The organism is Actinokineospora guangxiensis, assembly GCF_042657845.1.
Classification (GTDB): domain Bacteria; phylum Actinomycetota; class Actinomycetes; order Mycobacteriales; family Pseudonocardiaceae; genus Actinokineospora; species Actinokineospora guangxiensis.
Window position 1 is genome coordinate 57,080 of sequence record NZ_JBHSKF010000012.1, and the last position, 177,696, is coordinate 234,775.

The 177,696-nt window shown below is 72.9% G+C and carries 172 protein-coding genes and 1 pseudogene (1 of these 173 running past the window's edge); 78 read left to right on the forward strand and 95 right to left on the reverse strand.

From position 1 onward, the window contains the following. On the reverse strand, nucleotides 1–105 hold the 5' end (the start) of the coding sequence (locus tag ACFPM7_RS21615; protein WP_378249509.1) for a cytochrome P450. It extends 1,206 nt beyond the left edge of the window; only the first 105 of its 1,311 coding nucleotides appear in the window; the start codon lies at nucleotides 103–105; the stop codon falls past the left edge of the window. Nucleotides 106–319: 214 nt separating this feature from the next. Here ACFPM7_RS21615 and ACFPM7_RS21620 point away from each other — a divergent pair, with 214 nt between their 5' ends. Then, a complete protein-coding gene (locus tag ACFPM7_RS21620; protein WP_378249510.1) occupies nucleotides 320–1,390 on the forward strand; it encodes a DNA cytosine methyltransferase in 1,071 nt (356 codons plus the stop codon). A 1-nt stretch (nucleotide 1,391) separates the two neighbouring features. Here ACFPM7_RS21620 and ACFPM7_RS21625 read toward each other — a convergent pair whose 3' ends face one another. The 5 genes from ACFPM7_RS21625 to ACFPM7_RS21645 form a co-directional block, all read right to left on the reverse strand. After that, entirely contained in the window at nucleotides 1,392–3,677 is a 2,286-nt protein-coding gene (locus ACFPM7_RS21625) for a serine/threonine-protein kinase (RefSeq protein ID WP_378249511.1), read from the reverse strand. Between the two features lie 69 nt (nucleotides 3,678–3,746). Further along, nucleotides 3,747–5,939 (reverse strand): protein translocase subunit SecD, encoded by a 2,193-nt coding sequence (secD, locus tag ACFPM7_RS21630; protein WP_378249512.1) that lies wholly within the window; start codon nucleotides 5,937–5,939, stop codon nucleotides 3,747–3,749. A gap of 78 nt (nucleotides 5,940–6,017) precedes the next feature. Further along, on the reverse strand, nucleotides 6,018–6,386 hold the full coding sequence (locus ACFPM7_RS21635; protein WP_378249513.1) for a hypothetical protein: 369 nt from the start codon (nucleotides 6,384–6,386) through the stop codon (nucleotides 6,018–6,020). A 41-nt stretch (nucleotides 6,387–6,427) separates the two neighbouring features. Continuing rightward, nucleotides 6,428–7,801, reverse strand: a complete 1,374-nt coding sequence (locus ACFPM7_RS21640) for a GGDEF domain-containing protein (RefSeq protein WP_378249514.1) — start codon at nucleotides 7,799–7,801, stop codon at nucleotides 6,428–6,430. Nucleotides 7,802–7,917: 116 nt separating this feature from the next. Next, nucleotides 7,918–9,117, reverse strand: a complete 1,200-nt coding sequence (locus ACFPM7_RS21645; protein WP_378249515.1) for an MFS transporter — start codon at nucleotides 9,115–9,117, stop codon at nucleotides 7,918–7,920. A 168-nt stretch (nucleotides 9,118–9,285) separates the two neighbouring features. On the opposite strand from ACFPM7_RS21645, the gene ACFPM7_RS21650 reads away from it, so the two are divergent. The 6 genes from ACFPM7_RS21650 to ACFPM7_RS21675 all read left to right on the forward strand — a co-directional run bounded on the left by ACFPM7_RS21650 (nucleotide 9,286) and on the right by ACFPM7_RS21675 (nucleotide 13,634). Next, nucleotides 9,286–9,702 (forward strand): helix-turn-helix domain-containing protein, encoded by a 417-nt coding sequence (locus ACFPM7_RS21650; protein WP_378249517.1) that lies wholly within the window; start codon nucleotides 9,286–9,288, stop codon nucleotides 9,700–9,702. Continuing rightward, nucleotides 9,695–10,303: a hypothetical protein gene (locus ACFPM7_RS21655; RefSeq protein WP_378249518.1), complete on the forward strand. Its 609-nt coding sequence runs from the start codon at nucleotides 9,695–9,697 to the stop codon at nucleotides 10,301–10,303. The genes ACFPM7_RS21650 and ACFPM7_RS21655 overlap by 8 nt, the downstream gene beginning before the upstream one ends. After that, nucleotides 10,300–11,574, forward strand: coding sequence for an MAB_1171c family putative transporter (locus tag ACFPM7_RS21660; protein WP_378249519.1), 1,275 nt, complete (start codon nucleotides 10,300–10,302; stop codon nucleotides 11,572–11,574). The genes ACFPM7_RS21655 and ACFPM7_RS21660 overlap by 4 nt, the downstream gene beginning before the upstream one ends. Further along, complete coding sequence (locus ACFPM7_RS21665; protein ID WP_378249520.1) at nucleotides 11,567–12,406, forward strand: oxygenase MpaB family protein; 840 nt, start codon at nucleotides 11,567–11,569, stop codon at nucleotides 12,404–12,406. The genes ACFPM7_RS21660 and ACFPM7_RS21665 overlap by 8 nt, the downstream gene beginning before the upstream one ends. A 19-nt stretch (nucleotides 12,407–12,425) precedes the next feature. Next, the gene (locus ACFPM7_RS21670) at nucleotides 12,426–13,373 is read left to right on the forward strand and encodes a pirin family protein (protein ID WP_378249521.1); all 948 of its coding nucleotides are present in this window, start codon (nucleotides 12,426–12,428) and stop codon (nucleotides 13,371–13,373) included. A gap of 117 nt (nucleotides 13,374–13,490) precedes the next feature. Continuing rightward, nucleotides 13,491–13,634, forward strand: coding sequence for a hypothetical protein (locus tag ACFPM7_RS21675; protein ID WP_378249522.1), 144 nt, complete (start codon nucleotides 13,491–13,493; stop codon nucleotides 13,632–13,634). A 12-nt stretch (nucleotides 13,635–13,646) separates the two neighbouring features. Here the strand turns inward: ACFPM7_RS21675 and ACFPM7_RS21680 are convergent, their stop codons facing one another. Next, entirely contained in the window at nucleotides 13,647–15,818 is a 2,172-nt protein-coding gene (locus tag ACFPM7_RS21680) for a M20/M25/M40 family metallo-hydrolase (protein WP_378249523.1), read from the reverse strand. Between the two features lie 128 nt (nucleotides 15,819–15,946). Here ACFPM7_RS21680 and ACFPM7_RS21685 point away from each other — a divergent pair, with 128 nt between their 5' ends. After that, nucleotides 15,947–17,176: an MFS transporter gene (locus ACFPM7_RS21685; RefSeq protein ID WP_378249524.1), complete on the forward strand. Its 1,230-nt coding sequence runs from the start codon at nucleotides 15,947–15,949 to the stop codon at nucleotides 17,174–17,176. Here ACFPM7_RS21685 and ACFPM7_RS21690 read toward each other — a convergent pair. Beyond that, entirely contained in the window at nucleotides 17,132–17,464 is a 333-nt protein-coding gene (locus ACFPM7_RS21690; protein WP_378249525.1) for an SGNH/GDSL hydrolase family protein, read from the reverse strand. The two genes, ACFPM7_RS21685 and ACFPM7_RS21690, sit on opposite strands and share 45 nt — an antisense overlap. Before the next feature lie 171 nt (nucleotides 17,465–17,635). Continuing rightward, entirely contained in the window at nucleotides 17,636–18,763 is a 1,128-nt protein-coding gene (locus ACFPM7_RS21695) for an endo-1,4-beta-xylanase (protein WP_378249526.1), read from the reverse strand. A 114-nt stretch (nucleotides 18,764–18,877) separates the two neighbouring features. On the opposite strand from ACFPM7_RS21695, the gene ACFPM7_RS21700 reads away from it, so the two are divergent. The 4 genes from ACFPM7_RS21700 (at nucleotide 18,878) to ACFPM7_RS21715 (ending at nucleotide 23,773) form a co-directional block, all read left to right on the forward strand. Further along, on the forward strand, nucleotides 18,878–19,894 hold the full coding sequence (locus ACFPM7_RS21700; RefSeq protein WP_378249527.1) for a LacI family DNA-binding transcriptional regulator: 1,017 nt from the start codon (nucleotides 18,878–18,880) through the stop codon (nucleotides 19,892–19,894). Between the two features lie 44 nt (nucleotides 19,895–19,938). Beyond that, a complete protein-coding gene (locus ACFPM7_RS21705; RefSeq protein WP_378249528.1) occupies nucleotides 19,939–21,192 on the forward strand; it encodes an SGNH/GDSL hydrolase family protein in 1,254 nt (417 codons plus the stop codon). A gap of 270 nt (nucleotides 21,193–21,462) precedes the next feature. After that, complete coding sequence (locus ACFPM7_RS21710) at nucleotides 21,463–22,020, forward strand: LppU/SCO3897 family protein (RefSeq protein ID WP_378249529.1); 558 nt, start codon at nucleotides 21,463–21,465, stop codon at nucleotides 22,018–22,020. A 142-nt stretch (nucleotides 22,021–22,162) separates the two neighbouring features. Further along, nucleotides 22,163–23,773, forward strand: coding sequence for an amidohydrolase family protein (locus ACFPM7_RS21715; RefSeq protein WP_378249530.1), 1,611 nt, complete (start codon nucleotides 22,163–22,165; stop codon nucleotides 23,771–23,773). 8 nt (nucleotides 23,774–23,781) lie between these two features. On the opposite strand, the gene ACFPM7_RS21720 is transcribed toward ACFPM7_RS21715, so the two are convergent. Further along, on the reverse strand, nucleotides 23,782–24,363 hold the full coding sequence (locus ACFPM7_RS21720; RefSeq protein WP_378249531.1) for a TetR/AcrR family transcriptional regulator: 582 nt from the start codon (nucleotides 24,361–24,363) through the stop codon (nucleotides 23,782–23,784). 12 nt (nucleotides 24,364–24,375) lie between these two features. Then, entirely contained in the window at nucleotides 24,376–25,740 is a 1,365-nt protein-coding gene (locus ACFPM7_RS21725; protein ID WP_378249532.1) for a fatty acid desaturase, read from the reverse strand. A 106-nt stretch (nucleotides 25,741–25,846) separates the two neighbouring features. On the opposite strand from ACFPM7_RS21725, the gene ACFPM7_RS21730 reads away from it, so the two are divergent. Then, nucleotides 25,847–26,395 (forward strand): GNAT family N-acetyltransferase, encoded by a 549-nt coding sequence (locus tag ACFPM7_RS21730; RefSeq protein WP_378249533.1) that lies wholly within the window; start codon nucleotides 25,847–25,849, stop codon nucleotides 26,393–26,395. A gap of 106 nt (nucleotides 26,396–26,501) precedes the next feature. Here ACFPM7_RS21730 and ACFPM7_RS21735 read toward each other — a convergent pair whose 3' ends face one another. The 3 genes from ACFPM7_RS21735 to ACFPM7_RS21745 form a co-directional block, all read right to left on the reverse strand. Continuing rightward, a complete protein-coding gene (locus tag ACFPM7_RS21735; protein ID WP_378249534.1) occupies nucleotides 26,502–27,929 on the reverse strand; it encodes a cellulase family glycosylhydrolase in 1,428 nt (475 codons plus the stop codon). A 72-nt stretch (nucleotides 27,930–28,001) separates the two neighbouring features. After that, entirely contained in the window at nucleotides 28,002–29,108 is a 1,107-nt protein-coding gene (locus ACFPM7_RS21740; RefSeq protein WP_378249684.1) for a family 4 glycosyl hydrolase, read from the reverse strand. An 8-nt stretch (nucleotides 29,109–29,116) separates the two neighbouring features. Then, a complete protein-coding gene (locus ACFPM7_RS21745) occupies nucleotides 29,117–30,268 on the reverse strand; it encodes an ROK family transcriptional regulator (RefSeq protein ID WP_378249535.1) in 1,152 nt (383 codons plus the stop codon). 146 nt (nucleotides 30,269–30,414) lie between these two features. Here ACFPM7_RS21745 and ACFPM7_RS21750 point away from each other — a divergent pair, with 146 nt between their 5' ends. Further along, nucleotides 30,415–31,011 carry a DinB family protein gene (locus tag ACFPM7_RS21750; RefSeq protein WP_378249536.1) on the forward strand — a complete coding sequence of 199 codons (597 nt, stop codon included), beginning with the start codon at nucleotides 30,415–30,417 and terminating at the stop codon, nucleotides 31,009–31,011. Between the two features lie 47 nt (nucleotides 31,012–31,058). Next, nucleotides 31,059–31,334, forward strand: coding sequence for an amphi-Trp domain-containing protein (locus tag ACFPM7_RS21755; protein ID WP_378249537.1), 276 nt, complete (start codon nucleotides 31,059–31,061; stop codon nucleotides 31,332–31,334). A 27-nt stretch (nucleotides 31,335–31,361) separates the two neighbouring features. On the opposite strand, the gene ACFPM7_RS21760 is transcribed toward ACFPM7_RS21755, so the two are convergent. Both ACFPM7_RS21760 and ACFPM7_RS21765 read right to left on the reverse strand, forming a co-directional pair. Continuing rightward, nucleotides 31,362–31,907: a GNAT family N-acetyltransferase gene (locus ACFPM7_RS21760; RefSeq protein ID WP_378249538.1), complete on the reverse strand. Its 546-nt coding sequence runs from the start codon at nucleotides 31,905–31,907 to the stop codon at nucleotides 31,362–31,364. Between the two features lie 65 nt (nucleotides 31,908–31,972). After that, on the reverse strand, nucleotides 31,973–32,419 hold the full coding sequence (locus tag ACFPM7_RS21765; RefSeq protein ID WP_378249539.1) for a MarR family winged helix-turn-helix transcriptional regulator: 447 nt from the start codon (nucleotides 32,417–32,419) through the stop codon (nucleotides 31,973–31,975). Nucleotides 32,420–32,494: 75 nt separating this feature from the next. Here ACFPM7_RS21765 and ACFPM7_RS21770 point away from each other — a divergent pair, with 75 nt between their 5' ends. Then, nucleotides 32,495–32,914: a DUF5313 family protein gene (locus ACFPM7_RS21770; RefSeq protein ID WP_378249540.1), complete on the forward strand. Its 420-nt coding sequence runs from the start codon at nucleotides 32,495–32,497 to the stop codon at nucleotides 32,912–32,914. 14 nt (nucleotides 32,915–32,928) lie between these two features. Then, nucleotides 32,929–33,390, forward strand: a complete 462-nt coding sequence (locus ACFPM7_RS21775) for a PaaI family thioesterase (RefSeq protein WP_378249541.1) — start codon at nucleotides 32,929–32,931, stop codon at nucleotides 33,388–33,390. Nucleotides 33,391–33,414: 24 nt separating this feature from the next. On the opposite strand, the gene ACFPM7_RS21780 is transcribed toward ACFPM7_RS21775, so the two are convergent. Together ACFPM7_RS21780 and ACFPM7_RS21785 are read right to left on the reverse strand one after the other, a co-directional pair. After that, nucleotides 33,415–33,621 carry a hypothetical protein gene (locus ACFPM7_RS21780; protein WP_378249542.1) on the reverse strand — a complete coding sequence of 69 codons (207 nt, stop codon included), beginning with the start codon at nucleotides 33,619–33,621 and terminating at the stop codon, nucleotides 33,415–33,417. Nucleotides 33,622–33,782: 161 nt separating this feature from the next. Then, entirely contained in the window at nucleotides 33,783–34,199 is a 417-nt protein-coding gene (locus ACFPM7_RS21785; RefSeq protein WP_378249543.1) for a hypothetical protein, read from the reverse strand. A gap of 731 nt (nucleotides 34,200–34,930) precedes the next feature. Between ACFPM7_RS21785 and ACFPM7_RS21790 the strand changes: the two genes are divergently transcribed. Then, entirely contained in the window at nucleotides 34,931–36,760 is a 1,830-nt protein-coding gene (locus ACFPM7_RS21790; RefSeq protein ID WP_378249544.1) for a proprotein convertase P-domain-containing protein, read from the forward strand. 43 nt (nucleotides 36,761–36,803) lie between these two features. Here the strand turns inward: ACFPM7_RS21790 and ACFPM7_RS21795 are convergent, their stop codons facing one another. The 4 genes from ACFPM7_RS21795 to ACFPM7_RS21810 are packed head-to-tail and all read right to left on the reverse strand — an operon-like array spanning nucleotide 36,804 to nucleotide 40,871. Further along, complete coding sequence (locus ACFPM7_RS21795; RefSeq protein ID WP_378249545.1) at nucleotides 36,804–37,295, reverse strand: TspO/MBR family protein; 492 nt, start codon at nucleotides 37,293–37,295, stop codon at nucleotides 36,804–36,806. Nucleotides 37,296–37,351: 56 nt separating this feature from the next. Next, entirely contained in the window at nucleotides 37,352–37,855 is a 504-nt protein-coding gene (locus ACFPM7_RS21800) for an acetoacetate decarboxylase family protein (protein ID WP_378249546.1), read from the reverse strand. Beyond that, a complete protein-coding gene (locus tag ACFPM7_RS21805; RefSeq protein ID WP_378249547.1) occupies nucleotides 37,852–39,489 on the reverse strand; it encodes a GMC oxidoreductase in 1,638 nt (545 codons plus the stop codon). The genes ACFPM7_RS21800 and ACFPM7_RS21805 overlap by 4 nt, the downstream gene beginning before the upstream one ends. Then, nucleotides 39,489–40,871 carry a flavin-containing monooxygenase gene (locus ACFPM7_RS21810; protein ID WP_378249548.1) on the reverse strand — a complete coding sequence of 461 codons (1,383 nt, stop codon included), beginning with the start codon at nucleotides 40,869–40,871 and terminating at the stop codon, nucleotides 39,489–39,491. The genes ACFPM7_RS21805 and ACFPM7_RS21810 overlap by 1 nt, the downstream gene beginning before the upstream one ends. Before the next feature lie 71 nt (nucleotides 40,872–40,942). Between ACFPM7_RS21810 and ACFPM7_RS21815 the strand changes: the two genes are divergently transcribed. Together ACFPM7_RS21815 and ACFPM7_RS21820 are read left to right on the forward strand one after the other, a co-directional pair. Next, nucleotides 40,943–41,965 carry an AraC family transcriptional regulator gene (locus ACFPM7_RS21815; protein ID WP_378249549.1) on the forward strand — a complete coding sequence of 341 codons (1,023 nt, stop codon included), beginning with the start codon at nucleotides 40,943–40,945 and terminating at the stop codon, nucleotides 41,963–41,965. Between the two features lie 77 nt (nucleotides 41,966–42,042). After that, the gene (locus ACFPM7_RS21820; protein WP_378249550.1) at nucleotides 42,043–42,873 is read left to right on the forward strand and encodes a sugar phosphate isomerase/epimerase family protein; all 831 of its coding nucleotides are present in this window, start codon (nucleotides 42,043–42,045) and stop codon (nucleotides 42,871–42,873) included. 99 nt (nucleotides 42,874–42,972) lie between these two features. On the opposite strand, the gene ACFPM7_RS21825 is transcribed toward ACFPM7_RS21820, so the two are convergent. From ACFPM7_RS21825 to ACFPM7_RS21860, 8 genes are all read right to left on the reverse strand, one after another. Continuing rightward, nucleotides 42,973–44,148: a DUF993 family protein gene (locus tag ACFPM7_RS21825; protein WP_378249551.1), complete on the reverse strand. Its 1,176-nt coding sequence runs from the start codon at nucleotides 44,146–44,148 to the stop codon at nucleotides 42,973–42,975. 85 nt (nucleotides 44,149–44,233) lie between these two features. Further along, on the reverse strand, nucleotides 44,234–45,268 hold the full coding sequence (locus ACFPM7_RS21830) for a LacI family DNA-binding transcriptional regulator (RefSeq protein WP_378249552.1): 1,035 nt from the start codon (nucleotides 45,266–45,268) through the stop codon (nucleotides 44,234–44,236). 56 nt (nucleotides 45,269–45,324) lie between these two features. Next, nucleotides 45,325–46,359 carry a mandelate racemase/muconate lactonizing enzyme family protein gene (locus ACFPM7_RS21835; RefSeq protein WP_378249553.1) on the reverse strand — a complete coding sequence of 345 codons (1,035 nt, stop codon included), beginning with the start codon at nucleotides 46,357–46,359 and terminating at the stop codon, nucleotides 45,325–45,327. Further along, nucleotides 46,359–47,483 (reverse strand): Gfo/Idh/MocA family protein, encoded by a 1,125-nt coding sequence (locus tag ACFPM7_RS21840; protein ID WP_378249685.1) that lies wholly within the window; start codon nucleotides 47,481–47,483, stop codon nucleotides 46,359–46,361. The genes ACFPM7_RS21835 and ACFPM7_RS21840 overlap by 1 nt, the downstream gene beginning before the upstream one ends. A gap of 17 nt (nucleotides 47,484–47,500) precedes the next feature. Further along, nucleotides 47,501–48,805 carry a Gfo/Idh/MocA family protein gene (locus ACFPM7_RS21845; protein WP_378249554.1) on the reverse strand — a complete coding sequence of 435 codons (1,305 nt, stop codon included), beginning with the start codon at nucleotides 48,803–48,805 and terminating at the stop codon, nucleotides 47,501–47,503. Continuing rightward, entirely contained in the window at nucleotides 48,802–50,085 is a 1,284-nt protein-coding gene (locus tag ACFPM7_RS21850; protein WP_378249555.1) for an ABC transporter substrate-binding protein, read from the reverse strand. Before ACFPM7_RS21850 ends, ACFPM7_RS21845 begins: the two co-directional genes overlap by 4 nt. A 46-nt stretch (nucleotides 50,086–50,131) precedes the next feature. Continuing rightward, nucleotides 50,132–51,016, reverse strand: a complete 885-nt coding sequence (locus tag ACFPM7_RS21855; protein WP_378249556.1) for a carbohydrate ABC transporter permease — start codon at nucleotides 51,014–51,016, stop codon at nucleotides 50,132–50,134. Continuing rightward, nucleotides 51,003–51,959, reverse strand: coding sequence for a carbohydrate ABC transporter permease (locus tag ACFPM7_RS21860; protein WP_378249557.1), 957 nt, complete (start codon nucleotides 51,957–51,959; stop codon nucleotides 51,003–51,005). The genes ACFPM7_RS21855 and ACFPM7_RS21860 overlap by 14 nt, the downstream gene beginning before the upstream one ends. 166 nt (nucleotides 51,960–52,125) lie before the next feature. Here ACFPM7_RS21860 and ACFPM7_RS21865 point away from each other — a divergent pair, with 166 nt between their 5' ends. Together ACFPM7_RS21865 and ACFPM7_RS21870 are read left to right on the forward strand one after the other, a co-directional pair. Then, complete coding sequence (locus ACFPM7_RS21865; RefSeq protein WP_378249558.1) at nucleotides 52,126–53,268, forward strand: Gfo/Idh/MocA family protein; 1,143 nt, start codon at nucleotides 52,126–52,128, stop codon at nucleotides 53,266–53,268. Then, nucleotides 53,253–54,065, forward strand: a complete 813-nt coding sequence (locus tag ACFPM7_RS21870; RefSeq protein WP_378249559.1) for a DUF6807 domain-containing protein — start codon at nucleotides 53,253–53,255, stop codon at nucleotides 54,063–54,065. The genes ACFPM7_RS21865 and ACFPM7_RS21870 overlap by 16 nt, the downstream gene beginning before the upstream one ends. A gap of 164 nt (nucleotides 54,066–54,229) precedes the next feature. Here the strand turns inward: ACFPM7_RS21870 and araD are convergent, their stop codons facing one another. After that, the gene (gene araD, locus ACFPM7_RS21875; protein ID WP_378249560.1) at nucleotides 54,230–55,954 is read right to left on the reverse strand and encodes an L-arabinonate dehydratase; all 1,725 of its coding nucleotides are present in this window, start codon (nucleotides 55,952–55,954) and stop codon (nucleotides 54,230–54,232) included. After that, on the reverse strand, nucleotides 55,951–56,841 hold the full coding sequence (locus ACFPM7_RS21880; protein ID WP_378249561.1) for a dihydrodipicolinate synthase family protein: 891 nt from the start codon (nucleotides 56,839–56,841) through the stop codon (nucleotides 55,951–55,953). The genes araD and ACFPM7_RS21880 overlap by 4 nt, the downstream gene beginning before the upstream one ends. A gap of 96 nt (nucleotides 56,842–56,937) precedes the next feature. On the opposite strand from ACFPM7_RS21880, the gene ACFPM7_RS21885 reads away from it, so the two are divergent. From ACFPM7_RS21885 to ACFPM7_RS21895, 3 genes and pseudogenes are all read left to right on the forward strand, one after another. Then, on the forward strand, nucleotides 56,938–57,570 hold the full coding sequence (locus ACFPM7_RS21885; protein WP_378249686.1) for a GntR family transcriptional regulator: 633 nt from the start codon (nucleotides 56,938–56,940) through the stop codon (nucleotides 57,568–57,570). Between the two features lie 23 nt (nucleotides 57,571–57,593). Beyond that, nucleotides 57,594–58,691: a hypothetical protein gene (locus tag ACFPM7_RS21890; RefSeq protein WP_378249562.1), complete on the forward strand. Its 1,098-nt coding sequence runs from the start codon at nucleotides 57,594–57,596 to the stop codon at nucleotides 58,689–58,691. Between the two features lie 25 nt (nucleotides 58,692–58,716). Beyond that, a pseudogene (locus ACFPM7_RS21895) lies at nucleotides 58,717–59,016 on the forward strand (chorismate-binding protein); the annotation flags it as partial. Between the two features lie 51 nt (nucleotides 59,017–59,067). Here the strand turns inward: ACFPM7_RS21895 and ACFPM7_RS21900 are convergent. Together ACFPM7_RS21900 and ACFPM7_RS21905 are read right to left on the reverse strand one after the other, a co-directional pair. Further along, entirely contained in the window at nucleotides 59,068–60,876 is a 1,809-nt protein-coding gene (locus tag ACFPM7_RS21900; protein WP_378249563.1) for a hypothetical protein, read from the reverse strand. A 208-nt stretch (nucleotides 60,877–61,084) separates the two neighbouring features. After that, complete coding sequence (locus tag ACFPM7_RS21905) at nucleotides 61,085–61,780, reverse strand: FadR/GntR family transcriptional regulator (protein ID WP_378249564.1); 696 nt, start codon at nucleotides 61,778–61,780, stop codon at nucleotides 61,085–61,087. A 69-nt stretch (nucleotides 61,781–61,849) separates the two neighbouring features. On the opposite strand from ACFPM7_RS21905, the gene ACFPM7_RS21910 reads away from it, so the two are divergent. The 7 genes from ACFPM7_RS21910 (at nucleotide 61,850) to ACFPM7_RS21940 (ending at nucleotide 68,018) form a co-directional block, all read left to right on the forward strand. After that, nucleotides 61,850–62,572 carry a (Fe-S)-binding protein gene (locus tag ACFPM7_RS21910; protein WP_378249565.1) on the forward strand — a complete coding sequence of 241 codons (723 nt, stop codon included), beginning with the start codon at nucleotides 61,850–61,852 and terminating at the stop codon, nucleotides 62,570–62,572. An 11-nt stretch (nucleotides 62,573–62,583) separates the two neighbouring features. Next, nucleotides 62,584–63,969, forward strand: coding sequence for a LutB/LldF family L-lactate oxidation iron-sulfur protein (locus ACFPM7_RS21915; RefSeq protein WP_378249566.1), 1,386 nt, complete (start codon nucleotides 62,584–62,586; stop codon nucleotides 63,967–63,969). A 155-nt stretch (nucleotides 63,970–64,124) separates the two neighbouring features. Then, nucleotides 64,125–64,709, forward strand: a complete 585-nt coding sequence (locus tag ACFPM7_RS21920) for a LutC/YkgG family protein (RefSeq protein WP_378249567.1) — start codon at nucleotides 64,125–64,127, stop codon at nucleotides 64,707–64,709. A gap of 15 nt (nucleotides 64,710–64,724) precedes the next feature. Then, nucleotides 64,725–65,387, forward strand: coding sequence for a cyclase family protein (locus tag ACFPM7_RS21925; RefSeq protein ID WP_378249568.1), 663 nt, complete (start codon nucleotides 64,725–64,727; stop codon nucleotides 65,385–65,387). A gap of 68 nt (nucleotides 65,388–65,455) precedes the next feature. After that, nucleotides 65,456–65,953, forward strand: a complete 498-nt coding sequence (locus tag ACFPM7_RS21930; protein ID WP_378249569.1) for a SigE family RNA polymerase sigma factor — start codon at nucleotides 65,456–65,458, stop codon at nucleotides 65,951–65,953. Next, a complete protein-coding gene (locus ACFPM7_RS21935) occupies nucleotides 65,950–67,056 on the forward strand; it encodes a hypothetical protein (protein WP_378249570.1) in 1,107 nt (368 codons plus the stop codon). The genes ACFPM7_RS21930 and ACFPM7_RS21935 overlap by 4 nt, the downstream gene beginning before the upstream one ends. 83 nt (nucleotides 67,057–67,139) lie before the next feature. Beyond that, the gene (locus ACFPM7_RS21940) at nucleotides 67,140–68,018 is read left to right on the forward strand and encodes an ATP-binding protein (protein WP_378249571.1); all 879 of its coding nucleotides are present in this window, start codon (nucleotides 67,140–67,142) and stop codon (nucleotides 68,016–68,018) included. Here the strand turns inward: ACFPM7_RS21940 and ACFPM7_RS21945 are convergent. Beyond that, nucleotides 68,011–69,174: an NAD(P)/FAD-dependent oxidoreductase gene (locus tag ACFPM7_RS21945; protein ID WP_378249572.1), complete on the reverse strand. Its 1,164-nt coding sequence runs from the start codon at nucleotides 69,172–69,174 to the stop codon at nucleotides 68,011–68,013. The genes ACFPM7_RS21940 and ACFPM7_RS21945 overlap by 8 nt on opposite strands. A gap of 50 nt (nucleotides 69,175–69,224) precedes the next feature. Between ACFPM7_RS21945 and ACFPM7_RS21950 the strand changes: the two genes are divergently transcribed. After that, nucleotides 69,225–69,590, forward strand: coding sequence for an RNA-binding S4 domain-containing protein (locus ACFPM7_RS21950; RefSeq protein WP_378249573.1), 366 nt, complete (start codon nucleotides 69,225–69,227; stop codon nucleotides 69,588–69,590). A 103-nt stretch (nucleotides 69,591–69,693) separates the two neighbouring features. Next, nucleotides 69,694–70,119, forward strand: a complete 426-nt coding sequence (locus tag ACFPM7_RS21955) for an HD domain-containing protein (protein WP_378249574.1) — start codon at nucleotides 69,694–69,696, stop codon at nucleotides 70,117–70,119. A 10-nt stretch (nucleotides 70,120–70,129) separates the two neighbouring features. Here the strand turns inward: ACFPM7_RS21955 and ACFPM7_RS21960 are convergent, their stop codons facing one another. From ACFPM7_RS21960 to ACFPM7_RS21975, 4 genes are read right to left on the reverse strand one after another with little or no spacing between them, the layout of a single operon-like run. Next, the gene (locus tag ACFPM7_RS21960; protein WP_378249575.1) at nucleotides 70,130–71,254 is read right to left on the reverse strand and encodes a cytochrome P450 family protein; all 1,125 of its coding nucleotides are present in this window, start codon (nucleotides 71,252–71,254) and stop codon (nucleotides 70,130–70,132) included. Then, nucleotides 71,254–72,345: an MAB_1171c family putative transporter gene (locus ACFPM7_RS21965; RefSeq protein WP_378249576.1), complete on the reverse strand. Its 1,092-nt coding sequence runs from the start codon at nucleotides 72,343–72,345 to the stop codon at nucleotides 71,254–71,256. The genes ACFPM7_RS21960 and ACFPM7_RS21965 overlap by 1 nt, the downstream gene beginning before the upstream one ends. Continuing rightward, nucleotides 72,342–72,854: an ImmA/IrrE family metallo-endopeptidase gene (locus ACFPM7_RS21970; RefSeq protein ID WP_378249577.1), complete on the reverse strand. Its 513-nt coding sequence runs from the start codon at nucleotides 72,852–72,854 to the stop codon at nucleotides 72,342–72,344. Before ACFPM7_RS21970 ends, ACFPM7_RS21965 begins: the two co-directional genes overlap by 4 nt. A 4-nt stretch (nucleotides 72,855–72,858) precedes the next feature. Beyond that, nucleotides 72,859–73,299, reverse strand: coding sequence for a helix-turn-helix domain-containing protein (locus ACFPM7_RS21975; protein ID WP_378249578.1), 441 nt, complete (start codon nucleotides 73,297–73,299; stop codon nucleotides 72,859–72,861). Nucleotides 73,300–73,597: 298 nt separating this feature from the next. Between ACFPM7_RS21975 and ACFPM7_RS21980 the strand changes: the two genes are divergently transcribed. Then, nucleotides 73,598–73,750, forward strand: a complete 153-nt coding sequence (locus ACFPM7_RS21980) for a hypothetical protein (RefSeq protein ID WP_378249579.1) — start codon at nucleotides 73,598–73,600, stop codon at nucleotides 73,748–73,750. 11 nt (nucleotides 73,751–73,761) lie between these two features. Further along, nucleotides 73,762–73,944, forward strand: coding sequence for a hypothetical protein (locus ACFPM7_RS21985; protein ID WP_378249580.1), 183 nt, complete (start codon nucleotides 73,762–73,764; stop codon nucleotides 73,942–73,944). 26 nt (nucleotides 73,945–73,970) lie between these two features. On the opposite strand, the gene ACFPM7_RS21990 is transcribed toward ACFPM7_RS21985, so the two are convergent. Then, a complete protein-coding gene (locus ACFPM7_RS21990) occupies nucleotides 73,971–74,693 on the reverse strand; it encodes a PaaX family transcriptional regulator C-terminal domain-containing protein (protein ID WP_378249582.1) in 723 nt (240 codons plus the stop codon). A gap of 55 nt (nucleotides 74,694–74,748) precedes the next feature. Between ACFPM7_RS21990 and ACFPM7_RS21995 the strand changes: the two genes are divergently transcribed. Together ACFPM7_RS21995 and ACFPM7_RS22000 are read left to right on the forward strand one after the other, a co-directional pair. Beyond that, entirely contained in the window at nucleotides 74,749–76,395 is a 1,647-nt protein-coding gene (locus tag ACFPM7_RS21995) for an acyl-CoA dehydrogenase family protein (protein ID WP_378249583.1), read from the forward strand. Beyond that, nucleotides 76,392–77,150 carry a crotonase/enoyl-CoA hydratase family protein gene (locus ACFPM7_RS22000; protein WP_378249584.1) on the forward strand — a complete coding sequence of 253 codons (759 nt, stop codon included), beginning with the start codon at nucleotides 76,392–76,394 and terminating at the stop codon, nucleotides 77,148–77,150. Before ACFPM7_RS21995 ends, ACFPM7_RS22000 begins: the two co-directional genes overlap by 4 nt. 145 nt (nucleotides 77,151–77,295) lie before the next feature. On the opposite strand, the gene ACFPM7_RS22005 is transcribed toward ACFPM7_RS22000, so the two are convergent. The 10 genes from ACFPM7_RS22005 to ACFPM7_RS22050 all read right to left on the reverse strand — a co-directional run bounded on the left by ACFPM7_RS22005 (nucleotide 77,296) and on the right by ACFPM7_RS22050 (nucleotide 85,492). After that, nucleotides 77,296–77,463 (reverse strand): hypothetical protein, encoded by a 168-nt coding sequence (locus ACFPM7_RS22005; protein ID WP_378249585.1) that lies wholly within the window; start codon nucleotides 77,461–77,463, stop codon nucleotides 77,296–77,298. 49 nt (nucleotides 77,464–77,512) lie between these two features. Beyond that, a complete protein-coding gene (locus ACFPM7_RS22010; protein WP_378249586.1) occupies nucleotides 77,513–78,508 on the reverse strand; it encodes a proline racemase family protein in 996 nt (331 codons plus the stop codon). Nucleotides 78,509–78,510: 2 nt separating this feature from the next. After that, nucleotides 78,511–79,410 (reverse strand): dihydrodipicolinate synthase family protein, encoded by a 900-nt coding sequence (locus ACFPM7_RS22015; protein ID WP_378249587.1) that lies wholly within the window; start codon nucleotides 79,408–79,410, stop codon nucleotides 78,511–78,513. Beyond that, nucleotides 79,407–80,693: an FAD-dependent oxidoreductase gene (locus ACFPM7_RS22020; RefSeq protein WP_378249588.1), complete on the reverse strand. Its 1,287-nt coding sequence runs from the start codon at nucleotides 80,691–80,693 to the stop codon at nucleotides 79,407–79,409. The genes ACFPM7_RS22015 and ACFPM7_RS22020 overlap by 4 nt, the downstream gene beginning before the upstream one ends. Next, nucleotides 80,690–80,947 (reverse strand): (2Fe-2S)-binding protein, encoded by a 258-nt coding sequence (locus ACFPM7_RS22025; RefSeq protein WP_378249589.1) that lies wholly within the window; start codon nucleotides 80,945–80,947, stop codon nucleotides 80,690–80,692. Before ACFPM7_RS22025 ends, ACFPM7_RS22020 begins: the two co-directional genes overlap by 4 nt. Beyond that, nucleotides 80,944–82,086: an NAD(P)/FAD-dependent oxidoreductase gene (locus ACFPM7_RS22030; RefSeq protein ID WP_378249590.1), complete on the reverse strand. Its 1,143-nt coding sequence runs from the start codon at nucleotides 82,084–82,086 to the stop codon at nucleotides 80,944–80,946. Before ACFPM7_RS22030 ends, ACFPM7_RS22025 begins: the two co-directional genes overlap by 4 nt. A gap of 66 nt (nucleotides 82,087–82,152) precedes the next feature. Beyond that, nucleotides 82,153–82,722: a helix-turn-helix domain-containing protein gene (locus ACFPM7_RS22035; RefSeq protein WP_378249591.1), complete on the reverse strand. Its 570-nt coding sequence runs from the start codon at nucleotides 82,720–82,722 to the stop codon at nucleotides 82,153–82,155. A 92-nt stretch (nucleotides 82,723–82,814) separates the two neighbouring features. Next, on the reverse strand, nucleotides 82,815–83,441 hold the full coding sequence (locus ACFPM7_RS22040; protein ID WP_378249592.1) for a TetR/AcrR family transcriptional regulator: 627 nt from the start codon (nucleotides 83,439–83,441) through the stop codon (nucleotides 82,815–82,817). 87 nt (nucleotides 83,442–83,528) lie between these two features. Further along, nucleotides 83,529–85,106: a solute symporter family protein gene (locus tag ACFPM7_RS22045; RefSeq protein WP_378249593.1), complete on the reverse strand. Its 1,578-nt coding sequence runs from the start codon at nucleotides 85,104–85,106 to the stop codon at nucleotides 83,529–83,531. After that, the gene (locus ACFPM7_RS22050) at nucleotides 85,103–85,492 is read right to left on the reverse strand and encodes a DUF485 domain-containing protein (RefSeq protein WP_378249594.1); all 390 of its coding nucleotides are present in this window, start codon (nucleotides 85,490–85,492) and stop codon (nucleotides 85,103–85,105) included. The genes ACFPM7_RS22045 and ACFPM7_RS22050 overlap by 4 nt, the downstream gene beginning before the upstream one ends. Nucleotides 85,493–85,727: 235 nt before the next feature. Here ACFPM7_RS22050 and ACFPM7_RS22055 point away from each other — a divergent pair, with 235 nt between their 5' ends. From ACFPM7_RS22055 to ACFPM7_RS22065, 3 genes are read left to right on the forward strand one after another with little or no spacing between them, the layout of a single operon-like run. Next, a complete protein-coding gene (locus ACFPM7_RS22055; RefSeq protein WP_378249595.1) occupies nucleotides 85,728–88,049 on the forward strand; it encodes a sensor histidine kinase in 2,322 nt (773 codons plus the stop codon). Further along, nucleotides 88,046–88,483 (forward strand): roadblock/LC7 domain-containing protein, encoded by a 438-nt coding sequence (locus tag ACFPM7_RS22060; protein ID WP_378249596.1) that lies wholly within the window; start codon nucleotides 88,046–88,048, stop codon nucleotides 88,481–88,483. Before ACFPM7_RS22055 ends, ACFPM7_RS22060 begins: the two co-directional genes overlap by 4 nt. An 8-nt stretch (nucleotides 88,484–88,491) precedes the next feature. Continuing rightward, nucleotides 88,492–89,004: a DUF742 domain-containing protein gene (locus ACFPM7_RS22065; RefSeq protein ID WP_378249597.1), complete on the forward strand. Its 513-nt coding sequence runs from the start codon at nucleotides 88,492–88,494 to the stop codon at nucleotides 89,002–89,004. Nucleotides 89,005–89,127: 123 nt separating this feature from the next. Here the strand turns inward: ACFPM7_RS22065 and ACFPM7_RS22070 are convergent, their stop codons facing one another. Genes ACFPM7_RS22070 through ACFPM7_RS22085 form a run of 4 tightly spaced genes read right to left on the reverse strand, consistent with a single transcriptional unit; the run spans nucleotide 89,128 to nucleotide 93,362 of the window. Then, complete coding sequence (locus ACFPM7_RS22070; RefSeq protein ID WP_378249598.1) at nucleotides 89,128–90,081, reverse strand: PfkB family carbohydrate kinase; 954 nt, start codon at nucleotides 90,079–90,081, stop codon at nucleotides 89,128–89,130. Nucleotides 90,082–90,094: 13 nt separating this feature from the next. Further along, on the reverse strand, nucleotides 90,095–90,982 hold the full coding sequence (locus ACFPM7_RS22075; protein ID WP_378249599.1) for an SDR family oxidoreductase: 888 nt from the start codon (nucleotides 90,980–90,982) through the stop codon (nucleotides 90,095–90,097). Between the two features lie 23 nt (nucleotides 90,983–91,005). Next, entirely contained in the window at nucleotides 91,006–92,499 is a 1,494-nt protein-coding gene (locus ACFPM7_RS22080; RefSeq protein WP_378249600.1) for an FAD-dependent oxidoreductase, read from the reverse strand. Nucleotides 92,500–92,528: 29 nt separating this feature from the next. Then, nucleotides 92,529–93,362: an oxygenase MpaB family protein gene (locus ACFPM7_RS22085; protein WP_378249601.1), complete on the reverse strand. Its 834-nt coding sequence runs from the start codon at nucleotides 93,360–93,362 to the stop codon at nucleotides 92,529–92,531. Between the two features lie 54 nt (nucleotides 93,363–93,416). Between ACFPM7_RS22085 and ACFPM7_RS22090 the strand changes: the two genes are divergently transcribed. Next, the gene (locus tag ACFPM7_RS22090; protein WP_378249602.1) at nucleotides 93,417–94,049 is read left to right on the forward strand and encodes a TetR/AcrR family transcriptional regulator; all 633 of its coding nucleotides are present in this window, start codon (nucleotides 93,417–93,419) and stop codon (nucleotides 94,047–94,049) included. A gap of 87 nt (nucleotides 94,050–94,136) precedes the next feature. Next, nucleotides 94,137–95,576, forward strand: a complete 1,440-nt coding sequence (locus ACFPM7_RS22095; protein ID WP_378249687.1) for an amino acid permease — start codon at nucleotides 94,137–94,139, stop codon at nucleotides 95,574–95,576. Nucleotides 95,577–95,583: 7 nt separating this feature from the next. On the opposite strand, the gene ACFPM7_RS22100 is transcribed toward ACFPM7_RS22095, so the two are convergent. Further along, nucleotides 95,584–96,576, reverse strand: a complete 993-nt coding sequence (locus ACFPM7_RS22100) for a DNA topoisomerase IB (RefSeq protein ID WP_378249603.1) — start codon at nucleotides 96,574–96,576, stop codon at nucleotides 95,584–95,586. 194 nt (nucleotides 96,577–96,770) lie between these two features. On the opposite strand from ACFPM7_RS22100, the gene ACFPM7_RS22105 reads away from it, so the two are divergent. From ACFPM7_RS22105 to ACFPM7_RS22125, 5 genes are all read left to right on the forward strand, one after another. Then, complete coding sequence (locus tag ACFPM7_RS22105; RefSeq protein ID WP_378249604.1) at nucleotides 96,771–97,583, forward strand: SCO2525 family SAM-dependent methyltransferase; 813 nt, start codon at nucleotides 96,771–96,773, stop codon at nucleotides 97,581–97,583. Nucleotides 97,584–97,677: 94 nt separating this feature from the next. Further along, complete coding sequence (locus ACFPM7_RS22110) at nucleotides 97,678–99,558, forward strand: SCO2524 family protein (protein WP_378249605.1); 1,881 nt, start codon at nucleotides 97,678–97,680, stop codon at nucleotides 99,556–99,558. Further along, nucleotides 99,558–100,466, forward strand: coding sequence for an SCO2523 family variant P-loop protein (locus tag ACFPM7_RS22115; protein ID WP_378249606.1), 909 nt, complete (start codon nucleotides 99,558–99,560; stop codon nucleotides 100,464–100,466). Before ACFPM7_RS22110 ends, ACFPM7_RS22115 begins: the two co-directional genes overlap by 1 nt. Then, nucleotides 100,463–101,461, forward strand: a complete 999-nt coding sequence (locus ACFPM7_RS22120) for an SCO2522 family protein (RefSeq protein ID WP_378249607.1) — start codon at nucleotides 100,463–100,465, stop codon at nucleotides 101,459–101,461. The genes ACFPM7_RS22115 and ACFPM7_RS22120 overlap by 4 nt, the downstream gene beginning before the upstream one ends. After that, nucleotides 101,455–102,381 carry an SCO2521 family protein gene (locus ACFPM7_RS22125; RefSeq protein WP_378249608.1) on the forward strand — a complete coding sequence of 309 codons (927 nt, stop codon included), beginning with the start codon at nucleotides 101,455–101,457 and terminating at the stop codon, nucleotides 102,379–102,381. Before ACFPM7_RS22120 ends, ACFPM7_RS22125 begins: the two co-directional genes overlap by 7 nt. 24 nt (nucleotides 102,382–102,405) lie before the next feature. Here ACFPM7_RS22125 and ACFPM7_RS22130 read toward each other — a convergent pair whose 3' ends face one another. Continuing rightward, the gene (locus ACFPM7_RS22130; RefSeq protein WP_378249610.1) at nucleotides 102,406–103,182 is read right to left on the reverse strand and encodes a hypothetical protein; all 777 of its coding nucleotides are present in this window, start codon (nucleotides 103,180–103,182) and stop codon (nucleotides 102,406–102,408) included. Between the two features lie 277 nt (nucleotides 103,183–103,459). On the opposite strand from ACFPM7_RS22130, the gene ACFPM7_RS22135 reads away from it, so the two are divergent. The 4 genes from ACFPM7_RS22135 to ACFPM7_RS22150 all read left to right on the forward strand — a co-directional run bounded on the left by ACFPM7_RS22135 (nucleotide 103,460) and on the right by ACFPM7_RS22150 (nucleotide 107,856). Continuing rightward, a complete protein-coding gene (locus ACFPM7_RS22135; protein ID WP_378249611.1) occupies nucleotides 103,460–104,509 on the forward strand; it encodes a serine hydrolase domain-containing protein in 1,050 nt (349 codons plus the stop codon). A 40-nt stretch (nucleotides 104,510–104,549) separates the two neighbouring features. Continuing rightward, a complete protein-coding gene (locus tag ACFPM7_RS22140) occupies nucleotides 104,550–105,506 on the forward strand; it encodes an MBL fold metallo-hydrolase (protein ID WP_378249612.1) in 957 nt (318 codons plus the stop codon). A 48-nt stretch (nucleotides 105,507–105,554) separates the two neighbouring features. After that, on the forward strand, nucleotides 105,555–106,943 hold the full coding sequence (locus ACFPM7_RS22145) for a GH1 family beta-glucosidase (RefSeq protein ID WP_378249613.1): 1,389 nt from the start codon (nucleotides 105,555–105,557) through the stop codon (nucleotides 106,941–106,943). A gap of 61 nt (nucleotides 106,944–107,004) precedes the next feature. Beyond that, nucleotides 107,005–107,856 (forward strand): hypothetical protein, encoded by an 852-nt coding sequence (locus tag ACFPM7_RS22150; protein ID WP_378249614.1) that lies wholly within the window; start codon nucleotides 107,005–107,007, stop codon nucleotides 107,854–107,856. Between the two features lie 43 nt (nucleotides 107,857–107,899). Here the strand turns inward: ACFPM7_RS22150 and ACFPM7_RS22155 are convergent, their stop codons facing one another. After that, nucleotides 107,900–108,769 carry an exodeoxyribonuclease III gene (locus ACFPM7_RS22155; protein WP_378249615.1) on the reverse strand — a complete coding sequence of 290 codons (870 nt, stop codon included), beginning with the start codon at nucleotides 108,767–108,769 and terminating at the stop codon, nucleotides 107,900–107,902. A gap of 134 nt (nucleotides 108,770–108,903) precedes the next feature. On the opposite strand from ACFPM7_RS22155, the gene ACFPM7_RS22160 reads away from it, so the two are divergent. The 8 genes from ACFPM7_RS22160 to ACFPM7_RS22195 all read left to right on the forward strand — a co-directional run bounded on the left by ACFPM7_RS22160 (nucleotide 108,904) and on the right by ACFPM7_RS22195 (nucleotide 117,075). After that, nucleotides 108,904–109,689: a DsbA family protein gene (locus ACFPM7_RS22160; RefSeq protein ID WP_378249616.1), complete on the forward strand. Its 786-nt coding sequence runs from the start codon at nucleotides 108,904–108,906 to the stop codon at nucleotides 109,687–109,689. Further along, nucleotides 109,686–110,222, forward strand: a complete 537-nt coding sequence (locus tag ACFPM7_RS22165) for a vitamin K epoxide reductase family protein (RefSeq protein WP_378249617.1) — start codon at nucleotides 109,686–109,688, stop codon at nucleotides 110,220–110,222. Before ACFPM7_RS22160 ends, ACFPM7_RS22165 begins: the two co-directional genes overlap by 4 nt. A gap of 63 nt (nucleotides 110,223–110,285) precedes the next feature. Next, nucleotides 110,286–110,960, forward strand: coding sequence for a response regulator transcription factor (locus ACFPM7_RS22170; protein WP_378249618.1), 675 nt, complete (start codon nucleotides 110,286–110,288; stop codon nucleotides 110,958–110,960). Beyond that, nucleotides 110,957–111,973 carry a HAMP domain-containing sensor histidine kinase gene (locus ACFPM7_RS22175; RefSeq protein WP_378249619.1) on the forward strand — a complete coding sequence of 339 codons (1,017 nt, stop codon included), beginning with the start codon at nucleotides 110,957–110,959 and terminating at the stop codon, nucleotides 111,971–111,973. Before ACFPM7_RS22170 ends, ACFPM7_RS22175 begins: the two co-directional genes overlap by 4 nt. 123 nt (nucleotides 111,974–112,096) lie before the next feature. Continuing rightward, entirely contained in the window at nucleotides 112,097–113,584 is a 1,488-nt protein-coding gene (locus ACFPM7_RS22180; RefSeq protein WP_378249620.1) for a DUF4153 domain-containing protein, read from the forward strand. Between the two features lie 74 nt (nucleotides 113,585–113,658). Beyond that, nucleotides 113,659–114,525 carry a 2-dehydropantoate 2-reductase gene (locus ACFPM7_RS22185; RefSeq protein ID WP_378249688.1) on the forward strand — a complete coding sequence of 289 codons (867 nt, stop codon included), beginning with the start codon at nucleotides 113,659–113,661 and terminating at the stop codon, nucleotides 114,523–114,525. Nucleotides 114,526–114,625: 100 nt separating this feature from the next. Further along, nucleotides 114,626–116,122: a PQQ-dependent sugar dehydrogenase gene (locus tag ACFPM7_RS22190; protein ID WP_378249621.1), complete on the forward strand. Its 1,497-nt coding sequence runs from the start codon at nucleotides 114,626–114,628 to the stop codon at nucleotides 116,120–116,122. A gap of 41 nt (nucleotides 116,123–116,163) precedes the next feature. After that, nucleotides 116,164–117,075, forward strand: coding sequence for a phosphotransferase (locus ACFPM7_RS22195; protein WP_378249622.1), 912 nt, complete (start codon nucleotides 116,164–116,166; stop codon nucleotides 117,073–117,075). Nucleotides 117,076–117,086: 11 nt separating this feature from the next. On the opposite strand, the gene ACFPM7_RS22200 is transcribed toward ACFPM7_RS22195, so the two are convergent. The 4 genes from ACFPM7_RS22200 to ACFPM7_RS22215 all read right to left on the reverse strand — a co-directional run bounded on the left by ACFPM7_RS22200 (nucleotide 117,087) and on the right by ACFPM7_RS22215 (nucleotide 122,662). Further along, the gene (locus ACFPM7_RS22200) at nucleotides 117,087–118,526 is read right to left on the reverse strand and encodes a flavin-containing monooxygenase (RefSeq protein WP_378249623.1); all 1,440 of its coding nucleotides are present in this window, start codon (nucleotides 118,524–118,526) and stop codon (nucleotides 117,087–117,089) included. A gap of 82 nt (nucleotides 118,527–118,608) precedes the next feature. Continuing rightward, on the reverse strand, nucleotides 118,609–121,785 hold the full coding sequence (locus ACFPM7_RS22205; RefSeq protein ID WP_378249624.1) for a S8 family serine peptidase: 3,177 nt from the start codon (nucleotides 121,783–121,785) through the stop codon (nucleotides 118,609–118,611). 175 nt (nucleotides 121,786–121,960) lie between these two features. Further along, the gene (locus ACFPM7_RS22210) at nucleotides 121,961–122,440 is read right to left on the reverse strand and encodes a DnaJ family domain-containing protein (protein WP_378249625.1); all 480 of its coding nucleotides are present in this window, start codon (nucleotides 122,438–122,440) and stop codon (nucleotides 121,961–121,963) included. Between the two features lie 9 nt (nucleotides 122,441–122,449). After that, nucleotides 122,450–122,662: a hypothetical protein gene (locus tag ACFPM7_RS22215; protein WP_378249626.1), complete on the reverse strand. Its 213-nt coding sequence runs from the start codon at nucleotides 122,660–122,662 to the stop codon at nucleotides 122,450–122,452. Between the two features lie 90 nt (nucleotides 122,663–122,752). On the opposite strand from ACFPM7_RS22215, the gene ACFPM7_RS22220 reads away from it, so the two are divergent. Beyond that, entirely contained in the window at nucleotides 122,753–124,315 is a 1,563-nt protein-coding gene (locus ACFPM7_RS22220; RefSeq protein ID WP_378249627.1) for an adenylate/guanylate cyclase domain-containing protein, read from the forward strand. Nucleotides 124,316–124,319: 4 nt separating this feature from the next. Beyond that, complete coding sequence (locus ACFPM7_RS22225) at nucleotides 124,320–124,907, forward strand: GNAT family N-acetyltransferase (protein ID WP_378249628.1); 588 nt, start codon at nucleotides 124,320–124,322, stop codon at nucleotides 124,905–124,907. Nucleotides 124,908–124,911: 4 nt separating this feature from the next. On the opposite strand, the gene ACFPM7_RS22230 is transcribed toward ACFPM7_RS22225, so the two are convergent. The 3 genes from ACFPM7_RS22230 to malQ all read right to left on the reverse strand — a co-directional run bounded on the left by ACFPM7_RS22230 (nucleotide 124,912) and on the right by malQ (nucleotide 131,217). Then, entirely contained in the window at nucleotides 124,912–126,087 is a 1,176-nt protein-coding gene (locus ACFPM7_RS22230) for a metallophosphoesterase (protein ID WP_378249629.1), read from the reverse strand. A gap of 205 nt (nucleotides 126,088–126,292) precedes the next feature. Next, complete coding sequence (locus ACFPM7_RS22235) at nucleotides 126,293–129,199, reverse strand: glycoside hydrolase family 9 protein (protein ID WP_378249630.1); 2,907 nt, start codon at nucleotides 129,197–129,199, stop codon at nucleotides 126,293–126,295. 131 nt (nucleotides 129,200–129,330) lie between these two features. Next, a complete protein-coding gene (gene malQ / locus ACFPM7_RS22240) occupies nucleotides 129,331–131,217 on the reverse strand; it encodes a 4-alpha-glucanotransferase (protein ID WP_378249689.1) in 1,887 nt (628 codons plus the stop codon). Between the two features lie 61 nt (nucleotides 131,218–131,278). On the opposite strand from malQ, the gene ACFPM7_RS22245 reads away from it, so the two are divergent. After that, a complete protein-coding gene (locus ACFPM7_RS22245; protein WP_378249631.1) occupies nucleotides 131,279–132,274 on the forward strand; it encodes a LacI family DNA-binding transcriptional regulator in 996 nt (331 codons plus the stop codon). 87 nt (nucleotides 132,275–132,361) lie between these two features. Next, nucleotides 132,362–133,786 carry a GH1 family beta-glucosidase gene (locus tag ACFPM7_RS22250; protein WP_378249632.1) on the forward strand — a complete coding sequence of 475 codons (1,425 nt, stop codon included), beginning with the start codon at nucleotides 132,362–132,364 and terminating at the stop codon, nucleotides 133,784–133,786. On the opposite strand, the gene ACFPM7_RS22255 is transcribed toward ACFPM7_RS22250, so the two are convergent. Beyond that, nucleotides 133,763–133,936, reverse strand: coding sequence for a sigma factor-like helix-turn-helix DNA-binding protein (locus ACFPM7_RS22255; RefSeq protein WP_378249634.1), 174 nt, complete (start codon nucleotides 133,934–133,936; stop codon nucleotides 133,763–133,765). The genes ACFPM7_RS22250 and ACFPM7_RS22255 overlap by 24 nt on opposite strands. A 212-nt stretch (nucleotides 133,937–134,148) precedes the next feature. On the opposite strand from ACFPM7_RS22255, the gene ACFPM7_RS22260 reads away from it, so the two are divergent. After that, on the forward strand, nucleotides 134,149–135,075 hold the full coding sequence (locus tag ACFPM7_RS22260) for a 5'-3' exonuclease (RefSeq protein ID WP_378249636.1): 927 nt from the start codon (nucleotides 134,149–134,151) through the stop codon (nucleotides 135,073–135,075). A 6-nt stretch (nucleotides 135,076–135,081) separates the two neighbouring features. On the opposite strand, the gene ACFPM7_RS22265 is transcribed toward ACFPM7_RS22260, so the two are convergent. The 10 genes from ACFPM7_RS22265 to pafA form a co-directional block, all read right to left on the reverse strand. Beyond that, entirely contained in the window at nucleotides 135,082–136,269 is a 1,188-nt protein-coding gene (locus ACFPM7_RS22265; RefSeq protein ID WP_378249637.1) for a GNAT family N-acetyltransferase, read from the reverse strand. After that, nucleotides 136,266–136,922 carry a DUF4333 domain-containing protein gene (locus ACFPM7_RS22270; RefSeq protein ID WP_378249639.1) on the reverse strand — a complete coding sequence of 219 codons (657 nt, stop codon included), beginning with the start codon at nucleotides 136,920–136,922 and terminating at the stop codon, nucleotides 136,266–136,268. The genes ACFPM7_RS22265 and ACFPM7_RS22270 overlap by 4 nt, the downstream gene beginning before the upstream one ends. A 115-nt stretch (nucleotides 136,923–137,037) precedes the next feature. After that, nucleotides 137,038–139,806: a DEAD/DEAH box helicase gene (locus ACFPM7_RS22275; protein WP_378249640.1), complete on the reverse strand. Its 2,769-nt coding sequence runs from the start codon at nucleotides 139,804–139,806 to the stop codon at nucleotides 137,038–137,040. A 48-nt stretch (nucleotides 139,807–139,854) separates the two neighbouring features. Next, nucleotides 139,855–140,736, reverse strand: a complete 882-nt coding sequence (locus tag ACFPM7_RS22280) for a diacylglycerol/lipid kinase family protein (RefSeq protein ID WP_378249641.1) — start codon at nucleotides 140,734–140,736, stop codon at nucleotides 139,855–139,857. Nucleotides 140,737–140,793: 57 nt separating this feature from the next. Next, a complete protein-coding gene (gene tatC, locus ACFPM7_RS22285; protein WP_378249642.1) occupies nucleotides 140,794–141,657 on the reverse strand; it encodes a twin-arginine translocase subunit TatC in 864 nt (287 codons plus the stop codon). Between the two features lie 91 nt (nucleotides 141,658–141,748). After that, on the reverse strand, nucleotides 141,749–142,063 hold the full coding sequence (gene tatA, locus ACFPM7_RS22290; protein ID WP_378249643.1) for a Sec-independent protein translocase subunit TatA: 315 nt from the start codon (nucleotides 142,061–142,063) through the stop codon (nucleotides 141,749–141,751). Then, the gene (locus tag ACFPM7_RS22295; protein ID WP_378249644.1) at nucleotides 142,060–142,305 is read right to left on the reverse strand and encodes a hypothetical protein; all 246 of its coding nucleotides are present in this window, start codon (nucleotides 142,303–142,305) and stop codon (nucleotides 142,060–142,062) included. Before ACFPM7_RS22295 ends, tatA begins: the two co-directional genes overlap by 4 nt. 48 nt (nucleotides 142,306–142,353) lie before the next feature. Next, nucleotides 142,354–143,316: a helix-turn-helix transcriptional regulator gene (locus tag ACFPM7_RS22300; RefSeq protein ID WP_378249645.1), complete on the reverse strand. Its 963-nt coding sequence runs from the start codon at nucleotides 143,314–143,316 to the stop codon at nucleotides 142,354–142,356. Then, nucleotides 143,313–144,287, reverse strand: a complete 975-nt coding sequence (locus tag ACFPM7_RS22305; protein WP_378249646.1) for a helix-turn-helix transcriptional regulator — start codon at nucleotides 144,285–144,287, stop codon at nucleotides 143,313–143,315. The genes ACFPM7_RS22300 and ACFPM7_RS22305 overlap by 4 nt, the downstream gene beginning before the upstream one ends. Before the next feature lie 344 nt (nucleotides 144,288–144,631). Further along, the gene (gene pafA, locus ACFPM7_RS22310) at nucleotides 144,632–145,990 is read right to left on the reverse strand and encodes a Pup--protein ligase (protein ID WP_378249647.1); all 1,359 of its coding nucleotides are present in this window, start codon (nucleotides 145,988–145,990) and stop codon (nucleotides 144,632–144,634) included. A 140-nt stretch (nucleotides 145,991–146,130) separates the two neighbouring features. On the opposite strand from pafA, the gene ACFPM7_RS22315 reads away from it, so the two are divergent. Beyond that, nucleotides 146,131–147,636 (forward strand): bifunctional phosphatase PAP2/diacylglycerol kinase family protein, encoded by a 1,506-nt coding sequence (locus tag ACFPM7_RS22315; RefSeq protein WP_378249690.1) that lies wholly within the window; start codon nucleotides 146,131–146,133, stop codon nucleotides 147,634–147,636. Here the strand turns inward: ACFPM7_RS22315 and ACFPM7_RS22320 are convergent. From ACFPM7_RS22320 to dop, 6 genes are all read right to left on the reverse strand, one after another. Then, nucleotides 147,633–148,604, reverse strand: coding sequence for a LysR family transcriptional regulator (locus tag ACFPM7_RS22320; RefSeq protein ID WP_378249648.1), 972 nt, complete (start codon nucleotides 148,602–148,604; stop codon nucleotides 147,633–147,635). The two genes, ACFPM7_RS22315 and ACFPM7_RS22320, sit on opposite strands and share 4 nt — an antisense overlap. Before the next feature lie 178 nt (nucleotides 148,605–148,782). Further along, on the reverse strand, nucleotides 148,783–151,557 hold the full coding sequence (locus ACFPM7_RS22325; protein WP_378249649.1) for a S8 family serine peptidase: 2,775 nt from the start codon (nucleotides 151,555–151,557) through the stop codon (nucleotides 148,783–148,785). Between the two features lie 225 nt (nucleotides 151,558–151,782). After that, nucleotides 151,783–152,532: a proteasome subunit alpha gene (gene prcA, locus ACFPM7_RS22330; protein WP_378249650.1), complete on the reverse strand. Its 750-nt coding sequence runs from the start codon at nucleotides 152,530–152,532 to the stop codon at nucleotides 151,783–151,785. Between the two features lie 37 nt (nucleotides 152,533–152,569). Next, nucleotides 152,570–153,409 (reverse strand): proteasome subunit beta, encoded by an 840-nt coding sequence (gene prcB, locus ACFPM7_RS22335; protein WP_378249651.1) that lies wholly within the window; start codon nucleotides 153,407–153,409, stop codon nucleotides 152,570–152,572. Nucleotides 153,410–153,454: 45 nt separating this feature from the next. Beyond that, the gene (locus ACFPM7_RS22340) at nucleotides 153,455–153,649 is read right to left on the reverse strand and encodes a ubiquitin-like protein Pup (protein ID WP_378249652.1); all 195 of its coding nucleotides are present in this window, start codon (nucleotides 153,647–153,649) and stop codon (nucleotides 153,455–153,457) included. A 109-nt stretch (nucleotides 153,650–153,758) separates the two neighbouring features. Then, a complete protein-coding gene (gene dop / locus ACFPM7_RS22345; protein ID WP_378249653.1) occupies nucleotides 153,759–155,264 on the reverse strand; it encodes a depupylase/deamidase Dop in 1,506 nt (501 codons plus the stop codon). 60 nt (nucleotides 155,265–155,324) lie between these two features. On the opposite strand from dop, the gene ACFPM7_RS22350 reads away from it, so the two are divergent. Next, nucleotides 155,325–155,858: an NUDIX domain-containing protein gene (locus ACFPM7_RS22350; RefSeq protein WP_378249654.1), complete on the forward strand. Its 534-nt coding sequence runs from the start codon at nucleotides 155,325–155,327 to the stop codon at nucleotides 155,856–155,858. Between the two features lie 13 nt (nucleotides 155,859–155,871). Here the strand turns inward: ACFPM7_RS22350 and ACFPM7_RS22355 are convergent, their stop codons facing one another. The 3 genes from ACFPM7_RS22355 to arc form a co-directional block, all read right to left on the reverse strand. After that, nucleotides 155,872–156,510: a hypothetical protein gene (locus tag ACFPM7_RS22355; protein ID WP_378249655.1), complete on the reverse strand. Its 639-nt coding sequence runs from the start codon at nucleotides 156,508–156,510 to the stop codon at nucleotides 155,872–155,874. Between the two features lie 62 nt (nucleotides 156,511–156,572). Next, nucleotides 156,573–157,487: an aldo/keto reductase gene (locus ACFPM7_RS22360; protein WP_378249656.1), complete on the reverse strand. Its 915-nt coding sequence runs from the start codon at nucleotides 157,485–157,487 to the stop codon at nucleotides 156,573–156,575. A gap of 64 nt (nucleotides 157,488–157,551) precedes the next feature. Then, a complete protein-coding gene (arc, locus tag ACFPM7_RS22365; protein ID WP_378249657.1) occupies nucleotides 157,552–159,372 on the reverse strand; it encodes a proteasome ATPase in 1,821 nt (606 codons plus the stop codon). Nucleotides 159,373–159,606: 234 nt separating this feature from the next. Between arc and ACFPM7_RS22370 the strand changes: the two genes are divergently transcribed. The 3 genes from ACFPM7_RS22370 to ACFPM7_RS22380 all read left to right on the forward strand — a co-directional run bounded on the left by ACFPM7_RS22370 (nucleotide 159,607) and on the right by ACFPM7_RS22380 (nucleotide 161,876). After that, nucleotides 159,607–160,245 (forward strand): hypothetical protein, encoded by a 639-nt coding sequence (locus ACFPM7_RS22370; RefSeq protein ID WP_378249659.1) that lies wholly within the window; start codon nucleotides 159,607–159,609, stop codon nucleotides 160,243–160,245. Nucleotides 160,246–160,357: 112 nt separating this feature from the next. After that, complete coding sequence (locus ACFPM7_RS22375) at nucleotides 160,358–161,023, forward strand: flagellar basal body-associated FliL family protein (protein WP_378249660.1); 666 nt, start codon at nucleotides 160,358–160,360, stop codon at nucleotides 161,021–161,023. 67 nt (nucleotides 161,024–161,090) lie between these two features. Beyond that, entirely contained in the window at nucleotides 161,091–161,876 is a 786-nt protein-coding gene (locus ACFPM7_RS22380) for a hypothetical protein (RefSeq protein WP_378249662.1), read from the forward strand. Nucleotides 161,877–161,961: 85 nt separating this feature from the next. On the opposite strand, the gene ACFPM7_RS22385 is transcribed toward ACFPM7_RS22380, so the two are convergent. Both ACFPM7_RS22385 and ACFPM7_RS22390 read right to left on the reverse strand, forming a co-directional pair. Then, nucleotides 161,962–162,795 carry a tRNA (adenine-N1)-methyltransferase gene (locus ACFPM7_RS22385; RefSeq protein WP_378249663.1) on the reverse strand — a complete coding sequence of 278 codons (834 nt, stop codon included), beginning with the start codon at nucleotides 162,793–162,795 and terminating at the stop codon, nucleotides 161,962–161,964. A gap of 57 nt (nucleotides 162,796–162,852) precedes the next feature. Beyond that, on the reverse strand, nucleotides 162,853–163,962 hold the full coding sequence (locus tag ACFPM7_RS22390; RefSeq protein WP_378249664.1) for a site-2 protease family protein: 1,110 nt from the start codon (nucleotides 163,960–163,962) through the stop codon (nucleotides 162,853–162,855). A gap of 105 nt (nucleotides 163,963–164,067) precedes the next feature. Between ACFPM7_RS22390 and ACFPM7_RS22395 the strand changes: the two genes are divergently transcribed. Further along, on the forward strand, nucleotides 164,068–164,928 hold the full coding sequence (locus ACFPM7_RS22395; RefSeq protein WP_378249665.1) for a RecB family exonuclease: 861 nt from the start codon (nucleotides 164,068–164,070) through the stop codon (nucleotides 164,926–164,928). Next, complete coding sequence (locus tag ACFPM7_RS22400) at nucleotides 164,928–165,698, forward strand: thioesterase family protein (protein ID WP_378249666.1); 771 nt, start codon at nucleotides 164,928–164,930, stop codon at nucleotides 165,696–165,698. Before ACFPM7_RS22395 ends, ACFPM7_RS22400 begins: the two co-directional genes overlap by 1 nt. Before the next feature lie 56 nt (nucleotides 165,699–165,754). Here the strand turns inward: ACFPM7_RS22400 and hisG are convergent, their stop codons facing one another. Both hisG and ACFPM7_RS22410 read right to left on the reverse strand, forming a co-directional pair. Then, nucleotides 165,755–166,600, reverse strand: a complete 846-nt coding sequence (gene hisG, locus ACFPM7_RS22405; protein ID WP_378249667.1) for an ATP phosphoribosyltransferase — start codon at nucleotides 166,598–166,600, stop codon at nucleotides 165,755–165,757. A gap of 40 nt (nucleotides 166,601–166,640) precedes the next feature. Beyond that, nucleotides 166,641–166,904 (reverse strand): phosphoribosyl-ATP diphosphatase, encoded by a 264-nt coding sequence (locus ACFPM7_RS22410; RefSeq protein WP_378249668.1) that lies wholly within the window; start codon nucleotides 166,902–166,904, stop codon nucleotides 166,641–166,643. A 132-nt stretch (nucleotides 166,905–167,036) separates the two neighbouring features. Here ACFPM7_RS22410 and ACFPM7_RS22415 point away from each other — a divergent pair, with 132 nt between their 5' ends. Continuing rightward, nucleotides 167,037–167,300, forward strand: coding sequence for a TetR/AcrR family transcriptional regulator (locus ACFPM7_RS22415; protein WP_378249669.1), 264 nt, complete (start codon nucleotides 167,037–167,039; stop codon nucleotides 167,298–167,300). Here the strand turns inward: ACFPM7_RS22415 and ACFPM7_RS22420 are convergent. After that, entirely contained in the window at nucleotides 167,297–167,995 is a 699-nt protein-coding gene (locus ACFPM7_RS22420) for an HAD family hydrolase (RefSeq protein ID WP_378249670.1), read from the reverse strand. The genes ACFPM7_RS22415 and ACFPM7_RS22420 overlap by 4 nt on opposite strands. A 65-nt stretch (nucleotides 167,996–168,060) precedes the next feature. Between ACFPM7_RS22420 and ACFPM7_RS22425 the strand changes: the two genes are divergently transcribed. After that, nucleotides 168,061–168,972, forward strand: a complete 912-nt coding sequence (locus tag ACFPM7_RS22425) for a PAC2 family protein (protein WP_378249671.1) — start codon at nucleotides 168,061–168,063, stop codon at nucleotides 168,970–168,972. A 57-nt stretch (nucleotides 168,973–169,029) separates the two neighbouring features. Here the strand turns inward: ACFPM7_RS22425 and mshC are convergent, their stop codons facing one another. Then, on the reverse strand, nucleotides 169,030–170,268 hold the full coding sequence (mshC, locus tag ACFPM7_RS22430) for a cysteine--1-D-myo-inosityl 2-amino-2-deoxy-alpha-D-glucopyranoside ligase (RefSeq protein ID WP_378249672.1): 1,239 nt from the start codon (nucleotides 170,266–170,268) through the stop codon (nucleotides 169,030–169,032). Between the two features lie 155 nt (nucleotides 170,269–170,423). Between mshC and ACFPM7_RS22435 the strand changes: the two genes are divergently transcribed. Both ACFPM7_RS22435 and ACFPM7_RS22440 read left to right on the forward strand, forming a co-directional pair. Next, nucleotides 170,424–171,602: a S8 family serine peptidase gene (locus ACFPM7_RS22435; RefSeq protein WP_378249673.1), complete on the forward strand. Its 1,179-nt coding sequence runs from the start codon at nucleotides 170,424–170,426 to the stop codon at nucleotides 171,600–171,602. Then, on the forward strand, nucleotides 171,599–171,847 hold the full coding sequence (locus ACFPM7_RS22440) for a hypothetical protein (RefSeq protein ID WP_378249674.1): 249 nt from the start codon (nucleotides 171,599–171,601) through the stop codon (nucleotides 171,845–171,847). Before ACFPM7_RS22435 ends, ACFPM7_RS22440 begins: the two co-directional genes overlap by 4 nt. Before the next feature lie 3 nt (nucleotides 171,848–171,850). Here the strand turns inward: ACFPM7_RS22440 and ACFPM7_RS22445 are convergent, their stop codons facing one another. Next, nucleotides 171,851–172,642, reverse strand: a complete 792-nt coding sequence (locus ACFPM7_RS22445) for an ion transporter (protein ID WP_378249675.1) — start codon at nucleotides 172,640–172,642, stop codon at nucleotides 171,851–171,853. 126 nt (nucleotides 172,643–172,768) lie between these two features. Here ACFPM7_RS22445 and ACFPM7_RS22450 point away from each other — a divergent pair, with 126 nt between their 5' ends. Next, a complete protein-coding gene (locus tag ACFPM7_RS22450) occupies nucleotides 172,769–173,665 on the forward strand; it encodes an anti-sigma factor RsbA family regulatory protein (RefSeq protein WP_378249676.1) in 897 nt (298 codons plus the stop codon). 256 nt (nucleotides 173,666–173,921) lie between these two features. Beyond that, complete coding sequence (locus ACFPM7_RS22455; RefSeq protein WP_378249677.1) at nucleotides 173,922–174,572, forward strand: O-methyltransferase; 651 nt, start codon at nucleotides 173,922–173,924, stop codon at nucleotides 174,570–174,572. A gap of 97 nt (nucleotides 174,573–174,669) precedes the next feature. On the opposite strand, the gene ACFPM7_RS22460 is transcribed toward ACFPM7_RS22455, so the two are convergent. The 4 genes from ACFPM7_RS22460 to ptsP form a co-directional block, all read right to left on the reverse strand. Beyond that, a complete protein-coding gene (locus ACFPM7_RS22460; protein WP_378249678.1) occupies nucleotides 174,670–174,882 on the reverse strand; it encodes a DUF5988 family protein in 213 nt (70 codons plus the stop codon). 86 nt (nucleotides 174,883–174,968) lie between these two features. Continuing rightward, on the reverse strand, nucleotides 174,969–175,247 hold the full coding sequence (locus tag ACFPM7_RS22465) for an HPr family phosphocarrier protein (protein WP_378249679.1): 279 nt from the start codon (nucleotides 175,245–175,247) through the stop codon (nucleotides 174,969–174,971). A gap of 3 nt (nucleotides 175,248–175,250) precedes the next feature. Then, nucleotides 175,251–175,847 (reverse strand): hypothetical protein, encoded by a 597-nt coding sequence (locus tag ACFPM7_RS22470; protein WP_378249680.1) that lies wholly within the window; start codon nucleotides 175,845–175,847, stop codon nucleotides 175,251–175,253. 37 nt (nucleotides 175,848–175,884) lie between these two features. Next, nucleotides 175,885–177,531 carry a phosphoenolpyruvate--protein phosphotransferase gene (gene ptsP / locus ACFPM7_RS22475; RefSeq protein ID WP_378249681.1) on the reverse strand — a complete coding sequence of 549 codons (1,647 nt, stop codon included), beginning with the start codon at nucleotides 177,529–177,531 and terminating at the stop codon, nucleotides 175,885–175,887. Nucleotides 177,532–177,696: the final 165 nt, after the last annotated feature.

Sequence of the window (177,696 nt, forward strand, 5' to 3'; positions counted from 1 at the left end):
GCGCGCGGCGCGGGCCAGGTAGCGGCGGACAAGCCAGGCTTTGAGCCGGGCGCCGAAGCCCGGGGCCGAGCTGTCGTCGCTCGTCGTGCGCGTTGCCGTCTTCATCCTGACCCCCCGGCCGGAACCCCGCCGTCGAGCATGCGCGCGGGTGCGGGGAGGCCCCACGCGGTGTATTAGGTCCGGTTTGAACGCCCGCAAGCCTAGGCGACATCGTCCGCGCGACGCACGGGGGTTGACCCGACGTCCGCGGGTCGGATGTGGACGCCGGTCCGGCTCGGCGCGGCGGCGCAGGTCAGGTGATCGGCTAGCGTTGCCGCCCGTGACGGATCTGACGGTGATCGATCTGTTCGCCGGGTGCGGCGGCATGACGCTGGGGTTCACCGCGGCGGGCTACCGCCCGGTCCTGGCCGTCGAGCACGACCGGGCCGCCGCGGCCACCTACGCGGCCAACTTCGGCGGCGGGCACGTGCTGGCCGCCGACATCGCCGCCGTCGCCCCCGCCGCCATCCCGCCCGCCGACGTGATCATCGGCGGGCCGCCGTGCCAGGGCTTCTCCACCCTCGGCGCCCGCGCCGCCGACGACCCGCGCAACCAGCTGTGGCGGGAATACCTGCGGGTGGTCGAGCACGTGCGGCCGAAGGTGTTCGTCATCGAGAACGTCGACCGGTTCCTCTCGGCCCCGGAGTTCGCCCTGCTGCGCGAGCACACCAGCGGCTACGAGCTGACCACCGGGCACCTGCTCGCCGCCGACTTCGGGGTGCCGCAGCGGCGCAAGCGGGCGTTCGTCATCGGCTCGCGGGTGGGACCGGTGGCCCTGCCCACCGCCACCCACGCCCGCGACTCCTGGCACGGGACGGGCGCGGTGCTGGCGGGTCTGCCCGAGACGCCCGCGGTCAAGCAGCTGCCGGACTCGCGCACCGACCTCGGCTGGGGCTCGGTGCCCGGGGTGTTCACGAGCACCGACCTGCACCTGGGCCGCACCCCGACGGCCCTGTCGCTGGAGCGCTACCGGCACATCCCGCCCGGGGGCGGCCGCTTCGACCTGCCCGACCACCTGCTCCCCCGCTGCTGGCGCGAGAAGCGGACCGGCACCACCGACGTGATGGGCCGCATGCGCTGGGACCAGCCGTCGCTGACCATCCGCACGGAGTTCTACAAGCCGGAGAAGGGCCAGTACCTGCACCCCCGCCAGGACCGCCCGATCACGCACTGGGAGGCGGCCCGGCTGCAGAGCTTCCCCGACGACTTCGCCTGGTGCGGCACCAAGGCCGAGATCGCCAGGCAGATCGGCAACGCGGTCCCGCCGCGGCTTGCCGAGGCGGTGGCCACCCACCTGCGCCCGCACCTGACCGATGAGGCGGCGGCGGCGCCGAGCTGCGCGCTGTGCTAGATCACTTGGTGTCGTCGTAGGCCGAACGGCCGTACCACTGCAACGCGGCGCGCAGCTCGCCGATTTCGCGGGCGCGGGCCTTGGCGGCTTTGCCATGGGCGATCGGGTAGACGCGGTAGCCACCGTGGTGGTCGGGCTTGGCGGGCAGCGACGACGGGTCGCGCGGCCACACCACCAGCCACGGACGGTCCTTGTCCTCGACGATGCGGACCCTGGCCACCCTCGGCCACTTGAGCGTCGTCACCGTCGCCCCGCGCCGCCACGACAGGCCCGCCGCGGTGATCTCCACCCCGCGCCGCGGCGCGACCGCCTGCCCGATCCGCTGCACCGCCACCAGCGCGAGCAGCACCGCCACGGCGAAGACCAGCAGCGCCATCGCCTGCTGCCCGGTGCGAGCGGCCTCGGCAGCCGCCGCGGCCAGCAGCGCCGCGCCGCCGAGACCCACCCCGGCCGCGACGACGCGCGGGCCGCGCGCGGCGGTGAACACGGCCTGGTTGCCGGTCCGCTTGCGCTCGGGCAGGTTCGGCTTCTTGGCGGGCTCGGCCGTCTTGGACTTCTTGGACTTCTTGACCGCCTTGGGGCGCTCGGAGTCCACCATCGCCTCGCGGGCCTGCTCGACCAGCTTGCTGACCCGGTCGGCCAGCTCGCGCTTCGGCTCGGGGGCGGGCGGCGGGGGCGGCGGTGCCTGCTCGACCCAGCCGAGCGCCTTGCCCCACCACTTGCCGAGCGCGGCGCGGGCGGACGCGATACCGGGCGCGAGTGCGAGGACCTTGGCCTGGGCGGGGACGGCAGGCGCTGACGCGGCGTGCGCGGGAGCGGACTGGGCGGGGCCAGGTTGCGCGGGTGCCGGGTGGGCCGGAGCGGGCTGGACAGGGGCTGGAGGGGCCGGAGTCTGCTGGGCAGCAGCGGGCTGTGCGGGGGCGGAGGTCGGGTAGGCAGGCGTCTGGTGGAGAGGCGTCTGGTGGGCGGGCGTCGGGTAGGCCTGGTTGGGCGCGGCGACCGGTTGCGGGGCCATCGCGCGGCGCAGGCGCTCGGCGAAACCGACCTTCGGCGCGGCGGCGGGGTGGACCTGCGACGGGTGGCCGGGCGCGGGGTCGGGGTGCAGCGAGGGCTGCGGGGTCGGGTGGGCGGCGGACGGCGCGCCCGCGGGGTGCGGGGCGGACTGCTGGGCGTCGCCGGGGTGCGGGGCGGCCGGGTACGCGTCGGAATGAGGTGCGGCGGCAGCGGGTGGGGCGGCAGGGAGCGGGGCGGCAAGGGGCGGGGCGACAGAGAGCGGGGCGGCGGGATCGGAGGCGGCCGGATGCGGGGCGGACGGGTTCGGGGGGCCGGGGTGGGCTGGGGGGTGGGCGGGGGCGCCGCGCTCCAGCCACCAGCGGGCTTTGGCGCTGAGGTGGTCGGCGGGCAGGACCCTGGTCGGCGGACGGGCCGCGACGACCTCGGTCTGGCGCTGCTCCACCATCGTCCTCACCGCCGAGGGCAGCCACTCGGCGCGCGTCGTGCCGCCCAGCTCGGCGACCAGTTCCAGGGCCGTCGGGCGGGCGCGGGCCTTGTACTCCAGGCAGCGGGTGACCAGCTCGCGCAAGTCCGGCGGGACGTCGCGCAGGTCGGGGCGGGTGTGGACGGCGCGGTAGAGCAGGGCGGCGGTGTCGCCCTCGCCGAAGGGGTTGCGGCCCGACGCGGCGAAGGCCAGGACCGCGCCGAAGGCGAAGACGTCGGAGGCGGGGCCGACCTCGCGGCCCTCGATCTGCTCGGGCGAGAGGTAGCCGGGGGTGCCGACGACCATCCCGGTGTGGGTCAGCCCGGCGCCCTCCAGCGCCTTGGCGATCCCGAAATCGATCACGCGGGGGCCGTCGGCGGCGAGCAGGACGTTCGACGGCTTCAGGTCACGGTGCACGACGCCGGCGGCGTGGATGGCGGCCAGTGCCTCGGCCAGGCCCGCGGCGAGGCCGCGCACCGACTCCGGCGGCAGCGCGCCCGAGGCGCGGACGGCTTCGTGCAGGTCGGGGCCGGGGACGTACTCGGTGGCCAGCCACGGGCGCGGGGCCGACGGGTCGGCGTCGACGACGGCCGCCGTCCAGAACCCGCCGACGGCGCGGGCCGCCTCGATCTCGCGGCGGAACCGCTCGCGGAAGCGCGGGTCGCCCGCCAGTTCCGGGCGCGCCACTTTGACCGCGACCAGCCGTCCGCCGGGCGATCGCGCGAGGTGCACCGTGCCCATCGCGCCACCGCCCAGCCGCCCGACGACCTGGTACGGGCCGATGCTGAGGTCCGAGTCGAGTTCCGCCATCCCGTGCCAGGTTACCGAGCGCGGCTGGTTCCCGGCTCCTCCCGTCCGCGGGAGGAGCCGGGAACGCGGCTAGACGACCGCGCCGTCGGTGCGGTCGCCCGCCTGCGGACGGGCCTTGACCGCCTGCTTGACCGGCGGCGGCCACTTGCGGTCGAGGACGATCGCGACCGGGCCCGCGGTGACGATGGTCGACGCGGTGCCAGTGATGAGGCCGAGCAGCAGCGCCAGCGCGAAGTCCGCCAGCGACCCGTCGCCGAGGAACAGCAGCGCTCCCAGCACGAACAGCACACCGATACCGGTGTTGACCGTGCGCGGCAGGGTTTGCAGGACCGCGCGGCCGACGACGTCGGAGAACGGTGTCTTGCGGTTCTGCCCGCGCAGTTCGCGCACCCGGTCGAACACCACCACCGTGTCGTTGACCGAGTAGCCGATGACGGTGAGCAGCGCGGCCAGGAACACACCGTCGAACGGCTTGCCCAGCCAGGCGAACACGCCGATCACGATGAGGACGTCCTGCACCAGCGCGACGACGGTGGCCGCGCCGAGCCGCCAGTTGAACCGGATCGCCAGGTAGATCAGCTGGGCGAGGATGGCCAGGCCGAGCGCGATGAGCGCCTTGGTGCGCAGCTCGTCGCCGAGGCTCGGGCCGATCTGCTCGTCGCGCAGCTGCTCCGCGCCGCCCGTGGCCTCGCTGACGGCAGCCCTGACCTTGTCCGCGCCCGCCTGGTCGATGGGCTCGGTCCGCACGGTGACCGCGTTGTCGCCGGACTCCTGGACGACCGCGCGCGGGAACCCGGCCTCGGCGACCTCGGCGCGCACGCGGTCGACGTCGACCGCGCCGGGCGTCGTGTACTCCAGCACCCGGCCGCCGGTGAACTCCAGCCCGAGCGACGGGCCGATGACCACGACGCCGACGAGGGCGACCGCGACGGCGGCGAACGCGCCCGCCAGCCAGCGGGCGGGCTTGCGCAGGAAGCCCGCGTCCTGGCGGTTCACCCAGAGCCGGACGCGGCCCTGGTGGGCCAGGCCGGTCGCCTTGCCCATGCGCTCGCGCAGACCGAGCATGAGCAGCACGCGGCCGAGGACGAGCGTGGCGAACAGGGCAGCGAGCACACCGATGCTCAGCGTCACGCCGAAGCCGCGAACCGGCCCGGAGGCCAGCGCGAACAGCAGGCCCGCGGCCAGCAGGGTGGTGACATTGGAGTCGATGATGGCCGTCCACGCGCCCGCGTAGCCGCGTTCAACGGCGCGGGCGGGTGTGGCCCCGCGTTCCTCCCTCGCCCTCTCGAACACAAGGACCGAGGCGTCCACCGCCATACCGATGGCGAGGACGAACCCGGCGAGGCCGGGCAGGGTGAGCGTCGCGCCGATGGCGATCAGCGCGCCGTAGGAGACCGCGGCGTAGCCCAGCAGCGCGATGACGGCGAGGAAGCCCGCGACGCGGTAGACGACGATGAGGAACAGCGCGGTCAGGGCCAGACCGATGACGGCGGCCTTCGCGCTGGCGTCGATGGCGTCGGCGCCGAGGGTGGGACCGACGGTCCGCTGCTCGATGATCTCCACCGGCACGGGCAGCGCGCCGCCGCTAATCAGCACCGACAGGTCCCGGGCCTCTTCCTGGCCGAACTGGCCGGTGATGCGGGTGTTGTTGCCGATCATGCCGATGTCGCACTGGATCGACGGGTCGACCTGCGGGGAGGAGATCACCTTGTCGTCGAGGACGATGGCGATGCGCCTGCCGGGGTCCCCGGGCGGCGAGCAGGCCGCCTGGCCGGTCAGGTCCTCCCACTGCCGGGCGCCGGTGCCGTTGAAGTCGATGTTGACCTGGTAGCCGACGCTCTGCGGGTCGGCGCTGGAGGTCGCGTTCTCCACGCCCTCGCCGGTGAACGCGGCGGGCCCGATGGGGATCTGGCTGCCGCTCTCGTCGGGCACCTGCCGCCCGTCGGGGGTGATCTGGTGGAAGGTGAGCTGCGCGGTGCGGCCGATGACCTCGACGGCCTCCCGCGGGTCCTGCAGGCCGGGCAGCTCGATGATGATCCGGTTCTCACCGGAGCGGGCGATCAGCGGTTCGGCCACGCCGAGGGCGTCGACGCGCTTGCGCAGCACCTCCAGCGCCCGGTCGGTGGACGTCGCGTCGGCGACGGTGGTGGGTGAGTCCTTGGTCTCCAGGGTGATCTGGGTGCCGCCGCGCAGGTCGAGGCCGAGCCTCGGGGCGGTGGTGATGAGCAGGTAGACGGAGGCGGCGAGGACGACAAGGGACACGATTGCGCGCCCGAGCGTCCCGCGCCGCGCAGGGTTGCGCGCCACGTACTGGGTTCCTCTCCAGGGGGTTCTGCTGCGTCAGGGAGCGGAACCCGGTGGCGGACCACGGTAGTCGGGGACGTCGACGGGGACGGCGTTCACCCCGGCGCCGACCGGTGCGGCGGGCGCGGGCGGCTGGGGCAGCTCGGCACGCCGGGGCGGGCCGCTGTCCAGCACGGCGGGCGGTGGGTCGACCCGGTCCAGCTGCGGCGGCGCGACGACGGCCTGCCGCACGAGCACGACCCGGCCGGGGGCGATGGCGTCGACGTGGTGGCCTGCGGTGACGACCTCGTCGGCGACGCCGGACGCGGGGCCTGCCGCGATGATCGTGAGCGCGCCGAGCAGCGGCAGCAGGCCGGCGAGCACCGAGGCCGCCACCCGCCGCGGCCACGCCGCCGCCCACGTCATGCGGGTCACTCTACCGACGGGTCCAGCCCGCCCCGCCCGCCTCACCTGTGCTCGGTCTTGGCATAGCGGGACTGGCTGGGCAGCTGCACCCGCTCGGCCAGGCGGACGCGGTCGCGACCTGCCCATTTGGCCGTGCGCAGCGCCTGGTCGGCGACGTCTTGGAGGTCGGCCAGGGTCAGTCCGTGCTCGGGGGAGACGGCGACACCGATGGAGATCGTGCACGGCGGCAGGCCGCCGCGGCCCACGCGCACGGACTTGCCGCCCGCCGGAGTGCTGATCTCGGTGTCCAGCTCGCGCACGGCGACCCTGATGCGCTCGGCGATGTCGACGGCCTCGGGCGCGGTGGCCCCCGGGAGGACGACGGCGAGTTCCTCGCCGCCCCAGCGGGAGACGATGTCGCCGCGGCGCACGCAGCCGCGCAGGCGTTCGGCCACGGCGCGCAGCACCTGGTCGCCGCCGAAGTGGCCGAGGCGGGTGTTCCACTCCTTGAAGTGGTCGATGTCGAGCATCAGCACGGCCGTCGGGTGCCCGCCGGAGCGGTCGACCTCCAGCGCGGTGCCCGCGACCAGCTCGAACCCGCGCCGGTTGGGCAGCGTCGTGAGGGAGTCGGTGAGCGCGTCGGAGGCGAGCTGGTCGCGCTCGGACTCCAGGGCGGCGATCCGGCCGACGTTGAGGGTCTCCCGGACGGCGACGGCGAGCACGCCGAGCAGCCCGGCGGGGGCGACCGCGGCGACGATGGCCGCGCCCCCGGCGAGCAGCAGCGTGTGCACGATGAGCCAGTTGTCGCCCGCGGTGCCGAGCAGGGTGACCGGACGCCAGTCGCGGAAGCGGACGCCGCGGTAGACCGCGATCGGGACCGCCTGGGCGGCGAAGTACACCGCGATCGAGGCCAGCAGCACGGCGGCGGTGTGGAAGCCCTCGGCGGGGTAGGCCGCCGCCGGGTCGTCGAGGAACCCGCCCATGGCGTGGCGGACGAGCGCGACGCCGTGCACCGACAGCAGGACCGTGCAGGAGGTCGCGATCCACAGCGCGGGCGGCTTGCGGGCGATGCGGTAGCGGGCGGCGCGGACAAGCACCACCAGCGGGACGACGAGCACGACCGGCAGCACCAGGGCGGCCCCGCAGAACCAGATGCTCGACTGGTCCACGAACTCGACCGCCCCGCGCTGGAGCCTGCGCCCCCGCCGCCGCTCTTCGGCCAAACGGGTCAGCGCCACGTGCACCAAGGCGCAGCCGGTGAACAGCGACAGCAACGCCCAGTCGCGGCCGGATGGACCAGGAGAGAGCAACGATCCCGCAACGGTGGCGGCGAGCGCGGCGAGATCGATGGCCAGAATCGCCAGCACAGCGGGCGTCCCGAGGGACCACAGCGCCCAGCGGGAGGGCAGCAGGGCGGATTTCGCCGAGGTGATCACCCGTGCCAGTCTGGCCATGGTCGAGCCGCGAGCGCTCCCGGCGGGACGGGAGCGGCGGGCTCGCCGCGAAGGGAGGGGCTGCCATGCTCGGCGACCGCGATATGTGATCCGGTCGGTCACGCCGACACCCCCAGGCGGCAGCGGCCCTGATCGGGCCTGCTGCGGTGCCAGGCCGCCGCGCCCACGAGCGCGGCGGCCGTGCCGACGAACCCCACCGCGGCGATCGCGCCCGACGAGCCGAGCGCGTCGGCGAGCAGGCCGCCCGCGACCACGCCGAGCCCCTGTCCGGCCCGCAGCCCGGTCCTGACCCAGCCGACGGTGCGCCCGCCCACCTCGTCGGGGACGAGCGCGAGCACGGCGGCGCGCACGGCGGGGATGTGCGCGGCGCCGACACCGGAGAGCACGAGCAGCACGGCCGCCGTCACCGGTCCCGGGTCGACGGCGAAGAGCGCGAGCGGCAGGACGCTGAGCACGACCAGCGGACCGATCAGCGACTGGCCCGCCGTGTCGCCGCGCCGGTCCAGCACGGCCGCGGCGATGAGGAAGCCGACGACGTCGGCGGCGAGCAGCGGGCCGACGACCCATTGCGGAGCGCCCATCTCCGCCACCAGCGGGACCATGACCGCGTCGGGCAGGATCGCCAGCGTGCCGATGAGCACCAGACCGTTGAGCACGCGCAGCCTCCGGTCCGTCCACAGCAGCCGGAATCCGGTGCCGGGCACCGGTCCGCCGGGACCGGGGGCGGGTGCGGGCAGCGCGGGGACGTAGCGCAGGACGACCACGGCGACGAAGACGAACGACGCGGCGTTGACCAGCAGCGCCGTGGTGGGTCCGACGAGGCCGATGACCGCGGCCGCGGCGCCGAGCCCGATCAGCTGGCCGCTCTCGCGCACCATCGACAGCCGGGACTGCCCGCGACCGTGCCAGCCCTCGGGCAGCGCGGCGCGCACGGTGACCGACTGGGCCGCGCGGAACGGCGCGCCCGCCGCGGCGATGCCCGCGACCGCGCCCACCACGACCGCGACCGGCGGGGTGGGCAGGGCGAGCAGGAGGGCGAACCCGGCTTGGGCGAGCGCGCAGACCACCATGACCGCGCGCCGGGGGTGGCGGTCGACCAGCGGCACCAGCAGCGGGCCTGCGACCAGGTCGGGCAGGAGGGTGGCGGCGTAGGTGAGCGCGGCGGCCGTCGCCGACCCGGTCGCCTGGTAGACGAGGATGGCGACGGCGACCCTGGCCAGCTGGTCGCCGAAGGTGGAGACGCCTTCGCCGACGGCCAGCGCCCGCAGGACCGCACCCGGACCGGACGTCCTGCCCACCTCCCCCAGACCCGTCGAGACCCGCGCACTTCGGCGATTAACTGATATGGCGGATATCTTCCTGGCAGAGGCTATGACAGTTTGGCGGCACGATCCGGTCGCCGGTGGCGTTCCACCCGATCAGATCAAGGTTCCGGCACCGAGCGTGAGCGGGAGAGTGGACCAAGCGTGACCGAGCCCGGCGGACCGACGCTGGCGGCGAAGCTGAACACCCTGTTCACCTCGATCCGCCCGGACGCGGAGCGCCAGTACACCAACAAGGAGGTCGCCGCGGCCGTCGGCTGCACCCCGGTGATGATCGGGTACCTGCGGTCGGGCCAGCGCGACAACCCGAGCATCAACCTGCTGCGCAGCCTGGAGGGGTTCTTCGGCGTGCCGTGCGGCTACCTGTACGTGGACGACGACCCCGGTCTGGCCCGGCGGGTCGACGACCAGCTGGCCGTCCTCGACCGCATGGTGGCCAACGGCGTCATGGGGATCGCGCAGCGCGCGTCGCTGGTGTCGGCCGAGGGACTGGCCGCGGTGACCAAGATGCTGGACGCGGTGATCGAGCTGGAGCGGGCCCGCGAGGAGCGCGATGGGTGAGCGCGCCCCGTCGCTGCGCCGCGCGCGCCGCCGCGTGTCCGACGCCGTCGACGCCGTCGTCGCGGGCATCCCGGCCGAGCCGGGCACGCCCTTCGACATCGCCGACTTCTGCGCCCGCCTCGCCGAGCTGCGCGGGCGGCCCATCGCGCTGCTGGCCATGGGACCGCTGCTCGGCGGCCGTCCGGTGCCGATGACCGGGCTCCTGGTCGCCCTGCCGAACTCGGACTACCTCTTCTACGACGACGGAACCTCGCCGTCCTTCCGCGAGAACGCGATCATGCACGAGCTGGGCCACCTGGTCCTGGGGCACAGCGCGGGCGGGCAGCCGGCCGGCGAGGACGACCTCGACCTGCTGAGCAGCCTGCTGCCCGACCTCGACCCGGACATGGTGCGGCGCATGCTGTCCACGGCGCTGGGCAGGCGCGGCTACACCGACCGCCAGGAGATCGAGGCCGAGATGTTCGCCTCGCTGCTGTGGCGGCGGCGCGGGGTGGACGGGCACGCGCTGATCCGGCCGACGGCGCGGCTGGCGCCCGCCGACGAGCGCGTCGTCGACCGCCTCGCGCAGGTGCTCGGCGCCGAGCCGGGGCGGGACCGGTGACCTCGGCGGTTCTGCTGGTGGTGGCGGCCGCTGTCGGGATCGCGGCCACGGCGGTCAAGCTGCGACACTTCCTGCGCGACTGGACCGACCCGGCGATGCGCGCCCTCACCGTCAGCTGCGTCGCGCTGGCGACCGCCGTCGCCATCCAGCTGCCGCCGGTGTACCTGGCGCTGAACGACGCGGCGGGGTTCAACGCCGCGTGGCCCGTGCAGCACGTCCTCGCGGTGCTGGCCGCGCACCTGGTCGTGGTGTTCTTCCTGCACTCCACCAAGGACACGAGGACCGAGGGGCCGGGATTCCGCCGCCGGGTCAACGCCCTCGGCGGGGTCGCGATCGCGGCCTCGGCGCTGATGTGCGGGCTGTTCGCGCTCGATCCCGGCGCCCGCGACTTCGTGCACGGGCCGGGCGGGCTCAACGACTCCGGCGGGTCGCCGACGGCGGCGGGGGCGGGGGCGTTCCTCGTCTTCAGCGTGTACCTCGGGACCGCGATCGTGGTCATCTCGCGGCAGTCGGCGCGCTGGGCGCGCAAGGCGCGGCACATCCCGTGGCTCAGCGCGGGTCTGGCGCTGGTCTCGGCGGGCACGCTGTTCGGGTTCGCCTACTGCCTGCACAAGCTGCTCTACCAGCTGGCGACGGTGGCGGGCTGGGAGCCGGGGTGGACGGTGTCGTCGGTGGAGGGCTGGCTGATGCCTGCGGCGACGGCGCTGTCGGCCTCGGGGGTGGTGCTCGCCGCATCGGGCGCGCACCTGGGCCGCCGACCGCGCGGGCCGGTGCGGATGTGGTGGGGCCACTACCGGGCCCGGCGGGCGCTCTACCCGCTGTGGCACCGCTTCCGCACGGTGATGCCGGAGATCGGGCTGATCCCGCCGGGGCGGGTGGTGCCGGACTGGCTGCTGCTGGACAACGCCGCCTTCCGGCTGCGCCGCGCGGTCGTGGAGACCTGGGACGGGGCTCGGCACATCCGCTCGCTCGTTCCGCCGGAGGACCCGGTCGCCCTGCGCGCCAAGGAGTTGGGCGAGCGGGCCGGTCTGGCAGGCGACGACCTGGCCGCGGTGATCACCGCGGCGACCGTGGAGGTGGGCCTGCGCCGCCGCAGCGCCTGCCCGAAAGCCGAGGTGATCGGCGCGGGCCCCGGGTTCGGCGGCGGCGACCTCGCCGACGAGGTCGACTGGTGGCGCCGGGTCGCCCGCGCGCACCGGCGCAGCCCGATTCCCGGCGCCGTGCTGGCGGAATACCTGGAAGAGACCCTGCCGAGGACAGCCGATGCGTGACCGCGACCGCCATGTCACCGAGATATCCCGGCTCGACCCCGAGGTCGACTACCAGCGCGTCTACCGGCTGACCACGCTGTACGAGTTCCCCTTCGACGTGGCGCTCGCGCTGCAGATGAGCTTCTACCGCACCTACGCCATCCCCTCGATCAGCGCGACGCTGGCCGCCAGCGGCGAGATCGCGGCGCGGCCGGTCAAGCGCGGCGAGGACACCGGGCTGATGGTGTTCGAGATCGTCGAGCACGGGTTCGAGCACGAGCGGTCGAGGCGCATCCTGCGGGCGATGAACGCCATGCACCGCAAGTGGGACATCGGCCAGGACGAGTTCCGCTACGTGCTGGGCGTGTTCCTCGTGCCGCCGATGCGGTGGCTGGAGGTCTACGGCTACCGCAAGCCGCTGCCGCAGGAGTACACCGCCGCCTACCGCTTCTACCGCGAGCTGGGCGAGCGCATGGGCATCACGGGCGTTCCGGGGAGCTACGCCGAGTTCGCGGCGTGGTTCGACGCCTACGAGCGCGAGCACCTGAGGCCGACCCCGCACGGCAAGGCGCTGCTGGCGGCCTCGCACCAACTGTTCGTGAACCGGTTCCCGCCGCGATTGGGCTTCCTGGGCGTGACCATGGGCAACGCGCTGCTCGACGACACCCTGCGGCGGGTCCTCGGGGTCACCGGGCCGCCCGCGCCGGTGCGCTGGGCGATCAGGGCGGCGTTCCGACTGCGCGGTCGGGTGATCCGACTGTCCGATGCCCGGCAGAACTCGGCGTTCACCCCGGACGGCGTCACTCCGGGTTACCCCGAGGGATACACGCTTGACCGTCTCGGGCCGCCGTGACACCACGTAATGTGGTTGCGTGAGCAACCTTGATGTGCGGCCGCCGGTCACCCTGTGCGGCGGCAGCGGCGATGTCCTCTCCGCACCGGCCTTCGACGTGCTGCCACCCCGGGTCACCACGCTCGGGGACGCCTCGGTGCGCAGACTGCTGCCGACCATGGGCAGGCGGATGGTCGGCGCGTGGTGCTTCCTCGACCACTACGGGCCCGACGACATCGCGACATCCGACGGCATGCAGGTCCCGCCGCACCCGCACACCGGGCTGCAGACGGTCAGCTGGCTTCTCGAAGGCGAGATCTTCCACCGCGACAGCCTCGGCAGCGCGCAGCTGCTGCGGCCGGGCACCCTGGGCCTGATGACGGCGGGCTCGGCGATCGCGCACTCCGAGCAGTCCCCGCCCGTGCACCCGAGCGGGCTGCACGGCACCCAGCTGTGGGTGGCCCTGCCGGAGGGCCAGCGCCACCGCGACCCGTCGTGGGAGTTCCACGCCGAGCTGCCCGCGTGGACCTCCGGCGGGGTGGCCGGGACGGTGCTGCTCGGCGAGGTGGAGGGCCAGCGCTCCCCCGGTGTCGTGCACTCGCCGATGGTGGGGGTGGACCTGCGGGTGTCCGGTCCGGGCACGGTGCCGGTCGAGCGCGACTTCGAGTACGCGGTGGCGGTGGTGGACGGGCGCGTGTCGGTCGGCGGGACAGCCGTGCCGCCCGGCTCGCTGGTCTACCTCGGCTGCGGCAGGCGCGAACTGGCGCTGTCCGGGTCCGGCCGGGCGCTGCTGCTCGGCGGCGTCCCGTTCGCGGAGAAGATCGTCATGTGGTGGAACTTCGTGGCGCGCTCCGGCGAGGAGGTCGTGGAATCGGTGCGCGCCTGGGAGCGCGGCGACTTCGGACCCGTCCCCGGCTACGACGGTGACCCGCTGCCCGCTCCGCGGCTGCCCGCCACCCCGCTGCTCCCGCGCGGCAGAAGAGGCTGAGAGCACTCCCGGAATCGGGTCGCCGCGACTTGTGGTCGGCGGCGACGGTGGTGGCCCGCCGCGCCGAGCGGTCGGCCCGGGGCATCGGCGCCCGGCTCGGCCTGCCCAGGACACCGGATGCGCCTGTCCGCGATGCGCACCGCGGCCGACTCGGCCACGTTCGGCTCCCAGCCCGCCTACGTGCTGCCGATCCAGGGCAGCCAGACGACGTACCCGTGCACCGGCGGCCAGAACCGGCAGTTCACGCTCACCCGGCTCTGAGCGGGGCATCGGTCAGAGTGTGACGACCGTGCCGACGAGCGCGGAGTCGTAGAGCCGGGTCCCGGACGGCACGAGCGTCGAGTCGTCCGGCCGGGGCCCGGCGATCGCCGCAGCGGGCTCGGGCAGGCCGATCCAGTGGTCGGTCAGCTCGACCCGCAGTGCTCCGGTGACGGCACAGGTGAACTCGGCGGGACCGCCGTAGACCTCGGTGATGGTCCCGACCGGCTCCTCCCCCACCCGGCACCCGCCGGGCAGCGCGACCTGCGTGCGCCAGGCCGACGGCGACGGCGCGACCCGCAGCCGCACCTCGCCTGCGGTGCGCTCCAGCACCTCGGCGGTCGGCTTCGGCAGGTCGTGGCGGGGCGCGGGCGCGCGCAGCACCGGCTCGTCCAGGACGGGGAAGCGCTCGGACAGGTCGACCCGCTCCGGGTCCGGTCCGAGCACCTTCGCCGTCCACGGGCCGGTCGACGGGTCGGGCGTGAGCCAGTGCGCGCCCGCGTCGTCGACGAGGTAGACCAGCGAGTCCGGGCGCGGGGACTCCCGGTCGAAGCCGACCCCGGCGACGCCGGAGGCCAGCAGCGCGACGGCGGCGACCAGCGGCACGAGCACGGCCGCCGCGGGTCGGGGGACCTCGGCGAGCACCGGCACCAGCAGCACCCCGGCCAGCAGCGCGAACACCACGCCGACGGCCACCAGCGGCATGCCCAGCGCGACCAGCAGCGTCCCGACCAGCGGCGGGTAGACCGCCGCGGCGACCAGCGGGCCCGCACCGGCCAGCCACAGCCCGGCCCGCTCGCTGCCCGCCCACCACAGCGCGGGCAGCGCCGCCAGCAGCGGCCACTGGAACAGGAAGCTCGCCCCCGGGACCGCGACCACCGTGACCACGAGCAGCACGGCGGTGAACACCAGCGGCCCGGCGACCAGCTCGGCCCGGCTCCGCCCGCGCACCAGGCGCACGGCCGCGGCGAGGACCGCCAGCCCGAGCACGGCGAACCCCGCGACGAACCACCCGCGGTTGTAGGGCTCCGACAGCGGCAGGAACGCCAGTTCGCCCCGCGTCGAGGACACCACCCACCACACGCCGAGCGACAGCGCGCCCGCGGCGAGCAGCGCGCCCACCGAGGCCGCCGCGACCGCGGCCGTCCCCGTCGCGCTCGGGCGCACCCGCACCAGCGCGGCGGCGAGTCCGGCGACGGTCAGACCGGCCAGGGCGTAGGCCAGCCAGGCCGGGTAGTGCACCAGGACGCGGGAGAACAGGTCGAAGTAGACGGACGCGCCGCCGGGCTCGAAGTCCGCGTCGCCGAGCGCGCGGACGAGGCCGAGCATGGTCTCGCCGTGGTGCTGGACGCTGCCGCGGTCCAGGTGCACCAGGTCGTCGGTGGGCGCGTGGTAGTGGTGCACGCGCTCGATGAAGGCGCTGTTGAGGCCCGGGGCGCCTGCTTCGATGAAGACGGTGAAGTCGGTGCTGTTGGGCATGCGCTGGTAGACCTCGACGGCCAGCGAGTTCGCGATCGGCCTGCTGCTGGCCTCGCCGAAGGCGTCGATCAGCCCGGAGCTGCCCGGTCCGGTCTGGAACATCCACACCGGACCGCCGCCGCCGCGGGCCTCGAAGTTGAGCACCGCGCCGAGGTCGGCCACGCCGTGGCGGCGCACGTAGGCCTCCGCACCGAGCAGGCCGACCTCCTCGCCGTCGGTGAAGACGAAGCGGACCGTGTTGGGCACCGGTGTGGTGCGCAGGGCGCGCAGCGTCTCCAGCATCGCCGCGACGGCCGCCCCGTCGTCGGCGGCGCCGGGGCCGGTGGGCACGGAGTCGTGGTGGGAGAGCAGCAGCAGCGCCTTGGCCCCCGGCGCGGTGCCCCGGACCTCGGCGATCACGTTGTGCACGGTCGCCACCCTGGTCACGCCGCGCCGCTGGACGACGACCTGGTCGGTCTCCTCGGTGACGTCCGCGCCGAGCGAGCGCGCGGTGTCGGCGATGTAGCCGCGCACGCGCTCGTTGTCGGCGGTGCCGATCGGGTGCGGGCGCTGCGCGATCTGCGCCAGGTGCGCCTCGGCCCGCCCCGCCGAGAACCGCTCGGGCGGCGCGTCGGCCACCGGGCTCGGCGGCTGGAAGGCGAGCACGGCGAGCGTCCCCACCACCCCCATCACCGCGAGCAGGACGAGGGCCACCACACCGTTGCGCATCCGCAGATCATGTCGGCCGGGTGCACCGCTGTCACGGTGGGCGGTGGTCACGAACGCGGCACGGCGAATCCCGGTTGGCCCTCCGCGCGGCTGCCGCTACGGTCGCGCTGAACGGGTTGGGGGCCGATATGGGTGGGGGTTCGCGGGCGCTGCTGCGCCGCGACGGCGCGCTGCGGGCGCTGTTCGCCGCGCGCGTGGTGTCCTACGCCGGGGATTCGATGGGCCTCGTCGCGCTGATGCTGTTCGTCGCCGACACCACCGGCGAGGGGCTGGCGGTGGCGCTGCTCCTGCTGGTCGGGGACTTCGCGCCCGCGCTGCTGGGGCCGCTGACGGGGGCGATCGGCGACCGGTTCGACCTGAAGCGGGTGATGGTCGCCGCCGAGGTCGTGCAGGGCGCGGTCGTCCTGGTCATCGCGCTCGCCCTGCCGCCGCTGCCGGTGCTGCTGGCCCTGGTCGCGGTGCGGGCGGTGGCGGGGCAGGTGTTCCAGCCCGCCTCGCGGGCAGCGGTGCCCGGCATCGTCGACGGGCGGGAGCTGGAGAAGGCGAACTCGCTGGTCGGGTTCGGGGCGAACGCGGCCGAGGCGTTCGGGCCGCTGCTGGCGGCCGCGCTGCTGCCGGTGGCGGGCATCCGCGGGGTGCTGCTGGTCGACGCGGCGACGTTCCTGGTCTCCGCGCTGGTGCTGCTGCGGCTGCCCGCGCTGCCGCCCGGCCCCCGCGAGCCCGGGTCGCTGGTGGCCTCGGCGCGGGCCGGGCTCGGGCACGTGCTGCGGGTCCCGGCGCTGCGGGTACTGGTGCTCGGCTTCTGCGCGGTGGTCGCGTTCAACGGCATCGATGACGTCGCCCTGGTGCTGCTGGCCAAGGACACCCTGGGCGCGGGCGACTCCGCGGTCGGGCTGCTGCTGGGGGCGGTCGGCATCGGGCTGCTCGTCGGCTACGCGCTGCTGACCCGGTTCTCGGCGGGGCGGTCGATGGCGGCGCTGCTGGTCGGCGGGTTCCTGGTGAGCAGCGCGGGCAACCTGCTGACCGGCTTCGCGTGGGCGGTCGCGGCCGCGTTCGCGGTGCAGGCGGTGCGCGGGCTGGGCATCGCGGCGATGGACGTCGCGGCGAACACGCTGGTGCAGCGGGTCGTGCCCGCCGGGATGCTGGCGCGGGTGTTCGGCACCCTCTACGGGGCGATCGGGGTGGCCGCGGCGCTGTCCTATGTCGGCGGCGGGGTGCTGCTGAGCGCGACCGACGCGCCGACGACGTTCGTCATCGCGGGCGCGGGCGGCGTCGTCGCCACCGTCCTGGTCGCGGTCACCCTTCCCCGGGCGCTACGGCGCGTCGGTGAGCAGGCGCAGGGGGACGGCGTCGGCTAGGGCGTCGGAGGCGCCGCTGTCCCTGATCCAGCCGTTGACCTGCTGTCGGGCCGCCTCCCGGTGCCCCGCCGGGTCGTCGTACCCGTGGCCGCCGAAAGGCGTCAGCGTCGCCCCGTAGCCGCCGACGCCGTGCGCTTGGGCCCGGATGGCCATCTGCCTGTAGGCGGCGACGAGGTCGTCGGCCACCTGGTGCTGGGCAGGCTCCGTCGGCTCGGCGGTGGTGGAGCCGCGGCCGTCGGTCAGCGAGTCGCCGACGACCACCAGCGCGGCGGTGCCCGCCGCGGGCACCTCGACACCGCTGGGGAAGCACCAGTGGTGCGTCGTGGTCGCCCCGGCCAGGTCGAGCGCGCCGACCGGGACTGACGAGACCGTCCCGGGTGAACGGCCCGGGTGGCATGTTGTGCGGCTCGGTGAGCTGCGCCGTGGCCACCCACGTGTGCACCCAGGACGGTCCGGCCGTCACTTCCTGCCGCAGTAGCAGTCCTTGAGGGAGTCGCGCAGGGCGTGGTAGGCGGGCTTGCGGCTGAAGTCGTCCCACATGATCGTCGCCGCGCCCTCGGACGGGAAGAAGACCGGCACCCATGAGTACTTGTCGACGAAGCCCCAGATGGTGAAGGAGTTGCAGCTGCTCACGCTCAGGCAGCCGTCGAGCATGCGCTGGTAGTACTCGGCCTGCTTGGCCAGTTGCTCCGGGGTCGGGGTGGCGCCCGGTGCGAGGTCCATGCGGACGTCGACCTCGGTGATCGCGGTCTCCAGGCCCAGGCGGGCGAAGCGGCGCAGGTTGTCGGTGAGGTCGCCGGGGAAGCCGTAGCGCAGGCTCAGGTGGCCCTGCGTGGAGAATCCGTCGACCGGCACGCCCTGGGCGAGCAGGTCCTGGATCAGGGCGTAGTAGGCGTTGCTCTTGGCGTTGATTCCCTCGACGTTGTAGTCGTTGAAGTACAGCTTCGCCTTCGGGTCGGCCTGGCGGGCCCAGCGGAACGCGTCGGCGACGATGCCGGGTCCCAGCTCGCGGATCCAGATGTTGTCCTGCGAGCGCAGCACGCCTTGGTCGTCGAAGATCTCGTTGGCGACGTCCCACTGCTGGATCTTGCCCTTGTAGCGGCCCACGACGGTCCTGATGTGGTCGCGCAGGATCTGCTTGAGCTGGGCCTTGGTGTAGCCGCCCTCGGTGAGCCACGCCGGGTTCTGGCTGTGCCAGAGCAGGGTGTGCCCGCGCACGACCTGGTTGTTGCGCTTGGCGAAGGCGACGATGTCGTCGGCGGGGCCGAAGCGGTACACCCCGGGCTCGGGGCGCAGGAAGTCCCACTTCATCTGGTTCTCGGCCGAGACCGAGTTGAACTCCTTCGCCAGCACGTTCCGGTAGGGCTGGTCGGAGGAGAACGGGTCGGGATAGGGCTGGTCCTCGTGGTGGCCGCCGCCCGCGACCGCCGTGCCGATGAAGAAGCCCTTCGGCACTTCGGCGCGCAGCGCGTCCTTCTTGGACTGGCCGGGGGGCTGGTGCTGGGGTGTGGCCGACGCCGAGGACACGAGCGGCGTCGCCATCGCCGCGGCGACCAAGACGGCGGTGGCTATGCGGAGCGGCTTCATCGCGATCTCCTGCTTCTGCGATAAACTTTCGGAATCTTCCGGAAACCGATGGCCGGGGACGTTAGATTGCGCCCGGATCGAAAAGCAAGAGGCACGACGCACGTGGAGGACACCGTGGCCACCGACCGCCCCGCCGTCACCATCTCGGCCATCGCCGCCGCGGCCGGGGTTTCCGCGCCGACGGTCTCCCGCGTGCTCAACGGCCGCGGCGACGTCGCCCCGACGACCCGCGAGCGGGTGGAGGCGCTGCTGCGCGAGCACGGCTACCGCAGGCGCGGGGCCCCGGCGCGGCAGAGCGTCGGCCTGGTCGACCTGGTGTTCAACGACCTGGACAGCCCATGGGCGGTCGAGCTGATCCGCGGCGTCGAGGACGCCGCGCACGCCGCGGGCTCCGGCACGGTCGTCTCGGCCGTGCACCGCGAGGCGCGCTCGGCCCGGCTCTGGCTGGACAACGTCCGCTCGCGGGCCAGCGACGGCGTCATCCTGGTGACCACCGACCTGGACCCGGCGCTGCAGGACGAGCTGCGCGAACTGGGCCTGCCGAGGGTCGTGGTGGACCCGGCGGGGGTGCCCGCGCTGGACGCGCCGACGATCGGCGCGACGAACTGGGCGGGCGGGCTCAGCGCCACCGAGCACCTGATCCGGCTGGGGCACCGCAGGATCGGCTTCGTCGCCGGACGCCCGGAGCTGTGGTGCAGCCGCGCCCGCCTCGACGGCTACCGCGCCGGGCTGGAGACTGCGGGCCTGACCTTCGACCCGGAGCTGGTGATGCCGGGGGAGTTCGACTACGAGTCGGGCTTCCGCGGCGGCGAGCGGCTCTTCGCCCTGCCCGATCCGCCGTCGGCGGTCTTCGCCGCCAGCGACCAGATGGCGCTGGGGGTCTACGAGGCGCTGCGGCGGCGGGGGCTGCGGGTGCCCGACGACGTCAGCGTGGTCGGCTTCGACGACCTGCCGGAAGCGCGGTGGTCCTCTCCCCCGCTGACCACGGTCCGCCAGCCGATGGCCGAGATGGGCAGGCTCGCCGTGCGCACGCTGCACCGGCTGGTGCGTGGCGAGGAGGTCGACAGCCCGCGGGTGGAACTGGCCACCGAACTGGTCATCCGGGACAGCACGGCGCCCCGGGGCCGTTGACAGCTCGGATAGATTCCTTCCGGAAACTTCCGGTTGGAGGCCCGATGTCGTACCGCCGCCGTCTCACCGTGCTCCTCCTCGGGGTGCTGCTGCTCCTCAGCGGGCTGTCCGTGACCGGCGCGAGCGCGCGGTCGAAGCCGACCTGGGTGGGAACGTGGGCGAGCGTGCCGACAGCGACGCCCGCTTCCGGAACCCGCACGGTCACCGACGTCACCGTGCGCCAGGTCGTGCACGCCAGCGCGGGCGGCGACCAGGTGCGGCTGCGGCTGACCAACGAGTTCGGCTCCACCCCGCTGCGCGTCGGCGAGGTGCGGGTGGCGCTGCGCGCGGGGACGGGCACCGACATCGACCCGCGCACCGACCGCGCCGTGCGCTTCGGCGGCCAGCGTTCGGTCACCGTTGCCGCAGGCGCTCCGATCATCAGCGATGCGGTGCCGCTGCGCGTCCCCGCCTACGCCGACCTGGTGGTCAGCATCCACCTCCCGGAGCGCACCACCGTGAGCACCGTTCACGGCTTCGCCTACCAGCGCAACGCGCTCGCGGCGGGCAATGTCACCGGCGACCGCTCCGTCACGCCGGCGGAAACCCTGACGCAGTGGTGGTTCCTCTCCGGCGTCAGCGTCCTGTCGCCCCAGCCCCGCGGCGCGGTCGTCGCCCTCGGCGACTCGATCACCAACGGCGCCGAGTCGACCGTCGGCGCGAACCGCCGCTACCCGGACCTGCTCGCCCAGCGGCTGCGCAGGACCGGTGTCCTCAACCTCGGCGTCGCGGGCAACCGCCTCCTCCACGACCCGAACCCACCCGTGGGCCACCCCGCCGAGTCCTACGCCGCCTACTTCGGCCAGAGCGCCCTGCGCCGCTTCGACCGCGACGTCCTCGGCCAGCCCGGCGTCGAGCACGTGATCGTCCTGCTGGGCGTCAACGACCTGGGCCACCCCGGCACCTCGGCGCCCGTGTCGGAGACCGTCTCGGCCGAGGAGATCATCGCCGCCCACCACCAGCTCATCACCAGGGCGCACCAGGCGGGCCTGAAGATCCACGGTGGCACGATCCTGCCCTTCAAGGGCGATACGCTCGGCTTCTGGAGCCAGGAGAACGAGTCCAAGCGCGCCGAGGTCAACCACTGGATCAGGACCTCGGCCCCCTACGACTCGGTGATCGACTTCGACACCGCTCTCCGCGACCCGGCCGACCCGCTGCGCCTGCACCCCCGCTACGACAGCGGCGACCACCTGCACCCCAACGACGCCGGCATGGCCGCCCTGGCAGCCACCGTGCCGACCCACGCCTTCCGCTAGCACGCGGCCGGGACTACTCGCCCGGCGAAAGCATCCGACCCCCCGCCGCCAGGCCATCCAGCCGGTTCTGAGTGCCGCCATGCCGGAAACCTGGCTGTGGACAGGTGTCCGGCGAGAGCGACGATGGCTCACATTCCGCAACCGGATTCCCATACACCTTCCCCCATTCGAGTGGGCCAACACCCTCCATAGTCACCTCCGATCACCGTGGGTACTCTCCCCCGCGCACTTCCTCGCGATCCTGGGGAACTACCGAAATCCGGAAGGCTCATGACCATCAACCAGCCCGCGCCGCCCCCGCCCGCCCCCGAGCAGCAGCAGGAGCAGGCCGCGCCGAAGAAGCCCAGCCTGCTCAAGCGGATCGGCGGTGTCGTCGTCGGTCTGATCGTCGCCGCGGGGGTCGCCTACGCGTTCAACTACTTCGGCAGCGACGCCGCGCAGACCAAGGCGGGCGACTGCGCCAGCATCACCGGCACGTCCAGCAAGCCGGAGTTCACGACCGTCGGGTGCCAGACGCCCGAGGCGAACTACATCATCGGCAAGGTGCTGGAGTCCACCACCGAGCGCTGCGGGGACAACTACGACGAGTACACCGAGACCAGCAGCCGCGGGCCGGACTCGAAGCTGTGCCTGGTGCCCAAGCTGGTCAGCGGCGAGTGCCACGACGTCTCCGGCAGCGGCATGGGCTACCCCGTCGTCGACTGCTCGGCGACCGGCGCGCTGAAGGTGACCACGGTGAACACCGAGGCCGAGTGCACCGAGGGGGAGGCGCTCGCCTACACCGAGCCGAAGACGATCTACTGCCTGGCGCCGCCGACCGACGCCTGACAGCAGGAACCGAAGGGCCCGGCACGGTGACGTGCCGGGCCCTTGTCGTCCTGGCCGAGCTGTCGTCCGTGCGGCGCTATACATGAAAAGTTCTCGCGAGTACCGTCTGGTGGACGCACCGGTGCGCGAGGAGGCCCCTGCCATGCCCCGATCCCGCTCCCTGATCCTCGGCTTGGCGGTGCTGGCCGCCCTCGGCGCCGTCACCGCCCCCGCCGCGCAGAGCGATCCCGCCCCCGGCGCGGACGTCGGCGTCGTCGGCAGGCCGTTCCAGGGCACCCGCCCGGACGGGACCGTCTCGGGGTTCCTCGACGCCCACAACCACGTCATGGCCGATGTGGCCTTCGGCGGCAACCTGATCTGCGGCGACGTCCACCACCCCGATGGCCCCGCCGCCGCCCTGACCGACTGCCACGACCACCACCCGCACGGCGAACTCGCGTGGTTCGAGAACTTCACCCGGCACCGCTCCCCGATCGGCACCCATGACCCCGTCGGCTACCCGACCTTCGCCGACTGGCCCGCGCACGACTCACTCACCCACCAGGCCGCCTACTACAAGTGGATCGAGCGGGCCTGGCGCGGCGGGCTGCGGCTGATGGTCAACCACCTCGTCGCCAACCGTCAGCTCTGCGAGATCTACCCGCTCAAGAGCCAGCCGTGCGGCGAGATGGACTCCATCCGCCTGCAGGCCAGGATGATGAACGACCTCGTGGCCTTCGTGGACCGGGAGAACGGCGGTCCCGGCCGGGGCTGGCTGCGGATCGTGCGGAGCGAGGCCGAGGCGCGGCAGGTCATCGAGGGCGGCAGGCTCGCGGTGCTGCTGGGCGTGGAGACCTCGGAGCCGTTCGGGTGCAGGCAGGTGCTCGGTGTGCCGCTGTGCACGCGGGCCTCGATCGACCGCGGCCTGGACGAGATGCACGCGCTCGGCGTGCGCTCGATGTTCGTCTGCCACAAGTACGACAACGCGCTCTGCGGCGTGCGGTTCGACTCCGACACCCAGGGCGTCATCGTCAACGCGGGCAACTTCCTCGGCACCGGCCGGTTCTGGCAGGCGCGCACGTGCACCGGCGAGCTGTCGGACAACACCGCCACCCCCGCGGGCGTCATCCCCGACCCGATCGCGCCGCTGATCCCGCCGCTGCCGGTCTACCCGCCTGCCCCGCACTGCAATATCCACGGCCTGACCGCGCTCGGCGAGCACATGGTGCGCGGCATGATGGCCCGCGGCATGGTCATCGAGCTGGACCACATGAGCGTCAAGGCCGCGACCCGCACGCTCGACATCCTGGAGCAGGCCGACTACCCGGGCGTGGTGTCCTCGCACAGCTGGTCGGACCCGAAGCTGTTCCCGCGCATCTACGCCCTCGGCGGCATGGTCTCGCAGTACGGCCACGGCGCGACCCAGTTCACCGAGGAGTGGCGGCGCAGCGAGCCGATCCGCGACCAGCAGGGCGTGTCCGGCTACGGGTTCGGCATCGACGCCAACGGCATCGGTGGCCTGCCCGGCCCGCGCGGCGGCGGCGACCCGGTCACCTACCCGTTCACCTCCGCCGACGGCTCCGTCACCGTCCAGAAGTACACGATGGCGCAGCGCACCTGGGACATGAACACCGACGGCATGGCGCACTACGGCCTGATGCCGGACTGGATCGAGGACATCCGCAAGGTGGGCGGCGACGAGATCGTCGACGACCTGCTCGGCGGCGCGGAGGCCTACCTGCGCACCTGGGGAGCGGCCGAGGCCCACACCTGAAACACGGCCTAGACCAGCAGACGCCCGATCATCCAGGCGATGTCGTCGGCGGTGTCCGCCGGACCCGCCGAGGGCTGCATCACGTGGCTGAGCACGGTCCGCACCAGGACATCGATCACCACGGCGCGCTCCCGCTCGGACATCGGGACGCTGTGGGCGTCCATGCGCGCGGACACGACGGCCTTGGCCTGGTTGAGCAGCGCCTCGGCGTGGGTGGTCAGCAGGGGCAGCAGGTCGGTCTCGGCACCGTGCGACGCGGACACGATGGCGTGCAGCAGCACGTTGTCCTCAGCGAGTTCCAGCACCCCGCGCACGGCGCCGCGGACCGCGTCGACCGGCGAGTCGGGGTGGGCGTCGAAGGCGTCCTCGACCGCGGCGAGGAAGCGGGCCAGCTCGGCGCCGATCATCGCCGCGGCGAGGGCGGGCTTGGACCCGACCTCGTTGTAGACGGTCTGCCGGGACACGCCCACGGCCTCGGCCAGGCGCGACATCGTCACCGCCGACCACCCCTCGCTCGCGGTGAGTTCGATGGCGGCGGCCACCACCTTGGGGCCGACGCGTCCGGCCGCTGCTTCCGTCACGGCCGCCATCCTAGGCGGGGGTCAGGCAGGGGCGAGCGCGGTGAAGTCGACCTTCTCCCGGACTCCGCAGTCCGGGCAGCACCAGGTGTCCGGGACGGCCGACCACGGCGTTCCCGGCGCGAAGCCCTCGCGCGGCTCGCCCGCGGCCTGCCGGTAGACGTAGCCGCACTCCGGACAGCGGGCGTCACCCCGCTCCACGACCTGCAGCCGCTCGACGGGGGTGTCCTGGACACCGCGCCCGGGGGCGGGGTAGCGCGCGAGGACGCCGGCACGCTTGGTTGGCTGGATGTTGGCGCGGCTCATGTCGCCGTCGAAGTGCGCGAGCACCCTGGGGTCCATGACGCGCCGCCACAGGGGCGGCACCAGCGCCAGCACGATCATCCCGGCGTACCCGGTGGGCAGCACCGGGGACTCCGGGAAGTCGCGCAGTGTCTGGTAGCGGCGGACCGGATGCGCGTGGTGGTCGCTGTGCCGCTGGAGGTGGTAGAGCAGAACGTTGGTGGCGACGTTGTTGGAGTTCCAGCTGTGGCTGGGGTTGACCCGCTCGTATCGGTCGCGGTCAGATCCACTGACCTTCCGACGCAGCATCCCGTAGTGCTCCATGTAGTTGACGATCTCCAGCAGCGAGAAGCCGACGACTGCCTGGACGAGCAGGTAGGGCAGGATTCCCGGGCCGAGCCAGGCGACCATCGCGCCCCAGAGGACCAGCGACATCAGCCACGCGTTGAGCACGTCGTTGCCGATGCGGTAGGGGTGCCTGCCGCGGCGGGCGTACCGCTTGCGCTCCAGTCGCCACGCGCTGCCCAGCGAGCCCGCGACCGTGCGCGGCCAGAACCGGTAGAAGCTCTCCCCCACCCGGCTGCTGGCCGGGTCCTCGGGGGTGGCGACGCGCACGTGGTGGCCTCGGTTGTGCTCGATGTGGAAGTGGCCGTAGAAGCTCTGGGCCAGGGCCACCTTGGACAGCCAGCGCTCGTGGCTCTCCTTCTTGTGGCCGAGTTCGTGGGCGGTGTTGATGCCGATACCGCCCACGACCCCGACGGTCACCGCGAGCCCGACCTTGTCGGCGACGCCGAGGTCCCCGGTGGCGATCACCCAGAACGCGAAGGCGAACCCCGCGTACTGGACGGGCAGGTAGAGGTAGGTGATCCAGCGGTAGTACCGGTCGTTCTCCAGGGCATCGATCATGTCCTCGGGCGGGTTGCTCCGGTCGAGCCCGGCAACGAGGTCGATGGCGGGCACCACCACCAGCACGACGAACGGCCCCAGCCACAGCGCCCCGCCCCAGCCGGTCGCGTCGTGCAGCCCGATCGCGCCGAAGACGAGCAGGGGCACCACAAGCCCGATCAACCAGAGGTACCGCTTCCCGTCAGTCCACCGCTCGGCCATGAGCCACCTCCTGTGACCGACGGTAACGCCTAACCGACTCGCTTGACAAGACGCTGAGCAATGTAAAGCACTGGCCCGCTCGGGCCTGGCTCGCGACGATGGGCCCATGGACGTGTTCCTGGAGACAGAGCGCCTGCGGCTGCGCCGCTTCACCGAGGCCGACCTCGACGACCTGGTCGACCTCGACGGCGACCCCGAGGTCATGCGCCACATCACCGGCGGCAGGTCCACCACCCGCGAGCAGATGCGCGAGGAGTTCCTCCCCGCTTGGTTCGCCTACTACGAGCGCTACCCGGCCTTCGGCTTCTGGGCGGCCGAGGACCGCGGCGGCCGGTTCCTCGGCTGGTTCCACTTCCGCCCGGTCCAGGGCCGCGAAGGCGTCGAACTCGGCTACCGCCTCAAGCGCTCGGCCTGGGGGCGGGGACTGGCGACCGAGGGCTCGCGGGCACTCATCGCCAAGGGCTTCACCGACTTGGGCGTGGACCGCGTCTTCGCCGAGACGATGACCGTCAACACCGGCTCCCGGCGGGTGATGGAGAAGTCGGGCCTGCGCTTCGTGCGCACCTTCTTCGCCGAGTGGCCCGAGTCCATCCCCGGCGACGAGCACGGCGACGTCGAGTACGCGCTGACCAAGGCCGAGTGGCTGGCCGGATGACGGCCCGCCCGCCCGTCCCCGCTGCGCTCGGGGCCGGACGGGCGGGCCAGGTCCGCGTTCCCCCGCCCCGCACGCGGCGAGGGGACGCGGGCCGGTCGCGGGGCGGTCAGCGGCCCGCCGTGCCGAAGACCTCCAGCTCCCACAGCGAGTAGCCCCACTGGGTTCCGCGCTGGGTGCCGTAGACCCTCAGGTAGCGGCCCTGGCCGTTGAGCCCGGTCCACTCGTCCACGCCGCCGTTGCCCGCGGTCTCGTCGACCAGTCTGGTCCAGTTCGAGCCGTCGCTGGAGATCTCGACGCGGTAGGCCCTGGCGTGGGCGACCTCCCAGGTCAGCTTGACCCGCTTGACCGTCGCGCCCTGCCCCAGGTCGACCCTGATCCACTGCGGGTCGACGTACTCGGTGCTGGCCCAGCGCGTGCCGGTGTTGCCGTCGACGGCCTTGTCGGCGGTCAGCGTCGCGTTCTCCACTGAGGACGCCGTCGCGGGCTTGCCCCGGGAGATGAGCGCGTCCGGGTTCGGCGTGGGGGTGCCGCCCTCGCGGACGCGGTCCCTGATCCAGCGGCCCGCCTCCTTGAGCCTGCTCGTGCCCGTGAACGTGCCGCCCGGGCAGGTGCCCTCGGTGAAGACCGCGCCGCTGCGGTGGTCGTCGGAGAAGTTCCAGTTGGTCCAGCTGATCTGCTTGCTGGCCATCAGGTCCAGGTAGCGCTGCGCCATGGCGAAGTCGTTGGCGCCCTCGCCCGCGTAGTCCTGGGTGCCGAACTCGGTGACGAACATCGGGATGCGGTCGGCAGCGCGCGACAGCGCGTTCAGGTACGCCTCGCGGTGGGACGCCGCGTAGAAGTGGAAGGTGTACATGATGTTCTGCGCGTTGACCGGGTTGTTGACCACTTCGGACTCGGTCGCGCCCTCGGAGACCCCGAGCGAGGACCACGCCCGAGTGCCCACCAGGATCGGCGTCTCCGGGTCGGTGCGCCGGATGACCGGGATCAGCTCCTCGGCGTAGCCCTTGATCCGCGACCAGCTGACGCCGCTGGGCTCGTTGGCGATCTCGTAGAGCAGATTGCGGTTGCCGTTGTGGCGCCTGCCGATCTCGGTGAAGAACGTCTTGGCGCGCTCCAGGTTGTGGTACGGGTCGCCGGGGGACAGCATGTGCCAGTCCACGATCGCGTACATGCCGCGTTCGGTGACCTCGTTGATGACGTTGCTGACCCTGTTGGTGTATCCGGCCGGGTCGGTCTCGTAGCCGCCCTCCTGGATGTACATCGAGATGCGCACGACATCGGCGCCCCAGTCGCCCGCGAGGGCGTCGAGGGAGGCGTCGTTGACGCAGTCGCTGTACCACTGGATGCCGTGCGTGCTCATGCCGCGCAGCTGGACGGGCTGGCCGTTCTCGCCGCAGAGCTTGACGCCGCAGACCCGCAGCTGCCCATGGGCTTCCACGGGGGTCGCGGCCTGCGCGGCGGTCGAGACGACCACCGGGATCGAGACGGCCAGCAGGGGCAGGGCGAGCAGCGCCGCCCATCGTCGTCGGGACAAAGTCGATCTCCTCACAGGGGTCGGGAGGCCGAGCTAATTGTTAGATAACCTTCCTGTAATCAACTAGGCGTGTCAAGGTCTGGACCATTCCCGGACTCGCCGCTCCGCCGCCGGGTGGGCGCCTACCGCGTCCAAGGCGGACGGGGCGGCCCCGAGCACCGGCGGGGCGGTCACCACCCGGGTCCTCGCCAGCGGCGCGATGGCGGTCAGCCTGTCGTTGATCGCATTGTGCGGCAACGGGTCCCGGCTGCGCAGCACTCCCCCGCCGAGCACCACGTCGGCGGGTGATCCGGTGAGACCCAGCCTGGCGAGCGCGGCGGCGGCGAAGGTGGCGACCTCCTCTCCCTGCCCGCGCACGATGGCCCGAGCGGTCTCGTCCCCGTCGGCGGCGACGGCGAACACCACGGGAGCCAGCTCCCCCATCCGCGCGGCCAGGTCGCGGCCGAGGTGCACGCCGATGCCGACGTCCGTGGCGCTCGGGCATCCGAAGTGGACGGCCACGGCGGCCGACAGCGCGGTCGGCGCGCCTCGCCCGTCCCGGTCGGCCTGGCCGATGAGCGGGTGGGCCAGCAGCGCCCGGTAGACGCGCTCCGCGCCGACGTGCGCGACCAGACCGCGCAGCTCCGGCGTTAGCGGCGGCCCGGCCAGCGGCGCCGCCCCCGAACCGTCCACCCGGCAGGACACCTCGACCACCGCCGCGTCCGGCAGGCAGGCAGGCAGGCAGGCAGGCAGGCAGGCCAGGGTGCCCGCGTTGCGCACGTTGACCGCGTGCACCGCCGCCCGGCCTGCCCCCAGCAGCGAGTCCAGCAGCCCGACCGCGGCCTCGGAGTAGAACGCGCCGCCGCGTTCGCCGAGCAGGTCCGGTTTGCGGTCCAGCGCCGGGTCGCGGTACATCGCCAGCAGCTCGCGCTCGATCTCGGCGACCCGCGCGCCCCGGCTCGGCGCGGCGCGCTGCTCGGCGACGACCTCGTCGTGGCCGTAGAAGTAGCGCAGGTAGTAGGACGGCAGCGTCCTGGTGGAGTGCAGGACCTCCACCGGGACGCCCACCAGGTCGGCGAGTTCGCCGCCCCGGGCCCCCAGCAGCTCGGGCAGCCGGTCGACGCCGACGGTGGCCGCCCGTTCCCAGGTCAGGTGGTTCAGGCTGGCAACGCGTGGCGGCGCAAGGGGAACCTCCAGCAGGGTGGGGACTACCCGCGGTCGAGCACGGCTTCTCGGACCGCGGCGAGGGTGGTGTCGATGGCGCCGCGCAGCACCGGGTCGTCGGTGAGCGCGGTGGAGGCGACGGTGGTCTCCAGGACCGAGATCTCGCGCAGCGCGGCCCCGACGGCGGTGTGCAGCACCGCGCCGCCCGCCTGGCCGACCTCGCCCGCGAGCACGACCAGGGGCGGGTCGAGCACGGCGATGACGGCGGCGAGGCCGACGGCGATGCGCACCGCCAGCGCGTCGATGAACGCCGCGCACCCGCTCCGGCCCGCCTCCGCCGCCGCGGCGACGGCGAGGTGGCCGGTGTCGGCGACGATCCCGTGCTCGGCGGCGAGCGCGCGGATGGCTTCGCCGCTGACCAGGTCGTGGAAGTCGATGCGCTCCGCGGAGGGCAGGCCGACCGGCATGTAGCCGATCTCGCCCGCGCCGCCCCTGGCGCCGCGCAGCAGCGTGCCGCCGAGGTCGATCGCCAGGCCGAGCCCCTCTTCGCCCAGCCACAGCAGCGCGAACCCGTCCGCGTCGGCGGCGATCCCGTGGGCCCGCTCGGCGACAGCGGCGAGATTGACGTCGTTGTCGACGGCGAGGTCGGTGCGCAGCCGGGCGCGGATCTCCCCGACCAGCCCCGGCCGCGACCAGCCCGGCACGTCGACGTAGCGGATGACCTCGGCGTTCTCGTGGTAGGAGCCGGGAACGGCCAGGCGGACGTGCTCGACGCGGCGCACGGCCACCCTGGCCTGCTTCGCCGCGGCGGCCACGGCGGCGGCGACGGCGTCGACCGGGTCCACCCCCTCGACGGGGAGCTCGACCTGGGCGCGCACCTCGCCGTCGAGGTCGCAGACGGCGGCGGCCATGGTGGAGTCCTGGGCGCGCAGGGAGACCGCGACCCCGTAGGCGGCGTTGGGGTTGACGGCGTAGATGTCGGCGTTGGGCCCGCGGCCGCCGCTGGTGCGGCCGACGATCCTGGCGAGCCCGGCGTCCTGGAGCCTGCGCACGACGTCGGAGATGGTGGGCCGGGCCAGCCCGGTCAGGCCGCACAGGTCGCCGCGGGTCAGCGGGCCGCTCTCCAGCAGGTGCCCGAGCGCCGCCGCTTCGTTCAGCTCGCGCAGCATTCGCGACGATCCGGCCTGCTGGGTCATGGTGCGCAGCCCCTTTAATTAGGAAGTGTGTCTAATTAAAGAGCGACGATATGGCTGTGGCGGCGGCCCCGTCAAGGTGTCGTCCAGACCAATCCCGACCGCGCTCGCGGACAGCGGATGTCCGCAAGTGGTCCTACCGTCGGGCGATGAGCAGCATCGACTGGACCGTCCAACTGCACGAGCAGACCGACTGGATCTGGCGCCACCAGACCAGGCCGCGGCTTGCGGGACTGACCGACGAGGAGTACTTCTGGGAGCCCGTGCCCGGCTGCTGGAGCATCCGCCCGCGCGGCGAGACCACCGCCCCCATCACCGGCGGGACCGGCGATCACCAGATCGAGTTCGCCATCCCCGAGCCGGAGCCCGCCCCGGTGACCACCATCGCCTGGCGGCTGGGCCACCTCATCGTGGGCGTGCTCGGGATGCGGAACATGAACCACTTCGGCGGGCCGAGGATGGACTACTACGAGTTCGACTACGCCTCGACGGCGAAGGCGGCGCTGGAGCAGCTGGACGAGGCCTACGCGGGCTGGAGCGCGGGCGTGCGCGGACTGGACGCCGACGCGCTCGCCGCGCCCTGCGGACAGGCCGAGGCGCCCTTCGACAAGGAGCCGATGGCGATGCTCGTCCTGCACATCAACCGCGAGGTGATCCACCACTGCGCCGAGGTCGCCCTCCTGCGCGACCTGTACGGCGCGCGGGCCGCAGACCCGGCGAATCGGACAGGGCGGCGGTCGGATTAGATGATCACCGTCGCGCCCGCCCGGGGCGCGCTGCCCTGGAGGTCCCCATGAGCGCCGAAGCCCGCGACGTCGAGAAGGTGTACTCGAACGCGGAGGTCGTCGCGAAACTGCGCAGGCTCGCCGACGCGCTGGAGAGCGGCTCGCCCTTCCGCATCCAGATCGCGGGCGAGCGCGTCCGCGTGCCCGCGCGGGCCCAGTTCTCCATCGAGCACGAGCGCGGCGACGACGAGGAAGAGATCGAGTTCCAGCTCAAGTGGAGCCTGGGCGAGGAATCCGACGACGATGACGAGGATGACGACTCCGACGAGGCCGACGACGTCTGATCGCGGGCCTGACCGCCGGACCTATCGCTAGGCCGATCCCCGCAGCCGGATGCCGTGCGGGCGTTCGAGTTCCCGGTAGAGCCACACCGCGTCGAAGCGGTCGCGGCCGACCGCGATCGAGTTGGGCATCCGGCCGTACTCGGTGAAGCCGAGCGAGCGGTACAGCTCGATCGCCCGGGTGTTGTTGCCGCGCACCCGCATGTGGACCTGTTCCATGCCCGCCGAGCACGCGCCCGCGATCAGCCCGGCGGTGATGAGCCTGCCGAGCCCCCGGCCTTGGGCGCTCGGGTGCACGGTCACCTTCACCAGTTCGGCCCGGTACCGGAAGACCAGTTCGGGATCGCGCCGCCAGGTGCCGAACCCGATCAGCTCGCCGTCGACGGAGGCCGTGCACAGCGCGCCGTCGCGGTCAGCGACCGCGGCGAGCACGCCGGCCAACCACTGGTCGGTCTCCTCCCGGGTGGGCGGAGCGACCCAGCCGATCGCCCCACCGGCCGCCGTCGCGTCCCGGGCCACCCGGTGCACGGCGGCGGCGAGGTCATCGGTGTGCCCCGTCGGCCAGGCGAGGTCCACGCACACCTCCATCGTTCACGTACAGGAACGACAATCATAGAGGCGAACAGATCCGGGCGACAGGGTCAGCGGCCGGTCGCGGCGGTGATGACCCGGGTGAGCGCCGCATGCACCTCTTGCAGCTCGGCGACCTGCATTCCCAGCGCCTCGACCACGCGATAGGGGATCTTGAGGGCTTCCCGGCGCAGCTCGGCGCCGGACTCCGTCAGCTCGACGGACAGCTCGCGCTCGTCGGCCCGGTTGCGGGCGCGGGTCACGTAGCCGATCGACTCCAGGCGCTTGAGCATCGGGGAAAGCGTGGCGGACTCGGCGTGCAGGGCGTCGCACAGGTCGCGGACCGAGCGCGGCGAGCGCTCCCACAGGGCCAGCATCACCAGGTACTGGGGGTGGGTGAGCCCCAGCGGCTCCAACAGCGGCCGGTAGATCCCGATGACGGTCCGCGACGCCACCGACAGCGCGAAGCACACCTGCCGCTCCAGTGCCAGCGGGTCCTCCCCGAGGTCGACCGCCATGACGCACCCCACTCCCGCCAATTAGTTAGCACGCTAACGATTAGCATACTATGAACCTCGGAGGAGGTGGTCACCATGCGACCCAACCCGGTCCAGTGGCTCAAGTACGCGGTCGGCGGCAGGCTGCCCGAGCACCTGAACGCGTGGGTGCTGCACGACGTGACCTGCCGGACGTGGGTCCTGCGGCACGCGGCCAGGGCGACGGTGATCGTCGGACCGCTCGTCATCGCCTGCCTGCTGGTCCCCGGACCGATCGGCATCCGGCTGGCCATGGCCGGGATGGCGGTGATCATCGGCTACTACTTCTCGTTCTCCTACCTTGAGGAGAGCTGCGAGATGCGCGCCGCCCGCCACGGCCACGAGTACGGCGCCGCCCGCGCGGTCCGCGACGCGGGCAAGGCCGACATCCGCGCCGCCGCCGAGGCCCGCTACATCGCCGAGTACCGGACGACCCCGCCCGCACCCCCGACCGGGTCCGGCGACCGGGGGGCATGACTAGGGTGGCGCTGGTGAGCAGCATCCAGGAGCGCCTGTACCCCGACCTGCCGTGCTTCGGCTGCGGCCACGCCAACGAGGGCGGGCTGAAGCTGCGCAGCCACCCAAGCCCCGACGGCCCCGACGGCTTGGTCACCGCCGAGTTCCTGCCGTGGCCCGAGCACGACAACGGCCTTGGCTACCTCAACGGCGGCATCATCTGCACCGTCCTGGACTGCCACAGCGCCGCTGCGGTCATGCAGACCGCCGACACCCGCGGCTGGCACCCCCTCGGCGAGGCGAAGCTGTCCTACGTCACGGCGGGCCTGGACGTGCGCTACCTGCGCCCGTCTCCCCTGCGCGAGGCCGTCGAGCTGCGCGCCGAGGTCACGCAGGCCTCGGAAGCGGAGATGACGGTCGAGGTGTCCCTGTGGTGGGACGGCAAGCCCAGGGCCGAGGCCACCGCCCTGTGGAAGCGCTGGCGACCCCGCCCCTGACCCCGAGGGCCCGTGTCGAAGTCCCTAGGCGGGCACGACCTCATCAAGCTTGCCCGCCCGGATGTCGGCCACGAGCACCGCGAGCTGCTCCAGGCTCATCTGGATGCGCTGCCCGAAGTCGTCGGTGATCACGACCCGACGCTCATCGGGCGCCCCCGGGTCGAGGAACAGCTCCGGACACCCGCAGTTGCAGCTGCCGCAGAATGTGGCGACGTGGCGCAGTTCGGTCATTTCCGGGTCTCCCCTCCGATGGTGGCGGCCCGGCCGTGCGGCCAGGCCCCTCCTTCCCGCCGAGCAGACACCGACGCGGTGAACCGACCGCGACGGCGTACCCCAGGAGTCGCCCGCGGTCCACCGCCGGTTCCTCCCCGATCGGGTGATCCCCCGCGGGCTCACCACGACCAGCGGAATCCGAAGCACCCCGGCCCGAAGTCCAGCGCCACCCCGTGCACGGCCCCACTGGCGGGCACCGCCACCTCCCACACCCGCTCCTCCCCCACCGCCGTACGCGCGTACCGCTCGCACGCCACCGGGGGATCGGCGGTGTCGAAGCACACCTCCAGCACGTACTCCCGCACCGGCAACCGGAACTTCCGCTCGTAGTTCCCGTCAGCCGGATACGGCACCCGGTTCACCAGCTCGTGCTCGGTGATCACCGTCTCCCCCCTCCGCAACGGCGCGTCGAACACCAGCTCCGCGACCAGCAGCCCCTCCTCCTCGCTGACCACAACCCTGCCCAGCGAACACCCCCGAACCGCCCGCACCGACGGCAGCACCCGGTCGTGCTCGTCGAGATGCATGATCGCCACCCACCGATCCGGCCCGTCAGCCTCAGCCCGCAACACCTGCCGCGACCGGTACGCGTGCTCCCCCCTCCCCGCCCCCACCGTCACGACATCGTGCTGGCTGATGCGCGTGAGCCGCTCATCCCACCCCGAGTCAACCCCACCCACCAACTCCTCAACCCGCCGAGGCCACGGCCACAGATCCCCAATAGCCCCCCGCTCCCGTACCCTCCCCCGCCGCACCGGCGGCCGCAGCCGCCCCAGCAACACCCCCGCCTCCACCTCCAGAATCTCCTCAAGATGCCCCACCGCCACCACCGAAGCCCGCCGCTCCGGCGCACTTCGCCCCGTCTGCCAATAGCTCAAGGTCGCCAAACTCACCACAACCCCCCGCCGAGCCAGATGCTGCCGCACCCGCTCCAACGACAACCCCCGCCGAACAATGGCCGCCCGAAACGCCCCAGCGAAGCCTCCACCATCCTCACAGGACACAGAAGCCGACGTACCCATCCCCACTCCCCGCGTCGCCGTCACGGACCGAGAAGAGTAACCCCGCCTTCCACCGATCGGAAGCCCAACCGCCCCTCAAGTTAAGTGTTAACGAACGCTCCGCACTCCCACCCCATCGGACTCCGCCCACCCAACAGAACCACCGAACAACACCGCCGTCGGAACCGACTGAACAGTTAACCCTTCCACCCCAACAACTCCCCAACTTACCGTGCAACCACCCTGCAAGGTAATCGAGGAGTCCCATGCGATTGCGCGCCGCCCTAACCGCAGCCCTGGCCACAGCGACCTGCGCCACAGCCCTGGCCACCATCCACACCCCAGCCACAGCAGCCCCCACCGACCCCACCACCCTAGGAATAGCCCAAGCCCTGAACATCACCCCCGAACAAGCCACAACAGACCTAGTCAGCCAACGCCAAGCCCACTCCCTCTACCACTCCCTAACCCCGCTCCACCCCCACCTCGCCGGCCACTGGTTCAACCCCACCACCGGCAACCTGACCCTCGCGGTAACCACCCAGAAACACGCCGAAGCAGCCCGCGAAGCAGGCGCGGACGCCGTCATCGTCCCCCGCACCAAGGCTGAACTCACCCGCCTCGACACCGCCGTCCGAACCCTGATCGGCAAGGGCGTCCCCGGCGTCTTCGGCTGGGGCACCGACGTCCAGAACAACCAGATCCAGATCACCGTCAACACCACCGCCGCCACTTCCGCCACCCAGACCTTCCTCACCAAGGCCCGGGAACTCGGCCCCGGCGTGTCCATCTCCGAAACCACCACCCAACAGCGCAGGCAGGCCGGCACAGTCCAGCCGGGGAACCCGTGGTGGCCAGGCTCGGAAAGCGGCTGCTCCATCGGCTTCGCGACCACGGACTCCGCGGGCGGCAAACACTTCCTCACGGCGGGCCACTGCACCAACGACGTCAACCAGCCCGCCTACGGCCAGAGTGGACAGCAGAACCGCATCGGCACCTCCAACGTCGGCGGAACCCGCAGCGTCAACGGCCGCGAAGGCGACATGGGGGTCGTCGCCGTGACAGAGCCCGGCTGGACCCTGTCCGCCGCCGTCAACACCTGGGGCCAGCCCGCCGTCACCGTGACCGGCTCCGTCGAGGCGATGGTGGGTGACCGGGTCTGCCACTCGGGCAACACCTCGAAGTGGCAGTGCGGCGTCGTCAAGTACACGAACCGGGCCGTGGACTACGGGGGCGGCCTCGTCATCGAGGGCCTGACCTGGACGACCGCGTGCTCTCTCGGCGGCGACTCCGGCGGCGCGTGGATGCTCGGCGACAAGGCCGTCGGCCTGCACGAGGGCGGCCCGAGCCGCTGCGTGCAGAACCCGTCGGACGGTGAGCTGTCGCTGTTCCAGCCGGTCAACGAGGCCCTCAGGAAGTGGAACCTGACCCTCGTGACCGGCGGCGGAGGCGAGGACGACACCACCGCCCCGAGCACGCCCGCCAACCCGAGGTCGACCGGCAGCACCGGCTCCAGCGTGTCCCTGGCCTGGGACGCCGCCACCGACAACGTCGGCGTCACCGGCTACGAGGTCTACAACGGCTCCACCCTGGCGACCACCGTCGCGGGCACGAGCGCGACCGTTGACGGCCTGTCCGCCGACACGGCCTACACCTTCACCGTGCGGGCAAGGGACGCGGCAGGCAACCGGTCCGCGCCGAGCGCCGCGGTCAACGCCCGCACCCAGCCAGGAGGCGGTGGCGGCCGCACGTTCACCAACATCACCGACTACCCGATCCAGGACTTCCGGACAGCGGTCAGCCCGGTCCGCTCCACGGCGGCGGGTGCGGCGGCCCGACCCGTGACGGTCCTGGTCAACGCCACCCACTCCTGCTACGGCGACCTCAACATCACCCTGGTCTCCCCCACCGGCCGCTCCTACGCCCTGGCGCGCTGGCCCGGCGGCAACTACGCCTGCACCCCGTTCCCCGCGAACAAGACCTTCACGGTCACCCCGGCGGCCTCCGAGCCTGCCTCCGGCACCTGGACGCTCCGCATCGGCGACAACGGCCCTCGGGACACCGGCGTCCTGGACAGCTGGTCGGTGACGGTCTGACCTAAGTCGTGGTGGGGTCCTGGCATGGGCCCCACCACCGCTGTCAGTTCAGCACCACGATCGCCGCGTTCAACGCCGTGGCATACCCCACCCACACCAGGTACGGCACCAGCAGCCACGCCGCCGCCTTGTCCTTGCGCCAGAAGCGGGCGATCAGCACCCCGATGACCCCGAGCAGCAGGAGAATGTCCACCAACGCGATCGTGTAGAGGTCGGCGGCGAAGAACAACGGCGTCCACAGCCCGTTCAGCACCAACTGCACGGCGTAGAGCCCCAGCTCCGCCTTCGCCCCCGCCACCCCGTACCGGCGCCACACCAACCACCCCGACACCGCGATCATCACGTACAGCACGGTCCATACCGGACCGAACAGCCACGGCGGCGGCGCGAACGCGGGCAACTCCAGCGCCTGGTACTCCGTCTTCGCCGACATCGACGCCAGCGACCCGAGCACCGCCACGACCGCGACGGCGGCGACGAACACCACCAGCCCGAGTACGGGATTCACCTTCGGCCTGGACGCGATGGAAGCCATGCCCACACGGTAAACGCCCGCGCGCGGCGCCGCCCGACAGAACCCCGCCCGCCCGCTCAGGCCCTGGGTCCGAACCGCATGGCCAGCTCCCGCACGGCCAGGCTCACCACCGGCCGACGTCCCCGCAGCCGCGCCAGCGGGCCGCCGGGGTCGAAGGCCCACCCCACCCGAACCGGCGCCACCTTCCCCGACGCCGCCAGCTTCGCCACCACCTCCCCCTGCCGGGTCCTCGCCCGCGCGGGCACCCGCAGGCCCCGCCTGGGCCACGAGAACTCCGCCGAAGCGATGCCCCGCGCCGAGTGGGCCCCGTCGAAGGACGCCATCTCCTTCGGGATCGCCCACAGCTCCCGGCCGCCGTCGCGGGAGGCCTCGCTGTCCACCCAGATCTGCGTGATCGTGACCCCGAACCGCGCGGGCCGGGCGACCAGCAGCTCGTGGTAGGCCATCACCCCTCCGGGCTGGTAGTCCACGAACGCCGTGCAGAGCAGTCCGCCGTCGACGATCCAGAACGACAGCACGGCCTCGCCGCGCAGCGACCACGGCTCCGGTGGGTAGGTCACGACCGCCACTCCCCCGGCGCTCCGGTGGGAACGGCGGGTGCGGCGGGCGCCACCGCCGCGACCGGCCGGTAGGGCGACCCGGGCTCCGGGCGCGGGTCGGCCGCGCCCTTGTTGGGCCACATCGACATCGCGCGCTCGGCCAGGGCGGTGATCGTCAGCGCCGGGTTCACCCCCAGGTTGGCCGGGATGGCCGAGCCGTCGACCACGTGCAGGCCCCGGTACCCGAAGAGCCGGTGGTACGGGTCCACGACGCCGGTCAGCGGCGAGTCCCCGATGACGCAGCCGCCGATGAGGTGCCCGGTGAGCGGGATGTCGACCAGGTCCGGCCACGCGCCGCGCGGCTCGCCGCCCACCTCGGCGGCGAGCCTGCGGGCGACCTCGTGGCCCGCGGGAATCCAGGTGGGGTTCGGATCCCCGTCGCCTTGGCGGCTGGTGAGGCCGAAGCGCCCGGGGCGGGTGGTGAGGGAGTTGTCGAGGCTCTGCATGACCAGCAGGGCGATGGTGCGCTCGGACCAGCCGCGCGGGGAATGCAGCCACGGCAGGTCGCGCCAGGTGCGGGCCAGCTCGCGCAGGCCACGGCGCAGCCGCCGGGGGCCGCCGTCGACCAGGGCCGTCATCAGCAGGCCCATCAGGTTGCTGCCCCTGCCGTAGCGCACGGGCTCGATGTGGGTGTGGTCGTCGGGGTGCAACGACGAGGTGATCGCCACGCCCGTGGAGTAGTCGGCGCCCGCGCGGACCCGCACGCCGATGATGGCCTCGGAGTTGGTCCGGCACAGCGCCCCGAGCCGGGGCGAGATCGCCGGCAGCGAGCGCGCCCTCAGCCGGTGCAGCAGCTTCTGCGTGCCCAGCGACGCGGCCGAGAACACGACCTCGCGAGCGGTGAACACCGACGTCCGCCGACGCCTGCCCGTCTGGTGCGCGCGCACCAGGTAGCCGTCGCCGTGCGGGCGGACGTCGGTGACCGTCGTGAGCGGGCGCACTGTCGCGCCCGACCGTTCGGCCAGGTACAGGTAGTTCTTGACCAGCGTGTTCTTCGCGTTGTGCCGGCACCCGGTCATGCACTCGCCGCAGAACGTGCAGCCCGCCCGGTCCGGGCCCGCGCCGCCGAAGTACGGGTCCGCTCCCGGCTCGCCGAAGTGGATGCCGACTCGGGTCCTGCGGAAGGTCGAGCCCACGCCCATGCCGTCGGCGACACTGCGCAGCGCCAGGTCGGCCGGGCCCGTGAACGGGTTGTCGGCGACGCCGAGGACCCGGGAGGCCTGGTCGTACCAAGGGGCCAGCTCGGTCCGCCAGTCGGCGATGTGCGCCCACTGCCGGTCGCGGTAGAAGGCCTCCGGCGGCTCGTAGAGGGTGTTCGCGTAGACCAGCGACCCGCCGCCGACGCCCGCGCCGCTGAGCACCAGCACATCGCGCAGCAGGTCGACGCGCTGGATGCCGAAGCAGCCGAGCACCGGCGCGTAGAGGTAGCGGCGCAGCCGCCAGGACGTGCGCGGCAGCTCGTCGTCGGCGAAGCGGCGGCCCGCCTCCAGCACGCCGACCCGGTAGCCCTTCTCCGTCAGGCGCAGCGCCGTCACGCTGCCGCCGAAGCCGGAACCGATCACCAGGACGTCGTAGTCGGTCGCGGAGCCGCCCATCAGGCCACCACCCGGAAGTCGCGCGGGTCGGGTCTGCGGACGCGCCGCGCGTACTCCCACACCAGGCCGGGCCAGTTCGTGGTGATGCGGCCGTCGCCCTGCCGGTACCAGTTGTCGCAGGTGGCCCACACGCTGCGGTCGAGGCGCACCCGCATCTCGGCGTCGAAGGCCTCGGCGACCTCCCGGCGCACCTCGACGCGGGCGCCCGCCGGGGTCGCGCGCAGCACCGAGGCGATGTAGCGGCACTGCGCCTCGATCATGGTGATGATCGAGTTCCCGCCGAGGTTGGTGTTGGGGCCGTAGACGAGGAACAGGTTCGGGAACCCGGGCACCGTGATGCCCAGGTGCGCCCGCGCGCCGTCCGCCCACGCCTCGGCGAGCCCGGCGACCGGCAGCGAGGTGAGGAAGTCGGTCGCGGCGAAGCCGGTGCCGTAGACCAGGACGTCGGCGGGGTGCTCCACGCCGTCGGAGGTGCGCACGCCGTGCGCGGTGACCTCGGCGATCGGCTGCGTGACGACGGCGGTGTTGGGGCTGGCCAGCGCCGGGTACCAGTCGTTGGAGAACAGCAGCCGCTTGCAGCCCGCCCTGATCCGCGGGGTGAGCTTGGCGCGCAGGACGGGGTCGCGCACCCGCAGCCGCAGGTGCGCGGCGGCCAGCGCCTCCACCGCGCCGACGTGCCGGGAGTCCAGCGCCGCGGAGAGCGCCTCGCCGACCAGCCAGGTGGCCAGCCGCCCGCCGCGGCGCGTGGCGGTGCGTCGGAAGGCGGTGTCGGGCTTGGGCACCACGTGCGCGGCGGTCCGCTGGAACACCGTCAGCCCGAGCGCCTGCTTCCGCACGTGCGGCACGAACTGCACCGCGCTGGCCCCGGTCCCGACCACGGCGACCCGCTTGCCGCGCAGGTCGACGTCGTGGCGCCAGCGGGCGCTGTGGAACGCGGGCCCGGCGAACCGCTCGGCCCCGGCCAGCCGAGGCACCGCCGGGGTGGACAGCTGGCCGACGGCCGAGACGAGCACGTCGGCCACGACCACGCCGCGCTCGGTACGCACCTGCCAGCGACCGTCGCGGTACTCCGCGCCAGTGACCCCGGCGCGGGTGCGGACCCTGCCCATCACCGGGGCGGCGGTGCGCTTGAGGTAGTCGAGGATGTCGGCCTGCCCGGCGTAGCGCCGCGGCCAGGTCCGGTTGGGCGCGAAGGAGTACGAGTAGAGCGAGGACGGCACGTCGCAGGCCGCGCCCGGGTAGGTGTTGTCCCGCCACACCCCGCCGACGTCGTCGGCGCGTTCGAGCACCAGGAAGTCCTCGATGCCCGCCCGCAGCAGCGCCAGCGCCATCCCGATCCCGCCGAAGCCCGCTCCGACGATCACCACCCGTGTCCGCTCCACCCTGTCGAACCTACGAACCCGGGCCGCCGCCGGCCAGGACAGTCCCGGCCGCGTGCTTGATAATTCCGGCCATGACGTTCGACGACCCGGTCACCCGCCACTGGGACTTCCCGCGCGCGGTCGCAGGGGTGGCCGTCCTGGTCCGCTTCGCCGCCGACCACGGCGTCGGACCCGCCCACCTGCTGGCGGGCACCGGCGTCACCCTCGGCGACCTCTCCGCCCCGGACGGCTGCGTGGAGGCCCACCAGGAGCTCCGCGTCGTGCGCAACCTGGTGTCCGCGCTCCCGGCGGCGGGCCTGGCCCTCGGCCGCCGCTACCACGCCACGACCTTCGGCATGCTCGGCTACGCGTTCCTCAGCAGCCGCACGATGCTGGACGCGGTCAACACCGCCTTGCGGTACCTGGACCTCACCTTCGCCTTCACCAGCCCGTCGGCCTCCATCGACGCCGACGGCGCCCGTCTGACCCTCGACACCACGCACCTGCCCGCCGACGTCACCCGCTTCCTGGTGGACCGCGACCTGGCCGCCATCCACACCGTTCTCGGCGAGCTGGCGGGCTCCCCCGCACCGCTGCGGTCGCTGTCGCTGCCCTACCCCGCGCCCGAGGAGCTTTCCGAGCTGCACGCCACCTTCGACCCGGGCGGGGACGCCGTCATCTCCTTCGGCGCCCCGATCCCGACCGCGACCTACGACCCGGCGCTGCTGGCCCGCGAGCTGCCCCTGGCCAGCCCGGAGACCATCGCGGGCGCCGAGGCGCACCTCACCGCGCTGGCCCGCGCGCGCCGCGCCCGCACCGGCATCGCCGCCGCCGTCCGCGCCGAACTGGCCCGCGGTGTCCAGGACATGACCGAGGTCGCTCGCGCCCTGGCCACCAGCGAGCGCACCCTGCGCCGCCACCTCGCCGAGGCGGACACCACCTTCCAGTCCCTGCTGGACGAGCACCGCTCGGCGCAGGCGCACCGCCTCCTCGCCGACCCCGCCCTCACCATCGCCCAGGTCGCCACCCGCCTCGGCTACTCCGACCCCGCCGCCTTCACCCACGCCTACCGCCGCTGGCACGGCACCACGCCGTCAGCCGCCCGCGGATTCTGAGCCTTCTTGCAGTGCCCGCTCCCCCGCACGTAGGCTGAGAAAGCGCTTACCGAGAGCGCTTCCAGCAGGGAGACCCGATGACGACCGACGCCCCAGCGCGCCCCCTCACCCGCTTCTCGCTCAACCAGCGGACCTGTGCGCATTGGCCGCTCGCCGACGCGATCGCGGGCTGCGCGGCGGCCGGGGTGCCCGCCATCGGCCTCTGGCGCGAGCCGGTCGCCGAAGTCGGGCTGGACACAGCCGCGTCACTGGTCGCCGACGCGGGCCTGCGCGTGTCCTCGCTGTGCCGGGGCGGCTTCTTCACCGGCGGCAACACCCACGCCGACAACGTCGCCGCCCTGGACGAGGCCGCCGCCCTCGGCGCCGATGTCCTGGTCCTGGTGCCCGGCGGGCTCCCCGAGGGCAGCCGCGACATCGCGGGCGCGCGCGCCCTGATCGAGGACGGCATCGCCGCGCTGGTCGGGCCCGCGCGCGAGCGCGGCGTGAAACTGGCCATCGAGCCCATGCACCCGATGTTCGCCGCCGACCGGGGCGCGGTCTCCACCCTGGGACAGGCGCTCGACATGGCCGAGCGGCACGACGAGACGGTCGGCGTCGTGGTCGACACCTTCCACCTCTGGTGGGACCCCGACGTCCTGGCGCAGATCGCGCGGGCCGGGCGGCGCATCCTGTCCTACCAGGTCAGCGACTGGATCACCCCACTGCCCGCGGACTCGCTGCTCAGCCGGGGACTGCCCGGCGACGGTCACATCGACTTCGGCCCGATCACCGCCGCCGTCGCCGCGGCGGGCTACTCCGGTGACGTCGAGGTGGAGGTCTTCAACGCCGACGTCTGGGCCCGGCCGGGCGCGGAGGTGCTGGCCGAGGTGGCGGCCAGGCACGTCGAACTGGTCGTCCCACACCTCTGAGCGGGTGCGGCCTGTTTCCCTTTCACCGCAGAGGAAGCATCTGGAGGAGCCCCCGGAGCCCCCGGAGCCCACTGAGGACACCGGGGGCCGCCACACCCGTTACCGGATGCCCGCCGCGGCCAGGATCGGCCGCATCCGGGCCACGGCGAGGTCGGGGTCGGGCAGAGCCCCGGCGGTGTCGGCCAGCCGCAGCAGCTCCGACAGGTGCACCACCGACCGCGCCGACTCCAGCCCGCCCACCATCCGGAAGTGCTCCTGGTGCCCGGCGAGGTAGGCCAGGAACACCACGCCCACCTTGTACAGGCGGGTGGGTGCGCGGAAGACCTCCCGGGAGAGCGCCACGGTCGGGTCCATCAGCCTGCGGTAGCCCGCCGGGTCCCCGGCCGCCAGCGCGCCCAGGGCCGCGCCCGCGACCGGGGCGATGGCGCCGAAGATGCCCAGCAGCGCCTCGCTGTGGCCCTGCTCGTCACCCTCGATCAGCGCCGGGTAGTTGAAGTCGTCGCCGGTGTAGCAGGAGACGCCGCCGGGCAGGGCGCGGCGGAAGGCGATCTCCACGTCCGCGTCGAGCACCGACACCTTCACCCCGACCACCTTGTCGGCGTGCTCGGCGCACAGGGCGGCCAGCTCGGCCGCCGCCGTGCCGAGGTCGCGGTGGCCCCAGTAGCCCGCCAGCGCGGGGTCGAACGGCTCGCCCAGCCAGTGCAGCAGGACCGGGACCGGTGAGCGGGAGAGCAGGGCGCCGTAGGCGTCGCGGTAGTCCTGGGGCGACGCCGCCGCCGCCGCGAGCGCGCGGCTGGCCATGACGACCGGCACCGCGCCCGCCTCCACGACGACGTCGAGCTGGTGCAGCCAGCCGGAGACGACCTGGTCCAGGGAAGCGGGGCCGGGCGGGAGGTGGTCGGTGCCGACCCCGGCGCACCACGGGGCCGCCGTGGGCCGCGCCAGCTCGCCGGTGCGGCGGATCAGCTCCCGGGTGGTGGTCCAGTCCAGGCCCATGCCGCGCTGCGCGGTGTCCATGGCCTCGGCCACCCCGAGGCCGCAGGACCAGATGTGCTCGCGGAAGGCCAGGGTGGCGTCCCAGTCGACGGAGACGACGTCAGCGGGGTCGGCGTCGGCGAGCGGGTCGGCGACGACGTGCACGGCCGCGTAGGCCGTCCGCACCCCGGACCGGGCCGCGGTCGCCGCGGGGGCGGGACCTGCGGCGGTGGTGTCAGGTGCGGTGGGCGCCCACGGGCGGACGGTGCCGTCGGGGTGCGGCAGCAGCAGGGCCGGCATGGTGTTCCTCCAATGCTGGAAGCGCTTTCTCGCACGTCGGAACGCACCAGCTGGGCCGGTTCGGGCCTGTGCGAGCGGGGACGGGTCAGTGCCGGGGGGCGGCGGTGCTGGCGCGGAGCACGACCTCGCCGTTCACCCGGACGACCCGGCTGCGCTTGCCGCGGTCGGCGCGGATGGCGAGGTTCATCGCGTGCTCGCCCAACTCCTCCAGCGGCAGCGACACGGTGGTCAGCGCCGGGGTGAGGTCGCGGACGACGGAGATGTCGTCGAACCCGGCCAGCGACATGTCATCCGGCACCCGCACACCCGCGGAGCGGGCCGCCGTCATGGCTCCTATGGCCATCACGTCGGTCACCGCGAACACGCACGTGGCGCCGGACTTCCTGGCCAGCAGCTCGCGCATCGCCTCGTGCCCGCCGTCGCGGGTGAAGCCCGCCTCGACCACGTCGGCTTCGGCCAGCGCCACCCCGGCGTCGGCCAGCGCGTCGCGGAAGCCGTCGATGCGGTCGACCACCGTGGTCAGGTCGCGCGGGCCGGCGAGCACGGCGAAGCGGCGGTGGCCCAGCGCCAGCAGCGCCCGCCCCAGCGCCGCCGCGCCCGCGCGGTTGTCCGGCTGCACGCTGTCCACGCGCAGACCCCGGTGCCTGCTGACGACGGCGACCTGCCCGCCCGCGCGCTGGTAGGGCTCGATCTCGGCGGCCAGGGCGCGCTCCCAGGCGCGGTCCTCGAACGCCGATCCGATGAGGAGGATCGCCGAGGCGCGCTGGGCGCGCAGCATCGAGACGTAGGCGATCTCCTTCGCCGGGTCGCGGAACGTGCTGGCCAGCATGACCAGCAGGTCGTTCTGCCCGGCGACGCGCATGACACCGCGCGCGATGGTGGCGAAGTAAGGGTCGCTCACGTCGTGGCAGATGACGCCGACCGTCGGCTGCGCCGAGCCGGCGAGCACGCGCGCGTGCACGTTCGGCGCGTAGGCCAGCTCCTCGGCGGCCGCGAGCACCCTGGCCCGCAGCTCCTGCCCGACGCTGGCCGCGCCGTTGAGCGCCCGGGACGCGGTGGCGAGTGAGACTTGCGCCGTCCGTGCCACGTCCTCCAGCGTGACGTGCGATCTTCCCGCCATGGCCATAACTCTAGATGACGGCCTGCTCGGCGGCGGGAGGCCAGTCGGCTGAACTGTCACGCGTCGTCCTCCGGGTTCGGTTCGCGGAACCGAAGGCCGTGCCCCGGTCCGGTGTGGGCGGTGAGCACCCCGTCGGCCACCCGCACGCCGCTGGGGGCGGCGAGCAGGCCCAGCGCGGCGAAGTCGGCGTCCTCGACGTCCTCCACCCAGGTGTCCTGCGGCAGGGTCATGGCGAGCTGCCCGACGAGGTCGAGCAGCAGGTGCGGGGCGAAGCCGACACCGGCCGCCGAGGCCAGGGCGGCGATCGCGCGGAACGGCGTGATGCCGCCGACGCGGACCACGTTCGGCTGCACGATGTCGCAGGCGCCCACCCGGATCGCCTCGGCGAAGCGGGCCGCGGTGTGCAGGTTCTCGCCGATGGCGACCGGGACCGCGCAGCGCGCCCGCAGCGCGGCGTGGGCGCGCAGGTCGTCGGCGGGAAGCGGTTCCTCGATCCAGTGCGGCTCGTAGGCCGCCAGCGCGCGCACGGCACGCAGCGCGGCGGGCAGGTCCCAGCGCTGGTTGGCATCGATCATCAGCGGCACGCCGGGCCCGACCTTGATCTTCACACCCGCGTACCCGGCGTCGACCTGCCGCCGCACCTGCTCGACCAGTTCGTCCACCGGGCAGTGCAGGTTCACGCCGCTGCCGTAGACCGGGACGGCAGTGCGGCGCCGCCCGATCAGCTCGACCAGCGGCAGCGCGGCGCGGCGCGCGCGCAGGTCCCACAGTGCGATGTCAACGGCGGCCATCGCCATGGTGGTCACCCCGCCCGCGCCCGCGTCGGCCAGCGCCGCCCGCATCCGGTCCCACACCGGCTCCGGCTCGGCGGGCAGGCCCGAGACGGCGGCGCGGACGTCGGTCTCCAGCAGGGCCCGCACGGCGGACGCGCCCGCCGACGGCGTCCAGCTGAAGCCGACGCCGCTGCCGCCCGCGCTGTCGGCGATGGTGGCGGCGACAACGCGCAGGCTCGTGACGTCCGGTCCCCACGGCCTGCGCAGCGGCGCCCGCAGGGGCGTCGTGCGCAGGTCCGCGATGACCGGGCCGCCCATCAGAGCACCAGCTCCGGGACGGTCAGCCGGGCGCCGCGCGCCGAGGACTCCAGACCGAGGTTGGCCAGCTGCACGCCGCGCGCCCCCGCCAGGAAGTCGAACGGGTGGTCCTGGCCGAGGCGGACCTCGCGCAGGAACCGCTCCCACTGGGCCCGGAAGCCGTTGCCCGCGGGCTGGTTGTCCGGAACCTCGGCCCACTGCTCGCGGAAGTCCTCGCCGTTGGGCACGTCCGGGTTCCAGGTGGGCTTCGGCGTGGCCGAGCGGTGCTGGACCTTGCAGCCGGTCAGCCCGGCCACGGCGCTGCCGTGCGTGCCGTCGACCTGGATGCGCAGCAGCTCCTCCCGGTCGACCCTGGTGCACCACGAGGAGTTGAACTGGGCGATCACGCCGCCCGCCAGCTCGAAGATGGCGTACGCGGCGTCGTCCGCGGTGGCCTCGTAGGCCTCGCCCTTCTCGTCCCAGCGATGCGGGATGTGGGTGACGGCGCGCGCGGTGACGGCCTCGACCGCCCCGAACAGCTCACCGAGCACATAGGACCAATGGGCGAACATGTCGACGACGATGCCGCCGCCTTCCTCGGCCTTGTAGTTCCAGCTGGGCCGCTGGGCGGGCTGCCAGTCGCCCTCGAACACCCAGTACCCGAAGTCGCCGCGCACCGAGAGCACCCTGCCGAAGAACCCGCCCTCGATCAGCCTGCCGAGCTTGAGCAGGCCGGGCAGGAACAGCTTGTCGTGCACGACCCCGCTGCGCACCCCGGCCGCCGCCGCAGCCCTGGCCAGCGCCAGCGCCCCGTCGAGGGTGTCGGCGGTGGGCTTCTCGACGTAGATGTGCTTGCCCGCGGCGATGGCCGCCAGCACCGACTTCTCCCGCACGGAGGTGATCTGCGCGTCGAAGTACACCTCGGCGGTGTCGTCCGACAGCGCGGTGTCCAGGTCGGTGGTCCAGGACGCGATGTCGTGGCGGGCGGCGATGGCCGACACCTTGGCGGTGTCACGGCCGACCAGGATCGGCACCGGCACCAGCCGGTCCCCGTCCGGCATCGGAATCCCGCCGTCGTCGCGGATCGCCAGGATCGACCGCAGCAGGTGCTGCCGGTACCCCATCCGTCCGGTCACGCCGTTCATGATCACGCGCAGCTCGGTCACGCCGCCTCCTCCACCCCGGGCAACTGCACGCGGACGGGTTCGCCGCCGCGTGCCATGGACTCGTTCGCCGCCGCGCCGACCAGCACGGCGCGCACGCCGTCCAGCCAGCCCGCGGCCCGGCCGAGCGGGTCGGCCCGCGCGCCCGGCTGAAACAGGTCGTCGAGCAGGAGCCGGTCGCCGCCGCCGTGACCGGGGCCCGCATCGGGCAGCGCGACCTCCTCCGCGGCGCTCCAGTGCCGCTGCACCAGCAGCGTGGTGCCGGACGCCCTGACCTGGTCGGCGTTGCCGTCGTCCACCGCGCTCGGGTCGACCGCCTTCCACCTGACCAGTTCCGAGGCGTCCCCGGCGGGCACGCTCGACCGCTCCACCACCTCCAGCTCCAGCCTGCCCCCGGTGCCGGTGATGGAGACGCGGTATCCCTCCCACGGCGCGTAGGCGACCAGCGAGTAGGTCAGCACGGCGCCGCGCCGGTAGCGCACCAGCGCGGCCATCGTGTCCTCGATGGTGACTCCGGGGCCGAAGACGTCCTGGTCGCGGTGGTAGCCGTCGTCGCGCGCGGCTCCGCCGTAGAGGGCGTTCAGGCGGGGGTCGGCCGCCAGGTCCATGCCGAACGGCGCGCGCTCGGCGGGCGGCTCGGCGTCCCCGTAGAACCGCAGGCCGCCGTGCGCGGTGACCACGTCGGCGGTGTCGTCCAACCACCAGTTGACCAGGTCGAAGTGGTGGCTGGCCTTGTGCACGAACAGTCCGCCGGAGTTGGCCTTCTCGCGGTGCCAGCGGCGGAAGTAGTCCGCGCCGTGCACGGTGTCGAGCACCCACTCGAAGTGCACGGCCGTCACCCGGCCGATGGCGCCCTCGCTCAGCAGCCGCTTCACCGCGCTGTTGCGCGGGGAGTAGCGGTAGTTGAAGGTGACCACCAGCGGCGCGGAGGAGCGGCGCGCGGCCTCGCTGATGCGCGCGCAGCCCTCCGCGTCGGTGGTCAGCGGCTTCTCCACGATCGCGCCGACGCCGTTGTCCAGGGCGTGGACGGCGTAGTCGGCGTGGGTGGCGTCCACCGAGGTGACCACCACCGCGTCGGGCCGCGTCTCGCGCAGCATCGCCGCGTAGCGCTCCGCCGGGTAGACCGGCAGCGGACCTGACCCACCCGCGGCCGTGAAGAGCCGCTGGTAGTACTCCACGCGGGTCGGGTTCGTGTCGCACAAGGCCACCGGAACGCCTACGGCGTTGTGCGCTCCGAGCAGGCTGTCGAAGTACATCTGCGCCCGGTGTCCTGTGCCGACGAACGCGTAGCGGCGACGGCTCACTTCAGCGCCGCCTCGGTCTGGCTGCGGTACTCCTTGACGGCGTCGGCGACGGTGATGCGGTTGAACAGGAGCTGCTCGTTGAGCTGCTGCATGACCGACTGCACCTCTCCGGCGCCCATGGGCGGCAGCACCGGCGGCGGCTGCAGGTTCGGCGTGATCTCCTCAAGGAACTTGCCGGAGATCTGGTCGGCGGGCTTGAGCTTGTCGAAGACGCCCTTGCGGTTGTCGAGGTTGATCGGCAGACCGCGGTCGCTGAGCTGGATCTCCGCGGCCTTCGGGCTGTTGATCATCCAGTCGATGAAGGTGGCCGCCGCCTCGGGGTGCTCGGTGCGCGCCGAGGCCGAGAGGAACATGGCGGGCTTGAGGTACATGCCCGGCTTGGCCTCGGACTCGCCGGGGAAGCGCAGCAGCTCCAGCTCGACACCCGCGGCGTTGCTCAGGGTGGGCACCTCGTTGGTCCACCACACGCCGGTGGCGCCGCGGCCGGTCGCCATGAGCGACTGGTCGATGCCGCCCGCCTGGATCTCCACGGTCAGCGACGGCTGCGGCTCGCTGCCCAGGTCGCGGGACTTCAGGACCATGGTGAACCACTCGGTCAGCGTCTTGTCGGAGACGCCGATGGCGCCCTCGGCGTTGAACAGCGACTCGCCGCGCTGGCGGGCGTAGATCTCCAGGCCCGCGTCGTTGAAGCCGAAGTTCTGCAGGCCGTAGAGGTCCTTCTGGCCGGACTTGCTGACCTTGGCCGCGGTCTGCAGGTACTCGTCCCAGGTCCAGGTCGTGTCGTCGGGCACCTCGACGCCCGCCTTCTGGAACAGGGCGGGGTTGGCGACGACGGTGTAGGCGTTGACGCCGGTGGGGACCGCGTAGGTCTTGCCGTCGATGGTGCCGGTCTGGGCGACGGCGGGGTCGAGCTTGTCCATCTTCAGCACGGAGCTGTGCTGGGAGAGGTCGAGCAGGGCCTTGCGGTCGGCGTACTCGCGGACGTAGCGGGACTCCTGCTGGATGACGTCCGGCGCGTTGCCGCCCGCCACGCTGGTGGCGAGCTTGTCCCAGTAGTCACCCCAGCCGGTGAACTCGCCCTCGACCTTGATGTTCGGGTGCTCGGCCTCGAAGGCGTCGATCATCTGCTGGGTCATCTTGTGGCGGGCGTCGCTGCCCCACCAGAGGAACCGCAGGGTGACCGGACCGCCGTCGCCCGCTTCGCCGCTGTCGGAGCCGCAGCCCGCGGCGGTGATGGCCACCAAAGCGGCGGCCAACAACGCCAGTCTCGGGTGTCGCACTGTCATTCTCCTTCTGTTTGAACGGTCCCCCGGCTGCTGGTCCCCGCTACTTGAGTCCGGTCGTGGCGATCCCGCGCACGAGGTAGCGCTGCCCGGCGAGGAAGAACCCGAAGATCGGCCCGAGGGCGACCATCGACATGGCGAAGACCGGGCCCCACGGGGTCTGGCTCGTCGCGTCGACGAAGGTCCGCAGGGCGACCGGGACGGTGTACATCTCCGGGTCGGTCAGGAAGATCAACTGGCTGAAGAAGTCGTTCCAGGTCCAGATGAAGGTGAAGATCGCGGTGGTGGCCAGCGCGGGCACGCACAGCGGCATGATGATCCGGAAGAAGATGCCCCAGTGCCCGCAGCCGTCGATGCGCGCCGCCTCGTCCAGGTCGCGCGGCAGGCCGCGGATGAACTGGACCATCAGGAAGACGAAGAACCCGTCGGTGGCCAGCAGCTTGGGCAGCAGCAGCGGCCAGAACGTGTTGATCATGTCGACCTGGGCGAACATGATGTACTGCGGGACGATCACCACGTGGATCGGCAGCATCATGCTGCCGAGCATCACCGCGAACCAGACCTTCTTGAACTTGAACTCCAGCCGGGCGAACGCGTACGCCGCCAGCGAGCAGGCGACCAGATTGCCGATGATCGAGCCGAGCACCACGATGCCGCTGTTGATCAGGTAGGTGCTGAACGGCTCGCCAAGGGCGTTCCAGCCGTCGGAGTAGTTCTCCAGCGTCGGGTTCGACGGGATCAGGCCGGGCTCGGTGAAGATGTCCGCGGTCTGCTTGAACGAGCTGGAGAGCATCCAGATGAGCGGGTAGAGCATCGCGAACCCGAACGCGATCAGCCCGATGTGGGTCAGCGGCCTGCGCTTGACCCGCCGCGGCCTGCCCTTGGCGACCCGGGTGCCGGGGCGCTCGGTCAGCTCAGCTGTCGCCATAGAACACCCACTTCTTCGAGGCCAGGAAGTTCAGGCCGGTGAGCACGGCGACGATGATGAGCAGCACCCACGCCAGCGCGGAGGCGTAGCCCATGTCGAAGTTCCCGAACCCGCGCTGGTAGAGGTAGAGCGTGTAGAACAGGGTCGAGTCGGCGGGCCCGCCGGTGCCCGCGCTCACGATGAACGACTGCGTGAACGTCTGGAACGCGCCGATGATCTGCAGCACCAGGTTGAAGAAGATGATGGGGCTCAGCAGCGGCAGCGTGACGTGGCGGAACTGGCGCAGCTTGCTCGCCCCGTCGACCTCGGCGGCCTCGTAGTACATCCGGGGGATCTGGCGCAGCCCGGCCAGGAAAATGACCATCGGGGCGCCGAAGGTCCAGACGTTGAGCACGATCAGCGTGCCGAGCGCGAAGTCCGGGGTGGACACCCAGCCCGGCAGGTCGGTGAACCCGAGCGAGGTCAACAGGCTGTTGATCAGGCCGTTCGTGCCGAACACCTGCCGCCAGAGGATCGCGACCGCCACGCTGCCGCCCAGCAGCGACGGCAGGTAGTACGCCGAGCGGTAGAGCGACAGTCCCCGCACGCCCTTGTCCAGCACCAGCGCCAGGGCCAGCGCGAACACCAGCTGCAGCGGCACGGAGACGAAGACGTAGGTGAACGTGACGCCCAGCGCCGACCAGAACCGCGCGTCGTCGGCCATCCGCGTGAAGTTGTCCCAGCCGATCCACTCCGGCGCGCCGATCAGGCTGTAGTCGGTGAACGAGAGGTACGCCGACGCGGCGATCGGGCCGATGGTGATCAGCAGCAGGCCGAGGAACCACGGCGCGAGGAACAGGTACGCGGCTTTCCCCTGGCCCATCTCGCGGCGGTACCGCCTGCCCTGGCCCGCGGGCGGCGCGGGCTCGCGGACGGGGGCTCTCGCCGATGTCAGCACTGGCACTTGGCCTCACCTCGTCGTGGTCACGCTCCCAGTAAGCGCTTTCTAGCTGCTCAAGGCCTACCGCGTCAAGACTTCGCCGGAGACCGGTTCCCCAGTGGAGATAGCGCTTTCTCACCGCCTGGGGACGCGCTATCGTCGGCGGGCCTGCGATCCAGCGGAGGATGACGTGAAGGGTTCTGCGGTGGAAGTGGTCCTTGTCGGGGTGCACGGGTTCGGCCGCCACCAGCTGCGCGCCATCCTCGATCTCGCGGCCGTCGACCCGGAGGTGCGGCTGGTCGCCGTCTGCGACCCCCGGCCCCCTGGTGGCGACTTGGCCGAGGTCCTCGCAGGCGTGCCGCACCACGCCGCCCTCGGCGACCTGCCGCCGCCCGGCGCGCGGCCGCGGGTCACCGTCATCGCCACCCCCCTGCACACCCACGTCGACCTGGGCGTCGCCGCCCTGCGCTCGGGCTCGCACGTGCTGCTGGAGAAGCCGCCCGCCTCGACCCTGGCGGACTTCGGCAGGCTCGTCGCCGCCGTGGAGGAGACGGGCCTGGCCTGCCAGGTCGGCTTCCAGAGCCTGGGCTCGGCCGCCGTGGCCGCGGTCCGCGACCTCATCGCCGCCGACGCCATCGGCCCGGTCCGCGGCATCGGCATCGCCGGCGCCTGGCAGCGCGACGCGAGCTACTTCTCCCGGACGACCTGGTCGGGCAGGCGGGTCTTGGACGGCGTCGCGGTGGTCGACGGCGCGCTGACCAACCCGTTCGCGCACTCGCTGGCCACGGCGCTGGCCATCGACGGCTCCACCCGCGTCGGCGAGGTCGGCGACATCGAGGTCGAGCTGTACCGGGCCAACGCGATCGAGTCCGACGACACCTCGGCGGTTCGCCTGCGGACGAAGAACGGCGCGACCATCGTGGCCGCGGTGACGCTGTGCGCCGAGCAGGTGGCGTCCCCGTACCTCGTCGTGCACGGCGAGCGGGGCGCCATCACCTTCCACTACAAGGAGAGCCGCATCCGGCTGCGCACGGCCGAGCGCGACGAGACGACGGAGTTCCCGGAGACCGGCCTGCTGGGCGACCTGGTCGCCAGGGCCCGCTCGGCCGAGCACCGCCTCATCGCCCCCGCCGAGGAGACCGGCGCGTTCACCGAGGTCCTCGAGGCCGTGCGACTGGCCCCCGAACCCGCCGTCGTCGCCGCGCGCCCCGTCGGCTCCGGCGACACCCTGCGCCACGTCCTGCCCGGCGTCGACGACGCCGTGCGCCGCTGCGCCGACGAACTGCTGCTGTTCTCCGAACTCGGACTGGAGTGGACGTGCTCGCAACCCTGACCGTCGCCGGAACCCCCGTCGGCCGCTACCACTCCGGCGAGGGCCTGCCCGCGACCCTGGCGCCGCGCCCCCACCTGGAGCTGACCACCCTCGGCGGCGCCAAGGTCACCGACATCGCCCCCGAGGACCACCGCTGGCACCTGGGCGTCGGCGTGGCCGTGCAGGACGTCGGCGGCGCCAACCTCTGGGGCGGCCGCACCTACGTCCGAGGCACCGGCTACGAATGGCGCGACGACCACGGCTCGATGATCCACACCACCTGGCGCGAACTGTCCGACACCGTCCTGGACCACGACCTGGACTGGCTCGGCCCCGACGGCACGGCCATCGTCACCGAACACCGCACCGTGCGCGCCGAACCGGCCGATGACGGCTACCGCTTCACCTTCACCTTCACCCTGCAGTCCCCCGCCCCGGTCGCCCTGGGCAGCCCAGAGACCAACGGCCGCGAGGCAGCGGGCTACGGCGGCTTCTTCTGGCGCCTGCCCCGCCCCGCATCCGAGGCCACCGTCTTCACCCCCGACGCCCGCGGCGAACACGCCGTCCACGGCTCCCCGGCCCCCTGGATCGCCTACCACGGCGACGACGGCACCCACCCGTTCACGATCGCCCTGCGCGGCACGGACGACGAGACGGCGGCCGACCGGTGGTTCGTCCGCCAGGAGGGCTACCCCGGCATCGGCTCCTCCATTGCCCCCGCCACCGTCACCCCGTCGGGCCTGACCCGCCGCTTCACCGCAGTGGTCCTCGACGGCCACACCGAGCCGGAGCGGGTGGAAAGGCTGCTCGCAAGCTAAGCCCCGCGGACGACACCGACACCCACACAGAGTGTCCGACCACCCGACACGACGACCCACGACAGCCGGCCCGGAACCAGCCGAAGTATCCGGCCCCCCGCCGCCAGGCTATCCAGCCACCACAGGCCACCGCACCACCAACCAACGACCTGTGGACAGCTCGATCACCGAGGATCAGGCTCCGGATTCACCCCCGGCCGAGCGAGAAAGTCGAAGTCGCACCCCTCATCAGCCTGCGTGATGTGCGCCGCGTACAACGCCCCATACCCACGCTCGTACCTCGGCTCAGGCGCGACCCACTCCGCCCGCCGCCGCTGCAACTCCTCCTCCCCCACCTCCAGCACCAGCTCCCGCGCCGGAACATCCAGCCGGATCAGATCCCCCGTCCGGACCAGCGCCAACGGCCCCCCGACAAACGACTCCGGCGCCACGTGCAGCACACAAGCCCCGTAACTCGTCCCACTCATCCGCGAGTCCGACACCCGAACCATGTCCCGAACCCCCTCAGCGAGCAGCCGATCCGGAATCGGCAGCATCCCGTACTCCGGCATCCCCGGTCCCCCCAGCGGCCCCACCCCCCGCAACACCAGCACCGACTCCTTCGTGACCCCCAACGAAGGATCGTTGATCCGCTTCTTCAGATCCGCGTACCCGTCGAACACCACAGCGGGCCCGGTGTGCGTGAGCAGATGCGCCTCAGCCGCGATGTGCTTGATGACCGCACCACCAGGAGCGAGATTCCCCCGCAGCACCGCCAGCCCGCCCTCAGCCGCCAGCGGCGAGGACACCGGCCGGATCACCGCGTCGTTGTGCACCCGCGCCCCCGCCAGCTCCTCCCGCAGCGTGCGCCCGGTGGCGACGACCCGGTCACAGGCGAGCAGGTCCAGCTCCACCAGCCGCGACAGCAGCCCGGGAACCCCGCCCGCGTAGTAGAAGTCCTCCATCAGGTGCTCCCCGCCGGGCCGGACGTCGGCCAGCACCGGAACCCTCCTGGCGATGCGGTCGAAGTCGTCCAGGCCGACCTTCACCCCCACCCGCCCCGCCATCGCGATCAGGTGGATGACGGAGTTGGTCGAGCCGCCCAACGCGAGCACGGTGGTGATGGCGTCGGCGAAGGCGTCGGCGGTGAGGATGTGCGAGGGCTTGAGGTCTTCCCAGACCATGTCCACCACGCGCCGCCCGCTCGCCGCGGCCATCCGGTGGTGGGCCGAGTCGACGGCCGGGATCGCGGCGGAGCCGGGCAGGCTCAGGCCCATCGCCTCGACGGCCGAGGTCATGGTGGAGGCGGTGCCCATGGTCATGCAGGTGCCGGGTGAGCGGGCCAGGCCCGCTTCGATCTCGGACATCTCCGCGTCCCCGATGAGCCCGGCCCGCCGGTCGTCCCAGTACTTCCACATGTCGGTGCCGCTGCCGAGGACCTGGTCGCGCCAGTGGCCGCGCAGCATGGGCCCCGCGGGCACGAAGACGGCGGGCACGTCGGCGCTGGCCGCGCCCATCACCAGGGCGGGGGTGGACTTGTCGCAGCCGCCCATGAGGACCGCGCCGTCGACCGGGTAGGAGCGCAGCACCTCCTCGGTCTCCATGGCGAGCAGGTTGCGGTAGAGCATCGGGGTCGGCTTCTGGTAGGTCTCCGACAGCGTCGCCACGGGGAACTCGACCGGGAACCCGCCCGCCTGCCACACCCCGCGCGAGACCTGCTCGGCGCGCTCGCGCAGGTGCATGTGGCAGGGGTTGATGCCGCTCCAGGTGTTCAGGATCGCGATGACGGGCTTGCCGAGGTGCTCCTCGGCGTTGAGGCCGAGCTGGCGGGCGCGGGCGCGGTGGCTGAAGTCGCGCACCTCGTCGCCGCCGAACCAGCGGTGGCTGCGCAGGTCCTCGGGGCGCTTCACGCCAGGCCCCACTCGACCAGCACCTCGCCGATCAGCTCGCGGGTGCGGGCGTCGACCGGTGAGCTGGGCGGGCGCACGTCGCGGCGGCACACGCCGATCTGCGCCAGTGCTTCCTTGACCACGCTGACATTGTTCTCCGACTCACCCGCGGCGCGCAGCTGCTCGAACAGCTGGATCGAGCGCCAGATGCCCACGACGTCGCCGTGCTCGCGCAGCGCGCCCAGCAGGCGCACCGAGATCTCCGGGGCGATGTTCACCAGGCCCGAGGTGAACCCGGTGGCGCCCAGGGCGAAGTAGCCGGGCGCGGCGGACTCGGCCAGGCCGGCGATCCACACCGGACCGGGACCGGCCTCGCGGGCGACGGTGCCGAAGCGCACCGGGTCGGCGACGGCGTACTTGACGCCGAGGACGTTCGGGGCGAGTTCGCGCAGCCGGGCGATGGCGGTGCCGGTGATGCGCGGGTTGCGGACGTAGAGCATCACCGCCAGTTCGGGGACGGCGGTGGCGATGGCGCGGTGGTACTCGATCCAGCCCTCCGCCGAGACGTAGGGGTGCACTGGCTGGTGAACCATGATCACCTTGGCGCCCTGGGAAAGCGCGTACCGAGCGGCTTGGACCGCCGAGGGAACCGGTCCGCCGACTCCGGCGACGATGGTCGCCTCCGCGCCGACGGTGTCGGCGGTGACGTCCACGGCCAGGCGCGTCTCCTCCGAGGTCAGCGCGTAGTACTCGCCGGTGTTGCCGTTGGGGGTGACGACGCGGACGCCGCCGTCCACGATGCGGCGCAGGACGCGCTGCAGCCCGGCGGTGTCCACCCCGCCATCGGCCCCGAAGGGGGTGACCGGGATGGCCACGACCCCCGCCAACTCGTCCGCCAGCTGCTCCATGGACCAACCCTTCTCGCGTATCGCGTCTCATATATGATGTGCTGAGAGCGTTTCCAGGGTCAAGTGAGGAGGCCTGCGGTGCTGAGCCAGGTGAGCATGCCCGCGTCGCGCACCGACGCCGTCCTGGAAGCGATCCGGCGGGCGATCCTGACCAGGGAGCTGGCCCCGGGGCAGCCGCTGGTGGAGATGGAGCTGGCGCAGCGGCTCGGGGTGTCGAAGACGCCGGTGCGCGAGGCGCTGAAGCTGCTCTCCGGCTCGGGGCTGGTCACCTTCGGGCTCTACAAGGGCGCGAAGGTGAGCGTGGTGGACGCCGAGATGGCCCGCCACGTCTACGACATCCGGGCGCTGCTGGAGCCCGAGGCGGTGCGCCGCGCCGTGCTCGCGGGCGGTCCCCACCTGGCCGACGCCGAGGCCGCGCTCACCGAGGCGGACGCGGCCCTGGCCCGCGGCGACCGCGCCGAGCTGAGCATGCTCAACCGCGAGTTCCACTGCGCGCTTTACCGCGGCTGCGGCAACCCGCTGCTCACCAAGACCCTGGACGACGTCCGCGACCTGGCCGCCCTGATCACCGTGACCGGCTGGGAGGCCGCGCCGAGCGCCAAGCGGGAGCAGCGCGAGCACACCGCCATCCTGCGCGCGGCGAAGGCGGGCCGCGCCGACCGCGCCGCCGAGCTGCTGGGCAAGCACATCACCGGCTTCCTTGACCGGCTGCTGGCGGCGCTGGGCTGACCGCCTGGGACATACTGGCCATCATGCGGGTTCTGCTGGCGGTGGTCCTGGTGGCGTCCCTCGCCGGGTGCGGCGACGACACCCCGGCGGGGGTGGCGTTCGAGCGGGTCGACCTGCCCGCCGGGGTGCCGTCGGCGTTGGGGACGAGCGGGGAGACCTTGCTGGTCGGGGTCGCGCTGGACGACGGGCCGGGGCTGTTCGGCATCACCGCGGGCGCGGCGGCCACGCAGGTGCCGCTGACCTCGTCCACCCCCTATGGCGCGGTGGCGAAGTGGGCGTCGGTGTCCGGTGACGGCTCGGCCGTCGTCGCGGTCGGCGGGGAGCGCGGCGGCGCGCACGGGAACGTGCGGTGGAGCGTGTGGACGGGCTCGACCTCCGGGCTGACCGAGCGCAAGCAGGGCTTCAGCACCTTCGGCGGGTACGGGGCGGGCGATCTGGTCGAGGGCGTGGCCACGCCTGGCGGTCCGGTCGTGGTCGGGGCGTGGGAGAGCGGGGACACCGCGCTGGACGTGGCGGTGTGGACGATCGATGCCGAGCACACCGCCACCCGCCGGTCCTCGGCGGGCACGGCGCTGGAGAGCAGCCGCGAGGAGATCGGGTTCCCGATGTCGGCGGCCGCGCACGGCGGCGGCGTGGTGATCGCGGGCTGGCAGATCGCGGCGGGCAAGCAGGTCCCGGTCGTCTGGCGCTCGGCGTCCGGCGTCACCGACTGGACCAAGACCCCCCTGCCCGACGCGGGGTCCAACGCCACCGCCGACGCCATCGCCTGCGACGACGAGTTCTGCGCGATCACCGGCCGGGTCGACGGCTCGGTCGCCGCCTGGCGCTTCGACGGCGAGCGCTGGACCCGCCTGACCGGTCTGCCCCCGACGCCGATCGGCGACCGGGAGGAGGTCGCCTCCCCCGCGCTGCTCGACGGCGGCGTCGCGGTCGGCTTGGCCTCCGGTCCGAAGGTGGCCGTCTGGCGCGCGGGCGCGTGGACCGCGCACGCGGTTTCCGGCCCGACCGGCCGCCCCTTCGCCCTGGCGACCCACGCGGGCGCGCTCTATCTCGCCGGCGGCGAGGACGAGCCGCGGGCCGCCCTGTGGCGCGCGCCCCTCGATCGCCTGACCGCTCCCTGACGCAGCCCGGCGGGTCGACTGTGAGCTGGACGTCAGCGCCCCCGGCGACCCCGCGCCGCGCACCCTCGTCGGCGCGAGTCCTGAGCTGCTGGTCTCCCGCCGTGGCGCGATGGTGCTCGCCAACCCGATGGCCGGGGCGTTTCCCCGCTGCTCGGACGACGCCGAGAACCGCAGGCGGGTGGCGGCGCTGCCGGCCTCGGCGAAGGACAGCGCCGAGCACGCGCACGTCACCGCCCAGGTCGCCGAGGTGCTGGGCCGCTTCTGCGTGGAACTGGACGTGCCCGCCGAGCCGGTGGTCATCGGCACCCCGACGATGTGGCACCTGCCGCCCGCAGGCGCGGGGTGGCGCCCGCCGGGCGGACGCCACCCCGGGTGCTCACGGGTACTCGGTGATGTACACCGGCTGACCGACCTTGGTCATGTCCGCCGCTTCGCCCACCCCGTTGACGACGTGGTCGATCGTCCCGGCGCTGAGGTTCACCGTCATGATGTGGTGCAGCCGCACGCCGGGGCGGCGCGGGACCTCGAAGCCGTTCTCGGTGTGGATCTCCGGGTTGTTCTGGTTGAACACGTACACCCCGCCGCCGTGCAGCGTGTGGTGGCGCACCCGGTCGGAGACCTTGTAGCCCGCCCAGCCCTGGGTCCTGCCGTTCATCCAGTCGGCCTGCGTGGGCGGGTCGTAGGGCAGTTCGTTCTGGTAGAGCACCGTGCGCCCGTGCTCGCCGTTCCAGATGGTGTTGTACTCCTGGAAGTGCTCGACGAACAGGCCGGTGGCGGTGACGTGGTCGCCGTTGACGATCACGCCGTTGATGCCGGTGTTGATCCGCCAGCGCTGGGTGTCGGTGAAGCCCTCGACGCCGTGGTCGGCGCGCCAGACCCAGGTGTGGTCGATGAGCACGTGGTCGCTGTTGACCTCCAGCGCGGTGCGCGTCTTGCCGATGTGCGGGCCGCCGATGCGGAAGTACACATCGGACAGCGTCGTCGGGTTGTCCGGCGAGGCGTGGCCGTGCCCGTGCTTCTTGCCCACCCGCAGCAGGACCGGCGAGAGCCGGGTGCCCGCGTCGATGGTGACCCCGGCGATGATGATGCCGGGCGCGTCGGCGACCTCCATGGGCACCGCGCCGTTGACGGCGGTCAGGGTGGCGTGGCCGATGCCGAGCACAACGGAGTTGGCGCGCTTGACCTCGATGGTCCGCGAGATGTCGTAGACGCCCGGGGTCAGCAGCAGGTTCTTGCCCTGCGCCAGCGCCCGGTTGATGTCCTTGACCGAGGAGCGCGGCGTGGCCACGAAGAAGTCGCGCAGCGGGATCGTGCGGCCCGGGGTCAGGCCGTCGGCCCAGGAGACGCCGCGGGTGTCGCGGCGCGCGGTCGGCACCCGGACCTGGTACTTGCCCGCCGAGTCGACGTAGAGGTACGGCTTCTCCCGGCTCAGCGGGGTGGTGTCGAGCGTGGTGTACGGCGGGGTCGGGAACCCGGCGTCGTCGGGTGCTCCCTCAACACCCGCGAAGACCTGGTTCCACACGCCGTTCGACCAGCCCGCGACCTCGCTGTTGCGGGTCAGCCACTGCTGCTGCGAGCCGTTGGTGACCTGCGGCAGCCGCGAGTCGGCGATGAACCCGCCGCTGGCATACTGCGGGCCCGCGGTGCAGTAGTCCATCAGCGACAGCGTGCCGCCGGTGATGTCGAGCCTGCGCAGCGAGACCGCCTGCGACACGGCCCAGAAGTTGGCCGAGGCCCGGCACTCGTCCTGGCCCGCGGCGTCGATGTCGATGGTGAGGTTCGACAGCGTCCGCCAGAAGTTCACCAGCGCGATGCAGTTGGCCGTGCCGCCCTCGGTCAGGCAGCGGTTGTAGACCTCGACCTTGCCGTGGATGACGACGTCGGTCGGCTGCGCGCCCAAGCCGCTGACCTCGGTGTAGTAGCCGACCTTGATCTGCAGCGGCTTCTCGGCGCTGCCGTAGACGCCGGGCTTGAACAGGAACGCCTGGCGCTTGGTCCCCATCTCGGCGTCGACCTGCTCGGCGTGGGTGGCGTCGAGCACCGCCTGGATCTCCTCCACCGGCGTGCTCGGGTCGAACACCCGCACGTTCGGCCCCAGGTCCACGGCACCTCCCCCGGGCGTGCCCGGCTTGTCGGGGTGCGCCGCCGCGGCGGGCGCGATGGCGGCGAGGAGCACCCCGGCCACAGCTAAGACGGAAAGTCTGCCACGTCGTGTGATACCGCTTCCACGGATGTTCGGCGGCTGTCCCATCCTGTTGACCTGCCTTTTCTCCGGAGCTTCCCGCCACATGGCGGTCAGGGGACCTGGGTGAGCGCTTCCCCACCCGGCCGACAACGTGCGACGCCGGCGGCTATTTGTACTCCGAGCGACCCCGGCGCGACAAGGTCCAGACCTACCCGGCGTGCTTGGCCCACTCTCGGTGGAAGCCCTCCACGTGCCGGGTGACCAGGGCGGCGGCGCGCTCGCCGTCGCCGGACCTGACCGCGCGCAGGATCGCCCGGTGCTCCCGGCGCAGGCGCGCGGCCGTGCGGTCCCAGTCGGGCAGGGCGGCGACGGCATCGAGCACGGCGTGGTGGATCGCGTCGCGCAGGGCGGTCATGATCGCGGCGTTGACGACGTTGCCCGCGGCGCGGGTGATCGCCACGTGGAAGTCGGCGTCGAGCTGGTGGAAGGTGTCGGCGTCAATGCCCGGGGCGTCCATGCCCGCCAGCAGCTCGGCGGCGACGTCGAGGTCGGGGTGCCCCGGGGTGCGGGCGGCGGCGCGGACCGACGCGCTCTCGATCATGGTTCGGGTGCCGACGAGGTCGGCCATCGGCAGGCGGCGGGTGGCCAGGTGCAGGCGCAGGGCCGCGCCGATGCCGCCTGCCGGATCGGCGATGACCGTCGTCCCGGCCTCCGGCCCCGAGCCCACGCCGCTGCGCACCACCCCCAGCGCCTGCAGGACCCGGATCGCCTCGCGGACCGTCGGGCGGCTGACGCCGAGGCCCTCGGCCAGCTTGCGCTCGGCGGGCAGCTGCTCCCCCACCGCGAGCCTGCCCGAGGCCAGCTCGGCCTCCACGTGCCGCAGCACGGCCGCGTACCCGCCCACTCTCGACCTCCCATGTGGTCAGACCACAGAGCTGGTGTGGTCAGACCACAACAGTCTAGACTGCGGGCCGTGAGAGTCGCGCTGTTCGTCACCTGCCTGGTCGACGGGCTCTTCCCGGATGTCGGCAAGGCGACCGTCGCGCTGCTGGAGCGGCTCGGCCACGAGGTCGTCTTCCCCGAGCGCCAGACCTGCTGCGGGCAGATGCACATCAACACCGGCTACCCCGAGCAGGCCGCGCCGCTGGTGGCCAACCACGCCGCCGCCTTCGCCGACGCCGAGGTCGTGGTGACCCCGTCCGGCTCGTGCGCGGGCTCGATCCGCCACCAGCACGCCGCCGTCGCGCGCGAGCACGCCCCCGGGGTCGAGGCGGCGGCGCGCGCGGTGGCCGCCAAGACCTACGAGCTCTCGGAGTTCCTCGTGGACGTGCTCGGCGTCGAGGACGTCGGCGCGCGCTTCCCGCACCGCGTCACCTACCACCCGACGTGCCACTCGCTGCGCGTCCTCGGGGTCGGCGACCGGCCGCTGCGCCTGCTGCGCGCGGTGCGCGGCATTGATCTGGTCGAGCTGCCCAACCAGGAGGTCTGCTGCGGCTTCGGCGGCACCTTCGCGCTGAAGAACGCCGACACCTCCACCGCGATGCTCGGCGACAAGATGGCCGCGGTGACCGCGACCGGCGCGCGCGTGCTGACCGCGGGCGACGCGTCCTGCCTCATGCACATCGGCGGCGGCCTCACCCGGCTGCGCAGCGGGGTGCGCACCGTCCACCTGGCCGAGATCCTGGCGGCGACGTGACCTTCCTCGGCATGCCCCGCGGCACCGGCAACCTCACCGGCGTCCCCTTCCCCGAGGCAGCCCGCGAGGCCGTCGGCAACGCCCAACTGCGCCGCAACCTCGCCAAGGCGACCGGGACCATCCGCGCCAAGCGCGCCGCCGTCGTCGGTGAGCTGCCCGACTGGGCAGAGCTGCGCGCCGCCGGTGCGGCCATCAAGGACGACGTCCTCGCCCACCTCGACACCCACCTGACCCGCTTCGAGGCCGCCGCCACCGAACGCGGCTCCACGGTGCATTGGGCGCGCGACGCCGACGAGGCCAACCGGATCGTCACCGACCTGATCGCCGCGACCGGCGCGCGCGAGGTCGTGAAGGTCAAGTCGATGGCCACCGCCGAGATCGGGCTCAACGAGGCGCTGGAGTCGGCCGGGATCGCCGCCGTCGAGACCGACCTCGCCGAGTTGATCGTCCAACTGGGACACGACAAGCCCAGTCACATCCTGGTGCCCGCCATCCACCGCAACCGCGCCGAGATCCGCGCCATCTTCGCCGCCACCATGGACGCCGACCTCACCCGCGACCTCACCGACGACCCGCGCGCCCTCGCCGAAGCCGCCCGCGCCCACCTGCGCCGCAAGTTCCTCGCCGCCGAGGTCGCGGTCTCCGGCGCCAACTTCGCCGTCGCCGACACCGGCGGGCTCGTCGTCGTGGAGTCCGAGGGCAACGGCCGCATGTGCCTGAGCCTGCCGCACACCCTGATCAGCGTGGTCGGCATCGAGAAGCTGATCCCGACCTGGCAGGACCTGGAAGTCTTCCTGCAGCTGCTGCCCCGCTCGTCCACCGGCGAGCGCATGAACCCCTACACCTCGGTCTGGACCGGCCCGACCGAGGGCCAGACCAGCCACATCGTCCTGGTCGACAACGGCCGCACCGCCACCCTCGCCGACCCGGACGGCCGCGCCGCCCTGCGCTGCATCCGCTGCTCGGCCTGCCTCAACTCCTGCCCGGTCTACGAGCGCACCGGCGGCCACGCCTACGGCTCCACCTACCCCGGTCCGATCGGCGCGGTCCTGTCCCCCCAACTGACCGGCGTCGACCGCAACCCCACCCTGCCCTACGCCTCGTCGCTGTGCGGCGTCTGCCTGGACGTCTGCCCGGTCGCCATCGACATCCCCTCGATGCTGGTACACCTGCGCGCCCACACTCCCAAACCCCCCACCGAATCCGCCACCATGCGCGCCGCCGCTTGGGCCATGTCCAACCACAACCGCTGGCGCCGCCTCCTACGAGCGGGCCGCTTCGCCAAAGCCCTCACTCGCCGCAACACCGCCCCGCCCCCACTGTCGGCCTGGACCCGCGCCCGCGACCTCCCCCAACCCCCACCCCAAACCTTCCGCGACTGGTGGGCCTCCCGATGACCCTCCCACCCCAACCCGGCCCTCCACCCCAGCCCGCGCCACCCCGGCCCGCACCGCCCCAGACCTCTGAGTCCGATGAGGTACAACCCCCTCCCACCGGACCAACCCCCACCACCGGATCACCCCACACCCACACTCCACAGCCGGAACCCCCCATGAGCACCCCCGAAGCCCGCTCCGCCGTCCTGGCCCGCATCCGCGCCGCCCTGACCGACCGCCCCACCTCCCCCATCCCCCGCGACTACCGCCGCCCCGGAACCCGAGGCCCTGGCGACCTCACCCGCTTCGCCGAGGTCCTCCGCGACTACCGCGCCCAAGTCCACCTGACCGACAACGTCCCCGCCGCCATCGCCGCCACCGGCCGCGACCTCCGAGCCGCCCCAGGCTGCCCACCCGAATGGGGCGGCCGACGCGGAACCCCCTCCATCGAAGACCTCGACCGGTGCGACGGTGTCATCACCGCCTGCCACACCGCCATCGCCGACACCGGCACGATCGTGCTGGACCACGCCGCCCCCGACCAGGGCCCGCGCGCCTTCACCCTCGTCCCCGACTACCACCTGGTCGTCGTCCGCGCCGACCAGATCGTCGCCGGGGTGCCCGACGCGGTGGCCGCCTTGGCGGGGGTGGCGACCCAGACGTGGATCAGCGGACCGAGCGCCACCAGCGACATCGAACTGGAGCGGGTCGAGGGCGTGCACGGGCCAAGGACGCTGGAAGTGGTCATCGAGACCGGGTAGCGGTTGGGTGGCGGCATGACCGTCATCGACCTGTCGCACCCGCTCGAACACGGCATGGCCACCCACCCCGGCCTGCCCGGCCCCGTCATCACCGACCACCTCAGCCGCGCCGACTCCCGGGGCCGCTACGCGCCCGGCACCGAGTTCCAGATCGGCGCCATCACCATGGTCGCCAACACCGGCACCTACATCGACGCCCCGTTCCACCGCTTCGACGGCGGGACCGACCTCGCCGGGCTGGACCTCGACCGCTTGGTCGACCGCCCAGGCCTGGTCGTCGACGCGCGCGGCCGGGCCGTCGGGGCCGAGGCGTTCGACGGGCTCGACGTCGCGGGAACCGCCGTGCTGGTCCGCACCGGCTGGGACCGGCACTGGCGCACGCCGGAGTACGGCTCCGCCGAGCACCCGTTCCTCACCGGCGAGGCGGCCGCCCTGCTCGCCGAGCGCGGGGCCGCCGTCGTGGGCATCGACTCGGTCAACGTGGACGACCTGGCCGACCCGGTCCGCCCCGCGCACACCGCGCTCCTCGGCGCGGGCGTGCCGGTCGTGGAGCACCTGCGCGGGCTCGACCGGCTCCCGAGCACCGGGTTCCGCTTCCACGCCGCACCGGTCGCCGTCGTCGGGATGGGCACGTTCCCGGTGCGCGCCTACGCCGTCACCGGTCACCCGAATCGGTGACAACCCCCGCGCAGCCCCACCGCGTCCAGTGCGCGTAGGGGTTCACTGCGCAGGGGGAAGGGGGACGGGTGAAGGGGGAGGACGACGCGCGGTTCCGCGAGTTCGTCGCGCAGCGCCAGCCCGCGCTGGTGCGCACGGCGCGCCTGCTGACCGGCGACTGGGCATCGGGGGAAGACCTGGTGCAGGCCGCGCTGATCAAGACCTACCTGGCCTGGTCCAGGATCGAGGACAAGGGCGCGGTCGAGGGGTACGTGCGCAAGACGATGGCCCGGCTGGCGATCTCATGGGCGCGCAAGCGGTCGTGGTCGGAGCGGCCGACCGCGGAGCCGCCGGACCGCGCGGTCACCGACCCGGACCGCGCCGCGGGTGACGACCCGCTGTGGCGGGCGGTGCGCGCACTGCCCCCGCGCCAGCGCGCGGTGCTCGTGCTGCGCTTCCACGCCGACCTGTCCGAAGCAGACACCGCCGCCGAGCTGGGGATCAGCGTCGGCACGGTCAAGAGCCAGACGTCCAGGGCCATCGCCGCGCTGCGCGGCCGCCTGACCGTCGCGGAGGTGGCCCCGTGATCGAGGACCAGCTGAAGGCGTTGTTCGCGGCCCGCGCCGCCGACGCACCGGACACCCCGGACCTGGCCGACGCGGTGATCCGCCGGGCCACGGCCATCCGCAGGCGCCGGACGGTCCTCGCGGCCGCCGCCTGCACGGTCCTCGTCGCGGCGGTCGCGCTCCTCGCCATCTCGCCGGGGCCCCGGTCGGCGACCGAGGAGTTCCCGGTCGCCACCCCCCGGCCCGCGACGGTGGCGTTCGGCGAGCGCGACGTCCTGCTGGCCGACGGCACGCGGCGGCAGGTCTCCGGCGAGCGGCTCTCAGCCGTCCAGTCGGTCGCGGGCGGCTGGGTGACCACCACGGCGACCGCCGTGTCCTACGTGCCGGTGGCGGGGCCGCCGGTGGTCTTGGGACCCGGCGAGGCGACCGTCGCGGTCAACCGGGCGGGCACCCGGGTCGCCGTGCAGCCGTGGGGCGAGGCCACCGAGATCCGGGTGTTCGCCTTCCCGGGGGCCGCCGCCCTCGGCAGCTCGCCCGCCTCGGCGCAGGTGGTCAACCGCTGGGCAGGCGAGCAGCTCCTCGTCACCACGCCGAACGGGGACGCCGGAGCGGTGCCCTACGCGTACTGGACCGCAGGCGCCACTGCCGCCCTGCGCGGGGAGATGCTGACGTTGGGGTCCACCGACCAGGCTGTCATCGGGCTGGTCCCGGCCGACGGGCGCGCCTGCGTGGTGCGCGTCGACCTGGCCCTCGCCGAGACGGCCCGCGCCTGCGGCACCGGGTTCTCCTTCGCCGACGGCGTCCCGCTGCTGACCCCCGACGGCCGCTTCCTCATCGGCCCTGCCGAGGGCAGGCAGGTGCGCCTCGACCTGGCGAAGGCGTTCGCGGGTGAGATCGATCGGGAGGAGGTCACCCCGCGCGAGGACTACCGGCTTGTGTGGGACAGCCCGTCGTCGGCGATCTACCGGTCGACGGGCAGCCAGGCCCTGGCGCGGTGTGACGTTGTCGGCGGGGGCGGCTGCTCGCCGTACGCCGTGCCCGAGGTCGGCAGCGCTCCCGCTCGGGGCCTGGTCCCGAAGTACCCGGATCTGGACGCGGGCGCGGCCACCGCCGTCGAACCGTGAAGCGGTCCGGTGCGGACGGTTCCGCCGTCCGCACCGGCCGTTCGGGGTACCGTGCCTGTCATGCCCGCGCACCCGGACCCGACATGACCACCGGCCATGTCCACGCGGCCGGGTACTACACCGACGAAGACGACCTCCGCGACACCCTGACCCCGCTGCTCTCCCGGACGGGCCCGCTGGTCATCGCGCACGAGTCGGCCGAGCTGATCCGCTCGTGGCTGCCGGAGCCGGGAACGGCGACGGTCCTGCCGTGGGCCGAGGTGTACGCGAACCCGGCGAAGACCATCGCCACCTACCAGCGCCTCTTCGACTCGCTGCTGACCGGCCCCGCGACGCGCATCCGCCTGGTCGGCGCGACCCCGCTGGCCGAGTCGACGGGCAGGAACTTCGGCTGGGACCGCTACGAGGCCGCCGTGAACCAGCTGTGGCGCGACTACCCGCTGGACTCCCTGTGCCTCTACCAGGCCCCGACCGCGTGGCTCAAAGACGTGCTCGACCGCACCCACCCCGCCACCCCCACCTCCCGGAACCCCCACTACGACCCCACCTTCAGCGCCCTCCCCAGCCACCACGACCCGCTGGAGTCCGACTCCCCCCTGCACACCCTCACCGACCCCACCCCCGCCGAGTCCCGCCACACCGTGCAGCAGACCGCTCACCACAGGCTCCCGACCGCCACCACCGAAGACCTGGTCTTCGCCGTGTCCGAAGCCACCACCAACGCCCACCTGCACGGCACCGGGCCGAGCACCGTCCGCGTCTGGGCCTCCCCGACCCGGGTCGTCGTCCGGGTCAGCGACACCGGCCCCGGCCCGAGCGACCCGTTCGCGGGCCTGACGCCCGCCCTGCGGGACCGGGGCGGCCTGGGCCTCTGGCTGGCCCACCAGCTGGACATCGAAGTCGCCCTCATCACCGAACCGGCGGGCTTCACCGTCCGCCTCCGCGCGGGGGACTTCAGCTAGGGCGGCCCCGTTCCGCCACCAGGTCGCGGATCGCGCCGATGCCGTCGTCCCACAGGTTCACGTGCATGCCCGCCACGACCTCCTCCCCCGCCACCCAGTAGGCGGTGAAGGCGCGCCCGGCCACATCGCCCCGCGTTTCCACCCGGTCGTACCCGTCGACAAGCCCGACGAACTCCATCCCCACGTCGTACTGGTCCGAGAAGAAGTACGGCAGGTCGTCGTAGACCACTTCCCCGCCGAGCATCGCCACGGCCGCCGCCTCACCCCCGCTGATCGCGTTCTGCCAGTGCTCCACCCGCAGCCGCCGCCCGTAGCGCGGGCTGGGCACCGCCGCGATGTCGCCCGCCGCGAAGATGTCCGGGTCCTCGGTCCGCAGCGCCTGGTCGACCAGCACGCCGCCGTCGACGGCCAGCCCAGCCTCCTCGGCCAGCTCGACGTTCGGCCGCGCCCCCACGCCGACCACGACCAGGTCGGCCGGAATCTCCCCGGACGGCGTGACCACCGCCTCCACCCGGCCCGCCCCCGCGAACCGATCGACGCCCTCCCCGAAGCGGAACTCGACGCCGTGGTCGCGGTGGATGTCGGCGAAGAAGCCGCCCATCTCCTCGCCGAGCGCCGCGTGCAGCGGGGACGGGGCCGGGTCGACCACCGTGACCTCGCAGCCCTTGCCGCGCGCCGCCGCGGCGATCTCCAGACCGATCCACCCCGCGCCCGCGACGACGACCCGGCTCACCTCGCCGAGCGCCTCGCGCAGGGCCGCGGTGTGCCCGAGCCTGCGCACGTAGTGGACCCCGTCGAGGGTGTTGCCCTCGACCTTGAGCCTGCGCGGCGACGACCCGGTCGCCAGCAGCAGCTTCGAGTACCCCAACCGCGCCCCGTCGGCCAGCTCGACCTCGTGGGCCCGCCGATCGATGCGCACCGCCCGGGTGCCCAGCCTCAGGTCGACGCCGTGCTCGCCGTACCAGCCCTCGTCGTGCACGAAGACGTCGCCGCGGTCCTGGTCGCCGATCAGGTATCCCTTGGACAGCGGTGGCCGCTCGTAGGGACGCTCCTTCTCGTCGCCGACGAGCACCAGCTCGCCGTCGTAGCCCTCGGCGCGCAGCTTCTCCGCCGCCTTCGCCCCGGCCAGTCCCGCTCCGATGATCACGTGCGCCATCGGCCCATTATGCGCTGGACAGCCCGACCCGGCCGGGCATGATGTACGGCGTGGAGTCCACCCGAATCGACCGCTGGCTGTGGGCGGTGCGCCTGACCAAGACCAGACCGGACGCCGCGGCGGCCTGCCGGGGCGGCCACGTCCGGATCAACGACCGGCCCGCCAAGCCCGCGACCACCGTCGTCCCCGGCGACGAGGTCCGGGCCCGCGTCGGCGACGTGACCAAGGTGCTGGAGGTCGTCCGGGTGATCCAGAAGCGGGTGGGCGCGGCGGACGCGGCGACCTGCTTCATCGACCGCACGCCGAAGCCGAAGCCGGAGATGGCGATCCCGGTGGCCCGGCGCGACCGCGGCGCGGGCCGCCCCACCAAGCGCGAGCGCCGCGTCCTCGACAAGTTCCGGTCGGGCGACTTCTAGGTCCCCTCGGCGACCATCGCGTTCTTGCCGTGGCTGTCGGCGACACCCGTGACGACCACCCGACATCAGCCCGCGATCCCGGCCGAGGCGCTACCGTCTCGGCATGTTCACCGAAGCCGACGCGGTCGAGATCGCCAGGGCGGCGCACGACGGGCAGCTCGACAAGTCCGGCAAGCCCTACATCGGCCACCCGATGCGGGTGATGTCCGCCCTCGCCGACCCGCACGAGCGGATGGCGGCCGTACTGCACGACGTCATCGAGGACACCCCGGTCACCGCGGCGGACCTGCGCGCGGCGGGCTGCCCCGAGCCGGTGGTGGCGGCCGTGGTCGCGCTGAGCAAGACCGACGGCGAGGCGCAGGAGGACTACCTGGCCAGGGTCGCCGCCAACCCGATGGCCAAGGCGGTCAAGTTCGCCGACATCGCCGACAACAGCTCCCCGACCCGGCTGGCCGCGCTCGACGACGCCACCAGGCAGCGCCTGATCGCCAAGTACACCGCCGCCCGCGCCTACCTCGACGGCGCGTGAAGCGTTTCGCCTAGGCGAGCACGACCGGCAGCTCCACGAGCCCCCGGTTCCGGAACGACGGCTGCCACCGCAGGTCCGACTTCGCGACCGCGAGCGCGCACCCGCGTTCCACCAGCGCCGCCACCGCGATGGCCGCCTCGGTCCTGGCGAGGCGGGACCCGAAGCTGCGGTGCGGACCGTGGCCGTAGCTCAGGTGCGGGTTGGGATCGCGGTCGAGGCGCAGCCGGTGCGGGTCGGCGAAGACCGCTTCGTCGCGGTTGGCCGAGGCGATGCCGAGCAGGACGGTCTCGCCGGGGGTGATGGTGTGCTCGCCGATCCGCACGTCGGTCAGCGGGAAGCGGCGGATGGCGAACTGCAGCGGCTGGTCGAAGCGGGTCAGCTCCTCGATCGCCAGGGACAGCGAGGTGATGGTGTGCTCGGTGCCCAGCAGCGCGTGCATGCCGTTGCCGATGAGGTTGACCAGGTTCTCATAGCCCGCCCAGAGGGTCAGGAACGCCATCGAGACCAGCTCGGTCTCGCTCATGCCGTCCGCGGAGACCAGTGCGGAGAGCAGGTCGTCCTCGGGCGCGGCGCGTTTGGCCGCGACCAGGCCGACCAGGTAGTCGTGCATGCCCGCCACGGCGTCGCGGGCGCCCGCCGGGTCGGTGAGCAGCACGCGGGTCCAGCCCTGGAAGCGGGCCCGGTCGGCGGGCGGGACGCCGAGCAGGTCGCCGATGACCCGCAGCGGCAGCGGCGCGGCGAACTCCGCGATCAGGTCGAAGGGCTCGCCCGCCGGGTGCCGGGCGAGCAGCTCGGCCGCACCGTCGGCGATCGCGGGGGCGAGCGCGTCGACCCTGGCCGGGGTGAACTCGGCGGCGATGGCGCGCCGCAGGCGGGTGTGGTCGGGGGCGTCGAGGTTGAGCAGATTGGCGTCGAGGGCGGGCGGCAGGGCGAAACCGCGGTAGCCCGCGCCCGCGTTGGCCCTGTTGAGCGAGAGCCGCAGGTCGGCGAGGCAGGCGCGGACGTCGGCGTGGCGGGTCACCAGCCAGGCCTTGGCTCCGTCTGGTGTGGACATGTGGTGGACGCCGCCGTCGGCGCGCAGGCGGGCGTAGACGGGGTGCGGGTCGGCGTAGAACTCGGCGTCGAAGTCGAACATCAGCGCTCCAGCGCGGCATAGGCGCGGGAGACCCTGGCCAGCCAGCGTGTCTCGTCGTCGGAGGGTGTGTGCGGCTCGGCGTGCGGCGGCGGGGCGAGGCGGTCCCCGCCGCGCAGGGCGGCGGCGATCGCGGCGGCCTCGGCGGCGGCGCGCTCGTCGGCGGTCAGGTCGGGCGGGGCGGCGGGCGCGCGCAGCCAGCGTCTGCCGTCGCGGATTTCCACGACCCTGCGGTGCAGGCGGAAGTCGACGTCGCGCAGCGCGGTGCGGCCCGCGCCGGGGTCGAGGGCGAGGTCGGGGTTGGCGCGGCACAGCGCCGCCCAGAGCGGGTGCAGCGCCCGGTAGGCGCGGACATCGCGCACCCAGTCGCGCAGCGCGCTGACCTGCGGCCCCCAGCCGGGCAGGCTCCACCCGACCAGGGCGAGGATCGCGCCGAGACCCGCGCCCAGCCGGGCGACCGGCTCCCAGGCCGCGGGGTCAAGCCCGAGCGGCGCGGCGGCGATGTCGGCGTAGCGGGCCAGCACGTAGGCCAGGCCGCCGACCGCGCCGACGGCGGCCAGCCGCAGCCCCCGGCCCAGCCATCGCCCCTCGACCGCGCGCGCGTAGCGCAGGCAGCGCGCGACCAGGAAGCACTGCGCGATGGCGAACGCGGTGACGTACAGCAGGAGGTAGAGCGCATAGCGCCAGTTGCCCGCGTAGCGGATGACGGCGGTCGTGGTGTCCTCTGTCTCCAGGTCGGCGAGGACGAACAGCGCCGCCATCGCGACGAACACGGCGCTGAAGGCGTAGACCTGGTTGCGGACCTTGGGCCGCGCGACCTCGGCGGGCAGCTCCCAGTAGGTCAGTGCCGCGAGCTGGCTGGCCGCGACCCCCATGACGCTGCCCTGCGACAGCAGCAGCGCCAGGTTCGGCACCCCGCTGACCTCTCCGAGCAGCCCCCACACACGCGGATCGCTGATGGTGAACGTCAGGCCCATGAACAGGTAGAACAGCGCGACCGCGACGGCGGCGGGTCCCCGGCCGCGGCCGGCGAGCTTGAAGGCGAGGCTGATCCACGCGATGCAGGCGCAGACCGGGTACAGGACGGCGTTCACCGCTGTTCGCGCCTCGCCGAATGGTTGAGGGAGTCGGCGATGCGGGCGGTGACGTCGTCGGCGGCGGCGAACCCGGGCGCGCGCAGCACCTCGGCGAGCAGGTAGGCCATGACCTCGGCCTGCTGCTCCTGTTCGTCGCTGTAGGTGGTGCGGGCGAGGGTGGCGTGGACCAGGTCGGGGTCGAGGTCGGGGAAGAAGGCGGCGACGTCCTGGGCGCCGCCTTCGTGCCCGCAGATCAGGTGACCGATCTCGTGCAAGAGAATGTGCTCCTGGTGCGCGGGCGACGTGCCGTCGTCCACGAAGATCCAGTCGGCGTCGCGGGTGGCGACCCACATCCCGCACGGCTGCTCGATCAGGGCGACCGGCACGACGTGCAGCGGGCGCTTCCTCACCTCGGCCAGGTGCGAGCACAGCGAGGGGAGGTCGGCCCGCGAGGGCAGGCGCAGGTCATCGATGACCGCGGCGCACTGCCGCCGCAGCCTGCGCAGGTCGGGTCTGGGCCGTGCCACGGCCTCAGTCCTGGGAGCTGTCGGTGATCGGCGGGAGACCCTGCTGGCGGCGAGCCTGGTCGAGCATGGCGGTGATGAGGTCGAGGTTGGCCTGCGGCAGCCCGACGGCCCGCTGCGCGATGCCGACGACACCGCGCTGGCGCAGCATCTCCAACTGCTCCAACTGCTTGCGCACCCGCTCGCCCTGGCCCGCCTCGTCGTCGAAGAAGTAGCTGGGGTTGACGCCGAAGAAGCGGGCGAGCGCGACCAGCAGGTCGGTCGAGGGGCTGGTGCGCTTGCCGGTGCGCAGCATCGACAGGTAGGCGCCGCTGACCCGGAGGTCGGGGTTGCCCCGCTTGATCTCGGCGGCGACCTCGGCGTTGGACCACTGCTTCCCCTGGGGCCGGCTGATCTTGAAGAGCCGGTCGAGCCTGCCCGTCAGCGGCGCGGTGTCGCCGTCCGACATCCGTCCCCCAAGTGTGTGTCGCGGAAACAGCCGATCCAGTGTCCCAGGGTAACTGTGCGTTGACAACGCGGCCTCCCGGCCCACAACGATGTGCCCTAGCGGTCAACTGCCAGTTATGGGTGGGACTCGCGACCCGGGACAGTCGCCAAAGGTGACCACCGGGAGGGAGAAAAGGAGTTCCGCGCTCAACCGGCCTGGGGGTCACCGGGAGCGCGGAACCGGACTGATCATACCGCAGAAACCCGCCCTTCGCGCAACGCCCATCGCGGTCCGGTCCGCAGCGCGGCACACTGGCTGCGTGCGCGACCTGATCACCCGGCTGCGAAATCGGGGTTCGGCGACCAGCGAGGAGACATTGCGCTTGTGGATCGGCTACCACTTCTGCGGCGACGCCGAAGGCTCCACAGTGCGGACGACCCTCGGCTGCCCGCTCGGCATCCCGCCGCGCTGACGCGCTGGATGGTGCGGCACACCAGGGTCTGCAGGCACCTCGGCGACGAGCCCTGGACCGCCAGGCCCGCGGTGATCGCCCGGGCGAAGCCGCCGCTGAACGTCCAGCACAACCCCGACCACCCGTTCCACCCGGTGCTGAGCGAGATCCGCGCCGCCGCCCTCGCCGAGGCGCGCACGCTGCCGAGGATCTGATCCTCGGACCCTCCCTTCCGGACGGATCAGCCGATGTGCTCGGCCAAGTCCGCGCCCGCCAGCGACTTCAGCCACGCCCGATACTCCGCGTAGTTCGCGCGCAAGGCCGGGCCGGGCCAGTGCGGTGGCAGGAGTTCGGCGGGCAGGACCGGGTCGGTCATCAGGTGGCGGACCGACATGGCGACGGCGGCGAAGCGGGCGGGCTCGTCGGTGGTGGCGGCGGCTTTGAGGAGGGTTCGGGCGTGGGTGGACCAGGCGTCGAGGTCCCAGAGGGTGGCGGCGAGGGTGGCGGGGTGGTCGGCGGGGCGGGCGGTGAGGCGGGTGACGGGGAGGTCGGGCCAGCGGCGGGCGAGGTTGGCCGGGCGCAGCCAGACGCCTTCGCGGAGTTCGGCCAGGCGCAGGGCGGAGAGGTCGGCGCGCAGGGCGGCCCGGTCGGCGGCGTCGCGGCCGGTGGTGGTGATGACGGCGGCCTCCCAGGCGCCCGACCACGGGCACGTCTCGGGGTCGACGGCGGCGTCCTGGCGACGTTGGCGGGCCAGCAGGCGCGGGGAGAGGGTGTAGCGGCCGTCGGCGCGGTCGAGGTCGCCCGCGGCGACCATCCGCGACAGGGCGGCGCGGGCGGCGGACTCGGCGACGCCGACCAGGCCGACGGCGGCCACGAGCGCGCGGGCGGTCATCGTGGGCGGGTGGGCGCCCAGCAGCATGCTGAGCAGCGCCGAGCGGGCCGACACCGGCCGGACGGTGGTCACACCCGCAGATATTACACTCTTGCCACACCCGCAGCCCGAACGTAACGTCGAGGGCATGACCCTCGCCAGCCGGTCCGCCGCCACCCACGAGGTCGCCAACCAGCCGCCCCCGCTGTCCCCCTACGACGCCGCCGACGACGCCGCGCTCCTGGAGGGCCTGCGCCGCGAGGGCGCGGGCTGGGCCGAAGCCGACGTGCGCAGGCTCGGCGCGCTGGCGGGCGGCGAGGAGGCGCAGGACTGGTCGGAGCAGGCCAACCGGCACCCGCCCGAGCTGCGCACCCACGACCGCTACGGCAACCGGGTCGACGAGGTCGACTTCCACCCGAGCTGGCACAGCCTGATGCGCGTCGCCGTGGCCGAGGGCGGGGCGGGCTCGGCGTGGGCGGAGGCCAGGCCGGGCGCGCACGTCGCCAGGGTCGCGACCTCGCTGGTGTGGGGCCACACCGAGGCCGGGCACGGCTGCCCGGTGTCGATGACCTACGCCGTCGTCCCCGCGCTGCGCCACCAGCCCGACCTCGCCGCCGTCTACGAGCCGCTGCTGACCAGCCGCGTCTACGACCCCGGCCTGCGCGTGCCGACGACCAAGCGCGGCCTGCTCGCGGGCATGGGCATGACCGAGAAGCAGGGCGGCTCGGACGTGCGGACCAACACCACCACCGCCACCCCGACCGCCGAGCCCGGCGTGTTCACCTTGCGCGGCCACAAGTGGTTCACCTCCGCGCCCATGTGCGACGTGTTCCTGGTGCTCGCCCAGGCGCCGGGCGGCCTGTCGTGCTTCCTCGTGCCGAGGGTGCTGCCCGACGGCTCGCGCAACACCTTCCGCATCCAGCGGCTCAAGGACAAGCTGGGAAACCGCTCCAACGCCTCGTCGGAGCCGGAGTTCGACGAGACGGTGGCGTGGCTGGTCGGCGCGGAGGGCCGGGGGGTGAAGACCATCATCGAGATGGTCAACTTCACCCGGCTGGACTGCGTCGCGGGCACGGCGGCCATCATGCGCAAGGCCCTGGTCGAGGCCGGCCATCACACCCGCCATCGGGCGGTGTTCGGCGCGAAGCTCATCGATCAGCCGCTGATGCGCAACGTGCTCGCCGACCTCGCCGTCGAGTCCGAGGCGGCGACGGCGCTGTCGCTGCGCCTGGCGGGGGCGGCCGACCGCGCGGTGCGCGGCGACGAGCCCGAGCGGGCGTTCCGGCGGATCGCGACGGCGGTGGGCAAGTACTGGGTCACCAAGCGCGGCCCCGCGTTCACCGCCGAAGCGCTGGAGTGCTTGGGCGGCAACGGCTACGTCGAGGAATCGCCGATGCCGCGGCTGTACCGGGAGGCGCCGCTGCTGTCCATCTGGGAGGGGTCCGGCAACGTCAACGCCCTCGACGTGCTGCGCGCGCTGGGCCGCGAGCCCGCCGCGGCCGAGGCGCTGTTCGCCGAACTGGCAGCGGCCTCCGGAGCGGACGCACGCCTGGACGCAGCGATCACCCGACTCGGCAAGGAGCTGTCGGACCCCACCGCGATCGAGATGCGGGCCCGGCGGGTGGTCGAGCTGATGGCCCTGGCGCTGCAGGGATCGCTGCTGGTGCGCCACTCCCCCGCCGCGGTGGCCGACGCGTTCTGCGCGAGCAGGCTCGGCGGCGACTGGGGCAGCACGTTCGGCACGCTGCCCGCCTCCGCCGACGTCGGCGCGATCATCGCCCGGGCCCTGCCGTGAGCGTGCGCGTCGATCGGCGCGGCCCGGTCACGGTCGTCACCCTGGACCGCCCCGAGGCACGCAACGCCGTGGACTCCGCGCACGCGGCGGCACTGACCAAGGCCTTCACGGAGTTCGACGCCGAGGAGACACAGTCGGTCGCGGTGCTGCACGGCGCGGGCGGGGTGTTCTGCGCGGGCGCGGACCTGAAAGCCGTGGCCGAAGGACGCGTCGAGGTGGGCGCACCCGGCGAAGGCCCAGCGGGCATGGGACCGACCCGGATGGCGCTGAGCAAGCCGGTCATCGCCGCCGTGGACGGCTACGCCGTGGCGGGCGGCCTGGAACTGGCGATCTGGGCCGACCTGCGCGTGGCCGACCCCACCGCGGTGTTCGGGGTGTTCTGCAGACGGTGGGGCGTCCCCCTGATCGACGGCGGCACCGTGCGGCTGCCCCGACTCATCGGCCAGTCCCACGCACTCGACCTGATCCTCACCGGCAGACCAGTAGGCGCGGAGGAAGCCCTGCGCATGGGCCTGGCCAACCGGATCAGCGCCCCCGGCGCGGCCTTGGAGGAGGCGATCGCACTGGCCGAGCAACTCGCCGCACTCCCCCAGACCTGCCTGCGCCACGACCGCCTCTCGACCTACGAGCAGCACGGCCTCACCACGCCCGACGCAATCGCCAACGAGTGGCGACACGGCCTGACCTCCCTGGCCGCCGACACCCGCGCAGGCGCGACACGCTTCGCCTCAGGAGCAGGACGACACGGAACCTGACGCCCTGCCACGCCAGACCACAACGACCTGCCCACCCCCAACGCAAGACAACGGCGCACCCCACCAACCACGGACCCGGCGAAACCGGCCCTACAACGCAACCAGGCCCCGCGGCACACTCACCGCGGGGCCCGAGAAGTGCGAGCTACATCGGCACGATAAGGACAGAGACAGGCCCACGCATGCTGTCGTCGTCACCGTCATCGTCATCATCGTCGTCACCGTCGCCGCAAGCGCCGAGGAACGGGAGCAGCGCGACGGCGGCGATGGCGGCCAGCAGGCGCGGGGAGCGTCGGGACGGGTCCTTGGCCATTGTCAGCCTTCCTCCAGGGGTCTCTCTCAGCAGAGGTGTACCACTGCGCTCACAGCTTGAACCCGGTGGGGAAAGGATCTTCGGGATCGAGCAGGTACTGGCCCATCCCGGTGACCCACGCCCGGCCGCTGATGGTCGGCACGACGGCCGCGAGAGCGCCGACCGTGGTCTCCTCGACCAGCCGCCCGGTGAAGCGGGTGCCCAGCAGCGACTCGTTGACGAAGTCGGTGTTCAGCGCGAGCTGACCGCGCGCGTGCAGCTGGGCCATGCGGGCGGCCGTGCCGGTGCCGCAGGGTGAGCGGTCGAACCAGCCGGGGTGGATGACCATGGCGTTCCGGGAGTGGCTGCCTGCCGCACCCTCCCCCACCAGCTGCACGTGGTGACAGCCGGAGATGGCCGGGTCGGTGGGGTGCTGGGGGCGGTCCTGCTCGTTGATCGCGGCCATGATGGCCAGGCCCGCACCCAGCATGCGGTCCTTGTCGGCGAAGGTCAGGCCGAGGTCGGCGACGCCGAGGATGGCGTAGAAGTTGCCGCCGAAAGCCATGTCGTAGCCGACCGAGCCGATGCCGGGGACGTCGACGGCGGCGTCGAGTCGGTGGGCGAAGGACGCGACGTTGCGGATGGTCACCGAGGTGGCGCGCCCGCCGGACACGGCCACCTCGGCGATCACCAGCCCGGCGGGCGTGTCGAGCCGGACGGTCGTCGTGGGCTCGGTGACGGTCACCATGCCGGTCTCCACCAGCACCGTCGCCACGCCGATCGTGCCGTGCCCGCACATCGGCAGGCAGCCGGAGACCTCGATGTACAGCACGCCCCAGTCCGCGTCCGGCCTGGTGGGCGGCTGCAGGATCGCGCCGCTCATCGCGGCGTGGCCGCGCGGCTCGTTCATCAGCAGGTGGCGGATGTGGTCCAGGTGCTCCATGAAGTGCAGCCGCCGCTGGGCCATCGTGTCGCCGGGGAGGACGCCGACCCCGCCGGTGATGACCCGGGTGGGCATGCCCTCGGTGTGGGAGTCGACGGCGGCGAAGTACCGGGAGGCGCGCACGGCTAGCGCGCCTCGACCGCGCGGTGCATCTCGGCCTCAAGCTGGGCGAGCTGCGACTCCGACAGCGGGCCCCGCGGCGGGCGGCACGGGCCGCCGTAGCGGCCGACGATGTCCATGCTGCGCTTGATGGCCTGCACGAACTCGGTGCGCGAGTCCCAGCGGAACGCCGCGACCATCGGCTCGTAGAGCGCGCGGGCCTCCTCCAGCTTGCCGTCGAGCGCCAGGGCGAACAGGCGGGCGGACTCGGCGGGGAAGACGTTGGGATAGCCCGCGAACCAGCCGGTGGCGCCCATGAGCAGCGATTCCAGGACCACGTCGTCGGCGCCTGCGACGACGGTGAGGTCCGGGGCCTTCTCGCGGATCTCCAGCACCCGCCGCACGTCGCCGGAGAACTCCTTGACGGCGACGACGTTGTCGATCTGGGCCAGCTCGGCGAGCAGGTCCGGGGTGAGGTCGACCTTGGTGTCGATGGGGTTGTTGTAGACCATCACCGGCAGCCCGACCGACGCGACCTCGGTGAAGTGCCGCACGACCTCGCCGGTGTTGGCGCGGTACATCGTCGGCGGCAGGCAGAGCACGCCGTGCGCGCCGTCCTCGGCGGCCAGCTCGGCCCACCTGCGGGCCTGGTGCCAGCCGGGGCCGTGCACGCCGACCACGACGATCCCGTCCTGGCCGACCGCCTCGACGGCGGTGCGCGCCACGGCGCGGCGCTCCTCGTCGGTCAGGGCGGAGTACTCGCCGAGGGAGCCGTTCGGGCCGACGCCGCGGCAGCCGCCGTCGACCACCCAGCGGCAGTGCTCGGCGAAGCGGTCGTAGTCGACGCGCAGGCCCGCGGGCGCGGACGCGTCTTCGGCGAAGGGCAGCGCGGTGGCGACGATGACGCCATCCAGCCGTTCGGTCATTCGGGCTCCTCGTGGGCGAGTTCGGCGAGTCGGACGGGGACGGCGATCGGCCGCCGGGCGAAGGCGTCGGGGGGCAGGCCGGTGAGCCGGGCGACGGCCGGGCCGCACACCCGGCCCTGGCACAGGCCCAGGCCCGCGCGGCTGGTCAGGCGCAGCGCCCTGGCCCCGGTGGCGGCGGCGCGGACCGCCCGCAGCGGCACTTCCTCGCACCGGCAGACGAGGGTGTCCTCGGCGAGCCAGGACGGCCAGGCCTCGCCGACGGGGTGGGCGGCGGCGAGCGCCGCCGCGAAGCGGCGCAGGCGGCGGACCCGGCGCAGGGCCGCGTGCGGCGGGTCGGGCGCGCCCGCGGCGGCGAGCCCGGCGACCTCGCCCTCGGCCGCGGCCAGGTCGGCGCCGCCGATGCCGGTCAGCTCGCCCGCCGCGTGCACGCCGGGCACGGAGGTGCGCTGCGCTGAGTCCACGACGACGAAGCCGCCGCGGGTGGCGCACCCGGACGCGCGCGCCAGCTCCAGCTGGGGGACGAACCCGTGGCCGACGCACACCGCGTCGACCCCGACGCGCCGCTCGGAGCCGGGGACGACGCGCCAGTCGCGGCCGAGCGCGGCGACGGTGACGGCCTCGACCCGGTCTCGGCCGTGCGCGGCGACGACGGCCCGGCGGAACCGGTACGGCACCCGGTGCCGGGCGAGGACGCGCAGGTAGCCCGCCAGCTCGCCTGCCTTGCCGATCCCGGCCAGCGCGCCCAGCGGATGCGCCGCCCAGCCGGGCAGGTTCGCGTCCAGGACGCCGAGCACGCGGGAGCCGACACCCAGCAGCTCGCGGGCGACGGGCAGCAGGAACGGACCCGTCCCGCTGACGATCACCCGCTCCCCCACCGCGACGCCTTGGCCTTTGGCGAGGGCCTGCGCGGCTCCCGCGGTGTAGACGCCGGGGAGGTCCCAGCCCGGGAAGGGCAGGGCCAGGTCGTGGGCGCCGGTGGCGAGGACGAGGGCTGGGGTGGTGACGGTCCTGGGGACCCGCCCGGGTCCGTCGGCGGGGCCGGTGAGCAGGTGCAGGCGGTGGCCGTCGGAGCCGGGTTCGACGGCCCAGACGACGGTCGAGGCGGCGTGCTCGACGCCGTCCGGGAGGGCGATGGCCTCGGGGCCGCGGGAGTCCTGGCGGAGGTACTGGCCCCCGCGCCGTGGCCCGCTGTCGATCAGCAGCACGTCCGCGCCCGCTCCGGCGGCCGCGCGGGCGGCGGCCAGCCCGGCGGGCCCGGCGCCGACGACCACGACCCGGGTCATGACGGCAGCTCCGCGCCGTCCTGGGTGCGGATGCTGTCGCCGTCGGCCACCAGGCGCTGGCAGGCGCGGACGTCCGGGATGCCGTTGACGACGACCAGGCAGTCGTGGCAGACGCCGATGCCGCAGAAGACACCGCGCGGCCGTCCGCCGACCCTGGTGGTGCGCCAGGACGCTCGGCCTGCTCCCAGCAGCACGGCCGCGACCGTCTGTCCTTCCCGGACCGCCACCGGCTGACCGTCCACTTCGGCTCTCATCGGGCGACCCCCGGCCGGTCGGGGCGGAACGGCGTCGGGTCGACGGCGCTCTCGCGGCCCATGAGGAGGTCGGTGACGAGCCTGCCCGTGGCGGCGGCCAGACCGATGCCCGCGCCCTCGTGGCCGGTGGCGTGCCAGAGACCGGGGAGGCGGGGGTCCTCGCCGATGACCGGGAGGTGGTCGGGGGCGTAGGGGCGGAAGCCGCCATAGGCGCGCATGGCGGCGACGTTGGCCAGGAAGGGGAAGAGCGCGACGGCCTTCGCGGCCAGTTCGCGCAGCACGGGCACCGAGATGGCCTCGTCGAAGCCGACGCGCTGCCTGCTCGACCCGATCAGGACGGTCCCCGCCCTGGTGGACTCCACCACGGTCGAAGTCTGCAGGTCGGCGTCCCCGCTGGCCACCGCGCCGACGTAGTCCGCGTCGTAGACCTTGTGGCGGACGGTGGCGGGCAGCGGGGCGGTGACCAGGATCAGGCCGCGGCGGGGCAGGATCGCGATGGGGGCGCCCGCGGCCTCGGCGAAGGCGGCGGACCAGGGGCCGCAGGCGTTGACGACGACGGGGGCGGAGATGGCGCCGCGGGAGGTGCGCAGGCCGGTGATCCGCCCGGCGCGGGTGGTGACGCCGGTGGCGGTGTGCCCGGCGAGGACGCTGCCGCCGCGGGAGCGGACCGCGTCGAGCAGGGCGACCGCGGCCAGGACCGGCTGGAGCTGGGCGTCCTGGGGGTAGTGGACGGCGGCGGTGACGCGGGGGGTGAGGAGCGGTTCGCGGTCGCGGGCTTCCCCGGGGGTCAGCGGGATCGCGTCCACACCGGACATCCGCTGGGTGGCGGCGAAGTCGTGGAGAGCGCTCGCGCCGTCGTCGGTCGTGGCGACGACGATGCCGCCCTTGTCCTCCCACTCGACGTCAGCGCCAATGCGGTCCACAAGCTCGGGCCAGAGGGACCGGGAGGCGCGGGCCAAGTCCAGCTCGGGGCCGGGCTCCTTGTCGGAGAGCAGGACGTTGCCCTCCCCTGCCGCCGTCGTCCCGCAGGCGGGGTCGGCTCGGTCCACGACGGTCACGCGCAGGCCCTCGGCGCTGAGCGCCTCGGCGCACGCCGCGCCGATCACGCCGGCGCCGACCACGGCTACGTCCGACTCCATCGCCCGACTTCACCGCCTCACCGTTCAGTAGAATGAACGATAGCGTAGATCTGAGGTAAGGCGGGGTCAACCCTGGACGCACGAGACAGGGGTTCGGTGTTCGAGCAGGAGCACCGAGGCGACCGGACCGTCGACCGCCTCGTAGATGTGCGGGGCCTGAGCGGGAAAGCTGACGTAGTCGCCGGGGCCCAGGACGTAAGGGGCGTTCGGGGGGCCGACCCTGAGCGTCCCGGTGATGACGGTGACGTGCTCGCGGCCGGGATGGCCTGGGGAATGCTGGATCGCGCCTGGGCGTACCCGCTGGTCGTAGACCTCGATGACGGTGTCGGGCAGGTCGAGCCTGCGGAGCATGCGCAGGTCCACGGCGTTGCTGCTGAGGACATCGAGGTCGGTGGAGCGGACCAGGACGACATCGGGCGCGGGTTCGGCGAGGAGGGTGGAGACGGGGACGCCGAGAGCGTTCGACAGACTGAACACGGTTTCGATGGTGGGATTGCCCGCGCCGGTCTCCAGCTGGGAGAGCGTGCCTTTGGCGATGTCGGAGCGGCGGGCCAGTTCGGAGAGGGAGAGGCCCGCTTGCTCGCGGAGGGCGCGGAGGTTGGTGGCCAGGACCTGGCCTGCTTGTCCTCGCGGCACGGCGACTCCCGGGTGTTCTGGCTGGCTGTTCCTGCGGTTCCGCGGCTTGCTTGCGGTGTGTCCGATGGGCGGAGATTACGCGCGGCGCGCCATCATCCGGTCAGCAGCGTTGTCGCCAGGGTGATCACGGCAGCCTCCAGCTGCTCGGTCGACTTCTCCGACCCCGCTGTCAGGTACCAGTCGTAAACCACCGAGTTGATGGCGCCGATGAGGGCCAGGCCCGCGAACCGGAAGTCGCGGTCGGCGATCTCTCCCCGAGACACCGCCTCCCTGCCCTCGCGCTCGATGACGGCGACGATCGCCTCGCGGTACTCCAGCCGAATCCGCTCGACGGCCGGGCTGGCGCCCACCACCTCCACGAAACTCACCCGCACCCGGTGGACGTCTGATGTGACTGTCCGCAGGTACGCGCGCATGGCGGCCACCAGGCGTTCGCTGACCGGTTCGGCGGGCGCGCCGTCGAGCGCTGTGGCGGTGGCGGTGAGGGCTTCGGTGGTGATCGCGGAGTGCAGGGCGATCAGGACGGCCTCCTTGCCGGTGAACTCCTGGTAGAAGTGGCGGGTGGAGACCTTCGCGGCGGCGCAGAGGCGGTCGATGGGGGTGGTGGCGTAGCCGTCGGTGCCGTAGAGGTCCAGGGCCGCCGCCAGGAGGCGTTGGCGGCGGTCGGCGCTGCGCTCGGCGGCGTCGCGGCCGGAGTAGCGGCGGGGGGAGTCGGTCATCCAGGTCCCTCGTGTCATGGCGTACCCGGGGATCACCGTAGCCGGAACCGGGGGGTCCGGTCAGCGCGAGCACCGCCCGCGGCGGGGTTACTTGAGCCCGGAGCCGAGGCCGGTCAGCGCGCGGACCTCCATCTCCGCCTGCTTGCGCTGGTCGGCCGGGTCTCCGCCGAGCACGGTCCCCAGGTAGCCGAACAGGAACGACAGCGGGATCGACACCAGGCCGGGGTTGCTCAGCGGGAACCACTGGAAGTCGACCCCGGCCAGGATCGAGGTCGGGGTACCGGACACCGCGGGCGAGAAGAGGATCAGCACGAGGCAGGACAGCAGCCCGCCGTACATCGCCCACAGGGTTCCCCGGGTGTTGAACCGCTTCCAGAACAGCGAGTAGATGATCGTCGACAGGTTCGCCGACGCCGCGATGGCGAAGGCGAGCGCGACGAGGAAAGCGACATTCTGGCCGTTGGCCGCGATGCCGCCGATGATCGAGAGCACGCCGATGACCACCGCGGTCATCCTGGCGACGCGGACCTCGGTGCGCGGGTCGGCGTCGCCGCGCTTGATCACGTTGGCGTAGACGTCGTGGGCGAAGGAGGCCGACGCGGTGATCGTCAGGCCGGCGACGACGGCCAGGATCGTGGCGAAGGCGACGGCGGCGACGATGCCCAGCAGCACCGTCCCGCCGACCCGGAAGGCCAGCAGCGGCGCGGCGGAGTTCTCCCCGCCGGGCGCGGCGGCGATCGCCTCGGGGCCGACCAGCGCCATCGCGCCGAAGCCGATGACCAGCGTGCACAGGTAGAAGGTGGCCATCAGCCAGATCGCCCAGGTCACCGAGCGGCGGGCCTCGCGGGCGTTGGGCACGGTGTAGAAGCGCATGAGCACGTGCGGCAGGCTCGCGGTGCCGAGCACGAGCGCCAGCGACAGGGAGATGAAGTCGAGTTTGGTGGTGTCGGTCGCGCCGTACTTGGCGCCGGGGCTGAGCACCGAATCGCCCAGCGGGCTGCGCTCGGCGGCGCGCTCCAGGATCGCCGAGAGGTTGAAGCCGAACTTGCCGAGCAGGAACGCGGTGATCATCGTGACGCAGAGGATGAGCAGCACCGCCTTGATGATCTGCACCCAGGTGGTGCCTTTCATCCCGCCGACGAGCACGTAGAAGAGCATGACCGCGCCGACGACGGCGATCACCAGCGCCTGTCCGCCCGCGCCGTGCACGTCCAGCAGGAGCGCGATCAGCCCACCGGCCCCGGCCATCTGGGCGATCATGTAGAACAGCGAGATCACCAGCGTGGCGTTGGCCGCCGCGGCCCGCACGGGGCGCTGGCGCATACGGAAGGCGAGCACGTCGCCGAGGGTGTAGCGGCCGGTGTTGCGCAGCCGCTCGGCGATCAGCATGAGCCCCATCAGCCAGGCCACGACCCAGCCAATGGAGTACAGGAACCCGTCGTAGCCGGTGACCGCGATGGCCCCGGAGATGCCCAAGAACGACGCCGCCGACAGGAAGTCGCCCGCCAGCGCGATGCCGTTCTGCCCGCCGGTGAAGCTGCTGCCCGCGGTGTAGTAGTCCGACTGGGACACGTTGCGGCTGCTGACCCGGTAGACGATGTAGAGCGTGATCAGCACGAACAGTGCGAAAACGACCAGGTTCAGCGCCTGGTTGGCGCCGGTCACCGCGGTTGCACCAGTGCGCGGACGGCGTCGACGTCCGGGTCGACGTGCTTGCGGGCGTGCCTGCCGTAGAGCAGGGTGATGACCACAGTGGACACGAACTGGAGCACCCCGAGCACGAGGCCGATGTTCACGACGCCGAGCACGGGGGTGCTCATGAAACCGGGCGCGTAGGCCGACAGGATCACGTACGTCAGGTACCAGACGAGGAAGAACGCGGTCGCGGGCAGCGCGAAGCGCAGCGCCCGGCGGCGCAGCCGCTGGAACTCCGGGCTGCGCTGCAGCGCGACATAGTCGATCTCGCCGTCCGCGTCCAGGAAGCCCGAATCATCTTCGGATTCAAAGCTCGCGAACCCCGGCCGCGAGCGCGCGAACACCGATCTCGTCACCGGAGACTCCCCTCGTGCGGAGGCAAAGAGTAACGATCCGGCCGGCCTAGTCAAGCAACCCGCTGCGCCGGACCGCGGTGAAGAAGTAACGTGCCGCCGAGGTTCGGTGAGATCGTTGTAGACGAACGATCTCTGTCTTACGATGCCGGTTCCAGTGGTTCGGGGGCGGCTCCACAGGAGGTCGGCGGATAGTGGCACTGTCGGACGCCGGCCTGTCCGCGCGAGGGCGGACGGGGTGGACGTGACGCCCGCCGACCCCGTTCGCCTGCGCCACCGCAAGCCCGCGACGGCGCCACCGGTGCTCGACTGGCGCAACTGGCGGCTCCCGGTCAAGCTCGCCGCCGTCCTCGTCGTCCCCGTGCTCGTCGCGCTCGGCGCGGGTGTGCTCCAGATCCAGAACTACGCGGGCCGGGCGGCGACCTACGCGCACCTGCAGGATCTCGTCGCGGTGCGCGCCGGACTGATCCCGCTCATCACGAGCCTGCAGGCCGAGCGGACCATGGTCGCCAGGGGCGTGCCGGAGGCGGGCGTCTACCAGGAGCAGGGCCGCACCACGCAGACCGCCGCGCAGCGGCTGCGCGAGCTGCGCGCCGAGACCGACGGCCTCGGCGACGTCTCGGCCTCCCGGTTCTTCGAGGCGATACGCCAGCTCGACCCGCTGCCGGGCCTGCGGGCCGAGCCCGGCGACGGGCCGAGGTCGATCACCGCCTACACGGTGGCGGTCAAGTCCCTGCTGGACTTCGACCAGGCCCTGGTCAGCCAGTTCGGCGACCCGCTGCTGTCGGGGACGGCGATCGCGCTGCACCACACCGAGGTCGCCCGCGAGCAGGTGGCGCTGCAGCAGGCCGTCCTGCTGATCGGCATCTCCCGGGGCGAGCTGCTGGGCGCCGAACTGCGGACGCTGTCGGAGTCGCACCTGCGCCTGACCGACCGGCTCAGCGACTTCCAGGCGGTCGCCACCTCCGGGCAGCGCCGCGACCTGCTGGCGCGGCTGGACGCCGTGGACGTGACCGTGCGCGAGCGGCTGGTGCAGACGGCGCTCAACGGCGATGGAGCGGTGCGCACCGACCCGTCGGAGTGGAACCGCGCGTCGGAGGCGACCATCGGCGTGCTGACCGACGCGGGCGGCTCGCTCGCCGCCGACCTGCGCGCCACCGCGGGCAGGCTCCAGGACGAGACCAGCGACCGGGCCGGGCTGGCGGCGGTGGTGCTGCTGGGAATGGTCGTCGTGGCGGGCGCGATCGGTTGGGTCATCGGACGACAGCTGTTGCGCTCGCTGGGCGCGCTGCGCCGCTCCGCGCTGGAAGTGGCCGACCGCAGGCTGCCCGCCGTGGTCGCCGACATCCGCGCCAACGCCGACCCCGACACCGCGATCGACCCGGTTCCCGTGCACACCACCGACGAACTGGGCCAGCTGGCCCGCGCCTTCGACAAGGTGCACCGCCAGGCGGTGGTCTCGGCGACCGAGCAGGCGGAGCTGCGCTCGGACATGCGCAACATCTTCGTCAACCTGTCGCGGCGCAGCCAAAGCCTGGTGGAACGCCAGCTCAAGCTGATGGAAGAACTGGAGCGCAAGGAGGAAGACCCCGACCAGCTGGCGAACCTGTTCAAGCTCGACCACCTCGCCACCCGCATGCGGCGCAACAACGAGAACCTGATGGTGCTCTCCGGCACCGAGGTCTCGCGCCGCTTCGGCAGGCCGGTGCCGCTGGTGAACGTCCTGCGCGCCGCGGTCTCGGAGATCGAGCAGTACCAGCGGGTCGTGGTGCAGCCCGCCCCGCCGATCGACGTCGTCGGCTACGCGGCGGGCGACGTCGTGCACCTGGTCGCCGAACTGCTGGACAACGCGACGGCGTTCTCGCCGCCCGGCTCGCAGGTCGTGATCGGCGCGCGGACGGGCACCGGGGGCGGGCTGGTGGTCGAGATCGTCGACGCGGGCATCGGGATGGAGTCCGCCGAGCTGGCCGCCGTCAACCGGCGGCTGGCCGAGGACGCGCCGAGCGAGCTGCCGGTGTCGCGCCAGTTGGGCCTGTTCGTGGTGGCGCGGCTGGCCAGGAGGCAAGGGCTGGCGGTGCGGCTGCGCCGCGACGGTGGCGACGGACGGGGACTGCGCGCCGCGGTCGTCGTCCCGGCCGAACTGGTCCGGGCGCAGGCGGCCCCCCAGCGGCCCACCGCGAGCGCCGCTTCCCCAGCGGTCCCGAAGCCCGGCCCAACCACCGCGATGTCCGCCCCGACCCTCACCACCCGCCCCGTGCCCGCGCCGGCGGCACCCCGCTCCCCCGCGGCCCGCAATTCCGCACCCTTTTCCCCTGCACCCGATTCCCCCGCACCCGATTCCCCCGCACCCGACAGCCCGGTGCCCATGGCGCCGTCGGGGGCCTGGTTCAGCGGTGAGCTGCCCAAGCGGGTGGCCCGCACGCCCGGGTTCGGCTCGGCGCGGACGCCCGCCGCGGCGCGCAAGCGCGACCCGGAGCGGGTCCGCGGCTTCCTGTCCAACTACCAGTCCGGGGCGCGCCGGAGCGCGCCCGAGGCCAACGAGCGGAATGAGCGGCCATGAGCACATCCCCGTCGCGGCAGGTGGACCAGTTCGGCTGGCTGGTCGGCGGCTTCACCGAGCGCGTCCCCGGGGTGGCGCACGCGATCGTCATCTCGGTCGACGGACTGCTGCTCACCACATCGGCACGGCTGCCGAGAGACAGAGCCGACCAGCTCGCGGCCATCGCGGCCGGGATGAACAGCCTCACCGAAGGCGCGTCCCGCTGCTTCGGCGGCGACCGGGTGCTGCGCACGATCGTGGAGATGGACGGCGGCATCCTGCTGCTCATGTCCATCCGCGACGGTTCGTGCCTCGCGGTGCTCGCCGCGCCCAGCTGCGACGTCGGGCAGGTGGCCTACGAGATGAACGTGCTCGTGGACCAGGTCGGGCAGATGCTGACCCCCGAGCTGCGGGCGCAGCTGCGCGGGTCCCGACAGGCCGCGCACACCGGGTGAGGGCCGCCATGGGAACCGACGACAGTGGCTCCGCGGGCAGTGGCTCCGCAGGCAGCGGCTCCGCAGGCAGTGGCTTCGCCGACCTGCTCAACGGGCTCACCCTGGGCAGACAGGGCAGTCGGAGGGGACGGGAGAAGCAGCCCGCCGCCCCGCCGCCGACTGTCGACCGCGCCCCGTCGGCCGCGGTCGAGCCGACCGAGGCCGCCGACATCGTCCGCGCCTACGCGTGGACGGCGGGCCGGACGCGCTCGGAAGCCCGGCTGGAGCTGGAGACCCTGGTGTCCCTCGCCGAGGGCTGCTCGACGGCCCGCCTGCCCGCCGAGCACCACGCCGTGGTGGAGCTGTGCCGGGCGGCGCGCTCGGTCGCCGAGGTGGCCGCGCTGCTGTCCCTGCCGCTGGGGGTGGCGAAGGTGCTGGTCGGCGACCTGGCGACCCGGGGCGTGCTGGTGGTGCGCAGCTCCGGCGCCGCACCGGACATCGGGATCATGGAGCGGGTGCTGGCCGGGCTCCGCAGGCTGTGATCGACGGGGCGGACCTTGACGGGAGCGGCGGTGCGGCCCCCAATGGCACAGGGTTCTCCGGCCGCACGGTCCCTGCGGCCGGAGTTCCCCTCGTTCCTTGGCCGGGCCACGCGCCCGCCGGGGTCACGGGCCCAGCGCGGGCCGCCCGCCGAGCCTGCGGACCGTCGAGCCCGCCGCCGCTGCCGCCGCGCGGGCTGCCTCCTCAGGGGAGCCGCCCCGGGTGAGGGTGACGGTGAGGGTGACGGTGAACGCGGCGGTGAAGGCGTCTCCCGCTCCGGTCGTGTCGGCGACCGGGTCGCCGGAGAACGGGAGGAACACCTCACCGTCGGACCAGGCCACGACATCGCCTTCGCCGTCCACCCCCAGGGCGACCAGGGACGGGCCTTCCCGCAGGAGTTCCCTGGCCGCACCGGTCGCGGCCTCGACGGTGGTCAGCTCCACCCCGGTGATCAGGCCGCCCTCGTGGGCGTCGGCGCGCAGCACGTCGGCGGCGGCGAGCAGGTCAGCGCGATCGTCGGCGGGCGGGACGCCGTCGAGCACCACGCGCCTGCCCGCGGCGTGGGCCAGGGTGGCAGCGACCCGGGCGGCGGGCTGCTGGAGCTGGACGAGCACCGACGTGGCCGCCAGCAGCGTGCCCCTGGCGTTCTCGATGTCGGCGGCGGTGAGGTCGGCGCCGGCCAGGTCCTCGAAGTAGCGCCAGTCGCCGCCCGCCTCCACCACGTTGACGATCAGCGCGGTGCGCGCGCCGGGCCTGCGCACCGCGCAGGCGACGTCGACGCGGTCGGCGCGCGCCTGGGCGAGCAGGCGGGTGCCGACCTCGTCATCGCCGACGACACCCAGCAGGGCGACCGAGGCCCCCAGCTGGGCGCAGGCGACGGCCTGGTTCGCCCCCTTGCCGCCCAGCAGCTCGCGGCGCTCCCGGACTTCGGTGCTGCCGCGCGGTCCCGGGACGGCGTCGATCCCGAGCACCACATCGCGGGCGATGTGCCCGACCACGGTGATGTCGAGGTCGCCGCCGAACCCGGAGAGGTAGCGGTCGCGGCAGATGCGGGCGCGTCGTCGTGCCGTAGCCGTCATGGCCCACCGCTCCTCAGATCAGGAACTTCCCCCCGGTCACCGCGAGGGTCTCCCCTGTGATGTAACTGGATTCCGGCGACGCGAGGAAGACGTAGGCCGGTGCCAGTTCCGCGGGCTGGGCGGCTCGGCCCATCGGGGTCTGCCTGCCGAAGTCGGAGACCTTCTCCTCGGGCATGGTCGCCGGGATGAGCGGCGTCCACACCGGGCCGGGGGCGACCGCGTTGACCCGGATGCCGCGCTCGATGAGGTCGCCGGACAGGCTCTGCGTGGCGTTGAGGATCGCGGCCTTGGTGGCGGCGTAGTCCATCAGTTCCGGGGAGGGGTCGCGTGCCTGGATGGAGGTGCTGTTGACGATGGTCGAGCCGGCCGGCATGTGCGGGACCGCGGCCCGGCACAGCCAGAACAGCGCGTACAGGTTGGTCTTGAACACCCGGTCCATCTGGTCGGTGGACAGCCCGGCCACGCCCGCGCCCGACATCTGGTAGGCGGCGTTGTTGACCAGGATGTCGAGTCCGCCCAGCTCGTCGACGGTCTTGCGGACCAGTTCGCCGCAGTGCGACTCCTCGCGCACGTCGCCGCGGGCGAGCACGGCCCTGCGCCCAGCGGACTCGACCAGCTCGGCGGTGACGGCGGCGTCGGCGTCCTCCTCCAGGTAGGAGATGACGACGTCCGCGCCCTCCCTGGCGAAGGCGACGGCGACGGCGCGTCCGATGCCGGAGTCGGCGCCGGTGATGAGCGCCCTGCGCCCGAAGAGGCGGTCGGAGCCGCGGTAGGTCTTCTCACCGTGGTCAGGTTCGGGCGACATGGCCTCGGTGCTGCCGGGCGCGCTCTGCCGCTGGGGCGTCTGCTTCTCCGGCCCCGGGTACTGCCAGCGCGGGTCCTGGAAGGTGAACTGGTCCATTTCGCCCCTCTTGTGTGGTTCTGTCATGGCGTGCGCTTGTCGAGCGGGCGCACCGCCGGTCCTTCGAGCACCGCGCCGTCGACATCGAAGCGCGAGCCGTGGCACGGGCAGTCCCAGCTGTGCTCGGCGGTGTTGAACCGCACCACGCAGCCCAGGTGGGTGCACTTCATCGATACGGCGTGCAGTGCGCCGTCGGCGTCGCGGTAGACGCCGGTCTTGCCGAGGCCGTCGCGTCGGACGCAGGCGGTGCCAGGGGCGAGGTCGTCGAGGTCGGAGGAGCCGGTCGGGGCAAGGTGGTCGGTGACCATGTCGACGCCGACCTTCGCGTTCATCCTGGCCAGCGTCGCGGCCTTGCGCGGGGTGAGGCGGGTCGGGGAGAACAGGTCGGTGATCTCGCGGCCGAGGACGCGGTCGGTGAGCAGTGTGGCGGCGAAGGTGCCGGTGGACAGGCCCCACTTGGCGAAGCCGGTGGCCACGTGCAGGCGGTCGGCGCCCGGCCGGTAGGCCCCGATCATCGGGAGCCGGTCGTAGGGGACCGGGTCCTGCGCCGACCACCGGTGGGTGAACCCGGCGACGTCCCAGTGCCTGCGGGCGAACTCCTCCAGGGCCGCGTAGCGGGCTTCGGAGTCGCCGCGCTCGCCGACCTGGTGGCCCTGCCCGCCGACGACGAGCCGGTCGCCCGCCGAGACGATGGACCAGGTCTCGCCGCCGGTGGAGATGGCCATGCTGGAGGGCGGCGAGCCGTCCTTCAGAGTCGCGGCGACGCAGTAGGAGCGCAGAGGTTCGAGCCGGGCGAAGAACAGGCCGCGGTCGAGGATGGGGTAGTGCGTGGCGATGACCACGTGGCCGCCGCGCAGCTCGCCGTGTTCGGTGTGGACGGTCGAGGGATCGCCCTCGCGGACCTTGCGGACCCGGCTGCGCTCGAAGACCCGGCAGCCGCCGCCCTCGACCATGGCGGCCAGCCCGATGGCGTAGCGCAGCGGGTGCAGCCGGAGCTGCTCGTCCAGGCGCACGGCCGCGTGCACGGGGAACGGCAGGTCCGGCGCGGCGTCGGACACCGCGGGCAGGCCCGCGCGCACCGCGGCGTCGAGTTCGGCCTCGATCCGGGGGACATCGTCCGGGCGCAGCGCGACGGTGTGGGCGGGGCGGCGCTCGACGGCGCAGTCGATGCCTTCGGCCAGCTCGGCGACCAGGTCGACCCCGGCGGCGCTCGCCCGCGCGTAGCCCGCGGCGGCGTCGGTGCCGTGGACGCTTTCGAGTTCGGAGTAGACGGTCGACTGCAACGCGGTGACCTTGGCGGTGTTGTTGCCGGTGACGCCGCGCCCGACCAGGTCGGCCTCCACGACGGCGACGGTCAGCCCGGCGCGCTTGAGCAGCAGGGCCGTGGTCAGGCCGGTGATGCCGCCACCTACGACGACCACGTCGAACAGCGCGCCGTCGTCCGCGGCGCTGGTCGGGTACGGGGTCGGCTCGATGCCGTCCAGCCAGAGCGAGCGCAGCGCGGTGGTCGTCTGCATACCCCCACAGATACCCGCAGGTCGCTCCCCTAAACCGCCCACCAGCGACCGTGATCGACTCGACGCATGTTGCGGTAGGCGCGGTCGAGGTAGCGCAGCCGCCTGGGCAGCTTCGGCCACGTCCACCGCACGACCGCGGCGACGGCGGCGAGGCGGCGCTGGTCGCCCGCCGTCCACGTGAGACCGAGGATCTCGCGGGCGCGCTCGGGCATCAGCCCGGCCGAGAGCCACGTCATGAACCGCACGACCGGGTAGCGCACGAGCGCCCAGACCGGCGCGGGGAGGAAGCCCGGCGGCGGGATGCGGGCCTGGACCATGGTGACGGCGTAGTCGGTGGTGGAGTTGGACTCCAGCTCCTCGGCGAGCATCCGCTGCCAGTAGGCGGCGAAGTCGGGGTAGTTGTCGATGGCGGGCCGGTCGGTGAGGCCGTAGCGCCGCCACCAGGTGACGCCCTCGGCGACGAGCCGGTCCTTCTCCTCGGCGGTCAGCGGCGTCCCGAAGAACTCGTTGACGGCCATGATCCCCTCCACGAACGTGGCGTGGGTCCACCAGAACACATCGGGGTTGAGCGCGTGGTAGCGCCTGCCCCGGGAGTCGTGGCCCTTCAGGCCGGTGTGGTAGCCGCGCACCCGCGCACCGGTGTCGCTGCCGGGCGGGTCGTAGACGACGCCGAGGATCGGCGGCATGGACCGGAAGAGCCGGTCGAGCGGGTTGTCGAAGAAGTCGGAATGCTCGCGCAGCGCCGCGCCCACGGCCGGGTGCATGTTCTGCAGGGTGCCGATGCGGCCGAGGAACAGCAGGCCGCGGCTGTCGCCGAAGTGGTGCCAGGTCAGCGAGCCGGGGCCGAGCGGAGCGGAACGCATGCGGAACAGTGCAACACATCGCGTTGTTCTGTTGCAACCCGCTACGCTGGCCCGGTGCTCACCCCGCTGCCCGCGCCGCCCACCGACCTGGCGGACGTGCGCATCCTGGAGGCGGCCGTCGCCCAGTTCGCGCTCGTCGGCATCCGCAGGACCAGCGCCGACGACATCGCCCGGCGCTGCGGGGTCAACCGCACGACCCTCTACCGCAGGATGGGCACCAAGGAGCAGATCGTGCGGGCCGCGATGGCGCACGAGGTGCGCAAGGTGCTCGCCGAGATCGAGGCGCGGCTGGCCCCGATCGCCGACCCGCTGGAGCGGCAGCTGAGCGGCTTCGGCGCCACCGTCACCGCGCTGCGCGAGAACCCGCTGCTGCGTCAGCTGCTCGCCGTCGACCGCGACGAGACCCTGCTGTGGCTGACCGTGGACGCCGAGTCCGCGCTGGAGATCGCCACCGCCTACGTCGTCGGCGCCATCACCGAACTGCGGACGGCGCTCGGCCTGCCCGACTCCCCGCCCGTCGAGGCCGCCGCCGCCACGGTCGTGCGACTGGTCCACTCCCTCGTGCTCACCCCGTCGGGCCCGCCGGAGCTGACGACCGACGCACAGTTCCGCGAGTACGCCGAAACGGTCATATGCCCCTTGATCGGCGTTGCGCTTGACAGCCGGACCCCGACGGCGGACAAATAGATCACCTGCGCGCACGGGAGGCCCCGGTTGAGCGACGACGAACGGCGGCTGCACGAACTCGGGTACAAGCAGGAACTGTCCCGGACGATGTCCGGGTTCTCCAACTTCGCGGTCTCCTTCACCATCATCTCGGTGCTCTCCGGCTGCCTGACCCTCTACGGGTTCGGCATGAACACCGGCGGCCCCGCGATGATCGTCTGGGGCTGGCCGCTGGTCGGGCTGATGACGCTGATGGTCGGCCTGGCGATGGCCGAGGTGTGCTCCAGCTACCCGACGGCGGGCGGCCTCTACTACTGGGCCGCCAAACTGGCCCGGCGCAACGGGGCGGCCTGGTCGTGGTTCACCGGCTGGTTCAACGTGCTCGGCCAGGTCGCGGTCACCGCGGGCATCGACTTCGGCGCGGCGTCGTTCATCAACGCCTTCCTCGACCTGCAGTTCGGCTTCGCCGCCACCCCGGGCAACACCATCCTCATCTTCGGCATCGTGCTCGCGGTGCACGGGCTGCTGAACACCTTCGGGGTGCGGCTGGTCGCCGTGTTCAACCAGGTCAGTGTGTGGTGGCACCTGTTCGGCGTGGCGATCATCGTGGTGGTGCTGGCCATCGCGCCCGCCGAGCACCAGTCCCCCGGCTTCGTCTTCGGCGAGTTCGTCAACAACACCGGCTGGACCTCGACGTTCTACGTCGGCCTGCTCGGGCTCCTGCTGGCGCAGTACACCCTCACCGGCTACGACGCCTCGGCCCACATGACCGAGGAGACCCAGGGCGCGGCCCGTTCCGGACCGCGCGGCATCGTCATGTCCATCGTGGTGTCGATCATCGCGGGCTGGATACTGCTCGTCGGCATCACCTTCGCCATCCAGGACTACGACGGCGCGCTGAACAGCGAGACCGGTGTCCCGCCCGCGCAGATCTTCATCGACGCCCTGGGCACCACCGGCGGCAAGCTGCTGCTGCTCATCGCGATCGGCGCGCAGCTGTTCTGCGGCATGGCGTCGGTGACCGCCAACTCCCGCATGATCTACGCCTTCTCCCGCGACGGCGCACTGCCCGCCTCGGCCTTCTGGCACCGCATCAACAAGCGCACCAAGACACCCACGAACGCCGTGTGGCTGGCCGCGGCGGGCGCCTTCCTGCTCGGGCTGCCCTACCTGTGGAACGAGACGGCCTACGCGGCGGTCACCTCGATCGCCGTCATCGGCCTCTACATCGCGTATGTGCTGCCGACCTTCCTGCGGCTGCGCCAAGGCTCGGCGTTCGAGGCGGGCCCGTGGTCGCTGGGCCGCTGGAGCAGGCCGATCGGCATCGCCGCGGTGATCTGGGTCGGGTTCATCACCGTGCTGTTCATGCTGCCGCAGGTGAGCCCGGTGACCGCCGAGACCTTCAACTACACGCCGATCGCGGTGCTGGTGGTGCTCGGCTTCGCGGGCATCTGGTGGCTGGTGTCGGCCCGGCACTGGTTCACCGGCCCCAAGGTGGAGGGCACCCCGGAGGAGCTGGCGGCCATCGAGCGCGAGCTGGAGGGCTGAAAACGGGCTAGGCCAGCAGCTTCAGCACCGCTTTCTCCACGACACCGCGCGTGCGCTCGTCGGCGAGGTCGTCGCCCACGCGCTTGAGCGCGGGCGCGATCGTCTCCCCCTCGGCGAACGCGTCCACCACGCGGGCATCCACATAGGACCTGCGCGCGATCGCCCTGGTGTTCCCGAGGTCCTCGGCGACGGTGTCCATCACCGCGGCCTCCACCCGCTTGCGGGCCCGCTCGGATGCGGGCGCGTCCGCCTTGGCGAAGGCGATCGCCGCGACCACGGTGGCGTGCCAGGTCCGCAGGTCCTTCACCGTGAACTCCGCGGCGGTCAGCTCCTTGAACCGCTCGTTGAGCTCCCCCGAGCGGATCTCGTGCCAGGTGCGGCCGTCGCGGTAGGCCAGCAGGCGGTCGGTGCCCGACCTGGCCCGCTTCAGCGAGCGCACCAGGGCGGCCAGCTCCGGGTCGTCCAGGCACACCTCGCGGCGCAGGCCGCTCTTGGCCGGGTAGTCGAAGCAGATCAGCCCGCGCCGCACGACGACGTGGTCGCGCAGCAGCGTCGCGACGCCGTGGCTGCCGTTGGCCTCCACGTACTCCTCGCCGCCGGTGCGGAACACCCCGCGGTCGAGCATCCGCAGCGCGCCGCCGAGCACCCGCTGACAACCGAGGCCGGAGCGGCCGAGGTCGGCGTGGACGGCGGCGCGGAAGTCCGGCAGCAGCCCGGCCAGCTCGGTGACCCGCTTGTGCTTGGCCCGGTCCCGGCGCTGCCGCCACTGCTCGTGGTAGAGGTACTGCCGCCGCCCGGCGTCGTCGGTGCCGACCGCCTGGATGTGGCCGCCCGCGTGCGGGCAGATCCACACGTCCCGCCAGGCAGGCGGGATCGCCAGTCCCCGCACGCGCTCGGCGTCGGCCTTGGCCACCGGCGTGCCGTCGGGGTTGCGGAACCGCCACCCGCCGCCGTGCCGCCGTCTGCTGATACCGGGCCCCGCCGGGTTGCTGCGCCGCACGAGGCCGGAGGTACCCCCATTTCCCGGCGGCCAAGCCTGCCACCGAAACGGGCCGAACCGGACTCGGGAACGGAGAACGGACGCGGCACGAACTGGTGATCTGGAAACCCATTGCGCCATCTCGGTGATCGCCAGCCGCCGCGCGCGCGGGCGATGATGGTCCCAGGTGATCGCGAAGGGGACGAGGGGACGCGGTGACGGGTGAGGGGCATGGCAACGCAGGCGCACCGTGGCCGGAGTTCGACCCGCGCGACTACCTGCTGAGGAACTACGCCGAGGTCCGCGCCGACGACCGGGTCGTGCTGGAGCTGGTCAGGGACTTCTTCCACGGCGCCGGGGTGCGCCCGCGGACCGCGCGCGGCATCGATGTCGGCACCGGCTCCAACCTCTACCCGGCGCTGGCGATGCTGCCGTTCTGCCGGTCCATCACCCTCTACGAGCACGCCAAGTCGAACCTGGAGTGGCTCACCGAGCAGCATGCCGGGGCGTGGCCGTCGTGGGGACCGGTGTGGCGCGACTTCTGGGCCCTGCTGCGCGAGCGCGCCCCGTACGCCGGGCTCGACGGCCACCCGAGGCGGGTGCTCACCGAGCGGACGGCGGTCACCGAGGGCAGCGTCTTCGAGCTGGACGCCCGGTCCGAGCCGTGGGACATGGGCACCATGTTCTTCGTCGCCGAATCCATTACCGACGACCGCCATGAATTCACCGAAGCGGTGCGCCGGTTCCTCGGCGCGCTGCGGCCCGGCGCGCCGTTCGCCATCGCATTCATGGAGAACTCGGTGGGCTACGAGGTCGGGGGCGTGCGATTCCCCGCGGTCGCGATCGGGGCCGGTGACGTCGACGCCTGCCTGGCCGGTTCGGCCCGCGATGTCGCCGTCAGCAGAATTCCAGCGGGCGTCAATAGACTCCGTGTCGGCTACAGCGGCATGATTGTCGCGTGCGGACGGGCCACCGGGTCGGCGGTCCCCCGTTCCGGTGCCGACGTCGTGACGGGGTGGTCGTCGTGATCGTGCTACGGTTCGCCCCGCCAGCACTTCGCGGTCGGGGGACCGCGAATCGGATTCATTCAGCGCCCCTTCCTCTCGCCCCGGGATGGCTGCCATGAGAATTCAGCCGAGACGGCAGATCCTGGACATCTGGCGGTCGGTGATCCGGTCCTCCTACCGCGACGGGAACTGGACGTGGCGCGGGCGCGACGAGTCGAACTCCGTCAGCGACGCCGAACAGCTCTTCTGCCTGCTGTACCCGGCGACCGAGGTGCCCGCGCTGCTCCTCGACAACCCGGACATGATCAAGGACGACGTCGCCGACGCGCTCTACCGCTTCGGCGACCCGAGCACGATCCCCTACCGCCTCATCGAGGTCATCGAGGACTACGTCTCCCGCAACACCGTCCACGGCGAGCCGCACTTCGGCGGGCGCGGCTACCTCAGCACCGAGGAGGGCGAGCCGACCGAGCAGCAGCTCTCCCTCGGGCTGGTCGAGTCCTACTCCATCTCGGTGACGCTCTGCCTGGCCGCGCTCGGCTTCCTCAGGGAGTACAAGCCGCCGACGCGGCGCGCGGCGCTGGTGGCCAGGATCGCCGACCTCGAAGGCGCGCTGAGCAGGCGCCTGACCGCCGCCCTCGTCGGCCTGCTGCGCTCGTTCGTGGTCAACACCGTCGGCACGGGCCGCGACGACGAGCCGGTGCGCGCGGCGATGCTGGCGATGGTCAACCAGGACAACGAGCCCGACCAGGTCGTCATCGCCCGGCTGCGCGAGCGGCTCCAGCGCGTGCGCGCGCGGCTGGTCGAGGGCGTGCGCATCGGTGTGAGCACCGACGGCGACCTTGAGGAGGAGAGCAGGCTCTTCGAGATCGGCTGGGGCTGGGGAATCGTCACCACCGCTCCCCCGGTCAAGCTCGACCTCGGGCAGTGCGCCTTCGAGGAGGAGCCCTCGATCTGCACCGCCGAGGGCGTCGCCGACCCGCGGCCGTACCTCTACTCCACGGTCATCGCCCTCGACGGCATCAACGACTTGCGCTCGCAGCGCACCCTGGAGCTGAACCTGCTGGACGACGAGCAGCGCCGCCTGGCCGAGGCGCTGCGCATCCGGTTCGACCTGACCCAGCGGTACTGGTCGTCGATCGCGCGCTTCGGCGACACTTGGCCGCTGGAGGACATTCCCTGGCGCACCTCCGACGGCGACGAGTCCGACTACTACACGCTGCTGGTGTCCGCCGTCCTCATCCAGGACATGGAGACCCGCGAGGCCAACGACGACGACCTCGACCGCGCCGTCGACGTCCTGGAGTCCCTGGCCCAGCGCGGCCGCATCACCCGCCGCGTGGTGGTGGACGACCCGTCGGTCGCGCTGCACGTCCCCGGCGTGCGGATGCGCCTCGGCGGCTCGGACAAGCGGGGCGAGACGGAGATCGGCCCGCAGCTGTACTGGCACGCCCGCGACTTCGCCCCGCTGCTGATGAAGCGCTGCCTGCAGGCCGCGGCCCTCTCCGGCAACCGCGGGGCGCGCGACCGGCTGCTCGCCCTCGCCAAGTCGACCATGCGGCACCTGGTGGGCAGGCGCATCGAGAACGGCGCCGCCGCCGGGCTGTGGGACAACCCGCGGGAGGCGATGCGGCTCGACCTGCCGGTCGCCGGGCAGGACGAGCCGTCCTGGCACCTCACCGAGCGTGTCGTGGAGGCGCTGGTCACCGCGACCAGGACCTTCGAGGGCGAGCCGGTGCGCCACGCCGCCATGCGCTCGCGGGCCGAGGAGGTCCTGCACGAGGCCGAGCACCTGCTCAACAAGCTGCTGCTGGAGACCGCGACCGACGACGCCTCGGCGCGCAGCGTCCGGCTCACCGAGATCGAGACCAAGCTCAACCGGGCCGCCGACGTCATCACCGAGCGCCCCGGCACCGCCAACGCCCTGGCCCTGGAGGCGCTGCGCGGTCTTGACGAACTGGTGGTCGCCAGGGACAACGCGTCGAGGGGTGTGTAGTGCTGGTTTTCGCCGCGTCCGACAAGGGCGGCACCGGGCGCTCGGTCACGAGCTGCAACATCGCCTACCACCTCGCCCAGGGTGAGGATGTCGCGTACCTGGACTTCGACTTCGGCTCGCCCACCTCCGGCGCCATCTTCGAGATCGCCAGGGCCGAGCGCGGCGTCGAGCGCGACGGGCTGCACTCCTACTTCACCGACGGCGCCACCGACCCGCGCCAGCTCGACGTCTGGCACTCGACCAGCCGCACCGACCTGCGCGGCGCGAACGTGCGGCCGGGCAGGCTCTCGCTGTTCGCAGGCGAGCAGGGCGGCGCCGAGTTCGGCATGTCCGACACCGTGGTGCAGCGCTGTGCCGAGCTGCTCACCACGCTCGACCGCGAGTTCGCCGTGTGCATCGTGGACCTCAGCGCGGGCCGCTCGACGGCGCTGGCCATGGCGCTGGCGGCCACCGCGACCTCGGCGCTGCGCTCGGCGACCACCCGCTGGCTGGTGTTCCACCGCTGGACCCGCCAGCACATCGTGGCGGCCAACGGCCTGGTGCACGGCGAGCGCGGCATCCTCGACATCGGCGCCAAGCTCGGCCACCACCCCGACGCCCTGCGCGACGACATCCGGTTCGTCCGTGTCGCGGTGCCCAACCTCAAGGAGAACAATCCCGGCCAGACTCCCGCCCAGGCCGCGTGGCTGCTGCAATGCGACGAGGAGCTGCGCAGACTCGCCGTTGCGAAGAAGCTGGGGCAGAGCCGAGTATTGGGGTCGACTCCGGTCGAGCCGGTCCTGCAGTACCGGGAGCGGCTGATCTCGGACGCGGACGTGTCCACCAAGATCGCCAACCCGGAGACGGTCAGGGGCTTCCACGAGCTGGCGGTCCGGCTGACCGACGACGACGTGTGGGAGGGGATGTGAACGCGCCGGTCTACACCGAGGCGGGCAGCAGCCCCGAGCCGCGGCAGCTGGCGCTCTCGCACGTGTCCATCGAGGTCGGCCACTTCTACATGGAGGACCTGCTCAACGGCGAGGAGCGCATCCGCGCGCAGTTCCGCGAGGTGGCCCGCAGGCTCAGGGCCGAGCGGGCGGCGCTGCACGACGACCGCGACGGCATCAAGCCGCGGATCAGCACGTGCTTCCTCATCGACGACTACTTCCGCCCCGACACCGACCCCTCGGTGATCCTGCCCCGGCTGCTCCAGATCGCCGAGGAGTGCCGCGTCGAGATCGACTACCTGGCCAGGGAGGCGGGCTGCCACGAGGCCGAGGGCGTGCCGCTGGCGGAGATCACCGCCAGCATGCTGCTGCCCGAGCCGCCCGCGGGCACCACCGGCGCCCGCCCGCCCGCGCAGGAGTCCGGCTGGCTGTGCAACGGCCAGCGCACCCCCGCTCCCCCCGTGCAGGCGATGATGCCGGGCACCGCGTGGCGGCCGCCGGAGGAGTTCGGCAAGCGCAACCACACCATCTTCACCGACGTGGAGATGTGGAGCGACGAGGTGGCCGTGGTCGACGGCGTGCGCACCGAGCTGCGCAAGTGGTCGTGCCCGTTCCTGGCCGCGGTGTGGCAGCTGATCCGCCTCGGCGCGCTGCGCCACCGCGGCGAGCCGGTCGCCGAACCGACGCCGTGGACGGAGAAGTGGCCGACGCGCTGGCGCGACCTGCCCGCCGTCATCCGGCTGACCGACCAGCCGCAGCCCTTCGCCGCGTACCGGACGATCTCGATCCTGCCGAAGGCGTACCTGCAGATCGAGCACGCCGTGGACGTCATCCTCAGCCACCTCGACCTGGACGAGGCCGTCGTCGCGCAGACCGCGCGCCGCGCCGCGGCCGAGCGCGTCGGGCTGCCCGCCCAGGTCACCGAGCGGATCTCGCACGTGTTCTTCGAGGCGGGCGGGTCGGTGCGGCGGTGGTGATCCTGGGCGAGGTGCGGACCAGCCTGCTGCACAACTCGCTGCCGCTGCCCGCCAAGGCGGTGGTCGACCTGCTGTCGCTGCGCCCCGGCCGCCAGGTGGCGGCGACCGAGCGGCCGATCAACCGGACGCTGTCGGCGGACTCGCTGGTGGGCGTGGACTGCGTCGTGGCCAGCGAGCCGCGCACCCGCGCCCGCGGCATCGGCACCGTGGCCAGCCGGGCCGTCGTCGTCGGCGGGCTGGTCGCGCAGGCGTCCTCGCGGGCCAGGCTGGAGTGGACGGCGCACACCGAGCGCAAGCCGTGGGCGCACTACGCCCGCCACCGCGGGACGGTGGAGGTGCTGGGCAAGCTGTCGCCGGAGCAGGCCGTCGCCGGTTTCCTGATGCCCGTCGCTCGCCCGGAGTCCCTCGACCTCGGCGCGATCTGCCAGCGCACGCTCACCCTCGTACAGGGCAGGCCGCAGCTCGACCACGTCACCAAGCTGCGCACGCGCCCGACGACCCTGCGCTGGACGGCGGTGACCGACGACGACGCGCCGCCGTCGGTCCACCTGCGCATCGAGGACGAGACGAACCGGACCGTGCGGCTCGTGCTGCCGAGCGCGCTGGTGGACGAGGCGGCCCGCTTCTGCGAGGACCTGGCCGTGCACGACTGGCTGTACACGACGCTCGGGCGCATCGTGGAGCAGGCCGAGCGCGACATCGCCCGCGGCGCCGACCCGATGGAGGTCCTCGGCGCGGCGCTCTCGCTGCTGGTGCGGATGTGGATGCCGGGCGCGCACGTGCCGCCCGCGCTGCGCGAGCTGTGGCAGCAGCTGGAGACGACGCCGGGGTTCACGTGGTCGTGGGGCCAGCAGGTGGCGTGGGTGCGCGACCAGGTGGCGATGCGGACGCTGACGGCCTGGCAGGACGCCCGAGCCTGAGCACGCCCCGCATCGGAACCCGGCTCAGCGGAACCAGCGGCGGACCAGCAGCGCGAAGAAGATGTTGAGCGACAGCGCGCCCAGGTAGCTCTCGGCCAGCAGCAGCGCCTTGGCCGCGCCCGGGATCGGGGCGTCGCCGCCCGCCGGGTTGAGGAAGTTGGTCAGCACCGTGTGCAGGCTGGCGAGCGGGGCCTCGCCCCCGGTCGCGATGATCACGCCGACACCGAAGGCGACGAGCTGGACGGCGACCCACACCAGGAGCCGGTAGGGCTTGTAGCCGTAGCCGCAGGTCACCCAGGACACCCACAGCAGCGCCTTGCGCACACCCGCCTTCTGGATCTTCTGCAGCGCCGCGTTGCGCCGGTAGAGGCTCTGGTCGCGGGCCAGGTTCTCGCTGGTCATGAGGTGCAGCTCGGCGGCGCGGTCGAAGGCCTCGGCGGCGTGCAGGTACAGCTTCTCGGCCAGGCAGGCCTCGCCCAGCTCCTCCAGGACGTCGGCGAGGTCCTTGTTCTGGGCCTGGGTGAGCTTGAGCGGGCCGTGGAACTCGACCTCGGCGGCCATCAGGGCGACCAGCAGCACGCGGCGGCGCTCGCTGGCGAGGGGGTCGTCGTTCTTGCGCTCGTAGAGCTCCTGGAACACCAGCTCGTGCGACTTCGGCCAGCGGTTGGTCGCCGCGCGGTCGAGGATGCTGGTCGTGTGCTGCTCGAATACGTCCAGCAGTTCCCGTTCCCGGTCGCGGAGCGCGCCTTCGGAGAGGGCTTTCTCAACTTCGTCGGCATAGCGCCCGGCACGCTGTTCCACGATCGTGCACAACCGTTTGGCACGACTACTGTCCGGCACCACGACCACGGTCATGCGACCCCCTGATGCTCCAGTGCTTTTCGTGCCCCCCAATACATTCTGCCCGCACCACGGGCCCGCTCACTGAGCCGATCGGGCGATCTCCCACCCGAAGGGCGCAATGCGCGACTTATACCAGTCGCCAGGGCGACGGTCTGGCGAATGCCGGATTTGTCGTTGAACCGTCGCGGAAATCAACCAACGTCAAACCGGTTGCGCGCGGCCTCATCATGGGGGGATGGATGAACTGCGCGGGTGGCTGGACGAGCGCGTCGCACGGCACGAGTTCAGCGGAGCCGTCCTCGCCCGACGCGCGGGCACGCCGGTCTTCTCCTACGCAGGGGGGATCGCGCACCGCGGCCACGGGGTGCCGGTGGCCGCCGACACGCGGTTCGCGGTGGCGTCGGTGACCAAGATGATCACGGCGGTCGCGGCGCTGCGGCTGGTCGAGCGCGGACTCGTCGGGCTGCACGATCCGCTGTCCGACGTGCTGCCCGCCGAGCACCGGCCCACCGCGCTCACCGGCGACCACACGCTGCACCACCTGCTGTCGCACTCCTCCGGCCTGACCAACTACCACGACGACGGCGACGAGACGATGCGGTCCTGGTTCGCCTGCTGGGACCGCGTCCCCACCTACCGCGCGCGCAGGCCCGCGGACCTGCTGCCGCTGTTCGCCACCCTGCCCGCGGCGTTCCCGCCCGGGGAGCGCTACTCCTACAACGACGCCAACTTCCTCCTCGTCGGGCTCGTCATCGAGGCGGTCACCGGCAGGGCCTACCACGATGTCGTCGCTGACGAGGTGCTGACGCCCGCGGGCATGGCCGACTCCAGCTTCGAGGCGCTCGACGAAGAGCCGGACAGGCTCGCCAGCGGCTACCAGGTGAGCGACAAGCCGTATGAGAAGTGGCTGTCCAACATCTACGGCATCACCGCCTCCCCCATGCCCGACGGCGGCATGATCACCACCGCGGCCGACATGGTCGCCTTCCTCGACGCCCTGCGCGCGGATTCGCTGGTCAGCGCCGAGACGCGCGCGGCGATGACCAGCCCTCAGGTGATGGCGACCCACAACTACGGACACGGCTACGGGATGGAGATCGTCCTCGCCGACGGGGAGGTCGCGGTGTTCGGCCACGACGGCGGCGACCCCGGTGTCTCGGCGATCGCGGTGCACCTGCCCGCCGCCGAGACCACCATCGCGGTGCTGTGCAACCACGACCGCGGCGCTTGGCCCGCCTACCGCCGCGTGCTCGCGGCCCTCGACCTGCAAGATCCCCGCGGGTAGCCTCCGGCGGTACGCCGTCGGCTCATCGGGGAGGTTGCGGGTGGACACGCACACGGACGAGGCTGCCCGGGTCGGGGCCGCACTGGACGAGGCCGCTCTGGTGGAGATCGCCGACGGCGTCCACGCGTGGGTGCAGCCCGACGGAACGTGGTGGATCAACAACGCCGGGGTCGTGCACGGCCGCGACGGCGTCGCCCTGATCGACACCTGCGCCACCCGCAGGCGCACCGAGCGCTTCCTCGCCGCCGTCCGCGCCGTCGCGGGCGCGGCGACGATCCGCTACGCGGTCAACACCCACCTGCACGGCGACCACTGCTACGGCAACGCCCTGCTGCCCGCCGAGACCACCGTCATCGGGCACGCCAAGACCCGCGAGGGCCTTCTCGACGACATCCTGCTGGCAGGCGGCGCGCCGCCGATCTGGGCGCCGATGCCCGACTTCGGCGTCGCCGCCGTGCGTCCGCCGACGGTGATCGTCGGCGACAAGCTGACCGTGCACCTCGGCGAGCACCGCGTCGAACTGGCCCACCCCGGCCACCCCGCGCACACCGAGGGCGACGTCGTCGCCTGGCTGCCCGACTCCGGCGTCCTGTTCGCGGGCGACTTGCTCTTCCACGGCATCACGCCGATGGTCCTCATGGGATCGATCGACGGCGCCCTGCGCTCCCTGGACTGGCTCGCCGCCTTCGAGGCCGAGGTGGTCGTCCCCGGCCACGGCCCGCTGATCCACGACCTGGCGCCGGTCCTGGCGGCCCACGAGCGCTACTACCGCTTCGTCAAGGCCACCGCGGAGGCGGCGATGATGGAGGACAAGACCCCGCTGCGGGCCGCCACCAGCGCGGACCTCGGCGAGTTCGCCGCCTGGCCCGACGCCGAGCGCATCGTCCTCAACCTGCACCGCGCCTACGCCGAAGCCCGCGGCGCGACCATCGACATCATCGCCGCCATGACTGACGCCGTCACCTGGAACGGCGGCCCCCTGCACTGCTCGGTCTGAGCATCCGCCCGCTAGGCTGGGAGCGTTCCCAGTCGTGAGGAGGGCGCCATGGCCGAGTTCCCCGCCGAGTTCGTCTGGGGGGTGGCGACCTCGGCGTACCAGATCGAGGGCGGGGCCACCGAGGGCGGCCGGGGCCCGTCGATCTGGGACACCTTCGCGGAGCGGCCCGGGGCCACCCGCGACGGGCGGACCGGGGCCGTCGCCTGCGACCACTACCACCGCTGGCCGCACGACATGGCGCTGCTCAGCGACCTCGGGGTGGACGCCTACCGGTTCTCGGTCGCCTGGACGCGGGTGCAGCCGACCGGGCGCGGGCCGGTCGAGCAGCGCGGCCTGGACTTCTACCGGCGCGTGGTCGATGCCCTGCGCGACCGCGACATCGAGCCCTTCGTCACCCTCTACCACTGGGACCTCCCCCAGGGACTGGAAGACGACGGTGGTTGGCGATCGCGCGACACGGCGCTGCGCTTCGCCGACTACGCCGCCGTCGTGCACGAGGAGCTCGGTGACTCCGTGCGGTTCTGGACGACGATGAACGAGCCCTTCGTCTCCGCCGTCGCCGGGTACGCCGAGGGCCGCCACGCCCCCGGCGCGCGCGAGGGCCACGGCTCGCTGGCCGCGGCGCACCACCTGCTGCTGGGCCACGGCCTCGGCGTGCGCGCCATGCGCGCGCAGGGAGGCGGGAAGTTCGGCGGTGAGAAGTTTGGCGGTGACAGATTTGGCGGTGACAAGTTTGGCATCGTGCTCAACCAGTCCCCCGCTGTGCCCGTCGGGCCCGGTGGCGAGGCGGCGGCGCGGCGCTTCGACCTGCTGCTGCGCAGGCAGTTCACCGAGCCGCTGTTCGGCGGCGCCTACCCGGGCGACTACGACGACGTCTTCGGCCCCATCACCGACCTGTCCTTCCGCCACGACGGCGACCTCGACGTCATCGGCACCCCGCTGGACTACGTCGGCGTCAACTACTACTACCGCCGCCACGTCGCCGACGCGCCACCCGCCGTCGCCGACCCCGCCGACCGCACCGCCGAGGACATCGGCGTGGACTACACCCAGCTGCCCGACGTGCCCAAGACCGGTCTCGGCTGGCCCATCGAGCCCACCGGCCTCATCGAGGCGCTCACCGACCTCAAGAACCGCTACCCCGACCTGCCCCCCATCTACCTGACCGAGAACGGCTGCGCCTATCCCGAGCCCGTCGAGGACCGCGAGCGCGTCGCCTTCCTGTCCAGCCACCTGAGCGCGCTGAGCACCGCGATCGAGTTCGGTGTGGACGTGCGCGGCTACTTCCACTGGTCGCTGCTGGACAACTTCGAGTGGGCGCACGGCTACGGCCCCCGCTTCGGCCTGGTGCACGTCGACTACACGACCCTCGTGCGGACACCCAAAGCCAGCTTCTCCTGGTACCGGGACTACATCAGGGAGCAGCGCGCCGGGTGATTCGCCGCCGTTCGGCCGGGGTACCTCCACGGGTGAGATCGCCGGTTGAGAGGACTACGAGATGACCAGGGCCGAGGACGTCACCACCAGGCACGAGGACGTCGGACGGGTGCCACGGCGGCGTGGTGCGGTCAATGGATTCTTGGTCGTGCTGCTGGGCCTGTGGGGCGCGACCGTGCCGTTCTTCGGTCCCTACCTCGGTCTGCCGTACGGGTTCGACGACGCGTGGGTGTTCACCGGGGAGCGGGCCCTGCTCAACGTCCTGCCGGGCGTCGTGGTCATCCTGGGCGGGCTCGGCCTGATCGGCAGCGCGCGCAGCACCGGCGGCGTGTTCTGGGGCTGGCTGGCCGCTGTCGGCGGCGCCTGGTTCGCCGTCGGCCCGACGGTGAGCACCGTGTGGACCGGTGGCGCGCCCGCTGTGGGCGAGCCGCTGGCCGCGTCCGCGGGGGTGCGCGCCTTCACCGAGCTGGTCTACCACGTTGGCCTCGGCGCGCTGATCGTGTTCCTCGCCGCCGTCGCCCTCGGCCGCTTCACCGCGGGCACCGGCCGCGTCGTCGCCGAGGTGCCCGAGCAGGACCGCGGCCTGCACGACCGTGACGGCCACCTGCGGGACACCAGCGCCGACAAGCGTGACAGCGACCTGGACACCTACGGCCAGGACGGCCACATCCGGGACGCGAACAGCACCGACTCGACCACCGACCGCCTGCGCACCGGCGCGGACCGCTCGGGCCCGGAGACCTCGGTCCTGCACCGTCCGACCGGTACCGTCCGCGACGGTGCCCACACCCCGGACGCCCACACCCCCGACACCCACGCCCGGGACACCCACGCCCGGGACGCCTACAACCAGGGCGCGTACGACCAGGCTGCGCAGGACGGCAAGCACCGCGTGCCCAACCAGCCCCGCTGACCAGCCGAGCAGGACTTCATCAGGTGACGCCGAACCACTGGCGTCAGCTGATGATGTCTGACTGGGGAAGGGTGAATCCCTTGCGCGGCCTTGCCGCCGACGGCGGCGGAACCACCGGCCCGACGTCACCGTCGGGAGCCACGTCGAAGTCCACGACGACCGGCGCGTGATCGCTGGGTTTGCTCCCCTTGCGCGCTTCCCGGTCCACCCACGCCGCCGCGACCCGCTCGGCCAGCGGTCCCCCGGCCAAGACCAGGTCGATGCGCATGCCGAGGTTCTTGTGGAACATGCCCTGGCGGTAGTCCCAGTAGGTGAAGAAGCGCTCCTCGGGCCAGCGCTCGCGGAGGACGTCGTGCAGGCCCAGCCCGGTCAGCTCGGCGAGGGCGGCGCGCTCGGGCGCGGTCACGTGGGTGTGCCCCGCGTAGGCGGCCGGGTCGAACACGTCGGCGTCGGCGGGGGCGATGTTCACGTCCCCGCACACCACTGTGGTCTCGGCGTCGGGGCGGACGAACTCGGTGAGCGCGGCGAGCCACTCCAGTTTGTAGCGGTAGTGGTCTGAGTCCGGGACGCGGCCGTTGGGCACGTAGACCGAGTGCACCCGCGCTCCCCCGCACACCGCCGACACCGCCCGCGGCTCCTGCCCGGGGAAGCCGGGCCCGCCGGGCAGTCCGACCACGACGTCGTCCAGCCCCACCTTGGACAGCAGCGCGACGCCGTTCCACTGGTTGAGCCCGTTGACCGCGACCTCGTAGCCGCGGGCGGCCAGTTCCGCGCCCAGCAGCTCGGTGAACGCCTCGCCGGACAGCTTGGTCTCCTGCAGGCACACCACGTCGGGTTCGCGCTGGTCCAGCCAGGGAAGCAGGCGCGGCACGCGCTGTTTGACCGAGTTGACGTTCCAGGTCGCTATCCGCACCCGGCCCACCGTACCGACGGCCCACACCGGTCGCCGCCCGCCCGCCAATCGCGCGGTGGTGGGAACTCAACGGCTCCCACAGCCGACTCTCAGTAAGCACGGGTACCGTCCAGCACCGAGGTGAGTCCACAGACATGACGAGCAAGAATCCGGTGAAGGCCCGCCACGGGCTTTCCCTCAACGTGGTCATGACGATCGCCGTGGTGGTCGTCGCGGTGCTCGTGGTCGGCGGCATCATGCTGTTCGGCGGGTCCGACACCACCACCGGCGGCACCGGCGGCACCGGCGACTCGGGCGACGCGGCCCGCGAGGCAGGCGGCAGCGGCGGCGGTGTGTCCACAGCTGTGCTGGCCCCCGACGGCAGCCACGAGCTGACCTCGGCCGCCGACGGCAAGGTGACGATCGTCGAGTTCCTCGACTACCAGTGCCCGGCGTGCGCGGGCTACTTCGCCAACGTCACCAGCAAGGTGGAGAAGGACTACGCGGGCAAGGTGACCTTCGTCGTCCGCAACTATCCCCTGGACTCCCACCCGCTGGCCGTGCCCGCCGCCCGCGCCGCGGAGGCCGCCGCCGAGCAGGACAAGTTCAGCGAGATGTACCACCTGATCTACCAGAACTACCAGGAGTGGGCCGTGGCCCCCGACGGCCAGCAGCTCAGCGACGACACCGCCCGCGCTGGCCAGGTGTTCCTCGGCTACGCCGAGCGGCTGGGCCTGGACACCGCGAAGTTCACCGCCGACCTGGACTCCCCCGCCGTGCAGGCGCGCATCGACAAGGACACCGCCGACGGCAAGACGGCGGGCGTCTCCGGCACCCCGACGATCTTCGTCAACGGCCAGAAGTTCGAGGCGACCGGCGACACCTTCGCCGACGTCGACCGCCAGCTGCGCGAACTGGTGGACCGGGAGCTGGCCGGGTGAGCCGCGGGCTCGCCTGGCTCTACGTCGTCGGCGGCGGGCTGGGCCTGGCCGCCGCCGTCGCGCTCATCCTGGAGAAGCTGGCCGTCCTGGCCGACCCGACGCATGTGCCGCTGTGCTCGCTCAACCCGATCGTGTCCTGCGGGTCGGTGATGGACAGCCCGCAGGCCGCCGCGTTCGGCTTCCCCAACCCGCTGATCGGGGTCGCCGCCTTCGCGGTGGTGGTGACGGTCGGCGTGGTGGGCCTGCTCGGGTTCGAGCCGCCGCGCTGGTTCCGGATCGGCATGCAGGTCGGCGTCACCTTCGGCGTCGTCTTCGTGCACTGGCTGATCGTCGCCAGCCTCTACGACATCCGCGCCCTGTGCCCGTACTGCATGGTCGTGTGGGTCGTGATGATCCCGCTGTTCTGGTACACCACGCTCGACACCTTCGAGCTGCCGACGCTGCGCAAGCTGCACAGCACGGTCCTGGTGCTCTGGTACGCGGTGATCGCCGCGCTCGTCCTGCAGGCCTTCTGGTCGTTCTGGACCAGCTGACCTCCACAGAACGTTCACACCTCGCCCCTGGCACGCGCACAAGCGCTGCTTAGAGTCAGCGGCATGGGGAGCAAACGCGTGCTGGTCGTGGAGGACGAGCAGACCATCGCCGAGTCGGTGGCCGCCCGTCTGCGCGCCGAGGGATTCACCGTCGAGGTGGCCTCGGACGGGCCGTCCGGGGTGGCCGCCGCGCGGGCGAACCCGCCGGACCTCATCGTGCTGGACGTCATGCTGCCCGGCTTCGACGGGCTGGAGGTGTGCAGGCGGGTGCAGGCCGAGCGCCCGGTTCCCGTCCTGATGCTGACCGCCCGCGACGATGAGACCGACCTGCTCGTCGGGCTCGCCGTCGGCGCCGACGACTACATGACCAAGCCCTTCTCCATCCGCGAGCTGGCCGCGCGCGTCCACGTCCTGCTCCGGCGGGTCGAGCGCGCGGCGAGCACGGCGGCGCCGCTGGTCGTCGGCGACCTGGAGGTCGACCCGGTGCAGCGGCGGGTCCGCCGGGGCGGCGTCGAGGCGCACCTGACCCCGATCGAGTTCGACCTGCTCGCCTACCTGGCCGCCCGGCCGCGCGCGGTGCAGCCCAGGGAGCGGCTGCTCGCCGAGATCTGGAACTGGTCGGACGCGGCGGGCTCGCGCACGGTGGACAGCCACATCAAGGCGCTGCGCCGCAAGCTCGGCGCCGACCTGATCAGGACAGTGCACGGCGTGGGCTACGCCCTGGAGGTGGCGCGGTGAGGCAGCGCCTGGCCGAGGTGCTCGAACTGCTGCCGCGCCCGCTCGACCCGGTGCGCTCCATCAAGGTCAAGATCGGCATCCTGCTGGTGGCCTCCGGCTCGGCGGCACTGGCCTACTTCTGGCTGATGATCGGCTGGATTCCGCCGACGACCTCGATCACCGCCATCATCGGCGCGCTGATCACCTCGCAGATCCTGGCCCACGGCATGACCCGGCCGCTGCGGGAGATGACCGCGGCGGCGCGGGCGATGGCCCGCGGCGACTACTCGCGGCGGGTGCGGGTCACCGCGCGCGACGAGGTCGGCGAGCTGGGCCAGGCGTTCAACCAGATGAGCGCCGAGCTGGCCGACGTCGACCGCACCCGCCGCGAGCTGATCGCGAACGTCTCCCACGAGCTGCGCACCCCGATCGCGGCGTTGCAGGCGGTGCTGGAGAACGTCGTGGACGGGGTCAGCCCGGCGGACCCGTCGACGATGCGGACCGCGCTGGCGCAGACCGAGCGGCTGGGCAGGCTGGTGGCCGAACTGCTGGACCTCTCGCGCGTCGACGCCGGGGTGCACCCGCTGAACGTCGTGGCGCTCGACGTCGAGCCGCTGCTGCGCGAGGTGGTGGCCGAGGCCGAGGTCAACGCCCTGGCCGCGGGCCGCGACGTCTCGTTCGCGGTGGCCGTCTCCCCCGCAGCGGCCGTGGTCAGGGGCGACCGGGAGCGGCTGCACCAGGTGCTGGTGGGGCTGCTGGACAACGCCGTGCGGCACGGGCCCGCTGGCGGGGTCGTACGGGTCTCGGCGGTCGTGGACGGCGGGCTGTGCCTGGAGGTCGCCGACGACGGGCCGGGCATCGCCGCCGGGGAGCGGGATCAGGTGTTCGACCGGTTCAGCCGCGGGGTGCGCGCCTCCGGCGGGGGCACCGGGCTGGGGCTGGCCATCGCCCGGTGGGTGGTGGAGATGCACGGCGGCACCATCGGGGTGGTCGATTCGGCCACCGGGTGCCGGATTCGGGTGACGCTTCCCTGACAGCGCCGCGATCGCGGAATCGCTGTCGAGCACACCGGCCGCCGAACACGCCTGCCTTCAAGTAGGCCTGTCTTCAGGTGCGCCGGCCTTTCGAGCACACCGATAGGGAGTTGGGGTCGATCCATGTCTGAAACCATCGTGGCGCAGGTCGGGGCCGGGCCTCGGGCGGGCGACCGGGAGTGGGTGACGCCCGGTGAGCCCGCCTCCCGGCGGGTGCTGGCCGTCGTCGCGGGCAGCGCGCTGGCGGTCGCGGTGCTGGTGCCGGTGCAGAAGGTGGGCGTGGGCTGGACCGCGGCGGGGGTGGTCATGGCCGCCGCCGTCGTGCTGCTGGCCCGGCCCGAGCTGCGTCCCTCGGCCGAACCGCGGGGGCCCGGCCGGCCGCGGACGGCGCCCGATCCGCTCTACATCGGACTCGCCGTCGCGCTGGCCTCGGCGGGGGCGATCCGGGCGGCGGAGTGGCTGTTCGTGCTGTGCGCGCTGGCCTCGGTGGGGTGCCTGTCGCTGGCGCTCTCCCCCGGGCGCTCGGCGTGGGCGCTGGCGTTCGGTTCGGTCTCCGCGTGGATCGCGGGGTTCCTGGCGCTGCCGTGGCTGTTCGAGGGGAGCAAGACGTTGCGCCGCGAGCGGGGCGGGGCCCGGATCGGGTGGTCGGTCGCCGTCGGTACCGGGCTGCTGCTGGTGTTCGGGGCGCTGTTCGCCTCGGCGGACGCGGCTTTCGCGCGGCTGGTGGAGTCCCTGACGCCGCAGGCGTCCGAAGTGGATGGCACCGGGGTCGTGGTGTTCGGGGTGGCCGCGCTGTTCGTCGGCGGCGTCGCCCACCTCGTCGCCGCGCCGATGCCCGAACCGGACGGGCGGCGGCGGCGCGGGCCGGTCCGCCTCATCGAATGGGCGCTGCCCGTGGGTGTGCTGCTGGGACTGTTCGTGGTCTTCATCGGGGTGCAGGTGGCGGTGCTGTTCGGCGGCGACACCTACGTCAGCTCCGCGGGGATGACCTATGCCGGGTACGCGCGCTCGGGGTTCTGGCAGTTGCTCGTCGTCACCGGGCTGGTGCTCGCCGTCATCGCGGTGGCCGCCCGGGTCGCGCCGGTGGGCACCGGTGCCGAGCGGGCGTGGCTGCGGGTGCTGCTGGGCGGGTTGACCGCGGCGACCCTGGTGGTCGTCGTCTCCGCGATCAGCCGGTTGTGGCTCTACCAGCAGACCTACGGGTTCACGGTGCTGCGGCTGCTCGTCGGCGTCGCCGAGGTGTGGTTGGGACTGGTGTGCCTGATGGTGCTGGCGGCGGGCCGGTCGCTGCGCGCGGCGTGGCTGCCGAAGGCGGTGCTGACCAGCGCGCTGGCCGCGCTGCTGGGCCTCGTGGTCCTCAACCCGGAGCGGTTCGTCGCCGAGTGGAACGTCGACCGCTACGCCGGCACCGGCCGCATCGACACCGGCTACCTCGGCCGCCTCTCGGCCGACGCCGTGCCCGCGCTCGCCGCCCTGCCGGAACCGGTGCGCGCGTGCGTGCTGGCCAACCACAAGATCACAAAGGACCGTCCACTGGAGTGGAACTGGGGCCGCTCCCAGGCGGCCGGACATCTCGCCGCTGTAGGCCACTGCGCCGATGCGCACGGATAAGCGTCTCACTTTCACTCATTCGTGGACAATCTGTGCTTACCATCCCGGCGACGTCGGGAGGCCACGTGACGACGATGGCGATTGTCGGTTTTGGATCGCTGGGAACGGTGTTCGCGCATGCGGCGCGGCAGGTCGGGATCGACCCGGTGGTGTGCGCGCGCAGTCCTCTGCCCGGCCTGGCGCTGCGCATGGACGGCAGGCGCCACCCGGTTCCGGTCCGGGTGCTCACCGACCCCGACGCCGCCACCCCCGCCGACTGGGTGCTGCTGACCACCAAGGCCCATGACTGCGCCTCCACCGCCCCGTGGATGCGCCGCCTGCTGCACTCCGGCAGCACCCTGGTCGTCCTGCAGAACGGCGTGGAGCACGCCGACCACGCCCGCGACCTGATCGGCCCGGCCGCCTTCCTGCCCGGCCTGGTCTACATCGCCGCCGAACGCCTCACCGGCGGCGAGGTCCGCCACCGCCGGGGCCAGGACGTCGTCGTCGCCGCGGGGCCCGCGGGCGCCGCCTTCGCCACCCTGTTCGCGGACTCGGGCCTCACCGTCCACCAGGTGCCCGACTTCACCACCGCGGCCTGGCGCAAACTCCTCGGCAACGCCGCCGCCAACCCCATCACCGCCCTCACCCTGCGCCGCATGGAAGTCATGGACACCAGCGACGTCCGAGACCTGGCCGACCAGGTCCTGCACGAGGCCGCCGCCGTGGGCCGCGCCGCGGGCGCCGACCTCACCCCTGCCGACATCGAGGCCACCCTCGCCTTCTACCAGGGCTTCGACGCCACCGACGGCACCTCGATGCTCTACGACCGCCTGGCGGGCCGTCCCCTGGAGACGGACCCGATCACCGGCGTGATCGTCCGACTCGGCCGGACCCTGGGCGTCCCCACCCCGGTCAACGACATCCTCCGCGTCCTCACCGAAGCCGCCGCACCGGCCTGACCGGTTCCCGCCAGATCACCCCGGCTCGACGGTTGACACGGCAACAGCGCTACCGCCAGTCTGGGAGCGCTCCCAGACAGTTCGAGGACAGGAGTAGGTCGTGCGAGGTCCCCTGCGCAACGCGGCGCTGGCCGCCCTCCTCATCGGCGCCGCCGCCGTCTCCATCCCGCCGTCCCAGGCGGCCCCCACTCCCCCTGCCGCCACCCTCTCGGCCTCCGCCGCCGGCCTGGCTCTCACCGTCGAGACCGCGCAGCTGGCCTTCGGCCTCAACCGGCCGACCGCCATCGCCGCGCCCCACGACGGCTCCAAGCGCCTCTTCATCACCGAGAAGATCGGCCGGGTCCGCGTCTACCACCCCGACACCGGACTGGCCCCCGACCCGCTGATCGACATCTCCGCTGAGGTGAGCGTCAGCGGCAACGAGCGCGGTCTCCTCGGCATCGCCGTCGATCCCGCCGACAACACCCTCTACCTCGCCTACACCCGGATCAGCGACAACGCCGTCACCCTCGCCCGCTACCGCGACGGCGCCCTGGAGGAGGTGCTCACCCAGGAGCACGCCACCTACTCCAACCACAACGGCGGCCAGATCGCCTTCGACAACGACGGCCTGCTGTTCTGGGGCATCGGCGACGGCGGCAGCTCGGGCGACCCGTTCGACGCCGGCCAGCGCCTGGACACCCTGCTGGGCAAGATCCTGCGCCTGGACGTCAGCTGCGAGACCTACTGCGTCCCGGCGGACAACCCGTTCGTCGACACCCCCGGCGCCAGGCCGGAGATCTGGGCGCACGGGCTGCGCAACCCGTGGCGCTTCTCCGTGGACCCGGCCGACAACTCGCTGTGGATCGCCGACGTGGGGCAGGGAACCCTGGAGGAGGTCGACCACCTGCGGGCCGGGGACGGCGGGGCGAACCTCGGGTGGTCGTGCCGGGAGGGCACCGCGGTGTTCGACCCCACCCGCTGCCGCGACGGGGAGACCTATGTGGACCCGGTCTTCACCTACCAGACCTCGGTCGAGGGCTGCGCGGTGATCGGGGGGCCGGTCTACCGGGGCGCGCGCTTCGCCGACATCGCCGACGGGGTGTTCCTGGCCAGCGACTACTGCACCAACCCCGCCTTCGCCATCAAGGCCAACGCCGACGGCTCCTACACCAGCGCGCGCGTCGGCGAGCTGCCGATCCAGCCGACCAGCTTCGGCACCGACGCCGACGGGGAGATCTACCTGGTCAACGACCTGCCCGGCCAGCTGCACAAGGTGAGCTTCCGCTCCACCGCGCAGACCGCGACCTGCACCGTGGCCTACCGGGTGGTGGACCAGTGGGCGGCGAACTTCCGCGCCGAGGTCACCGTCACCAACACCGGGGCCGAGCCGGTCAGCGGGTGGAGCCTGGCGTGGTCCTTCGCCGACGGGCAGCGGGCGGGCACCGCCTGGAACGCCAGGATCAGCCAGCAGGGGCAGGCGGTGACCGCGCGCAACGCCGACTGGAACGCCCAGATCGCGCCGGGCGCGGCGGTGACCTTCGGCTTCCTCGGCACCCGCTCCGGCGACGCCACCGCGCCCGCGGCGTTCACCCTCAACGGCGGCGCCTGCCGATAACCGACTGCGCGCGCCCCCGGTGGCCGGCACCATCGGGGGCGATGCCCACCGAATCCCGCACGGCGCGCGCCGTCGCCGCAGCCTCAGCAGCCGCCCGCGACCTGGGGGTCGAGCACGACGACCCCCAGGTCCTCTACGACGTGTTCTCCGTGGTCGTGCACCTCGCTCCCAGTCCCGTGGTGGTCCGCGTGCCCACCGTCCTGCCGCCGGGCAACCGGCTGGCCGAGCAGGTCGAGCGCCAGCGCGCCGAGCTGGCGGTGACGTCCTGGTTGGCGGGCACCGGGTTCCCGGCGGTCGCGCCGAGCCCGCTGGTCCCGACCGAGCCGGTCGTGCGCGACGGCCTGTCGATGACGTTCTGGCAGTGGGTCGAGACCCTCGACATCGAGCACGACTACCCGGCGCGCATGGCGAAGACGGCCCACCTGCACGCCGCGCTGCTCGACTACCCCGGCGAGCTGCCGTTCATGCTCTCCCTGGACGGTTCCCTCGACGCCAGCCTGGACGTGCTGGCCGAGCGGCCGGACCTGCTGCCCGCCGAGGACGTGGCCCGCGCCCGTGCGGAGTGGGCCGCGCTGCGCCCGGTCGTGACCGACCGCGACCGCTTCGCCGAGGCCCACCCGGGTGTGCCCGTGCAGGTGGTGCACGGGGACGCTCCCGCGTGGAACCTGCTCGACACCACCAGCGGCCAGCTGTTCGCCGACTTCGAGCTGGTCGTGACCGGCCCGGTCGAGTGGGACCTGGCGATGATGCCGCCGGAGGTCGTCGCCTCCTACGACGCCACGGCCGCCGAGCTGGGCCTGCGCACCACCGACCCCGACGTCTTGGCCCTGGTGAACGCCGTGGGCATGCTGCGCGGTGTCGCCTGCATGGCCCTGGTCCCCGAGCTGCCGTCGCTGGCTGAGGACCTCGCGCCGATGCTTGAGCACTGGCGCTCCACACCGGTGGTGGGCTAGACCGACCTCGGTCAGGAGAAGACCAGGCCTTCGCCGTCGACCCTGCCCCTGCGCAGCAGCAGGACGTCCCTCGGGTAGTTCTGGTGCAGCCGCCAGGGCGCGACGTCGCCCTGGCTGGGCAGCGCTGCCCCGGCGCGCTTGACGTAGCCGGACTGCAGATCGATGAACGGCAGCCTGCGCACGGACCCGTCCGGCTCGACCGGGACGACCGTGCGCAGGCCCCGTTCGCGCAGGTGCGCGAGCAGCCTGCACACGTGCTCGGCGACAAGGTCGCACTTGAGGGTCCACGACGCGTTGGTGTAGCCGATCGCGACGGCGAAGTTCGGCACGCCGCTGAGCATCATCCCCTTGTAGGCCACCGTGTCGGCGAAGTCGACGCGCTCGCCGTCCACGGTCACCTCGACACCGCCGAAAGGCAGCACCGACAGGCCGGTGGCGGTCACCACGACGTCGGCGGGCACGGTCTCGCCGGAGGCGAGGTCCACCCCGTCGCGGGAGAGCCCGATCACCTTGTCGGTCACCACGGACGCCTTGCCGGAGCTGATGGCGCGGAAGAGGTCGCCGTCGGGCACGAAGCACACCCGCTGGTCCCACGGCGCGTAGTCCGGGCGGAAGTGCGTGTCGACCGGGTAGCCCTCGGGCAGCTGCTTGCGCGCACCCCAGCGCAGCACCCGGCGGACCAGGTCCGGGAAGCGCCTGCTCAGCCGGTAGAACGCCAACCCGGCGAGCGCGTTCTTCCAGCGCACCGCCGGGTGGGCGAAGCGGGCGGGCAGCACCTTCCTGACCAGGTCGCCGAGCCCGTCGCGGGAGCCGAGCGAGAGCACGTAGCTCGGCGAGCGCTGCACCATCGTCACGTGCGCCGCCGCCTCGGCCATCGCGGGCACCAGGGTCACCGCGGTCGCGCCGCTGCCGATGACGGCGACGCGCTTGCCGGTCCAGTCCAGTTCTGCGGGCCAGTGCTGCGGGTGCACCACCGCGCCGCCGAACTCGGCCAGGCCGGGGAAGTCGGGGGTGTAGCCGGCCTCGTAGCGGTAGTAGCCGGTGCAGGAGAACAGAAACCCGCAGGTCAGCGTCGAGGTCTCGGCACCAGTGTCGATGGTGACGGTCCAGGTGGCCGACGCGCTGTCCCAGGACGCCGCGACGACCTTGCTGTCGAAGCGCACCAGCCGGTCGACGCCGTACTCGCGGGCGGTGTCGCGGATGTACTCGCGGATCGAGGTCCCGTCGGCCAGCACCGCCGAGCCGCGCCACGGCCGGAACGAGTAGCCGAGGGTGAGCATGTCCGAGTCCGAGCGCACCCCCGGGTACCGGAACAGGTCCCAGGTCCCGCCGATGGCCGAGCGCGCCTCGACGATCGCCATGCTCGCCGACGGCAGCCGCCGCCGCAGGTGGCACGCGGCCCCGATGCCCGACAGCCCGGCCCCGACGATCAGCACGTCGACGTGCTCCATACCCGGTCCTCCCCTGGTCGTCCCGGGCGACGCTACCCGCTCGCGCGGCGGGCGACAGCCGCCGACCGCGCGAGCGGGTGGATCACCCGACCAGCCGGTAGGCGTCGATGACGGTCAGCGCGCTCGTGCCCGCGGGCCCGGCCGCCGAGAGCCGCAGCGACACCGATGTCGCCGCGGCCGGGTGGGCGACGGTCACCGACGTCGCGGTCGAGGCCGCGGGCCGCCAGGTCGCGCCGCCGTCGAAGGACACCTCGGCGGTGAGGGCGCTCGGTGCCGATTCCCCGCCGCCGTTGGTGACCAGCGCCACCGGGATCGTCAGCGACTGCCCGGGCACGCCCGCCCCGGTCTCGCCGAGATCGGGGCTGAGCCGGATCGCGGCGAGCGGCAGCGGAGTGGACGTCCCGGGGCTGCTCGCCGAGCGGAAGGTCCAGGACGCCTCGACGCGGGTGCTGGTCGCGAACACCGCACCGCGGTCGGCGGTGACCGTCAGCCCGTACTCGGCGTCCTCGGCCGGTACCCGCACCACCGCAGATCCCGGCTGCTCGGCCGCGCGGACCTCGACGCCGTCCCTGGTGAGCACCGTGCGCCCGCTCGTGTAGGAGGACCAGCCGACGTTGCCCGCGCCGTCCCCGGCGAACGGGATGTTCAGCACCAGGTCGTCGCCGAAGCGCCAGGCGCGGCTCTCGCCGTCGAAGGCGGGCGCGAAGACCGGGGAGTTGACGGTCCGCTCGTAGACGCGCCCCGCGGCCAGGCGCTCGCGCGGGGTGGCCAGGTCGGTGACCGGGTCGGCGCCGCCTTCCTCGTACTCCCAGATCCCGCCGGACCAGGTCGAGCCGGTGGTGACGTGGGAGGTGATCTCGGTGGGCAGGGCGCGGCGGCTGCCGAGGAACAGCATGCCCACCGCGTCGCCGCGGCCGATGGCGACCTCCTCGGCTTGGCGGCGCGGGCCCGACGCGGCGGCCATCGTGCGCACGGTGGCCAGTTCCGCGCGCGGCACCGTGCGGTCCAGGCCGGTGAAGGCGGTGTCGTCGCGGTGCGCGGTCAGGTAGTAGGCGTCATCGGGGGTGGCCCAGTGCGCGCCCGCCATCGCGGCGAGCCCGTCGACGCCCGCCCCCGCGTGCTGGGTGGCCAGCGCGCCGGGGTCGGTCGCGCCGACGCTGACGGTGATGCCGGTGCCGCTGGGGAAGTACACCGCGTAGGTCGCCTGCGCGATGACGAGTTCGGCGGCGGCGTCGGCCGGGGCGAGGCGGATGACCCTGGTCTGGCGGGCGTCGGCGGTCGCGGCGGCGTCGGCCGACAGCGCCAGGACGGGCTGGGCGACGTGGAACAGGCGGGTGCCGGTCGGGCCGATGAGCAGCGTGTCGAGCAGGTAGTCACCCTTGGGCAGGCGGGCGGTGGCGGTGCCGCTGGGGTCGGACAGGAACACCGGGGGGCCGCCCGACTTGTTCATCAGCAGGCCCTCGAAGGACGCGGCGGGCGCGCCGTCGGGGCCGACCGCGCGCAGCGTCAGGTCGTAGCTCTCCACCTCGCGTTCGACGGCGACCGGGGTGCGCACCGCGGGCTCGCCCCCGGACGAGGCGAGGACCGCGCCGCTGTAGAGGCCGTCGGCAGTGCCCGTCGAGGTGTCGCCGGTGACGGTCGCGGTGGCGGTGCCGCCCGCCGGCACGGTGAGCCGGGCCGGGGTCACGGTGAGCAGCCCGTCGGGGGCGGGGGCGCCGTCCGGGCCGACCGCCTCCACGGCGAGGTCGACGGTCAGCGGGGCGTCGCCGTCGTTGCGGTAAGTCAGCTCCCGGGAGACGGGCTCGTCGTCATCGTGCGGCCACTGCTGAGTGCCCAGGCCCAACGAGGTGGGCGAGGTGGTGACGGTCTTGGCCAAGGCGGCGGGCACGTCGACGCGCCCGGAGCCCTGGGTGAAGGCGGTCTCCCCGCCGGTCGGGGCCGCCGAGGCGGTGAGCGCGGACTTGAGCCGCTGCCCCGGCCAGTCCGGGCGGGCCTGGGCCAGCAGGGCGGCCGCGCCCGCGACGTGCGGGGTGGCCATCGACGTGCCCGACAGCGCGATGTAGCCGTCCTCGACGGGCTCGCCGATCACGCCGCCTGCGGACGCCGCGGCGACGATGTCGACGCCGGGGCCGGTGATGTCGGGTTTGATACCGCCGTCGCCGAGGCGGGGGCCGCGGCTGGAGAACGGCGCGACGGCGTCGGCGCGGTCGACCGCGCCGACGGTGAGCGCGGCGTCGGCGCTGCCGGGCGAGGCGACCGAGCGCGGTCCGGGCCCGGAGTTGCCCGCGGCGATGACGAACAGCGCGCCGTGCTCGGCCGAGAGCGCCTCGACCGCGGCCTCCAGCGGGTCGGTGTCGGGGGTGTCGGCCCCACCGAGGCTGAGGTTGACGATGTCGGCGCCCTGCGCGACCGCCCACTCCATGCCCGCCAGCACCCAGGACTCCTGGCCGGACCCGGTCGCGTCGAGCACCTTGGCGTCGAGGATGTCCGCGCCCGGGGCGACGCCGCGGTAGCGCCCGCCCTCCCCGGCGATGATCGAGGCGACGTGGGTGCCGTGGCCGAAGGCGTCGGTGGCGTCGGCGTCGGCGGTGAAGTTGCGCTCGGCGCTCTGCCGCCCGGCCAGGTCGGGGTGGGTCTCATCGACGCCGGTGTCCAGGACGGCGACGGTGACGCCCGCCCCGCTCAGCCCGTCGGCCCAGGCCTCGGGCGCGCCGATCTGGGCGGTGCTGCGCTCCAGCAGCGCGGTCCGCTTGCCGTCGAGCCAGACCTGTCCCGCCGCGGCGATCGCGGGCCAGGCGGCCGCCAGGTCGGCCTTGACCGCGGTGGCGGCGCGCAGGCCCAGGCGGGGCAGCTCGGCGGTGGTGCGCAGGGCTGGGGTGGGGGCGTCGGTGATGAGCGGCAGGTCGGCGCGGCGGTCGTCGTCGTAGCCCGCGTCGATGAGCGCGGCGACGTCGAAGAGGCGCCGGTCGAGGCGGCCCTCGGCAATCGGGCGCACGGCGTCGGCGGGGGTGACGTAGAGGTGCTCGCCGACGCGGCGGGTGGCGTGGGCGATGTGCTCGCGGCCCTCGGCGGGGCGCACCAGCACCTCCCCGCCCCGGACGTGGACGCGGTCACCGGTGATCAGGGTGACGGTGTGGGTTGGGCCGGTGTGGGTTGGGCCGGTCTCGGCGCGGCTTTGCGCGCTCGCGTGGGGGGTCAGGGGCAGGGCGGCGAGGAGGGACGCGGCGACGACCACCGCGGTCCGCTTGGCGGAATGCACGACTGGCGCACCTCCGGTCATGTGGGCACTAAGGTCCACCACCGGGCGAATCGCCGACATTCCCCTGATAGCGGGTCGAACGTAACCGCGGCTCACCAGACGACACAACGGTGCGTTGGGAAATCACCCACTTGTTCCAGGGCGAACAGCGTGCTCGGCCACCCTGCGCGACGGCTCAGCCGCGACGCCACCAGCGTCGCGGGGCGGGCGCGGGCTCCGGTTCCGCCTCGGCCTTCGCCTCCGCCAGTCGCCGCAGCAGGGCCGCGCGGTCGGTGTGCCAGCCCGCGACGATCTGGTCGGGGTCGACGAAGCGCACCAGCACGGTGGGGCCGGTGTGGGTGCGCAGGCAGGCGTCGATGCGCTCGTTCAGCTCGCCGACCAGAGCGCGGACCCGCTCCTCGGTGGGCAGCGCCGCCGCGGCGGCGGGCAGCAGCTCGACCTCCTTGCGCAGCCGCAGCCCCTCGGGCAGCAGCGCGCCGGTCTCCAGCTCCTCGCGCTTGATGAACTCCTTGAGCCACCACATGTCGTCCTCGTGGTGGCGCAGCGGCTTGCCCGCGCCGGGCAGGTCCGCGAACTCGCCACGGTCGTGCGCCGCCCTGATCTGGGCGTCGATCCAGGACTCGAAGGAGACGTTCGCGGGCTTGCGCTCGGTCATGACCCCAGGCTACCGAGGGTCGGGACGGTGCACCCACGAGTCGAAGGCCAGCACCAACAGGGCCAGCACCAGGAACACGATCCCGATCGAGGCGACACCCTCGATGATCAGGATGCCCGCGGCGATCAGCAGCGGCACGACGGCGAAGAGGCAGAACAGGTCGATCGGGCCGAACCCGACGAGCGGCCGCGCGGGTCGGTCGCGGTGGTCTGAGCTGGGCACGACCGGCAGCCTAGTGCAGCGCCGGGCGGCCCACCCGCGGCGGTGGCGGCCCGCCGCGCACCGGTGACTACTGGCCAGTAGATTGCCGGGGTGAGCGCAGACCCCTCGCGGCGCCCGTTCGGCTCGCGGCTGCTCGGACCGGCGGGCGAGGACCGGGCCGCCCTGCGCAGGCGGGTGCAGGTCCTGCTGACGGTGACGCTGGTGGTCGCCAACCTGATCGGCGCGGCGGTGGTGGCGCTGCTGTCCACGGTGGTGCTGCCCGGTCCGCGCCCGGACGGGCGCACCGCCCTGGTGACCGCGATCGCCGTGCCCGCCTACGTCGTCGCGGCCATCGCCGTGGGCGCGGTGTGGGGAACCCGCTGGGCGCTGCGCGACCTGCGCTGGGCTCTCGGCGGAGCCCCCGAGGCAGCAGCGGGCGAGGAGGAGACCGCCCGCCGGGCAGCCCTGCGCGTGCCGCTGAACCTGACCCTCATGCAGGCCAGCCTGTGGGGCGTCGCCACCGCGCTGTTCACCATCCTCATCGGACTGCTCCAGCCGGACCAGGTCTACACCGTCGGGTTCACCGTCAGCTTCGCCGGGATCGTGGTGTGCGCCAACGCCTACCTGCTCAGCGAGTTCGCGCTGCGGCCGGTCTCGGCGCTGGCGCTCTCGGGCAGCCCGCCGTCGCGGGTGGGCGGCGCGGGCGTGCTGGTGCGCACCCTGCTGTTCTGGGCGCTGGGCACCGGCGTGCCGGTGGCCGGGCTGGTCGTGGTGGCCATCTTCGCGATGGTGCGCGACTACACGACCACCCAGCTCGCGGTGACCGTCCTCGTCCTCGGCGTGATCGCGCTGGCCATCGGGCTGCTGGTCATGGTGTTCAGCGCGCGCAACACCGTCGCGCCCATCCAGTCGGTCCGGGCGGGCATGGACCGCGTGCAGCGCGGCGACCTGGCCGCCGAGGTCCCCGTCTACGACGGCACCGAGCTGGGGATGCTGCAGGCCGGGTTCAACCGCATGGTCGCCGGGCTGCGCGAGCGCGAGCGGATCAGGGACCTCTTCGGCCGCCACGTCGGCCAGGAGGTCGCCGACGTGGCGGTCGCAGGCGGCGCGGACCGGCTGGGCGGCGAGGTCCACGAGGTGGCCGTGGTGTTCGTCGACATCGTCGGCTCGACCGCGCTGGCCGCGACCCGGCCGCCGACGGAGGTCGTGGACCTGCTCAACCGGTTCTTCGCCGTCGTGGTGGACGAGGTCCACGCCCACGGCGGGTTCGTCAACAAGTTCATGGGCGACGCCGCGCTGGCGGTCTTCGGCGCGCCAGCGGCGGTGGAGGGCGCGGCCGGACGCGCGCTGGCGGCGGCGCGGGCGATCGCCGCCCGGCTGCCCGGCGAGGTGCCCGAGTGCCCGGCCGGGGTCGGGGTCTCGGCGGGACCGGCGGTGGCGGGCAACGTCGGGGCGGCGCGGCGCTTCGAGTACACCGTCATCGGGGACCCGGTCAACGAGGCGGCGCGGCTGACCGAGCTGGCCAAGTCGCTGCCCGGGGCGCTGGCCGCCTCCGGGGATGTCCTCGCCGCCGCCTCGGCCGGCGAGCGGGCGCTCTGGCGCCCCCACGACGCGCTCACCCTGCGCGGGCGCACCCGCGAGACCGCCGTGCACGTGCTCGGCCTGCGAGGATGAGCCGGTGCCAGTCCTGACCGAGCCCGCCCTGCCGCCCGGCGCGCTGAGCGGGCGCGCCCAGCCGACCCTGCCCCAGCCGTGCGGGCTCGTCCTGCGCCCGTGGCGCGCCGACGACGCCGCGGCGGTCAAGGACGCCTTCGACTGCCCGCAGATCCAGCGCTGGCACGTGCGCCGCATGGACTCCTTGGACGAGGCGGCGGTGTGGGCGGAGGCGTGGTCGCTGCGCTGGCGGGCCGAGGCCGACGCCAGCTGGGCCGTCGTCGGCGGCGACGACGAGCTTCTCGGCCAGGTCGGGCTGCGCTCGGTGGACCTGGTGGAGGGCTCGGCGAGCCTGTCGTACTGGACGGCCCCGCGCGCCCGCGGCGCGGGCGCGGCCGCCCGCGCGACCAGGGCGCTGCTCCGCTGGAGCCTTCAGGACCTCGGCCTGCACCGCGTCTTCGCCGAGCACTCCACCGCCAACCCCGCCTCCTGCCGGACGGCCGTCCGGGCGGGCCTGCGCCCCGAGGGCACCCGGCGGGGCGCGGCGCTGCACGCCGACGGCTGGCACGACATGCATGTGCACTCCCGCCTGCGCACCGACGCCTGGGTGTGAGCCCTCAGGCGCGGCGCAGGGTGAGCAGGCTGATCTCGCTGGGCGCGAACACCCGGAACGGCGGACCCCAGAAGCCCGCTCCCCTGCTGGTGTAGATCCAGGTGCGCCCGCCCGCCTTGGCCAGGCCCTGCAGGTGCGGCTGGTCGGTGCGCACCATCCAGTGGAACGGCCAGATCTGGCCGCCGTGGGTGTGCCCGGAGATCTGCAGGTCGACCCCGTGCGCGACGGCGTCGGCGACCTGCTTGGGCTGGTGGGCGACCAGCAGCACCGGCAGGTCGGGGTCGGCGCCCGCCAGGGCGGCGGCCAGGTCCTCGCCGTGGCCGTCGATGCCGGCGTGCGCGGCGGTGCGGTCGTCCACACCGGCCACGACGAGCCTGTCCCCGCCGCGCTCGATCACCCGGTGGGTGTTGTGCAGGTGCTCCCAGCCGAGTTCGGCCATGTGCTCGACCCACGACGGCGCGCCGCTGTAGTACTCGTGGTTGCCGGTGACGTAGACCTTGGCGTGCTTGGCTTTCAGCGGCCCCATGTGCTCGGACTGGGCGCGGCGGCGCTCGACCGGGCCGTCGGCGATGTCACCGGCGTGCACCAGCACGTCCGGCTCCAGCGCCGCGACTGCCGCCATCGTGCGCCGCGACCAGCGCGCGCGGTCCAGCGGGCCGAAGTGCGTGTCGGCCAGCACGGCGACGGTGAGCCCGTCCAGGCCCGGCCCGAGGCGCTCGATCGGCACCGCGGTGCGGCGCACCCTGGGCACGCGCATCGCCTCGACGTAGCCCCAGGCCAGGGCGCTCACGGCGACGAGCACCGTCGCGGCGGCGACCGCGCGCGAGCGCAGCGGGTCCTCGACGCCCGCGACGGCCAGGACCAGCTCGACGGCCTGGCCGAGCAGGGTGGTGCTGAAGAACACCCAGGACACTCCGAGCAGGGTGCTGCCCACCACCGACCCGCGGTCGGAGTCGCGCCCGTGCCCGGTGACCATGCCCACCGGCATGGCGACCGCGCCGGCGAGGAACACCACCGACCCCGCGGCGAGCAGCCACCCCGGCCAGTCCTGCCCACCGGCGACGAGCGCCCACCAGGGCACGCCGAACAACAGGGCCACCATCACGACCAGCACGGCCGCGAAGGGTGCCCGCAGCGCTCCCCGGCTCTTGCGGACGGGCGCTTCCTCAGTGCTCACCATCAGCCACTCCCACTCAACTCCGGTTCGAGTGTAGGCGTCACTGAGCGCTACCGCCGCCGACCAAGATCGCTGGCATCGGGATTCGCAGGCTTCGCGGTTCGCGGGCCGGGAGTGACCCCGCCCGCACGACGCGACCACCCTCGTTTCCGCGCGCGACACGGCCGCCGGTGGGGTCGCCACCGGCGGCCGTGTCGTGCGGACGGGACTATCCGCAGGCCGAGCCGTTCACCGTGAAGGCGCTCGGGTTCGGGTTGGTGCCGGGGTGGCTGCCGTTGAAGCCGACGCTGATCGACTGGCCGGGGCGGACCGCTCCGTTCCAGGCCAGGTTCTTGGCCGTGACCTTCTTGCCCGACTGGGCCCAGGTCGCCGACCAGCCGTGGGTCAGCTTCTGGTCACCGGGGAAGGCGAAGTCCAGTGTCCAGTTGCTCCACGCCGTGGTGCCGGAGTTGGTCAGGGTCACCGAGGCGGTGAAGCCCTTGTCCCACGAGTGGGCGGTGTAGACCACCGTGCAGCCGCTCGCGCCGCCGGTGGTGCGCGCGGTGACCTTGGCCGAGTGCGGGGACATCTGGCCCGCGGTGTCCTTGGCGCGCACCGCGTAGGTGTACTCGGTGTTGGGGGTCAGGCCCGACAGCGTCGCCGTCGTGCCGGTCACCGACGCCGCGACGGAGATCGCGTCGCCCTGGAAGCGCAGCACGTCGTAGCCCGCGACGCCGTTGTCGTCGGTCGACGCCGTCCAGGTCAGCTTGACGCTGGTGGCGGTGACGTCGGAGGCGACCGGGGTGCCGGGGACCGTCGGCGGGGTGTCCTGCGGCGGCGCGGCCTCGGCGTTCTCCGCGGCCCAGCCCGCGAGCCAGGCGAACGCGGAGTTCCAGTTGACGGTGATCTCGTTGACCGACCACGCCTCAATGTGGTCGATGAAGCACTTCTGCGGCGCGCAGCCGGGCAGCAGGCGCGCGGCGATCGGGTCCTGCAGGCCGGTGTTGGGCCCGCCGGAGAGGATTCCGGGCGGGGCGGTCGGGGTGCTGGGGTCGAGCTGGTTGGCCCAGGTCCGGTGGTGCGGGTTGCGGACGGGGTTGTCGCCGTAGCCGGTGACGTAGGAGGTGTCCATCGGGTTGCGGCCCAGCAGGTAGGTCAACGCCTCGAAGACGCCGTCGCGGTAGCGCGCCTCGCCGGTGAGGTCGTGGGCGAGGGCGATGATGACGCCGTTGTTGGCGATGAGGCCGTTGGAGCCCCACACGTAGTCGCCGGTGGGCTCCTCGTACGGCGCCGGGTAGCCCTGGGTCGCCATGTTCGCCAGGTGCGCGTCGGCGGTGTCGGTGATGGCCGACTCGATCGAGGCGAGGTCGGCGGCGGGCAGGTCGGTGTCCACCACCGTGAGGGTGATGTCGCCGAGGGGGCCGGTGCCGCCCCAGTCGAAGCCCCGGGTGGTGATGCTGGTGCCCTTGTAGTGCTCGGAACCGGTGACGTCGGCGCGGTAGCCCGCCTCGCCGGTGGTCGCGAACAGTTCGGCCGCGGCCCAGTAGAACTCGTCGGTGACGACGTTGTCGTTGTACGGGCCGCCGCCGGTGCCGTCGTTGGGGTCGGCCAGCTTGACCGGGTTGGTCTTGGCGGTGCTGTAGGCGGTGCGGGCCGCGGCCAGGGCGCGGGCGGAGAAGGCCGGGTCGATGTCGGCCCACAGGCGCGCGGCCTGCGCCGCGACGGCGGCCATGTTGAGGGTGGCAGCCGTCGACACCGGCGCCAGGTACCGGGCGCGGTCGTCCTGGTGCGGCAGCATCGGCAGCCCGGTCCACGACTCGTCGTGCATCTTGTGGTGTACCCAGCCCGCGTTCACGCTGCCCGCGGGGGCCTGCATGCTCAGCAGGAACTCGACCTCCCAGCGGGCCTCGTCGAGCAGGTCGGCCACGCCGTTGTCGTTCTCCGGGATAGCCAGGCTGCCGTCGCCGAAGGCGTCGGCGTCACCGAAGGCCGCCGAGCGCTCGTAGAGGTTGAGCAGCTGCCAGACGGAGATGCCGCCGTTGACCACGTACTTGCCGTGGTCGCCTGCGTCGTACCAGCCGCCGCTGACGTCGAGGCTGTAGGAGCAGCCGGTGTTCGGACGGCACGGGACCGAGGTGTCGCCCTTGTTCGGGGCGACGCCGATGTGCCCGGCGGGCCGGGCGTACTCCTCGCCCACGTACTGCGCCTCGATCTCGATGCCGCTGCGCTGGTGGTAGAAGAACGACAGCGACGCCTCGCGCAGCGACTGGATCTGCTCGACGCCGATGTCGAAGGGCGCGCTCACGTCCTCGCCGACGGCGATGGTGTACCCGGCGCCGGGGGTCTCGTAGGCGGAGAAGTCGATGGTGTGCACCGATTCCCCGGCCAGCGCGTCATCGCCGATCACCCTGGTCTGCCCGGTGGCGACCGAGGCGCCCGCGGCGTCGCGCAGCGTCCAGGTCAGCGGCGTGGCCGAGTCGGAGGTGACGCTGGCCCGCTTGGCCGCGCTCGGCACGTAGGCGACCTGGTTGACCTTGACGGCTGGCACCGGGTCCGGAGCGCCGCCGGGCGGGATGACGCCGCCGACGAGGGAGACGTTGTCGATGCAGACGGTGTTGGCCGCGGCCTGCCCGCCGAGGTGGAAGGTGACCTGCCCGGGTCCGGCCTCCGGGAAGTCCAGTTCGGAGGTGAAGGTGAAGGTGAAGGTCTGCTTCTGGGTCGTCAGATCGAAGGTGCGGCGGGCGATCTCGCGGTAGGGCGCGACGCCCTCGCCCGCGCCCGCGCCGACCGGCTGCGGGGTCGTGGCGTGCGCGTCGAAGGTCAGGGTGTAGGACTGGCCCGCCTCGAAGGGCACGCCGTTCTGACCGATGAGGGCGTCCCACGGGTTGGCGGTGCCGCCGGGCACCTGCGTGCAGAACTCGCCGTTGACGACGCGGCCGGTGGTGCCGGTGCCGTTCCAGAACGGGTCAGGGGTGGCGCCTGCGAACTGCCCGCCCACGACCCGCTCGTACGGCGGGTCGGCGAAAGCGGGCAGCGTCGTCACGGTGGTCACGACCGCGCTCGCGACGAGGGCCGCCGCCCCCGCGATCCCGACCCGCCGCACCAGGCGCGATCTGGGCCTCTTGCTCGACAGCATCGACGGTTACTCCTTGCCTCGCGGCACAGCGGCGTGCCGCACCGCCGGCGGCCGGCGGCGTGGTGAACAGGGCTTGGGAGCGCTCCCAGTTCCGGAGCATAAGCCCCACGTCCGCATCGGTAAAGAGCCGATTACCGCCCGCAGTCCCGCAGCAGGGCCACCACCTGGGCCACCCTCGGGTCCGCCAGCAGCTCCTCGACGTCGCGGTCCAGCGGGATGCGCCAGTTCGGGTACTCATCGATCGTGCCCGGCAGGTTCGGCTGGCGGGGATCGCCGAGCACGTCGGTGGGCGCCACCAGGACCAGGTCGCACGGGGTGGTCGCGAGCAGGCGGTGCAGGGCCAGGACCGGGTCCCCGCCGGGCTCCAGCAGGCCCTCGTCGGCCAGCAGGCGCAGCAGCGCCGCCCGCTCGCCCTCGGCCCGCTCGGCCTCGCCCTCCGGGTCGTCCAGCAGACCGAGCCCGGCGCGGACCCGGACGTGCTCACCGGAGAGGAAGCCCGCCGCCGTCGGCAGGTCGTGGGTGGACAGCGTCGCCACCGCGCGCCGCGACCACCGGGCGGGCGGGGTCGGCGCGCCGTCGCCGTCGCGCTCGAACCACGCCACCGCGCAGCCCAGCGCGCCGCGCTCGCGCAACTCCCGCGACACCTCCTCCGGAACCGTGCCCAGGTCCTCCCCCACCACCACCGCCCCGGCCCGCTCGGCCTCCAGCGCGAGCACGCCGAGCATGGCCGCGCCGTCATAGCGCACATAGGTCCCGCGGTCGGCGGACTCGCCCGGCGGAATCCACCACAGCCGCCACAGCCCGGCGACGTGGTCGACCCGGATGCCGTCGCCGTGGGCGAGCACGGCCCTGACCATGTCCCGCAACGGCGCGTACCCGGCCGCGGCGAGGCGGTCCGGGCGCAGCGGCGGCAGCGCCCAGTCCTGGCCCTTGGGGCTGAACGCGTCCGGCGGCGCGCCCACGGTGACCCCGGCGGCCAGCACGTCCTGCAGCGCCCACGCGTCCGCGCCGCCCGGGTCCACCCCGACGGGCAGGTCGTGCAGCACCCCGACGGACATGCCGCCGGCCGCGGCGTGCGCGGCGGCCAGCTGCGCGGCGCACTGCCGCTGCACCCACACGTGGAAGGCGACCCGCTCGGCCAGCTCCCGGCGCGCGGCGGCGACCTCGGGCGCGTCGGGCCTGCGCAGCGCGGCGGGCCAGCGCCGCCAGTCGCCGCCGTGGTGCTCGGCGAGCGCGCAGAACGTGGCGAACTCGACCAGCGCCGGATCAGCCAGCGCCAGATCAGCCTCGGCCACCGAGTTCGCGGGGGCGAGCAGGGCCAGCGCCGCGGACTTGGCCCGCCACACCGCCGGGTAATCGATCAGCTCGCCACCGCGGTCGGGGCGCAGCGCGAGCACCGCGGCGCGGGTGTCCGGGTCCGCCGCGGCGAAGGCGTCGGTCTCGGTGATCGACAGCAGCAGCGGGTTGTGGAAGCGCCTGCTCGACGGCGAGTACGGCGAGCGCTCCACCGGCTCGGTCGGCGTGATCGCCCCGACCGGGCTCACCAGCACCGCCCCCGCACCGTGCGCGGCGACGCCCCCGGTGAAGGCGCGCAGGTCCGCGTAGTCCCCGATGCCCCAGGAGCCGCGCGAGCGCAGCGCGTACAGCTGCACCATCCACCCCCACGAGCGGCGCACGGCGGCCAGGCTCTCCGGGGTGACCGCCAGCGGCGTCTCGCCTGCCTCGCCGCGCAGCCGGTGCCAGCCCAGCGGCACGTCGGCGGGCAGCACGCCATCGACCGGCAGGCTGCCGCCGTGCTCCAGCAGCAGCTCACCGCGGCCGAGATCCACCCGCGCCCCGCGCTTGATCACCGTCGGCACCCGCACGGGCGGCACCGCGGGGTCGCCGGGGGCGGCGCCGAGCTGGGCGAGGACGGCGACGACGACATCGGGGTCGACCTCGTGCCAGCGCCCCGCGCCGTCCTCGTACCCCGTGGCGACACCGTAGGCTGAGGCGAGGTCGGCCAGATCTGAAGTGATCACGGTGCCACCGTAAGGACTCCGCAGGGCCTGCGCACTGCGGCGACACCGAGGAGGCGCCGTGCGCGTCACGATCGCCGAGATCGCCCGGCGCGCACGGGTCTCCAAGACCACCGTCTCCCGCGTGCTCAACAACAAGGACGACGTCGACGCGGCCACCGCCATCCGGGTACGGGAGATCATCGCCGCCACCGGCTACACCCCCAGCGCCCGCGCCGTCGGCCTGGCGCGGGGCCGCACCCAGACCGTCGGCATGTTCGTGCCCGGCCTGACCTGGCCGTGGATGGGCGAAGTGCTCCAGGGCGTCGCCGACGTGCTGGAGTCCCACGGCTACGGCCTGCTGCTCAACACCATGAACCGCGGCGAGGAGTCGCTGGCCCAGTTCTCCCGCCACGTCAGCGCGAAGGCCTTCGACGGGCTGCTGCTGGTCGCCCCGCCGGGCACCCTGGACTACATCACCGGCCTGCACGAGTCCGGACTGCCGGTGGTGATGGTCGACGACCGCGGCCACAACCCCGGCTTCCCGTCGGTGGCCACCGACAACGCCGTCGGCGCCGCCGCTGCCGCCGAGCACCTCATCGGCCTCGGCCGCGAGCGCCTGGCCGTCGTCACCGGGCCCGCCGAGTTCGGCTGCACCCGCGACCGCATGGCGGGCTTCGCCGCCACACTGGCCGAGCACGGCCTGCCGCTGCACGGGGACCTGGTCACCGAGGGCGACTTCACCCGCGACGGCGGCCGCGTGGCCGTCGCGGCGCTGCTGGCGGCGGGAGCGCGCTTCGACGGCGTGTTCGCCCACAACGACCTGACCGCGGTCGGCGTGCTCGACGCGCTGCGCGCGGCGGACCTGAAAGTGCCGACCGACGTCGCCGTGGTCGGCTTCGACGACATCGCGGTCGCGGGCCACACCCAGCCCGCGCTCACCACCGTCCGCCAGCCCTCGCGGGAGATGGGCGAGGCGGCGGCCCGGCTGCTGCTCGCCCTGCTCGACGGCGAGCCCGCCCCGGCCGAGCCCGTCGTGCTCCCCACCTCCCTCGTCGTGCGGGAGTCGGCGCCCTGAGATCTTGACTCGGGCCCGAGCGCTGCCGTTGAATGCCTGGTGGAACCGGTTCCGGAACCGGTGTCACCGAGGCAAGGGGATGACCACGTGGACCGCGAGCCGAACCCGGTGGCCGCCGGATCGCCCGACCCCCTCGCCGCGCTGCCCGCCGACTTCCGCTGGGGCGTGGCCACCTCCGCCTACCAGATCGAGGGCGCCGTCACCGAGGACGGCCGCGGACCCTCCATCTGGGACACCTACGCCCACACCCCCGGCATGGTCGACAACGGCGACCACGCCGACACCGCCTGCGACCACTACCACCGCATGCCCGCCGACGTCGCCCTGCTGGCCGACCTCGGCGTCGACACCTACCGCTTCTCCGTCGCCTGGCCCAGGGTCCAGCCCACCGGCCGCGGCCCGGCGAACCAGGCCGGCCTGGCCTTCTACGACCGCCTGGTGGACGAACTGCTCGGCCACGGCATCGACCCGTGGCTGACGCTCTACCACTGGGACCTGCCCCAAGAGCTGGAAGACGCGGGCGGCTGGCCCGAACGCGACACCGCGCACCGCTTCGCCGACTACGCCCAGCTGGTGCACGCCAAGCTCGGCGACCGCGTCCGCCACTGGAGCACCCTCAACGAACCCTGGTGCTCCTCGGTGCTCGGCTACTTCGAGGGCAGGCAGGCCCCCGGCCGCCGCAGCTTCCCCGACGCCGTGCGCGCCATCCACCACCTGCTGCTCGGCCACGGCCTGGCCGCCATCGCCCTGCGCGAGAGCGCGACCGCGCCGCTGGAACTGGGCATCACGCTCAACATGGCGCTGAACCTGCCCGCCGAGGACACCCCCGCCGACCGCGCCGCCTCCCGCTTCGCCGACGGCCTGGCCGTGCGGGTCTGGATGGACGCGCTGCGCCTGGGCCGCTACCCCCAGGACGTCGTGGACGACTTCGCCATCCGCGGCGCCGCGCTACCGGTCCTCGACGGCGACCTCGACGTCATCAGCACCCCGATCGACGTGCTGGGCGTCAACTACTACTTCGGCGGCCTGGTGTCCGGTGTGGACGAATCCGGCGCGCTCGCCGGGCCCGACGGCGTCCCCGTCGTGCGCGAGGTCGCCCGCCCGCACCTGCCCAGGACGCACATGGACTGGGAGATCGACGCCCCCGGCTTCACCGACCTGCTGGTGCGCCTGAGCGCGGACTACCCCGGCCTGCCGATGGTCATCACCGAGAACGGCTCGGCGTTCGTGGACACCCCCGACGCCGACGGCTTCGTCGACGACCCCGACCGCGAGGCCTACCTCGCCGACCACATCGCCGCCGTGGCCGAGGCCAGGGCCAAGGGCGCCGACGTGCGCGGCTACCTCGCGTGGTCGTTCCTGGACAACTTCGAGTGGTCCTACGGCTACGACAAGCGCTTCGGCCTGGTGCGTGTCGACTACGACACCCAGAAGCGCACCGTCAAGCGCAGCGGCCTGTGGTACCGGGACCTGATCGCCCGAGCCCGCTCAGCCCCGCAGCACCGCGCGTAGCGCCTGCAGCGCGCGGTGCTGGGCCAGGCGCACCGCCGACACCGTCATCGACAGCCGCTCGGCGACCTCGTCGGCGGCCAGGCCCTCGACCAGGCGCAGCCGCAGGATCTCGCGCTGCGCCTCCGGCAGCGCCGCCATCGCAGCGGTCACCTCGACCCTCCGCTCCTCGGCAGGGAACCGGCGAGGTCCCGGGATCGCGGTGCGCCTGCTCGCTGACTTCCGCATACCTCTCAGACGCGTTACCGACCTCCCCATTACGGGGGATTCACCAGCTATATCAAGGAACTTGTCACCATCACGCACCCCCATCCCGGTACCTGTTCACATGGACCTCGTCGGCCCCGTGTGGCAAGGTCACCCCGGTGAGCGGACCACTGGTGTTGTTGGACTCGGCGAGCATGTACTTCCGGTCGTTCTACGCGGTGCCGGAATCCATGACCTCCCCGGACGGAATCCCCGTCAACGCCGTGCGCGGCTTCGCCGGGATGGTCGCCCAGATCATCACCGAGCGCCGGCCCGCACGGCTGGTCGCGTGCATGGACGCCGACTGGCGCCCCGCCTTCCGCGTCGAGGCCATCCCCAGCTACAAGGCCCAGCGCGTCGCCGACCCCGCCAACAACGCCGAAGAGGTCCCCGACACCCTCACCCCCCAGGTCCCGATCATCGTGGAACTGCTGGCCGCCGCCGGGATCTGCATGGCCGAATCCGCCGGCCACGAAGCCGACGACGTCATCGGCACCCTCGCCCACCGCGAGAAGACCGACCCGGTCGAGATCATCACCGGCGACCGCGACCTCTTCCAGTGCGTGCGCGAGGAACCCACCACCGTCCGCGTCGTCTACGTCGGCGCGGGCTGGCGCAAGAAGACCGTCATCGGCCCCCAGGAACTGGCAGAGAAGTACGGCCTGCCGCCCCAGGGCTCCGCCTACGCCGACATGTCCGTGCTGCGCGGCGACCCCTCCGACGGCCTGCCCGGCATCAGCGGCATCGGCGAGAAGACCGCCGCCAAGCTGATCACCAAGTTCGGCACCCTCCAAGCCTTGGTCGAGGCCGCCGCCGCAGGCTCCAAGGACGTCCCGCTGCGCGTGCGCGAGGCCTTCGAGCACGACGCCGACTACCTCGCCAAAGCCCCGCTGGTCGTGCGGGTCAACAACGACGCCCCGATCGACTCGACCTGCGCCGACCCCATCCCCGGCGCCGTCGACGTCGAGCGCCTGACCGCCCTCAAGCAGCGCTGGGACCTCGGCAGCGGCGTCGACCGGCTCATCGAGGCCCTCGGCGCGAACTGAGCGGCCTCAGTAGTAGGTGCCGGTGAACGGCGCGCGGTCGACGGCGAAGAGGCGATCGAGAGCGGCGGGGGCGTCCGGGTCGCGGACCTGGACGCGGCCCGCCGCGGCCAGCGCCGTCCACGTCCACCCACCCAGGTAGACCATCGCCAACACCTCGGCGTCGACCGCCACCGCGGCCTCGGCCCCCGTGCGCTCCGCGCCGCCAGGGCCGATCACATAACGGCCGGAATTGGCCTCCAGCAGCGGGTCCAGCACCTCGACCACGACCGGATCACCCGGCCGGTAGGCGCGGGCGGCGAGCGCGGCGGGCACATCCACCACCCGCACCCACAGATCGTCCTCCACGCCCTCGACCGTGACCGTGCGCGGGTCCACCACCGCCGCCTGCAGCGCCTCGTCCACCGGGCGCTGCCACACCCGCACCCGCTCCACCAGGTCCAGCGAGAACAGGAAGTCCCACAGTGCGTAGGCCGCCCCGGCATCCGCGGCGACGAAGTCCTCGACCTGCAGCACATGCTGCTCGAAGCCCTCGCTCTCCACCGGCCGCCACGTGACGAAGCCGTCATCCCCACCGGGACCGGTGTGCACGGCGGTGACCAGGTTCTCCTTGATCGCCCAGGCGCGCTCGTAGTTCTTCCACATCGCCGCCGGCCGCGCGATCGTCCCCACCCCCGCCCTGCCCACCGCCGCGTACAGGTCGAAGATCACCTTGTCGCCCGCGTCGACCACCCGCACGGAGCCGCCGAACGGCACCCCCGGCCGCAGCCGGGCGCCCTTGGCCGCCATGCGCTGCGACCGCGTCGCCACCCCGTAGCCGAACCGGCCGTAGATGCCCGCCTCCGAGGCGTGCAGCCCCGCGAACACCTCACCGCGGCGGGCGACATCGGCCAACTGCACGCCCATCAACGCCCGCAGCGCGCCCCGCCTGCGGAAATCCGCCCGCACACCGACCCGCGTCACCGCCGCCATCGGCAGCACGGCCCCGCCCGGCACCCGCAGATCCGACGACCACGCCAGCGCCGTGCCCACCAACCGGTCACCGTCGAAAGCCCCGTGAGTGCGACCCGGCTCGAAGGAGTCGACAAACGTCTCCCACTGCTCATCCGACATCGGACCGCGGTGCAGCGACGCGCGGAACAGCGTGTGCGCGGCACGGACCTCGCCGTCGGCGAGCGGGCGGACCTCCACCGTCATTGCGGCAGGCTCGGGTCCGCGACCTCGTAGACGGCCTTCTCCGCGTCCCGCACGACGATGTCGACGGTGAACTCCTTGCCGTCGTACTTCAGCGTGCAGGAGAACCGGTGGTCCACCTTCACCGGCTGGCCCTCCGGGCACGTCACCGACTCGATCTTCGCCGAGTCCGCCTGGTAGTTGTCGATCACGATCTTCTTGACGCCGTCCTGCACCGCGACGTGGTCCAGCGTCTTGGAGTTGAACCAGCCCGGCGTCACGAAGCCGAGCACCAGCACCGCGCCGACCGCGAGCACCGCGACCGCCACGATGACCCACAGCAGCGCGCCGGACTTCTTCTTCGGCTGCGGCCCGCCCTGACCCGGGTACTGCTGCTGCGGCGGCTGGCCATAGCCCTGGTACGGCTGCTGCTGCTCGCCGTAAGGCGACTGCCCATAGCCGCCCGCCGGGTACTGCTGCGTCGGCTGGGGCTGCTGCGGCTGCCCGTAGCCGGGGTACTGCTGCTGCTGGGGACCCGGGTAACCCTGCGGGGGCGGATAGCCGCCCTGCGCCGGGAAGCCGCCAGAAGGCGTGCCGGGGACCTGCCCGCCGTAAGGCTGCCGGCCCCACGGCTGCTGCGGGTCCTGTCCACCGGACGGCCCGTACGGGCTGCTCATCGTTCGCCTCCGCCTGGTCTCGCGCGCGAGCACTCGCGGGCGATCAAACCACAATCAGCGGGCCCCGCGCCGGGCGACCCGCCCCCCGGACCACAAGAGCCCGCGACCGCTCTGATCAGGTGGACGCCAGCGCCACCACACCCCGCCGGATCGCCTTCACCGCCGCCGCCGCCGCGGCCCCGACCCCGGTGCCCTCACCCATCACGACACGGATCTGGTCCAGCAGATCGATCACCTGGCGACACCAGCGCACGAAGTCACCCGCCGAGAGCTCCTGGCCCGCCGACTCGGCCGCGGTGATCACCCGCTCCAGGGTCTCCCCGCGCGCCCACCGGAACACCGTCCAGGCGAACCCCGCGTCCGGCTCCCTCGTCTTGTCCAAGCGGTGATGGCGCTCATCGGACTCCAACTCCGCCCACAACCGCGCCGTCGCCACCAGCGCGTCGGTGACCGCCCCACCGGGCACCCGCGCCTCCATCGGCCCGTCCCGACGTGCCTCGTAGACCAGCGCCGACACCACCGCGGCCAGCGACGCCGCGTCCAACCCCTCCCACACACCATTGCGCAGACACTCCGCGGCCAGCAGGTCGGACTCGCTGTAGAGGCGCGAGAGCCGCTTGCCGTGCTCGGTCACCACCTGCTCACCAGGCCGCTGCGGATCAGCGGCCAGGTAGCCGCGCTGCGCCAGCAGCGCCCTGATCCGGTCGAACTGCCGGGCCAGCGAGTGCGTCGTGGCCGCCACCTTGCGCGACACCTGCTCGGTCTCCGCCCGCAGCCGGTGGTAGCGCTCACCCCAGCGGGCGTGCGCCTCACGATCAGGGCAACCGTGGCACGGGTGCGCCCGCAGCGCCCGACGCAGCGCCAGCAACTCCTCGTCCTCATCCGCACCGGTCCTGCGCCTGCCCCGGCCAGGCACCTCGATCCCGGTCGCGCGCAGCGACGCGGCCAGATCACGGCGCGACTTCGGCGAGCGCACATCCACCTGCTTGGGAAGCCGCACCCGGCCCAGCGCTGCCACCGGCGCCGGGAAGTCCGCCACCGACAACCGGCCCGCCCACCTGTCCTCGGTGACCACCAGCGGCCGCGGCTCCCCCATCGGCTCCAGGCCCGGATCGATCACTATCGCCAGCCCCGAGCGCCTGCCCGCGGGCACCGCGATCACATCCCCCTTGCGCAACGCCTCAAGCGACTTCGCCGTCTCCGCCCGCCGCGTCGAGGTGTTCTGCCTGGCCAGCAGCTTCTCCCGCTCGGAGATCCGCCGCCGCAGCTCGGCGTACTCGGCGAAATCGCCGAGGTGGCACGTCATCGACTCCGCGTAACCGGCCAGGGCCTCGGTGTTGCGGTCGACCCGGCGCGACATCCCGACCACGGAGCGGTCAGCCTGGAACTGGGCGAAGGACTGCTCCAGGATGTCGCGCGCCGAGCGCACCCCGAGCCGGTCGACCAGGTTGATCGCCATGTTGTACCCCGGCTTGAACGACGAGCGCAGCGGATAGGTCCGCGTCGAGGCGAGCCCGCCCACCGCCTTCGGGTCCACCCCCGGCTGCCACAGCACCACCGCATGACCCTCGACATCGATACCGCGCCGCCCGGCCCGGCCCGTCAGCTGCGTGTACTCCCCCGGCGTCAGATCGACGTGCGCCTCGCCGTTGTACTTGACCAACCGCTCCAACACGACCGTCCGCGCGGGCATGTTGATCCCCAGCGCCAGCGTCTCCGTCGCGAACACGGCCTTCACCAGGCCGCGCACGAACAACTCCTCCACCGTCTCCTTGAAGGCGGGCAGCAGACCAGCGTGGTGGGCGGCGAACCCGCGCTCCAGCGCCTCACGCCACTCCCAGAACCCCAGCACGCCCAGGTCGGCCTCCGGCAGATCCCGGGTCTTGCGCTGCACGACCGCGCGGATCTCGGCGACCTCGTCCTCGCCGTTGAGCCGCACCCCCGAACGCGCGCACTGGTTCACCGCCGCCTCGCAGCCCGCCCGGCTGAACACGAACACGATCGCGGGCAGCAGACCCTCCGCATCCAGCCTGCCGATCACCTCGATGCGCGACGGCGGCCGAAACCGCGGCCTCGGCGACCGCTCCGAGCGGCCGCCGCGCTGGCGAGGCCCCCGCCACGGCGCGTGCATGCGCCCGACATCCTCCACCCGGCGCAACAACTGCCCGTTGATCCGCGCGTCCGGACTCGGCTCACCGTCGGCGAACAAGTCCATCATCCGGTTGCCGACCATCATGTGCTGCCACAACGGCACCGGCCGGTGCTCATCCACCACCACCGTGGTGTCGCCGCGGACCTCGACCAGCCATTCACCGAACTCCTCGGCGTTGCTGACCGTCGCCGACAGGCTGACCAGGGTCACCCACTCCGGCAGGTGCAGGATCACCTCCTCCCACACCGCCCCGCGGAAGCGGTCGGCCAGGTAGTGCACCTCGTCCATCACCACGTAGCCGAGCCCGTCGAGCGTGGCCGACTCCGCGTAGAGCATGTTGCGCAGCACCTCCGTCGTCATCACGACGACAGGCGCATTGCCGTTGATCGCGGTGTCACCGGTCAGCAGACCCACCGACTTCGCCCCGTAGCGCGCCGTCAGATCGGCGAACTTCTGGTTCGACAGCGCCTTGATGGGCGTGGTGTAGAAGCACTTGCGGCCCTCGGCCAACGCCATGTGCACCGCGAACTCGCCCACCACGGTCTTGCCCGCGCCGGTCGGCGCGCAGACCAGCACCCCATGCCCGTCCTCCAGCGCGGCGCACGCCTGCTGTTGGAACGGGTCCAGCTCGAAGGACAGCTCAGCGGTGAACTCGGTGAGCTTGGGGTGGCTCGCGCGGCGCCGGGATGCGGCGTACGCCTCGGCCGGAGATCGGGATGCACCAGCGGACACCGGCCAAGGCTTTCACACCCGACCGACGTTCGCGTGGGGTAATCGGGATCAGCCCACCACCGACAGCGCCCCCGGCACGCACTCCACCGCCACCGGCAACGGCCGCAGCCGCTCACCGTCGGCATAGGCCACCCAGTCGTTGTCCCCGCCGAGCACCGCCTTCGCCGCCCGGAAGGTGCGCACGGCCGGATGCTCGACGTGCTTGCCGGTCCGCAGCGTCGGCAGAATGCGCAGCAGGTCCAGGCGCGAGGCCCGGCCCAGGACCGTGACGTCGAAGAGACCATCGGCCGGATCAGCGTCCGGGCAGACCGGGATACCGCCGCCGTAGAAGGCGGTGTTGCCGACCGCCACCAGCACCGCGTCGGTCTCCACGCGGCCCGAGTCCGTGTCCAGCACCAGCCGCCGAGGCCGCAGCCGGGCCAGCTCGGCGACAATGGCCAGGTCATAGCGGCGGCGGCCGTGCGGCCAGCGCATCCGGTTCACCCGCTCGTTGACCGCCGAGTCGAACCCGGCGCACAACACCGTGGCGAACCACGGCCCGTCCCCCACCCGGCCCAGGTCCAGCCTGCGCCGCGCCCCCGACCCGATCGCCGCCACCAGCGCGTCGGCGGCGGCCAAGGGCTCCCCCGGACCACCCAGGGCACGCACCAGGTCGTTGCCGGTACCCGCCGGAACCACAGCCAGATCGACCCCGTGCTCGGCGCAGAACTGCACACCCTGGTGCGCCGACCCGTCGCCGCCGAGCACCACCACCAGGTCCAGACCCGCGTCCCGGGCGCGCAGCATCAGCGCACGCGACTCCGCCACCGACGTCGCGGAGACAACGGTCACCTCGTCGGCGACCGCCCGCAGCTTCGCCGACACAGCACCAGCGACCCGACCCGCGGCACCGTGCCCCGAAGCCGGGTGCACGGCCAACGCCACCCGCATGAACCCTCCCTCTACCGGACGGTAACTTCACCAGAACCGGCGGACGGACTCAAGGGCTCAGGTCACGTCATCGAGGTTCCTGGCGGGCTCGACCGGCCGGACCGACAGATCCAGCTCCGAAGCGCTGTCCACGTCCGTCGAGTTCTGCGCGTCCTCCAGCGCCTCGCGCTTGGCCTTGCGCCGGTCGTGGACCCGCGCGATCTGCACCGCGACCTCGAACAACACCGTCATCGCCGCCGCCAGCACGACCATCGACACCGGATCGGTGCCGGGCGTGGCGAACGCGGCGAAGATGAACAGCCCGAAGATGATGAAGCGCCGCCAGCGCTTGAGGTTCGCGTACGGCAGCACCCCGACCCGGTTCAGCATCGTGATCAGCAGCGGAAGCAGGAAGCTCACGCCGAAGATCAGCAGCATGACCAGCACGAACGAGATGTAGTCCGAGGCGTTGAGCGCGGTGACGAAGAACCCGCCGCCAAAGCTCATCAGCACTTCCAGGCCCTGCGGGATGACGAAGAACGCCAGCCACCCACCACAGGCGAACAGCACCGAACCGATCAGCACGAACGTCAGGGCCACCCGGCGCTCACGCGCGTACAGCCCCGGGGTGATGAACGCCCACACCTGGTACAGCCAACCGGGCGCCATCACCACGATGCCCACCGCGATACCGACTTTGAACTGCACCATGAACGCCTCGAAAGGCTTCGTCTGGAACAGCTGGCAATCACCCGGCCGAGGCTCGAACCGGATGTCGGTGGGCAGCGCGCAGTAGGGGTCCAACAGAATCCGCCCCAGCGACGGGACGGGCCCCAGCGGGAGCATGAACCAGATGAAACCGAACACGCCGCCGAGAACGACGAACAGAACTGCCAGGCCTAGCCGGTGCCGCAGCTCGTACAGGTGCTCGCGCAGCGACATCGTGCCGTCGGGATTGTGACGGCGGCTGCGCAGCTTCCTGCTCTCGCGACGACCTGACCGGCGGGACTCACGCGCCACCGTTCCAGTCCGCTCAGCTGGCGTTCTTCTGCTGCTGGCGCTTCAGCTCATCGATCTCGGCCTGCAGCTGCTCAGCGGTCTTGGGCGGCTGCACGGGGTTCGCCGGGGCGATCTGCGGCTGCGCGGCCGCCGCCTGCGCCGCGGCGGTGTCGGCCTGCGGCTGCGCCGGGGCGTCGCCGTCCTCGTCCTTGCGCATCCCCTTGGTCTCGGCCTTCAGGATGCGCATGGACTGCCCGAGCGACCTCGCCATCTGCGGCATCTTGCGCGCCCCGAAGAGCAGCACGATCACCACCGCGATGATGAGGATCTCCCATGGTCCAAGGTTCACGGCCGTCCTCCTGTTTCGCCTCGCTGCGTCGAGTCTACGCGCCGGGTGGGACCCCTGAGGTCCCCGATCGCCACGCGCAGCCCCGCGGCCCTGGCCCGCACCAGGCCCGACCGGTCGGCCAGGCCCTTCCGCGCCGCTTCGGCGGCGGCACGCGTGCGCCCTGCCCGCCTGAGCGCGGCGACCAGACCGATGGCGATGGTCAGGGCGGCGACCGCGAGCAGTGCGCTGAGCAGGTACGGCACGAATCGACTCTACCTTCGCGGAGATGAGCAGGAAATAAACCGGCGGCGTCAGCCGAGCGAATCGATGCGCCGCACCGCGTCGGCCGCCCGCGCCCGCAGCGCCTCGGCCAGCGCCGCGGGCTCCTCCACCCGCACGTCACCGCCCAGGCCCAGCAGCATGCGCGTCATCCAGGACTCGTCGGCGTAGCGCATGACGACCCGCTGGCGGGCGTCGGGCAACTCCTCCACCTCATCCACCGGGTAGTACTCCGACACCCAGCGCGCGTCCTGCTCCAACACCAGGCGCGCGGCGCGCTGGCTGGGCTCGGGCTGGAAGAAGCCGTCGGTCAGGTCGGTGGGACGCGCGTGCGGCGGCGGCGTGGACGGCTCGTCCAGGACCGCGGCGTCATCGATGCGGTCGAGCCGGAACAGCCGCACAGCCTCGGCCCGGCGGCACCACGCCTCCAGATAGCCCCGTCCCTCCACGATCATCAACCGCATCGGGTCCACCACCCGCTCGGTGACCTCGTCCTTCGACGCGGTGTAGTACGCCATCCGCAGCGCGCGCTTCTCCAGCAGCGCCGACTGCACGGTGGAGCGCACCTCGGCGGTCGCGCCCTCGCGCACGCCCAGCCCGACCGCCACCCCGGCGGGCTCGGCCTGGCCCGCCGCGTCCTCGATCTTGGCCAGGGCCCGGCGGATCGCGTCGGCGTCGGCGACGCCGGGGGCGTCGACCAGGGCGCGCAGCGCGACCAGCAGGGCGGTGGCCTCGGCGCCGGTCAGCCGCAGCGGCCTGCGCATGCCCGCGTCGAAGGTGACGGTGACGGTGTCCTCGTCGAAGGAGATGTCGATCAGGTCGCCGGGGCCGTAGCCGGGCAGCCCGCACATCCACAGCAGTTCGAGGTCCTTGCGCAGCTGCTTGGCGGTGACACCGAAATCGCCCGCGGCCTCGTCAATGCGGATGCCGGGGCGGGCGAGCAGGTACGGGACGAGCGCCAGCAGCCGGGGCAGCCGGTCCTGCGCGGAACTCACTTCGCCTCCTCGGCGACGCCCAGCAGGCGCTCGCGCACGGCCTTGCGCAGCACGTCCGGCGCCAGCACCACCACATCCGGCCCGTACCCGGCGAGCCACTTGCCCGCCGAATCCGGGTAGGCGAGGTCCAGTTCCACCACATCCCCCGCCGTTCCATCGATCTCCTGGGCGCCGACCACCCGCGCCCGCCTGCGCACCCCCGCCGCGCGCCCCTTCGCCACCCACAGCCGGACCGGCTGACCAGGGCTCTGACCGCTGTCGAACGTGGAGACGAACGTCATCAGGTTGACGCCGTCGGGCCTGCGCACCTGCCCCGCCCTGCCGACCTTGCGCACGTCCCCGACCACCCTGGACAGCCGGAAGCACCTCGGCGCGCCCCTGTCCCGGTCATTGCCGACCACGTACCACCGGCCGCGCCAGGACACCACGCCCCACGGCTCCAGGGTGCGGGTGTGCACGTCCGCACCCGAGGGTCTGCGGTAGTCGAACTGCACGGCCTGCCCGGCCTGCACGGCCGCCAGCAGCGGCCCGAAGGCGGGTTCGGAGGTTCCCACCTTCGGCTCGACGACCGCGTGCGGCGCCTGGTGCACCTCGACGCCCGCCGCCCTGAGCTTGAGGAGCGCGCCGTGGGCGGCTCCGGTCAGCTCTGGTGAGTCCCAGAGCCGCACGGCCAGCGCGACGGCGGCGGCCTCGTCGGGCTCCAGGTCGATCTCGCCCAGCTCGTAGTCGCGGCGGGCGATGCGGTAGCCGTCGACGGTGTCGAACATCGAGTTGCGGCCGACCTCCAGCGGGATGCCCAGCTCGCGCAGCTCCGTCTTGTCCCGCTCGAAGGTCCGGAAGAACGCTTCGTCGCTCGGCGCCTCGCCGTACCCGGGCACGATCCCCCGAATCCGCTCAGCGCTGAGGTACTGCCGCGTGGACAGCAGACACAGCACCAGATTCACCAAGCGCTCAGCACGGGCAACCGACACTCGCGCACCCTAACGCGCCCTACACGCCGACCAACACCCAACACACCGAACATGTGTGCGAGAGCGATGGAGTAAGCTGTTCGGCCCAACCGATTAGGCCAACTCCTCCCTTCTGGGCTTCTTTCCTCTTGCCAGATCTCCTCGCGCAAGGCACCCAACCCTCACCTTCAACCTTCGGCCATTATCTTGATAGCGGATAGTGTGAAGTGAAAACTTGAGAAGAAACGAATGCGCGCCTCGGGATGCCAGGAGGAGGACGAGAAAGTCGAGGAGATGGCCTCTTTCCCCGGACGCCAGAAGGCCCCGGCGGTGGTCCGCCGGGGCCTTCTCAGCTGGTCAGCGCGTCAGAGCGAGGCGATCAGCCGCTCCACCCGCTCGTCCACGGCACGGAACGGGTCCTTGCACAGGACCGTCCGCTGGGCCTGGTCGTTCAGCTTCAGGTGGACCCAGTCCACGGTGAAGTCGCGGCCCGCCTGCTGTGCGGCGGCGATGAAGTCGCCGCGGAGCTTGGCGCGGGTCGTCTGGGGCGGGGTGTCCTTGGCGGCTTCGATCTCGCCGTCGTCGGTGACCCTCGTGACCAGGTCCTTGCGCTGGAGCAGGTCGAAGATGCCCCGGCCCCGGCGGATGTCGTGGTAGGCCAGGTCCAGTTGGGCGACCCGGGGGCTGGAGAGGTCCATGTCGTGCTTGCCGCGGTAGCGCTCGATCAGGCGGTGCTTGATCGCCCAGTCGATCTCGCGGTCGATCTTGGTCAGGTCCTGGGCCTCGACGGAGTCCAGCACGCGGCCCCACAGCTCGATGACGCGGTCGGCCAGCGGGTCCGGCGAGCGGCGGGCGACGTGCTCGACGGCCTTGGAGTAGTACTCGCGCTGGATGTCCAGGGCGCTGGCCTCGCGGCCCCCCGCCAGGCGGACCAGCCTGCGGCCGGTCAGGTCGTGGCTGATCTCGCGGATGGCCCTGATCGGGTTGTCGAGGCTGAAGTCGCGGAACTGGACGCCCTCCTCGATCATCTCCAGCACGAGGTTGGCCGAGCCGACCTTGAGCAGGGTCGTCGGCTCCGCCATGTTCGAGTCGCCCACGATGACGTGCAGGCGGCGGTAGCGCTCGGCGTCGGCGTGCGGCTCGTCGCGGGTGTTGATGATCGGGCGCGAGCGGGTGGTGGCGCTGGAGACGCCCTCCCAGATGTGCTCGGCGCGCTGCGACAGGCAGTACACGGCCCCGCGCGGGGTCTGCAGGACCTTGCCCGCGCCGCAGATCAGCTGGCGGGTGACGAGGAACGGCAGCAGCACGTCGGCGATCCTGGAGAACTCCCCCGCCCTGGTGACCAGGAAGTTCTCGTGGCAGCCGTAACTGTTGCCCGCCGAGTCGGTGTTGTTCTTGAACAGGTAGATGTCGCCGCCGATGCCCTCGTCGGCGAGCCTGCGCTCGGCGTCGACCAGCAGGTCTTCGAGGATGCGCTCGCCCGCTTTGTCGTGGGTGACCAGCTGGACGAGGTCGTCGCACTCGGCGGTGGCGTACTCGGGGTGCGAGCCCACGTCGAGGTACAGGCGCGAGCCGTTGCGCAAGAAGACGTTGGATGAGCGCCCCCACGACACCACCCGCCGGAACAGGTAGCGCGCGACCTCGTCCGGCGACAGCCTGCGCTGCCCGTGGAACGTACAGGTCACGCCGAATTCGGTCTCAATCCCGAAGATCCGCCGCTGCATCCCCTCAGCCTAGGTGCTAACACCGTCTCCAGCCGTGCGCCATTCAGGTCCGTGACCATTTCGACCTGGACTCTTCCGTGGAACCGGACCCGGACCCCTCGGGCGCGGCGTCCGGCCGTCCTGTTCAATCGGCGATCGTGATGGGACACGTCCGGCGCTCAGCCCGCCAGGTCAACCGGGTCGACCGCGACCTGGTCATCCGCAGCGGCCAGCTGCCGAAGACCCCCGCCGACGGCTGGCTGATGTCGCTGTCGAGGTCGGCGAACAAGAGCAGGCTGTGGTTCGCGATCGCGGTCGTGCTGGCGGCGAAGAAGGGCAAGACGCGCCGTGCGGCGCTGCGCGGGGTGGGGGCGATCACCTTCGCCAGCGTGTCGGCGAACCTCGTCGGCAAGAACCTGTTCCCCCGGCGCAGGCCCGCCGCCGAGCTGCTGCCCGAGTACCGCAGGCTGGCCAAGCGCCCGACCAGCTCGTCCTTCCCCTCCGGCCACGCCGCCTCGGCGGTCGCCTTCGCCACCGCGCTGGGGCTGGAGCGCAAGGGCCTGGGCAAGGTCGTCGCCCCCGTGGCGGGCGCGGTGGCCTACTCGCGGGTGCACACCGGCGTGCACTGGCCGACCGACGTCCTCGCGGGCGCGGCGATCGGGGTCGGCGCCGCCTACGCGACGCTGCACTGGTGGCCGCTGGGCCCCGACGCGCCCGCCCAGAGCGCGCACGCCGCCGAGGTGACGGCCGTTGAGGACGGCGACGGCCTGCTGGTGCTGGTCAACCCGAACGCGGGCATCGCGGGCGAGGACGCCACCGACGTGGTCAAGCACCGCTGGCCGCGGGCGACCGTGGTGCACCCCCGGCCCGGCGCCGACCTGATCGAGCAGCTCTCCGACGAGCTCACGGCCGGTCCCGGCGACATCCGCGCGATCGGCGTGGCAGGCGGCGACGGGTCGGTCGCCGCGGTGGCGGCGGTGGCGGCGGAGTTCCGCCTGCCGCTGGTCGTGGTGCCCGCGGGCACGCTGAACCACTTCGCCCGCGACATCGGCGTCGACGGCATCGACGCCGCCGACGCCGCGGTGCGGGCGGGCGACGGCGTCGCGGTGGACCTGGCCGGGGTGGACATCGAGGGCGCGGGCATCGAGGGCGAGGCGCACCGCTGGTTCGTCAACACCGCCAGCCTGGGCGGCTACCCGGAGATGGTGCGGCTGCGCGAGCGGCTGGAGAAGCGCGGCTGGCCGAAGTGGCCCGCCGCGGCGGTCGCGCTGCACCGCAGCCTGCGCCGGGCGCAGCCGATCCGGATGTCGGTCGACGGCCGCTCACACCTGGTGTGGTGGCTCTTCGTCGGCAACGGCACCTACTCCCCCAAGGGCTTCGTGCCGACGCACCGCCCGGTGCTGGACTCGGGTCTGCTCGACGTGCGCTACCTGCGTGCGGACGTCCCGTACTCGCGTCTGCGGTTCGTGCTCGCCACGCTGACCAGGACGCTGCACACCAGCCACGTCTACCGGCAGCGCGACCTGGCCGAACTGGAGGTGCGCCTGCTGGACGACGTCGAGCGCCGCATCGCCACCGACGGCGAGGTCGGCCCGCTGGGCAGCCGCTTCCGCTTCCGGTCGCGGCCGAGCGCCCTGGCCATCTACCGCCCCACCGAGGCGGGCTAGCCGGGCTCTTCGACCGGGATGTCGCGGTTCTCCGACCACCACGACGCGAAGATCGGGTTGGTGTCGGTGAGCTGGTCGTAGGCCGCGACCAGGAGCTTGGGGGCTTCGCGCGCGGCGTCGGCGAGGGCGTTGTCCTCGTGCCAGACCAGCACGATCTCCTGGACCAGCGGCGAGTCGACCAGGCTGCGGATGACCAGGCCGTTGCCCTCGCGGGCGACCGGCTTGGCGAGGGTGACCGCGCCCGCCTCGACCAGGGCGCGGGTGGTGGTGGAGTCCGACATCTGGTGGCGGATGCGCGGGGTGAAGCCGCGCGCGGCGCAGGCGCGGACGAACGCCAGCTGCTCGGTGCCCTCGGCGACCGGCGGCATGACCCAGTTGTCGTCGGCCAGTTCGGCGAGGTCGATCTCGGTCTTGCCCGCGAGCCGGTGGGTCTCGGCGATGGCGACGTAGAGCGGCGAGCGCAGCATGACCCTGGCGTGCAGGTGCGAGGGCAGCGGGGTGCGGAAGCCGGGGTTCTCCTCCAGCACCGCGAAGTCCAGCTTGCGGTCCACCAGCTTGCGCAGCAGCTCGATCGGCTGGGTCTCGATCTCGATGGCGGCCTCGGCCCCGCCGAGGCGGTCGGCGATCGCGGTGGCGAACATCGGCACGATCAGGCCGGGCGGCCCGCCGACCCGCACGACGCCGGTCGCGGTCGCCGTCTGGGTGCGCTGCTTGATGCCCGCCATCAGGTCGTCCACCTCGCTGAGCAGCAGCCGGGCGGTGGTGAGCACGTAGCTGCCGAGGTCGGTGGGCACGACCCCGGTGCCGGTGCGGGCGAACAGCAGCCCGCCGACCCGGCGCTCCAGGCGCTGGAGCTGGGCGGTGAGCGCTGGCTGCGACACCCCGAGCTGCACGGCGGCCTTCGACAGGCTCCCCGCGTCGGCGACGGCGCAGATGACTCGGAGGTGGCGCAGCTCCAGCTCGTTCACACCAGTGTTATGCCCCCTGGGACCGGGTTATGCAAATCCCGGATCGGGGTTTGGGAACAGCGACACATTTCCGATCTCCGGCGTGTCGAAACGGCTCCGGGACCCTCGTCATCGGACGGGGTCGCGGAGCCGGGGTGGAACACCGCGGCGCGGGCGTCGCCCGCGCCGCGGCAGCCTTTCAGGACCAGCGCACGGAAGTGGAGTCCACCGCGAAGGTGGTCTGCTTGGAGCTGTCCTCGCTGGCGACCCACGCGAGGCGGATCGTCTGGCCCTTGTACGCGCTCAGGTCGTGGGTCTTCTGAACGTACGCACCGGATGCGTCCAGGTTGGAGACCGTCCCGAGGGTGCCCAGCACCGTCCCGCTGGTGGACAGCACGCGGAGCTGGAGCTTGTCGTACTGACCGGTCGTGGTCGTCTCGGCGGTGTCCACCCGCACCCAGTAGGACACCGCGACCGCGGTGGCGTTGCCGGGCACGGGGACGTCCTGGTGCAGCGTCTCGGTGCCCTTGCGCCCGGTGCCGCCGAAGCGCGCCCACCACGAGCCCTCGTGCGCGGGCCGCGCCGTCGAGTTGGTGATGACCGAGGTCTTGCCCGCCCAGTCCGCGGCGGGGCCGTACTCGAAGCCCGGGTTGCGCAGCATCTCGTTGGTGGCCGCGGCGACCCTGCCGTCCATCACCAGCGCGAACGTCTGCGGCCCGAAGGGCACGTTGCGCCCGCGCACCCGGACGGTCCAGTCGCCTTCGCCCGGCGCCTGGATGAAGACGTTCTCCAGGTTGTTGGCCGTGTCGGCGGTGGTGCCGGTACGCGACCAGCCGCCCGCGAACCCGTTGCCCCGGTAGACCACGCCGCTGGGCGAGACGACCTCCAGGTCGAGGTCGTTGACCAGCGAGCGGGCCGCGGTGGTCGCCGCTTCCCGGTCGGTGTAGGCGAGGGTGACCTTGAACGGGCTGCCGGGGGTGACCCGGACGCGGTGCTCGGTCACGCCGCCGGTGGCCAGCCCGGCGCCCTCGTCGACGTGGCGGGCGGTGCCCGCGGTGGCCTTGTCCAGGTTCACCAGGCCCCAGCCCTCGTGGATGTTCGGGATGGGGAAGTCGTTGTCGTTGACGCCGTCGTTGTTCTCGTCCAGCAGGTCGGTCGCGCTGTTGACGATCGTGCCGCGCACCAGCGCCGAGGTGGCGTCGATGCCGTGGTGCTTCTTGTAGTAGTCGCGGACCACGGCCGCGCCGCCCGCGGCGAGCGGGTTCGACATCGAGGTGCCGCTGAAGTACTTGTAGTCGTCGTTCAGCGGGAAGCCGTAGCCGTCGTCCTGGGCGAGGCCGGTCGCCGGGTTGACGGTGCCGTCGTACTGCTGCTGGTGCATGTCCGAGTAGCCCGAGGAGATCCACGAGCCCGGCGCGACGATGTCGGGCTTGATGCGGCCGTCGGTCGTCGGCCCCCGGCTGGAGAAGGCGGCGAGCTGCTGGGCGTTGCCGGTCTGGCGGTCGGAGCGCAGCGGGTTCACCGGGTAGTCCGACGACCACCAGTCACCCCAGGTCGGGATGACGTTCTGGCCGCCTGCCTGCGCGCAGGAGCGGTTGCCCATCGTCGCGCGCTCGGCGGCGCCCTGCGCCTGGTAGGTCAGGGCGGGGTCGCACGGGGAGGCGGCCTTGCCGTTCTCCGACGCGCCGACGGTGAGCACGTTCTTGGCGGTGCCGGGCGCGCCGACGGAGCGGGGATCGATGACCCCGTTCGCGTCGGCGTCCACCCCGGCGTTGCCCGCCGAGAACGTGATCAGCATGTCCCGGTGCTCGTTGGAGAACTTGTCGGCGTAGCGGGAGTCCTCGGTGTAGGCCCCCGCCGAGTCCGACCCCCACGAGTTGGCGTGGATGCGCGCGCCGTCGTCGTAGGCCTGCTGGAAGAGCAGCCCGAGGTCGATCGGGATGCCGAGCAGGTAGTAGCCGTCCCCGTAGCTCGCGCACGAGCCGAACATGTCGATGTGGTCCTCGACCGCCTGGAACACCAGGCGGGCCCCGTGCGCCGCCGCCTTGCCCCGACCGTCGGCCATGCCGTCGCCGACCGCCGAGACGGCCACGTGGGTGCCGTGGCCGCTGTCCACGTCCTGCGCGCCGTCCGGTCGGGCGTCGGCGCAGTCGGGGATGTCCTCGCTCGGCCAGTCGCGGATGGCGACGACGCGGGAGGCGGGCACGTCCGGGTGTCCGGTGGCGGCTGTTCCGCCGCCGAAGCCGGTGTCGGCGACCGCGACGACCTGGGTGGAGCCGTCGTAGCCGCGCGCGTAGGCCTGCTCGCCGCGCATGATGGTCCCGGCGGCGTGCTCGTTGTGCCTCTCGTGGACGCGGAAGCCGTCCACGACGGCGACGCCCTCGATCCCCGCCACGCTCGTGGCCTGGGCGGGGGTGGCGGCCAGCAGCAGGCCGCCGTCGCCGGTCTCGGTGACGACCGCTCCGGTGCCCCGGGCGGCGGCGGCCACGGCGGACGGGTCGGCGCCCGCCTCGGCCCGCACCTCGTACACCGCGGGCTTGCCCTCGGTGATCTCCGCCCTGGCGTCGGCGGTGACCTTCCAGGCGGGCTGGAAGCGCCCGACCCAGTGCACGCCGGGCAGCGACGCGACGCGCGCGGCCTGGCCCGGGTTCATCCGGACCCGGTACGCGTTCTCCGGGATGTAGTCCACGATCTCCGCGCCCGCGCCCAGCAGGCCCGCCTTCCAGTCCTCGCGGATCGCTCCGGCGAACTGGACGAGGTAGCCGCCACGCTCCCCCGCGGCCAGCGCCCTGACCCTGGGGGCCGGGAGCCTGCCGGGGAAGAACTCCCCGCTGACGAGGCGGATCGGCGCCTCGGCGGTCTGCTCGGACCCGGCGGGTTGCCCGGTCGCGGTGCCGCTCCCGGCGAGAGCGGCCCCCAGCAGGACGGGGACGACGGCCAGCGCGACGCGACGTCGCGGTCTGGAACGCGGCATGGGTGCTTCCTCGGGGTCGAGCAGGGTGTAGCGGACACCCGATATCTCACCCGATCGAGCGAATCCGTATGCGCACTATGGCCCGATTGATATCGCCGCCCCCATCCCGACCACCCATAACATCCACACCACCTGCGATTTCACCCGATGCGGTGATCGAGATGTAACACAGCGGCGGGGCGACCCCCCGAAGGGACCGCCCCGCCGCGACAGCGAATCTGGCGCCTACTCGCCCTCGACAGGCGGCAGCTCGACGTCCTCGACCGGCTTGGCGTCGCCTTCGGACTCGGCGGGCAGCAGGGCGGTGAGCGCGGCGCCGGTGATCCGCCGGAACGCCCGGGTGGGCCGGTTGCGGTCCAGGACCGCGACCTCCAGCTTGTCCAGCGCGGGGGCCGTCCCGTTGGCCGCGCCCGCGGCCACCGCCTTGATCGCCAGCCGCACGGCGTCGGCCAGGTCCATGCCGTCGGCGTAGGTCTCCTTGAGCAACGCGTTGATCGGGTCCGTCGACCCGCCCATGACCAGGTACTGCTGCTCATCGATGATCGAGCCGTCGAAGATCAGCCGGTAGAGCTGGTCCTGCGCCGCCGTCGCGCCGACCTCGGCGACGCACAGCTCGACCTCCAGCGGCTTCACCTGCTCGGTGAAGACGGTGCCGAGGGTCTGGGCGTAGACGTTGGCGAGCTGGCGGGCGGAGACGTCCCGGCGGTCGTAGGAGTAGCCCCACAGGTCGACGTGTCGGATGCCGCCCCGGCGCAGGCTCTCGTACTCCGGGTAGCGGCCCGCCGCCGCGAACCCGATCCGGTCGTAGATCTCGGAGACCTTGTACAGCGTGGCCGACGGGTTGTCGGCCACGAAGAGCACGCCGTCGGCGTACTTGAGGGCGACCACGCTCCGCGCTTGGGCGATGCCCTTGCGGGCGTACTCCCTGCGGTCGCGCATCAACTGGTCGGGCGAGGTGTACAGCGGCATCGTCACGGCGGTTGTTCCTCGGTGCTCGGCGGGGTGGGCGGGGTCAGCCGCGGGGACGCTCGTCGCGGGCGGTCACGACGGCCTCGGCGACCGCGGCGGCCTCCTCCTCGGCGATGCGGACCGCGCCCAGATCGGCGGTGACGGTGACGATGCTCGGGTAGATCCGGCGGGCCAGGTCCGGGCCGCCGGTCGCCGAGTCGTCGTCGGCGGCGTCGTAGAGCGCCTCGACGGCGATGCGCAGCGCGCGGTCGCGGTCGCCCGCCGGGTCGTAGAGCTTCTTGAGCGCCGACTTGGCGAACGTCGAGCCGGAGCCGACCGCGTGGAAGCCCGCCCGCTCCTCGTAGCGGCCGCCTGCCACGTCGAAGGAGACGATCCGGCCCGCCTTGGCCGGGTCGGGGGCGTCGAGGTCGTAGCCGACGAACAGCGGCACCACGGCCAGGCCCTGCATCGCGGTGGCCAGGTTGCCCCTGACCATGGTCGCGAGCTTGTTGGTCTTGCCGTCCAGCGACAGCGACCGGCCCTCGAGCTTCTCGTAGTGCTGGAGCTCGACGGCGTACAGGCGGACCATCTCCACGGCGATGCCCGCCGTGCCCGCGATGCCCACCGACGAGTAGCCGTCGGTGATGTACACCTTCTCCATGTCCCGTTGGGCGATCATGTTGCCCGCGGTCGCGCGCCGGTCACCGGCGATGAGCACGCCGCCGGAGAAGGTGACGGCCACGATCGTGGTGCCGTGCGGGATGGTGTCGGCCGAGGTCACCGTGCCGACCGGCCGGTTGCCCGGCAGCAGCTCGGGGGACTGGGCGCGGAGGAAGTCGGTGAACGACGAGGTGCCCGCCGTCAGGTAGGCGGCGGGCAGCCCGCGGGGTGAGGTGTGATCCATGCCTGCTTTCGTTTCCGGTCGCGGGACGGGGGCCTGGCCGAGCGGCTACTGGCCGCCCTTCTGGACGTAGGCGCGGACGAAGTCCTCGGCGTTCTCCTCGAGGACGTCGTCGATCTCGTCCAGGATCGCGTCGGTGTCGTCGCTGAGCTTCTCCCGGCGCTCCTGGCCGGCGGCGGTGGTGTCGTCGGCGCCCTCGTCGCCGTCTCCGCCGCCCTGGCGCTGCTTCTGCTCCTGGGACATCGTCGCCTCCCGGTGGTATGGCCTGTACCGAACAGTACCCAGGGGGACCGTCATCCGTCGCGGTCCTCGCCGGGACCGAGATCGAATTTCGCCCTGGGGTGAAGCGGGTTCAGCGTTTGGCGCCGGTCAGCGCGTCGACCAGCTCCTCGGCGGTGTTCGCGGCGTCCAGCAGCGCTCCGACGTGGGCTTTCGTGCCGCGCAGCGGCTCCAGCGTCGGGATGCGCACCAGCGACTCGCGGCCCAGGTCGAAGATGACCGAATCCCAGGACGCGGCGGCGATCGAGGTGGGGTAGCGCTCCAGGCAGCGACCGCGGAAGTAGGCGCGGGTGTCCTGCGGCGGGGTGAGGACCGCCTCGCGCACCTCCTCCTCGCTGACCAGGCGCTTCATCGAGCCGCGGGCGACAAGGCGGTTGTAGAGGCCCTTGTCCAGGCGCACGTCGGAGTACTGGAGGTCGACCAGCTGGAGCCGCGGCGAGGACCACTGGAGGCCGTCGCGGGCGCGGTAGCCCTCCAGCAGGCGCAGCTTCGCGGGCCAGTCGAGGCGGTCGGCGCACTCCATGGGGTCGCGGGCCAGCGCGTCGAGGATCGAGCCCCACATGTCGAGCACGTCGAGGGAGATCCGGTCCACGTCCGCGCGGCCGAGCTTGTCGGCGATCATCTCGTGGTAGGCGAACTGGATGTCCAGGGCGGTGTACTTGCGGCCGTTGGCGAGTTCGACCTTGGCCTTGAGCGTCGGGTCGTGACTGATGGTGTGCACGGCCCGGACCGGGTCGGCCAGCTTGAGGTGGTCGAAGCGCACCCCGGCCTCGATCAGGTCGAGCACGAGCGCGGTGGTGCCGACCTTGAGGTAGGTCGACGTCTCGGCCAGGTTCGCGTCGCCGATGATCACGTGCAGCCTGCGGTACTTGTCGGCGTCGGCGTGCGGCTCGTCGCGGGTGTTGATGATGCCGCGCTTGAGCGTGGTCTCCAGGCCGACCTCGACCTCGATGTAGTCGGCACGCTGGGAGAGCTGGAACCCCGCCTCGTCGCCGGAGGCGCCGAGGCCGACCCGGCCGGAGCCGCACACGACCTGGCGGGAGGCGAAGAACGGGGTCAGGCCGGCGATCACCGCGGTGAACGGGGTGTTGCGGGCCATCAGGTAGTTCTCGTGGGTGCCGTAGGAGGCGCCCTTGTTGTCGATGTTGTTCTTGTACAGCTGCAGGCGCGGCTGGCCGGGCACGGAGGCCGCGCGCAGGGCGGCCTCCTCCATGACCCGCTCCCCCGCCTTGTCCCAGATGACCGCGTCGCGGGCGTTGGTGACCTCGGGCGCGGAGTACTCGGGGTGCGCGTGGTCGACGTAGAGCCGGGCGCCGTTGGTGAGGATGACGTTGGCGGCGCCGAGGTCCTCGACGTCGGGGTCGGTGGCCGCCATGCCGGGCGCGCCGAGGTCGAACCCGCGGGCATCGCGCAGCGGCGACTCCACCTCGTAGTCCCAGCGGGCCCGGCGCGCGCGGGGGATGTCCGCCGCCGCGGCGTAGGCCAGCACGACCTGGGTCGATGTCAACACCGGGTTCGCCGTGGGGTCGCCCGGCACCGCGATGCCGTACTCGACCTCGGTTCCCATGATCCGCCGCATACCGGCAAGCCTACGGTGCGCTCCCCGCCCATTGGAGGTGAGCCGCGCCGCGAGGGCAGGATGGGAGGGGTGAGCGCGGACGAGCTGGTGGCTGTGTACGACGCCGATGGCGCGGAGGTCGGGTCCGCGACCCGCGCCCGCATGCGCGCGGAGGGCCTGTGGCACGCCGCCACGGCCGTCCTGGTCCGCTCGGGCGACGGGACCAGGGTGTACGTCCACCGGCGCACCGACACCAAGGACATCTACCCGGGCCTGCACGACTGCGCCGCGGGCGGCGTGATCGACGCGGGCGAGGCCCCGCCCGCGGCCGCCGAACGCGAGCTGGCCGAGGAATACGGCATCGTCGGAGCGGCCTTGGCCCCGGTGTTCACGATGCGGATAGAGCTGCCCCCGGTGCGCATGCACCTGTTCGCCTACGAGACCCGCTGGGACGGCCCGGTGACGCCGCAGGACAGCGAGATCGCCGAGGGCTGGTGGATGCCGCTGGCCGAGCTGCGGGAGCGGCTCGCGGGCCGCGACTGGCCCTTCGTGCCGGACGGCCGCCTGGTGATGGAGCGCTGGTTCGCCGAGCACGACGCCTCGGCGGAGACGTGAGCGGGGGCGGAGGTCAGGGCTCCAGACCCCTGTTCAGCGCCGCTGCCGCCAGCGGGGCGATGCGGCCCACGGCCTCGCTGGCCCGCCGGGTGCTCCCCGCTTCCACGGTGATGACGGTCAGCAGGTCCCCGTCGGCGACGGCCACCGCGCAACCCATCGCGTCGGCGGCCGCGTAGCACCAGCTGTGCCTGTCCTCGCCCAGGTCTGCGACCCGCGGCCCTTCGGTGGTCGAGTCCGGCAGGCACGCGCCCTCCTCGCGCATGGCCGCCACCCGGGCGGCGGCGTCGGGCACCAGGCTGACCGCCTGGGTGATCTCCGACCCGCTCGGGTACCGCCAGTTCCCGCTCGCGTCGGGAGTGCACCCGGCTACCGGGTCCGGGCTCCCGGCGGCGGCCTGGACGCCCTCCTCGGCGAGGTCGTCGGCGGTGAGCACGGCGGCCGACGGGTCGGCGGTGGGCGGAACCGTCGTGGTGGCGTCGGTGGTGACCGGCCCCGTGGTGACCGGCGCCTGGGTGACCGGGGCCGGGAGCGCGACCTGGCTGGTCGTCGGCTCCGCGGGGTCGTCGTAGTAGGTGTCGAGGTCGTTCGCGCGGCCGGAGCAGGCCGTGGCCAGCAGCAGAACCGCGGCGGGCGCGAGCGCACGGCGGAGCACGGGAGTCCCCCCAAGATCGGCAGGCGGTGCGCCGATGAACCTACCGGTCTGCCGCGGACCGCTCACGCCCAGGCCAGGCGGGAGCGCTCGGCCCAGTAGCGCTGCGGCTCGCGGGTCAGCTCCGGCAGCTCGGGGAGGGTGGGGAGTTCCGCGGCGCGCAGGTTGGAGCGCAGTTGGGCGGGGCTCGTCGGGCCCAGCAGGACCCGGTCGGCCCAGGGGCGGGCCGCGGCGGCGGCGAGGGCGACGGCGTCGGGGCCGACGCCGTGGGCGTCGGCCAGCTCCTGGACGGCGGCCGGGGCGGTGGCCGCCAGCCTGCCGTTGGCCAGGGCTTCCTTGACCGTGACGTCGACGCCCGCGGCGTGGGCTTCGGCGAGGGCGGCGTCGGCTGAGCGCTCGAAGAGGTTCCACGTCGACTGCACGGCGGTGAACAGGCGCACGCCGGAGCGTTCGAGCGCGAGACCGCGGCGAATGGTCTCGGCCTGGGCGGGACCGGAGGTGGAGAAGCCCACGCGGACGCCGGAGGCCGCGGTCTCGGCGAGGGCGTCGAGCAGGGCGTCGTCGGTGAACAGCGGGCTGTCGGCGGTCAGCGAGTGAACCTGGTAGAGGTCGACCTCCAGCAGGGCGCGGGTCTGCGCCCACTGGGTCAGGAAGCGCTCCGCGGAGTGTTCCTTGGCCTCGTGGACGGGCGCGTCGACGCGCCACTGCCCCACGTACGCGTAGCCCCACTTCGAGGACACCGACACGCCCTCCGGCCCGCGGTCGGCGAGCCAGCCGGACAGGAACTCCTCGGCCAGCCCGTAGGAGCGGGCGGCGTCCACCCGGCGCACCCCGGCCGCGTGCGCGGCGTCCAGGACCTCCCAGGTGGCCGCGCGCAGCGCGGCGACGGTGCGGTCGGCGGGCAGGTCGCCGCCCAGGTTGATGTAGGCGGGCCTGCCCAGGGCGGCCAGGCCGAGACCGAACCGGCTGATCGGCAGCATGTCCCCGAGCGTAGAGCGGCGGCCCCGGAGCGCGCTCCGGGGCCGCCGTCCAGACGTGGGTCCGCTACAGGTACTGACCGGTGTTGCTGGCCGTGTCGATCGCCCGGCCCGCCTCCTGGTTCTTGCCGGTCACCAGGGTGCGGATGTAGACGATGCGCTCGCCCTTCTTGCCCGAGATTCGCGCCCAGTCGTCCGGGTTGGTCGTGTTGGGCAGGTCCTCGTTCTCGGCGAACTCGTCGACGATGGCGTCCAGCAGGTGCTGCACGCGCAGGCCGGGCTGCTTGGTCTCCAGCACCGACTTGATCGCCATCTTCTTGGCGCGGTCGACAATGTTCTGGATCATCGCGCCGGAGTTGAAGTCCCGGAAGTACAGGACCTCCTTGTCACCGTTGGCGTAGGTGACCTCCAGGAAGCGGTTCTCCTCGGTCTCCTCGTACATGCGCTCGACCGTGTGCTGGATCATCGCCTCCATGCAGGCCGCCGGGTCGCCGGCGAACTCCGCGAGGTCATCGGCGTGGATCGGCAGCTTGGGCGTGAGGTACTTGGAGAAGATGTCGCGGGCCGCCTCGGCGTCCGGCCGCTCGATCTTGATCTTCACGTCGAGCCTGCCGGGGCGCAGGATCGCCGGGTCGATCATGTCCTCGCGGTTGGAGGCGCCGATGACGATGACGTTCTCCAGGCCCTCGACGCCGTCGATCTCGCTCAGCAGCTGCGGCACGATCGTGGTCTCGACGTCGGAGGACACGCCGCTGCCGCGGGTGCGGAAGATCGAGTCCATCTCGTCGAAGAACACGATCACCGGGGTGCCCTCGGAGGCCTTCTCGCGCGCCCGCTGGAAGATCAGCCGGATGTGCCGCTCGGTCTCGCCGACGAACTTGTTGAGCAGCTCCGGGCCCTTGATGTTCAGGAAGTAGGACCGCGCGTCCGCGGGGCTGTTGTCGCCCCTGGCCGCCGCCACCTTCTTGGCCAGCGAGTTCGCCACCGCCTTGGCGATGAGCGTCTTGCCGCAGCCAGGAGGGCCGTAGAGCAGCACGCCCTTGGGCGGGCGCAGCTCGTACTCGGCGAAGAGGTCCTTGTGCAGAAACGGCAGCTCGACGGCGTCGCGGATCTGCTCGATCTGCCGGAACAGGCCGCCGATGTCGGCGTAGTCGACGTCGGGCACCTCCTCCAGCACCAGGTCCTCGACTTCAGCCTTGGGCACCCGCTCGTAGGCGTAGCCGGACTTGGCGTCCACCAGGAGCGAGTCGCCGGGCTTGAGCGGCGCGTCGAAGAGCGGCTCGGCGAGCCAGACCACGCGCTCCTCGTCGGCGTGGCCGACGACGAGCGCCCGGTTCGGCCGCTCCTCACCGTCGGTGGCGAGCAGCTCGCGCAGCGCGCACACCTCGCCGATGCGCTCGAAGCCGCCGCCTTCGACGACGGTGAGCGCCTCGTTGAGCCGCACGGACTGCCCGCGGCTCAGCGCCTCGCCCTCGACGGCGGGCGAGACCGACACCCGCATCTTGCGGCCCGCGGTGAACACGTCGACCGTGCCGTCGTCGTGCCGCTCGAGGAATACGCCGTAGCCGCTGGGCGGCTGCGCCAAGCGGTCGACCTCCTCGCGCAGTGCGAGCAACTGGCCGCGGGCCTCGCGCAGCGTGTCGACCAGCTTGGTGTTCCGCTCAGTGAGCTGGTTCACCCGCTCGGTCGCCTCGGCGAGCCGCTGCTCGACCAGCCGCGAATGCCGCGGTGATTCCGTCAGTTTCCGGCGCAGCAGTGCGACTTCCTCTTCCAGGAATCGGATCTGCGCGGCCTCCGAGCGCTGATCGCGCCCTTCCCCTGGGCCGGGCGTCTCACCCTGCTGATCGTCGGCATCTTCAGGCCGACTGCCGGGACGATCGTGCTGCATGTCGGCACCTCCTCCCGAACTCGTACCCACTACGGTACCGGCGATCACTGACAACAACAGAGCATCCGCATCCCGGAACTCGCGTGTCACCACACTGCAACACCCGCCCGGCCGCAAGCGATAGGCCGTTCCGGTATCCGAAGGAACCGCCGCGCCGCTACGGTGCGTCGGTGTATTAGCCCACTTGCGCCGAGCTCGTGCATCTCTTATTCGCAGCTATCGACCGGGGACGACATGACCTACCCGCCGCCACCGCAGGACCCCTACGGTGGCCAGCCGCAGCAGCCGCCCTACCCGCCCCAGCAGGGGGGCTACCCCCAGCAGCCCCCGCAACACGGCCACCAGCCGTATGGCGCTCAGCCGGGCGGCCAGTCCTACGGTCCCCCTCCCGGCGGCCAGCCCGGCTACGGCACCCCGCCCCAGGGCGACCCGTACGCCCAGCAGCAGTTCGGCCAGCCCGGCCCGTACGGCCAGCAGCCCTACGGCCAGCCGCAGAAGAAGAGCAAGCTCCCGCTGATCCTGGCGGGCGCGGGCGTCGTGGTCATCGGCGTCGTCGTCACCCTCATCCTGGTCCTGACCGGCGGAAACTCCCCGCAGGGCGTGGCCCAGACGCTGGTCGACGGGGTCAAGAGCCGCAACGCCGACTCCATCCGCGGCGTGCTGTGCGACCCGACCGAGGTCTCCGACGGCGACTTCGACACCGAGGGGTTCCCGACCGACCTTGAGGTCAGCCTCGGCGAGGTCACCGAGAGCGGCGACACGGCCACGGCGAAGGTCTCGATGACGGCCGAGGGCCAGACCATCGACCTCACGATCACAATGAAGAAGAACGACAGCGGCGACTGGTGCGCCGACCGGCTCGGGCCCGCCTGAGCGGGAACCGGGACCGCCGCACCGCCGCCACCGGCCATCCGGTGGCGGCGGTGTCAAGTCGCCCGGAATGGGCCAATAGGATGGCGTCAAACACCACGAGCCGGGGACCGACATGACCTACCCACCGCAGCAGCCGGGCCCGTACGGGGGGCCACCGCCGCCGGGCTACGGTCAGGGCCCGTGGCAACCGCAGGGCGGCTACCAGGGCGGATTCGGCACCCAGCCGTTCCCGGCGCAGCAGCCCTCCGAGCCGCCGCGCGGCGGCGGCAACACCGGCAAGATCGTCGCGATCGTGCTGATGGCGCTGCTGGTGATCGGCGGCACCGGCGTGGGTGTGTACTTCCTCACGCGGGAGTCGGGGAACCAGGCCGCCCCGCCGAACACCCCACCTCCGGTGACCACCACCACGGAGCCCGCGACGGACACCTCCTCGCCGGCGGCCACGACCGACGAGGACCCGGCGGACACGGGACCGGCGACGGTCGTGGAGGAGTACATCTCGGCGTACGAGACCAAGCGCTTCTCGGCCGTGACCGGCCAGGCGTGCAAGGCCTACAAGAAGAAGTACGGCACGAACACCGCGCAGCTGGAGGACCAGCTCGCGCAGTACACGATCACCGGCTCGGCCCAGGGCGAGCCCGAGATCAAGGGCGAAGTCGCCACCGCGCGTATCGCTCTGGAGCTCACCAGCGACACCGATGTCAAGAACGTCGACATCGAGATCAAGATCGTCAAGGAAGACGGCGAGTGGCGGTTCTGCGGGGAGGAAACGGCCTGACCGCGCCACCCTTCGCACACCCCATCCCAGCCACGCCTGACCAGGCGATCCCGAGGAGCACGGCCACATGACCACCCCACCCCCCTACGGCCAGAACCCGTACGGCCAGCAGCCGGATCCGTACGGCCAGGGCCAGGGCCAGCAGCCCTACGGCACGCCGCCGGGCGGGCAGCCCGCCTACGGCCAGCAGCCCTACGGAACCCCGCCCGGCGGACAGGCCTACGGCGACCCGTACGCCCAGCAGCAGCCCGGGTACGACCCGAACCAGCAGTACGGCGGCGGCTACCAGCAGCCGTACGGGGGTGTCGGCGGCGAGCCGCCGAAGGGCAACAACACCGGCAAGATCATCGCCATCGTGGCGATCGCCCTGATCGTCCTGGCGGGCGCGGGCGTCGGCGTGTACTTCCTCATGAAGGACGACGACGGCGGCACGGCGGGCGGCGGCGGCACCAGCACCACCGCGCCGCGCACCACCGAGGAGCCCACGGACGAGACCACGACCGAGGAGACCACCAGCGAGGAGACCACCACCAGCGAGGAGAGCGGTGGCGGCGGCAGCGAGGGTGGCGGCGAGGGCGACGTCGCGACGGCGGCGGAGAAGTACGTCGCCGCGGTCAACGACAAGGACGAGTCGGGGGCCAAGGCGCTGAGCTGCTCCGGCAGCGACCCCGGCCTGATGTACACCAGCGTGGTGCCGGGCAACGGCGACGTCGAGATCACCGGCGAGCCGGACGTCTACGGCGAGAACGCCAGCGTCGACACCCTGGTCACCATTCCGGGCTCCGGCGCCGAGCCGATCCCCTTCCCGATCCTGTTCGAGAAGGGCGACAACGGCTGGTGCGTGTCCATGTGACACCGCTGATCGGCTCGCCCTGATCAGCCCGGCACGGAAGCAGCGGAGGGCCCGTCCACCTCGGACGGGCCCTCCGCTTTCCTCATCAGCCCTTGCTCGGCCTGCGCTGCGGGCGCGGCGGGACGACGCCGTCGGCGAGGCGGCGGGTCGTCAGCAGGAACGCGGTGTGCGCGATCATGCGGTGCTCGGGGCGCACGGCCAGGCCGACCACGTGCCACGGCCGGATGAGGGTCTCCCACGCCGACGGCTCGGTCCAGCACTGCTGCTCGCGCAGCGCCTCGGTGACGCGCGAGAGCTGCGTCGTGGTGGCCACGTACGCGACCAGGACGCCGCCGGGGATGAGGTTCGCCGCCACGGTCGGCAGCACCTCCCACGGCGCGACCATGTCCAGGATGGCCCGGTCGACCTCGCCGGTGTGGGTGGCGAGGTCGGCGACGGTGAGCGTCCAGTTGGGCGGGTGCTCGCCGTAGAACTGGACGACGTTGCGCTCGGCGTGCACGGCGTGGTCGTCGCGGACCTCGTAGGACTGGACCGTCCCTTCCGGACCGACCGCGCGCAGCAGCGAGCAGGTCAGCGCCCCTGAGCCCGCACCCGCCTCCAGCACGCGCGCGCCGGGGAAGATGTCGCCCTGCATGACGATCTGGGCGGCGTCCTTGGGGTAGATGACCTGCGCGCCGCGCGGCATCGAGAGCACGTAGTCCGACAGCAGCGGGCGCAGCGCCAGGTACCCGGTGCCGACGGCCGAACTCACCACCGAGCCCTCGGGCAGGCCGATGATGTCGTCGTGGGCGAGCGCGCCTCGGTGCGTGTGGTACTTCTCCCCCTCGGCCAGCACGAGGGTGTAGTGCCGTCCCTTCGGGTCGGTCAGCTGTACCCGGTCCCCGGCCCGGAAGGGCCCACTGATCTTGCGCGCGGTCACCGTGTCGTTCCTCCTCTGCGAGCGCCCGCCATGCTCGCAGAACCGGCGCGGCGCGCTTCAGCCAGCCCCGTCGAGCGCGGCGCGCAGATCGTCGCGGTGCAGCACGCCCGCGGGCCTGCCGTCGTCGTCCACGACGACGAACTGCCACGCCGCGGTCTCCCTGACCCGCTCGACGATCTCGGCGACCGGCTCGGAGGCCAGCAGCACCGATTCCGGCCGGATGGGCTCGGCGGCCAGTTCGGCGGGCGAGAACGGCGATCCGGCGGCCAGCCGCCGGGCGGCGGCCGGGTCGAGCAGGCCCGCGGCCACGCCGTCGGCGCGCACCAGCACGACGCCGCGGCCCGCCGCGGCGGCGAGCGCGTCGGCGACCGGGCTCTCGGCGGGCAGCTGCAGGATCGGGCGGACCAGGTCGGCCAGGGTGAGCCCCTCGGGCAGCTGCCGCCGCTCGGCGGCCAGCTCACCGCCCGCGCCCGCGACGACGAACCAGGCGGTGAACAGGCAGATCCCCAGGCGCAGCCAGCGATCAGGGGCGTCGGTCGCCACGCCCCAGAGCGCCCAGCCGACCAGCAGCGCGGCCACGACCCAGCCGCCGGCGGCCGCGGCCGTGGTTCCCGCCGACCGGCGGCCGGTCATCGCCCAGACGCCCGCGCGCAGCATCCGCCCGCCGTCCAGCGGCAGGCCGGGGAGCAGGTTGAACACCGCGACGGCGGCGTTGGCGAAGGCGCACTCCAGCACGAGCAGCCACAGCGCGCCCTGGCCGGGCACGACGAGCACGAGCGCGCCGAAGACCAAGGCGAGCAGGATGGAGACTGCGGGACCCGCTGCGGCGACGATTCCCTCGTGCGCGGGTCGACGCGGGGTCCTGGCGATCTCGGAGAGTCCGCCGAGCAGGAACAGCCGCAGCCTGCGCACGGGCAGCCCCAGGCGCAGCGCGGTGACGCAGTGGCCCATTTCGTGGGCGAGCACCGAGAGCCCGAGCAGCACGGCGAACGCGGCGGCCAGCACGATGGACGACGTCGTGGTCGCGCCCGGCAGCAGGCGCTCGACCAGCGGCGCGTAGAGCACGACGATGGCGGCCGCCCCCAGCCACCAGGACGGGGCGAGCACCACCGGAACGCCGCGGTAGCGGAACAGCAGGAGTCCGCGTCCGGGCTGGGTGCTCGACATCCGGCCAGCGTAGTCCCCCGGGCCGCGGCCTTCCTGACCGCCGGGACCGGGCGCCGACCGCGAGCCGTCCCCCAGGACGTCGGTGGTCGACTATATGGTCGTCGTATGGTTCCCGACGTCGCAGCCCAGGACACGCCCGCGGTGCGCAGGCCCGCGCTGTCCCCGTCGCGGGCCGGCGACTTCAAGCAGTGCCCGCTGCTCTACCGCTTCCGCGCGATCGACAAGCTGCCCGAGACGCCGTCGGCGGCGCAGGTGCGCGGCACGGTGGTGCACGCGGTGCTGGAGCAGCTCTACGGCCTGCCCAGGGCCGAGCGGCTGCCGGAGCGGGCGCGCGCGCTGCTGGCCCCGACCTGGGAGCGGCTGCTGTCCGAGCAGCCGGAGCTGGCCGAGCTGTTCGGGCGCGACGCGGGCTGGCTGGACTCCGCGGGCGGGCTGCTGGCGGGCTACTTCGAGCTGGAGGACCCGCGCCGGTTCGACCCGGAGGCCTGCGAGCTGCTGGTGGAGACGGAGCTGCCCAGCGGGGTGCTGCTGCGCGGCTACATCGACCGGCTGGACGTGGCCCCCACGGGCGAGATCCGGGTGGTCGACTACAAGACGGGCACGGCGCCGCGCGAGATCGGCGAGGCCAAGGCGCTGTTCCAGATGAAGTTCTACGCGCTGGCGCTGTGGCGGCTGCGCGGCGTGGTGCCCCGGCAGCTGCGGCTGATGTACCTGGCCGACCGCCAGTCCCTGGCCTACACCCCGGACGAGGCCGAGCTGGCCCGCTTCGAGCGCACGCTGGAGGCGATCTGGCAGGCGGTCCTGCGCGCGGGCAAGACCGGCGACTTCCGCCCCAGCCGCTCCCGGCTGTGCGACTGGTGCTCGCACCAGGCCCACTGCCCCGAGTTCGGCGGCACCCCGCCCGCCTACCCCGGCTGGCCCGAGCCCAGCGCGGGCGAGGAGTCCCTTGTGGACAGGGTGGACTGATGGCCTTCTACACCCCGCTCGGCGGCGGTCGCTTCCTGTCCACAGAGCACACAGCAGGGCCGTGGTCGGCGCACAGCCAGCACCTCGGCCCGCCGTCGGCGCTCATGGTGCGCGCGCTGGAGGCCCTGCCGAGCGCGGCCCCCATGTCGATCGGCAGGGTGGCGGTGGAGATCCTGGGCCCGGTGCCGGTCGCCGAGCTGGCGGTGACCGCGGAGGTGGTCCGGCCCGGCCGCTCGGTGGAGCTGCTGCGCGCGGAGCTGAGCGCGGACGGACGGCCGGTGGCGGTGTGCTCGGCGTGGCGGATGCTGCACTCGGACACCACCGCCGTGCGCACCAGCGGCGGCGACGCGCTCCCGGCGCCGGAATCCGCCCGGCCGACCGGTCGGCCCGCAGGCTGGGGGCCCGGCTACCTCGACGTGATGGAGTGGCGCGCCGTCGTGGGCGACATCGGGCTGCCCGGCCCGGCGACGGTGTGGGCGCGCCAGCGCGTCGACCTGGTCGACGGGGAGCGCCCGACGGGCCTGCAGCGCCTGCTGGTGCTGGCCGACTCCGGCAACGGCGTCTCGTCCGAACTGGACCCGCGCGAGTGGTACTTCATCAACACCGAGCTGACCGTCCACGTCCACCGGCCACCGCTCGGCGAGTGGATGGGCATGGTCGCGCACTCGGTCATCGGGACGGCGGGCGCGGGCGCGGCCCACACCGTCCTGCACGACGAGGAGGGCGAGGTCGCCAGGGGCGCCCAAGCCCTCCTCGTGCGCAGACGGTGACGTGGCGGGGACGTGGCGGGGACGTGGCGGGGACGTCCCCAGCCGACGCAGCCGTCTCAGAGCCTGCAGGCGCGGATGTCGGAGGCCAGCACGGCTTTCGCGCCGACGGCGGCGAGCTTGTCCATGATGACGTTGACTTCCTTGCGGGGCACCATCGCGCGCACCGCGACCCAGTCCGCGCTGGCGAGCGGGGCGACGGTGGGCGACTCCAGACCCGGGGTGATCTCGATGGCCCGCTCCAGCAGCGACTTCGGGCAGTCGTAGTCCAGCATCATGTAGTGCTGGGCGAAGACCACGCCCTGCAGGCGCGCCGCGAGCTGGTCGCGCGCGGGGGACGGGTCGGTGTCCGCCCGCTCCACCAGCACCGCCTCGGAGGTGCAGATCGGGTCACCGAAGGCGACCAGGCCGTGCTGGCGCAGGGTGCGGCCGGAGCCGACGACGTCGGCGACGGCGTCGGCGACCCCGAGCTGGATGGAGATCTCGACCGCGCCGTCGAGCCGGATGACCTCGGCGGTGACGCCGCGGGCGGCCAGGTCGTCGGCGACGAGGTTCGGGTAGCTGGTGGCCAGCCGCTTGCCGGTCAGGTCGCCGACCTCCCAGTCGCGGCCCGCCGGCGCGGCGTAGCGGAAGGTCGAGCCGCCGAACCCGAGCGCGAGGCGCTCCACCACCGGCGCCCGGGAGTCCAGGGACAGGTCGCGGCCGGTGATGCCCAGGTCCAGTTCGCCGGAGCCGACGTAGATGGCGATGTCCTTGGGGCGCAGGAAGAAGAACTCGACCTCGTTGGCCGGGTCGATGACGGTCAGGTCGCGGGACTCGTGGCGCTGGCGGTAGCCGGCTTCCTTGAGCATCTCGGAAGCGGCGACGGCGAGGGCGCCTTTGTTGGGGACTGCGACGCGCAGCATGGTTCTGCTCCAAGGGGTGTGAGGGGTGTGGGGGTCCGCCTCACAGATGTCGGTAGACGTCCTCCAGGGTCAGGCCGCGGCCGAGCATCAGCACCTGCACCCGGTACAGCAGCTGGGAGACCTCCTCGGCCAGCCGCTCGTCGGACTCGTGCTCGGCGGCGATCCACACCTCGCCCGCCTCTTCGAGGACCTTCTTGCCCTGGGCGTGCACGCCCGCGTCCAGCGCCTCCACGGTGCCCGAGCCAGCAGGCCGGGTCGCCGCGCGGTCGCTGAGCTCGGCGAACAGCTCGTCGAACGTCTTCACGATGCGTGATCCTCCCATCCCGGCACCCGCGAGCGGGAGCTAGGGGACCGGGATCACCCCCAAGTGAGCACGACCGCGACAGCGCGCTCCCGCGCGGCGACGGGCGGACGCGCCGAACCGTGGGGTGGGGCCGTGGCAAAACCCAGGTTGAGCAAGGAGGACTGGATCGCGGCCGCCGTCAAGGCACTCGCCGACGGCGGGGTCGGCGCCGTGGCCGTCGACCCGCTGGCCACCGCGCTGGGGGTCACCCGGGGCAGCTTCTACTGCCACTTCGCCGACCGCGGCGCGCTGCCGGCGGCCGCGCTGCTGTGGTGGGAGGACGCGGGCACCACCAGGATCATCGAGCTGATCCGGGGTGGACCCCTGATCAGCGCGCTGCTCCCGACCGGGCGCTAGCCCGCCAGAACTGCGCGGAGCAGAGCCATGTCGAGTCCGACGAGGCTTTCGCGCAGGACGCGGCGCTCCCCCGGCTCGACCTCCACCTCGCACGGCACGACGAGCACCGAGCACCCGGCGGCCACCGCGGAGGCGGTGCCGGTCGGCGAGTCCTCGATGGCGACGCAAGCGCCGGGGTCCACGCCCAGCAGCCGGGCCGCGCGCAGGTAGGGCTCGGGCAGCGGCTTGGTCTTGCCGTCGACCTCGTCGCCGCAGACGACCACGTCGAAGAAGCCGCGGCCGATCACCTCCAGCGCGATCTCCACCAGCGGACGCTCGGTCGAGGTGACCAGCGCGGTCGGCAGGCCGGAGTCGCGCACCACGCGCAGGGCGGCCTCGGCGCCGGGGCGGAAGGTCAGGTCGGTGGCGAACAGCTCGGCCATCCGCAGGTCGATCCAGGCGACCGCCTCGCGGACGTCCTCGGGGGCCGGGTCAACGCCCGCGGCGCCGAAGAGCAGCGACATCGTCGTCGGGATGTTGGAGCCGACCATGGCGGCCCTGGTCTCCGGCGGCAGCTCGGCGCCGAGCTTGGCCGCGTACTCGTTGAGCGGGATGTCCCAGAGCTTCTCGGAGTCCAGCAGGGTCCCGTCCATGTCCCACAGCACGGCGGCGGGCGAGGTCAATCCGTCCTCCAGCGATCTCGGCGCGGTTCCCACGCCACGCTACCTGCACTTGTGCCCTTCGATCTCCACCTGCCACCCCTGGGCCGTAGTCTTGCGCGGTGAGCCAACCGGACCCACCCACCACCGAGGACCAGACGACCCCCGCGCTTGAGGAGCCCCTGCTCGTCGCCGCGTTCGAGGGGTGGAACGACGCCGGGGACGCCGCGACGACCGCGATCGAGCACCTCCAGCTCACCTGGGACGCCTCCCCGCTGTTGGAGCTGGACCCCGACGACTACTACGACTTCCAGGTCAGCAGGCCCACGGTCCGCCTGGTCGACGGGGTCAGCAGGCGGGTGGAGTGGCCGACCACGCGGCTGTCGGTGTGCAGGCCGCCCGGCTCCAACCGCGACATCGTGCTCGTGCACGGCATCGAGCCGAACATGCGCTGGCGCAAGTTCTGCGCCGAGCTGCTCGGGCACGTGGAGGACCTCGGTGTGACGACGGTCGTCACACTCGGCGCGCTGCTCGCCGACACCCCGCACACCCGTCCGGTCCCGGTCACCGGCACCGCCTACGACGAGGACTCCGCCACCCGCTACGGCCTGGAGCGCTCGCGCTACGAGGGGCCGACCGGCATCGTCGGGGTGTTCCAGGACGCGTGCGTGCGCGCGGGCGTGCCCGCGATCTCGATCTGGGCGGCCGTGCCGCACTACGTCTCCCAGCCGCCGTCCCCCAAGGCCACCCTGGCGCTGCTGCACCGGGTCGAGGAGATCCTGGACATCGAGGTCCCGCTCGGCGGGCTGCCCGAGCAGGCCGAGGAGTGGCAGCGCACGGTCAGCGAGATGGCCGAGGAGGACGAGGACGTGCGCAACTACGTGCGCGCCCTTGAGGAGCGCGGCGACGCCGAGGACACCCTCGGCGAGACCAGCGGCGACGCGATCGCCGCGGAGTTCGAGCGCTACCTGCGCCGCCGCGGTCCGGGCCGCGGCCTCGGCGGGCACGGCGGCCCCGGGCCGACGGGCATCTGAGGCCGCAGAGGCACTGAGCGGTCGGGGCGGGGAGCGGACTCCCCGCCCCGACTCCGGCTACAGGGCGATCCCCAGCAGCGCGTCGACGGCCCGGCGCACCGCGGTGGGCGCGTCGGGGTCGCCGCCCGTGCCGCGCGCGGCCCGCTCGGCCCAGGCGTCGACCGCGGCGAGCGCGCGCGGGGTGTCGAGGTCGTCGGCGAGGTGGTCGCGCAGGCGCTCGACGAGCGCCGCCCCGTCCGGGCCCTCGGCCGCGGCGACCGCGGTCCGCCAGCGCGCAAGCCGGGCCGCGCCCTCGGCCAGCAGCCCATCGGTCCACGAGCGGTCGGTGCGGTAGTGGCCCGCCAGCAGGGCGAGGCGCACGGCCATCGGGTCGACGCCGTCGGCGCGCAGGCGCGAGACGAACACCAGGTTGCCGCGCGACTTGGACATCTTCTCGCCGTCGAGGCCGATCATCGCCGAGTGCGTGTAGTGCCGGGCGAAGGGGTGCTCGCCGGTCAGCACCTCGGCGTGCGCGGCGCTGTACTCGTGGTGCGGGAAGACCAGGTCGGAGCCGCCGCCCTGCAGGTCGAAGCCCGCGCCGAGGCGGTTCAGCGCGATCACGCTGCACTCGATGTGCCAGCCCGGCCTGCCCGGCCCCAGCTCGGAGTCCCAGCTCGGCTCGCCGTCGCGGGCGACCCGCCACAGCAGCGCGTCCAGCGGATGGCGCTTGCCGGGGCGCTCGGGGTCGCCGCCGCGCTCGGCGAAGAACCTCGCCATGGTGGCCTCGTCGTAGTTCGACTCGTAGCCGAAGCGCCCGCTCGCCCGGTGGTCGAAGTAGACGTCGGGGTGCTCGGGGTCGTCGGCCCGGTAGGCCGCGCCGCCCGCGAGCAGCTTGGCCACGGCCTCCACGATCTCCGGGATCGACTCCACCGCGCCGATGAACGCCGCGGGGGGCAGCACCCGCAGGGCGGCCATGTCCTCGCGGAACAGCGCCGTCTCCCGCATGCCCAGCACGACCCAGTCGTCCTGGTCGCGGGCGGCACGCTCCAGCAGCGGGTCGTCGATGTCGGTGACGTTCTGGACGTAGCGGACCTTGTGGCCGTTGTCCAGCCACACCCGGTGCACCAGGTCGAACGCCAGGTAGGTGGCGGCGTGACCGAGGTGCGTGGCGTCGTACGGGGTGATCCCGCAGACGTACATCGTCGCCGTCGGCCCGGGCGCCGTCGGCCTGACCTCGCCGGAAGCGGTGTCGTGCAGCCGCAGCGGCCGAGGTGTCCCGGGCACCCGCGGCACCGGCTGGGAGAGCCAAGTCTGCATGGGTTCGACCCTAAACAACCCGCGACCGCGGGGTCGGCGAGGCCGGATGCCGGAACACCGTGCGGCCAAAAGTGTGACCCCCGTTACATACGCTGGCCGAGCGCCGACGTCTTCTGAGTGGGGGCTGGACACCGGGACCGAGAAGGGGCGGGAACATGACTACGGCGGGCAACGGCACGACCGGCCGCTATCTGGTGCTGCTGGAGGACGACGCGGTCGCCGCGGGCACCAAGGCGCTGAACCAGGTCGCGGGCATCCACGCGGCCAGCACCGCGGAAGCGGGCGTGGACACCATGGACTTCGACGCCAGCGAGGGGGTCGTCCTGCACCAGCTCGGCGTCGCGGTCGTCAACGCCGACGAGGAGCAGGCGATGCGCCTGGCCCGCGCGGCGGTCGAGCCGGGCCCGATCGCCTCGCTGGAGCAGGAGCGGCGGGTGTACGCCATCACCGCGCCCGCCCCGGCCGAGCAGCCGATGGCGGTGGACGAGTCGCTGTTCACCCGGGGCCTGCAGGCCGTCGGCGCGCAGCTGAGCACCGCCACCGGCACGGGCATCCGGGTCGCGGTGCTCGACACCGGCTTCGACCTCGCGCACCCGGACTTCGCGGGCCGGGAGGTCGAGTCGAGCTCGTTCGTCCCCGGCGAGGAGGTGCAGGACGGGCACGGGCACGGCACCCACTGCATCGGCACGGCGTGCGGGCCGCGCGAGCCCTCCGACGGCCCCGGCTACGGCGTGGCCCACCAGTCGGAGATCTACGCCGGGAAGGTGCTGAGCAACGGCGGGTCCGGCTCCGACGGCGGCATCCTGTCCGGCATCGCGTGGGCGGTCAGCAACAACTGCCCGATCATCTCGATGTCGCTGGGCGCGCGGACCCGGCCGGGTGACCCGTACTCGCGCACCTACGAGCGGGTCGCCTCGCGCGCGCTGGCGCAGGGCACGCTCATCATCGCGGCGGCGGGCAACGAGTCGAAGCGGCAGAATGGCGTCGTGGCTCCGGTCGGACACCCGGCGAACTGCCCGTCGATCATGGCTGTCGGCGCCGTCGACGTGGCCTCGCAGCTGGCCTGGTTCTCCTGCGGCACGGTGGACACCGTCGGCGCGGTGGACATCGTCGGCCCCGGCGTCGACGTGCACTCGGCGTGGCCGATGCCGCTGCGGCACAACCGCATCAGCGGCACCAGCATGGCCACCCCGCACGTGGCGGGCATCGCGGCGCTGGTCGCCGAGGCGACCGGGGCGCGCGGACTGGAGCTGTGGGCGCGGCTCTCGGCGACCGCGCGCCGCCTGCCGCTGCCCTCGACCGACGTGGGCTGCGGCCTGGTGCAGGCCCCGTGACCGACATCCCGGCCGAGCGGGTCGTCGTCGTGATCGCCGACTCGGGGCTGGCCCGGCTGCCGGAGGTGGTGGCCGGGCTGCGGGCCGCGGGCCTGCGGGTGGACGAGGTGCTCGACTCGGTCGGGGTGGTCACCGGCTCGGTGCCGACCGGACTGGTGTCGGCGCTGACCGAGATCGACGGCGTGGAGGGGATCGAGCCGGTCACCGGGTTCCAGCTGCCCGACCCGGGCAGCGACGTGCAGTAGCGGCTAGCGGTCCGGCGGCGCGGGCGCGGGCAGGTCGCGGTGGTCGCCGGCGTGGACGGCCGCGCGGATCTGGTCGATGTTCTCCCGCAGCATGTCGCTGATCAGCTCGTCGGTGCGCGGGTCGGCCAGCATCTCCAGCACCACGCGCAGGACGGTGTCGGTGACGGTGCCGACGATCTCGTCGTGGAAGGGCAGGACCGAGAACCTGCCCGCCTGCCGGTCCTGCTTGATCTTCTCCAGGACCATGGCGCGGATCTCGGCGCGGTTCTCCTCCAGCGCCGCGGAGACGTTGCGGGCGTAGTGCCCGGTGCGCAGCACGGCGACGACCTCTTCCAGCACCGCGACGGTCAGCGGCTTCTTGATGAGGTCGACCACCGGGTTGATGAGCTTGTCACCGAAGCGGCCGAGCGCCCGATACGCCAGCTCCTCCCCCACCGACCGGTCGGCCGGCCTGCTGACCCGGGTGAGCACCATCGCGATGCGGACGGCCCTGAGCAGCCGGAACGCCCGGAAGCCCCAGTTCGTGACCGGCACCATGCCGACGATGTCGTACCAGTTGACCCGCAGGAACCGGGCCTGGAAGCGCACCGCGGACCAGCGCCACAGGAACTCGATGAAGAACACCCCGCAGATGCCCCAGTCGATCCACTGGATCGTCCTGGCGACCTCGGCGGGCGGGTCGAAGAACGCGCGGTAGACGAGCAGGCCGACGGAGACCACGGCCAGGACCATCATCAGCCAGTCGTCGAGGCTGACGCGGGGCTTCTTCGGCGAGCCCGCCAGAGAGACGACCATGGTGCAGAACGATCGCACGAGCCACCGGCACCAGCCACACCGCATGTCTCGCCGACAGTGGTCGCTGCGAGTACCGTTACGACGGCCGACCGTGGCCCCCGAACGCGGTCAGCCGGAGGAAGCCCCATGAGCGCACGAGGATCCGCGCACGACGCCCTCGTGTACACCGATCCAGCCGACTTGATCACCCGGTCGGCCGATTTCCTGCGCGCCGGTCTGGACGACGGCGCGCGCGCCGTCGTCTTCGCCCCGCCCGCCACCGCCGAGCCGCTGCGCTCGGCCGTCGGCGCCGACCTGCGCGTGCTCGACATGGCCACCGCGGGCGCGAACCCGGCCAGGATCATCCCGGCGCTGCGCGAGCTGACCTCCTCCGGCGAGCCCGTGGTGGCGATCTGCCAGGCGTGGTGGCCGGGCCGCTCGGCCGCGGAGTCCGCCGAGGTGGCGCTGCACGAGGCCCTGGTCGACATCGCCTTCGCCGACGGGCCCGACCTGCGGGTCCGCTGCCCCTACCCGACGCGGAAACCGGAGTGGGTGCGCTCCTGCCACCGGGAGGTCGTCGCGGACGGGGTCGCGGGCGGGAGCGGGGGCTACGATCCGGACCTGGCGGCGGCGACGTTCAGCGCGGTGCTGGAGGACACGACGGCCGAGGTCACCGACGTGACCCACTTCAGCCTCGACGACCTGCCCGAGCTGCGGGACCTGGTGACGATCAGGGCCAGCGCCGCCGGGCTCGACCGGGACAAGGCGCTCGACCTCACCCTGGCGGCCAACGAGATCGTCACCAACAGCATCTGCCACGGCGGCGAGCGCGGGACGCTGCGGGTGTGGGGCGAGGACGGGGCGATCGTGTGCGAGGTGAGCGACAGCGGGCACCTCGACTCGGCGATGACCGGACGGGTCGCGCCGCTGCCGTCGGTGCGCGGAGGCCGAGGCATCTGGCTGGCGAACCAGCTGTGCGATCTCGTGCAGATCCGGTCGTGCCCCAAGCGGGGCACCGTGGTCCGGCTGTGGATGCACGGCTGAGGCCCAGTCCCGGCGGATGATCCGCGCGACGAGGTCGGGCAGGAGGGGCAGGGCGGTGTCGAGGTCGTCGGCCCACAGGCGCGTAGGTCTTGAGGCTGCCCGGGGGCCCACCTTGCCCGCGGACAGCCCACCGCCCTGCGGGGATTCCGCATCGTGGAAAGCGCTCCACGAGAGCGGGGCGGCACGGTCCTGGCCGCATCGGATTCGCGGCCCGGTCTGGCAAATCACCTAATCGCGCTCGCCTAGCGTCGGGTGCATGGCTACCCAGGTTGCAGTGACCGACGCGCTGGCGGAGTACGTGCGGGCGGTTTCTGTCCGCGAGGATGACGTGTTGCGGGAGCTGCGGGAGGTCACCGCCGAGCTGCCCGCCGGGGAGGCCATGCAGGTGTCGCCGGAGGAGGGGCAGTTCCTTGCCCTGCTCGCGGGCCTGTGCCGGGCGCGGACGGTGGTCGAGGTGGGGACCTTCACCGGCTACGCGACGCTCTGCCTGGCCAGGGCGGTGGGCGCGGGCGGGCGGGTCATCACCTGCGACGTCACGTCCCGGTGGGCCGACATCGGGCGCGGGTTCTGGGAGCGGGCCGGGGTCGGCGAGCGGATCGAGCTGCTCCTGGGCCCGGCGGCGGAGACGCTGCGGGGCATCCCGGCGGGCTCGGTGGATCTGGTGTTCATCGATGCCGACAAGGGGAACTACGCGCGCTATTTCGAGCGGGCGCTGGAATTGATCCACGACGACGGATTGATCGTCATCGACAATACGCTCTACTTCGGACGTGTTGTCGACTCCGACGCGCGCGACGCCGACACCGAGGCGATCAGGACGTTCAACGCGGCGTTGGCGGAGGATGATCGGGTGGAGATCTCACTGCTGCCGGTGGCGGACGGGATCACGCTGGCGCGCAAGCGATAGATCGGGCCGGTTCGCGGACGGGGGAATCGCGAACCGGCCCTGGATGGAACCACCGTCCGCCCGGTGCGGGGGGCCACCGGGCGGACGGGGAGCTGTGCTATTCGGCGATGCGGGTGCGGTCGCTCCACACGTAGACGGGGAGCGCCTCCCCGTTCACGACCTGCACTTCGCCGGTGGGGAGGAAGTGCTCGTAGCCCGCCCGGTGGGCGATCTTCACCTTGTCGGCCGCAGGCTGGTCGAGTTCGACCACGCCGCCGTCGGACAGCGTCCGCGGGCCACCGCTGAGCACCACTCGACTGATCTGCGCCACGATGATCACCCTTTCCGGAACGGTTCCACGAGAACCTTCTCTTCTATTCTGACGTGGAATGCACTAGGGAATTCGCCAGAATGGGCCTAGGTCGTCGTCGCCGAATCGAGGTCTTTCGCCAGCAATTCCGCGATCTCGGCGAGCGCGGTCTCGGCGTCCTCGCCCTCGGCGCTCAGCACGACCTCCTCGCCGCCCGCGACCCCGAGCGCCATGACCGCCAGGATGCTGGAGGCGTCGACCGGGTCGGCGCCGTCGCGGCCGATGCGGACGGTGGCCTTCTGCTTGCGGGCCGCCTCGACCAGCAGCTTCGCCGGACGGGCGTGCAGGCCGACCGGGGAACCGATGGTGACTCGGGTAGTGGGCATCGCCTAGCCTTTCGATTGCGGGACAGGTGATCGGGAACCGGGGGCGCAGGGCGGCCACGGCGAGGTGAGGCGGCCCTTGCGGACCTTCGGGCGGGGCTCGACCAGGCCGAGCACCGTGCGCACGACCTGCAGGACGCCCTCGGCCAGCGGCAGGAAGCCGGTGCCGAGGTCCGGGGTGCCCGACCAGCGCACCGGCACGTCGCCGACGCGGCTGGGCGGCAGCGGCAGCTCCACCGGCGCGCGCAGCAGGGCGACGCCGTCGGGCATGTCCGACTGGGAGTACCAGCGGCCGTTGGCGTCGGCCAGCAGCACCACCACCGGCGGGCTGCCGATGGTGACCGCGGGCGCCGCCGCGCCCGCCTCGGCGAAGCACGGCAGGACGCGGGCGGCCAGCAGCGGCGACATGCGGATGCCGACCATCCCCATGGTGAGCGGCAGGCGCAGCTCGCTGCCGGAGATCACCGACTCCCAGCCCATGCGCGCGCGGTAGAAGTCGCGCGCGGCGGCGAGGTCGGCCAGCTCCGGGTGCAGGTAGGACGGGTGGTGGTGGACCGGCTGGTGGTTGGCGGCCGGGACGGTGGTGTTGCGGGGCAAGGTCATCGGGGTTCCTCGGTGTGTGCGGTCACCGAGCCCGCCGTCACCCGCCCAGCACCCGCGCGCGGGCGGTGGCCGGGTCGGGAGCGCGGCGCGCCAGGTCGGCGCGGGCGGCGCAGTCGTCGCTCGTGCGGCGGCGCAGGGCCGCGCGGACACCGGGGACGGCGGGCGCCGACATGGACAGGCTGGTGACGCCGAGCCCGGTGAGGACGACGGCCAGGCCGGGGTCGCCCGCCGCCTCGCCGCAGACGCCGACGGGCTTGCCCGCCGTGCGGCCCGCGGTGGCGACCATGGCGACGAGGTCGAGCAGGGGCGGCTGCCAGGGGTCCAGCAGCGGGCCCAGCTCGCCGAGCAGCCGATCGGCCGCGAAGGTGTACTGGGCGAGGTCGTTCGTCCCGATGCTGACGAAGTCGACCTCGGCGAGGATTTCCCCGGCGCGCAGCGCGGCCGCCGGGATCTCGATCATGACGCCGACCGTGCCGATGCCCGCGGCCCGCGCCTTGCCCGCGAACTCCGCCGCCTCGGCGGCGGTCGCGATCATCGGGGCCATGACGTGCACGTCAGCGTCGTGATCGGCAGCCGCGGCGGCGATCGCGGCGAGCTGGTCGTCCAAGATGGACGGTTTGCCCGCGGCGATGCGATAGCCGCGGACGCCGAGCGCGGGATTGGGCTCGGACTCGTCGGTGGCGAACGGGAGCGGCTTGTCCGCGCCCGCGTCCAGGGTGCGGACGACGACCTTGCGGCCGGAGAAGGCGGCGAACACGCGCCCGTAGGCGGCGCGCTGCTCCTCGACGGTGGGCGCCTCGGTCCGGTCGAGGAACAGGAACTCGGTGCGGAAGAGCCCGACGCCCTCGGCGTCGACCTCCCCGCCCGCGGCGGCGTCGCCCTCGCCGACGTTGAGCAGCAGCTTGACGGGGTGGCCGTCGGCGGTGCGGCCGGGACCGGTGAAGGCGGCCAGCTCGGCGCGGCGGGCCTCGGCGTCGGCGGCCACCTTGGCGACCAGCTCGTCGCTCGGGTGCGCGGTGACGCTGCCGAGGGTGCCGTCCACGACGACGCGGTCGCCGTCGGTCAGCCCGGCGGCGCCCGCGCACCCCACGACGGCGGGGATGCCCATGGCGCGGGCGAGGATGGCGGTGTGGCTGGTCGGGCCGCCCTTCTCGGTGACGATGGCCAGCACCAGCGCCGGGTCCAGGGTGACGGTGTCGGCGGGCGCGAGGTCCACGCCGACCAGCACGTAGGGCTCCTGCGCCGAGGGCAGGCCGGGCGGCGGCACGTCGAGCAGCACGGCGACGGCGCGGTCGCGCAGGTCCGCGAGGTCACCGGCGCGCTCGCCGAGGTAGCCGCCGAGCGCGGTGAGCGCGGCCATCTGCTTGCCGAACGCCTCGTGCACCGCCCACGCGGCGGGTCTGCCCGCTTCGGCGGCGGCGCGGACGCCGTCGCTGATCGCGGAGTCCCTGGCCATCAGGACCTGGGTCTCCAGGATGTCGCGGGCTTCGCCGGTGAGCCCGTGGGCGCGCTTCTCCAGCTCGGCGACGACGGTGTCGATCGCCGAGGCCGCCGTGGCGGCCTCGGCGTCGGGGGCGCCTGCGGGCGGCGGGTCGGCGGGCAGGACCGGGGCGGGTGCGAGGCGGGCGACCGGCCCGGCCGCGGCACCCGGGCTCGCCGGGTTGCCGTCCAGCACGTCGGACAACGTTCTTCCTCCAGTGGCGCGCGGATCAGACCGCGGCGGGCTCGATGGTGACCTTGATGGCGACGCCGCTGGCGACGGTGTCGATGGCCTCCAGGACACCGTCCAACGGGAGCCGGTGGGTGATCAGGTCATCGACCGGCACAGCACCGGTCGCGATCAGTTCAA

What these genes read in the sequence shown, in the direction of transcription:
- ACFPM7_RS21625 (WP_378249511.1), bottom strand. Translation starts at nt 3,677, where the DNA reads ATGGCGGAACTCGACTCGGACCTCAGCATCGGCCCGTACCAGGTCGTC.
- ACFPM7_RS21635 (WP_378249513.1), bottom strand. Translation starts at nt 6,386, where the DNA reads ATGACGTGGGCGGCGGCGTGGCCGCGGCGGGTGGCGGCCTCGGTGCTC.
- ACFPM7_RS21655 (WP_378249518.1), top strand. Translation starts at nt 9,695, where the DNA reads ATGGGTGAGCGCGCCCCGTCGCTGCGCCGCGCGCGCCGCCGCGTGTCC.
- ACFPM7_RS21665 (WP_378249520.1), top strand. Translation starts at nt 11,567, where the DNA reads ATGCGTGACCGCGACCGCCATGTCACCGAGATATCCCGGCTCGACCCC.
- ACFPM7_RS21675 (WP_378249522.1), top strand. Translation starts at nt 13,491, where the DNA reads ATGCGCCTGTCCGCGATGCGCACCGCGGCCGACTCGGCCACGTTCGGC.
- ACFPM7_RS21680 (WP_378249523.1), bottom strand. Translation starts at nt 15,818, where the DNA reads ATGCGCAACGGTGTGGTGGCCCTCGTCCTGCTCGCGGTGATGGGGGTG.
- ACFPM7_RS21685 (WP_378249524.1), top strand. Translation starts at nt 15,947, where the DNA reads ATGGGTGGGGGTTCGCGGGCGCTGCTGCGCCGCGACGGCGCGCTGCGG.
- ACFPM7_RS21695 (WP_378249526.1), bottom strand. Translation starts at nt 18,763, where the DNA reads ATGAAGCCGCTCCGCATAGCCACCGCCGTCTTGGTCGCCGCGGCGATG.
- ACFPM7_RS21705 (WP_378249528.1), top strand. Translation starts at nt 19,939, where the DNA reads ATGTCGTACCGCCGCCGTCTCACCGTGCTCCTCCTCGGGGTGCTGCTG.
- ACFPM7_RS21710 (WP_378249529.1), top strand. Translation starts at nt 21,463, where the DNA reads ATGACCATCAACCAGCCCGCGCCGCCCCCGCCCGCCCCCGAGCAGCAG.
- ACFPM7_RS21715 (WP_378249530.1), top strand. Translation starts at nt 22,163, where the DNA reads ATGCCCCGATCCCGCTCCCTGATCCTCGGCTTGGCGGTGCTGGCCGCC.
- ACFPM7_RS21720 (WP_378249531.1), bottom strand. Translation starts at nt 24,363, where the DNA reads ATGGCGGCCGTGACGGAAGCAGCGGCCGGACGCGTCGGCCCCAAGGTG.
- ACFPM7_RS21725 (WP_378249532.1), bottom strand. Translation starts at nt 25,740, where the DNA reads ATGGCCGAGCGGTGGACTGACGGGAAGCGGTACCTCTGGTTGATCGGG.
- ACFPM7_RS21730 (WP_378249533.1), top strand. Translation starts at nt 25,847, where the DNA reads ATGGACGTGTTCCTGGAGACAGAGCGCCTGCGGCTGCGCCGCTTCACC.
- ACFPM7_RS21745 (WP_378249535.1), bottom strand. Translation starts at nt 30,268, where the DNA reads ATGACCCAGCAGGCCGGATCGTCGCGAATGCTGCGCGAGCTGAACGAA.
- ACFPM7_RS21750 (WP_378249536.1), top strand. Translation starts at nt 30,415, where the DNA reads ATGAGCAGCATCGACTGGACCGTCCAACTGCACGAGCAGACCGACTGG.
- ACFPM7_RS21755 (WP_378249537.1), top strand. Translation starts at nt 31,059, where the DNA reads ATGAGCGCCGAAGCCCGCGACGTCGAGAAGGTGTACTCGAACGCGGAG.
- ACFPM7_RS21765 (WP_378249539.1), bottom strand. Translation starts at nt 32,419, where the DNA reads ATGGCGGTCGACCTCGGGGAGGACCCGCTGGCACTGGAGCGGCAGGTG.
- ACFPM7_RS21770 (WP_378249540.1), top strand. Translation starts at nt 32,495, where the DNA reads ATGCGACCCAACCCGGTCCAGTGGCTCAAGTACGCGGTCGGCGGCAGG.
- ACFPM7_RS21780 (WP_378249542.1), bottom strand. Translation starts at nt 33,621, where the DNA reads ATGACCGAACTGCGCCACGTCGCCACATTCTGCGGCAGCTGCAACTGC.
- ACFPM7_RS21790 (WP_378249544.1), top strand. Translation starts at nt 34,931, where the DNA reads ATGCGATTGCGCGCCGCCCTAACCGCAGCCCTGGCCACAGCGACCTGC.
- ACFPM7_RS21795 (WP_378249545.1), bottom strand. Translation starts at nt 37,295, where the DNA reads ATGGCTTCCATCGCGTCCAGGCCGAAGGTGAATCCCGTACTCGGGCTG.
- ACFPM7_RS21805 (WP_378249547.1), bottom strand. Translation starts at nt 39,489, where the DNA reads ATGGGCGGCTCCGCGACCGACTACGACGTCCTGGTGATCGGTTCCGGC.
- ACFPM7_RS21815 (WP_378249549.1), top strand. Translation starts at nt 40,943, where the DNA reads ATGACGTTCGACGACCCGGTCACCCGCCACTGGGACTTCCCGCGCGCG.
- ACFPM7_RS21820 (WP_378249550.1), top strand. Translation starts at nt 42,043, where the DNA reads ATGACGACCGACGCCCCAGCGCGCCCCCTCACCCGCTTCTCGCTCAAC.
- ACFPM7_RS21825 (WP_378249551.1), bottom strand. Translation starts at nt 44,148, where the DNA reads ATGCCGGCCCTGCTGCTGCCGCACCCCGACGGCACCGTCCGCCCGTGG.
- ACFPM7_RS21830 (WP_378249552.1), bottom strand. Translation starts at nt 45,268, where the DNA reads ATGGCGGGAAGATCGCACGTCACGCTGGAGGACGTGGCACGGACGGCG.
- ACFPM7_RS21835 (WP_378249553.1), bottom strand. Translation starts at nt 46,359, where the DNA reads ATGGGCGGCCCGGTCATCGCGGACCTGCGCACGACGCCCCTGCGGGCG.
- ACFPM7_RS21840 (WP_378249685.1), bottom strand. Translation starts at nt 47,483, where the DNA reads ATGAACGGCGTGACCGGACGGATGGGGTACCGGCAGCACCTGCTGCGG.
- ACFPM7_RS21855 (WP_378249556.1), bottom strand. Translation starts at nt 51,016, where the DNA reads ATGGCGACAGCTGAGCTGACCGAGCGCCCCGGCACCCGGGTCGCCAAG.
- ACFPM7_RS21880 (WP_378249561.1), bottom strand. Translation starts at nt 56,841, where the DNA reads ATGGAGCAGCTGGCGGACGAGTTGGCGGGGGTCGTGGCCATCCCGGTC.
- ACFPM7_RS21885 (WP_378249686.1), top strand. Translation starts at nt 56,938, where the DNA reads ATGCCCGCGTCGCGCACCGACGCCGTCCTGGAAGCGATCCGGCGGGCG.
- ACFPM7_RS21890 (WP_378249562.1), top strand. Translation starts at nt 57,594, where the DNA reads ATGCGGGTTCTGCTGGCGGTGGTCCTGGTGGCGTCCCTCGCCGGGTGC.
- ACFPM7_RS21915 (WP_378249566.1), top strand. Translation starts at nt 62,584, where the DNA reads ATGCCCCGCGGCACCGGCAACCTCACCGGCGTCCCCTTCCCCGAGGCA.
- ACFPM7_RS21920 (WP_378249567.1), top strand. Translation starts at nt 64,125, where the DNA reads ATGAGCACCCCCGAAGCCCGCTCCGCCGTCCTGGCCCGCATCCGCGCC.
- ACFPM7_RS21925 (WP_378249568.1), top strand. Translation starts at nt 64,725, where the DNA reads ATGACCGTCATCGACCTGTCGCACCCGCTCGAACACGGCATGGCCACC.
- ACFPM7_RS21940 (WP_378249571.1), top strand. Translation starts at nt 67,140, where the DNA reads ATGACCACCGGCCATGTCCACGCGGCCGGGTACTACACCGACGAAGAC.
- ACFPM7_RS21945 (WP_378249572.1), bottom strand. Translation starts at nt 69,174, where the DNA reads ATGGCGCACGTGATCATCGGAGCGGGACTGGCCGGGGCGAAGGCGGCG.
- ACFPM7_RS21955 (WP_378249574.1), top strand. Translation starts at nt 69,694, where the DNA reads ATGTTCACCGAAGCCGACGCGGTCGAGATCGCCAGGGCGGCGCACGAC.
- ACFPM7_RS21960 (WP_378249575.1), bottom strand. Translation starts at nt 71,254, where the DNA reads ATGTTCGACTTCGACGCCGAGTTCTACGCCGACCCGCACCCCGTCTAC.
- ACFPM7_RS21975 (WP_378249578.1), bottom strand. Translation starts at nt 73,299, where the DNA reads ATGTCGGACGGCGACACCGCGCCGCTGACGGGCAGGCTCGACCGGCTC.
- ACFPM7_RS21995 (WP_378249583.1), top strand. Translation starts at nt 74,749, where the DNA reads ATGACCCTCGCCAGCCGGTCCGCCGCCACCCACGAGGTCGCCAACCAG.
- ACFPM7_RS22005 (WP_378249585.1), bottom strand. Translation starts at nt 77,463, where the DNA reads ATGGCCAAGGACCCGTCCCGACGCTCCCCGCGCCTGCTGGCCGCCATC.
- ACFPM7_RS22015 (WP_378249587.1), bottom strand. Translation starts at nt 79,410, where the DNA reads ATGACCGAACGGCTGGATGGCGTCATCGTCGCCACCGCGCTGCCCTTC.
- ACFPM7_RS22020 (WP_378249588.1), bottom strand. Translation starts at nt 80,693, where the DNA reads ATGACCCGGGTCGTGGTCGTCGGCGCCGGGCCCGCCGGGCTGGCCGCC.
- ACFPM7_RS22025 (WP_378249589.1), bottom strand. Translation starts at nt 80,947, where the DNA reads ATGAGAGCCGAAGTGGACGGTCAGCCGGTGGCGGTCCGGGAAGGACAG.
- ACFPM7_RS22030 (WP_378249590.1), bottom strand. Translation starts at nt 82,086, where the DNA reads ATGGAGTCGGACGTAGCCGTGGTCGGCGCCGGCGTGATCGGCGCGGCG.
- ACFPM7_RS22040 (WP_378249592.1), bottom strand. Translation starts at nt 83,441, where the DNA reads ATGACCGACTCCCCCCGCCGCTACTCCGGCCGCGACGCCGCCGAGCGC.
- ACFPM7_RS22060 (WP_378249596.1), top strand. Translation starts at nt 88,046, where the DNA reads ATGAGCACATCCCCGTCGCGGCAGGTGGACCAGTTCGGCTGGCTGGTC.
- ACFPM7_RS22065 (WP_378249597.1), top strand. Translation starts at nt 88,492, where the DNA reads ATGGGAACCGACGACAGTGGCTCCGCGGGCAGTGGCTCCGCAGGCAGC.
- ACFPM7_RS22070 (WP_378249598.1), bottom strand. Translation starts at nt 90,081, where the DNA reads ATGACGGCTACGGCACGACGACGCGCCCGCATCTGCCGCGACCGCTAC.
- ACFPM7_RS22075 (WP_378249599.1), bottom strand. Translation starts at nt 90,982, where the DNA reads ATGGACCAGTTCACCTTCCAGGACCCGCGCTGGCAGTACCCGGGGCCG.
- ACFPM7_RS22080 (WP_378249600.1), bottom strand. Translation starts at nt 92,499, where the DNA reads ATGCAGACGACCACCGCGCTGCGCTCGCTCTGGCTGGACGGCATCGAG.
- ACFPM7_RS22085 (WP_378249601.1), bottom strand. Translation starts at nt 93,362, where the DNA reads ATGCGTTCCGCTCCGCTCGGCCCCGGCTCGCTGACCTGGCACCACTTC.
- ACFPM7_RS22095 (WP_378249687.1), top strand. Translation starts at nt 94,137, where the DNA reads ATGTCCGGGTTCTCCAACTTCGCGGTCTCCTTCACCATCATCTCGGTG.
- ACFPM7_RS22110 (WP_378249605.1), top strand. Translation starts at nt 97,678, where the DNA reads ATGAGAATTCAGCCGAGACGGCAGATCCTGGACATCTGGCGGTCGGTG.
- ACFPM7_RS22135 (WP_378249611.1), top strand. Translation starts at nt 103,460, where the DNA reads ATGGATGAACTGCGCGGGTGGCTGGACGAGCGCGTCGCACGGCACGAG.
- ACFPM7_RS22145 (WP_378249613.1), top strand. Translation starts at nt 105,555, where the DNA reads ATGGCCGAGTTCCCCGCCGAGTTCGTCTGGGGGGTGGCGACCTCGGCG.
- ACFPM7_RS22150 (WP_378249614.1), top strand. Translation starts at nt 107,005, where the DNA reads ATGACCAGGGCCGAGGACGTCACCACCAGGCACGAGGACGTCGGACGG.
- ACFPM7_RS22160 (WP_378249616.1), top strand. Translation starts at nt 108,904, where the DNA reads ATGACGAGCAAGAATCCGGTGAAGGCCCGCCACGGGCTTTCCCTCAAC.
- ACFPM7_RS22170 (WP_378249618.1), top strand. Translation starts at nt 110,286, where the DNA reads ATGGGGAGCAAACGCGTGCTGGTCGTGGAGGACGAGCAGACCATCGCC.
- ACFPM7_RS22180 (WP_378249620.1), top strand. Translation starts at nt 112,097, where the DNA reads ATGTCTGAAACCATCGTGGCGCAGGTCGGGGCCGGGCCTCGGGCGGGC.
- ACFPM7_RS22185 (WP_378249688.1), top strand. Translation starts at nt 113,659, where the DNA reads ATGGCGATTGTCGGTTTTGGATCGCTGGGAACGGTGTTCGCGCATGCG.
- ACFPM7_RS22195 (WP_378249622.1), top strand. Translation starts at nt 116,164, where the DNA reads ATGCCCACCGAATCCCGCACGGCGCGCGCCGTCGCCGCAGCCTCAGCA.
- ACFPM7_RS22200 (WP_378249623.1), bottom strand. Translation starts at nt 118,526, where the DNA reads ATGGAGCACGTCGACGTGCTGATCGTCGGGGCCGGGCTGTCGGGCATC.
- ACFPM7_RS22210 (WP_378249625.1), bottom strand. Translation starts at nt 122,440, where the DNA reads ATGACCGAGCGCAAGCCCGCGAACGTCTCCTTCGAGTCCTGGATCGAC.
- ACFPM7_RS22230 (WP_378249629.1), bottom strand. Translation starts at nt 126,087, where the DNA reads ATGGTGAGCACTGAGGAAGCGCCCGTCCGCAAGAGCCGGGGAGCGCTG.
- ACFPM7_RS22235 (WP_378249630.1), bottom strand. Translation starts at nt 129,199, where the DNA reads ATGCTGTCGAGCAAGAGGCCCAGATCGCGCCTGGTGCGGCGGGTCGGG.
- ACFPM7_RS22265 (WP_378249637.1), bottom strand. Translation starts at nt 136,269, where the DNA reads ATGACGGTGGAGGTCCGCCCGCTCGCCGACGGCGAGGTCCGTGCCGCG.
- ACFPM7_RS22270 (WP_378249639.1), bottom strand. Translation starts at nt 136,922, where the DNA reads ATGAGCAGCCCGTACGGGCCGTCCGGTGGACAGGACCCGCAGCAGCCG.
- ACFPM7_RS22280 (WP_378249641.1), bottom strand. Translation starts at nt 140,736, where the DNA reads ATGCGGGTGGCGTTGGCCGTGCACCCGGCTTCGGGGCACGGTGCCGCG.
- tatC (WP_378249642.1), bottom strand. Translation starts at nt 141,657, where the DNA reads ATGTCGCTGCGCGAGCACCTGTACGAGCTGCGGCACCGGCTAGGCCTG.
- pafA (WP_378249647.1), bottom strand. Translation starts at nt 145,990, where the DNA reads ATGCAGCGGCGGATCTTCGGGATTGAGACCGAATTCGGCGTGACCTGT.
- ACFPM7_RS22315 (WP_378249690.1), top strand. Translation starts at nt 146,131, where the DNA reads ATGGGACACGTCCGGCGCTCAGCCCGCCAGGTCAACCGGGTCGACCGC.
- ACFPM7_RS22325 (WP_378249649.1), bottom strand. Translation starts at nt 151,557, where the DNA reads ATGCCGCGTTCCAGACCGCGACGTCGCGTCGCGCTGGCCGTCGTCCCC.
- prcB (WP_378249651.1), bottom strand. Translation starts at nt 153,409, where the DNA reads ATGGATCACACCTCACCCCGCGGGCTGCCCGCCGCCTACCTGACGGCG.
- ACFPM7_RS22340 (WP_378249652.1), bottom strand. Translation starts at nt 153,649, where the DNA reads ATGTCCCAGGAGCAGAAGCAGCGCCAGGGCGGCGGAGACGGCGACGAG.
- dop (WP_378249653.1), bottom strand. Translation starts at nt 155,264, where the DNA reads ATGCGGCGGATCATGGGAACCGAGGTCGAGTACGGCATCGCGGTGCCG.
- ACFPM7_RS22350 (WP_378249654.1), top strand. Translation starts at nt 155,325, where the DNA reads ATGGGAGGGGTGAGCGCGGACGAGCTGGTGGCTGTGTACGACGCCGAT.
- ACFPM7_RS22360 (WP_378249656.1), bottom strand. Translation starts at nt 157,487, where the DNA reads ATGCTGCCGATCAGCCGGTTCGGTCTCGGCCTGGCCGCCCTGGGCAGG.
- arc (WP_378249657.1), bottom strand. Translation starts at nt 159,372, where the DNA reads ATGCAGCACGATCGTCCCGGCAGTCGGCCTGAAGATGCCGACGATCAG.
- ACFPM7_RS22370 (WP_378249659.1), top strand. Translation starts at nt 159,607, where the DNA reads ATGACCTACCCGCCGCCACCGCAGGACCCCTACGGTGGCCAGCCGCAG.
- ACFPM7_RS22375 (WP_378249660.1), top strand. Translation starts at nt 160,358, where the DNA reads ATGACCTACCCACCGCAGCAGCCGGGCCCGTACGGGGGGCCACCGCCG.
- ACFPM7_RS22380 (WP_378249662.1), top strand. Translation starts at nt 161,091, where the DNA reads ATGACCACCCCACCCCCCTACGGCCAGAACCCGTACGGCCAGCAGCCG.
- ACFPM7_RS22390 (WP_378249664.1), bottom strand. Translation starts at nt 163,962, where the DNA reads ATGTCGAGCACCCAGCCCGGACGCGGACTCCTGCTGTTCCGCTACCGC.
- ACFPM7_RS22395 (WP_378249665.1), top strand. Translation starts at nt 164,068, where the DNA reads ATGGTTCCCGACGTCGCAGCCCAGGACACGCCCGCGGTGCGCAGGCCC.
- ACFPM7_RS22400 (WP_378249666.1), top strand. Translation starts at nt 164,928, where the DNA reads ATGGCCTTCTACACCCCGCTCGGCGGCGGTCGCTTCCTGTCCACAGAG.
- hisG (WP_378249667.1), bottom strand. Translation starts at nt 166,600, where the DNA reads ATGCTGCGCGTCGCAGTCCCCAACAAAGGCGCCCTCGCCGTCGCCGCT.
- mshC (WP_378249672.1), bottom strand. Translation starts at nt 170,268, where the DNA reads ATGCAGACTTGGCTCTCCCAGCCGGTGCCGCGGGTGCCCGGGACACCT.
- ACFPM7_RS22435 (WP_378249673.1), top strand. Translation starts at nt 170,424, where the DNA reads ATGACTACGGCGGGCAACGGCACGACCGGCCGCTATCTGGTGCTGCTG.
- ACFPM7_RS22445 (WP_378249675.1), bottom strand. Translation starts at nt 172,642, where the DNA reads ATGGTCGTCTCTCTGGCGGGCTCGCCGAAGAAGCCCCGCGTCAGCCTC.
- ACFPM7_RS22450 (WP_378249676.1), top strand. Translation starts at nt 172,769, where the DNA reads ATGAGCGCACGAGGATCCGCGCACGACGCCCTCGTGTACACCGATCCA.
- ACFPM7_RS22455 (WP_378249677.1), top strand. Translation starts at nt 173,922, where the DNA reads ATGGCTACCCAGGTTGCAGTGACCGACGCGCTGGCGGAGTACGTGCGG.
- ACFPM7_RS22465 (WP_378249679.1), bottom strand. Translation starts at nt 175,247, where the DNA reads ATGCCCACTACCCGAGTCACCATCGGTTCCCCGGTCGGCCTGCACGCC.
- ACFPM7_RS22470 (WP_378249680.1), bottom strand. Translation starts at nt 175,847, where the DNA reads ATGACCTTGCCCCGCAACACCACCGTCCCGGCCGCCAACCACCAGCCG.